Origin of the sequence: Nannocystis sp. RBIL2 (assembly GCF_026626745.1) — a bacterium.
Classification (GTDB): domain Bacteria; phylum Myxococcota_A; class Polyangia; order Nannocystales; family Nannocystaceae; genus Nannocystis.
Window position 1 is genome coordinate 5,649,151 of record NZ_JAPNJW010000002.1, and the last position, 230,686, is coordinate 5,879,836.

The following is a 230,686-nucleotide window of genomic DNA, read 5'->3' on the forward strand; positions in this document are numbered from 1 at the left end:
GCTGCGGGTACCACGCGTGCGGCTCGAACCGCTCGACGCCGAGCGCGTCGAGCATCGCCTTCTGCAGCACCGAGAACTGCTTGAGGACGTCGATGAACACGCTGGTGGTCTGCCCGTACACCGAGATGTTCGGGGCCATCGGCACGTACTGCGTCACTGCGACCTCCGAGCCGCGACGCGGCCCAGGTGGGCGAAGCAGGCCTTGAGGCCGTCCTTGAGCGTGGCGAGCGTCGGCGTGCCGCCGAGGTCGACGCCGAGCTCGGTCATCGCCGCGGCGATCCGCGGGTTCAGCCCGGTGATGACGCAGAAGGTGCCGATCAGCCGGGTGGTCGCGACCAGGCGCAGGAAGTGCCCCGCAGTCGCGGTGTCGACCAGCTCGACGCCGGTGAGGTCGATGATGACGCAGCGCGCCCGCGCCTGCGTGACCCGCTCGAGCAGGTCGGCGATCATCTCGTCGGCGCGGCGCGCGTCGACCATGCCGACGATCGGCAGCGCCAGCACGTCGTCCCACAGCTCGACCACCGGCGTCGACATCGTCCGGATCGCCGCGCGCTGCTCCTCGATGGTCGTCAGCTTGTCCTGAAGCTCGCGCCGCGACGCCTCGAGCTCGCAGATCGTGCCCCGGTGCTCGCGCACGGTGACGTCGAGCTGCAGCGCGAACAGGTTGATCGTCTCCTCGAGCGCGCCGAAGCGGTCCTGATGCGCGAGCGGCAGGAGGTCGGCCGCGGGGTCGAACTCGTCGAGGGAGATCGAGGCGAGCAGGTCGTGGATCCGCTCGATCCGCGGGATCACGACCGAGACCGCCTCGGGCTCGGAGTCATGGGAGTCGTCGCTGATACGTCCTCCTGGCATCGCTGCCGGGCGCCGGAGGATAACCGAACCGTCGTTCCCCAGGACAGGCACGCGAATGCAGCGATCCGGCGGGCGCCCCGCCGGACGCTCGCGAACGAGACCGCGCAGCGGCGCCTACTCACTCTCGCGGGGCGCCGCCGAATGGGTGAAGTTCAGCGAGCACAGCGGCCTGTTCGGCCAGCAGCCGGTCCTTGGCTTCGGACGGCATGAAGCTGTGCTCGACGCTGTTGCGCGCGAGCGCGGCGATCTGAGCCGCGTCCCAGCCGAACGCGGCGGCGCAGCGGCGGTACTCCTCGCCGAGCGAGGTCGCGAACATCGGCGGGTCGTCGCTGGCGAGCGAGACGTGCAGGCCCGCAGCCAGCAGCTGCGGAAGTGGGTGCTCGGCCAGACCTGGATAAAGGCCGATGCCCAGGTTGCTGGTCGGGCACACCTCGAGCGGCACCCGGTGCTCGCGCAGGTACTCGACCAGCGCCGGGTCGGCGAGGCACTGCACGCCGTGACCGATCCGGTCGGCGCCCAGCTCACGCAGCGCGCTCCACACGCTCGACGGCCCGTCCATCTCGCCCGCGTGGGGCAGCGAGCGCAGGCCCTCGGCGCGGGCCCTGGCGAACAGCGGGGCGTACGGCGCGGTCGGCCACTGCGGCGACTCCGGGCCGGCGAAGCCGAGGCCGATCACGCCGACCTCGCGGCCCTCGAGCGCCAGCGCCAGAGTCGGCGCGCCCTCGGCGAAGCGGTGGCGGACGATGTCGAACACCCACGCCAGCTCGACGCCGTGCTCGGCCCGGGCGCGCGCGCGGCCCTCGGCGAGGCCGGCCAGCAGCGTGTCGCCGGCGACGCCGCGGTTGACGTGGGTCATCGGCGTGAACGTGACCTCGGCGTGGCGCACGTTGTCGGCCGCGAGCTTGCGCGCGAGGTCGACGACGATCGCCGCGAAGTCCTCCTTGTCGCTGAGGCAGGCCGAGATGGCGAGGTACATGCGCACGAACTCGCCGAAGTCCTTGAACACGTAGCTGCGGCGCAGGCCCTCCACGCCGCCCTCGTCGCCGGGCAACGGCTTGCCGTGCTTGCGCGCGAGCGCGAGCGCCAGCTCCGGCTCGACCGAGCCCTCGAGGTGCAGGTGCAATTCGGCCTTCGGCAGGCGCTCGATGAGCCGGCGGCGCAGTGGGTCGAGGCCCTGGGCCGGCGAGGACGCGGCGGACATGGGCGAACGCTAGCACGCGCTCGACAGCCCCCGCGACATCGCCTATTGCTCGGAGCAGACGATGCCGCGCGCCCGCCCCTGGCTGTCCGTGTCCCTGATCGCCGCGCTGACGGCCTGCGGCGACGGCAGCGCCGCCGCGACCGACAGCGCCGCCTCGACCGGCAGCAGCGGCGGGATCGACCTCACTGCCGCGACCACCGGCGACGGCCCCGCGCCGACCACCGGCGTGCCCACCACGGGCGGCGAGACCGACACCGGCGGCCCGCCGGCGCCGACCTTCTGCGCCCAGATCGACGTCTCGCTGGTGCTGCACCCGAGCGCCAAGATCTACGGCCCGAGCCAACAGGACGCGCTCGTCGAGCACTTCGAGAATCTGGTCGAAGAGACAGGCGCCACGGTCCGGATCTTGCCGAACGTCGGCACCGAGTTCATGGCGACCACCGACTGCCTGGCGGCCGCGGGCAACGCCGCCGACGACCCGATCCTCGTGTTCGGCGCCGCCGGCGAGGTCGCGCCCGGGGCCGTGGACGCGCTGCGCTGCACGCTCGATCGCTTCGACGTCTACGTCAGCGACTTCGACGTCGGCAACTTCATGTTCTCCGGCCTGATGTTCCCGGTGCTCGAGCGCGCCGACTGGCCGGCGCCCGGGGCCACGGGCCTGGCGATGCTGGTGGCCGCCACCGACGACAAGCAGGCCAACATGTACGCCCAGCCGGGCCAGGCCTCGGAGGCCTACTTGCGGCTGGTCGGCGACGGCGACCGCCGGCGCGTGTCGGCGTTCACCTACGGCGACGGCGCGCCCGAGCTGAACATGTTCTCGCTGGCGGTCAGCGACAAGAGCCGGCACTACGAGAAGTCGGAGACCTCGTACGTGGCGGCGCTGGCCGACTTCGCCCCGCTGGCGGTCAAGACCTGCGAGGACTTCGACTACGAGGAGCCCGACCCGGAGATGCCGCCGACGGGCTGCAAGCGCATCGACCTGCTGTTCGCCATCGACGGCTCGGGCAGCATGGACGAGGAGCAGGACGCGCTGCGCGGCGCGAACGGCATGCCGCCGGTGCTGGCCGAGTTCACCGACGCGCTGCTGGAGGAGCTCACCTATGTCGAGGACTTCCACGTCGGCGTCGTCTCGAGCGAGCAGGGCTTCACGGCCATGCACACCCACCGCGACTTCCCGACCATGCCCGAGAGCCCCGAGACCGCGTGCGGCCTGCCCGAGGGGCAGCGCTGGCTGGTCGGCCCCTCGGACAGCTTCGCCGACGAGTTCGCCTGCGTCGCCGCCACCCGCAGCGGCACCGAGGAGATGACCTACTACAACCTCGCCGAGGCGCTGCACGACCCGGCCAACGCCGGCTTCTTGCGCGACGACTCGCTGCTGTTCATCGTCATCCTCACCGACGAGGACACCTACGACTTCGTGCTCGACACCTCGGTCGCCATCCGCCAGCGGATCGTCGACGCAGTGGGCGGCGACCTCGACCGCCTGGTGGTGCTCGCCATCGCCGGCGGCCAGGGCGTGTTCGAGATGCCCGAGACCGTGTGCCAGGGCGTCTACGGCGACGCCGCCCCGGGCCGCCGCATCATCACGATCACCCGCGGCTTCCGCGAGCGCGGCCTGTTCCAGAACATCTGCAAGGGCGACCTCGCGGCCACCTTCAGCGGCGTGCTCGACGACGTCGTCTCGGCCTGCGCCCAGTTCAACCCCGAGCCCTGAGCGCGCGCGCGCGCCGACCCAAACGAGAAACCGCAGGACCGCCGATTCGGCGACCCCGCGGTCGTGAATTGAGACCCGGGCGACGCGGCCGGAGCTTCACGCTCCGTCACGCCGCGCGGCGCGCTAGCCCGAGTTCGGGCAGCGGTACTGCGCGTCGAGGACGCCGCTCATCTGGAAGTCGGAGCAGGCCTTGCCGCACAGGATGATCTCGTTCTTGTCGGGCGTCGTGAACATCCAGCCGTCCTCGCTGCCGTCGCAGCTGGCGACCTTGGTGCTGCCGTAGGCCATGCCGTTGACGCTGACCTCGACGTAGTCGGGGTACTTCGGCACCGGGTCGAGGGTGATCGTGCAGCTCAGGATCTGCATCGAGATCTCCTCGAGCGCCATCTGCAGCTCGACCTGGTTCTGCGTGTCGTAGAACTTGACGTCGCCCTCGCGCGGACGGCCGCCGATGTCGGCCAGCTCGTTGAGCTTCGCGTACGCGTTGGTGGCGTCCGGGTTGCCGTCGTTGGCGGTCGGGCTCGTCTCGTCCTTGATGGCGATGCCGACGACGTAGGTCGGGATGTTGAGGTTGCCGAACGCGTCGCCGACCACCGCCGCCAGGTTCTCGTCGTACTGCTCGAACAGCTCGGAGTTGTTGGCCGCGTCCTCGCGACAGTTGGCCGCGCCGTCGGTGACGAGGATGATGAACTGCGGCTGGCCGTCCTGGATGGTGCCGAGCTCGGCGAGCGCCGCCTTGACGCCCTTGGTCGCCGGCGTGCCGCCCTTGATGGTCATGTCGGTCTCGTCGGCGCCGGGGATGGCGTTGAGGATCGCCTGGCCGTTCATCGGCGCGATCTCCACCTCGGGCGTCATGTTCACCGGGCAGGCCGTCGCGTTGTAGGCCGAGGCGGCCATCTTCGACGGGAACAGCACCGCGCCGAGGTTCATCGAGTTCTCGAACGTGCCGGTGATGAAGTCGACGACGCTGTAGAGCGACTTCCAGCGCGTGATCTTCGGGGTCGCCGCCGCCATCATCATGGGGTCGGCGTCCTGGATGCCGTCGTCGTTGGCGTCGTCGCCGTCGTGGTCCCAGTAGCCCTTGTCCGGGGTGACCATCGAGCCCGACTTGTCGAGCACGAGCATGACGTTCGGCGTCACCACCGGGACCTCGACCGACGCCTCGCCGCAGTCGTTCGGGTCGAACGTGGTGTTGCCCGTCTCCGTCTCGGTGGACATGGTGGCGGTGCCGGTCGGCACCGTCTCGGTGGTCGGGTCCGCCGCGGTGGTCGTGGTCGACGCGTCGGTCGTGTTGACCGGCAGCGTCATGATGCCCGTCATCGAATTGCTGCTGGCGGTGGTGTCCACTTGCTTGCCATCGTCACCGCAGCCGACCAGGCCGACAGCCACGAGGCTAGAAAACAACGCGCGCTTCATAAGCGGAAGGTTCCTTCGAGAGTTGGGTGAAATGAGAGTCGAGGACGGGGGCCCGTCGAGTTGGACACCGAAGCACGGGCCGTGTCCGGGCGTCCGTGACGGCCACTATACCGATCGTGCCGGTCCATCGCAGCTTTCCTGCGAAGTGCAGATCTGCGCGGCGCGGGGCGCGAACGTCGGCCCGACCCCGATAGCGGGCGCATCCGGGCCCGATGCCGCTGCAAATGCACGCCCGAGCGCGGGCACGTCACGGCGCTGCAACGCTCCGGCCGCGCAAACCGTCGCGCGCCCGCAGCGGCCTCAAAAGCGGAAGCCGAACGAAAGTCCGCGCACCTCTCGGGACATCATCGGCGCGATCGCCATGCCGTGGTCCCGCATCCAGCGATGGTGCCGAGCCCGCTGGGTCAGGCCCCACGCGAGGAAGACCGCCCCGGTGACCGCCATGAGTCCACCCATGCCCACGCCGACGAGCCCGTAGATCTGCAGGCCGCGGCACGTCTGGTCGGTCGCGTTGGAGCCGTAGATGCGGTTGCAGTACTGCGGCGAGGCCATCACGTACATCGCCACGCCCAAGCCGGTCCGCAGGAGACCCAGCGGCAGGATGACCGTGCCGGTGACGACCTTCTCGTGGCCATCGACTGGTTCTCTCTCGCGGTTCTCGCCGAAGGCGTGGTAACCGCCGAACGACTCGGGATCGCTCGGTGGCGGTGGGGGCGCCGCCAGCGCGAGCGCGGTCGCGAGCGCGACGATGCCGGTGGTCATCGCCATCATGTCCCTCCAGACAGCTCAGTGAAGCGCCGCACCTGGCGCTTGTAGAAGGCCGACTCGGGCTCGAGCCGGGCGGCCTCGCGGATGGCCGCCACGGCCTCCGCGCCGCGCCCGAGCTGGTGCTGCAGCTCGGCCCGCAAATAATACAGCTCGGCGTTGTCGGGCTGCTTCGCCACCGCCAGGTCGACGGCCTCGAGCGCCGCTGCCTGGCCGCAACGCTCGCGGAAGGCGAACCACCCGAACGAGCTCTTGAGGTCGTCGTTGTTCTGGTCGCTCGCGACCATCGCCTTGAGGCTGTCGACCGCCTCGACGTCGCGCCCGAGCTTGTGCAGCTCGCGGCCGATCGCCCGGAAGGCGCGGATGCTCTCCTTGGCCGCCGGGTACTTCTGCTGCAGCTCCTTGTAGAGCGTGATCGCCCGCTCGGAGTCGCCGTCGATCTTCGCCACGAGGAAGGCCGCGCGGTCGGACATCGCCTTGGCCGCGAGGCCCTTGGCGTTGTCGGGGTCGCCCGCGATCACGCGCTCGAACTCCGCCTCGGCCTGCGCGCGCTTGGCCGCCAGCGCGTACGCGACGCCGAGCTCGTAGCGCGCCTGCAGGTCGTCGGGCGCGGCCGCGACCTTCTGCTCGAGCTCGGCGAGCACGTCGCCGCCGGCGGCGATCTTCGCGAGCGCGGCGAGCAGCGCCGGCGGCTCCATCGCATCGACCAGGCGGCCCTTCTCGACCCCGTTCGCGTCGAGCACCAGCAGCGTCGGGTAGGCCTGCACCTTGTAGCGGGCCACCAGCTCGGGGCCCTCGCCCTTCTCGGCGTCGACGTGCAGCGCGACGTACTTGGCCAGCGCCGCGCCGACATCGTCGCGCGTGAACACCTTCTCCTCGAGCTCGCGGCAGGGCGGGCACCAGTACGCGCCGACATCGACGAACACCAGCTTGCTCTCCGCTTTCGCCGCGGCGAGCGCCGCCTCGAGATCGCCCTCGATCCACTTCACCGCCGACACGATCTCGCCGTCGCTCCGCACCCCCGGACCCGCGCTCGTCGGCGGGTTCGCCGCGACGGGCGTCGACGCAGTCGCCGGCGCGCCCGGCTTCGGCCCCGACGCGTCGGCCTTCGGCCCCGGCGCGCCGCAAGAGGCCGCGAGAACGACTCCCAGCAAGGGAGCCGACAGCGAAGCGAACAGCGGACCGACGACGGCAGGAGCGCGAGCCATGGCTCGCTTGAAGCTGCCCGGGAACCTCGCCGGCCGCAACTGCCACCGCTCGCGCAAAGCTCAAAAGCTTGAGCCCGGCCAGGGGCTCGCGCAAGTGCGGCCGGCGCGTGAGGTCTCGGGACGACGGCGCACGCGAGCCGTCGCGTTGCCATTTTGACACGCGAGCCCAGGCTACCGCAGTCCCCCAAGTCTTTTTGTCGACGCCCGCCCGAGGAACCCCATGGCCGTCTTCAACCCCGAAACTGCGACCCTCAAGACCCGTCAGGCGCTCGCGCACGCCCAGGCCATCAGCCGCGAGCTCGGTCATCCCGAGACCACCAGCCTGCACCTCCTCCTCGCCTCGCTTCAGCAAGAAGGCGGCCTCGCGCTGCCGCTGCTCGAGCGCACCGGCATCCACGGCGCCGCGGTCTTGCGCGCGATCCAGGCCGAGCTCGGCCGCCAGCCGCGCGTCCAGGGCGGCGACCAGCCGCCGCCCTCGCACGAGCTGCGCGAGCTCCTCGACCTCGCCGCGACCGAGGCCGAGCAGCTGCACGACCGCTTCGTCAGCACCGAGCACCTGATCCTCGCCTGCTTCAGCACCAAGGCGACGAAGCAGAAAATTCGCGCGGCCGAGCTGCTGGCCAAGCTCGGCGGCAGCCGCGACCTGCTGCTGTCGGCGCTGGCGGAGATCCGCGGCACCCAGACGGTCCAGGACGAGAACCCCGAGCAGAAGTACGAGGTGCTGCAGAAGTACTGCCGCGACCTCACCGCGGCCGCGCGCGCCGGCAAGCTCGACCCGGTGATCGGTCGCGACACCGAGATCCGCCGCGCCCTGCAGGTGCTGTCGCGTCGCACCAAGAACAACCCGGTGCTGATCGGCGACCCCGGCGTCGGCAAGACGGCGATCGCCGAGGGCATCGCCCAGCGCATCACCGCCGGCGACGTGCCCGAGAGCCTCAAGGACAAGAAGCTCCTCCAGCTCGACCTCGCGGCCCTGGTCGCCGGCGCCAAGTACCGCGGTGAATTCGAGGAGCGCCTCAAGGCCGTGCTGCAGGAGGTCGAGGCCGCGAACGGCGCGATCATCCTCTTCATCGACGAGCTCCACACCCTCGTCGGCGCCGGCAAGGCCGAGGGCGCTCAGGACGCCGCCAACATGCTCAAGCCGGCGCTCGCGCGCGGCGAGCTGCGCTGCATCGGCGCCACCACGCTCGACGAGTACCGCAAGCACATCGAGAAGGACAAGGCGCTCGAGCGGCGCTTCCAGCCGGTCATGATCGACGAGCCCAGCGTCGACGACACGATCGCCATCCTCCGCGGCCTGCGCGACAAGTTCGAGGCGCACCACGGCATCCGGATTCAGGACGCCGCGATCGTGGCCGCGGCCAAGCTCAGCCACCGCTACATCCAGAACCGCTTCCTCCCCGACAAGGCGATCGACCTGGTCGACGAGGCCGCCGCGCGCCTGAAGATGGAGGTCGAGAGCGTGCCGCTGCCGATCGACGAGCGGGAGCGCAAGATCACCCGCCTCGAGATCGAGCGCCAGGCGCTGCTGCGCGAGGACAAGTCGGCGCCGGTCAAAAAGCGGATCGGCGAGGTCGAGGCCGAGCTGGCCTCGCTGCGCGAGGAGGTCGCCGGGCTGCGCTCGCGCTGGCAAGGCGAGCGCGACCGCGTGCGCGAGATCAAGGAGCTCTCGGAGCAGATCGAGAACGTCAAGAACGAGGCCGCCCGGGCCCAGCGCGCCGGCGACTACAACCGCGTCGCCGAGCTGACCTACGGCACCCTGCGCGCGCTCGAGAAGCAGCGCGAGGACGCGAGGGCCAAGCTCGAGGAGGCGGCCAAGACCAAGGACTCGTTCGTCCGCGAGGTCGTCACCGACGAGGACATCGCCGGCATCGTCAGCCACTGGACCGGGATCCCCGTCAGCCGCATGCTCGCCAGCGAGGCCCAGCGCCTGGTCGAGATGGAGTCGGTGCTCGAGCGCCGCGTCGTCGGCCAGCACGAGGCGGTGCACCGCGTCGCCCAGGCCGTCCGTCAGAGCCGCGCCGGCCTGTCCGACCCGGCGCGCCCGATCGGCTCGTTCCTGTTCCTCGGCCCGACCGGCGTCGGCAAGACCGAGCTGGCCAAGGCGCTCGCCGAGTTCCTGTTCGACGACGAGCGCCACGTCGTGCGCATCGACATGAGCGAGTACATGGAGAAGTTCTCCGTCTCGCGCCTGATCGGCTCGCCGCCGGGCTACGTCGGCCACGAGGAGGGCGGCCAGCTGACCGAGGCGATCCGCCGCCGGCCCTACAGCGTGGTCCTGCTCGACGAGATCGAGAAGGCCCACCCCGAGGTGTTCAACCTCCTGCTGCAGGTCCTCGACGACGGCCGCCTGACCGACAGCCAGGGCCACGTGGTCGACTTCCGCAACACCATCATCCTCATGACCAGCAACATCGGCAGCGAGCTCGCCGCCGAGGGGCTCACCGGCAAGGCGCTCGAGCAGGCGCGCGAGCAGGTGCTGCGCCGCCACTTCCGGCCCGAGTTCCTCAACCGACTCGACGGCGTGGTCTCGTTCAAGTCGCTGCAGCGCGAGGACATGATGGGCATCCTCGACATCCAGCTGGCGCGCATCGAGAACCGCCTGGCCCAGCGCGAGATCCACCTCGACGTCTCGCCCGAGGCCAAGCGCCAGCTGGCCGACCGCGGCTACGACCCGACCTACGGCGCGCGCCCGCTCAAGCGCCTGCTGCAGAACGCCCTGCTCGACCCGCTGGCCACCCGGATCCTCAGCAACGAGATCCGCCCCGGCCAGACCGTCGTCGCCACCCCGGGCAAGGACGCCGAAGGCGAGCCGACCATCGACCTGAAGATCAAGTGACTCTCATAAAAGACATGTCCTGAGGGACATATCGATGCCCCGGCCCCCTGCGGCCGGGGCGCTCCGTCTTTGGCCTTGCGACGCGAAGATCCTCTGTCGCGACGCTCTCTTTCGCCGCCGACATGGAGATCGCCGCCTTGACTCACGGCGCTCGCGCCCCTGCCGCGTACACCGCGGACCGCGTCCGCCGTAGAGTGCCGGCGTGATCGAGCCCGCACCGCCGCGCCGTCGCGCCCTGTTGTGGGCGGCCTCGTGCGTCGGCGCCGTGGTGCTGTTGTGGCTCGCCTCGCGCAAGGTCCCGCTGTGGCCGGACGTCCTGCACCTCCCGCGGCCGGAGCTGTTCGCGCTGGCCGCCGCGCTGCACCTCCCCTACAGCCTCGCGCGCGCAGTGCGGCTGCGCTGGGCCTTGCCCCCGGGTGCACCTGTCTCTCGCGACTTGTTGGTCGGCAGCGGCCTCGTCTCCTTCCTCGTCATCTTGCTCCTGCCGCTGCGGCTGGGCGAGCTGTCGCGGCCGCTGATCCTCGCGCGCGCCGGCGTCGCCGGGCTCGGCCTGCCCGAGGCGATCGCCGCCATCGCCAGCGAGCGGCTGCTCGACGGCCTGCTCGTCGTCGGCATGTTGTTCCTCGGCCTCGGACTCTCGACCGCCTTCAGCCCCGAGTTCGCGGCGCTGGTCGGCTCGGTCGAGCGGTTCGGCCTGGCCTCCGGCGTCGTCTTCGCCGGCCTGATGCTCGCCCTGGGCATCCTCGCCTTCACCCCGCCGCGCCACCACGAGCGCCTCGGCGGCCTCGTGCGTCCCGTCATCGGCGCCCGCCTCGGCGACTTCGTGTTCCACCTCGCCGCCGCCTTGCGGCCGATCTTCACCAGCGCCCGCGGCCTCTTCCTGCTCGGCGCCTCGCTGGTCTACTGGGCGATCACCCTCCTGCAGTTGTGGCTGGTGCTGTTGGCTTGCGGCCTCGACCTCGGGGCCGGCGAGGCCGCCGTGATCGTCGCCGTGGTCGGCCTCAGCATCCAGCTGCCCGGGGGTCCGGCCCAGGTCGGCAGCTTTCAGTTCGGCGCTGCCCTGGCCCTCCAGCTCTTCATCGGCCCGGCCGATCTCCGCGGGCCCGGGGCCAGCTTCGGCGCCCTGATGTACCTGCTCGGCCTCCTCGGCGCCCTCGCCCTCGCCCTCCCTGGCCTCGCGCTCCTCGGCCGCGACCGGCGCCGGCGGGTGATCGATCCCTCGTCGGGCCCGCCTTCCGAACCCGGTCCGATCGCCTGACTGATCGGGAATTCTCCGGCGGCTGCCCGGGTCCGTGGCCCTTTGCACCGCGGCGTCGTCCCTGGCCCCCGCGCCGGGGCGTTGCTGGACGGCCGCCCCCGCGGGTATGCTCCGCCGGCGCGGCGCCGCCCTGTGCCCCGCGCTGGAGAGTTCATGTCGCGCGACCTTCGTACGCTTCGCCAGTTGTTCCGCCCCGGTCTTTTGGGCCTGTTCGCCCTGACCCTCACCACCGCGGCGTGCGGCAAGAAGGGCGATACCTCCGCCCCCGGCGAGAAGGGCATGTCCGTCGAGGAGGCCGACCGCAAGCGGGCCGAGGCGCAGAAGGCGGCCAAGGCCGACACGCTGGTCTCGCTGGCCAACAAGGACCTCGCCAGCGGCCGCTGGGCCTCCGCCCGCGAGCGGGCCAAGCGGGCGCTGGAGTCCGAGTCGAAGAACGCCGACGCCTACGCCGTGCTCGGCGCGGCCAACTGGCGCGCGGGTGACTACGTCGCCTCGACCAAGGCCTTCAAGGAGGCGCTCGAGCTCGACCGCAAGAACTTCGGCGCTGCCGTCGGCCTCGGCCGCAACTACCAGGCCGTCGGCGACCACAAGGCGGCGATCGAGCTGCAGGACACGATCCTCGCCGCCGACCAGAACCAGATCGACCCGCTGCTGATCAAGCTGTGGAGCTACTACGCCCAGCTCGACGCGGTCAACGCTGTCAAGACGCTCGACGCGGTGTTCAAGCTGATCGAGCCCGACAACCCGCTGCTGCCGCTGCTGCAGAGCCACGCCGCGTTCATGCGGCCGCTCGAGGGCAAGGGCGACCTGGCCAAGGTCGACGGGGCCAAGGGCACCTCCGACCTGCAGATCGATCCGGCCCAGGGGCTCAAGCACTCGGGCGCGACCGTCGGCGGCGAGTACACCCGCGTATTGCTGCTCGAGCTGCGCGAGGAGGCGCGGATCCACAAGGCCTTCGCCGACCAGCTCAAGCTGAAGGAGATCGCCAAGATCAAGACCTTCGGCAGCGACACCGAGACCAGCATCGTCCTCATCCCCGAGGTCAAGTTCGGCGACCTCAAGATCACCAACATCCCGGCGATCGTCGACGACCTCTCGACCTTCGGCCTCGGCGAGACGCCCGGGGTCGTGCTCGGTCGTCAGGTGCTGAGCAAGATCGGCGCGATCACCTTCGACTTCCCGAACGCCTCGCTCGAGCTGCAGAGCGCCCCGCCGACCGCCGCCCCCGCCGGCGCGACCGCGTCGCAGCTGCTCATGCTCGACCTCCACCTGTTCCTGGTGCCGACCGTCCCGGTCACCCTCGACGGCTCCGAGGCCCAGTTCTACGCCTGGCTCGGCGGCTCCTACGGCACCGCCCTCACCGTGGCGAAGAAGAACTACCTCAAGAGCGGCCACCTGCCGCGCGAGCTCGACCCGCTCGACGACCCCAACGCCGGCCTCAAGATGGTCTACATCGACCAGGCCAAGGTCGGCGACCTCGGCGTCAAGGGCGTCGGCGGCCTCGTCCTCGCCAACACCCCGCCCGACGGCGGCCTGGCCCAGGTCGTCGAGCTCGGCGGCTTCGAGCTCGGCGGCTACATCAACGTGCCGCTGCTCAAGAGCATGAGGGTCACCTACGCCTTCTCGCAGGGCCAGGTGTTCTTCGCCCCGAAGACCCCGGGCAAGTGACCCCCGCGGGCGACGACCCTCGCCCCGCTCCGACGAACGACTTCGCGGCCCGCCGCGAAGTCGTTCCTGCTTTCTCCCGCGTACACGAACACGCCTCGCTCGCATCACGCGCGCGCTCGCAACCGACGCGACACGACGAGATGCGAAGCTCGGAGGTCCTCTCCTTACTCATCGCGGCCCGACTTCATCCGCACCACGACACCCCACGCTCCCCCATCGCAACCTCGCCCGCACCCGAGTCATCGCCCCGGTGAGGCCGCTGCCACGCACCGGCGTCACACCCTCGCCCGCACCCGAGTCACCGCCGCGCCGCGACCTCTCCCCGCTGCCTTCCACCGCCGCAACCTCGCTCGCAGCGCACCCGCGTCACCGAGGCCGCGACCCTCGCGAAGTCACGACCTGCCCCCTCGCCGGCGTCGCGCGCGTGTGCAGCGAACCCCGCACCGCCACGAGGGGCCGCAGGCGGGTGCCCGTTCGCGGCTGCCGGCGGCCCCGGCGGCCACCTCGCGCGCCCCCGCCCGCGCTTTTGGTCTATCGTGGATCCGTGGCCGGATGGTTGGAGATCCGCCGGGGCCAGGCTCCCGTCACCAACGTCAACCTCGTCGGGCGTCGCGTCGTCGTCGGTCGCTCTCCTGACTGCGACGTCGTCCTCAACACCACCTCGGTCTCGCGTCAGCACGCCGAGCTGATCTGCGACGACGTCGGCTGGCGCGTGCGCGACCTCGGCAGCCGCAACGGCACCGGCGTCAACGGCACCCGCGTCGCCGGCGAGCGCGCCCTGCAGTCCGGCGACGTCCTGCGCATCGACGAGTTCGACCTCGTCTTCCACGCCGGCCCCGCGCCTCTGCGCCCCGCCGCGCGCCCGCGCACCAGCGTCACCGACGGCGCCTTCGGCCCCGCGCGCACCCTGCAGGAGCTGGGCCCGCCCAAGGTCGACGCCTCGCACCTCTCGCGCCTCCTCGGCTTCAGCGCCGCCTTGCTGGCCGAAGGGGCAGCCGACCAGCGGATGTACCAGCTGTGCGAGCTGATGACGAGCGCGCACTTCCACGGCAACGCCGCAGTGGTCCTGCGGATCCTCCGCTCCGACGCCAGCGCCCCGGAGATCCTGTCAGGCCCGACCGGCAGCGGCGGCGAGCCGCCGATCAGCCGCTCCGTCATCAAAGCCGTGCTCGCCAGCGACGCCCCCGTGCTCGCCAGCTCCGGCCCCGCCGGGCCGAAGAACAACATGGTCCAGATGTCGGTCGTCTTCGGCGGCCAGGCCACCGCCGCAGTGGCTTGCCCGATCGGCGGTGACGGCGAGCACCTCGACGTCCTCTACGTCATGCTCCCCGGCCAGTACGGCACCGCCGAGTGGCTGGCCCTCGCCTCGCTCGCCTCGGCGATGTCCCGCCAGGCCGAGGACGCCTGGACCGCCCGCGAGGCCGCCCAGCGCCAGGCCCTGCTAGAGGAGGAGCTGCGGCGCGCCGCGGCGATCCAGGCCCGACTTGTCCCTCGGGACATGTCCTCCGGGTCACTTCAAATCGGCTTCGGCTTCACCCCGTGCAAGGGCGTCGGCGGCGACTACGTCGACGCCCTGCCGACCCGCGACGGTCGCGTCCTCGTCACGGTCATGGACGTCGCCGGCAAGGGCATCGACGCCGCGCTGATCGCCTCCGGCCTGCACACCACCGTGCACCTCGCGGTGCGCCAGGGCATGTCGCTGCCCGACCTGGTCCACACCCTGAACCGCCAGCTGCTCGACACCTGGAGCGGCGAGACCTTCGTGACCCTCGCGGCCGCGCTGATCGACCCGAAGACCGGCGCGCTCGAGGCCGTCGGCTGCGGCCACCCGGCGCCGATGGTCGTCGCTCCGAACGGCACGATCCGCGAGCTCCGCCTGGCCGAGGGCATGCCGATCGGCCTCCTCGACATCGACCTCGAGCTCAGCACCGACCGCCTGCGCCCCGGCGAGCTGCTCCTCCTCTACTCCGACGGCCTCTCGGAGTGTTTTAATGAGGAGGACAAGATCCTCGGCGTCGACGGCCTCACCGAGATGGTCGCCGACATCCGCCGCGTCGCCGGCCGCAAGCCCGACCTCGAGTGGTTCGAGGCCCAGCTCAAGGACCGCCTCGCCCTCCACCGCGGCCGCGCCCCCGCCTCCGACGACATCAGCTTCGCCCTCGCCCTGTTCAGCGCCTGAGCGGCCGAGAGAGACGCCGCGCGTGCAGGCGTGCACGAGCGATGGCACCTGAACGACGCCGAGAGGTCGTCGCGATGCAGGTGTGCACAGGCGCGAGCACCTGAACGACGCGGGCCGAGATGTCGCCGCGATGCAGGTGTGCACAGGCGCGGGCACCTGAGCGACGCCGAGATGTCGCCGCGATGCAGGTGCGCAAGGGCGATGGCACCTGCGCTCTCGAGCTGCCGAGCGTTCATCGATGTCCGCGCTGCGCGCGAGCAACGGACGAAGCGGCGGTCTGCGTCGGGGTATCACGGATGAGCCCGCCGTTCGCGCGTTTCGACATGTCCTCGGGGACATCCTCGCGGACCTGCGCGTCTGCGCTCCGCGAGGTTGTGCCTGGCCGCGGAGAAGACCTACTTGTAACGTCGACGTCCCATGGCCGACACCCATGATGACGAGCTCGCGGCCCTGCGCGCCGAGAACGAGCGCCTGCGGGGCGAGCTCACCGCGCTGGCGCAGGCCGAGGAGCGCTTCCGGGTGCTGTTCGAGCACTCCTGGGACGCCCTCCTGATCTTCGACAGCGCCGGCATCATCGACTGCAACAGCGCCGCGCTGCGGATGTTGCGCTGCGACGACCGCTCGCAGCTCCGCGCCTTGCACCCCGCCCAGCTGTCGCCCGAGCGCCAGCCCGACGGTCGGCTCTCGCGCGAGAAGTCGATCGAGATGGACGCCACCGCCCGCCAGCGCGGCGCGCATCGCTTCGAGTGGCTGCACCAGCGCATGGACGGCGAGCTGTTCCCGGTCGAGGTCACGCTCACCCCCGTGAACCTGCCGAGCGGGCCGATGATGCTGGTGGTCTGGCGCGACGTCAGCGAGCTGCGGGCCCGCGAGGCCGAGCTGCGCGAGCACGCGGTCCAGCTCGCGCTGCAGCAGCAGGTGATCCGCCGCCTCTCGACGCCGGTCATCAGCGTCGCCGCCGGCGTCCTGCTGGTCCCGATCGTCGGCGAGCTCGATCGCGACGGCGCCGCGGCGATGACCAGCAGCGTGCTGCAGGCGATCGGCGAGCGCCGCGCGAGCGCAGTGATCCTCGACCTCACCGGCGCCGACGACCTCGACGTCGACACCACCGCGGCCCTCGTGCGCACCGGCACCGCCGCGTCGCTGCTCGGCGCCAGTGTGGTCCTCGCGGGCATCAAGCCGTCGCTGGCCCGCACCCTCGTCGGCCTCGACCTCGACCTGTCGCAGGTGCGCACCACCAGCACCGCCGAACAGGCCATCGCCGCCGCGCTCGCGACCGTGTGATCGCGAATCTCGCGACCGCGTCACCGCGAGCAGCGGTCGCGCCTCGATCGCCGCATCGACGACCTTGCTCGGCGGTCACACGGCGAAGACCAGGGCTGCCCCGCCACGCGCCGGTGCGCAGTTACGCGCGCATCGAGAGGGTGACGATCGCGGGCCCGCCCACTATCCTCCTCGGCAGATGCCGCAAGCGAAGCCGAAGTCGAAGCAGGCCAAGAAGTCCGCCGCCAAGGCCGACGAGAAGAAGCGGACGAAGAAGGCCAAGAAGCAGACCGACAAGAAGCCCGCCGCGGCGAAGGCCAAGAAGGCCGCCAAGAAGCCTGCCGCCAAGGCCAAGAAGGCCGCCAAGACCGCCGCCCGCAAGGCCGAGAAGAAGGCGAAGAAGGCCGACAAGAAGACCGCCGCCAAGGCCAAGAAGGCCGCAGGCAAGGTCAAGAAGGCCGACACCAAGAAGGCCGCTGCCAAGGCCAAGAAAGCTGACGCCAAGAAGTCCGCCGCCAAGGCCAAGAAGGCCGACACCAAGAAGTCCGCCGCCAAGGCCAAGAAGGCCGACACCAAGAAGTCCGCCGCCAAGGCCAAGAAGGCCGACGCCAAGAAGTCCGCTTCCAAGAAGCCGACCTCCAAAAAATCTTCGCGGGCGCCCGGCCCTGCCTCGCCCGAGGTCGAGGCTGCGCGGCGGTTCTACGCCCTCCCGATCGACGCCGACGCCTTCGCTGCCAGCGACGAGGGCCTGACCGATCGGTCAGGCGAAGATCTGGTCGCCGCCCACCTCGGGCGCAACTTCGGCTACTTCGGCGCGATCGACAAGACCCTGTCCGGCTTCTACGTCCTCGACGACGAGGGCGACAACTATTACCTCGCCGACCTGCGTGACAGCGGCCAGGTCTGGTGGCAGGACCACGAGACCCGCGAGGTCTCGCTCAGCTTCGACAGCGTCGCCGACTACGCCGCCTACCGCGACGCCAGGGCCGAGGCCGACGAAGACGAGGACGCCGACGAGGACGACGAGGACATCGCCGATCGCTTCCGGCCGCGCAAGCTCAAGTCGACCAGCGCGCGCCGGCCCACCACTGCCAAGTTGCTCGAGCGCTATCAGTGGCTCATGTGGTTCTTCGCCCGCGGCCACGAGCTGCGCGGCAAGGCCATCAACAGCGACGAGGACATGGTGCGCGACGCCTACGGCCACCTGCGCGGCGCCTTCGACGGCCGCGCCGCCGAGGCCAAGGCCTTCGCCGCCGAGCGTGGGCGCCTCGCCGACGACCCGCACCTCGGCATCTACTGGCTGCTCCACACCAGCGTCCTGGCCGACCACGCCGGCCGCGAGCAGGTCGTCGCCGCCCTCGCCGGCAGCGAGCACCCGCTCGTCAATGCCTTCGTCGCCGCCTTCGGCGCCCTCGCGGACGACGGCGACGTCCCGGCCGCGCCTGCCTTCCGCGCCCGCCGCTCGCTGCTCCTCTACTACACCGGCGGCGCAGTCGACCGCGAGGACGTCGACCTCGACCGCCTCGTCGCCGCGGTGTACGCCGACCCCGTCACTCACGGCTTCGTCAAGGCCCAGCGGCTGGTCGAGACCGCCGCCGCCGCCGGCGAGCTCGATCGGCTGCACGCCCTCGTCGCCGGCGGCCCGCCCGGGCCCGAGCTCGGCTTCCAGGCCCTCGCCGCCCTGCTCGACGTCCACGCCGGCGTGCAGGCCAGCCGAGCCGCCGATGCTGTCCTCGAGAACATGCGCGAAAGTACAGACGTCGACCTGCTGGCCGCGGCGATCGAGCCGCTGGCCCCGCTGGCGACCGACCGCCTGCGCGTGCGCGACCTGATCGACGGCGTGCTCGCGCGCGACCCGTACCACTGGGGCCTCCTGCACGCCGCTCAGCAGGCCGCCGAGCGCGACGGTGACGGCGCGCGGGCCGAGCAGTTCGCCGCGCGGATCGCCCCGCTCGCCGAGGTGCGGCCGGTGCTGACCCAGCTCTTCAGCGAAGACGACGACGAACGCGAGCCCGCGCTCGCGCAGTTCCGCGAGCTCGCCCCGCCGCAGCGGCTGCTGCTCGCGCGGCGGCTGCTCGTCATGGCCGGGCAGATCGCCGGCGACGTCCTCGGCGCCGCGGTCGAGGCCCTGCTCGCCGCCGACGACATCGCCGCCCTCGCCGACCTGCAGGCGGCCGCAGTCGGGTTGCAGGCGCCGTCCGAATTCGCCGGCCAGCTCGCCGCGCTGCGCGAGGACGGCATCGTCGACCTCGCCGACCCGCTGCTGCCGACCTTCCAGGCGCTGCTGCTGCGGCCCGAGAGCGGCGAGTTCTTCGCCGACGACTGGAAGGAAGACCTGGTCGAGAAGCTGGCGCCGATCGCCCACGAGCCGGCGATCTTCGACTGGCTGCTGGCCGCGCTGGGCGACGACAGCCGCCACGAGCTGCGCGACAAGACCCTCTCGAAGCTGTTCATCGCCTACAGCGACAACAAGGTCGTCGCTCGCCTGTCCGAGGGGCAAGCCTTCCGCCTGGTCCGCCTGGCCGCGCGCCTCGGCGTCAAGCCCGAGAGCGCGAGCGAGGACGAGGACGGCGCGTTCCCGGCGATCCACGTCTACCACGCCGCCGGCCGGGTCCTGTTCTACTTCACCAACCCTGGCGGCCTGCCGGCGATCGCCGAGGTCCTGGCCGAGACGAGCGACCAGGAGCTGCTGAGCAACCTCTACAGCGGCCTCGCGCACATCAAGACCGAGGACGCGCTGGGGCTCCTGCGCTCGCGCCTGTTCGTCGAGCAGCGGCAGGTCTGGTACCTGTGCAACGCGGTCGCCGAGACCTTCGACGAGGCCGGGCACGACGAGATCATGATCGAGCTCGAGCGCACCCGCAGCGACCACGGCGCCAACAGCTACGCGGTGGTGTTCCTCGACTTCGAGAACGACACCAAGAAGAAGCCGCACGCCTACGTCGCCGCGCTCGCGCGGGCCGTGCTCGGCTGGCCGGAGCCGAGCGATCCGCGGGCCCGCGGCCAGCGCAAGTTCGTGCTGATGCACGCGGTCCGGCTCGGGCTCGAGAGCGGCGACCACGAGCTGGTGCGGCGGGCCCACGCGGCCGCGCAGGCGATCGCCGAGCCGCCGTTCTCCAACCTCAGCGAGCTGCACTACGAGCGGGCCACCGACGACCCGTGGCAATCGTTCAAGGCCAAGGACCGCAAGCAGCTGGAGCGCGTCCTGGCCGGCGACGCCGCGGCGCCCCGCAAGCTGGCCAAGCCGCAGAAGAAGATCGGCGACGACGCGCTCGCCGAGCTGGCCGGGGTGCCCATCGACCGCCGCTTCCTCACCACGTCCGACGGCGAGGTGTGGTTCTTCGACAAGCAGGAGCGCCTGCACGTGTTCGACGGCCAGGAGGTCAAGGCGCCGGGCTTCCAGGTCGTGTCCGACCTCGACGACCTCGGCAGCTTCCTCGCCGGCGTCGAGCGCTGCGACGGCCACGTCGTCCACTGGAACGCGTCGGCCGGGGAGTTCCGCGACATCGTCCGCTACGGCGACCGCGTCCTGGTCTACGAGGGCGTCAACAACGGCCGCTTCACCGGCCACGGCTTCGTCGCCGACGGGCCCGAGAGCGCCGAGGCGCTGTACCGCAAGCTCGCCGACGACCCGGCCAAGGACTGGTTCGCCGCCCAGCCGTGGTACGTGCCGCAGCGCGGCGGCGTCCTCCGCACCTACTACGCGCCGCACGCGGGCGAGGGCCACGACAAGCAGGTGTACGTCGACGAGCTGCGCGAGGGACCCGAGGCGCTGGCCGAGGTCGAGGCGCGCGTGCTGACGCTGCTGAAGCGCCCCGGCGCGCGCGTGGCGTGCATCGAGTGGAGGGACGACCGCCGCCGGCCGGGCGACATGGGCCTGCTCGAGTATTTCGAAGATCGCGCCCGCGACGACGAGCGCGCGCCGAGCTGGCACCTCGAGGCGTTCGCCGAGTTCGAGCAGCTGCTGGCGGAGTGGGGCTGGACGGCGGAGCTGGCTGACCTTTCGGTCAGCCGCGGCGCGCCGCCCGACGAGGCTGCGATCGCCCGCTTCGCCGACGCGGCCGGGGCCGAGGTGCCGGCGAAGCTGCGCGACGCGTGGTCCCACGGGCCGCTGGCGTGGCAGATCGGCGAGCGCGGCCGGGCCTTCCTCGGGCCCGACGAGGCGCTGGCGCGCGGGCCGGCGCTGGCGACCGCGGTGGAGGCGCTCGCGGGCAAGATGCGGCCGGCGGACGCGGAGCAGCTGCGGGCGATGATGGCCGGCGCGCAGGTGGTGATCGAGGACGCGCAGCAGCGACCGGTGGTGCTGTTCGTGCCGAAGTCGCCGCAGCGCAAGGATGGCCGCGTGTTCGTCGAGTACGACCTGTCGGAGTCGCCGGACGACCTGTGGTTCGAGGGGTCGTTCGAGTGGTTCATCGCCGAGTCGCTGGGTCGGCCGTTCGTGACGGCCCTCGGCGAGGTGTGCCCCGACCTGCGCGGGCTGCCGTACGGGGCGCGCCGCCACGATGGCGTGGTGCGGCGGCGCTACACGCAGGGCGGGAAGTTTTGGGAGGTGGTGTTCGATCCGCCGGCGGCGTTCGTCCTGACGCGCTCGGGCAAGCTCGGCGCCGCCGGCAGCGAGAAGCTGCGGCGGCTGGCGGGTGAAGAGGAGGCGCGGGCGCACTTTGAAAAGCTGGTCAAGGACAAGACGTCCGAGGGCTGGAAGCTCGCCAAGTAAGCGCCCGTCGAGGGCGCCACTGGATGTCTTTGGGGGCATGCTCTTGCGGGCATGCCCCTTTTGTCATGTCCTTAAGAACATGTCTCGAGAATCGGGAGCCTCCGAAGCGCTCCCGAGTCGTCGAGCTGGCGACGGCCGCCGTCACCGAGAGTTCGCCGGAGCTCAGGCGCGGCGGCGCCGGAGCAGCCAGCCCGTGAGCACGAACAGCGAGGTCAGCGCGAAACCATCGCCCGGCTCGCCGCCTTCGCTGCGACATCCGCAGCCTGCGTCGGAGTCGCCGCTCGCGGGCTCGCCTGCGGTCGCCGGCTCGGTCGTGCCTGCCGTCGTCGCAGCGCTGGTGACTGCGCCGCCGGTCGGCCCGTCGCCGGTCACGGCCCCGCTGGAGCCGTCGCTGGTGGGGTTGCCGGTCGGGCTGGTCTCGCTCGCGTCGCTGCTCGCGCTGTCGTCACCGCCGCTGTCGTCGTCGCTGCCGGTGTCGCTGCCGGTGTCGCTGCCGGTGGTGTCCTGCGGGGCCGTACCGGCGCACGGGGCCTCGGCGCGGGTGGGCTCGAAGTCGGGGCAGGAGGCAGGGTCGGCGCCGAGCGGGAGCTGCGGGAAGCCGAGCGTGCCAGTAGTAGGGTAGAGCTGCTCGACGCCCTGGCCGTCGACGATGTGGAAGAAGTAGCGGTGGCAGCCGGGGCCGGGCGAGAGCACCGCCTCGTAGGTGCCCTGATCGGGCTGACCGTGCCGCAGCGCCAGCGGCTCGCACACGGGCGTGACGCCGTCGAGGTAGTGCACGACCTGCGCGACCTGGGGCGGGCCGCCGCCGGGCAGGGAGTAGGTGATGCCGAAGGTCGGGGTGTCCTCCGGCTGCATCTTCGGTCCGGTGCCGCCGTCGTGGACGATGTCGCGGAAGTGCACGCCGTCGCCCGCGACCGGGTAGGTCCCGCCTGACCCGAAGACCAGGTGATAAACCGGCTTCCCGAAGCCCTGCGCAAAGCCGGTACCGAGCGCGGTGGTGCCGGCGCCGTTGATCGAGCCCCAGTGGGCGTCGGAGCCGATCCACCCCACCATCACCAGCTCGGGCGAGGCGTGGCCCTCCGCACCGTTCTCGCCGTGCGCGCGGTCGGAGAAGTGGGTGAAGCGATCGTACATGCTGGTGACGCCGCAGTCGGTCACCGGCCCTTCGCAGTGGGTGTCGTCGTCCATGCCGGCGAGCACGCAGCAGGTCGAGTGGTCCACGCACAGCGGACAGTCGGTGGTGGCGATATGCGTCGCTTGAAAGTTGGCGGCGCGCGCGAGGTCGGCGACGAGCTCGAGCGGCGGCGTGGCCGGTGGGATCGGGCGTCCCGACGGGGTCATGCCGTCCTTGCTCGGCAGGGCGTCGGCGGCGGCCGGGTTGGCGCGGATCCGGTTGGTCATGAAGCCGAGGACCCGCTCGTTGTGGCTCGGCAGCGAGCCGACCGGCTCGCCGATCGGCACCGCGGCCGAGGCGAGCGTCGGGAAGAGGACCGCGGCGACGAAGGCGAAGCGATCCAGCGAGCAAGCAAAGTTGGCCATGCGCGCGACGCTACCACGAGGCGACGTCACCGCAGCGCGGCCAAGTCCGCGCCCTCGGGCGCACGCGCAGCGACTGCTCGTGGCAGAACCTGAACCAGCGATCGCGGTCTTCTCGATCGCGCGCACGCGGCCGATCGTGCGCGGGAAGCGACACGTGACAGTGACGCGGAGCCCGCACCGAGCTCTGCGTGTCGCCGCCGCTCCCACGCGACATCCACGGGCGAAGTCGACGGACGGCTATCACGCGTCGAGTGATTCCCGGCGCGAGGCCATCGCGGACGAACGCGCCCTCGCGCTACCGGCCCGCCTCCCACGCGTCGAGCTGCTTCATCCCGCGCTCGCCGGCGACCCCCGCGAGCTCGAGCGACTCGCGGGCCTGCCTGGCGGCCTCGGCGGATTCAGCGGCGGCACCGGTGGCGCGCAGGGCCTGGGCGCGGGCCAAGTGCATGAGGCCGAGGTCGCCGGGGTCGTTGGTGGCGGCGGCGACGTTCTTGAGGGCGCGGTCGACGTGCTGCAGGGCGGCCGCGGGCTTCTGTTCGAGCAGATCGACCTGTGCCTGTCCCAAGAGACAGAGCCCGAGGTCGGGGTGGTCGGGGCCGAGGGCCTTCTCCCTGATCTCGCAACCACGCACGTAGGCCTCGCGCGCGCCGGGGTAGTCGGCGAGGTCGCGCTTGGCGTCGCCGATGAACGTGAAGACGCCGGCGACTGCCGGGTGGTCGGGCGCGAGCGCCGCTTCCAGATGCGCGAGCGCGGCCGTCAGCTCGGTCAAGCCCTCGGCTGGCTTTCCGGACAGCTGCAACATCCCGCCCACGTTCTGGCGGATCACCCCGACAGTCGGGTCCTTGGGGTTGATGGCTTCGAGGATCGCCTGCGACCGCTGCAGCGCGGCGATCGCCTCGGCGTAGCGGTTCTGGCGCTCGAGGCTGAGCGCGAGGTTGTTGAGCGGCAGCGCCAGGTCGGGGTGGCCGGAGCCGTGGGCGCGCTCGTCGAGCGCGACGGCCCGCTCGAACAGCTGCTGCGCCTCGACGTACTTGCCGCCGCGCAGCTTGGACGCCCCGAGCGCGTTGAGCAGGCCGACCAGGCGCGGGTGGTCGGGGCCGAAGACCTTTTCATAGAGGCCGATCGCCTCGCTCACGAAGGCCTCGGCGCCGGCGTTGTCGCCGGCGGCGATGGCGATCATGCCGACGTGGTGCAGCCACTGCGCGCGCTCGCGGTCGGGCTGGCCGCGGCGGCGCAGCAGCGCCTCGGCGTGGTCGACCCACGGCTGGGCCTCGGCCTTGCGCCCGAGCTTGTAGCCGACCACGAACATCTGGTTCAGCAGGCCGTCCCACAGCGTCTCGTCGTCGCGGTCGGCCACTGCTTGCCAGATCGCCGCAGCCTCGGTGATCCTCGCCCCCTCGTCGTTGCCCGCCTCGCGCTGCGCCCTGGCCAGCGCGTGGCGGGCCGCCGCGGTCAGGCTCGGGTCGTCGAGCGCGATCGCCTCGGTCGCGGTCGCCTCGAGCTCGGCCAGCGCGTCCTTGCTCTTGCCGGCGCTGACCTTGGCCCGCGCCGCCCGCAGCCGCTCGCGCACCGCCTCGCTGCGGGCCGGATCCGTCACCGATCGCGAGGCCAGCGCCCCGCTGCGCAGCGCCTCCGCGTCGGCGCAGGCCTGCAGCCCCGGCAATGCCACCGCCGCCTCCGTGGCCCGCTTCACCACCTGCTTGTCGGCCTGCTCGAGCAGCGCCAGCAGGGCGTCCAGGTCCTTCAGGCGGTGCTGCAGGCAGGCCATGCGCAGGTCCATCAGCTCGGCCGACTGCTCGCCGCGCACCTGGGTTGCGGAACATGTCTCTTCGTACATGTCCTTCCAGCCCTGCGCGTATTGATCGATCTGCGGCGCCGCCCCGGCCCACGCCCCCGCCGCGTACGGCAGGCCGGTGGCGGCGAAGGCGGCCTCGATCGTCGCGCGTCGGCCCGCGTGCCAGACCTCGCCCACGCGCTCGGCCCCGCCGCCGCACACCCCCGGGCCGGTCATCGCCCACGCAGTGCCGCCGGCGACCGCCGCCGCCAGCAGCGTCCCGCCGAGCGCCAGCGCCCAGCGTTGCCGGCGGGCGCGGCCGGCCTGTAGGTCGGCGAGCAGCGCGTCCATCCGCGGGTACCTGGCCTCTCGGTCAGGTTGCAGCCCGCGCAGGCAGATCCGGTGCAGCCAGCCGGGCACCTCGCTGCCGCGCGGCGGCGCCTCGCGCTGGTTGCTGCGGGCCTTGCGGGCCAGCTCCTCGATCGTCGCGCCGGCGAACGGGCGCTTGCCGTGGAGCGCCTCGAACAGGGCGACGCAGAAGCTGAACTGATCGGTGCGCGGATCGACCGCGACGCCGGCGTGCTGCTCGGGCGACATGTACGCCGGCGTGCCGACGATCGCGCCGTAGCGGGTGATCTGCGTGTCGAGGGCGCTGCCGCTGGCGGCCTCGGCCGCGCGCACCGGCGACTCGTGCTCCTCGTCGCGGCGGGCCAGACCGAAGTCTGCCACCTGCGCTCGCAGCTTGCCGGTCGCGGCGTCGGTGCTGAGCAGGACGTTGTCGGGCTTGAAATCGCGGTGAACCAGACCCACCGCGTGCGCGGCCGCCAGCCCGGCGCCGGCCTGAGCGAACACGTCGACGACCTCGGTCCAGCGCGGGCGCGTGGCCATCCACTGCCGCAGGTCGGTGCCCTCGACCAGGTCCATGGCGATGAACACCTGGTCCTCGCGGTGCGCCCCGACGTCGAACACCGGCACCACGTTGGGGTGCGACAGCTTGGCCATCGCCTGCGCCTCGCGGATCATCCGCGCCCGCGCCTCGCCGACGGCCGCGCCGTGCAGCAGCTTGATCGCCACGGTGCGATCGAGGTCGGGGTCGTAGGCCTTGTAGACCGTGCCCATGCCGCCCGCCCCGAGCTGTTTAATGATTAAATAGCGCCCGAGGGTGCGCTCCGGCGGCTGCGCTTCGCTCCCCGCGGGCACGCTCGCGGTGGTCCTCTCGACGTCGACCCTCGTGCGCACGCGGTCGAGGCTGTCGGGCCGGACCACCGTCTCCTCGACGCTGCCGACGCTCACGCTCGCGGGCGCCGCTCCCGGCGCGGTGGTCTCCTCGAGCGGGTCCTTCGCCTGACTTTCTGGCCATGTCCTTTTGGACATCTGATTGCGCTCGTCCATCGGCCGTCTCGCCCCCATCATCGGTCATGCCGGCCGCGCGACCAACCTCCCCGCGCGGGCGCCCGCGCGCGAACGGCTCGGATCCGCGCCGGATCGGCCGACAGAGGCCGCGAAAACGGCGGTTCGCAGAGCGGAGCTGCGTCGTGGCTCGGTGGTGGCCTCACCGAGGTCAGCTGTTCGGAGCGCTCGCCTCGATCACAGTCGCGGTCGAAGTCGCGTCGGCGCGCGTGCCCTGCGGGGCTCGACGCCAGGGCTCGACGCCTCGCACGCGCCCATCGGCGAGTATCCTGAACGCGTGGCCCGCTGCGTCGCCGGCTCCCGGGTTCGGCCACCGGCCTGATTGCAGCCCGATTCGGGGCCACGGGACGAAATCTCGCGAACGCGCCGAGCTCGCGTCGCGCAGGCGTCCTCGGGCCGCGAGTTTCACTATGGTGAATCGCGGTACCTGCATTGTCGGCGCGCGCCTCGCTTGCTACCGTGGGATGCTTTGAACTGGATCTTGTCTGTCGTCGCGCTCGCGCTCGCGGGCGCTGCTCCGAAGGTGAAGGACAGCGCTCAGGCCGCGCCGGGGACGGAGGTGGTGCGGGTCAAACGCGACTTCGGCAAGCCGCACTTCGACCTGGCGATCGACGCGTGGCTCAACACCGACGCCACGCGCATCGACGAGGCCCGCCTGTGGTGGGTCAACACCGCCGAGCAGGACCGGCGCAAGCCGCTCGGGCCGATGGTCGAGCGCATGGTCAAGCTGCGTTACCACCGGAGCTCGAGCCGCTCGCTGACGATCACCGTCACCGGCGACGGCAAGGAGTTCGCATTCGTCGTCGAGCTGGCCGAGTCGGGCCAGCTGCACGCGTTCGTCGCCATCGACACCGAGGACGGCCATCACGTCCCCCGCTGCCGCCTCGACGCGGCCCGCCTGATCGCCCACCGCGTGCTCGGCATGCCCGTCGGCCTCGCCCGCGTCGCCGTCACCTGCAGCGACGCCGGCGGCAATTTTCATAAGGGGCAGGTCAGGCACCGCGAGATCACCTGAGGCCTCGGCGGTCGCTCTTGGGGCATGTCCCAAGAGACATCATCGAGGCGCGTGAAGCATGTCGTGAAAAACATTTCTACTGCGCTCCGTTTGCCGCGCCTGGACGCGCGGGGCGTGTCGTAAGGACAGTTACCGTGCTGCCAAGTCGGCGAACGCCGCGCTTGTGACATGTCCGGAAGGACATCTGATCGCTGTCGCGGCGCCGACTCCAGAGTGTGTCCTCTAGAACATGTTTTAAAAGACATCTGAACGAGTGCTCGCGCCTACCGGTCGAGCTCGCCCCTCCCACTGCCCGCGCGGCGTCGCCCTCGTGCGCGCGCGAGCTCTCGTACAAGAACCTCGCCGGGGCCGCCGCGCCCCAGCTCGCGCTCGAACGAGGTTTTCTCCGCCCTCCAGCGGTCGCGCAGCCGCGCCTCGCGATTCGACCTCCCTTCTCGCTGCGCGCCGAAGATGAAGATTCAGTCAGTTGATTGACTTAATCAGTCGTATGACTTAGACCCTCCCGCGGAGGTTCTGATGAGCACCGAAAGCAGCGAGCAGGTTTTGGACTATCCCCTTCGCGCCCACGCCCCGCTGGAGCCGCCCGAGGAGTGGGCCAAGCTGAGGCAGGGCTGCCCGGTCGCCCACGTGCGGCTGCCCAGCGGGGACCAGGCGGTCCTCTTGACCCGCTACGCCGATGTTCGCCAGGTGCTGGCCGACCCGCGGTTCACCCGGCAGCTCGGCCAGGAGGGCGCGGCCAAGCTGTCGGAGGACGGCGGCAGCGTGTTCGAGACCGAGGAGGCCGCCTCGCTGACCGAGGGCCATGAGCGGTGGCGGCGCCTGCTTCACAAGTCGTTCACCGCCAAGCGCGTCTCGGCCATGCAGCCGCGCATCGAGGCGATGGCCGATCAGCTGCTCGACGACATGGTGCGCCAGGGCGCGCCCGCCGACCTGGTGGCCGGCCTCGCCTTCCCGTTGCCGGTCTGGGTGATCTGCGAGCTGCTGGGCATCCCCGACATCGACCGCGACAAGCTCGCCTTCTGGTCGAACGCGATGCTGAACATGACCCAGTTCACCCGCGAGGAGATGCAGCAGGCGCAGGTGGAGTTCGCCGAGTACATGACGGCGCACATCGCCGCCAAGCGGGCCGCGCCGGGCGAAGACCTGCTGAGCGAGATGGTCGCCGCGGTCGACGAGGGCCACCCGCTGACCGAGCGCGAGCTGATGATGATCGGCCAGGGCATCCTGGTCGCCGGCCACGAGACCACCTCCAACACGATCGCCAAGATGATGGCGATGCTGCTCAGCGAGCGCTCGCGCTGGGAGCAGCTGGTCGCCGACCCGTCGCTGGTCCGCACCGCGGTCGAGGAGGCGCTCCGCTTCGACGCCAACGCCGGCTTCGGCCTGCCCCGCTTCATCACCGAGGAGATCGAGGTCAGCGGCCAGAAGCTGCCGGGCGGCACGACGGTGGTCTGCAACATGGCGGCCGCCAACCGCGACGAGCAGGCCTACGAGCGCGCCGATACCATGGACCTGACCCGCTCGCCGAATCCGCACTTGACCTTCGGCGTCGGGCCGCACTCGTGCGTCGGCCAGGCCCTGGCCCGCACCGAGCTGCAGACCACGCTGAACGTGCTGCTGCGCCGCCTGCCGACGCTCGCGCTCGCCGTCCCGACCGAAGAACTGGCCCGCCGCGAGGGCCTGCTCATCGGCGGACTCGAGCGGGTTCCAGTACGCTGGTGACCCATGGCCGGACCACGCACGAGGCACGCCCACGCCACCGAGACCCGCGAGCTCATCCTCACCACGGCCGAGCGCCTGTTCGCCGAGCACGGGGTGGCCGCGGTCTCGAACCGCCAGATCAGCGAGGCCGCGGGCCAGGCGAACAACTTCGCCGTGGGCTACCACTTCGGCACCAAGACCGACCTGGTGGCCGCCATCGTGCGCCGGCACGCGCCGGAGATCGAGCGCCGGCGCGTGGACCTTCTGAAGGCGATCCAGCGCTCGGAGACGCTGCGCGACTGGCTCGGCTGCCTGGTCCTGCCCTCCACCGACCACCTCGCGTCGCTCGGCAACCCGAGCTGGTACGCGCGCTTCATCGCCCAGGCGACCACCGATCCGGTGCTGCGCCAGATCGTCATCGACGAGACGAGCGCGTCGCCGTCGATGCGCGGGGTCTCCGAAGGCCTCATGCGCCTCATGCCGGTGCTGCCCGCCGACGTGATCGCCGAGCGCGCCGACATGAGCCGCCACCTCATCGTCCACGTGTGCGCCGAACGCGAGCGCGCGCTGCAGGAAGGCACGACGACCCCGCGGGCGACCTGGGAGGGCGCGGCGGTCGGACTCATCGACGCCCTGGCGGGTCTGTGGCAAGCCCCGTTCACCCCCACCCGCTGACCTCAGAAAAATATCGACGGAGAGCGACGACCATGCGCGTGATTGTGGATCTGGAAAAATGCTGCGGGGCAGGCCAGTGCGTCCTGCTCGCGCCGAAGGTGTTCGACCAGCGCGACGACGGGATCGTGATCCTGCTCGACGAGCACCCGCCCGAGGCGGTGCGCGAGGCGGCCTGCGTGTGCCCGGGCGCGGCGATCAAGCTCGAGGACCTGGCATGACGAACCCCGCGAGCGTGCTGGTCGTCGGCGCCTCGGTGGGCGGCCTCGCGGTGGCCGAGTCGCTGCGCCGCGACGGCTACGCCGGCGCGCTGACGCTGCTCGGCGCCGAGCGCCACCCGCCCTACGACCGGCCGCCGCTGTCGAAGAAGGTGCTCGCCGGCGAATGGGAGCCGGACCGCACGCGGCTGCGCGCCGACGCGGCGCTGGCCAAGCTCGAGATGACGACGATCCTCGGCGACCCGGCGGTCCACCTCGACGTGCTCGGCCGCGCGGTGACGACTGCGTCGGGCCGCCGCTTGACCGCGGAGGCGATCGTGCTCGCCACCGGCCTCGAACCGCGGCGCCTGCCCGGCCAGGCGCCGTGGCCCGGCGTGCACGTGCTGCGCACGCTCGACGACGCGGTGGCGCTGCGAGCCGAGTTGCTCGCAGCCTCGCAGGTGGTGGTCGTCGGCGACGGCGTGCTCGGCACCGAGGCCGCGGCGACTGCCCGCGCGATGGGCCTGGCAGTGACGCTGGTCGGTCCGCAAGCGACATTGCTCGCCAGCCAGCTGGGGCCGCAGATCGGCGGCCACCTGGCGGCGCTGCACACCCGCCTGGGCGTCCAGCTGCGCCTGGGCGCGGCGGTCGAGGCATTGGTCGGCGACGACGAGCGCGTCCGCGGGGTCCGCCTGGCCGGCGGCGAGGTGCTGCCCGCCGACGTGGTGGTGGTGGCGATCGGCTCGCGTCCGGCGACCGACTGGCTGTTCGACAGCGGGCTGCGCCTCGGCGACGGAGTGGTGTGTGACTCCCGCTGCCGCGCTGCGGAGGGCATCTACGCGGTCGGCGACGTCGCGCGCTGGCACCACGAGGTCCTGGGCACCGCACTGCGCCTCGAGAACCGCAGCAACGCGGTCGAGCAGGGCGCAGCCGTGGCCGCCAACATCCTCGGCAAGGACCGACCCTACACGCCGGTGCCGTTCTTCTGGACCGACCAGTACGACGTGAAGATCCAGGTCCACGGCTTCGCCGGCGCCGACGCGCAGGTGGCCGTCGTCGATGGGTCGCCCGAAGCCGGGCAGTTCGCGGCGCTGTACGGCAGCGCCGGCAAGGTCACCGGCGTGCTCGGGTGGAACATGGTGAAGCAGACCCGCGCGCTGCGACAGCACGTGGTCGAGGGCACCGACTGGTCGCTGGTGAAGTCGCTGCGAGCCTCGTGAGCGGGCGGTCGCCTGCTTCTCGGCCAGGGTCTCGCAAGCCGTCTCGTACGGCCGCTTCGACGCCAGGATGTCCTTTGGAGCAGGTCATCCGCGGCCGAGCATCCGCCGTCTCGGGGTCACGACGGTGGGGCACGGCTGTCCTTTGGGTCATGCCACCCGCAGCGCTCATCTCGCGGCTCGCATCCTCGCGCCGATGTCAATTCCTCGCGCTTTCATGCCCTGCTCGCTGACGCCGTCCACCGCTGCGGGGCTGCGTGGGGCGAGAATGCACCGGACCCGCGGGTGTAACGGCGTGGATGGAGCTCATCCGCGGTAGACTGCGGGCATGAACTTCCTTCGCCTGAACTTCCTGATCTTGAGCGTCTTCGCAGCCGCGTGCGGCGAGAAGGGTGACGACACCGAAGGCACCCCCACCGGCACGACGACGACCACCGACGGCGGCCCCACCACCGGCACCACCACGGATACTTCGACCGACGGCACCACTGCCCCGACCACCGGCGAGCCCGCCTGCGTCGATCCCTCGCTGACCGACATCGGCCCTTCGGTCGAGGTCACCCTGCGCAACGACGGGGCCACCCGGCTGTTCCTCAACCTCCAGGAGATGTGCACGTCGGTCCTGCCGATCGCGCTGCGCGACGCCAGCGACGTCGCGGTCAAGATCAACAAGGACGCCTGCGAGAACGGCTGCGACGCCGTCCTGTCCGGCGGCTGCGGCTGCCCGGCCGGCTGCCCCCCCGGCCAAGTGGTCCAGCTCGAGCCCGGCGGCACCTTCGTCACCACCTGGTCGGGCCGCGTCTGGAACGAGCTCACCCTGCCGGCCGAGTGCCCCATGGAAGGCTGCGAGCCACAGTGCTTCGCCGCGGCCCAGGCCCCCGCGGGCACCTACACCGTGAGCGCGCGGGGCCTCGACGCGCTCGTCGACTGCGAGCCCTGCAGCTGCGAGCCCGGGCCCGAGGGCAGCTGCGTGTTCAACGGCTTCGCCATGGGCGCCGAGGTCGTCGCCGAGGCCGAGCTCGTCTACCCGACGCAGACCGGGGTCGAGGTCGCGTTCGAGTGATCTGTTTTTCTGGTCATGTCCAAAAGGGCATGACCTGAACGCCATGTTGGTCCGGACCTACGTCCGCCTCGCAGTCAGGCGGGCGGGGAAGGCGTCTTCGACGCCCGGCAAGAAGAGCGGGTGGCCGGCGCGCGCGGCCTCGATGGCGCGCTCGAAGTCGAGACGGCACGACCGCGGTGCGAGCGGATCGCGGTCGCCACCGACCTCGCCGGCGACTGGCCGGCCGCGCTGCTCGCCGCCGGCTTCGATCGCTCGCAGCGCTCGCTGTGGCTGGTCGAGGGCCTGCTGCAGTACCTCGACGCGGACATCGTCGCCGCGCTGTTCGCCCGGCTCGCGCAGCTGTCGGCCCCGGGTTCGCGGCTGCTCTACGACGTGGTCGGTCGCACGTTGCTCGAGTCGCCCAGGCTCGCGCCCACCCTGGCGATGATGCGCGAGCTGGGAGCGCCGTGGCGCTTCGCCACCGACGAGCCGGCGCGGTTGATCGGCGAACACGGCTGGGACACTGTCGTCCTCAATCCGGCGGTGCTCGCGGCGGAGTGGGGCCGCTGGCCGTTCCCGGCGCTCCCGCCCGACGCTCCCGGCATGCCGCGCGGCTACATCGTCGAGGCCGGCAAGCCGTGAGGCGATGCGCGAATCCCAGGACCGTGGCACGCGAGCGGGCCGTGGTGGTACATTCGCGGCTTGTCACGCTATCCGTCGTCTCCCTGGATTTCCCTCGGCCCGATACGAATCGCAGTCTTCGGATTGCTCGCCGGCTGTGGTGACGACAGGTCCACCGGTGCCAGCGACACCGCGATGATGACCGGCGCGACGACCACCGGCGGCGCCCTGCCGCCGACCACGAGCGACGGCGCCACCGCTGCGTCCACCAGCACCTCGACCACCGCGGGCAGCGGGACCCAGACGGACAGCGGCACCACCACCGGGCCCGTGAGCCCGACGGACCCCACGACGAGCGCGACGACGACGACGTCGACGACCGGCTCGACCACGAGCGACGACACGACGACCGGTGATGTGCCGATGCCCGGGTCGCTGCGCTTCAAGGCGATCCCCGAGTACAGCCTCGGCCTGAACAAGCCCTACCGCGCCGCGTACCGCGATCTCGACGCCGATGGACGCATCGACATCGTGACAACCACCGCCCAGGACGATCGGGTCGCGGTCGCCTTCGCCCAGCCCGACGGCTCGTTCGAGATCGCGGCCGAGCATCCGACCGCCAACCCGCACGTCGCGGCGCTGGGCGACGTCGACGGCGACGACCTCGTCGACATCCTGACCACCCGGACCGACGGCGACCTGTGGCTGCTGCGCGGCAACGGCGACGGCAGCTTCCAGCCCCCCGTCGAGCGCACTGCGGTCGACCCGTGGCTCCGGCCGGTGCTCGCCGACATCGACGGCGACGGCGACCTCGACCTGCTCGGCACGGGCAACTACGACAAGATCTTCGTCCACCTCAACGACGGCCTCGGCAACTTCACGGAGCAGCCGGACGTCCCCTTGCTGGGTCGGCCGCTGCTGTCGGCGACCGATCTCGACGGCGACGCGCTCGCCGACCTGCTCATCGTCCACACCAACGGCGGCAGCAAGCACCACGTGCAGGTCGGCCTGTCCCAGGGCGACGGCACCTTCACGCTCCTCGACCCGGTCCAGGTGCCGGCGATGAACGGCGTCCCGTTCGGCAACCTCGACGACCACACGATCGGCGACGTCGACGGCGACGGCCGCGTCGACGTCGTCGTCGTCGACCATGACGGGGTGTCGATCATGCTCGGCGGGCCCGACGCGACGTTCGCCGCCGCGTCGCGCTACGACGCGGGCGAGTTCGGCTCCGGCGCCGCGCTCGGCGACTGGGACGGCGACGGCAAGATCGACCTCGCCCACGCGAGCGACGAGGACTTCCTGCTGTACGTCCGCAGCGGCCACGGCGACGGCACCTTCGCCGATCCGCCGCGCACCTATACGACCGCCCAGGCCTGCACGGACCTCACCGCCGGCCGCTTCGACGACGACGCGCGCGACGACATCGTGCTGGGTTGCACCGGCCTGGCGGTCGCGGTCAGCCTCGGCGACGGCACCTTCTTCGCCGCGCCCGCGGTGCGCGCGGGCGTCCAGCCGTACCAGAGCGCAGTCGGCGACTTTAACGAGGACGGCGACCTCGACCTCGTCGTCGGCTACGTGAGCTCCGAGGACATCGCGGTGTTCCCCGGCGACGGCGCGGGCGAATTCGGGGCGCCGCTGTCGCTGATTCAGGAGACCGGAGCGCTGAGGTACGTCCGCGTCGCCGACATGGACGCCGACGGTCACCTCGATCTCGTCACTTGCGCGGAGGAGGGCCTGAGCGTCGCGATTCGCGTGCGCCTCGGCGACGGCGCCGGCAACTTCGTCGACCCGCCGGTGGCGACTGTCCCGCACATGGTGTGGCCGGAGATCGCCGACATCGACGGCGACGGCGATCTCGACGTCGTCAGCACCGGCCTCGCAGGGCTCAACATCCTGCGCAACGACGGGACCGGCGCGCTCGCCCCCGACCCGACCCTGCCGGCCGACGGCGACGGCCCCTACACCCTCGCCCTCGCCGATCTCGACCAGGACGGCGACCTCGACGTGGTCGGGGGCCACTACGAATTGAAGCAGATCGAGCTGTTCTGGAACCACGGCGACGGCACGTTCGATCCATCGACTACCAAGCTGCCCAGCCCCGCCACCGTATGGCGCGCCATCCCGGACGACTTCGACGGCGACGGCACCCTCGACCTCCTGCGCGCGACCTTCGACAACGACCCCGCGACCGCCGACCTCGTGGTGCTCCCTGGCAACGGCGACGGCACGTTCGGCCAGGCCATCGAATCGCCGCAGATCTACTTCCCCTTCGAGAGCCAGGTGCTCGCCGCCGACTTCAACAACGACGGCCGCCTCGATCTGCTGCACACCCGCGGCAACGCGTTCGTCCTCGCCCGCCTCGGCCTCGGCGACGGTACCTTCGGCGAGGCGGTGTCCTACCCGTTCAGCTTCGCCGGCTGGTTCACGTCAGGCGACCTCGACCACGACGACCTGCTCGACGTCATCATCTCGCGGCGGATGCAGCAGAAGCGGTCCCACGTGGGCGTCTGGCTCAACGTCTCCGAGTGACCCGGCGCGCCGCGCCGGCGGCGAGCGTCCTGAACCGTGGGGATGAGGACGGCGCGGACTTTGCGCGGCGATCCACGGCAGCGGGCGTGTCAGGAGCGCGCGTCAGGGGTATAAGCGCGCCATGACCCAAGCCACCAAGCACTCCGGCGGATGCCACTGCGGCAAGGTCCGCTACGAGGTCAACGCCGACCTCGACCAGCCCGTCCTCGCCTGCAACTGCAGCATCTGCGGCAAGACCGGCGTCCTGCTGACGTTCGTGCCCAAGAGCGAGTTTCGCCTGACCGCCGGCGACGACGGCCTGACCGACTACCAGTTCGCCAGCAAGACCATCCACCACCTGTTCTGCAACACCTGCGGGATCCGCTCGTTCGCCCACGGCGTCGGCCCTGACGGCACCGAGATGGTCGCCATCAACGTCCGCTGCCTCGACGACGTCGACCTCGACAAGCTCAGCGTCAACAAGTACGACGGCAAGAGCGCCTGATGCTCCTGTCCGTCGAGACATGTCCCCGAGAGCATTCCCGAACGGGAATGTCTTGAAAGACATGCCCCAAGGGACATGCCTCAGCGCCGCCGCTCTCCCGCCTCCAGCGTCACCGTCTCGCGCCCGCCGGCGCGGGCCAGCTCGAGCGTCACGCTCTGGCCGCGGCGGACGCTCGCGGGCGCCAGCAGGCGGGCCGCGCTCTCGGAGTTGGTGGCGGACACCGCCAGCCCGTCGACGCCGACCACCTCGTCGCCGGGCTGCACGCCCGCCTTGTCGGCCGGGCCGTCGATCGTGACCGCCTCGATCCACAGCCGCTTCGGCGCCCGCGGATCCTCCTTCTCCTTCAGCGGCGCCGGCTGCTCGCCGAGCGGACGCGGCCGCCCGATCTCGGTCGCCAGGCGCGTGCGCAGGCCGAGCTCGCCGCGCTCGGCCTGGGCGACCTTGCCGGTCGACACCCCGTAGATCGTGCCGAGGTCGGCCTCGACGCCGGCGGCGACCGAGTAGTCGGCCCGGGCGATGATGCCGACGTCGGACAGGTCACCGTCGACGAAGTGCAGCTCGCCGGTGCCGGGGCTGACGCTGGCCAGCTCGAAGCGGCCGGTGGCGTCGGTGCGCGGGCCCTTGCCGAACAGGCTGCCGATGAGGTTGCCGGTGCGCTCGCCCTTGCCGAAGGTCATCACCGACATCCCCGCCAGCGGCTGGCCGCTGCGCGAGTCGAGGAGGACGCCGCGCAGGCGGGCCCACGGCTGCAGGTCGAGGGTGATCGCCGCGCGCTCGCCCGGCTTCAGCTCGAGCGAGTGTTCGACGCGGCCGGCGTCGGCCACTGCGATGAGCTCGTAGGCGCCGGGGTCGAGGTGGTCGAGGCGCTGGCTGCCGGTCGCGCTGTCGCCGACCTCGCGGTTGGTGCTGGTGCCGCCGTCCGGCTTCTTGTGCGTGACGTGCAGCTCCCACCGCGGCACCGGCTCGCCGCCGGCGCGCGCGGTGACCGTCAGCTCCGCCAGCGGGACCACCTGTAGGCGCACGTCTGTCCCCGGGGACAGGCCGGACACCTCGACGCGCGCGCCGCCGCGGAGGGCCTCGGCGCGCAGGGTGTAGCTCCGGCGGGCCAGGCCGGTGAACTCGAAGCGGCCGTCCTCGCCCGACAGCGCCGGCTCGCTGCGCCCCTGAAACCCCGGGGACGCCTTCGCCTGGGGATCCTTGGGCGGCTCGGGCACGAGCCCGACCTTCTCGCCCGAATGGGCGGCCTCGGGCCGGTGGAACAGGCTCTCGGCCGCGTCGCGCTGCTCCGGCGTCGCGGTGATCCACGCGTCGGGCGTCGGCGCCCCGTCGGGGCCGAGCACCACCCCGCGCAGCACGCCGTCGCGCAGCTCCACCACCAGGTCGACGCCCGGGGTGACGACCCCCGCCGAGATGGTCTTGCGGACAGGTTCGTAGGACCTGTCCGAAGGGACATCCCAGCGGATCACGTTGCCCGCGCGGTCGAGCACCCGCACCTCGTACTCGCCGCCGTCGAGGCCGCGCGCGGCGTAGGTGCCGTCCTCGGCGATCGGGGAGCGGTCGCGGCGGTCCATGTCGAACGACATCGCCATGCCGCTCTGCTTCGGCGCGACCGGCAGCAGCTGCACGCTGCCGCCCTTGACCGCGGCGCCACGGGCGTCGACCACCCGGCCGGTGACCGTCGCGCGCGGCTCGAGCACCACCACCGCGCCTTTCAGGCCGTCGGCGCCGACCTCGACGTCGAGCTGCCCGCGGCTGCCGTCGGGCGCCTCGGCGACCAGGCGCAGCGGACCCGGCTTGACCGGGCGCAGCGTGAACTCGCCGCTGGCGTCGGCGCGCCCGCGCACGAGCACGTTGCCGAGGTTGGCGAGGAAGGTCATGAAGCCGGGCTCGTCGTCGGCCAGGGTCAGCGACACCGCCGCCATCGCCGGCGGCTCGACCCGCCCGCGCACCTCGACCCCGCGGTCGAGCTCGACCAGCACCCCGGTGACGTCGGCGTCGGCCACGGTGACCGACGGGCCGCCGAGGATCTCCGGCAGCGCCTGCTCGGCCACCGAGCCGAGCATGTACGTGCCCGGCCGGACGCCGAGCACCTCGAAGTAACCGTCGACCGCGCTCGGGCCGGTGGCCGGGCGCAGCGCGAACGGGCTCAGCGCCAGCGCGCCGACCATGACGCCGTCGAGCGCCTTGCGCGGGTCGTCCTTGGCGGCGACAAAGCCGGAGATCTTGAACGCCCGCTCGACGCGGACCTCGACCCCCGTGAGCGACTCGCCGACCCCCAGCTCGATCTTCGTCGGCTCGCGCGAGGCGTGCCCGGCCGCCGCCGCCCACAGCTTGTGCGCGCCCGAGGCCATGCCGCCGAGGCGGAACCGGCCGCGCGCGTCGCTGATCGCCGGGGCGCCGCCGAACCCGCCGAACTCGCCGACGCTGACGATCGCACCCTCGACCGGCGCGTCGCCCGGATCGGCGCGCACCGTGCCCTCGACCGTGGCCGCGGGCACCAGCCGCAGTTCGACCGATCGCGGACCGCCGGCCACGTCGACGCTCTCGCTGTCGCCGGTGTAGTCGGCGTGCCAGGCGGTGACCTGATACAGGCCGTCGTCGACCTGCACCGCGAACCGACCCTCGCCGTCGCTGACCGCCGGGAACGAGGCGCGGCTGAACTGGATCAGGTTGCCCTCGCCCTGGCGGTCGACGCTGACGATCGCGCCCTCGACCGGCCCGCCGCCGATGTCGCTCACCGTGCCGCGCAGCACGTGGCCGCCGGCGACCAGCGCGGCGTCGAGGCCGGTGTGCGGCGTACCTGCCTGAAGCGACAGGTCCTTGCGGACATACGGCAAGTAGCCGTCGGCGGAGGCGCTGAGGATGTAGTGCCCGGGCCGCACCAGCGGCACCGACCAGTCGCCCGAGACGTCGGTGCGCACGGTGATCGGCGCGCCGATATCGCCGAACTCGACCGGGGCGCCGAGGCCCTTCGGCCGCAGCATGACCACCGCGCCCGCGAGGCCGCGCCCGCTCTTGGCGTCGTAGACCCGCCCCGCGGCCGAACACGGCGAGACGTCGACCTCGCCGCGTGCCCGCGCCGCCGCGCGCTCCTGGGTGATGGCAGCGGCCCGCGTCGCCCGGTCGACCGTCGGCTCGGCCTTCGCCTCCTCCGGCCCGGGCCGCGCGAGCAATGTCCACACTGCGACCGCCAACAACACCAGCGCGACCGCGACGCCTGCCAGGAACCTGCGCGACACGGGGCCAGTCTCGACCAGCGAAGGCCCGGGCGCAAGCCCCCATCGCATGTCTTTGAAAACATGTCCTTCGAGCCATGTCACGTCGACGGCCGGCCGCGGTCGCCCCGGCGAAACGCCAGGTCCCGGGAGTCGAGATCCGGATCGAGTTCACCGCTCCGGCGCTCACGGGCCGCGACCTTTCGCAGCGAGCTCTGACCTGCGTCGCGCTGCAAGGACGCGAGCCCGCTGCCGCTTCGCCAGCCGCACCTGCACGCCATCCCGCGCTTGGCCTGGCGCCGCTCCGCTCGCAGCGATCACGCCGACCGACGGGAGTTCGCCCGACGTCCCGCGACTCGCCGGACGCCGCTCAACTCGCGCGCCGCACGGGCGGGCGGTCGGGCGGGTGGGCCAGCAGCAGCTCGCGCAGGCGGGCGGCGGCGGGTGGCAGGCGGTCGATGCCGCGGTGGACCAGGTGCAGCGGGCGGGCGATCGGGGTCCGCGGGTCGGGCACTTCTATCAATCGGCCGTGCGACAGGTCGTGGCGGGCCGAGGCGCGGCTGATCAGCGCGACGCCGATGCCTGCGCGCACGTTGCCCTTGACCGAGGCGATGCTGCCCAGCTCCATCACGATCTCCGCTGACGGGAAGTGGCGCTCGAGCAGCTCCCGCGAGGTGGTGCCGCGGGCGAACGTCACGAACGGCGCGTGCGTCGGGTCGGGCAGCTCGGGCGCGGCGACCAGGATCAGCTCGTCGACGAACCACGGCTCGCCGCGGTCGGTGGTGATCACGCCGAGGTCGAGGTCGCCGCGGTGGAGCGCGTCGAGCACCTCGTCGGTGTTGGCCTCGCGCAGCAAGAAGCGCACGCCCGGGTGCTCGGCGCGGTACAGCGCCAGAGTCGGCGGCAGCAGGTACGTGCACGCGGTCGCCCCCGCGCCGACCCGCACCTCGCCGGCGTGCAGGCCTTCGATCTCCGCCACCGCCCGCTTCGCGTCGTCGAGCGCCGCCAGCACCGCCCGCGCTCGGGTCACCAGCGCGGTGCCGGCGGCCGTCGGCGTCGCCCCGCCGGGCCCGCGGTCGAGCAGCCGGGCCCCGAAGGCGCCCTCGAGCCGCTGAATCGACGCGGTGAGCGCCGGCTGGGACAGATGCGCCCGCCGCGCGGCCTCCGTGAAGGTGCCGAGCTCGATGATGAGCAGGAAGTGGCGGAGCTCGTCGACCATCAGCATCTTCTATAGCAGCCTTCCGAAGATTCGATTGGGCGAATGGTGGTCTGGGCACTACACCAGGCCCAGGAGGTCGCGACGTGGAGATTGGGCTGCTTCTGGTGCTGGGCTGGGTCGCGGGCTGGCTGACCACCGTCGCCGGGCTCGGCGGCGGGGTTTTTCTGATTCTCGCGCTGTCGCTGCGGATGAGCCCGGCGGAGGCGCTGGCGCTGTCGTCACCGGCGCTGCTGATCGGCAACCTGCATCGCCTGGCCGTCGGCCGCGACGAGGTGGACCGGCGGATCGCCGTGCCTTTCGCGCTCGGCGCCCTGCCGGGTAGCGCGCTCGGCGGGCTGCTGGTGGTCGCCATGCCGACGGCCGTGCTGCAGCTGCTGCTGGTGCTGACCTCCGCCCTGGCCCTGGCGCGCGCGCTCGGCTGGTGGCTGCCGCGTCCGCCCGCGGCCGCGCTGGTGCCCGCGGGCGCGGCCATCGGCGCGATGGCGGCCACCACCGGCGGCGCCGGCCTGGCCCTCGGCGCGGTCCTGCAGTCGGCCGGCCTGACCGGGGCCGCCTACGTCGCCACGGCCGCCGCCGCCGCCGTCGCCATGCACGTCGGCCGGATCGCCGCCTACGGCCTCGGCGGCCTCGTCACCGGCGAGACGATGGTGCCCTCGGCCGTGCTGGCCGTGGCGATCCTCGCCGGCAACCTCGCGGGCGGCTGCTTCCGCAAGCGCCTGTCGGCCCGCGCGGGCGCCCGCATCGAGCTCGGGGTGCTGTTCGCCTGCGTCGCGCTGGCGCTCGTCGGCCTGGCTTGAGCTCAGGGACGCGCCTGGACCGCGTCGGACCAGTCGGTCGCTCCTGGCTCGGGGAACTGCACGGCGAAGATCGATCGCTCGGCGAGTTCCAGCTCGACCGCCGCGACGTCGGCTGGCTTGCCGTCGGACATCGCGGCTCTCGCCATCCACCTCTCCGCGGGCAGGCCGTCGAAGCGCAGCGCCGACAGTCGCCACAGCTCCACCGAGAGCCGCGGCTGGCGGGTCTTCTGGAGGGTTTGGTAGGTGAAGTTCGCCAGCGACACCTGTTGTCCTGGTTCCAGGTGGAACGCCGCGTCACAGCGACCGCCACCGCAGATCAAGAGCTGCGGCGTGGAATCCCCCGTGTCGATCGTCCCCGGGCGCACCGACACGCGGCGGCGTCGGTCCACCTCTCCGGCAGTGGCCGCGGGCGAGCTCTCGAAGATCCGGAGCACCACCCACGCTGGCGCCGACGTCTCGTTCACCGCGACGATGTCCAGCACCACGCCCTTGTACTCGTACTTGGCGCGCTCGAAGCCCACGAGGCGAACCGCGGGCTTCGCCGGTCTCTCGGCAGGCACCCGGGGCGCCTCCCCGACCGGCGGCGCGGCGACCTCCGGCTGGTTCGGCGCCGGCGCGGGCTCCACCGGAGCCTGGCAAGCGAACCATGCGAGCAAGCCGACCAGGCCGGCGCGCATCGTCCTCGCGGTGCTCGATCGCCGTCGCCCTGTGCCGCGCACGTCCGTCACTCGAGATACCCGAATACACGTCCTCTGGACGAGCCGCAAGCGCTGCCGCTCGTGTGACCGCGTACGGCACGGACTGGCCGTTCGATGTCGCCACGCGACCCTCGGGCCGACATCGCCTGCATCACATATGTCTCTTGAGCCATGTATTTTACGCCATGCTCATTCAGACAGGCGATGGAGCGGCCGCGAGGTCCGGCCGGAAGCGCAGCGGTCCGTCGCCCCGCGCTCGCGCCCGCAGGAACAGGCGGGCCAGCTCGAGGTGGCGCTGGAACGCGTCGCTCGCGGTGCGGCCGCGGGTGGCTCCGTGGAAGCCGCGGGTCTGCGTCTCGACGCGGAAGGCCGGGCGGGCCGGGCGCAGCACCTGGCCGCTGTCGACGCCCAGGCTGACGATCGCCCGCGGCGGCTGCACCGCGGCGATCTCGGTCAGCGCGCGGCGGAAGTTGTCGGCGGTGGTGTCCGGGTCGAAGTAGCGGCCGGCCAGCGCGTCGGCCGAGGTGGCCGCCAGCGGCAGCACCGCGGTGGCCAGCGCCAATTCGCGGCCGTCGCCCACGTAGCGGTGCAGCGCGCCCGCGGCGAGCGGCACGCGCGAGGCCGGCACCAGGCCCGGGACGGCCAGACGCACCGCCCTGTCGAGGTTCGCCGGGTCGGCGACGAACGCGGCGGTCGGATTGTCGACCACGCCGGCGAACGGACCGAACGCGGTGAGGACGACCGTGGGACAAGATGTCCCTTCGGACAGCTCACGCGCCGCGGCGGCGACCACCCGCGCGCACTGCTGCAGGTTGTCGCTGCGCGGCAGCAGGTGCGTCGCCGCGGCCGCGAGCGCGCCGGTGCTGCGGTCGGGCGGCACGTGGATGAAGCCGGTGAGCACGCCGGCGAACGCCGGCTCGCCGGCCAGCGCGATCAGGTTGGCCAGTTGGTCGGCGCAATAAAAGGTGCCGGGGTCGACCCCGAGCTGCACGTCGGCCTCGGCGCCGGAGTCGGCGACCGCGATCGCCCGCAGCAGGTCGCGCTGACCGACGTAGCGGTCGCCGCTGCGGATCGCGTGGTCGGCGACGCTCGCGGCCGCCTGCGGGACGTAGTCGCGGCCGTAAGCGTCGAGGTCGTCCATGCCGGCGCCGAGGGTAGCACGCCGGACCGCGGCTTTTAGCGGGTCTGGAAGTAGAAGCGATAGGCGCTGTTGTCGTGCAGCATGGCGCAGCTGCCGGTGTCGCTGCCGGACGGGGTGCCGACCAGGGTCAGCTCGCGGATCGAGTCGAAGCCGAACTGGTAGGTGTTGTTGGCCCGGTTGAAGGCGCCCTGGTAGAACTGGGTGTTGCTGCCGAGCTTGAACGCGTAAAACCGGTAGTTGGCGCCGTCGTGCAGCATGGTCCAGCGCGACCAATCGGTGTCGCTCGGGAACTCGATGACGGGGATCTGCGGGAGCGAATTGTGGCCGAAGCGGTAGACGTTGGTGCCCGGCACCCAGGCGGCCTGGTACAGCGTCTGGCGGTAGCCGAGCCGACGCATGTACAGGCGATAGTCGGCGCCGTCGTGCAGCATCGCGAAGCTGCTGGGGTCGACGTCGGCGGGGAAGCCCTCGAGCCGCAGCTCGGGGATCGAGTTGTGACCGAAGGCGTAGCTCGAGCCGTTGAAGCTGAACTGGTAGATCGTGTCGCGGCTGCTGCTCTTGAAGCAGTACAGGCGGTAGGCCGCGTTGTCGTGCAGCATCGACCAGCGGGCCAGGTTGGCGTCGGCGGGCGCTCCCGCGATCGGGATGTTGGGGATCGAGTTGTTGTACCCGAACTGATAATTGGTGGACCCCGGGACGTACGCGAATTGGTTGAGTGACGGCATCGAGCGATTCCTTCCGGCCGCGCCAAACTGCGGCGGTCCGGATGCTTTCAAACGAGAGTGCCGCGATCAACGGGAGTTATCGCCCCGCGCGCCGCTGCGCGCCGATTCGGCGACTCACCGCATTCGCACCGGGACGGAGTACGAACGACGAATGCGTCGATGATGGAAAGCGTCACCTCGTTCAGCGAACGCCGTGGCGACGAATCGCGCCGGACTCAGCCGGCGTGAGCGAGCGTCGTTCACCCCGAAATTGCCTCAGCGCGGCCTTTCGGCCCCGCACCGCTCATTCGACGGCGCCGCCGAGGCACGACCGATCGAGGTATTGAGTGAAGGCGGTGGTGCAGAAATCCACCGCTTTTAAATAGCAGTCGGCCTGCATGGCGTCCCAATCGCCGGACAGGACGATCGGGTTGGCGTCGGCGACGTAGAACTCGGTGGACCCGGTGCAGCGCGCGAGGCAGTACCACGGGCCATGGTACGACGGGGATGCGCACCAGCCCTCGCGCATGCGCAGCTCCGCGTCGCCGTCGCCGGGCGCCGGCGTCGCCTCCGCCGGCGCGGCGAGCAGCATCGTCTGGGTGTAGAGCAGCGCGACGATCATCGACATGGCATCCCTCGATTCGCCGCAGAGTGTGAATCGACCGCCGCCGCTGTCGAGCAGGCTGCGCCCATCACCGGAGCGGCCTCGTCGCTGGCCGTCGCGTCCTTCCTCGCGGGCCGGCCCGCTCGCGGGGACCGCCGGCGCATGCGGCAGCGAATCCGAAGCGAGCCGGCGATGCCCACGCCGTCCTGGCGGCCGACCGAGCGACCGAGCGACTCGGCCCGCGAACGTCGTGCCGGCCGAGCGGGCGACCCGATCGCAGCGGCCCGATGCGCTCGCGTCTGCGGGCCGAGCGGCGACTCGAGCGAGCGGGCTCGAGACCCATCGACGGCGCCATCGATCGCTGCCGGCGAAACGAGCCGCCCGAGCGGCGCTCGCGTCGCTGCCGCGTCAATCGTCGTCGAGGCCGAACTTCTTGATGAGGCGGTAGAGCGTGGTGCGCTCGACCCCGAGCTCGGCGGCGGCGTCGTTGCGGCGGCCCTGCGCGCGCGCGAGGGCCAGGCGGATCCGCCGGGCCGCCGCGCGGTCGAGGTGGGCCTGCAGCGGCAGCGCGTCGTCGGGGTCGGCGCTGGCGGGCGGCGGCGCGTCGGCCTCGAGCAGCAGGTCGTCGCGGGTGATGACCTCGCCGCGCGCGAGCACGGCGGCCCGCTCGACCAGGTTCTCGAGCTCGCGCACGTTGCCGGGCCACGGATGTCCCTTGAGCCATGTCTCGACGGTCGGGTGGAAGCCGACGAACTCGCGCCCCAGCTCGGCGGCGAAGCGGACCAGGAAGTGGTTGGCCAGCGGCAGCACGTCCTCGGGGCGCTCGCGCAGCGGCGGCAGGCGGATCGGGATCACCGCCAGGCGGAAGTACAGGTCCTCGCGGAAGCGGCCGGCGGCGCACTCGGCCCGCAGGTCGCGGTTGGTGGCGGCGACGATCCGGACGTCGACCGGCCTCGCCTTGGTGCCGCCGACCGGCAGCACCTCGCGGGTCTGCAGCGCGCGCAGCAGCTTGGCCTGGAAGTCGACGTCGACCTCGCCGATCTCGTCGAGGAACAGGGTGCCGCCGCCGGCCCGCTCGAACACGCCGGCGCGCGCGCCCGCGGCCCCGGTGTAGGCGCCCTTCTCGTGGCCGAACAGCTCGCTCTCCAGCACGCCGGCGGCGAAGGCCTTGCAGTTGACCGCGACGAACGGGCCGAGGGCGCGGTCGCTGTGATCGTGGATCGTGCGCGCCACCAGCTCCTTGCCGGTGCCGCTCTCGCCGGTGACGAGCGCGGTGGCGCGGCTGCGGGCGGCCCGGGCCGCGAGGTCGAGCACCTCGCGCATGGCCGGGCTGTGGGTGATGATGTCGGGCGAGCCGGCCCGCTGCAGGGCGGCGCGCAGGCGTCGGTTCTCGCGGGTGAGCGCGCGGACCTGCAGGGCGCGGTGGACCAGCGCGCGGCAGGCGTCGTTGTCGAACGGCTTCTCGACGAAGTCGAACGCGCCGTCGCGGATCGCCGCGACCGCCGTCGGCACGCTGGCGTGCGCGGTGACGAGGACCACCGGCATGTCCGGAGAGACAGCTCGCGCGCGCCGCAGCAGCTCGCGGCCGTCGACGCCGGGCATCATCAAATCGGTGAGCAGGAGGTCGTACGACTGCTCGGCGAGCGCGCGCAGGAACGGCTCGGCGCCGGGGAACACGTCGACCTTGTGGCCGTCGCGACGCAGCAGCATGGCGAGGACCTCGGCCATGCGCGGCTCGTCGTCGACGACCGCGATCTGCGCGGCGCTCACGCGGCCTCCGGCAGGCGCACGCAGAAGCAGGCGCCGCGGCCCTCGGGCCCGAGGCCGCCGCCCGGGACCAGCTCGAGCGCGCCGCCGTGGGCCTCGGCGATCCGCGCGGCGGTGGCGAGGCCGAGGCCGGTGCCGGTCTTCTTGGTGGTGAAGAACGGCTCGAACAGCCGCGCCGCGTGCTCGGGCGCCACGCCGGGGCCGTCGTCGCGCACCAGCAGCTCGACCGTCGGCCCGCGCCGGCGCACCTGCAGCTCGATGCGCCCGCCGTCGTCGATCGCCTGCGCGGCGTTCAGCGCCAGGCCGTAGACCAGCTGCGCCAGCAGGTCCGGGTCGCCGCGCAGCGCCGGGCCGTCGCCCTCCGCGGCGTCGAGCCGCCCGCGCTTCGGTCGCAACGCGTCGCGCACCAGCGGCTCGACCGCGGTCACGAGCCCGGCCAGGTCGACCGGCTCGCGCCGCGGCGCCAGCGGCCGCGCGTAGTCCAGCAGCGCGGTGACGACCGCGTTGAGGCGGTCGACCTCCTCGACGATGAAGCGCGCGGCCTGGTGATTGTCTGTCCCTTCGGGCATGTCCTCGAGGACAAGCGACGCGGAGGAGCGGATCACGCCGAGCGGGTTGCGCACCTCGTGGGCGACGCCGGCGGCGAGGCGACCGATCGCCGCCAGCTTCTCGCTGTGGGCCTCGCGGCGGTGGCTGGCCTCGAGCGCGGCGGCGCTGGCCTTGAGCCGGTCGCGCGCGTCGAGCAGGAGGGCGATCGCGTAGCCGAAGCCGGCGAAGGTGACCGCGAAGAAGCCGACGACGACCAGGGAGACGTCGACCCCGGCGAGCCGCAAGAGGAGGAAGTCGAACAGGCCGGCGCCGAACCCGAGGACTGCCCCGAGCCAGGCGCGGCGCGAGGACGGTGGCGAGGGCGGCGCTGAAGGCACGAAGGATTCGTCTCCGGTCGGGGCGAGCGCGAGGGCGCGGAGACGACTATAGGCGAGACGCGGTCGCAGGGTCACGAGTCGGCAAGAGCACGCGGCGTGCCAGCGAGAGACAGCGCCGATACCGCGCCCTGTCGGCGTGCGCAGCCAGGCGAACTTCGGGCCGAAGCCCGAGCGATTTCTCCAGCAGTTCCGCGCCGCGGCTCCGCGATCAGGAGGGCCGTACATCTCGCCGGCGCGGTCGCTCGCGGCCCGCCATCACGAGGCGAAGCTCGGCGAAGGAATCCTTCACCCCGCCAGTGCGGCTCGGTCGAGGGCTCGCCCGCAGCTCGACCTTGACGCATCGCAGGGTCGCTCCGCAGCTCCCGCTCCCCTGCCGCCTCGACGCGGTGAGCCGACCCGAGCGCGGTCACGGCGATGCTCGGCGCTGCCGGCCGCCGAGGATGCGGGTCCGCAACGCGTGTTGCAGGCCTGCAACGTCGCCCGCGCCACGCGAGCGCCGGAGCCCCGCGGCGGCGGCGATCGGGCCTTGGCACGCCGGTTGCTCATGGTCAGGCACGAAGGGAAATCCGCGTATGAACACCCGGCAAATCGTCCTCACCATCGTCGCCCTCGACTTCCTCGCCATGACCGTCTACGTCGTCGCCAACCACGGCTACGTCGGCATGTTCGCCGACCTCCTGTCGACCTGGCCTGGCATCCTCACCGCCTTCGACCTCACCATCGCCCTCTTCATGATCATGGGCTGGATGCTGGTCGACGCCCGCAAGCACGGCCTCGGCGTCCTGCCCTACGTGATCGCCACCCTGGCGTTCGGCTCGCTCGGGCCGCTCGCCTACCTCATCCGCCGCGAGTGGGCCCTCAAGGCCGGGTGAGACATGTCCTCGGGGACATGTCGCGCGGAGCGTCGAGTCGCATGTCCCCGGGGACATGTGATTCGACGCCGGCAGCCCGCGCCGCGCGTCGCTATCGCCGGCGGCAGGCTCGCGCTGGCGAAGCAGGGCCGTCCTCGCCGCGCCGGGGCGAACGCGTGACGCCTCGCACCACCGACGATCGCGGCGATCGTCGACCGGTGACGAGGTCGTTCGGCGGCCGGCCACCGAGCGCCTGTCCGGCCGCGAGCTCGCACGCGCTCCGCGCTCGTGCAGCTTCGCGACATGCAACTTCGTGCGCCGCTGCTCGCCTGCTCGCTCGTGCTCGCCGCCTGGTCGGCGCCCTCCGCGGACCGAGACGCGCCCTGCAACCTCGCGGCCAGCATCGGCACGGAGGTCACCTGCGGCCTGTCGCAGGAGTGCCCCGGCGAACCCGTCCAGAGCATCTCCTGCGACGGCGACACCTGCACCTGCTGGACCGGCCAGGAGTTCGAGCGCGAGTGCGCGGGCGACGGCGTGTGCGGCGAGTTCGAGGCAGTGCAGCAGCTCGAGCAGCTCGCCGAGGCGTGCTGCGGGTTCGTCTTTTACGACGCGTGATTCGCTCACGGCTGCATCAGCGCGCGGTAAGCCCCGTCCTGCGCCAGCAGCTCGGCCGGCGCGCCGAGCTCGACCAGCTCCCCACGCCCCAGCACCGCCACGCGATCGCACATCGCGGCCACGCTGGGCCGGTGGGCGATGAGGATCGTCGTGCAGCCGAGATGCTTTTTTAAATTACCGAGCACCTCGGCCTCGGTCGCGGGGTCGAGCGCCGAGGTCGCCTCGTCGAGCAGCAGCAAGCTCGGTCGCCGCACCAGCGCGCGCGCCAGGGCGATCCGCTGGCGCTGGCCGCCCGAGAGGTTGGCCCCGCCGTCGACCAGCATGGTGTCGTAGCCCATCGGCATGGCCTCGATGTCGTCGTGCACCGCCGCGAGCCGGGCCGCGGCGACGATGTCGACCTCGTCGGCCCCGGGCGCGCCGACGACGATGTTGTCGCGGATCGTGCCGTCGAGCAGCGCCGCGCTCTGGGTGACGACGCCGGTGCAGCGGCGCAGGGCGTCGAGGTCGAGCCGCGCCAGCGGCACCCCGTCGACCGCGATCTCCCCGGCGGTCGGCCGCGCCAGCCCGAGCAGCAGCGCGGCCAGGCTCGACTTGCCGGCGCCGCTGCGGCCGACCAGGCACAGCCGCTCACATGGCCTCAAGGACAGGCTCACTCCGCGCACCACCGCGGGGCTGTGCTCGTCGTAGGCGAAGCTGACGTCGCGCAGCTCGATGGCCCCGGCGATCGCGGCCGGCGCGTGCGCCCCGGCCGGCGCGACCTCGGGCGCGGCGCGCAGGACGTCGTCGATGCGCTCGATGTGCCCGGCGATCTGCGGCAGGCGCCCGAGCGAGGCGACGAGGCTGCCGATCGGCGCCAAGAAGCTCATCGCCAGGTAGGTGCTGCCGAGCATCGGCCCCAGCTCGAGCGCGCCGCTGGCCACCTGCGTCGCGCCGAACCACACCAGCAGCAGCGGGGTGGCCACGCGCAGGGCGTGCAGCAGGCCGTCGACGCCGGCGCCGTGGCGATCGCGCTCGGCCTCGGCGGCGTGGGCGTCGGCGTGCAGCGCGTGCCAGCGCGCGAGCGCGACGTCCTCGCTGCCCATCGCCTTGAGCGCGGGCAGGGCCGCGAGCGCGCGCCACTGGTAGCCCTGCGCCTGCGCCTGGGTGGCGATCTGCCGCGCCGACAGCCGCTCGAGGCCGGCCCGTGCATGCATGGCCACCAGCACCTGCACGAGCGACAGGGCGATCGCCGCCAGCGCCATCGGCCATGACCAAAAGGACAGGACGACGAGGTAGAGGACCACGAGCGCGCCGTCGGTCAGGATCGCCGCGGCCACCGCCGCCAGCAGCGCGCGCACCGGCGCCAGCGCGGCGAACCGCAGGGCCAGGTCGCTGCTCGGGCGCACCGCGAAGAAGCTCCACGGCAGGCGCACGAGGTGCGCGAACAGACCCTGGGCGAGCCGGCGGTCGAGGTGCAGGCGCAGGCGCGACAGCAGGCGCTCGCGGGCGACGAAGCTGACGAGCTGGCCGGCGGCGAAGACCAGCACGACCAGGCCCCACGCGGCGAGCTCGGGATCGCCGGCGCCGGCGCGCGCGACGAGGTGGGAGATCAAGAGCGGCCCGGCGAGCGACAGCGCGACCAGCCCGCCCGAGGCCAGGGCGAGCCGGCCGAGCACGCCGCTGGCCCGCAGCGATCGCCGCAGCTCCTGCCAGGTCGGCGACGGCGGCTGCGCCGGGGCCAGGGTGAAATCTGGCCCCGGGGACAGCTCGAGCGCGAGCCCCGAGAAGCCGCGCGCGAACGCGTCGGCGTCGAGCTCGCGCCGGCCGAGCGCCGGGTCGACGAGCACCACCCGCCCCGCCTCGGCCCGCTCGAGCACGACGAAGTGCTTGCCCTCCCAGTGCAGCACGCTGGCCGGGGCCAGGCGCGAGGCCGCCGCGGCCGGCAGGCGCACCCCGCGGCCGACCAGGCCCCAGCGCTCGGCGGCCCGCAGCACCGCCAGCGCCGAGGCGCCGTCTCGACCTGTCCCTAAAGACCTATGTACATTGTCGCGACCGACGCGGCGGCCGTAAAATGCCAGCACCATCGCCAGGCAGGCGGCGCCGCAGTCGGCGGCGGTGGTCTGGGGGATGAAGGGGACCGCGACGGACATGGCGCTCACCGGACCGGGTCGGGGGCGAGGCCGACGAGGCCGCGCTTGGGGTTGCAGGCGACGACCATCGCCCGCACGCACGCGGCGATGGTGGCGGCGGGCACCGCGTGGCGGTTCCACACGAAGGCGGCGACGGCCGGCAAGATCGCCCGCCGGCCCCACAGCAGTTCGCCGCGCCGCCAGAGCTCGTCGAGCTCGGCCGCGTAGGCGCGGTTGGCCGCCTCGTGGCCGTCGAGCAGGTGCGCCTCCGCAGTGTCGGTGCGCCGCCGCAGGCCCGCCAGCGACACCGGCGCGAGCGTCAGCGCCGGGGCCTCGATGCCGGAATACAGCTTCTCGAGGTTGCACCACACGTCCCACGCCTCGCCGTGGTCGCCGGTGCAGCGCACGAACAGGTCGGCGAGGACCGCCAGGCACTGCGCGGCCGCCCCGAGGGACACCGCCCCGAGCGCGACCAGCCGCTCGCGCGCCAGGTACAGGCGGGTGTCGGCGTCGAAGTAGCGGTGCGCCGCCGCCGTCGCCCCCGGCCCGCCGAGGTCGTAGGTCTCCGGCTCGTACGCGCTGTAGAACCACTCGACCACGTCCCCCTCGTCTGAACTCTTTTTAAAGATGTCCTCGAGGACAGGGTGGAGCTCGGGGCCGAGCCGGCCGCCGCAGCGGATCCGCAGGCCCGGCGGCTTGCGCACGAACCACAGAGAGTCGGTCCCCGCGGCCCGCAGCGCCGGCTCGCTCGCGTCGAGGCGGCGCATCAGCCCCCGCTCGGCGGCCCGCCAGCTGCCGTCACGCGCAGTCAGCGAGACGTTGACCTGCAGCCACCGCGGCTCCGAGCCGCTCGAGCAGCGCGGGGCGCACCACGGACAGGGCGAGCTCGGCGACGTGGCGCTCGCCGGCGGCTGTGCAGATCCATGCGTCATCGATGAACTCCTCGACGGTGATGCAGGCGGCCGCACCTGCTCCTTCGGACATGGCCTCGACCGCCAGCGGGGCGTCGCGCGGGACCAGCAGCGGCGGCTCGGCGTCGCGGTGGACCAGCACCAGCTCGGGCCAGCCGCGCCGGGCCGCCAGCCGCTGCCACGCGGCGAACCGCGCCGACCCCGGCGCCGCGTCGATCAAACTTTTCAAATCGTCGCCGACGAGCACGCTGCGGCGCGTGCGGACGACCGCGCCGCCGGGCAGGCGCACGCGCGGGCTGTGCCGCGGCGCCTCGGCCTCGACGCGGAAGCCGAGCCGGTCGCCGCGGGGGATCTGCGGCGGCGTGCGCATCGACGACACCAGCAGCAGGTAGTGGCACGGGTCGTCCGGCGGCTGCGCTGCGGTGAAGCTGTGGATCGCCAGAGCACGCCCGCGCCCGGGCACGCGGCACACCGGCGCGCCCGTCCGCCCGTCGCGCTCGACCCGGGCGCCGCGCAGGTCGACTGCCTCGCCGTCGGCCGCCCAGAGGTCCACGACATGCGGCACGAAGCGCGGGCTCGCCTGTACGTTGGGACAGGCGTGAGCGAAGCCCAGGGCGGCCTGATCGACGCCGGTGACCTCCGCGACCCGCTCGTACTGCTCGCCCAGCCAGCGCGTGACCGGCCCGCCCTCGGGCTCGAGCAAGCCGGCGCAGCGAGCGAACGCCGGCGTCGCGTCACGCACGAGCCCGCGCAACACCAGCCGCGCGCCGTCGATGCGCGGAGCGTCGAGCGCCGCGCGCGGCGGGTCGTCCGCATCGACCGCCGCGGCGTCGAGGCCTTCGGTCCGGACCCTCGTCGCCTCGCCACCCGCATCGGCCCGGCCGATCGTGAACAGCAGGCAGCCCAGCGGCGTGTCGCCGCCGCCCGCCGGCTGGATCGGGGTCACCAGTTCCGCCGCGTCGCTCGCCGTCAGCCGCTCGGCCCACGCCGCGGCGCGGGCGGCCAGCTCCGGACCGAGCTCCTCGCCCAGGCCCTCCCAGGTGGCCAGAGTGACCTGGTCGCGCAGCAGCGGCGGCGGCTCGAAGCCGGACAGGTCGCGGCCCGCCGCGCCGAGCCAGCGGTCGACCAGGGCCGGGCCGAGCGCGCCGCCCATGCCGAGGTGAGTGGTGAAGCCGGTCAGCTCCGCCGCGGTCGCGGCGATCGTCGCCGCCAGGTCGCGTCCGAGCGCGATGTCGAGCGGCGCAGTCGTGTCGCAGCGCAGGGCCACGCGCGGCTGCTCGATCTCGCCCAGCCCGAGCGTCGACGCGAGCGCGCCGACGCGCGCCCCCGCGGCCGCCAGCGCCGCGGCCAGGGCGGCCGGCGCCATGCTCTGCGCGCTCTCGTCCAGCGCCTCGCACTGCGCCCGCAGGTCGTGCGCGGCGGCGCGCCAGGGCGCGGCGTCGGCGGGCGGCAGCGCGCCTGCGGCCTGCGCGAGCGCGTCCCACGGCGACGTGAAGCGGGTCGGGAAGCGCAGCCCGCCGACCAGCACGCCCTCCGCGATCAGCAGCTCGACCACCCCGGCGCGCGCCGGCGCCGGGAAGCCGGCCGCCGCCAGCACCCCGGCCGCCTCCTCGCGGGTGAAGCTCGGCGCCGCGGCCCTCAGGGCGGCGATCGCCCGCATCAGCGCCGGCGCCGGCGCGACCCGCCGCAGCCCCGAGTCCGCCGGCCGGCGGAAGCTCGCCCCGTCGGCGTCGACGCGGACCGTCGGGTTGAGCTTGTAGCGGGCCCGCGCCCGGTAGTCGGGGCGCGCGGCCAGGGCGGCGAACATGGCGACGAACGGCGCGAGGTCGGGGGCGAACGCGCAGCGCGGCGCCGCCGGCCGGCAGCTCACCCCCTCGCCCTCGCCGACGCGCGCCAGCGCCACCCCGGCCCACATCCCATTGGGCTCCGGCCGGGCGACCGCGCGGGCCAGGTGGCGGTACAGCGACGTCTCGCGGTGGCGGACCCGCTTGTTCCGCGGCGCCCGCACCGTCCCCGCCGCGCTCGCGGCCAGCTCCGGGTTGCCGAGCGTCAGCGCCCGCATGAACGCAGGGTCGTCGGCCGTGCTCGCCCACAGGCGCGCCCGGGTGCGCTCGATCGCCGCCGCGTAGGCCTCGCAATAACCTGTCCACTCGGACATGTCCTTCGAGTCAGCCACCCCGGCCCGCGCCGCCAGCTCGGGCTCGGCCAGCGCCTGCACGCGGCTCAGCGGGAACGCGGCCACCCGCACCACCGCCGCCGGGCACAGATCGATCTCGGGCGCGCGCATGTCAGCGCGCCTCCTGGCGCAGCAGGAAGTCGCGGATCGTCAGCAGGCGCCGGTGGTCGGGCAGGCGGGCGTCGATGGTGGCGACCAGGTGGCGCTCGATCGCGTCGAGGGCCGCCAGCTCGCGCATCTGCGCCGTGAAGCTCTCGGGCGTCAGGCCGGCGTGGGCCAAAAACGCCTCGGTGCGGGCGCGCGTGGTCAGGTCGAAGCGGGCGCGGAACCACCGCGCGACCTCCTGCACCCGCTCGCCCGGCAGCTCGAGGTTCTGGCGCGCCAGCTCGCGCTCGGCGAGCACGCCGATCAGCACCCGCTTGCGCGCGCCGGCCAGGGTCTCGCCGCCGGGCACGAAGTTGTCGTCGTCGTGGAAGTTCATGCCAGCAGCTCCATGCGCTCGCCGGGGCGCAGCGGGCGGACCGCGGGGGCGTCCGCCACGCGCGCGGCCGCCTGCGTCACGGTGACCAGCTCGGGGTCGAAGCTCGGGTCGTCGTCGCCGTGCGGGCCGAGGCCGAGGCGGGCGAACCACGGCGCCCCGCCGTTGGCGTAGGGCACCACGGTGCGCGCCCACCAGGCCCGGGCCGCGGCGATCAGGTCGTCGGCGTCGTGCATCAGCTGCTGGCGGATGCCCCACTGCGCCCGCGGCACCTGCAGCAGGTAGCGCGCCACCGAGGTGCCGAGCAGCTCGATCGGGTGCAGGCGCCACGCGCGGTAGCCCCCGAACAACACGTCGAGCGGACCGTGCCGCCGCGCCGCCGCGCGGGCCATGGCGATCGTGTCGCCGGCCGCGTCGGCGCCGGCGTCGGCGATGCAGGCGACGCGCCGGCCCGCGACCTCGATCAAGTAGGTGTTGCCGAGGTTGCGCGCCTCGGGGTGGAGGAACTCGCCCGCTGTCGGCTGCTCGCCGTAGAACGGCAGCACCACCACGCGGAACGGCCCGACCTGCACCGAGTCGTGCCAGCGCAGCGCGATCACCCGGCGGAAGCCGAGCTCGCGCAGGCGCAGGGCCATGTCGACGCTGAGCAGCGACTCGCGCGCGACCGCGGGCACGACGATCGGCGTGTCGGCGCCGAAGCGCAGCAGCGCGTGCAGGTCGAAGTGATCGGGGTGGCCGTGGGTGACGAGCACGAGGTCGGGCCGCAGCGCCCGGCACGGCAGCGGCCGCTGGGCGTCGCCGGGCAGCGGCGGGACCGCGAACGGATCGACCACGACGCGCACGCCGGCGTGCTGCACCGCCACGGTGGCGTGGCCGACCGCGGTGACGCCGTCGCCGAGGGCGCGCTCGTCGGCTGTCTCTCGGGTCAGGGCGCCGGCCTCGCGCAGCGCGTCCCACAGCCGGGCCCCGAGGCCGCCGAGCGGGCGAGCGCAGCCGCGGTCGAGCGCGGCGACGACCGCAGCCAGCTCGGCGGCCTCGCCGTGGAGCGGCACCGCCAGCGAGCCGTCGCCCGCCGGCCCGAGCCCGCGCACCACCAGCGCAGTCGGGGTCACCTGCGCCGCCGCCGGGTACAGGCAGTCCTCGCGCAGCACGTCGGGCGCGCTGTACAGCCCGCCGAGCGCCTGGGCGGCGAACATCCGCGGCATGAACTCGGCGCTGCTCTCGACCAGGCGAGCCGGGCCCTCGCGGCGGGCCAGCGCGATCAACGGGGCGCAGGTGCGGGCCACCAGCGCGTCGACGAGCCCGGTCACGCCGCTGCCGTAGCGGGTCTGGTCGGCGTAGCGGACCTGCAGGCCGACCTCGTCGCGCAGGCGCATGTGGTTCATGGTCATGAGGACATGCTCCAAAGGTCAGGCGGCGCGCGGCCGGCGGTACAGCTCGTCGGCCACCGCGTCGACGAACTCGCCGTGGAGGCCGAGCAGCGAGCCGGCGGGGAACAGCGCCGCGATCTCGGCGTGGATCGACCGCCGCGCGGCCTCCATCGCCGCCGCGCTGGCGCGCACCGCCGGGCCGGCCACCAGCAGCGCGCGGATCGCCTCGAGGCTGCCCGGCAGCTCGGCGCGCAGGCGCTGCAGCTCGGCGCGCTCGGTCGCGCTGGCGCGGGCGGCGAAGCAGGCCAGCGGGAAGCTGACCACCTCGCGCTCGAGGTCGCGGCTGTGCGGCTTGCCGAACAGGTCGTGGAGGTCGTTGGCGATCTGGCGGATCTCCGCGGTCGCCTCGCCGATCCGGCGATACGCCGCGGCGCGCTCGGGCTCGCAGCCGGCGGCGATCGCCGCCAGCTCGGCCGACAGCGCGAACACCGACGACTTGTCGGCGTTGTGGGCGCGGACGCCGGCCTCGTCGCCGGCGATCGTGCCCGAGAGGTCGCGGTGCTGGGCGGCGACCGCCCGCAGCGAGTGGCGCCGCAGCGACAGCCGCGCGGCCTCGGCCCTACCGACCGGGACCGCCGCGGCGATCGTGTCGACTGCGACCATGTGCAGCGCGAGCGCGGCGTTGTCGGCGACCGGCGCGCGCTGAGGGTCCCACGGGGCCGCGAGGTCGCGGTCGGAGACGTCGTCGAACAGCCGGAGCGCCATGTAATAGAGGGTGCATCCGGCCGCGAGATCGACGTTGCCGCGGCCGCACTCGGACATGCCGACGAGCAGCGGCAGGGCCGCGGGATCGGCCATCAGGCTGGCCTTGCGGGCTCGCGCCCGGGCGAAGAACGCCAGCAGCAGCTCGCTCTGCTTCGCGTCGAGCTGCGGGTCGCGGACGACGTCGTCGCACTTGCGGTGCGCGGCGGTGACGGCGATGGCGAGCGTCTCATGCATGGGCGAGCTCCAAATCAGCAGAGTTCACGATAGACAGGGGAATATGCAAGGAAGCCAAGAATAGACGGAGACGATATAGCGATAGCAGTCAGGCGGCAGAGCGGGCGCGAGCGGTTCGGCGAAGAGAATAGGGTCCGTCGAACGCTCGGGCCTGGGCGCGCGGAGGGCCGGTCTCGGGCGAGCCGGCCCTCCGCGCGCAGCTCCGAACTCACCAGCTCGGGCACATGACGGTCTTCGTCGGCGGCACTGCGGCCGCCTCGGGGGCGCCGGCGAGCTCGTTCTGGCCGCCGAAGGCGGCCCGCAGGTCGTCGAGGTCGACCAGCTCGAGCTCGTGCGAGGGGAGGTCCGAGGTGGGGATGAGGTCGCGCTTGTCCATGGTGTTCTTGCCTTTCGTGTCGGTGGACGCTGCGCCTCGGTTCATCCGGGCCGCTTCGTCGTCCCTCGACGCTCGGGGTAGTGTCGCGTACCGGCGCGACTGATTAAGCGAATCGTACCGACGTGACTCCGGCGCTACCGCATGTCGCGGGGGCCAATTGATCCCGCGCCCGCCGGCACTGATACGGCCCTCGCCGCGGCCCGCCGCAGATCGTGCGAAAACGCGGCCAGGACGTCGACAGCGTGCGTCCTGACCGCGTAGGGGGGTCGGCGTACGTGATCATCGTGCCGGGGCTCGCCGCGAGCCTGCGACACAATGCACATTGTGCGCCGCGCCACGCGTGTTTCAGCCGCGCGCCGACGCGCCGGCGAGAAAGCGCAAAAAGGCCAGGACGCGGGGGAGGGTGCGTCCTGGCCGGGGTTGGGGAATCTACAGTGGGCCGGCTCACCAGCTCGGGCACATGACGGTCTTCGTCGGGGGCACCGCGGCGGTCTCGGTGGCGCCCGGAGCGGCGGCCTCACCGCCGAAGGCGGCGCGCAGGTCGTCGAGATCGACCAGGGTGAGCTCGTTGTCGCGGGTGTCGGTGTCGGGGATGTTCTTCTGCATGGTGGGTCTCTCTCGCCGGTGGACGCTGCGCCTCGGTTCATTCCGGGTCGCGTCGTCGTCCCTCGGCGCTCCGGTAGTGTCGCCCGCCCGTCGATCGGGTTAACCACGCGATGCATTCGGCGAGAATGCAGGCGGTAGGACACGGGCAGATACGCGAATCGCCGGAGAACCAACGCGAAGAGGGCCGCGGACATGTGCGTCCGCGGCCCTCGAGGTGCCATCATTCGCCCTTGGGACGATCGTCACGAGTCGCCGGGCACCTTGACCCCGAGCACGGCGCCGGAGCCGGTGTAGTTGCCGGTGTCGCAGGTCGGCAGCGTCTCCCAGCCGGGCAGGCCGATCACCGGATCGCTGTAATTCCGGTGCACGCCGGTGGCCGGCGCTCCGCCGCGGCAGCGCGCGCCCGAGGCCCCGTAGCCGGCCTCTATCTCCCACGAGGGGTCGGAGGTCCAGTCGAACAGGTCGTTCAGCGGGTCCTGCATCGAGATGTGCCTGCCCGGGACGGTGCGCGGCTCGTCCTCGAACCAGGCCATCCACGCCCGCAGCATCGCGGTGCGCTGGCTGACCTGCAGGCCGCGGTGAGCGGTCGGGTCGTAGAACGCGTTGAGCTGGAACTGACCCTTCGACACGGCGCCGTTGATGCAACCGTTGATGAAGATGCCCGGGGTGTCGGTGATGTACGGCCCGAGCTTCGAGCTCGAGAACAGCGACACGTTCGGGCTCAGCACCGAGCTGAACTTGTAGTCGGCGCCGAGCGCCCCGCCCTCGTCCTCGTTCGGGCAGATGTGGTGGTAGCCCGCCACCTTCTCGCTCTCGGGGTACCTGCCCGGGTCCTTCGGCACCACGTTGGTCACCAGCTCGTAGCGGCAGATCGTCATCGTCGGGTCGTAGGCGCCCGGCGAGCACCACGCGTCGGCGATCTTCAGCTCCGCGCCGAAGGTCGGGGCGCCGTCGAGCGGGTCGATGTCGACGTAGAACGTCGCGCCCTTGACCGCCGTCCCGCCGATCCACCCGAACGTGCCGAGCTTGAGCTTCAGCTCGCCGTCGGCCTCGACGTCCAGCTCGGTGATCCCCACGAGCGACCCGAAGTGCTCGATCGTGCCGCCCTCGATCCGCACGTCCGCAGTGTCGTTGGCCGCCGGCTCGCGCCGCGTCTTCGCGAGGTTCGACAGCTTGTGGTCGCCGATCCGCGAGGTGTTGGAGAGGCCGCCCGAGCAGTCCGTCGCCGGACAGCGCTGCGCGACGTCGTCGGCCTCGCCGATGCCGACCGAGAGCTCGTCGTCGCAGCCGAGAGCGGAAGCGAGGAACAAGAGGGCGGTGGTCGAAGTGCGCATCGTAGTGCCCGGGCTACGCTCGGCAGGTGACCGGCCTCCGCCGAACAATTTCTCCGCGCCGCGAATTTCTCGGCGCGCCGCGAACCAGCCCCGCGCATGGCGCGATCTCACACATGTGACCTGTAGCGCGCGCTACGCGTCCGCAAATCGGCAAAATTGATCTCGAGTTCGGAGACACTATGTGCCGGATGGGGACCGACGAGTTCACCCCCGGCGGACCGGAGCGCAGCGTCGAGCGCACGCCCGTGTCGGTGCGCGGTGACGGCGACACCGTGCCGCGGGCGATGGAGTCGCTGAAGAAGGTCGACGACCCGATCGAGCGCAACCTGGTCAAGCGGGCCCTGTTCCCGCGCCGCGTGACGCCGGTGCAGATCGGGCGCTTCCAGATCCTCGGGCTCGTCGGCCGCGGCGGCATGGGGGTGGTCTACGCCGCATACGACGACCTCCTCGACCGCAAGGTCGCGGTCAAGGTGCTGCTCGCCGAGTCGGTGCGCGACATGACCCTGTCGCGCGGCCGACTGATGCGCGAGGCGCAGGCGATGGCCCGCTTGTCCCACCCCAACATCGTCACGGTCCACGAGGTCGGGCAAGACAACGGCCAGGTGTTCGTGGCGATGGAGTTCGTCCGCGGCGTCACCCTCGACGCGTGGGCGCACGAGCAGCAGCGGCCGTGGCGCGAGGTCGTGGACACCTTCGTCCGCGCCGGCCGCGGGCTCGAGGCCGCCCACCGCGCGGGCCTCATCCATCGCGACTTCAAGCCCGCCAACGTGATGGTCGGCGAGGACGGCGGGGTCAAGGTGCTCGACTTCGGGCTCGCGCGCGCGGCCGACGACAGCGTCCTCGGCGAGCCCGACCTGCCGCGTCACATCGCCCAGGGCAGCTCGGCCCTGGCCCCGCTCACGCGCACCGGCGTGGTCCTCGGCACGCCGGCGTACATGTCCCCCGAGGCCCACCGCGGCGAGTCGTCGACCGCGGCCAGCGATCAGTTCAGCTTCTGCGTCTCGCTGTACCAGTGCCTGTACGGCCAGTCGCCGTTCGACACCACCTCGATGGCGACGCTGCTCGCCGATCTGCGGCGCGGCCGGATCGCGCCGCCGCCCGCGGGCACGCCGGTGCCGACGCGGATCTTCCGCGCCATCCGCCGCGGCCTGGCGCCGACGCCCGAGGGGCGCTTCCCGTCGATGACCGCGCTGCTGGCGGCGCTCGAGCGCGACCCCGGCACGACCTACCGCCGCGTCGCCGCGCTGGTCGCCACCGCCGGGGTCACCGCGTTCGCCGGCTTCTACGCCGCCAGCCCCGGCGACCCCGCGACGCAGGTGTGCCCCGACGCGCAGGCCGAGCTCGCAGGCGTTTGGGACGCGGCCCGCGCGGCCACCGTCCGCGACGCGCTCACTGCCCTGCACACGCCCGCGGCCGACGAGGCGCTCGCCGCCGCGTTGCCGCGGCTCGACCGCTACGCCGCGTCGTGGGTCGAGATGCGCAACGAGGCCTGCCGCGCGCACGCCGAGGCGCGACAGTCGACGCCATTGTTCGACCTGCGCACCGCCTGCCTCGACCAGCGGCGCGCCGGCCTCGACGCCCTCGCCGCCGCGCTCACGCAGGCCGACACCGCGAGCCTGGACAGCGCGGTCAAGGCGATGGCCGAACTGCCGCCGCTGTCGCGCTGCGCCGACGCCCCGGCGCTGAACCAACAGCTCCCGCCGCCCGAGGACTCGCGGCTGCGCCTGCGCGTCCAGGCCCACCGCGAGACCCTCGCGCGCGCCAAGGTCCGCGAGGACGCGGCCCAGTACCCGCTCGGCCAGGCCCTGGTCGAAGAGGTCCTGGCGGACAGCGCCGCCCTCGCCTACGAACCACTGCGCGCCGAGGCGCTGCTGCGCGCCGGCAGCCTGGCGATGGAGTCCGGCGATCACCCGACAGCGGAGCGCCACTACACCGACGCGCTGCTGGCGGCGGTCGGCTCCGGCCACGCGGCGGTGGCGGCGATCATCAGCTCGAAGCAGCTCTTCCTGCGCGCGTCGCCGCTGAACCAGCTGCCACAGGCGAAGGCCCTGATCCCGCTGGCGACCGCGCTCAACCACCGCGTCGCGCACGACGTCGACGTGTACGCCGAGTTCCTCACCAACCTCGGGGTCGTCCACGCCAGGTCCGCCGACCTGCCGCTCGCGCGCCGTCACTGGGAGGAGGCCGTCGCCCTGCGCGAGCGCCACCATCGCGGCGAGACGCTGGCCGGCCTGAACACTTTGTCCAACCTCGGCTGGCTGGCCCGGACCGAGCGCCGCGACGAGGACATGGCCGCGATCTACGAGCGCATCGTCGCCATCTCCGAGCCGCTGCTCGGGCCGCACCACGCCGACCACCTGCGCTACGAGTGGATGCTCGCCGACAGCGAGTGGCGGCTCGGCCGGCCGCGGCAGGCGCTGGCCCGCCTCGGGCAGATCGTGCAGCGCTTCGATCGCGGTACCAGCAATGATCTGCGCGGGCCGATCCTCCACGACCTCGGCATGATCGAGATCGACGAGGGCGACCTCGCCGCCGCGCGCACGCACCTCGAGCAGGCGCTCGCGGCGGTGCCGGAATCATCGGAGGCCCACGTCGACGTGATCCTCGAGCGCATGCGCCTGTCCGCGGCCGAGGGCGACGGCGCGGCGATGGAGGCCGATCACCAGCGAGCCGTGGCCCGCTTGCCCGCCGAGCCCGATCCGCTCGATCCGCGGCTTCACCTCGTGCTGTTCGCCTACGCCCGCTCGCTCGTCGCTCTCGGGCGCACCGCCGAGGCCCTCGCGCCGCTCGAGCAGCTGCAGGCCGCGCTGGCCGGCGCCCAGCGGACCCTCGATGCCGCTGAGATCACGTCGCTGCTCGGCGAGCTGCGGCTCGAGCTCGGGCACCTCGACGAGGCCGAGAAACACCTGCAGCATGCGCGCGCCGAGCTCGAGCGCTCGGCCCCGCCGCGCAGCCTGCTGCTCGCCGGCGACCTGACCGCCTTGGCCGAGCTGGCGCTCGCGCGCGGCCGCTTCGAGGAGGCCGCCGGCTCTGCCGCGCGGGCGCTGGCGATCTACGACGACGTCTCCGAGCCCGACCACACGCCGGCCGCCCGCGCCCGCTTCGCCATGGCGCGGGCCCTCGCCGCCGACGCGCCGGTCGCCCCCGCGAACGCCCGGGAGCTCGCCGAGGAGGCGCTCGCGGCCTTCCGCGGCAAGTCGCGCGCGGCCGACGTCCGCCGCGTCACTGTCTGGCTCGCCGAACACCAGAAATCCGTGTCAGGTCAGTGACCGACGGCGCGTATCCTCCCGCCGCATGTCGATCCCGACCCTCGCGTCCTACTCCCTCCTCGGCCGCAGCGGCCTGCGCGTCAGCCCGCTGTGCCTCGGCACCATGACCTTCGGCACCGAGTGGGGCTTCGGCTCGCCGCGCGACACCGTGTTCGAGCTGCTCGCCCGCTACCTCGACGCCGGCGGCAACTTCATCGACACCGCCGACGGCTACACCGGCGGCACCAGCGAGAAGCTCATCGGCGAGTACCTCAAGGACAGCGGGCGCCGCGAGCAGGTCGTGCTCGCCACCAAGTTCTCCTTCAGCGTCCAGCCCGGCGACCCCAACGCCGGCGGCAACTCGCGCAAGCACATCCGCCGGGCCCTCGACGCCTCGCTGCGGCGGCTGCAGACCGACTACGTCGACCTCTACTGGCTGCACGCGTGGGACGGCCTCACTCCGGTCGAGGAGGTCATGTCGACCCTCGACGACCTCGTGCGCGCCGGCAAGGTCCGCTACGTCGGCCTGTCCGACGTGCCCGCGTGGTACCTCGCGCGCGCCCAGACGATCGCCGAGCTCCGCGGCAGCGAGCGGCTGGCCGGCCTGCAGCTCGAGTACTCGCTGGTCGAGCGCAACATCGAACGCGAGCACATCCCCGCCGCCCTGGCCCTCGGCCTCGGCCTGTGCCCGTGGAGCCCGCTCGGCAGCGGCATGCTGACCGGCAAGTACGGCCGCGCCGGCACGCGCGCCGAGGGCGAGGGCCGCCTGGTGATGATGCAGAGCAGCGGCAACCCGGCCTTCGAGAAGCTGGTCTCCGAGCGCAACTGGCAGATCGTCGACGTCCTGGTCGACGTCGCGCGCGAGCTCGGGCGCTCGCCGGCCCAGGTCGCGCTCAACTGGATCACCACTCGCCCGGGCGTCACCTCGACGATCATCGGCGCCACCAAGCCCGCGCAGCTCGAGGACAACCTCAATTCGCTCGAGTTCACGATCCCCGCCGAGCTCGCCGCGCGGCTCGAGGTCGCCAGCCGCCCCGAGACCGTCCACCCCTATCACTTCTTCTCGCCCGGCATGCGCGGCATGCTCACCGGCGGCACCACCGTGCAGGCCGCCCCGGCCTGGTACTGGCCGCGCTGACCCGCAGCGGGCGCGCGTCGACGCCGACGCGCGCCCCGCGATTCAGTACACGAACGGCACGATGCGGTACGGCACCTTCTCGCAGTAGCGGTCCCAGTCGGCGCCGTACTTGCGCTGGCACATCGCGTGGTCGCGGCGCTCGCGGTTGAGCAGCAGCGGCGCGAAGTAGATGAAGTAGAAGTACGGCACGAGGCTGCCGAAGCCGCACGCGAGGCACCACGCGAGCGCCATCGTGAGGTCGCCGAGGTAGTTGGCGTGGCGCGCGAGGCCCCACCAGCCGGACAGCAGCAGCTTGGTGCCGCGGGCAGTGTCCATGGCGACGGGGACCTCGCCCCAGATCGGGCGCCGGGGATCGCTGCGGAACCGCGTCTTCTGCAGGTTCGAGCTGCGGAACACGTAGTAGCCGGCGAAGTTCATGACGATGATCGCGGCCGCGGCGAGGGAGGGCAGCTCGGGCCGCACCTCGAGCACGTACTGCTGCTGCAGCGTGAAGTTGAACGGCATCCACGCCAGGAACGCGAACCACAGCATGAAGCCGAGGTTCTCCTCGATGATGTCGATCGTCGACAGCAGCGCCGACTCGAACACGAAGAACTCGAAGATGTAGAACAGCTGGCACAGGCTGACGACCAGCATCGCGGTCGACAGCTCGCCGTGCTGCTGCAGCTCGGCCGCCGGCATCAGGATGGCGAAGGCGCCCCACGTGCCCATGCCGATGCGCGACTCGAAGAAGAACTTGAGGTCGTGGCGACCGATCCGCGGGTTCTGGATCGCGCCCATGTAGAAGTCGTAGACGGGGTTGCCGGTGCTGCGCTCGAGGTGCGCGCGGCGACGGCCGGCGACGTAGGTCAGCGCCGCGGCGGCGACGGCGAACGCGACCGAGAGCGTCAGCAGCGGCCCGAGCTGCCCCAGCACTGCGACCGGCGACACGACGTCGGCGGCGATGCCCAGCCCCAGCAGCCCCACGGTCAAGCCGAACGCGACCAACCCGTTGAGCCGGTACTCGGCCCGCTCGCCGGCCTCGGTCAGCCGCCCGTGCACCACCCGCCCCGGCACTACCACGTACAGCAGCGCCTGCAGCCCGAGCCACGCGGCGAAGATCGCCGCGGCCTCCCACGTCGGCGCCGGGACCATCGCCGCCAGCTCTGCGAGCGAGCGCGGCAACCACAGCGAGCCGCCGTGCTGCGCCACCGCCGACCACAGGTAGAACGTGACGGTCGGCATGACGATCGTCAGCAGCAGCGCCCCCCAGGGGCCGCCGAATTGATCGGGTCGAGTCTTGTCGTGCGCGGGCTCCGAATGGCCGGTCGTCATCGGCAGGGACGATAATGGCCGGCGCCGCGAATCTCCAGCCGGCCGGACCCGACGCGAGGGCATGCCCGCCCAGAGCCGCGACGTCGCGCCTCACCCTTGCGACCCGCGTGACGCGTCAGGGCGCGGGTGCTCGCGCCCCATCCGACCGCCGCCGCCCATGGTGATCCCGAGCACGACGCACGCGCCGGGTAGATCTCCCGCACCGCCCCCCGGCACCCGCGGTTCGCGCGACAGCGGCTCCCGCACGAGCCGCAGCCGCGTGCGCTTCGCCTCGACAGGACCACCGCCCACCCTGGCTCGCGACCGCGGCTGTCCTTTCGACCAGGTCCATCCTCACTCCCCTCGAACCGCGCGAGGCATCCACAGCTGCCCAGTCGACCAGGTCAATCCTCACCCATCCCGACCGCGCGAGGTGCCCGCCCGCGGCTGTCCCATCGACCAGGTCACTCGTCCCGGACCGCGCTCGAGGCTGCTTTTTCTTTTTATGACCGGCGCGAGCTCGTTCACCGAAACCCGCGCCCTCGCGGCGAGCTGAGCGCATGCTCGAACTGCTCCAGCGCCGCGAGGAGCCCTGCGCGCTGCAGCTTCGCGTCGCCGCGCGGATCGGCGGCGCGCCCGGCCACGATCTCGCGGACCTCCTGCAGCGACGCCCCTGCCCGCTCGAGCTCCGCGCGGACCGCCGGCCCCGCTTGCTCGACCTCGTTGGCCAGCTCCCACGCCTGCTGCAGCGCTGCGTTGAAGCCGTTCGTGTCGAGGTGGGCCCGGATCGTCCCCGCCTCGCGGGCCAGCCGCGCGCAGCTCGGGGACAGGTGCTCGAGTCGGCGCGCGTCCTCCGGCAGCGCCTTCACCTCGGATACCGCGCCGATCATCTTCCACGCCACCGGCGCCGTGGCGATCGTCAGCAAGATCCACAGAAACACCAGGGACTCCGAATTCTGGTCGCCGCGGCCGCCGATCAGCGAGATCCCGAGCGCGAACAACACCAGCGACGGCCCCGCGCAGACCGCCTGCCACGCCGCCGCGAGGACGAACTTGCGCAACGCCCTGGCCCCCGCTCCGCCCCTCCGTCGCGCCACGCCGCCGACCGTCGGCTTCGCCAGAGCCGTCGTGCGGCTCGAATCGCCCCCGGGCGCCTCACCCCGACCTGCCCCTTCCATCATGTCCTCAAAACAATGTTCTTAAAAACATGTCCAAAAAGGCATGTTCTTGAAAACATTCTAAAAACTCACCGGGCGTCGCAGCTCGCTCAGCTCGAGCCCGGCCGTCTCGCGCAGCCAGTGCTCGATCAGTCGGAACGACACCGACAGCGGCGGCGGGAGCACCAGCGACCCGTCGGCCAGTGAGCGGACGATCTCGTCGGCGGTGAACCACCGGGCGGCCTCGAGCTCGGGGCCGACGCGCAGCTCCGGGCCTTGCGCCTCCGCGGTGAAGCCGAGCATCAGCGACGCCGGGAACGGCCATGGTTGCGACGAGTGGTAGTCGCACTCGGCCACCACCACGCCGCTCTCCTCGAACACCTCGCGGCGGACCGCGTCCTCGAGCGTCTCGCCGGGCTCGACGAAGCCGGCCAGCGTCGAATAGCGGTTCGGCGGCCAGCTCGCCTGGCGCCCGAGCAGGCACGAGTCGCGCCAGCCGACGATGACGATGATCGCCGGGTCGGTGCGCGGGAAGTGGACGATGCCGCAGGCCGGGTCGGTGCAGCGGGCCTTGTGTCCGGCCGCCACGAAGATCGTCGGCGACCCGCACGCGCCGCAGAAGCGGGCCCGGGACTGCCAGTGGAGCAGGCCGCGGGCGTACGCGAACAGCCCGGCGTCGAAGGCCGGCAGCGCCAGGCCGGCCGCGCGCAGGTCCATCCATTGCCCCGCGAGCGCGCTCGCCAGCGGCTCCTCCTCGTCGCTCGGATGGGCGACCGCGAAGTGGGCCACCTCGTCGGCCTCGCCGAGGTACCACACCGGCGCCGCGCCCAGCCACGCCGCCCGCTCCGCCTCCGCGAGCAGTCGCAGCCCGCGGCGCGCCGCGTCGACCAGCGCCTTGCCGTCGGGCCGCACCACGGTGAACCGCGTCGTCGCCGCGCTCCTGCGCGTCTCGATGAATTCCTGTTCGTCGCGGCGCTCGCTCGCGCGGTCGAGCGCCAGCCCGGCGAACACGTTGTTGCGGCTGCGGGCGCTAGTAGGCACGGTCAACCTCTCTCCTGCGAGCGCAGCCGCGAGCGCGCGCGGCCGGAGCGGTGATGGGGACGCGGTGGTTGCATCGGCGGCGGGCAGCATGCCGCGTCCGTCCTCGCCGCGCCAGCAGCCCCGTCCTCGCACCGCCGCGGCGCATGCTCCGGCCCGATCGGCCCGTCGACCGCGTCCGCGGCGACCCCGCCGGCGCGTCGGCGCCATTGTCATGACCTGTCCCATCGGCCATCCCCACATTCACCGTTCTGCCCCGCGAATTTCGCGTCGCGCACAGCCCGCAGAGGCCCCGCATCCGCGGGGGTGTCGCCGACAAACCCCTGAACAAAAGACTAGCACCGGCGCGCGATAACGCGTACAAGGGGCGCGGAGACACCCCACATGTCGATCACGTTCTACTACAACCCCATGTCCTCGGCCTCTCGCGTCCAGCTCACCCTCGCGGAGCTCGACATCCCCCACGAGAAGGTGTTCGTCGACCTGAAGGCCCAGGATCAGCGCAAGCCGGAGTTCCTCGAGCTCAACCCCAACGGCAAGATCCCGACGATCGTCATCGACGGCCAGCCGATGTTCGAGTCGATCGCCATCCAGATCTTCCTGGGCGAGCGCTTCGGCGTCGAGCGCGGCCTGTGGCCGGCCCTGGGCTCGCGCGAGCACATGCAGGCGCTCACCTGGCTGTGCTGGGCCCAGGTCTCCCTCGGCACCCCGCTGTTCACGTACATGCACAACACCAGCGAGTGGGCTCCCCCCGAGGCCCGCAACGCCAAGCAGGCCGAGACCTCTCTGGTCGAGCTTCACAAGGCCCTCGAGGTCCTCGACGCCCGCATCGGCGAGGTCGGCAACATCGTCCACGACAAGTGGACCCTCGTCGACGCCGACGTGTGGAGCGTGCTCGGCTGGGGCCTGCAAATGGCCAAGGTCGACCCCTCCAAGTACACCCACCTGAGCGCCTGGCTGGAGCGCGGCAGCAAGCGCCCCGTCGCCTGCGCCCTGATGGCCGCAGAGCAGCAGGCCCACTGAGCCGGCCGGTGCGAGTCGCATGAGCTCCGCGGGGACGACACCGCGAGCCTCGGCGATTCGCACCCGACGAGCCGCTCGGCGCGAGTCGCAAGATCTTCGCGGGGACGACACCGCGAACATCCGACGATTCGCGCCAGTGATACGATTGTAGCGAGTACACCGGAAGATCCGGCGATCACGCCAGCCGCATGATTCGCCGCGAGGGCATGCGGTCACCCGCTGCCCCGCTCCTCCTGAGCGGGGCTTCGGAAAGTTCGCGCCGCGCGGCTCAGGACCGCCGCCGCCGCCACGCCAGCAGGCCGAGGCCCAGCAGCGCCACGCTGCCCGCCGGCGAGCCGTTCGCGTCGCACTGGCAGCCGATCTCCCCCTCCGCCTGGCACGTGTTGCCCTGGCACGAGGCGCTGCCCTCCGCGTACACCTCGATTTCCAGCAACGCCTTCAGCGCGTCGACGCAGGCGTCGAGCTGATCGCCGACGTCGACGAATTGCCCGTCGCAGAACAGCGCGCCCTCCGGCCGCTGGCAGTGCAGCTTGCAGCCGCCCTCGAGGTCGGCCCGGCAATTGGCGTAGCCGCCGGCCTGGCAGTCGATCTGGCAGTCGAGGTCGGCCTGCGCGTCGCACGAGCCGGTGCAGGCCGCCTGGCACTTGGCCTCGCAGTCGACCTCGGGCGGCGTGACCTTGCACTGCCCGTCGCAATCGGCCGAGCACGTCGCCTCGCACGAGCCCTTGCACTCGGCCATGTTCTCCGAGGCCGAGCAGTGGCCGTCGCAGTTGGCGCTGCAGTCGGCCTGGCACTCGAGCTGGCAGTTGAACTCGCCCGGATCGACCTCGCAGTCGGCCTGGCAATCGGCCTCGCAGCCGCCGACGCACTCGACGCTGGCCTCCGCGTTGCACTCGCCGGCGCACTCGGCCCGCAGCTCGGCCGCGCAGGCGGCGGTCAGGCTCACCGGCTTGCACATGCCCTCGCACACGGGGCCGATGTAGATCTCGCACTCGGCCCCGCCTTGCACGAAGATCTCGCCGCACGGCGCCAGCGTCGACGCGGCCTGGACCTCGGCGGCCAGCAGCAGCGGGGTCGCAAGAGCCAGTGTGGAGAGGAGGACGGAGAATGTGCGTCGCATGATGAGACCTCGTGGGAAGCGTCGATGCAATTGCACGCGATCGCCGGCCGGGCCAGCTCCGAAGCGTGCGCTGAAGCGCCGCCGAGCGAGCCCAGCCGCGACGATGCCGTCGACGCTACGGATGAACTCGAGTCTCCCGCAGCCCTCCCGGCAGCGAGCGGGCGGCGAACGAGCAGCCGAGGCCGCCTGAAGCTCCGCCGACTCCGCCCGGCGCAATTCGCGGCCCCGCCGATCTCCCACCCGACGATTTCCGATCTCCCCCGCGCTCTTCGACGTCCTCCCGAATTCGCCGCTCAGCGTCCGCCGATCTGCCACCCGGCGATGCCCGCCTCCTCATCCTCTTCGTCGCCGTCGGGAGGTCGCCGCCCACTCTCCCGCGCACCGACGGGAGTCCTGAGCGCGAGCTCGCGGCGCAGCGAGCCGCGGCTGACGAGTCACCGCGAGCCGCCGACTCGCCGTGCAATCGCGGCGCAGCGGGCCGCGGCTGGCGAGTCACCTCGCGGCGCCACGCCAGGAAATCCGAGCGTCGCCGACTCGCCCGTGCCGCGGCTCCGTCGCGGCCTCGTTGTACAGGCACGGTGGCGCCGTCGTGCTCGACCTGATCGCCGCACCTCCACCGCTTTGTGAATCGTCGGAGTACCCGCTGCGACATCGGTGCCACACGGGCACACCGCTCAATACCCACAGACCCGGTGGTTCAATCGAATGGGTCGAGATCGCCGACGCCCGGGCGCGAGCCGCGAATGCGTCGAGCGCCCGCGCGACTGCGAGCGGCTGCGCTTGAACCTCGCGCGAGCCCCCTCTCCGCCGCCGCCGGAGCGCCGAGCGAGGGCGCGTGTCCGCGCGGCTCCGCGCGGCCTCGTTCACGCTCTGCGCAGGCAGGCCGCTCACCTCGGTGAAGACGATCGGTAACATCGGTTCAATGGCCTTTCTCCCCCTCCTGGCGCTCGCGCTCTCCAGCGCTCCCCCCGAAGCCGCGACCCCTGCCTCCCCCGACTCCGCGGTCGCGGCCTGGCAGCCGGCCGCCGAGCCGTCCACCGCCGATCCACCTGTCTCTCAGGACAGCTCTCAAACAGTCACGGCCGAGCCCGCTACGCCGACCGCAGCTCCGTCCTCACCGAGCGCACCGGCCCCCGCCCCGGTCGAAGGCAAGCCGCCCGACACTCAGCCGGTCGTGCGGGCTGCCCCGGGCAACTGGGGCATGACCTTCATCTTCGGCGGCCTCGGTCCGCTGTCGGTCGCGGGCCACGGCGATCAGCCGCTGGCCGACGGCCTGATGTTCACCGAGATCGGCGTCCGTCGCGTCTTCAAGCGCTTCGTCCTGCCGTTCTCGTTCGGCGCGGGCATCACTCACCGCACGCGCGAGGGCACCACTCGCCCCGAGATCTCCGCCGGCGTCAGCGGCTCGATCGCCGTGCTCAAGGGCTTTCGCGTGTGGCGGCGGATCGCCCCGTACACCGGCGCCTTCCTGCACGTCCACTACATCGACGCCCCCGGCCCCGACAACTGGCTCGTCAACCTCTCCGTCGGGCCGATCCTCGGCATCGAGTACTACCTCGCCGATCGCGTCAGCCTCTACGGTCAGGGCGTGTTCGCCATCGGCCCCGACATCACCCGTCAATCGGTGCAGGTGGTCGCGCGAGCGATGATGGCCGCCGGCGGTCAGCTCGGCCTCACCTTCTACTTCTAAAATTTCAAAACGAATCTACATGTCTCTTTGGACATGTCATCCGGCGCTCCGGCCGGTTTGCGAGCGCCGGTTCGGCGTGCCACGCTTACGTCCCGTGATACGCCGCCTCTGTCGCGTCGCCGCGGTGCTGCCCGTCGCTTGCGCCGGCTGCATCTTCCCGCTCTCGCCCGATCCCACCGCTACCGACGCGAGCACCGCCGCGCCCGGCACCGCCGCCACGAGCGACGGCGATCCGGCCACGAGCGCGCAGGACTCCACCACCGCTGCAGATTCCACCACCCCTGGCGCCCCGACCACCGGCGACCCCTCGAGCGGCCCTGACGATACAGGCGACGACCCGCCCGATCCGAGCGGCCCCGACCTCACCGGCGACGACGACCCCTCACTCGAACCAGTCGTCACCGAGGTGTGGGACTTCGAGGCCATGGACCTCGGCGACGTCGACGGCGACGGCCGCCTCGACCTCGTCACCTCCGGCACGGGTGCGCCGCCGCGGATCACTGTCTACCCGGGCCGCGGCGACGGCACCTTCGATCGTGACGCCGCAGTCGACACCGCGCTCTTCACCTTCTCTCAATTCGTCGTCGCCGACATCACCGGGGACGGCCGCGCGGACGTCCTGGCCCATGGGACAGGTAGCCCTCCGCGCGTCACGGTGTACGCCGGCGGCGAAGACCTCGGCCTTGCCGAGCTCGCCACCACCGAGCTGTTCGAGTTCGACCTCATGCACGCCGGCGACCTGACCGGCGACGGCCACGCCGATCTCCTCATCGGCCGGGGCGAGAGCCCCTCCCCGTGGCTGCAGGTGTGGCCCGGCACCGCTGACGGCATCGCCGACGCGCCTGTCTTCGAGGCCAGCCCGTGGGCCTACGCCCTGCTGCGCAGCGGCGACGTCACGGGCGACGGCCACCTCGACCTCGTCACCGCCGGCACCGGCTCCCCGCCGCAGCTCCGCGTCCATCCCGGCGACGGCGCAGGCGGCTTCGGCGAGCCCGAGATCACCGAAGTCTTCAACCTCGCGTGGCTCGACCTCGGCGACATCGACGGCGACGGCCGGGCCGACGCCGCCACCGACATCCCGAACAACGCCTGGCGCTTCCAGTTCTACCTCGCCACGCCCGACGGCTGGAGCCCCGCGATGGCCCGCGACGGCTTCAATTTCCTCCGCTTCGAGCTCGGCGACGTCGACGGCGACGGCCGTGCCGACCTCGTCGCCCACGCCGCCGGCTACCCGCCGCGCGTCGAGGTCTACCTCGCGTCCTCGCTGCTATGAAACGAGGCGCTCAGCCCAGCGCGGCGAGCATCGTCGGATTGTCGATATGATAATAGACGCCCGCGACCTTGCCGTCGCGGATCTGCCACACGTGGGCGATGGGCACGTCGAAGCTTCGGCCGTGCGCCTTCTCGGTCCCGCGCGAGCGGCCGAGGGCGACCACGTGATCGCCGGCGTCGATGAAGCGCTCGAGCGCCAGCGTCGAATCGACCGAGCGCAGGAGGCGGGCGAAGAACTCGCGCAGCCCCGCCTCGCCCTCGTAGTGATCGCCCCAAGGCACCTCCCGGGATTGATCGATCTGCACGTCGGGCGCGTACAGGGCCAGCGCCGCCGCCAGGTCGCGCCGGGCGTACGCCGCGTACACCTGCTTCACCACCTCGACGTTGTCGCGCCCGGGCGTCGCGCCCGGCATCCACTCGATGTGCTGCTCGCCGCGGCGGCCGTGGTACACCACCTGCCTGCCCGAGATCCACACGTCGTAGCCGACGCAGCCGGCGGCGCGGGTGCGGCGGACGAACTCGGGGTATTTCACCTCGCCTTGCTGGGCCCCGCGCACTGCGGCCTGGACCGCGGCGCCGTCGAATGCGTCGGCGATCGCCGGCTCCCGCAGCTCCAGCGCGAACGTGTGGACCTGGTCGTCGGTCGTGTAATACGTCGACCGGCCCGCGCGGTAATCGACGTGATACGACTCGACCCCGGCCACGATCAGCCGCTCGACCACTGTCCCGAAGTCGATGGTGCCCGCGTGTGACTGGCGGGCGCAGTCCTCGATCGTCTGATAGTTCGCGCTCTGATTCGTCATGTCTCGCGCTCCTGGCCCCTCAGTCGATCGGGGCGCTCGTGAGGTGATGGGTCCGCGCGAGCTGCTGCAGCACGCGCAGCAGCTCGTCGCGGACCGGGGGCGGCAAGTGGCCGAAGAACTCGTGGTCGTTGGCGTCGGCCAGGTGGGCCAGGCGCGGCACCAGGGCCTGCCCGGCCGCCGTCAGGGCCACCGCCTGGTGCCGGCGATCGACCTCGGACGGCGAGCGGATCGCCAGGCCCTTCTCCTCGAGGCGGTCGATCAGCTTCGACACCGCCCCCTTTGTCATACCCAGGGATTTTACGAGAGACCCCGGCGACCCGGTCCCGAGGCGGTACAACTCGCGCAGCACCACCCACTCGGACACGCTCACGCCTTCCGCCTCGACCTTGAGCCGAAAGGCGTGCGAGACCTGGTTGGATACCAGCCGCAGCCAATATCCGAGGTGCGCCTCGAGCCCGCTGACCTCCTCCTGCCCGCCTGTCGTCATCGCAAGATGATACTAGTTTCCTCGGAAACTAATGTCAAGGACTTCGGGTATAGTCCCCGTCGCGACGCGCGAAACCGCAGGGACTGGCGGCGGCGCGCCCGCCTCTCCGGCTGAGTTCGCCGGGCCATGGGCCCCTCACGGGGGGACGAACTCCGTCCGTATGGCTTTGCTGTTCCCGTTCGGGAATAATCGCCGTCGGGAGAAGCTCCAGGGAATGGATCAGCTGTTGGCGATCCGGGTCTTCACGCGCGTCGTCGAGGCCGGCAGTTTCACCAAGGCGGCGGCGGCGCTGCAGCTGCCGAAGGCCACGGTGACCAAGTTGGTGCAGGGGTTGGAGGCGCGGCTGCGGGTGCAGCTGCTCGAGCGGACCACGCGGCGGGTCACGGTGACGGCCGACGGGGCCGCCTATTATGAGCAGACCGGCCGCCTGCTCGGCGAGCTGGAGGACATCGAGGCGACGCTGAGCAGCGCGCACAAGCGTCCGCGCGGCAAGCTCCGGGTCGACCTCAGCGGCATCACCGCCAGCATGCTCCTCCTACCGGCGCTGTCGCGGTTCTACGCGCTCTACCCCGACATCGAGCTCGAGCTCGAGGCCAGCGACCACGTCGCTGAAACGATCTCCGACAACATCGACTGTGTCATCCGCGGCACCGCGTACGACCTGGCCCACGTGTCGCGCAAGCTCGGCGCGCTCCGCTGGGTCACCTGCGCCTCCCCCGGTTACCTCGAGCGCCACGGCGCGCCGCAGCACCCGCGCGACCTCGACGGCGACCACTTCGTCGTCGCTTACGTGCCCCCGCGGACCGGCCGACCGATGGTGCTGCATTTCGAAAATGGCGACGAGACGCTCGCCATCAAGGGCCGCTGCCGCCTCGCCCTCAACGACAGCAACCCGCACCTCGCCGCCGGCGTGGCCGGCCTCGGCGTCCTCCAGGTCCTCGAGTGCATGGCTCACCGCCACCTCGAGCGCGGCGAGCTCGTCCCCGTGCTGACCGACTGGCAGCGCCCGCCCCACCCGCTCTACCTCGCGTACCCGCAGAACCGCCACCTGAGCGCCAAGCTGCGCGTGTTCGTCGATTGGGTCGAGGCGCTGTTCGCCGACGACCTGGGGAGGTTTTCGGACACGTCCTTTGCGACATGTCCGTAAAGCCATCCACGGTAGCAGCCGACCAGCCTCGTTCACGCCTCCATCTCGACCAGCGTCGTGCGCCACCTGCGGCGCTCCGCTCCCCGCCCGCACGCGGCGCCGGCCGGCCTCGTCATTCGCGCCGGAGCCGGCCAAAGCTCCGCCCGCCCGCCCGCCAGGCTCGCTTGACGGGGGGGGCGGCGATGCTACGAACCTCCGCGGTCCACCTGCCGAAGGAGCGCACATGACGTCGAAGCGGGACAAGGAACGTGGCGAGCGGCGCGAAGCAGACTCGCGCGAGCGAGCGACCGGCGCGGGTGAAAACGAAGGAGAGGGGCTCTCGAATTCGACCCAGCGGGCGAAGTGGATCCACTCGATCGACGAGCACGAAGATCGGCCCGGCCAGACCCTGGCCACGCGCAACCACGACGTCATCTGCCGCTGGGCCGAGGAGCGGCGCGCGAACCCGGCGACGATGAGCAGCACCGAGCACGGCGGGCGCGCCGGCGTGCTCCGCTTCGACTTCCCGGGCTTCGGCGGCGAGAACCTCGAGGAGATCGAGTGGGACGAGTGGTTCAAGCCGTTCGACGAGCGGCGGCTGGTGTTTCTCTACCAGGAGCACAAGGCCAGCGGCGAGCCCAGCAACTTCTTCCGCCTCGACAACCTGAACCGCGAGGACGCCTGAGCGCGAACCGGCCCCTCGTCGCCACTCCACCGGTGTCATGGTGGTCACGGTCGCCAGCGACATCCGCGTCGTGAGCGGGCCGGCCGCGAGCGCCCTGATCCGCCGGGCCGCGTCCGTCCGCTATCTCCAGCGTCATGTCGAAGACACCTTGGCTTGTTTCCTTCCTGCTCCTGCTCGGCGCCTGCAACCACCTCGGCGAGAACACCGAGACTGGGCCCTGCTACTACAGCCCGGAAGTCGTGGTGCCGCGCGCCGATTATGACGCGGCCGAGGACGACGGCGAGCTGTCGACGGACGAGTGTGAGGCGCTGTGCAACGAGAACCTCGAGGTCGAGGAGTCCGGCGGGCCCGAGACCGTGGACGTGCCCGAGTGCATCGTCGAGATCGTCGGGCCCAAGTTCGTCACCATGGAGTGCCGGGTCGAGACCGGGTGCGCGTGAGCCCGCGATTCATCCGCTCGGTTGCACGAACATCAGGAAGATCGCAATCGCGGTCGCCACGAAGGCCGCGAGCAGGAGCAGCGGTTGACGCGCTTCGGCAGAGAAGTCCACTGTCAGGACGCTAGCAGAGTCTCGCAGGACCCGGGCGAGGCCGCGACATCGAGTCGCACCGCGGCGCTCGTGCGACGCACCACGGCGGCGCGAGCGGCGACGCGAAGATGACACACGGACATCGGGACGCCCCCGTGCTACGCGGTCGTCATGAAGGAGCAGGCCGCGATCATTGCCGGCCTCTGTTGCCATTCGCGGGGCCGGCCCGCAATTCTTTCTGCCAGCGAGACTATGCACATACCGCGCAGATCGGCGAGGGTCACTCGCCGCTCGTGACCCGCTGGATCGCGTCGAGCAGGTCCTTGGCCTGGAACGGCTTGGTCAGGAACGCCAGCGCGCCGGCGCGGAAGCACTGCTTGCGCACGTCCTCGTCGCCGTGCGCGGTGAGGACCACCACCGGCAGCCGCGACGCGCGGCGGCCGAGCTCGACCAGCAGGTCGACCCCGCTCATCCCCGGCATGCGCACGTCGAGGACCAGCGCGTCCATCGCCGCGACCTTGCCGGCGGCCAGGAACGCCTCGGCCGACGCGAACGTCTCGACGTTGAAGCCCGTCGACCCCAGCAGGTTGCCGAGCGAGCGGCGCAGCGACGCGTCGTCGTCGACGATCGCAATCAGCCGTTCGTCGGTCATTTCAATCGTCCTTCGTCGGCCGCTTCGAGGTGGCCGAGGCGCAGGGCGAAGCGCACCAGCTCGGCGACCGAGCCGACCCGCATCTTCTCCATCACCTTCGCCCGCTGCTCCTTCACCGTCGCCTCGCGCGTGCCGAACTCCGCCGCGATCTGCTTGTTCAGCTGGCCGGCCACCACCCCGCGCATCACCTCGCGCTCGCGGGCCGTGAGGGACTCGTAGCGGGCCGTCAGCGCCGCCAGGTCGTCGCGCTCGATGCGGGCCACCCGGTCGCGCTCGATCGCGTCGCGGACCGCCGCGATCAGGTCGGCCGGCTGGAACGGCTTGGTCATGAACTCGACCGCCCCCGCCTTCATCGCCCGCACCGACATCGGGATGTCGCCCTGCCCGGTGAGGAAGATGATCGGCAACCCGACCCGCGCGTCGGCCAGACGGCGCTGCAGCTCGAGGCCGTCGAGCTGCGGCAGCTTGACGTCGAGCACCGCGCAGCCGCGCGCGTCGGAGCGGTCGGCCGACAGGAAGCTCTCGGCGCACGAGAACGTCTCGACCTCGAGGTCGACCGACGCGAGCAGCCGGCTCAGGCTGAGGCGCACGGACGGGTCGTCGTCGACGACGAACACTTTCGGGGTCGCGGGAGAGGAGGTCGAGGTCGCGTTCATCAGGAGCTCCGCTGGGAGAGGCGTGAGATCGCCGTGAGCGAGAAGCCGAATGTAGCACCGATGCCGGACGGGTTGGGTCGGGCCCACAGGCGCCCGCCGTGGCGCTCGATGATCGAGCGGCTGATCGCCAGCCCCATCCCCAGGCCATGCACCTTGGTGGTGTAAAACGGCTGGAACAGGTTGGTCAGATCGACGCTGTCGATGCCGACGCCGCAGTCCTCGACCTCGACGACGACCGACGCCTCGGCGTCGCCCCACTCGACGAACGTACGAACTGTGATGCGCCGACGACCGGGTTCGACGTCGCGCGACGCGTCGTTCGCGTTGAGGACCAGGTTGAGGACGACTTGCTGCAGCTGAACCTGGTCGCCGACGACCGCCGGCAGGTTCGGCTCCAGCGCCGTCTCGAGCACCACCTCGGCCTGCAGCAGCTGGCGGCGCACGACCGGCAGCACCCCGTGGACGACTGCGGTGAGGTCGCAGGGGTTGGTCTCGATCGACGAGCGCGACAGCAGCGCCCGGATCCGCCGCAAGATCTCGCCGGCGCGGCTGCCCTCGCTGGCGATCGCCGCCAGCGACTCGCGCACGTTGTCGAGCTTCGGCTGCGGCGCCGACAGCCAGTTGGTCGACGCCGCCGCCTCGGCGATGATCGCGGTCAGCGGCTGGTTGATCTCGTGGGCGATCGACGCCGCCAGCTCGCCCAACGTGGTGATGCGAGTGACGTGGGCGAGGTCGGTCTGCGCCCGGTGCAGCGCCGACTCGGAGCGCTCGAGGTCGAGCTCGGCCCGCCGCCGCGCCAGCGAGTTGGCGAACACCTCGCTGAGGATCCGCAGGCGCTGGCGGATCTGGTCGGTCCATCGTTGATAGCGCGAGGTGCACGCCAGGTTGAGCGACGCGATCGTCACCCCGCCGACGAGCAGCGGCAGGCCGATCACCGACTTGATGCCCATCGCCGCCAGCGCCTGCTGCTCCTCGCGCTTGCGCTCCGGCATCAGCTTCACGTCGTGGACCGGCACGTCCTCGGCGCGGCGCATCTCGTCGACGCTCTCGGGGAACATCGTCACCGTGTTCGGCGGCAGCGCCACGCCGGACTTGGCCCACGTGTGGGTGGTGATCGCGTGGGCGCCCGTGTGCGAGAACCAGAAGATGAAGATGCTGTCGACCTCGAAGAAGCCGCCGACCTCGGCCAGCGCCTTGTCGATCTCCGCGTCGAGGCGGTCGGTCGGCGCGGCCGCCAGCCGGCTCGAGACCGAGGAGCGCAGCGACCAGAAGCGGACCCGCGAGTCGAGCTCCATCTCGGCCTGCTTGCGGTCCTCGATGTCGGTGCTGGTGCCGTACCACTCGACGATCCCCTGCTCGTCGTAGAGCGGCTGCACCCGCGTCAAGAACCAGCGATAGACCCCGTCGGCGCGGCGCAGGCGGGCCTCGAACGAGCCCGGCTCGCCCGAGTGCACCAGCCGCTGCCAGTGCGAGCGCGCCGCCTCCGTGTCGTCGGGGTGGGTCGCGCTCGGGTGGCGCTGCGCCTGCGCCTCGCGCAGCGACAGGCCGGTGTAGTCGAGCCACTGGCGGTTGAAGAACAGCGCCGAGCCGTCGGGCCCCGCCGACCACGCGAGCGTCGGGATCGTGTCGATGATCCGCGTCAGCCGGCCCTCGGAGCGGCCGACCTCGGCGTAGAGGCGCGCGTTCTCCAGCGAGATCGCCGCCTGTGACGCCAGCAACGTGAGCACCGCGATCCGCTCGGACGTGAAGGCGTGCGGCGTGAGCGTGTTCTCGAGCAGCAAGATCGCCACCAGCTGCGACTGCTTGGCGATCGGCAGGCACAGGAGCGACCGGCAGCGGTGCCTGGCGATGTACGGGTCGCCCGCGAACGGGTGCGCCTGCAGGGCGTCGTCGAGCAGCACGCTGTCGCGGGTGCGCACCACGTATTGAATCACCGACTCCGGCAGCTCCTCCGCCGGCGCCGCCGCGCCGCGCAGCTGCACCGCCACGCCGTCCTCGCAGGTCGTCGCCGCCGCGGCGACCTCGAGCTCGCCGCGCGCCACGGTCACCAGCACCCCGCGCGTCGCCCCGGCGCTCTCGACCGTCGTGCGCATCAACGCCTCGATCAAGCGCTCGAGCACGATCTCGCTCGACAGCGCCTGCGACGCGCGGAGCACCGCCGCGACGTCGAGCCGCTCGAGCAGCGCCTCGCCGGTCGACACCGGCGAGCGACCGGCCCGCAGCCGCCGCGCCAGCAGCTCGACCTTGCCGCGCGCGCCCCAGCGGTCGTACAGGCCCTGCGCCTCGCGGGTGTACGCCGCCGCGATCGTGGCGAACCCGCGGCGCTCCCAGAAGCGCCCCGCCAGCTCGTTGGCGACCGCCTCGAATTGCACGAAGCCGTCCTCGCGCGCGCGGAGGATCGCCTGCTCGTAGAGGCGCTCCGCCGCCAGCTCGCGGCCCTGCAGGCGGGCCAGCTCCGCCTCGACCAGCGCCGCCTGGCAGCCGAACGTCTGCGGCGACTCCTCGGCCCACCCGACCAGCTGGGCGTGGTGCGCCGCCACGCGCTCGACGTGCTCATCCTTGCCGCTCCCGTCGCTGACCGCCGCGTGGGCCAGCGCGGAGTACAGGTGGAACTCGGCCTCCTCGTAGAACCGCGCCGCCACGTCGAGGCACTCGCGCGCCCGGGCGGCCACCGCCACCGCCTCCTCGTAGCGCTCGCGGTGGAAGCAGCCCTGCAGCTCGCGGACCCACCGGAACACCGCGAGCAGCGCGCCCGAGTCGTACGGGTCGCTGAAGCGCCGCTGCTCGGGGGCCTCGTCGCCGCCGAGCGGCGCCCGCAACGTCCGGATCAGGTCGAGCTGGGCGCCGATCAGCTCCATCGCGAACGCCGAGCCGGCCTGGTGGGCCACGCCCAGCGCGCTCTCGGCCTCGCGCTGCACCTCGGCCAGCGGCGTGCCCGCGGCCATGAGGAAGGTGATCGCGAACCCGCCGCAGTACGCCGCGTAGGGGTCGCCGCACTCGACCGCCTTCTCGCGGGCCCGCTTGATGATCGGGTGGCAGGCCCGCAGGTGGCTGGTCCACGGGATCACGTTGATCGCAAACACCATCAGCACGCGCGCCGCGTAGCGGTCGAGCCCGCGCGTCTCGACCAGGTCGGCGCTCAGCCGGCCGAACCGGTAGCCGTCGCGGTACGCGGCGAAGCGTGGACCTATCACGCTGGGCAGCAGCGAGAAGGCCAGCGCCGAGCCGTCGGTGTTGCCGTACTCGAGGCTGAGCAGGACGATGTGGATGATGAGCAGCGCGTAGAGGTCCTTGTCGACGAAGTACGCCGGCGTCGCCGACAGCGACAGCACGTCGATCACTGCCCGGCGCTGTGGGTCGGTCATCGGCGGCAGGTCGAGCAACGCCTCGATCGAGCGCTCACCCATGCGCGCGCGCATGCCCTCGTAGTGCGCGCGCACCTCGTCGTCCGTCAGCGCGGCCGGCAGGACGATGTCGACCCCGCGCAGGTAATCGCGGCAGATCGGCACCACCCGGTCGAACCGATCGGTGGTCGTGTACAGGTGGATCTGCATGCACACGATCGCCGCCAGGTCGATCGGGTCGCTCACGCGCGCCGCCAGCCACGCCAGCCGCGCCTCGGCCGAATCAGTCGCGCCGCTCAGCCACTCGCACTCCGCGAGCGCCAGCTCGATCGGGAACGCCAGCGCCCGGCACCGCTCCCAGGCCTCGGCCGGCAGCAGCGCGCGGGCCTGCGTCAGGTACTTCAGCGCCTGGGCGTACGCGCTGGCGGCCTTGGCCCGCCTGCCCGCGAGCAGGTCGAGCTCGGCCAAGAGCAGCCGCTCTTCGTCGTCGACCACCAGCGACGCGCCGCCGTTGTACTGGTTGACGATGTCGAACACCGCCTCCTCGCGCCGCTCGCTCGGCGTGCTGGCCAGCAGCCGCCGCGCGATCCGCCGGTGGGCCACCGCGCGCTCCGCCTCGCCGAGCAGCGCGTAGGAGGCCTCGCGCACGCGGTCGTGGAGGAACGTGTAGGCGCCGTCGAGCTGGTACACCAGGCCCGACCGGATCGCCTCCGCCAGCGCCGCGTGGATGTGCTCGCCGTGGACTTCCTCGAGGGTCCGCGCCGAAGCCGTGCGGCCGAGGCAGGCCAGGTCCTTCAGCGCCTCGCGCGTGGCAGTGGGCAGCCCGCCGAAGCGCGTCAGCATCAGCTCGACGACGTTGTCGGTGAAGTTCTGGGCCTGGATCCGCGCGACATCCCAGGTCCAGCTGCCGCTCGCCGGGTCGACGCCGATCAGCGCGTCGTCGTAGAGCGCGGTGACGAACTGGATGGTGAAGAACGGGTTGCCGCTGGTCTTCTCGTAGACGAGCCGCGCCAGCGGGCGCGCGTGCTCGCGGCTGCAGCCCAGCGCCCCGGCGAACATCTTCTCGACGTCCTGCACCTGCAGCGGCGGCACTGCGATCTCGCACAGCGTCGCGCCGGCGGCGGTGATCCGCTCGAGCGTCCGCGCCAGCGGGTGGTCGGCGCCGAACTCCTGATCGCGATAAGCGCCGATCACCAGCAGGTGCTTCACTTCATCCTGCCGGACCACGTGCTCGAGCAGGGCCAGGGTCGCCTCGTCGGCCCACTGCAGGTCGTCGAGGAACAGCACGAGCGGGTGCTCGGCGGTGGCGAGGACCGCGAGGAAGCGGCGGAACACCGCGTAGAAGCGGTTGTTCGCCTCCTCCGGGCCCAGCTCGGCGACCGCCGCCTGCTCGCCGACGACGAGCGCCAGCTCGGGCACGAGGTCGACCATCAGCTTGCCGTGCGGCCCCAGAGCGCGCTGCAGCGACTCGCGCCAGCGCCCGACCTCGCCCTCGCTCTGGGCCAGGATCCCGCGCATCACCGTGCGGAAGCCGTGGGCGAACGGCGCGTACGGGACGGCGCGGGTCGACTCGTCGGCCTTGCCGCTGGCGAACAGCGCCCGCGCCGGCAGCAGCTCGCGCCGCAGCTCGCCGACCAGCGACGACTTGCCGGCGCCCGGATAACCGCTGACGAGCACCAGCTCCTTGGCGCCGCCGGACACGACGCGGGCGAAGCTCGCCAGCAGCGCGTCGGTCTCGCGCTCGCGGCCGTACAGCTTCTCCGGCACGCGGAGCCGCCGCGACACGTCCAGGGCGCCGAGGCGGAACGGCTCGACGCGGCCGAACGACTCCCACTCCGCGAGGCAGCGCCGCAGGTCGGTGAGCACCCCGCGCGCTGACTGGTAGCGGTCCTCCGGCGCCTTCGCCAGCAGCTTGGTGACGATCGCCGACACCGGCCGCGGGATGTCCGGCAGCAGCTCGTGCGGCGGCCTCGGCTCGCGCGCCAGGTGCCCGTGCAGCAGCTCCGCCGGGTCCGTGGCGGAAAACGGCAGCGCCCCGGTGAGCAATTGATAGAGCGTGACCCCGAACGAGTACAGGTCGCTGCGCGCGTCGATCGACCGGTTCATGCGACCGGTCTGCTCCGGGGCCACGTACGCCAGAGCGCTCGCGGGTCGCGGCCCGCCCGCGCTCTGCTGCTCGCGCAGCGACAGCGAGGCGATGCCGAAGCCGGTCAGCCACACCGCGCCGGCCCGGGCGTCGACGAGGATGTTGGCCGGCCGCAGGTCTTTGTGGGTGATGCCGCGCTCGTGCACGCGGTCGAGGGCGATGCCGAGGCCGATCGCCACCCGCAAGAAGGCAGTCATGTCCCACGCGCGGCCGACGAGGCGCTCCAGCAGCTCGCCGCCCGGGTCGCGCAGGACCAGCGCGAGCCGCCCGCCGTCGCGCGCGAGGCCCAGCGGCTGCGCGCCCCACGACGGCTCGATCGCCTGCCGCAGCGCGTGCTCGTGCTCGAGGCGAACGACCGGCCCGAGCGCGACCAGGACGGCCGCTCCGTCGCCGCGGCGGACCCCGCGCGACAGCACGACCTCGCCGTCCTCCCACAGCCGCTGCAGGCGATCCACATCGACGGGCATCGGCTCGCCGCCGGCTCCCCCAGGACTCTCGAGCGTGGTTGCTGCTGCCATGTTGGTGGCCCGCGAGAGCGCGATCTCCGGGCGACCCGGAGTCTAACCCGAGGGCGACGGACCCCGACTCCTTCATGAAACCCGACCTTGGTCGGGTAGCCGTCCGCCGATGCGTGATTCGGGCTCCGGTCGCGCAGGTGGCCCGCCCGGCGGTATCGTCGATCGGCATGGCTCGTGGCGTCGGCGAGATCACCGGAGCGGCGGCGATCGGCAGCGTCGGCGGCACCGCGCTCGCCCTGCTGATCCCCGCGCTCGTGTTCTGGGCCCTGTCGCGGCGGCTGCGGCGCCAGGCGGCGCTCGAGAAGGCATCGCTGAATCCGGCGATGGCGCCGCTGGCGAGCGGACCGGCCGCGCTCGCCGGCACTGTCGAGGTCTCCGACGGCGGCGCCGCGCCGGTCGAGGTCGTCATCGAGGAGCAGCGCGACGGCACCGACTGGCGCGAGGTCAGCCGGACGATCACCGCGCGCCCGTTCGTCCTGCGCCTCGCCAGCGGCATCGCAGTGCACGTCGAGCCCGGCGCGGCCCCGCTGCTTCTCGACGCCCTCGACCCCGTCGAGTGGTCCCGCGAGGCGCGCAGACAGCGGGTCGCGCAGCTGTCCGTGAACGAGCCCGTGTTCGTCCGCGGAGTTCTGCGCGTCAGCGGCGATCCGCGAGGCGGCGACCCGTATCGCGGCGCCGAGGCTTTCGTGCTCTCTGCGCCGCCGCACCGTCGACTCGTGCTCTCGACCGAGGCGTTGAGCGGCGCCCTCGAGCGGCGGGCCGACGAACACTTCGGCCGCTGCGCGATCCTCCTGGTCCTCCTCGCGCTCGGCCTCGTGCTCTACCTCGACGTCTGCTACGCCGCAGTGGCCTGGCTCGTGGCCGCCGCGCCGCCGCCTTCGCTGCAATTCGACGTCTACTTCTGGGTCATGCTCGTCTCGGGCTTGGCGATCGTCGGCGCGGTCGCCTCGTCGTGGAGCGAGCGGCCCTGGTACGTCCGCCGCGCGCCGCGATCATGATGTCCCTTCAAGCATGTCCACAAGGACATGTCCGTAGATTCAGACCGCGCGCGGCTCGATGCCGCGCCAGAACACTTCGACCACGCGATCGCGATAATCATCGCCGAGCTCGGGAGCGGCCGAGCCGAGGGCGTGCTTCATGAAGTGAGGCACCTGCAGGCTCGAGCTGAACGCGGTGGCGAGCGCGGCCGGCGAGGGCGCGACGATCCGGCCCTGCTCCGCCAGTCGGGCGAACCACCCGACCATCGCGCGATGGGCCGGCATCCCGGGCCAGCCTTCCTTCTCCCAGTTGAGCACCTTCGCCGGGTGGGTCTTGGCCGCCGACAGCACCGAGATGCACGGGAGTTGCTGGACCAGGAACGCGTCGATCTTGGCCGCCAGCTCGCGCATCTGCTCGAGCACCGGCCGCGCGTCGGGGCCTTGCTCGATCTCCGCGACCCATGGCGGCGTGCGGGGGATCAGCGCCCGCACCATCAGCTCTTGCTTGGTCCGGAAGCGCTTGAACAGGGCCGCCTGCGACACGCCGAGCTCCTGGGCGATCACGTCCGTCGACACGCTCGGGCCGTGCTCGAGGAAGCACCGGCGCGCGGTGTCGAGGAGCTCCTCGTCGCTGAAGGAACGCGGTCGCATTGGCCGATTGGAGGGTGCCACCTTCTGAATAACACGCCACCCTCGTCAATCATCGGTCGCTCACGCCCGCGCGCCTGCCGCCGTGCGTGTGGACGCGCTCGCCCTGCCTGGGTCGGCCCGGGCGCCGCGGAGTCTGGCGCGCTTTCGCACATGCAGCGAACGGCCTCCCAGGCCCGCCTGGGCCGCAGAATTCAAAGTAAGTGATTGCTCATTTATTTTTCTTGCACCCGCCCCGGGCCCGAGTTAGAACGTGGGCAATCACTAACTAAGTCCCTCCAAAGGCGCGGATTCGCGCCTGCCCGAAATCGCCGGACATTGTCATCACCTGTGATGATAAGGCCCTGGTCGATGCAATCGTGGGCGCGCGAATGATACGCGCGCGGACAATCGTAGCGATTCACCAATTGAGGCGGCCAGCACCATGACATCCGTGCATCTCTCGCGCCTGCTGCTCGGGGCGGCGCTGTTCCTTCCATTCGCGTGTGACAGCGGCGACCAGCCGAAGATCGGGCTGCCGCCCGCGCGGGCGGCCGACGGGGCTGACGCGCCCAAGGTCCCGGGTCCGCCGCCGCGGCCCGAGCAGGGCGTCGCCGCCGGTCCGGCCGTCGCCAGCGCCGCCGGCCGCTACGTCTCCACCGCCCTGCCGAAGCACAGCGCCGACCTCAGCCCGCGCATGAGCGGCACCCTCGTCGACGTGATGGTGGAGGAGGGCGAGCGGGTCAAGAAGGGCCAATTGCTGTTCCGCCTCGACGCCCGCGCCAGCCGCCTTGGCATCGCCCAGGCCGAGACCTCCCTGCAGGCCGCCTCGATCAGCCGCGACAACGCCGAGCGCGAGCTCGAGCGCCAGCGCAAACTGGCCCAGAGCGGCAGCATCTCGCCCGCGGTGCTCGAGCGGGCCGAGCACGCCTTCACGGCCGCCAGCAACGGCATCACCCAGGCCGAGGTCGCCCTGTCGATGGCCAAGCGCAACAGCGGCGACTCGACCGTCTCCTCGCCGATCGACGGCGTCGTCACCAAGAAGCTCAAGAACGTCGGCGAGTCGGTGACGATGATGCCGCCGACCGTCGTGATGGTCGTGCAGGACCAGTCGGTCATCGAGCTGCGCGCGCGCATCCCCGAGACCGCGCTCAAGACCATCCGCGAGGGTCAGACGATCACCGCCCACTTCAGCGCGCTCGAGCTGGCCCGCAGCGCCACCGTCGTGCGCATCCAGCCGACCGTCGACGCGCAGACGCGCACGATCGAGATCGTCGCCGACGTCGACAACGCCGACAACCTGCTGCGCCCCGGCATGTACGTCGAGGTCGAGCTGGCCGCGCCCGAGGCCGCCGCCGTCCCCGTCGCGGTCGCCCCGGCCGCGGCCGACAAGGCTCCCAAGGGTGGGCCAGTGGCCAGCGCCAAGCGCAAGCGGTCGTCCGCCGCGGGGGGCCCGCTGTGAAGCTCGCCGAAGTATCGATCAAACAGCCCGTGTTCGCGGCGATGCTGATCGCCGCGCTCATGGTGTTCGGCCTCTACGCGCTGCCGCGCATCGGGGTCGAGATGTTCCCCAGCGTCGAGTTCCCGGTCGTGACGACCACCGTCGTCTATCCCGGCGCCGACCCTGCGACCATGGAGTCCAAGGTCGCCGACCCGATCGAGGAGGCGCTGCAGTCGCTGAGCGGCGTCAAGCGCATGACCTCGCGCAACTACGAGGGCGTCACCGCCGTGATCCTCGAGTTCGAGCTCGAGGTCAACGGCGACCAGGCCGTGCAGGACGTCCGCGACAAGGTCGCCGCGATCGAGCGCGAGCTGCCGACCGGCATCGACCCGCCGACGGTGCAGAAGCTCGACGTCGGCGCCACCCCCGTGCTCTCGGTCGCCCTCGCCGGCGACCTGGCGATCGGCGAGCTGACGCGGATCGCCAAGGACGAGGTCAAGCAGCGCATCCAGCAGATCCCCGGCGTCGGCATCGTCGACGTCATCGGCGGCCGCGAGCGCGAGATCAAGGTCCTCGTCAACCCCGCGCGCATGACCGGCTTCGGCCTCACCGTCGACGACGTCATCAACGCGATCAAGGCCGGCAACCTCGAGCTGCCGGCCGGCTACATCAAGAGCGGCGGCAACGAGCTCACGATCAAGACGAAGGGCGAGATCAAGAGCGCCGCGGAGATCGGCGACATCGTCATCGTCGGGGTCGGCGGCGCCGCGATCCGCGTCAAGGACTGCGCCGAGGTCCTCGACGACGTCGAGGACGCCCGCTCCGCCTCCTACCTCGACGGCAACGCCGCCATCGGCCTGATCGTCCGCAAGCAGAGCGGCGCCAACGTCGTCGCCCTGGCCGACCGCATCCGCGAGGAGCTGGTCGAGATGGAGCCGCTGCTGACCAAGCACGGCATCACCGCGGCGATCCCGACCGACAACTCGGTGTTCACCGAGCACGCGATCCACGACGTGCAGTTCGACCTCGCTCTCGGCGCGGCGCTGACCGTCCTCCTGATCCTCATCTTCCTCCACGACTTCCGCGCGACCTTCATCGCCGCGGTGGCGATCCCCACCAGCATCGTCGCGACCTTCGCGTTCATGAGCTACCTGGGGTTCACCTTCAACAACATCTCGATGCTGGCGCTGTCGCTGTCGATCGGCATCCTGGTCGACGACGCGATCGTCGTCATCGAGAACATCTACCGCCACCTCGAGATGGGCAAGGGCCGCATGCGCGCCGCCCTCGACGCGACGTCGGAGATCGGCCTCGCGGTCATCGCCACCACCCTCTCGCTGGTCGCGGTGTTCGTGCCCGTCGCCTTCATGAAGGGCATCATCGGCCGCTTCTTCTTCCAGTTCGGCATCACCGTCTCGGTCGCCGTCCTGCTGTCGATGCTGGTCTCCTTCACCCTGACGCCGATGCTGTCGTCGGTGCTGATGCGCCACGGCCACGAGCACCAGCCCGGGTGGTTCGCCCGCGCCTTCAACGCCGCCTTCGGCGTGTTCGAGCGCTTCTACACCGCCGTGCTCGGCTGGGCCCTGCGCTGGCCGTGGACCACCGTGCTGCTGGCGATCCTCTCGCTGGTCGGCTCGGTCGCCCTCGTCACCCGCGTGCCCGGCGAGTTCATGCCGAGCCAGGACCGCTCGCAGTTCGCGGTCCAGGTCGAGCTGCCGACCGGCACCGGCCTCGAGGCGACCATCAACACCGCCGAGGCCGTCGCCGCCGACCTGCGCGAGCACCTGCCCGGCGTCAAGACCACCTTCACCACCATCGGCGGCGGCCAGCAGGCCCAGGTCAACAAGGCGGAGATCCAGGTCATCCTCATCGGCCGCCACGACCGCGGCTTCGGCCAGCGCGACGCCATGCAATGGGTCCGCGACCGCATGCTCGGCATCGAGGGCGTCCAGGTCACCGTCGCCGAGATCAGCCCGCTGGGCGGCGAGGGCGGCCGCAGCCAGCCGATCCAGTTCTCGATCCGCGGCAACGACCTCGCCGAGATCACCGCCGCCGCCACCGCCCTGCGCGACGAGCTGGCCCAGACCGGCAAGTTCGTCGACCTCGACATCACCTTCCGCGGCGGCAAGCCCGAGCTCGCCGTCCACGTCGACCGCAACAAGGCCGCCGACCTCGGCGTCCCGATCGCTTCGGTCGCTCGCACCATCCGCTCGCTGATGGCCGGCGACACCATCTCCGACCTCAAGGACGGCGCCGACATCTACGACGTGATCGTGCAGATGCCGGAGGCCCAGCGGACCCAGATCGAGGCGCTCAGCAACCTCAAGGTGCGCGCCACCACCGGGCAGATGATCGACCTCGCCAGCCTGGTCCGCATCGAGCGCGAGTCGGGCCCCAGCGAGATCGAGCGGCAGAACCGCCAGCGCCAGGTGCTGCTGCTGGCCAACCTGCGCGGCGCCACCCTCGGCGAGGCGCAGCAGCTGCTCGACGAGGCGGCCGCCCGCGTCATCCCCGGCCACCTCAACACCGGCTACATCGGCAACGCCGAGATGATGAAGGAGTCGTTCGAGGCGATGATCCTCGCGCTCGGCCTGGCGATCGTGCTCGTCTACATGATCCTCGCCGCCCAGTTCAACAGCTTCGTCCAGCCGGTCGTCATCATGATCTCGCTGCCGCTGTCGGTCATCGGCGCCTTCGGCGGGATCTACCTCGCCGGCATGACCCTCAACGTGTTCTCGTTCATCGGTCTCATCATGCTGATGGGCCTCGTCACCAAGACCGCGATCCTCCTGGTCGACTTCACCAACGACGAGCGCAAGCGCGGCCAGGAGATCGTCCCCGCCCTCGTCAGCGCCGGCCGCGTCCGCCTGCGCCCGATCGTCATGACCGCCGCCGCCACCATCTTCGGCATGGTCCCCGTCGCCCTCGCCCTCGGCGAAGGCGGTGAGGCCCGCGCGCCGATGGCAGTCATCGTCATCGGCGGCATGATCACCTCGACCGTGCTCACCCTCGTCGTCGTCCCGGTCTCGTACCTCCTGTTCGACCGCATGGTGACCGCCCGCTCGACCCGCTGGATCGCCCGCAAGCTGTTCGGCGACGCCCCCGCCGAGAAGCTCGACTAGCGCCATGACATGGCCCTCGGGACAGCTTGTCCCGAGGGCCATCCGCCGTCGCCCTCCGCGACGACCCCCTTTTAAAAACAGAAACCCTCACTGTCACTTCGGACTCCGGCGCCCGCCCCTGCGCGGCGGCGCCAGATCGAGCACTGCCGCATGATCGCCATCGCCTCTCTGTTCGTGGTCGCCCTCGCCGCCCCGCCGTCCGACGCCGTGCCCGACCCGCGCCGGGCCGCCAGCCCCGACTCGGCCGCCTCTCATACGCTCGCAGTCGACACAGACGAGCTCGAGCGGATCTTGCGCGAGAGCCCGCTCGGCAAGGGCCTCGTGCCGGTGGCCGGCGGCCTGACCGACGACGCAGTCGCCGAGCGAGCCGTGGCCGCCTCGCCGTCCCTGCAGATCAAGCAGGAGGCGATCGAGCGCGCGGCAGCCCGCGTCGACCAGGCGATCGTCAGCTTCCTGCCGACGCTCGGCGTCAAGGCCAGCTACTCGCGGCTGTCGAAGGCCGCGATCAACTTCGGCGGCGGCGCCAGCGTGGCCGCCGTCAACGGCCCCTCCGAGGGCGTCGCGCCGATCACCGTCGGCGACTGCCCCGGCGGCCAGGGCCAGTGCGCGCTCGACCCCCAGGGCGTGCCGCTCGTCATCACCCCGCCGTTCAAGATCCAGATCCCCCTCAACTCCTACTCGCTGTCGGCCAACCTCTCGGTCCCGATCTCCGACTACATCCTCTCCCTCGCGCCCGCCCGCAAGGGCACCCTCGCCGCGCGCGAGTCCGCGGTGTTCGCCCGCGACGCCGAGCGCGTCAAGGTCCAGACCGACGCCCGCCTGGCTTATTACAACTGGCTGCGCGGCGTCGCCTCTCTGGTCGTGATCGAGGACTCGCTGCAGCGGACCCAGTCGCGCCTCGTCGACGCCGAGAACCTGTTCAACGCCGGCTCCGCGACCCGCTCCGACGTGCTCCGCGTCGACGCCCTGGTGTCGTCGCAGCAGAGCGCGATCGCCGACGCCCGCGCCTTCCGCAAGGTCGCCGAGCGCAATCTCGCGGTCATGATGAACGAGCCGACCCGCGCCTACGACGTCGGCGAGGACATCCTCGCCCCGCCGCCCGACCTCGGCGAGCTGCCGACGGTCGACGACCTGATCACCGAGGCCCAGGCCCAGCGCCTCGAGGTCCGCTCGCTCGAGCGCGCCGTCGACGGCACGCACCAGAACATCCGCGCCACCCGGGCCGGCTACTACCCGCGCCTCGACGCCTTCGCCGACGCCCTGTACGCCAACCCCAACCAGCGGTTCTTCCCGCTGTCGCCGGTGTGGCGAGCGTCGTGGTCGGTCGGCGTGCAGCTCAGCTACACGATCAACCAGAGCCTGCGCACCAAGGCCCAGGTCCGCGAGCTCAAGACCAACAAGCGCGAGCTCGTGCTGCAGGCCGAGCTGATGCGGCGCGCGATCGCCATGGAGGTCGCCCAGGCCTACCACGACCGCGAGCGCGCCCTCGCGGCCATCGAGCTCAGCACCCGCGGCCTCGCCTCGTCCGTCGAGGCCTACCGCGTGGCCAGCGAGAACTACAAGCTCGGCGCGGCGACGACCAACGAGATCATCGCCGCCGAGGGCGAGCAGGTCCAGGCAGCCCTGCGCGCCGTCAACTCGCGCATCGACCTCCACGTCGCCACGACCCGCCTGCTGTACGCCACCGGCCGCCTGAACCCCAAGTGAGCCCGGGCGACAGCGCCCGCGGCGAGCCGGCCGGTCGTGCTAAGAATCAGTGCGAGCCGATGACGACCCGCACCGACGACGACCCGATCGAGACCGAGGCGACCGAGGCGACCGAAGTCGAGGACGACGAGGACGACGACGTCGAACCCGAGCCCCCGCCCGAGCCGACCTTCGGCCGCGAGGAGTTCCTCGAGTGGCGCTCGCCGCGTCCCGGCACCGCCAACCCGGAGCGAATGACCAATCCGGTGTGGGTGTGGATCGTGCGAGCCGGCGTCAACGCCTGGGCCGCCAACCAGCGCTTCGACGGCCCCTCGGCCCTCGGCGCCGGCCCCGGCTGGTGCTTCGAACGCTTCGGTTGCAGCAGCACCGAGCTGCCCGACGGTCGGCTCATCCAGATCGCCGGCGAGCACGAGGATTACTACGACCCCGACTTCTACATCTACAACGACGTGATCGTGCGCCACCCTGACGGCCGCGTCGACATCTACGGCTACCCGCGCGACGTCTTCCCACCGACCGACTCTCACTCGGCGACGCTGGTGGGCGACCGCATCATCCTCATCGGCAGCATCGGTTACACCGGCGAGCGCAAGTACGGCCACACGCCGGTGCTCGCGCTCGACCTCGAGACCTTCGCTATCTCCACGATCCCCACCAGCGGCACCCCGCCCGGGTGGATTTTCAAACACACCGCGACGCTGTCGGACGACGGCCGGGCGATCGTGGTGCAGCGCGGCGAGCTCGACCGCGGCGAACGTCAGTCGATCGTCGAGAACATCGACGACTGGCGCCTCGATCTCGACACCTGGGAGTGGCAGCGGCTCACCGACCGCCGCTGGCCGCGCCGCGAATTCCGCCGCAGCGACGGCGAGCGCAACCGCCTGTGGGAGCTCGGCCAGGCCTGCTGGTATCGCCAGGTCGGCTGGGCCAAGGAGCTGGCGGAGGAGCTCGAAAAGTTGACGAAGGCGTACGGCAGCCCGCCCGACCTCGACCTCGCCGACCGGCTGTTCCGGCCGTCGGTCGCCCACGAAGTCATGGCCGACGAGGACGACTCGTTCAACACCACCCGCATCCGCGTCGACGGCGTGGTCGTCCGCTTCGTCCGCGACGGCTTCGAGCTGCAGATGACCGTCGAGGGCGAGCTGCCCGAATCGACGGTCGACGCGATCGCCGACGAGTTGCGCGAGAAGCTGTCGACGCTCGAGCAGACGTCGTACACCCTGAACACGCTGTGAGGTCGGCGCCCGCGGGGTGTCGACAATCGTCCGACATCCCAGCCAGGACCCGCTGAAACGCGTCTCGCAGTTCGTCCGTGACGGCGTTCGCACGGCCCGAAAATTTTTGCGTCCGCATGACCGGATGCGCCGCGGGCGAGCACTACCTCTCGAGGTCGCGTTCGTCTCGCCGGCCATGCATCCGTCATGACCACGCCTCGGAGCTCCCCCACCACCAACGCCGGCGCCTGGCAGGCGCTGCGCGACTACCTGATCGACGCCTACAACAATCAGGAGATGCGCACGCTGGTCGAGCTGACCCTGCTCGCGGAGGCGGGGACGAAGCTCCCGGACGAGCGGGTGCCGGCGCAGGAGTACGCGGCGAACCTCTGCACGCTGATCCAGCGCCACTCCGGCTGTCCGGTGCCGGAGTTCTGGAAGCAGCTGACGAACGATCGGCCGTGGCGCCAGCCGGAGATCGACAAGCTCCAGTCGATCTTCGACGCGGCGATGGCCGCGTCGGGCCGGCCGCCGCCCGCTCCGCCCAGGCCGGTGCGTCGCGGGCACTTCACAGTCCCGCCGCTCCTCACCGCCGCGCTGATCACCGCCATCGGCGTCGCCGGCTCCTACTGCGCGCTGACCGGCATCAAGCCCAAGATCGAGTGCAACGACGGCACGCTCTCGCCGACCTGCACGGAGTCCGGCTCCGGCTGCTGCTCGCGCCACGGCGGGATCAAGCGCGTCGAGCCGAAGTGACCGCGCCCCGCTCGCGCCAGCCCGCCGCGACGCGTTCGCGGCCCCGTCCATCGCCTTGCCCGCCCCAGGACTCGACGTCTCCATGCACGATCACGACCACGCGACCACCCTCTCGCTCGGGGGTCCCAACGGCATCCGCGTCCACCAGGCCGCGCCGGCCCGGCGAGAGCCCGTCCAGCCGGCGCGCCTCGCCGACCCGCGCACGCGCGGCCTGGTCCAGCGCGGCCTGGCGACGCACGGCCGGCTCGTCGTGATCGCGGTGGCAGTGCTCGGCAGCGTCGTCCTGCTGTCGTGGATCGCCCTCGTCAGCAGCCTGTCGCTGCCGGGTCTGTTGTACCTGCCAGGAGTGGCGATCGCCGCCGCCCTGTGGGTCGCCGCCGGCGTGCTCCACGTGCTCTCGCGCGGCAGCCAGCGCTCGCTCGACACTGCGCGCGAGCAGCAGATCCTCGCCCTCGCCGCGCGTGTGCGCGGCCCGCTGACGGTCGCCGACGTCGCCCACGCGCTGCGCCTCTCGCTGGCCGAGGCCGAGGCCGCGCTCACCGAGATGAGCCGCAGCGGCCACGTCCACGCCGACGTCGACCTCGACACCGGCCTCCTCCAGTTCTCTCTCGCCGTCCGCCCCGCATCCCTCGCTCAGGACCACCGCCCATGAATCAACCATCGCTCCTCCCGCCCCCGCGTTCGCACGCGCCGCTCGCCACCCCGCCGATGTTCGACCCCACCACCGGGGGCGCGGTCCAGCCGGGCATCGGCCAGCAGCCGCAGTTCTATCCTCCGCCCGGTCACCCGCAGGTCGTCGCCGGCGGGCCGATGCCGATGCAAGGCGCGATGTACCCCGGCCAGGCCTATCCGCAGCCGATCAACATCGTCGTCCAGAACACCAACACGATGACCCAGCAGGGCCCGACCGCCGGCGCGCTGGTGCGGGTCGCCGATCGCAACAAGTGGGTCGCCGCGCTCCTCGCCTTCTTCCTCGGCGGCCTCGGCGTGCACAAGTTCTACCTCGGCCAGACCGGCATGGGCATCGCGTATCTGCTGTTCTGTTGGACCTTCATCCCGCTGGTCCTCAGCATGATCGAGACGCTGATGCTGGTGCTGTCCAGCGAGCGCGAGTTCGACGTGCGCTTCAACTCTCGGCTGGCGCGCTAGTCGTCGCCGTCCTGCGGGGTGTGGCGGCGACACCGTAGAACGCCCGAGCACGACAGCGGCCGAATCACTTGTTACTGTCGCATTCGTGGCCGACCCCGTCCGCGTCTCTCGAGCAGTCCTGTTCGTCGCGCTCGTCTGCGCCTGCACGCAGCCGCGAGAGCGCCCGGCCACCGCCGAGGTCGCGCCGGCCGTCGCGGCTCCGCCGGCGGAGCCATCGCCGCCGGAAGATCCCGCCGCTGCCGATCGCGTGCGCGACCTGGCGTTCGCCTTCGACCCCGAGGCGTGCGTCGCCGAGGGCGAGGCGCTGCTGCGCGGGCGCCCCGACGACGGCCGGCTGCGCGCGTGGACCCTCGCCTGCGTGGCCGACAGCGGCCGGCGACTCGAGGCCGAGGCTCTCGCCGAGCAGCTGCGGACCGAGCGGCCCGACGATCCCTGGGCGGAGTTCGCCCGCGTCGCCATCGGGCTCGTCGATCCCGAGACCCCGGACCGCGCCGCGCTGCTCGCCACCGAGGCCCTCACGCCCCGGCTGGACGATCACCCCGACATCCTCCGCCTGCGCGCGCGCGGCCTCCTCGGCTTCGAGCGCACCGACGACGCGATGGCGCTGGCGGACGCGCACCCCGAGGTGCTGCAGCCGGCGCGCGCGCGCGGGCTGCTGCAGCGCGCGCGCGACCAGCTCCCCGCGGCCCTCGCCGAGGCCGAGAAGATCCAGGGCGTCGCCGCGATCGAGGTGGCCCTCGCCACCGCGCAGGCGCTCGCGCAGGCCGAGCGCCCCGCCGACGCGCTGACGTGGATCGCCAAGGCCGTCGAGGCCTCGCCGGGCTCGGTGCGGCTGCGCCAACAGCGGTGGAAGCTGCTGCGCGCCGCGCCCGAGCGCAGCGACGACGAGCGGCGCGAGGCGATCGTGCAGGACATCGACGCCTTGCTCGCGCTGCGCGGGCAGCAGCCGTCGGCCCTGCTGGCCGCCGCCGACGCGCTCCGCGAGCACGGCCAGCTCGAGCGCGCCGACGACCTCGAGCGCCGGATCGCCGCCGAGTTCGAGGCCAGCCCCGCGCACGAGCTGCTGCTGTACCGCCGGATCGCCGCCGGGCTCGGCCCCGACGGCAAACCGAAGCCCGAGCAGCGGCCCGCGATCGACGCCTTCCTCGCGCGCCCGCGGCTGCACGATCCGTCGCTGCGCGAGGAGGTCGCCCTGCTGCGCTTCGAACTCCTGCGCGCCGACCCGGCCGCCTCGGCCGACGATCTGCTCGCGGCCGTCGAGTTCATGCGCCTCGCCGGCCGCATCGACCTCAACAGCCCGCACTCGCACGGGCCGATCGCGCTGGCCGAACGCGGCGTCCACCTTGCGCGCGCCGAGGCGCTGGTGCGCGAGGGGCCCGCCGCGTTCGACCGGCTCGTCGCCGAGCTCGCGGCCGCCGGTATGCCCGACGAGATGCGCGACATCATCCGGCGCGACATGTTCGGCGTGAACTACGACGCGCTCGGCGTGGTGCTCCTGGCCACCGGTCGATCCGCCGAGGCCGAGGCGGCGCTCCTGCAATCGCAGGAGGTGAGCCCCGGCTACCCGGAGAGCCTCGCGCGCCTGGCCGCCCTCGCGCGCGGGCGCGGCGACATGGACGCCGCCGAGGGCTACCTCGCCGCCGGCTTCGAGCTGGAGCTCTTCCAGCGCGCCAATCCGTGCAAGCTGATGCTCGCGCAGATCTACCGCGAGGAGCACGGCGACCTCCGAGGCTACGAAAAGTACCTCGACAAGATCCGCGCGCGCGCCAAAGAGCTCCGGCGCGCCAAGGTGATCGCCGCCAGGGCCGCCTCACCCGCGCCTGCGCCGGCCTTCGCGCTCGAGCGCCTCGACGGCGCCATGATCACGAACGATGCGCTGCGCGGCAAGATCGCGGTGATCAAGTTCTGGTTCACCACCTGCAAGCCGTGCATCGACGAGCTGCCCGCTTTCGAAAAGCTGATCGAGGACTACGCCCGCGACCGCGACGTCGAGATCTTGACGATCCACTACGGCGGCGAGAAGACCGAGGTCGCCCGGTGGATGCGCGAGCACAAGCACCGCTTCCCGGTGCTTCTCGACGGCGGCTTCTGCCAGAAGGCCGGGGTCGAGGTGTTCCCGACCTTCTGGGTGCTCGACCGCGAGGGCCGGCTCGCCTACACGCTGCCCGGCGCGTCCGAGAACCTGCGCGAGGAGTTCGGCTGGCGCATCGAGTCGCTGCGCGGCTGAAGGTCGCCTCAATCGTGGCACTTGCAGCGCTGCGCATTCGCGGGCCGAATGTCGACATTCTCGATTCGCAGCGCGCGTAGCTCGCGTCCCTCGCGGCCCCACGCCTCGCTCGTGACGCGCCCGTAACCTCGCGCCGCCCCCGCCGCTGCGGAGAGCGCGGTCCTCGTCATCGGGGCGGCAGGCGCCCGCGAATGTGCACTGCGACGGGTGTCCGGGCGTACACGCGCGCCGCGGCCGACGAACTGTGCGTCGCTGCGCAGCATCGCCCAGCGCGCGCGGATTCGTGCGCGGGGATCTTCTTAGTCCATAGGCGCATGCGCGCAGTCGGATGCGGCCGCGCTGGAGGCCGCGTGTTGACGGGCTCTCGTCGCTGCACCTATCGTGCGAAACAAGGGCCCGGGCCCCTACGGATGGCTGTCGACGTGTCCAATCCTTCTTCGGTGCTGCAGTCGAGCGACGCGATCTTCACCCTCGACGTCGGCGGCGCCTCGCTGCGGGTGGTTCGCTTCACCGGGCACGAGGCCATCTCGAGCCCGTTCGAGTTCTCGATCGAGGTCGCGGCCGTCGACCTCGACACCGAGGCGATGCTCGGGCAGTCGGCGCTGCTGACGATCGAGGGCGCCGAGCTCCCGCGCCACGTCCACGGCATCGTCTACGACGCCGAGTACATCGGCCACACCCGCGAGTTCGACCTCTACGCGCTGAAGCTCGGCCCCTCGGCGCACCTCCTGCTGCACCGCAGCGACTGCCGGATCTTCCAGGACAAGACCACCCAGCAGATCGTCAGCGAGGTGCTGACGAAGGCCGGCGTGGCGAAGGACCGGTTCCGCTTCGCGCTGTCGGCCAAGTACGAGCCGCGCAACTACTGCGTGCAATACCGCGAGACCGACCTCGCGTTCGTCAGCCGCCTGCTCGAAGAGGACGGCATCTGCTACTGGTTCGAGCACGACGAGAGCCGCCACGTCTGGGTGATGGCCGACAGCAGCCAGGCCCACCCGGCGATCGGCGGCACTTCGACGGTGTGGTTCAACCCGCCCGACGGCGCGATCCAGGATCGCGAGCACATCACCGAGTTCCGGTTCGGCGGGCGGATCCGGACCGGCACAGTCTCGCTGCGCGACAAGAACCTCCACAAGCCCGACCAGGCCATGGAGGTCAAGGAGACCGGCAAGGCCAAGCCCGAGCTCGAGGCCTACGACTTCCCCGGCGAGTACCAGGACCCCGGCCGCGCCGGCCCCAACGAGGGCCAGGTGCTGGCGAAGATCCGCCTCGAGGAGCTGCAGGCGACCCGCCGCAAGGGCACCGGCGACAGCGACTGCCCGCGGCTGACCCCCGGGCACACGATGACTCTCGCCAGTCACCCGCAGCAGGAGCTCAACACGCAGTACCGGATCACCGAGGTCCACCACCGCGGCGAGCAGCAGCAGGTGCTCGACCACGACGGCCAGAAGGCGAGCTCGTACGACAACAACTTCTCCGTCACCGAGCTCAAGGTCCCGTTCCGGCCGGCCCGCGTGACGCAGCGGCCGGTGATGCGCGGCCTGCAGTCGGCGGTCGTCACCGGCCCCGAGGGCGAGGAGGTCCACGTCGACAAGTACGGCCGCGTGCGGGTCCAGTTCCACTGGGACCGCGAGGGCAAGTTCGACGACACCAGCACCTGCTGGGTGCGCGTCAGCCAGCTGTGGGCCGGCAACGGCTGGGGCGCGATGTTCATCCCGCGCATCGGCCACGAGGTCCTGGTCGACTTCCTCGAGGGCGACCCGGACCGGCCGATCATCACCGGCCGCATCTACCACGGGCAGAACGAGGTGCCGTACCCGCTGCCCGAGCAGAAGACCAAGAGCACCATCAAGTCCGACAGCTCGCTCGGCGGCGGCGGGTACAACGAGTTCCGCTTCGAGGACAAGAAGAAAGAGGAGCAGATCTTCCTCCACGCCGAGCGCAACATCGACGTGCGCGTCAACAACGACGCCTTCTCCACGGTGTGGAACAACTCGCACGTGACCGTCGGCCACGAAGAGGGCGGCAAGGCCGGCGACAGCTTCGTCCAGCTGTTCCACGACCATCACCTGACGATCCACCGCCACACCAAGGCCCACCTCGGCGGCGACGTCGAGCTGCTGGTCGGCGGCATCGACGGCGTCGGCCGCGTCGACATGCACCTGCTCGGCGACAAGCTCGAGCTCATCGACGGCGACCGCAACGAGCACACCCGCAAGAACACGCTCGAGAAGGTCGACGGCCACGTCTCGCGGATCGTCGACGGCAACGAGCAGACGACCATCGGCGGTCGTCTGGCGATCGAGGCCGCCGACGAGATCCACCTGCGCTCCTCCAAGATCGTCCTCGACGCCGGCAGCGCGCTGACGATCCAGGGCCCGGGCGGGTTCATCACCATCAATTCCGGCGGCATCTACATCAAGGGCAACATGGTCTACATCAACAGCGCCGGCGCCCCGGTGCGTGGGACCGACGCCGCGCCGAACACCGCGCGCGACGCCAACGACGCCGCGCCGACCGCCGCGACGCCGTCCGAGCGCGGCTCGAAGTGATCCGGGCCCGACCGCCGCGAGGAGGACGATGCCGACCTATAACCCGGGCTCCCCGTACCGCCTGACGAGTCGGTGGAACCCGGCGCGCAAGCACCCGACGAGCGGCAAGGTCCAGCCGCACCGCGGCGACGATTGGGGCGCCCCCGAAGGTACCCCCATTCCCGCCGCGGCCGACGGCTCGGTGGTGTTCAACGGCTGGGTCGGCGGCTACGGCAACACGATCGTGCTCGAGCATACGATCCGCGGCCAGACGGTCCACACGCTCTACGGCCACATGAACGTCGCCTCACCGCTGGCCGTGGGCACCCAGGTGACGACGCGCCAGACCGTCGGCACCGTCGGCATGACCGGCGGCGTCAGCTCCGGCAACCACCTGCACTTCGAAGTCATGCCCGGCGGCACGCCCGGGCGGCCCAACCTCGCGCGCGGTCACGCGACGGTCGACCCGCACACCTTCGACTTCCCTGACGGCGGCGGCGGCCAGCCGGCCGAGACCGGCGGCGGTCCGTGGTCCTACCCGTTCGAGGGCAACGAGGATCAGAAGGCCAACGAGGGCACCTTCCTCGGCGTGCTCGGCGGCCAGGAAGGCGCGCTCGCGCGGACCGACGACGGCTTCTACCCGATCGGCGGCAACAGCCTGTGGCACGGCGGGATCCACTTCGACGAGCACAGCAAGGCGACCCTCGATCAGGAGAAGGGCGTCCGCTGCATCCGCGAGGGCGAGATCGTCGCCTATCGCGTCGACAGCGAGTACCCCCACGTCGAATTCCCGAACGGCGCGCGCGCCCTCTATTCACGCGGCTTCGTCCTCGTGCGCCATCGCCTCGAGATCCCCGACGGCGAGCCCGACAAGCGGCCCAAGCTGGTGTTCTACAGCCTGTACATGCACCAATTGGACTTCAAGGCCTACAAGGACGACTCGAAGCTGACCCGGCCCGAGCACTGGAGCTCGCCCGATCGCTTCCGCGTCGGCGACAAGGCCAAAGACCGCCAGGAGCCCGGCGCCGGGCCGCCGATCACCGGCGAGCTCGAGGGCATCTGCGGCGAGGACGGCACCTGCAGCCCGGTGCCGATCCCGCTGCCGCGGCCGCGGCCCGTGTCGTGATCGGCCGACGCCGCGCCGACTACGACGAGAACCCGGTCAGCCGCTTCTTGCCCGGCGCGGCCGGACACGGCGTGACCGGATCTTCGACGCCCGCGCGCTCGTCGAACGGGCGCGTCTCGCCGCTCGACAGCGCCGCCGCGGCCTCCGTCTGCGCCGGATCGGCCTCCTCCTCGGGGGTCTGCGTCAGCCGCTCCGAGGCCATCGCGCCGAGCTGCTCGAGCCGCGCCGAGATGTTGGCCGGCGTCGCGAGGTCGAGGACCTGGGTCATCCACCCGGGCTCGCCCTCCTTCACGTCGCGGACGAGGCACAGCAGCTCGATCAGCCGGCACACGTCCTTCTCCTTGACGATCCCGTGCAGCGCCGCGCTGGCGAGGCCCTTCTCGATCATCGCAGTCAGGCCCTGGCCTCCGAGCGCCGCGCTGAGCAGCGGGAAGCGCTCGCCGAGGTGAGCCGCCATCCGCTCCTGAAACCCGCGGACGCTGCGCTGGCGGAAGTCGTCCATCTGTTCGCGCGTGATCTTCAGCATGGCTTCACATCGAGAAGGTTTGCAGGGCCGCGGTGTCCGGCCGCTCGAACACGATGCGGTCGATGCCGGCGAGGAACTCCTTGCGCTGCTCGGGCGTGATCGTGGCCGCGAACGCGTGCATCACCCGCGGGTCGTAGTAGCGGAAGAACAGCCGGTGCGCCTCGCCCTCGGCCTCGACCATGAGGAACTGACGGAAGTGCCGGCGCACCGCGAGGAAGTCGCGGGCGCTTTCGACGTAGATGCCCCACGCGTCGCCCCAGCCCTCCTCGACCAGCCGCTGCAGCAGCCCCGAGTCGGCGCGCAGCTGGACCAGGTACGGCGCGACGTCGTCGTAGGCCCGCCCCTGCTCGCCGTCGTACAGCGACGCGTAGGCGTCGACGCTCTCCTCGAGCAATTGCAGCGCGCGGTCGGAGCGAGCGGCGTCGACGATCGCGTACAGCCGACCGGCCCGGCTGCACGGCTGCAACTCTGCGAGCGCGGCGCGAGCGGCGTCGCTCGGCTTCACCGGCCCGGGCGGCGGGCTGTAGTCCTCGACGAGGAAGCGAAAGGTGGTCGCGCCGGCGGTCATCCACCCGCGATGCGCCAGCTCGCCGTGCCAGCCCGGCTGACCGTCGATGGTGAGCCGGTGCGGATCGATCGCCTGCACCTGGGCGCACACGCCGTCCCAGAGGATCTGGAATTGCGGCGACCCTGCCCCGTCGGCGTCGACCACGAAGTCGGCCTTCGCGGTCCCGACGGTGCGCGGCACCCCGGGCTCCAGCACCAGCTTGTGCCAGGTCTCGCGGCCCGACCACACCTGCAGCACCCCGCGCCGCCGCACCGGCGGCCCCGGCGGCAACAAGGGGTAGCGCCGGTACGTGTAGTCAAGCTCCTGCAATTGGTCGGCGTAGCGGGGATCGGTCTCCTCGAATTCGCGAGCGGCGATGAGACCGATGTCGACGCGCGCGCGGTCGTCCTCGTGCGGGACGCGGCCGCGAGCGGTGGTGCGAGCCATGAGCTCGAGCTGGTCGGCGATCCGCCGCAGGGTCGCCGACTGCGACGGATCGAGCGCCTGCGTGCGCGCCCGGGCCTCGCCGAGGACCTGGGCGAAGGCGTCGCGCGAGACGATCCGCATGAGGTCGGGCATGGCGCGTCACATCCCGACGGGCGGGTGGAACTTGCGAGGGATCATCAGCTGCGTGCCGCCGCCAGGGCAGCGGACGATCTTGTCCGGCGCCGGCTGGTCCTTCTGCTTGTACGACCAATCGTCGTCGATCGCCGCGCTGGTGCTCTTGAGCGCCAGCGCCTCCTCCCCGCCGAACGGGACCGGCCGCGTCTCTCGGACCACCGGCGGCGGCCGCGGCGAGTCGCCGACCATCGGGTACACCGACGACGAGCAGCCGAGCTGCTCGGCGGTGGTCTTCTTGTCGGCGGTGAAGTACTGCCCGAGCCCGGCGCCGGGGATGCAGTGCTGAAAGAGCGTCTGCTTGGCGACCGACACCACCTCGACCCCGCGCGACAGATCGATGCCCTTGATGTGCGAGAGGATCTGGCTCGGCTTGAGGCTGCCGATGTGCGCCGCGTAGAACTGGTAGGCGACTGCGAAGCGCGCCGACATGCGCTCGTGCGGCAGGTCGTCGCCGGGCCCGGCCAGCTCGTGCTTGCTGGCGTCGACGTCGACCATCGCGTCGCGGCCCGAGCGGGCGCCCGGCGGCGGCTCCTCGTCGTCGAGCGTCGCGGTCTCGGGGTCGGGCGGGCGCGGCTGGGCCGAGTGGTCGTGGGTGTCGAGGTCGTCGCGCCGCGGCTTCTCGCACTCCTCGCAGAACGGGGTGCCGCGGCGCGCCGCGTTGCGCATGGTGAAGCACTGCGTCGAATCGCCGATGATCACCGTGGGGCAGCCGGCCGCGATCAGGTCGCCGGAGATGTGCACGCCCGGATCGGTGCGCCGCGCGGCCTGCCGCGCATTGATCAGCACGGTCGCCGAGCCCTGCTTGATCTTGTCGGCCGGGCCGAGCGGGAAGCAGACGATCGCGTCGCCCTCGCGCGCGGCCGGCAGGAAGCCGATGATCACGTTGGCGCTGCCGCTGTGGATCGGGCCGCCGACGTGCGCCGGGGCCCCGGGGTGGGGACAGACGTGAAAGTCGCTGATGCGCGCGGCGTCGGGCATGCATCCACCGATGCGGGTGACCTTCGCATCGTAACAGAACGGGCCCGCAACGAGAGCCGCGCGAGCTGCGTCGGTACGAGGTGCGACACCGCCGACACCACGCCGAAGTCAGCGAAGGCGGAGCGCGCCGCTGCGCGCAGATCGGCGCGGCGGAAGGACCCGGGCGGTGATCGCCGTGGAGGACTCCCCGGTGCGCCCGGCACGCTCGCAGTTCCGAGCGCGCCCGGCCTTCAGCTCGCCGTCACCATTCGAAGAAAGCGCCCCAGCACGCGTAGTCCAATTCGCGGCCGCGCTTCTGGCAATACTTCCAGGCCTTCCCCGCGCACCAATCGTCGGGGACGTCGCCCAACCTGACCTTGTGGCGAAACGCCGGGCGCGCCGCGTCGGGGGCGAAGCCCTCGCAGTGGGCCAGGCAATACGCGGCGTCGTCCGCCGCGAGGATGTCGACGATGCAGCCCCAGCTGCCGGCCGGCACGTCCGCCATGAATTCTTCGGAGTTCGGCGAGTCCGATTCGTCGGAGTCCGGCTCGGCCAGAGCGGGGTGCGCAGCGAGAGCGCCGAGGAGCACGCAGATTTCTTTTAAAAAGAACATGACGGTCCGTCCTGCTTCCGCGCCGCACGCGGCGACGACCGCGGAGGATGACGCGAGCGAGCACCCCGTCCAGCGGGCTCGGCGGCCTCGTGCCCGGCCGTTCGCCGCGACCCGGCTGCTTCTCGCGCCGAGATTGCCTACGATGTCGGGCATGCAGGACAAGGTCATCGTCATCACCGGCGCGTCGATGGGGATCGGCGAGGCGCTGGCGAACGTCTGTCACGCGCGCGGCGCGACGATCGTGCTGGCGGCCCGCAACGCCGAGGCGCTGGCCGCGGTCGTCGGTCGCCTCGGCGAGCGCGCGCTCGCGGTCCCCACCGACGTCTCGCGGCGCGAGGACAACGAGAAGCTGGTCGAGCGCACGCTCGCGCAGTTCGGTCGGCTCGACGTCTTCGTCGCCAACGCGGGCCGGGGGATCTCCCGCATGCCCTCGCAGCTCACCGACGACGACGTCGACGACATGATCGCCACCAACTTCAAGTCGGTGCTCTACGCAGTGCAGGCGGTGCTGCCCCACTTCAAGGAGCGGCAGCGCGGCCAGATCGTCGCGGTCTCGTCGATGCTCGGGCGCATCCCGTTCACGCCCATCCGCAGCGCCTACAGCGCGGCCAAGGCCGCAGTGAACTCGCTGATGACCAGCGTGCGCCTCGAGCTGCGGCCGCAGTTCCCCGAGATCCACGCGACCACGGTGCTGCCCGGCGTGGTCGCCACCGGCTTCGGCGACAACGCCCGCCACGGCGGCCTCGACTCGCGGCAGCTCCCCGGCGCGCAGCCGGTCGAGGAGGTCGCCGAGATCATCGCCGCCGCCATCGAGCAGCCGCGCGCCGAGGTGTTCACGCGGCCCGAGATGCACGCGTTCCAGGCCAAGTTCTACGCCGCCGAGGACGTCGCTACGATCGAGGCCGGGCTCGGCGGTCCGCCGCAGTCTCGCTGAGGCCGCGAAAAAGTCGGCGCGGTGTGGTGATTGCCGACTCCCACCAGCGGCTTCGGCGCTGGCAAGTCCCCACCCGCGCAGAGGTCACGAATCATACCTGTCTTTTTAGACATGTCATGATTCACCTCGCGCCTCGCGGACGCATCCGCTCGCGCGCATGAGGTCCACGAACCGCAAGGTTGCGGCCTCGGGCCAGGGTCTGCGCGACCTCTCGACGAAGGCTGCGTCGATCCTCTACCGTCGCGTCATGGCGATCGACGCGAGGCGAAGCAGGTGGGTGGCGCTCGGGCTCACGTGGGCGGCGGCGTGCGGGGAGGTCGGCGCTCCCAGCGAGAGTGAGACCGTCGACGCCACCACCGATCCGACCGCCGGTACCACCACGGGCGGCGCGAGCGACACAGCCGACGCGCCGACCACCGGCAGCACGAGCGTGCCCGGCACCACCGACGCCGACGAGACCACCAGCACGACCGGGCCGGTCGCCACCGACACCGGGCCGACCTCGACCGGGACCACCGACACTGGCGAGCCGCCGCTCGTGCCGGTCGGCACCATCGCCGAGCTGCTCGTGCCGTTCGACGTCAATCAGGAAGACCTGGTCGGCCCCACCAGCTGGGAGCCGCAGTACGGCAAGTCGCCCGAGATCGTCGCGGTTCCGCTGGGCGCCACGATCGACGTCCTCGTCCAGGACTACGCCCAGAGTCCCGACGGCCACGCCTACGTCCTGCGCCTCGAGCCGAGCGCCGACGACTACGTCATCACCGCCGTGCTCGAGCCGCAGATGCTCGACAAGGTCATGGGCCTCGCGCGCGACCCCGACGGCCAGCTCTACGTCGCCAGCGGCGTCGCAGAGGGCGACACCCTCACCCTCGACGACCCGCAGCCGGGCCAGCACCGCGGCGGGATCGTCCGCGTCGTCAAGCAGTCGTGGGACGGCGCCGTCCAATTCGACACCGACGTCGACCTCGGCCGCGAGGCAGTCGCGCCCGACTCCGAGCCGATCATCAACCCCATGGTCGCCGGCACCGCGCGGCTGGCCTGGGGCGCCGGCGCCCTGGCCCTCGTCCACGGCAACAACACCGACACCGACTGGAACATCATGGCGCGCCACCAGAAGGCGCTCACCACCCACCTCGACGCCGGCTCGGGCGCGGTCACCCGCACCTCGTCGATCTGGGTCAGTCACTCCTTCGACCACCGCCTGTTCCACGACGGCCTCGGCTTCCTCGAGCTCCACCTCGGCGACGCCTTCCCCCGCGACGTCACCTTCGCCCGCGTCGAGCCCGACAGCGACCCCTACTCGCTGCTGGGGATCAAGGGCAACACCGGCAACAACAACACCTTCACCCGCCTGGGCAACGCCGCGCCGATCGAGGGCGACCCGACTTACGGTTACCTGGCGCTGTTCGCCACGGAGTCGACGACCGGCACCGGCGATCTGGTGTCTGGCTCGCGCGAGCTGGCGATCGTGCGAGTGCGCCGCGACTTCGAGACTGTCCCCGCCGACAGCGGCATGCACCTCGACCCTGCCCTGCCCGACATTTTTGACGTCGAGTCGGGCGGCGAGCCGCGGCAGAACCGGCTGCGCTGGCTCACCCACTATCAGAGCGAGAACGGCGGCACCACCCACGCCGAGCGGCCCAAGCTGGTCCCCCTCGGCGACGACACCTACGCCGTGCTGTGGGAGCGCTGGGACGGCGCGCAGCCGGCCTTCGCCGGGACGTGGGGCATGGTCATCGACGCCGCCGGCGAGGCGCTGGTGCCGGCGGCGCTGATCGCCGACACGCACCTGCCCCGCGGCGACGACGCCTTCCCGCTCGCCGGCAACGCCGCGTGGATCACCGGCGACGCGGCGGCCCGCCAGCTCGACATCCACATCGTCGACGCCCAGCTCGGCTACCGCCACGTGGTCGTCGAGTGAGAGACAAATCATTATACATGTCTAAAAGGACATGTATGATGATTCGCGCACCCACGAAGGTCCAGCGCCGCGCACGAGCCCATCGCCGCGGGGAGTGACGCGAGCGAGACCGTCGCCCCGAGGACACACGCTCGAGAGGCCGTCGCCGGGGCAGTCACACTTGTACGTATTCGCCCCGAGTCATGCCGGCGAATCCGGCCGCTTGCGGCGCGGTCGTTTGCCGGCGCGGGAGCGGCGGGCGATCGCCTCGTCGTGAGCCTCGCGGAGCGCGCGGAAGGCCTCGGGATCGCCGCCGCGGTCCGGGTGGGTCACCAGCGCTCGCTGGCGAAAGGCTGTGCGGATCTCCGGGACCGTGGCGTGCGGCGTCAGGCCGAGGAGTTGCCAGATCGAAGCCTGCTCCGGCTCGCGGCTCGCTCGCGGCGCGGCGTGCGTGGCCTCGCCCGCCGCCTGCGCGAACGGCGGCTCGCCCATCAGCACGCGGCCCCACGCGCGCGCCCACAGCGGCTCGATCTGCACCAACGTGCGTCCTGCCGCCTTCTCGGCCCGGCGCAGCGCCTCGTCCCGCGTGCGCGCGCCCCCTTCCGACGCGTCCGGCCGGCGAAACGGCTCGCGGGAGGGCGGCGCGGTCCACCACGCGGCCCACAGGAAGCGGCGCCGCCGCGTCGGGGCGATCGAGACGGCTGCGGCGAACAGCTCGGACACGCCGCGGATGGTACCCGAACTCCGTCGCAGCGAACGACGGCCGCCGAGCGCATCCCTCGCCGACACGACGCCCCGCGCTGCATCCTCAGGCGCTGGTCGTGACGTGCTCCTCGACCACGTAGGCGAAGTAGTGCCGGGGATCGAGGAAGCGCGCCTCGTCGGCGCGCACCTGCGCGGCCACCTCGGGCTGTGACACGGCGGCCAGCCACGCCTCCAGCGCCTCGCGATCGGCGAACTTCTGCTCGGTGACCACATCGAAGCCGATCGCCGCGCCGGGCAGCAGCGGCTCGTCGCGCCGCAGGTAGCTGCGACGGTAGACCGGCGGCGCCCCCACCAGCCGGCAGATCAGCGGCACGTGGTGGTTTTCATAATGGTCGATGAACGCCTCGGGCGTGAGGTCGGGCCGCCTGGCCAGGAACGCCATGATCGTCAGCATGAAGTCGTCTCCTCCCGGTGCCGGGCACCGCGGCGATCTTTTTATCAAGACACACTGTCTTCTGTCAAACTCACCATGTCTCCGGTGGTGCCAGGCTGACCGCGGCTGCGTTATGCTGCGCCGGTGCCGAAGATCTGGGCCGACACCATCGAGCTGCACCGGCGTGACATGCGCGCGTCGATCCTCGACGCCACTGCCGCGCTGATCGCCGAGCAGGGCCTGGCCGCCACCACCATGCTGGCGATCGCCGAGCGCGCCGGCATGGGTCGAGCGACCCTTTATAAATATTTCCGCGAGCTCGACGCGGTGCTGCTGGCGCTCCACGAGCGCGACGTGGCCAGCCACCTGGCCGAGCTGCAGGCCGCGCGCGACCGCCAGGGCACGCCCTGGCAGCGTCTGGAGCGCGTGCTGGAGACCTACGCGCGGCTGGCCCACGCCGAGCACGGCTCGGAGCTGGTCGCCCGCATGCGGCACAGCGAGTCGGTGGCGCGCGGGTTTCAGCAGCTCGGCCAGCTCTTGCAAGCGCTGCTCGCCGACGCGATCGCCCAGCGGCTCGTACGCGAGGACATCCCGCCGTCCGAGCTGGCCGCCTTCTGCATCGGAGCGCTCAGCGACGCCCACACCCTGCCGTCGCAGGCCGCGCTGCGGCGCCGGGTGCAGCTCACGCTCGCGGCGCTGCGGGCGGCCGGCTGACTCGAATCACCGCGGCAGGCTCTGGCCTCGCGCAGCGAGACATGTCCCGAGGACATCTCACTCGCGGACTCGAGTGAGTCGATTTCCACTGCCCCGACGCCGCAGCGCTCGACCTTCCCGGATCGTCGCCGCAGGGTTCGCGCTCACAGGCCGAACGCGCGGAGCGCCGCGGTTTTGAGCGCGCGCGTGCGGTCGCTATCGTACAGACCGACTATTTCCCCGAGCTCGACCTCGTCCGCGGAGTCCGGATCGCGCTCGCGCAGCTCCGCTCGATCGATCTCGGTCGCCGGGTCCTCCACCACCTCGACGACGCACCTGTTCACCCACACGCTGAAGTCCACGAGGTCGACGTTCGGCGCCGGCGCGTGCGAGCTCGCGTTGACGACGATCGCGTTCTTCTCCTCAGCGGTGAGGAGCGAGAGCGCGGCCCACTCGAGCGCGAGATACCGGTCGAGCACCCTCGGGCTCCGGAGTCGCGCGCGCACTGCCGCCTTGTACGCTCCGAGCGAGCCGAGCGCGGCCTTCTCGGCGAGCGCGGCGAGGAACGCGTCGACGTAGGGCGCAAAGCGCACGACCTCGGCCTCGAACGCGGCGTCATGCACGGGCTGGCGCGGCGCGAGCAACTCGAGCACGGGAAAGAGGGCGGGGCACGCGAGCGCGAGGCCGTCCAATTCGCGGAGCCAGCCCGCGCGCGCCGCCTCGTCGCCGGCCCCGAGCACGCCCTCCAGCGCCGCCGCCAGCGCGCGCGGCTCGATCTGCGCGAGCACCTCGGCCGCATGGTCGATCGCCGCGTCGCCGCCGGTCACTCGGAACCAGTTCGCCAGCGCAGTCACGATCGGCCCGACGTGGGGCAAGATCTGCTCGGACGGAACCCGCGCGAGCGTGCGAGCAGCGTCCAACGCGAGCCACGAGAGCTCCGCGTCGAACGCGGGTCGGCCCAGAGCGCGCACAAACTGATCGACGATCTCCGAGGTGCTCTCCGCAGTCATGGCGCTCCTCGATCATGGTATCAGGCCGCGCGGCGGCCTGCTCGGAGGCCGGGTCTCGGGACGGTGGAAGCGCGTCGTCGCGGGCCGCTGTCCCCATCCTGCGTGCGCCGACACGACCCGCACGACCACCGGCGATATCCGCAACGATGCGGCGGCCTCCTCGGCCGATCGCATCGAGCCGCGGGAACGGGTCGTCACTCGCGCCTCGCGGCGCGAGTCAGCCGTATTTCCGCTCAGCCGGGCTCGTTCACGCGGTAGTGCGTCACCCCGACGTCCTGCCAGTTGCGCCCGTACGTACGCCCGCGGCCAGCGATCGCGAACGGCGTCGGCGCGGGCAGCTCGCGGGCCGGGGCGCGGCGCTCGTGCAGCGCCTCGTAGTCCTCGCGCGCCAGCTCGATCGCCCCGGCCAGCGCGGCCTTGACGTCGCAGCGACCGGCCGCCTCGCGCCAGCCCGGCACCACCCGCCCGGACCACACCTCTGCCGCGTCGCCGCTGCCGTAGCCGACCAGCGTGATGGCAGCCCCGTCCCACGCCAGCGCGCGCGCGTGGGCTTCCGCGAAGGCCGCGGCGATCCACGCCGGCAGCGACGCGGTGTAGAGATTGCCGAGCTGGCGCACCAGCGCCCGGCCCGGCTGCGTCGCCGCCAGAACGCGCGCGAACCCCTCGTCCTTCACCACGTGCCGCGCCACCGCCTGCGTGCGCGCCAGCGGGTCGAACTCGGGCCCCTGCGCGAGCACCCCCTCGCGGACGCGGCTGTCGCCGGCGAGCTCGGCGACCAGCGCCTCGAAGCCGACGTCCGCCGCCACACAAGCCGCGCCGAGGGCCTCGCGATCACCGGCGCGGACGCAGGCCCACACCCACGCCGCGCCGAGGGCCGCGACCGGCATGCGATCGTAGGGGCGGTGCAGCAGCAGCGCCGCCGGCTCGGCCAGCAGCGCCCGCGGATCGCCGCCGCCGCGCGCGTGCGCCGATTGCAGCGCCCGCACCACCGCCTCCACGTAGCAGACAGTCGAGTACTTTCCATTAAACACCGGGAAGTCGCGCTCGCCGCGGCAGCTCTCCGGGTACTCACTCATGAAGTGGCGCGCCACCGGCTTACGAAAATCCCAGCCGCGCTCGTCGGACGAGCTGCCCGCGGTGCGCAGGTCGAGCGCCAGCAGGCGCGCCCGCGGCTCGACCAGCATCGCCACCGCGCCCGCGCCCTGCGTCGGCTCGCCGGAGCTGCCGCGCTCGTACTGCGCGATGTCGGCGGCGACCACGATCGCCACCCGATCGGCCCCGTCGGTCTGCACGTAGCGCAGCGCCGCCTTGAGCGCATACATCCCGCCGAGGCACGCGTGCTTGACCTCCGGCACCTCGACGTCGCGCGGCAGCGGCGCGCGCCCGGCCCGGCGCAGCGCGTCGTCGACCATGCCGCGCACGATCACCGCCCCCACCGCGTTGTCGACGCTCGACTCGGTGCCGAGCGCCAGCATGCCGACGCGCGACGGATCGACGTCGTGCTCTCGCAGCAGGCGCAGCACCGCCGCGGCCGCCATCGTATAGACGTCCTCCTCGGGCTGCGGCACGCGGAACGCGTCGCCGACCACCGCCGCGAGCTTGGCCGGATCGGCGCCCGTCCACCCGGCGAACGCGCTCAGCGCGACGCGCGGTCGTGGTACGTACAACGAGAGCCCCGAGAGGCCCGGGTTCGCAAGAGCAAGCGCTTCGGACATGGCGCGGACCATACGCGAGTCCGCGGCGGCCGGACCGCCGCGCCCGTCGCCCTGTGCGCCGCGCCACTCGCCTGCTGCGATTTCGCCGCTCACGCCAATGCGCACCGGCGCGCAATCCTCCGCGCAGGGAATTGCACGAGCGCGAGCGCGATCATGACAATCCGCGGATGCAACGCGTTCCACTCGCGCAGCGATCCGGCGATCGATTCACGCGACGATCGATCCGCCGGCGCGAGCGATCGCCGCTGCGCCGATCGCCGCTGCGGGGAGTGGGCCGCGATGATTCGCCGCTTTGCTTTCACGGATCCATGTGGTCTGCTCCGCTATGCACATTCGCAGCGCGCTCCCGACTTCCTTGGCCTTGCTGGTCGCCTGCGGCGACTCGGCCGTGACGACCACCGACACCGACACCTCGACCGGCACCGACACCTCGACCGGCACCGACGCGACGACGACCACGTCGACCACCGAGACCACCGTCGAGCCGCCCACCACCGGCGAGCCGCCGACCACCGGCGAGATCACGACCACCACCGGCGAGACGACGACCACCACCACCGGTGAGACGACGTCCACCACCGACCCGGTCGACACCACCAGCGACACGACCTCGACCTCGACCTCGACGGGTCCCGACACCACCACCGGCGACACCGACACCACCACGAGCACCACCGGCGACCTGCCGCCGGACCTCGACGCTCTGGTGGTCGGCCTCGACGGCGGCGTGCGGGTCGACTGGCTCGGCGGCGGCGACGGCGGCATCGAGCACAGCACCTACTGGGGCCTCGTGAAGGGCAGCGCCGAGTACGACGCGCTGCCGGCGGGCGAGCAGAAGAAGGTCGACGCCATGAAGGCGAGCATCCTGCACAGCGCCCAGCGCGTGCCGACCAGCGAGACCCCGGGCGTCGAGGTCACCGGCGCCTTGACGATCGAGGAGCGCACCCAGGAGCTCGTGTTCGCGGTGCCGACCGACTACAACGGCCGGCTCGTGGTGCTCGGCACCCCGGGCACGCGCAACGAGTGGTCGAGCCACGGCGTGCTCCTGGCGTGGCTGGTGTCGCAGGGCTACGCGGTCGTGGTCGGCAACAAGGGCATGACCAACGGCGGCGTCGACGGCAACGCGACCATGCTCAACAAGCAGCACCCGTCGCAGCACTGGGGCACCATGCTGCTCGACCTCGGCCAGTGGGCCGGCGAGCGGCTGACCGCCGCCTACGGCGAGGCGCCCACCGCGGTGTACGCCGCGGGCCTTTCGAACGGCGGCTACCAGGTCCGCCGCGCGCTCGAGCTCGACCGCCTGCGCGTGCTGCAGGGCGAGCCCGCGGTGTTCGCCGGCGGCGTCGACTGGGCCGGCGTTTATTATCCCGACGCGCGCGTGCTCGACACTGACGCCGACGACGTCGTGACCCCGGCCGAGCTGGCCGCGAGCGACCACCTGGTGCGCACCAACGAGGCGGCGGCGCTGACGATGCGCTACGCCTACGACCCGCTGACCGAGACGACGCCGGCCAACTACGCCCAGATCCCTCCGTACCCCAACGCCCAGGCCGCGATGCAGGCCGCCGGCTTCGACCCGGCCTCGGCGACGATCTGGGGCGCCTACAACACCGCGTTCGACTACCTCAAGGGCTTCGGCCTGCCGCAGTTCAAGGGCGTCGGCTACTACAACTTCACCGGCTACGTGTTCCGCGCCGAGCTCATGGGCCACGACGCCACCGAGGCCGCCGCCTACTCGTGCTACACCGGCCCGAACGACGAGCCGCCCGCGATGTACGAGTGGCTGGCGCAGGCCCAGGACGCCGGCTTCACCGAGGAGCACGTCGAGTGGGCCCTGGCCAACGCGACCACCGGCGAGTTCTCGGCCCCGCTGATCAGCGTCCACGGCGACGGCGACGGCCTCAACGGCCTCGGCGCCCACGGCCTGAGCTACCGCGCCGCGGTGTCCGCGTTCGGCACGCCGTCGCAGCACCGCCTCTACGTCGTGTCGCACGGCGGCCACGTCGACGCCCACAGCGACGGACTCGGCCTCGACTACGACTTCGACGGCACCATCGGCGAGGAGAACGCGGCCGACCGCTTCGTCCTGATGCAGCCCTACGCCGAGCGGGCCTTCCTCTACCTGGTCGACTGGGTCGAGAACCAGGTCCCCGCCCCGGCCGGCAAGACGCTCGCCACTGATCCCAAGAACGACGTCCTCGACGCCGAGTCGCTGTCGTTCTGACGCGGACGCACCCGCCGTCCTCGCGCCGTGCGAGGACGAACGGAGCGCCGCGATCGGCGTTAATGACATAACCCAAAGGACATGCCTACAAGGGCATGTCCTTTCAGACATCCAGTCTGTCACCGCGCCCTCGGCCCGACCTTCGCGCAGCAATGCTGCGCTCGCCGGGCCGACTGCCTTCAGGGGCACTTCACCGCCCCCGGTACCTTGGCGGGGTCGGCGTACCACTTGCCGTCGCTCCCCTGGTACAGCGGGAACGCGGTCGACATGCCGTACTTGGAGAACAGCGAGGTGTAGGTCGCGTCCGCGGTGCCGTAGCCGTGCGGATAGCTGGCGAAGCGCGAGAAGTGCCCGGAGATCGTCGCAGTCACCGCCTGCACGTACGGGGTCGACGGCGTGCAGGGCTCGACCCCGGTGTCGCCGCTGCCGGTGTCGGCGCCGCCGGAATCGTCACTCCCGGTCTCGCCGCTGCCGGTGTCGTCGCTCCCGGTCTCGCCACTCCCAGTCTCGCCGGACCCGGTCTCGCCGTTCCCGCTGTCGTCATTGCCGCCCCCGCAGTCGGGGCACAGCCGGCGATTGTTGGTGGAGAAGAAATCCGCCAGGTACCAGGCGTAGTTGACGTGCTTCGGCGACACGTACGACTTGTCCGCCCCGCTGCCGCTGCCGGCCGGCCACGCGTGGGCCAGGGAGGTCGCGCGGATCTGCGACACCCGCGGCCCGTCGGCGTCGGCCCACAAGAGGCCCGTGCCGCTCGGCTGATAGCCCTCGAGGTCGGCCACGCTGAAGCCGCCCGCCGACGTCGCCCCGTACAGCTGGGCCATCACTGCCGCGTTGAGGTCGGCGTAGCCCTGGGCGACCACGTAGTCGTTGGTGCCCGCGAGCACCGACGTCAGCTGGGTCGCGAACGCGCCGCTGTGCGCCCCCGCCAGGCTCTTACACAGCGAGCTGGCCGCCTGCTGCGACGTCGAGACCTTGCCGATCTGCGACGAGCTGGTGCCGACGGTCGGGCCGGCGTCGATGCCGACCCCGGCGAACACGTCGGGCGCCACGCAGCCCATCACCATCGCCATGCCGCCGCCCGACGACAGCCCGGCCACGTAGACCTGGGCCGGGTCGACGTCGAGCGCCGCGTCGGCCGTCAGGTTCGCGGCCAGCTGCAGCAGCGCGCCGGCGTGGCCCTGAGTGCGCGAGTGATTGCCGCCGAAGTAGTCCCAGCAGCCGAGCAGCACCCCGCCGTTCGGCGCCGCGGGGACCGCCACCACCATGCCGTAGGCCTCGGCCGCGCTGGCCCAGTTGCCGAGGTCGCGGAACACCGTCGCCTGCTGCGAGCAGCCGTGCAATGCGACGAGCAGCCCGCGGCCCTCGCCGACCACCCCCGCGGTCGCCGGGGTATAGACATACGTCGTCATCCCGGCGACCGTGCGCGACGACCACACGCCGTCGGCGGCTGCGGGCGCGGGGCTGGAGAGCATGCCGACCACTGCGGCGGCGGTGACGAGAAGCGGGGCGAATCGATGCATGGCCGTATCCTCCACGTGGGTTTTCTGTCGCTATTGCGCGGTCCAGGCCCCGTCCATCGTCCAGGCCACGCCGCGGACCTGCGCGGCCGCGTCGCTGCTGAGGAAACAGACCAGCTCGGCGAGCTGCTCGGGGGTCACGAATTGGCCTGACGGCTGCTTCTCGGCCAGCAGCTCGTCGCGGGCGGCGTCGAGGTCGAGGCCGCCGGAGATCGCCCGCGCCTCGACCTGCGCCTGCACCAGCGGCGTCAGCACCCAGCCCGGGCACACCGCGTTGCAGGTGATGTTGGTGCGGGCCGTCTCGAGCGCCACAACTTTGGTCAGGCCGACCAGGCCGTGCTTGGCCGCCACGTAGGCCGCCTTGTGGGCCGACGCGACCAGCCCGTGGACCGAGGCGACGTTGACGATCCGGCCCCAGCCCTTGCGGCGCATCCGCGGCAGCGCCAGCCGCGTGGTGTGGAACGCCGAGCTGAGGTTGATCGCCAGCACCGCGTCCCAGCGCTCCGGCGCGAACTCCTCGACCGGCGCGACGTGCTGGATGCCCGCGTTGTTGACGAGGATGTCGACCCCGCCGAACACGTCGTCGGCGTGGCGCATCATCGCCTCGACCTCCGCCGGCTTCGACACGTCGGCGGCGTGATGGGCCACGCGCGCGCCCGACTTCGCCGCCGCATCGCCGACGCTCGCCAGCGCCGCGTCGACGTCGCCGAAGCCGTTGAGCAGCACGTGGGCGCCGCGCGCCGCCAGGGCGCCGGCGATCCCGAGGCCGATCCCGCTCGTCGAGCCAGTGACGAGCGCCGACTTGCCCGCGAACTGCGTCATGTCAATTGTCCTCTCGTGGTGATGCGGTCGTGGGCACGCACGAACTCGCGGACCGCCGGGTAGATCGATCCGCGCCAGCGCGCGCCGGAGAAGATCCCGTAGTGACCGGCGCCCTCGACCGTCAGCCGCTGCTTGTCGGCCTCGCGCACGCCCGAGCACAGGCCGAGCGCCGCGTGGGTCTGGCCGGCGCCGGTGATGTCGTCCTCGGCGCCTTCCACCGTCAGCACCGCGGTGTCGCGGATGTCGCCCGGGTGCACCGGCTCGCCGGCGACCCACCAGGTGCCGCGGGCCAGCGCGTGCTCCTGAAACACCAGGCGCACCGTCTCGAGGTAGTAGAGCGCGTCCATGTCGAGGACCGCGTTGTATTCGTCGTAGAAGCGCTCGTGCGCGGCCGCCTGCTCGTCGCGCCCGCGCACGCGGTCGAGCCAGTAATTGCGGTAGGCCGCGAAGTGGCGGCCCGGGTTCATCGACACGAACGCCGCCAGCTGCAAAAACCCCGGGTACACCCGCCGGCCCTCGCCGGGGAAGCCGGCCGGCACGCGGTGGATCAGGTTCTGCTCGAACCACACCAGCGGCCGCTCGCTCGCCAGGCGATTGACCTGAGTCGGGTTGATGCGGCCGTCGATCGGCCCGCCCATCAACACCAGCGTCGCCGGCGTCTCCTGCCCCGCCGAGGCCATGCGGGCCACCGCGGCCAGGGCCGGGACCGCCGGCTGGCACACCGCGATCATGTGCGTGCGCGCCGGCCCGAGCGCGCGCAAGAATCGCTCGAGGTGCAGCACGTAATCGTCGAGCCCGAAGAAGCCGTCGGCCAGCGGGACCTCGCGGGCGTCGGACCAGTCGGTGACGTAGACGTCGTGGTCGGCCGCCAGCGAGCGCACCGTGTCGCGCAGCAGCGTGGCGAAGTGGCCCGACAGCGGGGCACACAGCAGCACCCGCGGGTCACGGGCCAGCCGCGCGCCGACCTGCAGGTCGTCGCTGTGCCGCGCGAACCGGACCAGCCGGCACCACGGCGTGCGCACCACCACCTCTTCACGGACCGCGACCGTCTGCCCGTGGGCCTCCACCGACTCGATGCCGAAGGCCGGCCGCGGGTGGTCCTTCGTGATGCGGCGCAGCAACTCCCAGCCGGCCGCGGCGGGCCGCCCGAGGCCCGCCGGCGCCCTCCGCAGCAGGTCCGCCTGGACCCGGGCCAACCCGGCGAAAGGTCGCAACCAGCGGCGTTGCAGGTCGTGGAGCTCGTAGAGCATGAAGGCCCGCAGCATGCCGCGACCTTTGCTGCACTGCAACATGGATCGCCAGGAATGGGCGGATTCCTGACCCGGAGCCCAGCAGGCCATGCTGCGCCGCACAAACCGCGGGCCTTCTGCGGGTGCAGGCGCCGGCGCGACGTCGCGCGCGACGACGTCCGCGAGAGGTCAGGCGAACAGAGCCAGGAACTCCTCCCACAGCGAGGCGAAGAAGCCCTCCTCGGCGCGCTGCTCGGTCGGCCGACCGCAGGCGCTGCCGAGGCACTCGGGGTTGTCGACGGCCGCAGCCTCGCCGGCGACGGAGAAGAGCAGAGCGGTGAGCACGAGCCGGCTGGCGAATCGCATCACCGCAGTCTAGCGGCTCCAGCCGCGCGCCGATGCGATCCATATGAGGATTGCCGGGGCGGCCTCGCGCCCGCTCCGTCGCGGCAGCTCAGGCGACGGCGGAGCGCGCGACCTTGAGGGCGTTCGTCCACCACAGCAGATCGTCGAGCAGCCGGTCCGCGTCGGCGTCGCTCTTGGCCAGCGCGCTCGGGATGTCGCCGCCGGTGAAGTGCGCCATCAGGGTCTCGCGCGGCAGGTGCACCGCGCTGCGGATCGGCGCCATCTGCAGCTCGACCGCGAGCTCGCGCAGCTGCTGGACGCTGCGCGTGCCGCCGGCGCTGCCGTAGCTGACGAACCCGACCGGCTTGCGGTTCCACTCCGGGTAGACCCAGTCGATCGCGTTCTTGAGCACCGCCGGAGGCCCGAAGTTGTACTCGGCGGCGACGACGATGAAAGCGTCCGAGGCGCCGATCGCCGCGGTCCACCGCTGCACCACCTCGTTGGCGTAGGGCGGGCGACCGGGCATCGCCGGCGGCACCGCCTGATCGAAGAACGGCAGCGGGTAGTCGCGCAGATCGAGGAGCTTCGCGGTCACGCCGGCGCGCCGCGCCAGATGGTCGAAGATCCACCGCCCCGGCTTGTCGCCGAACCGACCCTCGCGGGTGCTGCCGATGATGATCGAAACCGTGGTCATGCCTGCTGCTCCTTCGCCAAGAATGCGGAGTGTGATGATCGCGAGGACGATCGATCGGCGCACCGACGATTGGGGCCGCGCTCGCCATGCAGGTATAGGGCGCCGCGGAAGCCACCCGCAAGGAGGCACATCCATGTTACCTGCGCACACGCCGGTGACCACGGCGTCGCTCTCGCGCGGTCCCGAGCTGCGTCGACGACGGACACCCCGAGGGTCGGCGCGCCCGAGCCGCAGGTCCTCGCACCGAGACATCAATCAGTGATGCACGACCACATGTCCTTTCGGACATATTTTTTAGAAAAATGTCATCACTCCTGGCTCTCCGGCTCCTCCTGCCCCTCCTGGCCCTCCTCGATCACCCCGAGCGGCAGGCGGCGGTCGGCGACCGCCTCGGCGCCCCGGCGGACGCGTACCAGAGTGCCCGGGTCGCCGGTGTGCTCGCGCAGCGAATTCCAGCCTGCCGGCACCTCGGGGGCGGTGAGCGTGTAGACGCGGGCGGCGTCCTTCGGCGACAGGTTGATGCAGCCGTGGCTGCGGCGCTTGCCGAAGTCGTCGTGCCAGTACGAGGCGTGCAGCGCGTAGCGCCGGTGGAAGTACTGCACCCACGGGACGCCGTCGACATAGTACGGATCTTCGGCGTTGGGCCCGCTGCGCATCGGCGAGATGGCGAGTTTCTCGTAGATGCGAAACAGCCCCAGCGGGGTGCCCGTGCCGCCGGCGCCGCTCGAGATAAGCGTGATGAACTCCGGCGATGGTCCGCGCATCACCGCCAGCGTCTGCTGCCCGAGCTCGACGTCGATCCACACTTCATCGGCTCTGGCCTCGGCCAGCGCGGGGCCGGGGATCCAATAATTCATGTCGGCGGCGACCACGTAGGCCTGCGCGCCCGGGCCACCGCCGTCGGGCACCGCGTACCACGAATCTTCCCCGACCCCGATCGGCGACGGATCGATCTCCAGAGTCGCGTGATACTCGACGACGCCGACCTGGCGCGCCCCGGGGTCCGGTCGCTCGCGCAGCACCGCAGGCCGGCCCACCGCCCACGCCGGGCGGAGGTCGTCGGCGACCGGCTCGCTGGCCAGCTCGCGCCCGGCGAACACGCTCGGCGCGGCGATCTTCATGTCGCGGGCCGGCGTGGCCCGCTCCTCGGCGTCGATCAGCATCAGCCCGGCGCGACGGGTCTTGGTGCGGACGAAGGTGTACTGCCGATCGGCCTCGAGGAAGTCGAGCGGCGGGTCGCCGCGGACCAGCGCGTAGCGGTCCTGGTAGCGCGGCACCTTGGCGATCGCCCCGGTCTTGCGGTCGAGGATCTTCGGCCTCGCGTAGATGAACGGCAGCATCTGCCCGTCCGCGAGCTCGGGCTGGATCTGCGCCGGCCCCTTGCTGACTGCCCCGTACTCGAGGCAGACAAACCCGCCCTTCTCGACGCGCGCCCAGTCCCCCTCGCAGCCGTCCCCTGGCTCGACGGAATAGATGGCGAACGGCCGCCGCGCCTCGGTCCGCCCGCGCCGCTCGGCCCGACGATGCGGCGCGGCGTAGACGATCGCGCCCGACTTGACCGAGCGATGCCCGATCGGGGTCGCGCTCGCGTCCTTGTCCGTGGCCGTCGGCCTGGCCTCCTTCGTGGCCGCCGGCTCCGCGGTGGGCTCGCCGGGGAGGCCCTCGTCGCTGGTCGCCGGCACGCTCTCCGGGGCCTCCAGCAGCTCGCCGGGCGGCGCCGAACAGCCGGCCAGCGCGGCCGCGACGACCAGCGGACAAAAACCACAGACTCGGGACGCCGGAGCACCTCGCGGCGAGCGCAGCATGGGAACGATTGTCCGCTCTTCGGCGCGCTTCCGGCAAAAAACCGGCGCGGCGCGGCTGTCCCGCCTCTCCGGCCGCGCGGAGGCCGTGCCGACGTCCGCGACCTCGCCTCGGCGCCACGCGCGCCCGGCGCGCGCGTGCGCTCGGCGGCAGCTCTTCAGAACATGTCCCTCGGACCATGTTCGCGCGGCGAGCGGCCGCAGACCGCGACGGCCGTCGGCGACTTCTCAAGACCTGTCGTTCCGGCGCAGGTGGTCCGCGAACTCTCCTTCTGATCATGTCCACAAGGACATGTCACAGAGGCAATGTGCACATCCCGACGTGCTCGTACCCCGCCGGGGCTGCCCCCACCTCGAACCACGGCTGGCACGTTTGCATCGCACCCGGGCAGGCGACGGGTTGTTCGGTGTCGCAGAACGGCAGGCAACAACCGTTGGCAATCGGGTCGCACTCGACGGCCGCTTCCGGGCTCGCGCACAGGAGGCCCGGGTCACAGTCGTTGGCGTAGTCGCATGAATCGAACACCTGCCCCTCGTCGCCGGAGTATTCGGCGATACACGCGAAAGGCTCGGAGTCCCCGCCCGACGAAAGGCACGCCTCGCCGTCCGGGCAATCCTGCGCGAGCGGGTGACACGTCGGCAGACAGAGGATGAGGGCGTCGTGGTTGCTGAGCACGCACGTCGTGCCGTCCGGACAGACTGGGTCGCTCGGGCCGCCGGTGCAGCGGAGGAAGCACTCTCCCACGTGGGTCTGCGGGTCGACGTCCCAGCACATCGAGGCGAGATCGCAGGAGTCCCCGCCGTTGCCGGGAGCGTCCTCGACGGTGCACGGCTGGCCCGGGGCACCCGGCTCGGGGTCGAGCGGGACACACTCGTTCCAGCTCCAGCCCTGGGAAGGGGTGCACTTCTGGCCCGAAGGACAGTTCTGCTCCCACAGCGAGCAACTGGCAGGCGAACAGCGGACCATCGACCCGTCCGGCGCCGGCCCGGCGCACGAACCGGTGCTCTCCTCGATGAAGGAGCTGGAGTCACCCGACGAATCCGTGGTCGCTCCGGTGGTCGGCGAGGTCGACGAGGTCGACGACGAACCGCTGCTCGTCGTCGTGCCCGTGCCGCTCGTCCCCTCGCTCTCCGTGGTGCCCGGGCCCTGCCCCTCGCTGGTCGCGTCCGTCCCGCCTGTCGGCTGACACGCCCACGAAAGCGCGAGCAGGACGCCACCCAGCGGGCCTCGGACCCTCCAAGAGGCGCGAAATAGCTCCTGATTCGAGGTAAACACGACCATTTCTCAACTAACAAAACATGTTTAAGAGGCAAAAACAAGCCGGATAGGACCCCCGCGGATGCGGCTTCTGAGCGCGACACGCGCGGGATATGCCCGCGCGACGCTCGTCGACCCGTCCACGATTCACGTGAAGAAGAATCGCGGGAGCCACCGCGATGCGCGTGTCGAAATAGCAACACCATCCGGATCCGGCTACACGCACGATGGCATTCATGCCTCGCGGTTGCCCGGCGCCGGCTGCGGCGGAGCTCGCTCGCTCGCCTCTGCCGTGACGTCAGGGGCCCATGTGACCTCCGCGCCGTCGCACGATCTGCGGCTCTGCGCAAACGAATCGCCGCTCTGCGCCGTCGAGGCCGCCGCAGAGCCGCTTCTACGCCACGTGCGAATGGTACGAGCCTTGCTACTCGATCGGCGAGGAGCATCGAATGACAACCAGCATCGCCTTCATCGCCACGTTCCCCGGGTTTGCCGCCAACATGCTCGGTTGGTTGTGCGGCGCGCTCATGATCCTCGGTGTGTTCTTGTTCAACCGCTACCGCCTGCGCCAGCAGTCGCCCGAATGAGCGGCACGAGGCCGTGACCATGGTTCGGGCGCCGAACGCAACAACTGCGCCACGATGCGCAGGGCGTTCGTCTCGGCCCGCGGGGCCGGCAAGAATCGCTGGCAGATCGGCTGGCACGTGGCTTGCTGACCATGCGGCACATGCACGCCGCCCACCGCGCTCTGTTTTCGACCCTCCTCCTCGTCGCTGGTTGTGACGCGCCGCCGCCCGCGCCGCGCGTCGAGGTCCACGACGCCAACCCCAGCGGCGACCGCAAGGGCCTGTCGGGGTGCCTCGACGAGTGCAGCGCGCAGAAGCTCAGCGCCACCGACGCGGCGACCTGTCGCAACAATTGCGAGGTGACGTTCAGGGTGGCCCCCACCGCCGCCGGCGAGCCGGCGCTCGACGCTGCCACCAAGTGCCTCGATCGCTGCCACAAGCAATCGCCGGGCCAGGGCGCCTGCATCGACGATTGCAAGCAGCTGACCCGGACGGTCGAGGCGGAGGCCCCCGGCACCACCGACCGCCTCGGCGCCTGCGTCGAAGCCTGCCACGCCGACCGCACCCTGGCCGACACCGATCGCTTTACCTGCCTCAACAATTGCTCGCAGACGGCGAAGATCGCCGACAAGCCGGCCGCGGCCCAGTGACCGACGGGCCCGGAGGTGCCAAGGGTGCCTGCGAGTACTCGCGGAGTCCGCGCCGCGAGGCGTGGTTCTCCGCCAGGAAGCGCTACTCCATCGTCAGGGATCGCCCTTGACGGCCGCCGGAGCGCCCGACTTCCAGTGAGGGTAGACATTGAGACTCGCGACTTTGGAAGGGTCGCACATCGCGTGTACGATCGCGGACAGTGTCTTTCTGTACGCGGAAGGGATACGACCCTTGGCGGCCTCAAGCATCTTGTGGAGATCTAGACCCCGGGAATAATCCTCCGAGTGCGCGTATGTAAACTGCCTGCGCAACCGCTCGAAGTATGCGGCGCCATCTCTGCCTGCGACCACGTCATTGACGAGCTGCAAGAAGATGTATTTCGCCTCATCCTTCCAGTCGTTCATCGGCCGGATGGCGAGCGCATCGAACACACGATTGACACGCTCCTGGTCCCCTTGGGCCATCCAAAACGCCGCGGCTTTCAACAGATCGTCGCTGTCCGCAGACTCGCTCTCACACATCTTGTCGTACAGCGCGCCTACCCGTCCGACATCCTCTCGTCCGAGCCACAAGAATCTCGCCAATTCGCTGATAAATGCCGGATTGACCGTATCCGACGCACACGCCTTCTCCGTCGCGGCGATGCCGTCCTCTATGCGAGCCCTCCTCAGATAGAACCAGGCCAGATCGACCCAGAAAGATTCTCCAGAGCTAAATCGCTCTTCAGCGGCTTTGAAGTTTCCTTGGCGCTCGAGAATTCGTCCTGCGACAACAGAATAAAAACCTTCACGGTCCTTGCAACGAGCGAGCGCGTCCTGAGCCGCCCTGAGATCTCCAGCCAGAAGCTCGAGGTCGGCCACAGCTTCGTAATGCCCGGTCGAGGTCAGCAGAGCCCGAGCTCGCGAGAGATCCCTCCCGTGATCGTAAAGGAAGATACCGAACTCGTCCTTCAGCTCATCGCTGTCTGGGTACTGCTCCAGGGCTTGCCGAAAAATGCTCTCCCGGAGGTCGGTGGACGGCTCGGTGCTGGCCTTCTCCATCCACGCTAGCGGACCGCCGGCGCGTTCGAAGGCACCTCGAAGGACGCGACGGACTTCAGGGTGAGCCGTCGTGTCGAGCTTGATCAATTGTTTGCGGTAGTTCTTCGCGCGGTCGGCAGCCCGCTTTTCGATCGCGTCGTCGATCGGTTCGATATCGAGGCCCGCTCCGAGCAGCACCATGAGAAGATCGAAGTCGGGAACCGGCACCAACGCCCCACGGTGCTGAGCGACTAGCTCCTGGATCCGGCTCGACGGCTCCGAGCGCTCGTAGTAGCACCAGATCATTTGACCTTTGATCTCGCCTGGGTCGAGGGACTCCAGCAGATCCATCAGGCTGTCGTCGTTGCCACCGTAGCCCACAAACAGGGGCGTGTATTGCGAGAACAGGGCCCGCAGGGCAGCGGCCCACGACTCGTGCAGGCGCCGCAGGCTGCGCGGGTCGCTCTTGGGGCCCAACAGGAGGTCGCGGTGGATCTTGCAGATCACCGGGCGGCGGCTCACGACCTTGACGAAGTTGGCGAGCGACTCGTGGCCGATCACGAGGGGAAAGGTCGATGTGTAGATCGAGAGTGCGTCCGCGACGAGATTGTCGAAATTGGTCGATATGACCACCTTGTGCGCGGTCTTCTCGAGGATCTGCGCGAGGATCGAGTATCCCGGGCTCGGCTCACGCTGCCCCATCAAGCCCTCGAGGTACGCGAAGCCTTCTTCCGGATTGTCACCGAAGCGCCGCTCGTAGACTCGGGAGTACGATGCGGCAGCATCAGCATAATTGAACGCATCTATGCCGAGGTTCTTGGCGGTAGCCCACTCCGGCAGCGGTTGATTCACATTCGACAACCGGCGCTGAAGTTCTCCGAGCCAACGGTGCACGAGATCCCCGGCGAGCGGGATGCCGGAGGCCTTGGAGGCCCCGGCGCCGAGGACCCACGCATAAGGGTGATCGGGCATGTTCCGGTGGACAAACCGGAAATGCTCGAGGAATCCCTGGAGCTTCCAACGAGTGGCCTGAGCTGCGAGCCGTGACATCAGGAAAAGGATCGCAGAGGCCGCCTCCGGGCGCAACAGGCCCATCCATGATGGAGGTCCGCGCGGCATGGATCGCAACGGCACGACGAGACGGCGCCGCTCATCTCGTGCTTTCTTGGCGAACCCAGCCGCCGTAGGAACAGAGCGTCGCCGCGTCGTCTCAGCGCCGCCCGTAGGTGTGCAGGCGGTACTGGATCGTGCGCACGCTGATATCGAGGATCTCCGCGGCGCGGGCGGTCGAGCCGCCGACTGCGTCGAGCGTCGAGAGGATCGCGTGGCGCTCGATCTCCGCCAGCGTCGCGCCGGGGATCCGCACACCCCCCTGGACATCGGGAGCCTGCTCGAACGGCAGGTGATCGGCGTCGATCACGTCCGCGTCGCACAGCACCACCGCGCGCTCGATCGCGTTCTCGAGCTCGCGGACGTTGCCGGGCCACGTGTGGCGGGTGATCTTCGCCTGCGCCCGCTCGCTGAAGCCGCGGATCGACGCGTGGTTCTCGGCCACGAAGCGCTGCAGGAAATGCTCGGCCAGCAGCAGCGAATCGCGGCCGCGCAGGCGCAGCGGCGGCAGCTCGATGTGGACCACGTTGAGGCGATAAAACAGATCCTCGCGGAAGCGGCCCTCGCGGACCTCCTTCGCCAGGTCGCGGTTGGTCGCGGCGACGACCCGGACGTCCACCTTGATCGACTCCCCGCCGCCGACGCGTTCGAACGTCCGCTCCTGCAGCACGCGGAGCAGCTTGACCTGCAGGGTCGGCGAGATCTCGCCGATCTCGTCGAGGAACAGCGTGCCCTTGTCGGCCTGTTCGAAGCGCCCGATCCGCTGGCGATCGGCGCCGGTGAACGAGCCCTTCTCGTGGCCGAACAGCTCGCTCTCGAGCAGTGATTCGGCCAGCGCAACGCAGTGCAGGGTGATGAACGGCTGCTTGGCGCGCGGGCCGAGGGCATGGATCGCGCGCGCCAGCTCGCCCTTGCCGGTCCCGCTCTCGCCGGTGAGCAGCACCGTCGCGCGCGCCCCGGCCACCTGCTTGGCAGTGCGATAGACCTGCTGCATCGCCGGGCTCGTGCCGAGGAGCCCCTGCAGCCCGCTGCCGTCGCGCTCGCGCAGCTGCCGGCGCAGGTTCTCGGCCTCGTTGCGCAGCGCTCGCCGCTCCATGGCTCGGCGGATCGCCAGCACCAGCGCGTCGATCTCGACCGGCTTGGTCTGGTAGTCGTCGGCGCCGGCCTGCATCGCCGCGACCGCCGACGCGACCTCGCCGAACGCGGTGACGACGATCACCGGGATGTCGCGGTCCTGCTCGCGTAGGCGCTTCAGCAGCTCCATGCCGTCCATCTTCGGCATGCGCAGGTCGGTCACGACCACGTCGGGGGCGAACTCGGCGGCGGTGCGCAGCGCGGCGGCGCCGTCGGCGTCGATGCGCACGTCGAAGCCCTCGTGGCGCAGCAGCTTCTCCAGGCCCTGGCGCGCGCTCGGCTCGTCGTCGACGACGATGATTCGCGGCTTGTTCGGTTCCTGCGCCATTACGAGGCCTCCACGCGCGAGCGGAGCGCGCTGTCGGGCGGGCCGTCGAGCGGCAGCACGATGCGGAAGACCGTGCGTCCGCGCTTGCTGTCGACGTCGAGGGTGCCGCCGTGGTCGGTGATGATGCGGTACGAGATCGACAGGCCGAGGCCGGTGCCCTGCGGCTTGGTCGAGAAGAAGGCGTCGAAGATCGGCGCGTCTTCGGGGATCCCGGGGCCGTCGTCTTCGATCTCGAACGAGACCGTCTGCGGCTGCCGCCGCGCCCGCAGCACCACGTGGCCGGCCCCGGCCTCGCCGGCCACCGCCTCGATCGCGTTCTGCGTCAGGTTGAGCAGCACCTGCTCGAGCTTGGCCCCGTCGGCCTCGAGCTCGATCGCCTGCGGCGGCACGTCGAGCACCACCTCGACCCCGTGCTGGTGCGCCTGCGCGGCCACGAGCTGGGCCGCCCGCTCGAGCAGCGTCTGCACCGACACGCGCTTGACCAGCAGCGGCTTCGGCCGCGCGAACGCCAAAAACTCGGTGACGAGGCTGCCGAGGCGGCGGATCTCGTCGGCCACCACCCCGACCGTCTCGATCAGCTCGGGGTGCGCGCCGGACTTCTTGAGCGAGCGGTCGAGGTACGTGACGTGCAGCTGCGCGCCGTTGAGCGGGTTGCGGATCTCGTGCGCCAGGCCGGCCGCGAGCGTGCCGATCGCCGCGAGCTTCTCTTGCTGCTTGGTGCGGGCGAGCAGCGCCTTCTCGTCGGTGGTGTCGCGGCCAATGGCGAACACGCACACGTCGTCGCCGCTCGAGGGCGCGTGCGTGAGCTGCCACAGCACGCTGCGGCGCTGGCCGCTGCGCGTGCTGACCGCGGTCTCGATCGCCCGGCTCACCACCTCGCGCTCGCTCGCTGCCCCTTGCGCGGCCGCGACGCCGCGCAAGATCTCCCGCAGCTCGGCACCCTCGCCGGTCTCCTCGATCGCCAGGCAATCGAGCAACGAGCGGCCGATCACCTCGTCGCGCGCGAACCCGGTGATCCGCTCGGCCTCTTGATTGAACAGCAGGATCGATCCCTGCGCGTCGAGGCCGACGATGATCACGTGGGCGAGCTCGACCGCGTTGACGTAGCGGTGCTCGGTGCGCGCCAGCGAGGCGCCGAGCGCCTGGCGCTCGAGGCGTTCGACCTGCTGGATGCGGGCGACGAAGTTGTCGCGATAACTCTCGAGCATGATCGCCAACTCGAGGTCCAACAGGCGCGAGATGGCGTCCATGACCGCGAGGCCCGAGGGGCCGGCGGCCTCGGCGAGCTTCAGCAGCGACGAGCGGATCAGCGCCATCGCCGTGAACATGTAGCGCTGCGGCAGGCCGACCTTGACGTGGACCCGGCCGATCTGCGCCGTGTCCTCGAAATAAGCCTCGTCGTAGCGGCCGCCGAACAGCCGCTCCATCCACAGCACCAGCGACCGCTGCAGCCGCGCGATCTGGGCCTCCCCGGTGAACACCGCGTGCGCCTCGTCGTGCAGGCGGATCCGGTCGTAAAACTCCTGGGCGATGCGCGCGAAGTGAGGCGCCGCGACGTCGCGGAACGAGCGCAGCAGCGCCGCGTCCTCGGCCGCGAACGCGACGTAGCGCTTCAGCTCCTCGAATCGGGTCTCTGCGGCGGGAGGAAGACCGGGGTTCGGCAGGGAAGACCGTCGCTCTCGCTGGGTTCGCGTGAAAATTACCATCTCGACCTGCGCGGCAACAAGCGCCCCTGTCCCCGGCAATTCGGCCTCACGCAGCGACCTCCAGCAGACGCAAGAGCCCGGTGTAATCGATCGGCTTGGTGACGATCCGACAGCCCGGTGCGGCGCCGAGCGCGAGGCGCTCCGCGACCTGCGGGTGAGCCGTGACGAGCACGAGGCGCAGGGTCGGGTGGTGCGCATGGATCCGCCGCAGCGTCTCGACCTCGCCGACGCGGGCCGGCGAGACGTCCATCACCAGCACGTCGGGCCGCGGGCCGCGCTCGACCCGGGCTTCGGCGGCCGCCGCGTCGGCGGCGACCTCGACGAGGAAACCGTCGACCCGCAGCAGCTTGACCAGCACGGTCGCCGTCTTCGGCTCGCCGTCGACGACGAGGACCGAGACCGGTCGCTCGCTGACGACGCCGGCCTGCGCGGGCTGTTGGATGGCACATCGAATCATGGTCGTGAGGGGAATGGCGTCGCGGTCCAGGAGCATCGAGCAAGCGTCATGCCATCGTCCGTCGGGCGTCTTTGCGGCCCCGCGCCGGCCCCTCTCCGCCGCCTCGCGCGAGTGCCTTGCGCGCCCGTGCAAGACCTGCACGTGCCCCGCCGCCCCTTTTAAAAAAATGAGAGCCGGCGAAGAGCTCTCGTAAGGTCACCTCTCGCGCCCCTCGAGCTCGCCGAGGATATCCACCCGGCGCCGTCGTCGTACGCGCAGATCCTGCACAGGAATGCACGGAGTGCATGCTCGCCGGGATCGCTAGCTCGCGGCCTCATGCCGCGCGCCGCGGCACGCGGCTTGCTCGCGCGAACCAGCGTCGCTCTCGTCATTCGCGTCACCTCTCTCCTCGCTCCCGCGAGGACTGGCGCGAGCGTCGATGCGATCCCGCGGGCAACACGTAGGTTTTCGGGCCCGGCGCAAACCGTGCACCTCGACGCAGCCGCTGCACCTCGGACTCCGCGAACCTTGCGTGCTCACCGGCCTCCGATCTGGCACGGCGGTTGCTGAACCTCCTGCGCCGACTGCCCCGCCGTCACCGGCCGCGCCCTGCTGCCGGACCGCCAGGCACCTGGCCCTGAGGACATATCATGCCGAACCCGAGCCCCGCCGCCCCACGGATCCTCATCGTCGACGACGAGCCCAGCGCCCGCTCGGCCCTGTCGCTGCTGTTGCGAGAGGAGGGGTACGAGGTCCAGTGCGCCGCCGACGGCTACAAGGCGCTCGGGCGGACCGACGAGTGGCGGCCCGACATCGTCCTCACCGACGTCAAGATGCCCGCGCTCGGCGGCATCGAGCTGCTGACGCGCCTGCGCGAGCGGCTGCCCGAGGTCGCGGTCGTCGTCATGTCCGGCTTCGGCTCGGTCGAGGGCGCGGTCGAGGCGATGCAGCTCGGCGCCGACGACTACCTCGCCAAGCCGCTCGACTTCGACCAGGTGCTGCTCACCCTCCAGCGCATCGTCGCCGGCCGCGCCGTCGCCAGCGGGTTTCAGGAGGCGCGCGCCACCCCCGGGTCCGCCGGCGCCGAGGCCACCGCCGACCTCGTCGGCCAGAGCCGGGCCCACCGCGATCTCGTGGCGCTCGCCGGCCAGGTCGCCGAGGCCCCGGTCTCGCTGCTCATCGCCGGCGAGCGCGGCGCGGGCAAGCAGCACATCGCCCGCCTGATCCACCAGCTCAGCGGACGCTCCGGCCGGCTCGTGCGCGTGGGCTGCAGCACCGCCGACGAGGCGACCCTGACCGACGAGCTGTTCGGCGCCGAGGGTCGCGTCCTGGCGGCTCACCGCGGCACCCTCCTGCTCGCCGACGTCGACGCCCTGCCGGCCGCCCTGCAGGCCCGCGTGCTCGGCCTGTTGCAAGATCGCTGCGTCACCCGGCTGGGCGGCGCGCGCCTCGAGATCGACGTCCGCGTCATCGCCACGACCAGCAGCGACCTCGCCGAGGCCGTCGCGCGCGGCCGCTTCCGCGCCGATCTGGCCGACCGCCTGCAGGTCGTGAGCCTGCGCGTCCCGAGCCTGCGCGAGCGCCGGGACGACATCGCGCTGCTGGCCAACCACTTCGTGCAATGCCACGCGCGCAAGCTCGGCAAGTCGGTCGCCGGCTGCGCCGAGCGGGTGCTGCAGATCCTGTTCGGCCTCGACTGGCCCGGCAACGTCCGCCAGCTCGACCAGTGCATCGAGCGAGCGGTCATCCTGGCGCGCGGCCGGGAGATCGAGCCGCGCGACCTGCCGCGCGAGTACACCGCCGCGGTGCTCGACCAGCGCAACGCGCCGGTGATCCCGGGCGCCAGCCTGTGGGACATCGAGCGCTACGCGATCTTGCAGACCCTCGAGCACACCGGCGGCAGCACCAGCAAGGCCGCGCGAATCCTCGGCATCTCTGCCCGCAAGATCCAGTATCGGCTCAACGAGTACGGCCGCGCCAAGCCGAGCTGCGCCCCCGCCCGCCCGACAGCATCGCCCGCGGCCGACGACAGCCGGCGCAGGCGCGTCGACGCGTGATTCGCCGCGAGGCTTGCGTCGGCGGTGCACGGTTTGCACGCGGCGATTCGCCGGACCACCGAATCACCAATGATTCTCTCGCCGCCATCGAGGTGCGCCGATTGCAAAACCGTGGACGACGACAGGAGCAATGATTCGTATGTCGACAGCACGGCAATGGGTCCTCGGCCTCGATCTCGGCGCGCGCTCTCGCGGGGCGCTGGTGTTCGCCCGCTGGCTGCGCGAGGCGGGTGAACCGGTGACGAGCGTCCACGTGCTCGAGACGTGGATCCGCGGCTACCTCCGCAGCGACAACTACGAGCGCCTCCAGACGGTGCTGGCGCGAGCGACCGCGGAGATCGGCCTCGGCTCGCCGGGCGACATTCAGCTGGTGGAGGCCGACCGCGCCGAGGTCGGCCTCGCGCGCGCGGCCGAGGGCGCGGCCGCGCTCATCATCGGCCGCGCCGCCCCGAGCGAGGGCAACGCCCTGCTGCGCCTCGGCCCGACCGCGCGGCGGGTCCTGCGAGGGCTGCCGGCGCCGGTGATCGTGGTGCCGCCCGACCTGACCGCAGTCGCCCCGGGTCCCGTGCTGATCGCCACCGACCTCGAGGAGACCAGCGCGGGCGCCGTCGAGTTCGCGCAGCAATTCGCCGCGAGACACCGCCGCCCGCTCGAGCTCGTCCACGTCGGCGCGGCGCTCTACAATGACTTCATCGACACGCTCGAGCCGCGCTGGCTGGCGGCCCGGGAGATCTTCCGCGCCGACACCCTCGACTCGGTGCGCGAGTGGGCGGTCGAGCGCGGGCTGACCGGGACGCCTCACGTCGTCTACGGCGAGCCGGCGCAGCAGATCGCCGACCTCGCCCGGGCCCGCGAGGCTGCCCTCGTCGTCGTCGGTTCGCGCCGCCTGGGGACGGTGGCCCGCGCGTTCCTCAGCAGCACTGCCTCGGCGCTGGCGAGCTGCGCCGCGTGCCCGGTCGCGGTGGTGCCGTCGCGCTGAGCGTGGTGATCGCGCGGCACGCATTCAACGCCGATCATGGATGTCTCTGAGGACATGTCCAAAAGAACACCCATGACAAGAAACATTCAGCGCGGCTGCTCCGCCCACGCCTTCACCGCCTCCACGAACCGCCGCAGCCGCGCCGGGTAGAACTGCGCGTACGGGTACACCAGCCACACCGGCAGCGGCGCCGCGCGCCACGACGGCACCAGATGGACCAGTCGACCCGCGGCGAGGTCGTCCTCGACCAGCCAGGTCGACACGATCGCCGCGCCGGTGCCGGCCAGCGCCGCCTGGCGCAGCGGGAACAGGCTGTCGGTGGCCATTCGCGGGCGGATCGGCAGGCGGGACGTCGCCCCGGTGGTGCGGTGCGTCAGCACCACCTCGCGGCGGTAGAACGTGCTGAACGCCAGCCACGGCAGCTCGGCCAGCGCCGCGGGGTCGTCGCCCGGCGGGTTCGCGCCGACCAGCCCCGGCGCGGCCACCACGATGCGGGGGATCTCCATCAGGCGCAGCGCCACCAGCGACGGGTCGCGCACCTCGCCGGCCTGGATCGCGCAGTCGATCCCGCCGCCGATCAGGTCGCGGAGGTCGTCGCGCAGCAGCCACTCGACGTCCACCTTCGGGTGCTGCTGCAGGAACCGGAGCAGCGGCTCGACCAGCTGCAGCTGACCGAACGCGTGCGGCACCACCACGCGCAGCAGGCCCTCGGCCTCGTCCTTCGCGCCGCGCAGGTGCGACTCGAACGCGGCCCAGCTCGTCAGCAGCGCCTTGGCCTGCTCGTAGCAGCGCTCGCCGTCCTCGGTGAGCTTCATCGTATGCGTCGAGCGCTGCAGCAGGCGCACCCCGAAGAAGCGCTCCAGCGCCTGCAGGCGGCGGCTGATCGTCGGCTGCGTCGTCTGCAGCTGGGCCGCGGCGGCCGACAGCGTGCCGGCCTCGACGATGCGGACGAACGTCTGCATCAGCGCGATCCGGTCGGTCGAGGTCGACTCCGGGCTCATGCGGCGGACGTATAGCAGTTGTGCCGCGCGCGCGCCTACACGGCGCCGGGCCCGTCCTGCACAGTGTCGTCCATCGCTCTCCCCGCAGGACCGCGCATGCAAGACCTCTCGCCCAGCTCCACCGCGACCCGCCCCGCCGACCTGCCCGGCCCGCTGCTCGGCTTGCTCGCGACGAGCACCGGCCTGGCCGCGGCCTCGATCTACTACGCGCAGCCGCTGCTGGCGCTGCTGGCCGAGTCCTTGCGGGTCACGCCGTCCTCGGTCGGCCTGGTGCCGACGCTGACGCAGCTCGGCTACGCGCTCGGCATCTTGCTGCTGACGCCGCTCGGCGATCGCTACGATCGCCGGCGGGTCATCGTCGTCAAGGTGCTGCTGCTCGCCGCGGCGCTCGTGGCCAGCAGCCTCGCGCCCAGCCTGCCGCTGCTGCTGCTCGCCAGCCTCGCCGTCGGCGTGGTCGCCACCGCCGCGCAGGACATCGTGCCCGCCGTCGCGACCCTCGCCCCGGACGCGCGTCGCGGTCGCGCCGTCGGCTCGGTGATGACCGGGCTGCTGCTCGGCATCCTGCTGTCGCGGGTGGTCAGCGGCGCGGTGGCCGAGCAGCTCGGCTGGCGGATGATGTTCGCGCTGGCCGCGGGCGCGGTCTCGCTGATCGCCGTGGCGCTGCGCTGGCGCTTGCCTCGCTTCGCCCCGACCACGGACCTGCCCTACTTCGCCCTGCTGCGGTCGCTGCGGACGCTGTGGCGGCGGCACCCTGCGCTGCGCCGTGCCGCTCTGGCCCAGGGTCTGCTGTCGGTGGCCTTCAGCGCGTTCTGGTCGACTCTGGCGGTGTGGCTGCACGCGGCGCCGTTCCACCTCGGCAGCACCGCGGCCGGCGCGTTCGGCCTCGCCGGTGCCGCCGGGGCCCTGGCCGCGCCCCTGGCCGGGCGCCTGTCGGACCGCCGCGGTCCGCACGGCGTGACGCGGCTCGGCGCCGCGCTCGTGCTGGCTTCGTTCCTCGCCCTGCTGGCCTTGCCGCTGCTCGATCGCACCGCCGGATTGTGGCTGGTCGCCCTGGCGGCCGTCGGCTTCGACCTCGGCGTGCAAGCCTCCCTCATCGCCCACCAGACCATCGTCTACGGCCTCGACCCCGCCGCCCGCAGCCGCCTCAACGCCAGCTTCTTCACCGTCGTGTTCATCGGCATGGCCACCGGCTCCGCGCTCGGCGGCCTGCTGCTCGAACACCACGGCGTCACCGGCGTGTTCGGCCTCGCCGCCCTGGCCGCGGCCTCGGCCCTGGCGCTGCGGCTGGTGCTCTAGGCCTCCGAATGCACCCACATCCCACCTCCGCGAATCGTAGACCCGACGCCAGCGCCGACCGCCCTCGTCCCTGCGCGTCGTGGTACGAAGGAGCATGTCCGACTCCGCGGAGCGTTCTGCCACTGACTTCGCGGCGATGCAGAGGAGCAGCCGCGGCAAGTACGTCGCGCTCGCGCTGCTCCTCTGCGGGGCAGTCGCGGCGATCGCCCTGTACCTGCGCCCGGGCCCGTTCGGCAAGCCGGAGGCCGCCGAGCGGGTGTTCGTCGTCCCGGCTCGCAACCTGAGCTACCTCGTCATCCTCGGCCAGTGGGGCTTCGAACCGGTCGAGGGCGGCCTCGAGCGCATGACCTCCGAGCTGCGCGACAAGGTGCCCGGCGCGAGCGAGGCCGGGGTCGCCGCCGCGCTGCGCCTGGCCGATTGGTCAGGTCACGCCTTCGTCGCCTTCGAGGACCCGGCGCAGCACGATTGGAGCGGCCTCGACATCGCCGGCGGGCTCCCGACCTTCGAGCCGCACCACCGCTTCGCGGTCGTCAGCGCCGGCGACCTCGCGTTCCCCCACGTCATGACCCTCAACCCGAAGCCGTCCGACGTGATGGCGGGCCCCTCCGTCGATTTGCTGGCGGCCCTGTTCGCCCAGGAGCCGCTGGCCAGCGCCCTGCGCGACGATCCCGGCTCGCCCGAGGTCATGCTGCTGCGCGGCAAGCTGGAGGCCGGCATCCGCACCGTGCGCTCGGTCCGCGAGGCCGAGGCGCGGGTCGCCAAGGTGCTCGAGACCAGCCAGGCCCGGCTGACCACCACCGAGACCGCCACCCCGGCGCCCGTCCTGCTCGGCGGCGTGCGCGAGGCCATGCAGACGATCGCCCTGGCCGACGGCGGCCTCCTGCTCGTCACCAACGCCATGCGCCTCGTCACCACCAACGGCGACGACACCCAGGCCTCCTTCACCACCCGCCACGACCTGTCCTATGTGCCAGCCGGCGCCGACCCGATCGCCGGCCGCACGCCCTGCACCAGCCTGCTCGGCGGGTCGATCGAGCAGACCGGCGCGCGCCCGCTGCTGGTCCCCTCGACCCGCGGCGACGCGCTCGTCATCCATCACGAGGGCGTCTCGCGCGTCTACACGCTCGGCGAGGGCGGCTGCAACTTCGTCCACCGCGGCGACATCCGCGTGCCGCTCGAGCGCAAGCAAGACCCCGGCGTCCCCTCGAGCGCCGGCACCGTCGCGCGCCTGCGCCTCGGCGACGACGACTCCGCGATCGCCCTGATCAAACCAGGCGACGAGGTCGCGCTCGACCTCGTGCGCTCGACGTCCCTCGGCCTCCACTACCCCGCGTGGCTCGACGACACCACGCTCATCGCAGTCAGCGATCCACCCGACCCCGACGATCCGGACGCGCCGGAGCGCCACGACGGCCTGCTGTTCTTCAGCACCGAGCACCCCGACCGCGCCCTGCGCATCGACGCCGCCAACTTCGCCGGCAATCCGACGATCCACACTGCAGTGCCTGCGCCGCCCGGCCCGAAAGGCCCGCGCCTGATCGTGCAGAGCCGCTCGCAGCTGTACCGCGTCGACCTGCCACGCAGCGTCCCCGAGCTGTTCGCAAGCCTGGGCAAGAAGCGCCCGCCCGCCGACGGCGAACCACTCGTCGTCGACGTCGACACGCGCGAGTGGACGTTCACGCCGCTGGTCCAGGACAACGACCGCCTCGACATGGGCAGCCCCGCGGTCGCGCCGCGCGGCGACCTGGTGGCGTTCCGGATCCGCCTCGAAGACAAGATCCCGCCGGAGATCGCGGTCGTGCCGCTCACCGGCGGACCGATGCGCGTGCTCACCCGCAACAGCCTCGACGACCGCGATCCGACGTTCACCGCCGACGGCAAGTCGATCGTGTTCTCGACCTTCTACCAGGTCGACACGACCGACTGGAGCGTGGCGATCGGCCGCATGGTGCCGACGGGGAGCTAGCAGTTCGCCCCGCGTGGCGCGGCCGACCGCCGAGGCTCAGCCCCCGAGGTAGACCGTCCCCTTGACGACGGCATCGACCACGCCGTCGCCGTCGACGTCGCCCAGCGCGAGGCCCTCGCCGCCGCCGCCGAACGAGGGCCCGGCGGTGAACGAGCCGTCGCCCGCGTTGAGCCACACGAGGTTGGTCTTGACGAAGAAGTCGTCGTTGGCCGAGACCACGTCGAGGTCGCCGTCGCCGTCGACGTCGCGCATCAGGACGTCCTCGACGTCCGAGGTGCCGAGGTCCTGGCCCTCGCTGAACATCGGCCCGCCGGCGTTCCGCCAGACCCGCGCCGCCCCGTCGAAGTACGGCATGACAAGCAGGTCGGTCGCGCCGTCGCCGTCGACGTCGCCGGCGTCGACGCCGTTGCTCCCGTGCGGGCCGTTGCCGAGCCCCACGCCGGTGGCCGCGAATTGGCCGGTGCCGTCATTGAGCGAGACCGAGGCGGCCTCGTCGAATTGCCCGTTGCCGTACGCGACGTCGAGATCGCCGTCGCCGTCGACGTCGGTCAGCACCACGCCGGCGGTCGAGTTCGAACCGACCCCCGTCGCGCCCGCCGCGAACGTCCCGCTGCCGTCGTTCAGCAAGATCTCGTCGGCCACGTCGGTCCCCCCGGTCACCGCGTAGATGTCGAGGTCGCCGTCGCCGTCGACGTCGCCGACCAGGTACTTCTTCTTGCCGTTCAGCACGTCCTGCCCGGGCCCCTGGGCGAAGGCCCCGGCCCCGTCGTTGAGCCAGATCGAGCCGACGCCCGAGTTCCCGAAGCACAGGATGTCGAGGTCGCGGTCGGCGTCGACGTCGGCCAGCGTGAGGTGCCCGGTGAGGGAATAGCAGGAGTACTCGTATTCGACCGTGGTGAAGGTGCCGTCGCCCTCGTTGAGGAACACGTCGCCGTTCGAACGCGCGACGTCGAGGTCGCCGTCGCCGTCGACGTCGCCGAGCGCCGGGAATCGGTCGCCCACCCACGCGTTGGTGCCCGTGAACACCCCCGTCCCGGCCGCGCCGGACACCGTGAATTGAAACACGTGCGGCACCAGCGGCTCGCCCTGCGCGTCGCGGATGCCCGAGGTCAGCGTCACGTCGACGCGCTCGGCCGGGTGCAGCGGCGCGGCGAACACGAGCTCGGCCTTGCCGTCGTCGGTCCACTCGACGACAAAGCCGCGCCGTCCGCTCTGGCTGCCGTGGACGGCGATCGTGGTGTCGTCGACCGTCTCGCGGTCGACCGAGCAGCCGAGGTCGAGCACCACGGGCTCGCCCTGCGCGAGCGTGCCGTCCTGCCCGGCGGGCACGCGCGACAGCAGGGCGAACGGTGCCACGCCCCCGGGGCTGCACCCCGCCTGCTTGCAATCGCTCGTGCAAGCCGCGCCGTCGCCGTTGGCCTCGCCGTCGTCGCACTCCTCGCCCGGATCGAGCTGACCATCGCCACACGTCGGCGAGGCCGAGGACGTCGCGGGCGACGAGGACGAGGTCGTCGGGACCTCGGAAGTCCCGCTCGGCTCGCCCCCGATCGTCGGCTCGCCGGTGTCGCCGTCGCTCGTGCTCGCCGGCGGCATCTGGCCGGTGTCGCCGTCCGTCGTGCCCGTGCCCGCGCCCCCGCTGTCGCCGCAAGCCACCAGCAGAAACAGGCACAGCGAGGGCGAACCGAGGCGCCTGACCGAGGAGAGGGAAGAACGAGATCCTTGCTGCATTCGCCCAAACCGACGCCCGGCCATCGCCCACCATTCACGACAGCGCGAGTCCGGGCCGAGGCGCCGCATGTGTGATTCCCACGCGAGTTCCCGCTCGTGCGCGGCTTCACCGGCCCTGGACCGACGAATCGAACTCGCCACATTCGCCGCGCTCGGTCGCCTCGGGCGCGCGCCCGGAGCCGCCTCGACGCAGGCCTGACGGCGAGCTCGGGAGGTCGCCCAGGCGAACGGGGCGCGCGATCGCCGAACGCGCGAATCTCGGCGTTGATGCCACCGAGCATGGCGCGATCGCGCCATCGACCGATGACCGCGACGAGGCCCTCGCCGCACATGCGAGCGCGGAGCGAATGGGGCGCCCGGATTCACCTCCGGGCACCCGACGCTGGCCTGCGGCGCGTCACAGGCGAGCGACGCGCTTGAGCCGGAACGGCGAGGGGCTCTCGCTCATCGTGAAGTAGCCGGCGCCGTCGGCCTGGTACTCGATCGCCTCGCCCTGGCCCTCGACGGTGTCGGTCAGCGCCACCGGCGTCGCCGCGAACGCGGTCTCGAAGGCGGCGTTCGGCGCGGCGCGGAACTCGTAGACCGTCCGGTAGGTGCGGAGCAGGAAACGATTCGCGCACGGGTGAATCGCCGCCGCGGTCGCGTAGGAGAAGTTGGGGTCGCCGTTGGTCGGCAGCTGCAGGTTGGCGACGAAGATCAGCGTCGACATCGTGTTCGGCGCCGGCAGCGGATTGGGCATCTTGTAGGCCTTGCTCAGCCCGGTGCTCGACTTGGTGATCACATAGATGTCACCGGTCGTCGGATGCACCATGATCGATTCGGCGTCCTTGGGCGAATCGGGGTACTGGAACGGGAACTTCTCCGCGGTGAGGTTGCCGCTGGTCTGACCGCCGGCGACGTCGGGTTCGGGGATCCTGTAGACCGCGAAGGTCGACGGCGGGGTCGGGAAGTTCGCGCTGGAGCGGCCGATGTCGCCCATGAAGATGCACTTGCCGGTCGGGCACGGGCCGGTCGCGACGTCCTCCCAGTCGGCAGGGGTCACGCCCGCGACGGCGAAGGTGCCGAGCGTCGACGCGTTGCTGGCGCTGATCGCCACCACCGCGGTGGTGTCCTCGTTATGCACATAGATCACCCCCGGCGAGACCCGGCTCGCCGCCAGCCCCGACGGCTCGACGATCGCCGGCGACGCGACCGTCCCGACGGTCGTATAGCTACCCGCGAAGCTGTCACCGACGGTGCAGGTGGGCGCGCCCGCCGGCCGCAGCGCGACGACCTGGGCGATGTTGGTGTTCGCGTACGGCGAGCTGCCGTTGAACGCGGGCTGGGGCCCGGCGGCGCCGAGCACCTTGTAGGCCGCGTCGTAGAGGAGCGCAGTGCCGGCCGAGGGCAGGCAGGTGTCGAGCACCTCGGTGAAGCCGCTCGGCGGCACAATCGGACTCGTCGGGCAGGTCGTGCCGGCCCACACCTGCGAGCCGAACCACACCGCGACGCCGCCGGCCGCGGTGGTCGTGATCGGCGGGGTGTCGAAGGTCGCGACCAGGCCGTTCTTCTGTCCGCTGTGCGCGTCGATCGGGTTCGCGGTGTCGACATTCGCGAACGCGACGACGCTGCCGGCGATGTTGCTGGCGAGATCGATCGAGAACGCATAGTTCGCCGGCTCCGCCGCCCCGGCGACCTTGTAAAACACCCACGCCTTGATCTGCGAGGCGCTCTGATCGGAGCGCAGCAGGGTCCAGCCGGCCGGCGGGGTGACGACCGCGGTGGCGTTGTTGCGGTTGGTGACGCGCGCCAGCAGCACGTCGCCCTGGACGACGCCCGCCGGCTTGCCGATCGTCAGCGCGGTGAGGCCGGCGCCGCTGGCGACCGCGCTGCTGCGGTAGCTCGGCGTCGCCGGCAGCACCTCGTCCTCTCCGGGCTCCACGATCGGGAGCTCCTCGATGTCTTCCACGAGACCCGCCTCCACCCCGGTCTCGCTGTCGCTGGGGCCCTCGGACCCCGCCAGCGTCTCCGCGGTCGATTCGCCGCTCTCCTCGCCGTCCAGCGGCTCGCACCCCGCCCACGCGAAAATGGCAGCGGAGCACAGGATCTTCGTGGTGTTCTGCACAATGACGTTCGTGGTCGTTCGCATCTCGGTCGCCGAGATGCTCGCACGCCTTCGCGGATTTATGCATGGGTCGCGTCGGCGACAGGTCCCGCGCCGGGGTCGCCGCGAAGACCCCCAAGCGCGGGCGAGGAATGTAAGGATGCGATGCCAAATACGCGGCTTCGCCCGCGGTAGCTCACGCTCGGGGAGCGCGGACCATTCGCGGACACTCCGCTATGCACGACGGCAAGCTCGCCGAACGAGCAGTCCCGGCTCACTGTCAGAAGCGGCCGGCGACGTACGCCGTATCGTCACCGATCGCCGTGATCGCCATCCGGAACTGCCGAGCGACCGAATCGTGGTACCCGAACGTCCAGCCCCAACTCCCGTCCGCGATCCCGGGATCGAAGACGCTGGACCAACTACCGCCCGAGTACTGGTCGAAGCGCAGATTCATCTGCGAATCGCCGTCCGGGCCCTGGCTCTTGCGGCAGCCGCCGAGCCAGCCGGACGTGGACGACCCCAACTGCACGTAGACGGTGGAGGTCACGGAGGCATAAAATTCCTCGTCCTGCGGGCCCACCTCGAAGCCGTACTCGCCGTCCCAGATATCCTTCAGGGCCGAGAAGTACGTGGCCGGCGTGGGGAAGACGCAGGGCGCCATCGTCCAGTCCGTCGTGAGGACCTTTGTCCCCTCGGTCGGCACCTTCAGGTCGTCCACCGGGAGGCTGCGAGCCGTCGGCTCCGCGCTGCCCTGCGAGGCGAGGCGCGCGTGATGCTGGAACAGGACCTCCGGCGGAGCCTCCTCCGGGGACGCCAGCGCGAGGAACAGCTCGAGAGGCGTGGCCTCGAAGTCACGCATCAACGAACCGACGGCGTCGGAGTGGCTGGTGTAGAGCGTCGCAATGCCGGGCTCTTCGGGCGGGCCCAGGTCGAGGAAATGGACCTCGCCGCCGTCGGGCAGCGCCAGGGACGCGATGACATTCGAGCGTGACGTCGCCGCCATCTCCGCTCCTTCCTCGATCGGCGCGACCACGAATCCCTCCTGAGGAAGAATCTCGTGAGTCTGCCCGTCGCGCAGCTCCTCGAGCGGCGCGACGCCTTCGCTCGGCTGGTCGAACGTGGACGCCCCGCAGGCCGCGACGCACGCGACGAGCACTGCCATGGCGATCGGACTATAGATAGTGTGTGTTTTCATGGTTCGAACTCCTCATTTCAGAGATACCATGGGCCATTGTCAAGGGCAGCAGAAAGAAAATGGAAAGAAACGAATGCCGGCCGCTTCCGAAGCGATCGCGGCGTATTCGCGGTACGGCCGTGCCGCCGGCTCCGCCAGTCGGCTGAATCTCGATTCTCTGGCAGCCGCACGCGCAGCCTGCCGATCAGGCGCTGTTGACGGTTCGCAGGACGACATCCGCGAGTGGGGCGTCGAGTGCAATGGCGATGGCCTGAGCACTTTGTCGGGATATCGGGCGCCCCGATTCCGCCTTGGTGATCGTCCTCGGGGTGACGCCCGAGCGAGAGGCTAGCTCGCTCTGCGTCAGGCCCAGCGTGTCTCGCCGCCCACGAACGTATCCCACGTCGACGCGAACGCCCGGTGGCCGCCCCTTTTCACGCCTCTCGTTCGCCACAGCTCGACCACCTTCCTCGGGAGGATCACGGGAATGACCGACGAACTCCGCGCAGTCGGCGCTCGGGGCCCGGCTCCCCGGCGGTCCGTGCCCTCCATATCGGAGGCCGGCCGCTTTCAATTGGACGGTCGAGACGAATTTTCGAATTCTCGGCCCGGGAAGCGCCTCAGGGCCGCTGCGCCGGTCTGGAAGCTCGGCGCGTCGGTGCTCACGAATTCGCTCTTCCCTCGAGATCCCGCAATTCCCCAGGGCTCGCGACCTCGCCGGCCGGGTTAGGATGCGTGCCGGCCGGAACCGGCAGCCCATGGACGACACGCGCACATCGGCTCGAGGCAGGCTTTCGCAGGCAGCTCGGCGGACGCATGCGAAAATACGAGCGGCGGTGCTGTTCGCCTGTGTCGGCGCAGCGGGCTGCGGCGAGCGACAGGCGGACGCCGCGAAGGCGGAGGCGACGGAGGGCGAAACGGCCGCGCTCGCGGCGGCGCTCGACGAGGCCGTCGCCCAGGCGATGGCAACGGGCAGCCCCGGGATGGTGGTGGCGGTCGGACGCGGCGACCAGGTCGTGTTCGCCAGGGGCTACGGTCTTGCGAACCTCGAGGACGAGGTCGCGGTCGCGGTCGACACCGTGTTCCCGATCGCGTCGATCACCAAGCAATTCACGGCGGCGGCGATCCTGCTGCTCGCCGAGGAGGGCAAGGTCGGGCTCGACGACCCGCTGTCGCGCTTCGTGCCGGAGGTGCCGCAGGCGCACCGCGTCACGGTCGCGCAAGCGCTCGTGCAAACCACGGGGATCGCCGATTACGCTGAAGATCCCGCAGGCGAGCACCTCAAGTCGGTACGCCGGACGCCCGCGGAGATGGCGAGCTGGATCGCCGGATTGCAGCCGCCGTTCGTGTTCGAGCCGGGCTCGTCGTGGGGATACAGCAATTCCAACTACGCGCTGCTCGGACTCGTCGTCGCGCGCGCGAGCGGTGAGTCCTATCCGTCGTTCCTGGCGCGGCGTCTGTTCGCACCCGCGGGTCTGGAGCACACGGCGTTCGACGATCCGGCCGACGTCGTCCCGCGACGAGCGCGAGGCTACCGCGCCAGCAAGACCGAGCCCGGGCGCTACCACAACGCCGACTGGATCAGCCCGACGGTGCCCGGACCGGCGGGAGGGCTGCGCTCGACCGCAGGCGATCTGCTGCGCTGGCACGCGGCGCTGTTCGGCGGGCGGATCCTGTCGCCCGCCAGCCTCGCGCGGATGACCGCTCCCGGGCGGCTGGCCGACGGGCGCACCACGAGAGCGGCGATGCCGGCGCCGATGCAGGCGGCGTGGGGCTCCGACTACGCGATGGGCGTGCTGGTCGGCTCGCCGGACGGACAGGACCGGGTCTGGCACTCCGGTGATATCGACGGGTTCTCGTCGTGGACCGCATATTACCCGGACCAGCGGATCGGCGTCGTCATCCTGCAGAACAGCCAGTCGGCGGAGCGCAACGAGGCGGCGATCGAGCGCATCGTGCTCGACGCACTGAGAACAGAGCCCCGCGCGGGCGAATGACGGCACCCGCGCCCGCGGCGAATGGTCACCTCGGCGCAATGTTCTGCGGCCGATGTGCCGCAACGATGACCGTCGTTGCGGCACATCCGGCGCGACCCACGCGCTGGAGACGTCGAGGAGACGCGCATCCGAGCACTCGTGAGCGCTCGGATGCTCGAATTTGCCTTTATCTCACTGCTCGAAGCAGTAACTACGCGGATTTCTCAACCCATTGATCGCGCTCGCAAGTTCGCCGAAATCCGCGTAGACACTTACGAATTCGCTCCCTCTTTGAACGCCCGCGAGTCCCCAAGGATCGCGGGCGTCGACCTGTGTCGTGGAGAGATAATGGAGACGCTCCAGGTACAAGGCGGACGGAAGGGCCACACCGCCGGAAGCACTCGAGCTTGTCCGACGCGAACAGCCGGGCGCCGAGTTTGGCCGACTTCGAGATCACGTCGGGCTCGCCGTGAGTGTAGCCGTCATAGCGCGAGATGCCGGACAGCAGGCGGCGCTCGAAGCAGGCGATCGCCCGGGCCACGTTGGTCAAGGTGAGCGGGTCGGCGTCCTCGGGGAAGGCGTCGGCGAACAGCGCCTGGTAGCGCGCCTCGGCGCGCAGCCGCTCGATTAAGGCATCTTCCAGACCATGCAGGCCGAGTTCGACGGTCGTCGCCGAACATCGGGGTGAGCACTACCGAGACCTGCTCGGTCCCTCGCCGATGTAACGCGGTCCGGCTGACCGATCGCTATGGACCGTTTTCCGTAACTGCTCAACCGTCGACCGGTGTGTTGGGGAGATGCTCCTCCCACGCCGCGCCGGCGTCTGTGAGCCGGAGTGAGCCGCGCTCGTCATGCTCAAGGAGCCCCAGGGCCCTCGTCCAAAAGATGAGCCTTCGAGGCGCTGTGTCGGTCCTCCAACGCGGATCTAGAGACCGCAACCTCCGGATCGCCTCTGTCAGGCTGAGCGACTCGGCGTCTCTCAATAGAATCAACAACGGAGCGACGCCGATATTGTTCGCCAGAAGGACAGGGGCCAAGACATCGGAGGGGGGCGCGCCATCGAGGAGGTCGTCGCCGAGCCTCGTGGGACAGAGGGCAGCCTCACGATATTCGAGCAAGTTCAGGCTCTTCACGGCCGCGATACGCGAACGGACCGTGTCTACCGTCCACCCTCGGCTCTCCCTTTGTACCGCGCTAATCAACTCCGGGAGGGTAGGCCTTGACGCGGCGTGGCGAACGATGCTGACCAGCATGTCGACCGTCCCGGTGATACCCGTGATCCCTCTATTCTGCGCGGCGGCGGGCTTCAACCGCAGTGCGTCCTCAGCCGCGCTAGTGTCGTCGGCAGTGGCGAGACCTTGTCTGCAGGTGAGCCAGCGGGCGAAGAGGTTGCGCCACAAGATCTCGTCCAAATCTGTTGTCGTCCCGAGTTCGCGCCGCAACGTCTCCTGAATCAGGACGTTTTGCCCGATCACGCCCCTTCCATGAATGCGCAGCCCGAACCGTCTACGGAGTTCATAGACCCGGTGATCCCAAACTAGCCCGACGACCTCGGTCGGGAGCAGCAGCGCGAAGATTCGGATGAGTCGGGCCTGTGGCCGTCGCGAGGCGTGTCGCGGGTAGATGCGCTCCATGGTCGCGCTGAAAACCTCATCGAGGCGGCGCGCCCGCTCCATGAGGTCGGCAGGTTGGGTTGTCTTCCGGAGGGTCCAAAGCGTCCCGATTATCTCTGGGTCTCTGAGAACTCCGGGCACCGTGACCTTCCGGCCGACCCCGAGCCCTACGCCCGCCTCGTCGTCCCACAGGAATCGCTGGAACTCAGCAGAGTTCCACGTGTCCCACGCGGCGTTCTGGGCCCTCGTGACTGCGGCGTGGTACCCGTGGAACTCGGTCGAGTGCCGCTCCTTCTCCGCTGCGAAGCGAGCATGGGCAGCCTTCAGGTCGTCACCGTCCATGGTCCACCTCGGCGAGGTCACGGTTTTGCGCAACAGCCCAGCGGGACGCCATGGCAAAAAGTGTCTTTGATCTCGCCCCTACTTTCAACTACCTGCGCTGTCCCGGCGGCGGCAGCGTGTGGATGTGTGCCTGGTCACACATGAAGAAGTTGCCTTGCTCCTGCTGCCTCTTGAGGCGAGGCAGGAGTCGCCGGCGGTCTCGACGATCTCGGCGTGGTGCTAGCGCCGGTCGACAAGGGCGCAATTTTCCTTCATCCACAAGTACACCCCCCTTCGGTACGTCACCGTCGGTTCAGTGGGCATGCACGCGAGATTTGCTTCGGGCAGCGTCCACAGGCGCCGGCCTCCTTCGAACAATCCCGGTCGGTACTGCGGCGATTCGCAGCGCTCATGAATAAAAAGCCGGCCTGCTGGACGATTCGAGGGTTGAATGCCTGCAAACCAGCCTTCATGGATTTGAGGTCGATTTGCCTTGCTATCGCATGAATAAACTCTCTTCTCGCAGCATACGTGCCGAGGCCGTCATAGCCAAGCCAACCGAGGAAGAGATCAACGTTGCTGTCGATCACGACCCACCTCGTCCAATCCAGGCCATCGGTCCAAGGGGCCCGGCCAGGCCACAGGTCCGGGTTCGAGAGCATCGACAGGTACATGGCCGAGATCTTGTCGCTTACGCGCCAGGACTTACAGAGCGCATCCTCGAGGCATTCAGCCGCCGCCTCAGGCGACCCCGTGGCCTCGATGCAGCCGCGACGCAAGCTCGCCAGGTCTGAGGCGTTGTGAGCCTTCAGGTTGAGCGCCAGCGCGGTTGGGACCTTCCCGAAGTGGCCGTACCTCTTGAGCAGCACCGCGTGGCGCTTGGGCAGGCAAGCGATGGATGGCGCAAAGTCGCACGTCCCCCGGCGGAGGTCGTCCTTGCGCAAATCGCATTGAGCGAGGAGACCCTCGAGGGACAGCGCCGCCGGGCAACCGCAATTCTTCGCCGAGGCAAGGAGGGTAGCGGCGCTCGTGAGTTGCTCAACGTCGCGCGGGGCGATTCCTCGAAGGACACGCATGATCTGCACGTCTTGCCTCCGCTGAAACATCGTCGTAGCGACGAGCACGCGGAACAGAGCGTCGGGATCCTCGGCTTCGAGCGAAGCACGGGGCACGGCGAAGTGGCCCACGCGGGCCTGGTCCGTGAACATGCCGACGACCCCGACGTCGTCGTCGGACCCGTGGTAGCGCTCAAGGTACCACGCGGTCACCGCCTTGGCTTTGTTTTGGCTCAGCTGGAATGGGACACGCCCCGGCCTGGTAGAAGGAGCCGGGGCAAGGATTGCCCATGAGCAAGAAGACACGTCGTCACCACACCCCTGACCAGAAAATCAACCTGCTGCGTCGACACCACCTCGAGAAGGTGCCGGTGTCGGAGGTCTGCGAGGGCGCCGAGCTGCAGCCGAGCGTCTTCTACGGCTGGCAGCGCCACCTGTTCGAGCACGGCGCGGCGGCCTTCGGGGAATCTCGCAAGCGCGTCGAGACCAGCCGGGAGCAGGAGCTGCTCGCGGAGAACGAGCGGCTAAGGGCCCGTCTGGCCCGCAAGGACGAGGTGATCGCCGAGGTGACCGAGGAGCTCGTCCGCACAAAAAAATCTGTTGGGGAGCCCTGACGGACCGCTGGGTTCCCCACGACGAGCGCGACCAGGTCGTCGACTTCGTGCATCGGCTGTCCGAAAAGACAGAGGTGCCGCTCGTGAAGTTTGTGGGGTGGCTGGGCATCGCCCGCGCCAAGTTCTACGAGTGGCGCCGGCGATACGGCAAGCTCAACGAGCACAACGGCAAGACCCCGCGCGACCACTGGATCGAGCCGTGGGAGCGCCAGGCGATTGTCGACTACTTCGATGCGCACCCGCTCGAGGGCTACCGCCGGCTGACCTTCATGATGCTCGACGACGACGTCGTCGCCGTCAGCCCTGCGACCGCCTACCGCGTCCTGCGGGCGGCCGGTCGCCTCGATCGTCATCGACCGAAGCCGAGCAAGAAGGGCACCGGCTTCGTCCAGCCCCTCGGCCCGCACGTGCACTGGCACATCGACATCGCCGTCATCACCATCGCCCGCGTCTACTACTACCTGTGCTCCGTCCTCGACGGCTACAGCCGATACGTCGTGCACTGGGAGTTCCTCGATCGCATGACCGAGGCCGACGTCGAGCTCATCCTCCAGCGTGCCCTCGAGGCCCACCCTGGCGCTCACCCGCGGGTCATCTCCGATAACGGCTCGCAGTTCATCGCCGGCGACTTCCGCCGCTTCATCGACCTCGCCGGCCTGACCCACGTCCGGACCTCGGTGAACTACCCGCAGGCCAACGGCAAGATCGAGCGGTATCACCGGACCCTCGACAAGAACACCATCCACGCCGTCACGCCCGACGGCGCCCACGCCACCATCGCCACCCGCATCGACCACTACAACAACCACCGCCTTCACAGCGCGATCGGCTACGTCAGCCCGCGCGACAAACTCCTCGGACGCGAGACCGAGATCTGGGCCGGCCGCGATCGCAAGCTAGAGGCAGCCCGAGAGCTCCGACGCAAGCGCCGAGAATTGGACCACCTCGGCACCGCCGCGTAACTTCTCTCGACCCTCCACTTCACCCTCAGCGTCTCCGTTCGTCAACCCACCCTCTGTCCCGTTCACGCTGAGCCAATACAGTGCAGGTGCCGGGGCGCCTTCGCAGATCGCTCCGTCGGAGACAGCGACTCAAGCGCGAGCGCGAACTGGATGGTGTCTACGAGAGAGATGCGGAGGGCACGCCCTCGCTCGAGCGCGTCCCAGAGCGTGCGCAGCCATGTCACCTCTGCGCCGTCGCGCTGCTCGGCGCACAACCGGCGGGCGAGATCCCTCTCGTTGACGCGTCGAAACTCTGCGAACGTACGAGCCTTCTCGAGCGCCCGGTTTGTGATCAAGGCGATCGTTCGCAGCTTCTTGTTTCGCCACTGGACGGCTTCCTCTTCGTTCGAGGTTAGCATGCCGGCCAGCGACGAGAAGCGGCCGGTCGCGCTCTTTACGACGACGTCCTGGTCAACGAGCGCGACGCGGAGTTGCCGCTTAGACTTAGCGAGCTTCGACTGTGCCAAGCCCTGGACCACCGTCGGTAGATCCATGGGCATGACGTCCTCCATCACGAGGCCAAACTCGTCGCGCGTGGCTGCCTCTTCTGTTTTGGCTCAGCTGGAATGGGACACGCCCCGGCCTGGTAGAAGGAGCCGGGGCAAGGACCGCCCATGAGCAAGAAGACACGTCGTCACCACACCCCTGACCAGAAAATCAACCTGCTGCGTCGACACCACCTCGAGAAGGTGCCGGTGTCGGAGGTCTGCGAGGGCGCCGAGCTGCAGCCGAGCGTCTTCTACGGCTGGCAGCGCCACCTGTTCGAGCACGGCGCCGCGGCGTTCGGGGAATCTCGCAAGCGCGTCGAGACTAGCCGGGAGCAGGAGCTGCTCGCGGAGAACGAGCGGCTCAGGGCTCGTCTGGCCCGCAAGGACGAGGTGATCGCCGAGGTGACCGAGGAGCTGGTCCGCACAAAAAATCTGTTGGGGAGCCCTGACGGACCGCTGGGTTCCCCACGACGAGCGCGACCAGGTCGTCGACTTTGTGCACAGGCTGTCCGAAAAGACAGAGGTGCCGCTCGTGAAGTTCGTGGAGTGGCTGGGCATCGCTCGCGCCAAGTTCTACGAGTGGCGCCGGCGATACGGCAAGCTCAACGAGCACAATGGCAAGACCCCGCGCGACCACTGGATCGAGCCCTGGGAGCGTCAGGCGATCGTCGACTATTTCGACACGCACCCGCTCGAGGGCTATCGGCGGCTGACCTTCATGATGCTCGACGACGACGTCGTTGCCGTCAGCCCCGCGACCGCCTACCGCGTCCTGCGGGCGGCCGGCCGGCTCGATCGTCATCGACCGAAGCCGAGCAAGAAGGGCACCGGCTTCGTCCAGCCCCTCGGCCCGCACGTGCACTGGCACATCGACATCGCCGTCATCAGCATCGCCCGCGTCTACATACTACCTGTGCTCTGTCCTCGACGGCTACAGTCGATACGTCGTGCACTGGGAGTTCCTCGATCGCATGACCGAGGCCGACGTCGAGCTCATCCTCCAGCGCGCCCTCGAGGTCCACCCGGGCGCTCACCCGCGGGTCATCTCCGACAACGGCTCGCAGTTCATCGCCGGCGACTTCCGCCGCTTCATCGACCTCGCCGGCCTGACCCACGTCCGGACCTCGGTGAACTACCCCCAGGCCAACGGCAAGATCGAGCGGTATCACCGGACCCTCGACAAGAACACCATCCACGCCGTCACGCCCGACGGCGCCCACGCCACCATCGCCACCCGCATCGACCACTACAACAACCACCGCCTTCACAGCGCGATCGGCTACGTCAGCCCGCGCGACAAACTCCTCGGACGCGAGACCGAGATCTGGGCCGGCCGCGATCGCAAGCTCGAGGCAGCCCGAGAGCTCCGACGCAAGCGCCGAGAATTGGACCACCTCGGCACCGCCGCGTAACTTCTCTCGACCCTCCACTTCACCCTCAGCGTCTCCGTTCGTCAACCCACCCTCTGTCCCGTTCACGCTGAGCCAATACACTTCGAGTTCCGCCAGTGCGAGCTTAGCTATGCGAACCGACGCAGGATTCGGCGCCGTCTCTTTACGTGCCATCGGTGTTCTCCATCAGCCCAACTACCGCTACGCTGTCCGCCATCTTGCGGGCGAGGCCGAGGCTCTCCAAGCGAGTGAGGAACCGCTCGGCGTTCTCGGTGAGTTCGGCGCTAGGGACGGGGGTACCGGCTGCGGTGAGCAGGCGAGCGTCTTCAAGGCGCCCGCCGACCACGATACCCCAGCGGCGATAGAACTCCTCGAGGAAGTCTCGAAACTCGAGGGGCGGACCAGAAAGGTCGAAGGTTGACGCGACCAGCACCTCAAGGGTCCGGTCCATGGGGACGAGGCGCTTATGTGGGTTCTTCTGCTGCGGGTAAAGCAGGCCACAGCGAACCCCGAGCAGCCGGATGAAGCCCTCAAGGCTCCGCCCGCCGCTGCTGTCCAAGATACCGACGAGACGAACCGGAAGTTCCTCCTCAACATCCGCGCCGCCAGCCTCAATTTCTTCAAGCGCGTCTACGACCTCCTTGAGGTGCGGCGGGGTCTTGCTGCGGAGATGGCTCTTGAACATCTCGCTGACTGCGCGCTCTGGATCATCCATCCACCGCTTCTTGCCGCGGCGAGATCCTTCGGTTGCAGCGAGCAGTTCACGAAGCGTGCGTGCCATGTAGGCTCGAGCGTCGGCGGACAGGGCGGTCACAGTGGCCTCGCTGGCCTCGGCGATAATCGAACTCCTCTTCGCGTTCGACGCGTCCAGCAGGAGGACGCGTCGTGGTAGTTGAACGGCCTCGCGCGCCCGCGTCGCGGCGTGATAGAAGACCGAGATCGACGCGAGCAGGACAATCCTTTGGAGGGTCGCCATCGGGTTTGGGAGGACGTTTTCCTCATACGCGGCGAGATCACGGGCGGCGTCTCGCAGGCACGTCTCCACGCTCGTAAGAGTCGACTGTGCAGGCTCCAGCCCCTCGCTATCTCGACGCAACGGTGTCGTCCCTTCGGTGAGGGGGATCAATACCGCGGAAAGGTCGTCGACGTCAGAGAGCGGCTTATCAGCGCTCGTCAGAGTTCGGAGGATGTCGAGCACCCTGAGCCTGGGGGACCGAGACCAAAGCCGGTGTACGAACGACCCCGCCTGCTCGTCGGACGGGTCCCGAGTGATCGTGAGCGCAGTCGGCGACGAGAAAGAGGCAAACTCGGCTGATTTCCCGAAGACACCTCCGTCTATCGAAAGGATTTTGCGGAGCAGCGGGAGCACCTTCGTCACCAAGGCCGACCGCCGCAAGTCAGCGTCCTCCCCCAGGCGACCCCCCCGCTCCCTGTTGCGCTCCAGCATGCTCTTGTATTGGCTCAGCGTGAACGGGACAGAGGGTGGGTTGACGAACGGAGACGCTGAGGGTGAAGTGGAGGGTCGAGAGAAGTTACGCGGCGGTGCCGAGGTGGTCCAATTCTCGGCGCTTGCGTCGGAGCTCTCGGGCTGCCTCTAGCTTGCGATCGCGGCCGGCCCAGATCTCGGTCTCGCGTCCGAGGAGTTTGTCGCGCGGGCTGACGTAGCCGATCGCGCTGTGAAGGCGGTGGTTGTTGTAGTGGTCGATGCGGGTGGCGATGGTGGCGTGGGCGCCGTCGGGCGTGACGGCGTGGATGGTGTTCTTGTCGAGGGTCCGGTGATACCGCTCGATCTTGCCGTTGGCCTGCGGGTAGTTCACCGAGGTCCGGACGTGGGTCAGGCCGGCGAGGTCGATGAAGCGGCGGAAGTCGCCGGCGATGAACTGCGAGCCGTTATCGGAGATGACCCGCGGGTGAGCGCCAGGGTGGGCCTCGAGGGCACGCTGGAGGATGAGCTCGACGTCGGCCTCGGTCATGCGATCGAGGAACTCCCAGTGCACGACGTATCGGCTGTAGCCGTCGAGGACGGAGCACAGGTAGTAGTAGACGCGGGCGATGGTGATGACGGCGATGTCGATGTGCCAGTGCACGTGCGGGCCGAGGGGCTGGACGAAGCCGGTGCCCTTCTTGCTCGGCTTCGGTCGATGACGATCGAGGCGACCGGCCGCCCGCAGGACGCGGTAGGCGGTCGCAGGGCTGACGGCGACGACGTCGTCGTCGAGCATCATGAAGGTCAGCCGGCGGTAGCCCTCGAGCGGGTGCGCATCGAAGTAGTCGACAATCGCCTGGCGCTCCCACGGCTCGATCCAGTGGTCGCGCGGGGTCTTGCCGTTGTGCTCGTTGAGCTTGCCGTATCGCCGGCGCCACTCGTAGAACTTGGCGCGGGCGATGCCCAGCCACCCCACAAACTTCACGAGCGGCACCTCTGTCTTTTCGGACAGCCGATGCACGAAGTCGACGACCTGGTCGCGCTCGTCGTGGGGAACCCAGCGGTCCGTCAGGGCTCCCCAACAGATTTTTTTGTGCGGACGAGCTCCTCGGTCACCTCGGCGATCACCTCGTCCTTGCGGGCCAGACGGGCCCTTAGCCGCTCGTTCTCCGCGAGCAGCTCCTGCTCCCGGCTGGTCTCGACGCGCTTGCGAGATTCCCCGAAGGCCGCCGCGCCGTGCTCGAACAGGTGGCGCTGCTAGCCGTAGAAGACGCTCGGCTGCAGCTCGGCGCCCTCGCAGACCTCCGACACCGGCACCTTCTCGAGGTGGTGTCGACGCAGCAGGTTGATTTTCTGGTCAGGGGTGTGGTGACGACGTGTCTTCTTGCTCATGGGCGGTCCTTGCCCCGGCTCCTTCTACCAGGCCGGGGCGTGTCCCATTCCAGCTGAGCCAAAACACTCTCGACGACCGCGAGGCGCTGGTCCGCCGTGTCCTTCATAGCCGTTGCGGCCATGAAGTGCTTGAGGTCGGACATCTTTCCAACGATCTGGTGCTCCTCCCGTAGGAGGGCGTTGGCGATGTGAACAGGCTTGATCTTGCCTTCCATTACGCCATAGCCATGACGACGCTGAAGTTCATGGCCGAGCACCTCGCGTAGCTGTGCTTCCATATGATCGCCTCTACTGAGCGCTGTCGTAGCGCTTCTGGCTGAGGTCCACGCGGACCTTGACGTTCAAGTCCGTCTGTGGATCGAGCATTTCAATGGTGCGAACGTGCGAGTTCACCTCCGCGTGCCTAGCGAGCGCGTCGTTGAAGGCGACAAGCCGCCGCTCGATCTCCTCTGCTTGCTCGGTCACGCCCGATGAGATCAACGAGGCGAGGAGCCGACGGTCAACCAGAAGGCTGGCGAACCGGACGTTGCCGGGAGGCGCCAGGAGGAGGTGATCGGCGGGCTGGCGCCCGAACGCCGCGTAGAGCGCGGGCGCCAACTTCGGTCGGAACAGGCTGAGGCGGAGGCTAGAGACATCTCGACCAGAGACCATCGCCTTCCCCTGCGCTCGAGGTGAGTAGGACAGACGTGTCCACAACCTGAGCCGGTCGGGCTGAGCGCGGTCGGGTTCGTTCCACCACGCGTTGATGAGTGAGATCAGCCGGCCGATCCTGGCCTGGGTGGCCGACTTGGGGTCCTGAAGCTCATGGAACAGACGGTCGGCCTGTGTCGCGTGACCGAGCCGACCGCCCGGGTGCTCGAAATACCACCGCCGCTTCAGCGCCGCGAAGGCGTCAGACGCTCGCTGACCTTCGACTTCTTGGACCTCGTCGAGGTTCCTAATGGTCGGGGGCAGCAACGCGCTCCCGGCGAACTCTTCGGCCGCTACTTGCCCTCGCCACAGGCGCTCGTCGGTGCGGGCGTCCGTCTGTCGAACAGGGTCGAGGCCCAACTCGAGTTGGTCAAAGATGGTGCCCTGACCCTCGAAGGCGTTCCAGTAGTAGCGCGCCTGCTCAGAGCCACCGTCCCGGGCGAGTTCTGCGCATGTTCGCCCCCCGAAGATAAGGAAGGAGCCGAACGACAGCACCTCGCGGAATGTCGCCCGGACCCCTCGCTCAGCGATACGGTCCAACAACCGGGCCAACCGCTCGCGCACGTGGTCGGTGCGAAGCATCGTCCGGTTGTACTTGACGGGGCACGTCCCTGCAGCAGGGCAGTTCGCGCACCCGCCGTACCAGGCATCGTCCGTCAACTTCAGGATGATGCCGTGGACCAACTCTGGCGTGAGCGTCCGTCGTAGGCTGAGGTCGATGACCACGGTCGCCCCTTCTTCAGGCTTGTACCGCCCCTCCTCCTCATCTTCTTCGTCGACGGGCACGTAGCGATACAATGAGAGAAGTTGCTCGCGGACCGCGTTCAACCAAGGGTGCTGCGCTCGGTACTCGCGGATCAAGGTGACTAATGGGCCCTCATTGATGGCGATACAGAAGGGCTGCTTGTTTTCGCGCGCCTCCGCCCACTCATTCATTACATGCTCGTGCGAATGCTCGCTGGCGTCAGCGATGACCCTCGCGCCGGCCTTCTCGAGGTCTCCCCCGAGCAGGCGGATCGTATGGGTCTTGCCGTCGCCAGCGTTGCCGGTGATGACGACGGATGCGCCGCTCTGCACGATGCGGCGCACCACGCTGTCCAGGCTCGTCTTGACGTTAAGTTCGCGGAGGCGCGAGATCTTCACGTGGTCGGAGTAGGCGCTCTCGTCGCGGTAGAGTTGACGGATGAACGTGATCTTTTCGTCCTCGACGATGGTCGGCATTCGACGCTCCTCCGGTTCCGGTCGCCATGCGAACAGCGGCATTCCAACTTCAGGTGGATCCTCGGGGATGAGGCGGGATACGCGCTCGGTCAGGGGCATCGAGGCGCCGACGGCTGCGAGCGCGGGCTGATGGTCGAGGCGGCTCGCTAGCCACCGACTACGCCAGAAAGCCGCGACCTCGTCGGTCGCGGTCGGCGTCTCGGGCACAGAGAAATGGGCTTCGCGGTCAATCCCGAGCAGGCAGCGGATAGTGTTTTGGGCCAGGGCGACGCCGTAGACGAGCCGCTGCGAGCCATGGTTGATGACGTCCGTTTGTTCCAGCCCGAGCGCGGAGAAGCCCTCTCTCAGTTGTCGCAGTTTGGGGCTCTGGCCCTCACCGTAGAGGAAGTTGACGTTGCGGTAGTTGGTGAGCGCGTGCCGGAGTTGTTCGAGCGCGTCTTCCGTCTCTTGGCTTAGATTCGGCGAGCCGTAGCCCATCGATTTGCCGAGGTACTGGTAATGCACGTCATTCATCTGGCCCGACACGGCGCCGGAGGGCAGTTGGACCCGATTATACTGTGAGGAGCGATCGGTGTACAAACTCGTCGTCCCCAGGAACACAAGGCACGGCTCCTTTACGATGAGCCGCCCAGCCATTTGGCTAGCGATGATGCTGTACCCTTCGTCATAGCGAGCGGCGTAGTCGCGGCGCACCTGAGGGCTCATCATCATCAGGCAGGCGAGCTTGCCCCCGAGGAGATGGTTGTACGGAGCGACCGCGCCGCATACGGTGATCTCCATCATCGCCGTCGCGGAGAAGCGCTTTTTGAGCTGTTTGATCGCCGCTCCAAGCGCCCAACAACCTTCGTCGCTCGTGGTGAGGGCGGCGAGGGACGGCGCTGCCTTGAGCGTGCGTAGCGCCCTGAGGCTCTCGCGCACCGCGCGGGCTCGCTTCGCCCGGAACAGGTCGGTTTGGGCCAAAGCGACCAGATCGGCGGTCGTGATGTTCGACACGCGCTTGGCGGCGTCATCATCATCGTCCGCGTCTTTCAGACGGTGCACTCGGGCGCCTGAGGCTTGCTTCTCGATATGCTGGAGGCGATCGAGAAGTTCATCGGAGATCCCGTCCCCGAGCGGGCGCGGGACGGGGAGACCCTCAATGTAGATATCACCGAGATCCTCCAGCAGCCGAACTCGCAGCGCCTCTAGTACTTCGCGGTCGGTCGCTTCTCCTCGCCGGACCAACGCCTCCAGACCGCTGCGCGTCCATCCCAGCGCCTCGTCGCGGCAGGCGAGTTGCATTACTGCGTTGCCGAGCGCAGTAATCGCCATGACGGGGTGGTTGGGCTGGGCAGCGTCTCGGATAAGGTAGTGTTTTGGCTCAGCTGGAATGGGACACACCCCGGCCTGGTAAAGGGATCCGGGGCAAGGACCGCCCATGAGCAAGAAGACACGCCGTCACCACACCCCTGACCAGAAAATTAACCTGCTACGCCGACACCACCTCGAGAAGGTTCCCGTGTCGGAGGTCTGCGAAGGCGCCGAGCTGCAGCCGAGCGTCTTTTACGGCTGGCAGCGCCACCTGTTCGAGCACGGCGCGGCGGCCTTCGGGGAATCTCGCAAGCGCGTCGAGACCAGCCGGGAGCAGGAGCTGCTCGCGGAGAACGAGCGGCTGAGGGCTCGTCTGGCCCGCAAGGACGAGGTGATCGCCGAGGTGACCGAGGAGCTCGTCCGGACAAAAAAATCGGTTGGGGAGCCCTGACGGACCGCTGGGTTCCCCACGACGAGCGCGACCAGGTCGTCGACTTCGTGCATCGGCTGTCCGAAAAGACAGAGGTGCCACTCGTGAAGTTCGTGGAGTGGCTGGGCATCGCCCGTGCCAAGTTCTACGAGTGGCGCCGCCGATACGGCAAGCTCAACGAGCACAACGGCAAGACCCCGCGCGACCACTGGATCGAGCCCTGGGAGCGGCAGGCGATCGTCGACTACTTCGACGCGCACCCACTCGAGGGCTACCGCCGGCTGACCTTCATGATGCTCGACGACGACGTCGTCGCCGTCAGCCCTGCGACCGCCTACCGCGTCCTGCGGGCCGCAGGGCGCCTCGATCGTCACCGGCCGAAGCCGAGCAAGAAGGGCACCGGCTTCGTCCAGCCCATAGGCCCGCACGTGCACTGGCACATCGACATTGCCGTCATCACCATCGCCCGCGTCTACTACTACCTGTGCTCCGTCCTCGACGGCTACAGTCGATACGTCGTGCACTGGGAGTTCCTCGATCGCATGACCGAGGCCGACGTCGAGCTCATCCTCCAGCGCGCCCTCGAGGCCCACCCGGGCGCTCACCCGCGGGTCATCTCCGACAACGGCTCGCAGTTCATCGCCGGCGACTTCCGCCGCTTCATCGACCTCGCCGGCCTGACCCATGTCCGGACCTCGGTGAACTATCCCCAGGCCAACGGCAAGATCGAGCGCTACCACCGGACCCTCGACAAGGGCACCATCCAAGCCATCACGCCCGACGGCGCCCACGCCACTATCGCCGCCCGCATCGACCACTACAACCGCCACCGCCTCCACAGCGCGATCGGCTACGTCAGCCCGCGCGACAAACTCCTCGGCCGCGAGACCGAGATCTGGCAAGCCCGCGATCGCAAGCTCGAGGCAGCCCGCGAGCTCCGTCGCAAGCGCCGAGAACTGGACCACCTCGGCACCGCCGCGTAACTTCTTTTGACCCCCACTTCACCCTCAGCTTCTCCGTTCGTCAACCCACCTTCTGTCCCGTTCACGCTGAGCCAATACAGTAGAAGAGGTTGCGACCCGGCGAGGAGCGATAGCGGGTTGCCCAGGTGTGCCGAAAATACCGCCAGACATCCATCAAGCGGATGCCTGAGTGCTCATCTCGCGTCTCGGCGTCTACGAGTTGGAGGTAGGGGCGGCAGACGCTAGCGAGGTGCGCGGCGCGCTCGGCTCTCGGCAGCGCAGCAAAAGGCTCGAGCTGCCGTGCCAAGCGTCTGCCGTCCGCGATGAGGTCGGTGATGGGCCGTGAACTGGAGAATCGCGTAGGGCGCTCTAGCGTGACGATGAGGCGCCTGGTCGCAGACTCGCGAAGTTGGTCGTCCCGCCCGAACTCCAGTTGCTTTCGGATAGCCTCTTTGGAGTGCGCCTGGTCCGCCATCCCCGGGCGTACGTACAGCCACGTGGTGTCCGCTCGCAGTTGCCAGCCCATCGCAGCAAGATCACGCAGGACTAAGGCAGCGACCTTGGTTCGCTGGGCCAGGAGGCCCTCGCCCGGCATTGTCCGAGCGAGGTGGCTCAGTGTGCGCGCGGCATCCTCGCTCCCCTTGGCGACGGCGGCCCGGAGGCGTGCGTACATGGTGCCGCCAGCGTCCAGTTCCGGCGCGAAGACTCGCCAGTCAGACGGGTCCGGGGCTTGCTTGCCGCGAGGGGTCTTCCTGTTGCTCGCCGTGGGCGTTTCGTCCCGGCGAGTGACCCGGCTTGTTGATGCGCGTCCCATCCTCTCGCTCAGAACTTTCGCGCGCCCCCGCACATGCGCCGAAGCGCGACTCGGTGGGTCCGTGCGGAGGTCGTGGATGACGGCGTAGGGGCTGAGGCGGGAAACCGATGCACGGGCGCGGCCACCATACCCCGATCCGCGACGGTTGGGTGCCCCACTTCATACTGAACAAATATCCAGTCACGATGGACGCTGCCCGGACTCTGCCCGAGCAGCGGTGGCGTACATGCTAACCTCCGGCCCGGCTGCGATGTGGTGCCTGACGAATCAAACCCCGTTTGCGGCCGTGCGCAATTGGATTCGCGACCGGGACGGGGTCCACTGGTGGCTCGTCGCCATTCGCGCCACCTACGACGTCGACCATCGCGGCCGGCTCACGCTGCTCGACGAGCAGCTCCCTCCGGTCCTTGCGCCCGAGCACTTCGGCGAGGCGGGGCGTTCGAGCCTGCGCTACGACTCCGACTTGCTCGAGGTGAAGCCCAGCACCGATGTCCTCGTGCATGGCTCTGTCGTTGCGCCTGGAGAGCGACCGGCCGCGAGCGTCCCCGTGACGCTCCGGCTGGGGTCCGTCGAGAAGCGCCTCGTGGTCCACGGTGAGCGGGTCTACCGTGACGGCGTCCTGGGGCTGACGACCACCTCGCCACGTCCCTTTGTCCAACAGCCGCTGCGGTACGAGTCGGCGTTCGGCGGCGGCGACTTCCGCGACCCCGACCCCGCGCGGTGGCGATTCGACGAACGAAACCCGGCGGGCCGTGGCTTCGCGGTCGACGCCGCCGACGGCGAGACTCCGGCACACACCATCGAGTACGCCTCGGGGCGCCCCGAGACGACCGGACCCGCGGGGTTCGGTCCCATCGACCGCGGTTGGCTCCCTCGACGCGAGTTCGCCGGGACCTACGACGAAGCGTGGGTCCGTGAGCGCAAGCCGCTCCTCCCCCGCGACTACGACCCCGCCTTCGCGCTCGCGGCGCCACACGACCAGCGCCCTTCGGTGCCGCTCGTCGGCGGAGAGCGGATGGCTGTGTCGAACATGACCCCCGAGGGCATGTTGATGGTCGAACTGCCCCGTAAGCGCTTCACGCTGAGCTCCCGTTTCGGAGCGACCGAGCGTGAGCACGGCACACGGCTAACCACGGTGCTGCTGGAGACCGACGAGCGCCGCCTCTCGCTCATCTGGCAGAGCGCGCTGCAGGTGCGTGCCAGCGACGTGGACTACCTCGACGAGACCTTCATCGAGGAGGCATCGGCATGATCGACTTGCTGGGCATCGGCGCCCGAACCCCGGTCGGTCTCACGGCGCCGGCCAGCGCAGCGGCGATCCGGGCCGGCATCAGTCGCCTCCGAGAATTCGCCTTCGTCACGATGCGAGGCGAGCCGCTCATCATCGGCGCCGACGCCCGGCTGAAGGACGCGCTTCAGGGGCCCGCGCGCATGGTCGAGCTCGCCAAGTCCGCCGTGACCGAGGCCCTCGCCGACTTCGCTCCGGGCGCGGTCCCCGAGTGTGAGCTCTGGCTGGCCCTCCCGGAGCAGCGTCCTGGTTTTGACGACCACGCTGCGGCCGCCGTGGCGCGTGCGAGCGCCGACGCGGCGCGCCAGCGAGGATTTCGCACGCGAGCGACGATCGGCGGCCGGGGCCACGCCGGCGTCATGCAGTGCGTGCGACGGGTCCTCGCCGCCGCGGACGCCGAGCGCCTCCATGTCGTCGTCGGCGTCGACAGCTACTGCGACGACGAGTGCCTCGTCTGGCTCGAGCAAGCGCGGAGGCTCGCGCAAGACGGCGTGCGTGGTGGGTTCACGCCCGGTGAAGCTGCGGGCTGCCTCGTGCTCGGGCGGCGGCGACTCGGCGCGCTGCTCAAGCGTCGGCCCCTTGCGACGATCTCCGGCGCAGGCGTGCACCAGGAGACGCAGCTGCGCGACAGCGAGGCCGGGTCCTTCGGGCTGGCGATGAGCGAGGCCGTGCTGGACGCGGCGGCGGACCTGGACCTGCCCGCGCAGGCTGCGGACGCCGTGTACTGCGACATCAACGGCGAGCGCTATCGCAGCGAGGAGTGGGGCTTGTTCGCCACGCGGGCTCACGCGGCGCTGCGGTTCCTGCAATATCAGACCTTCTGCGGCAGCATCGGCGACGTCGGCGCCGCATTCGGCGCGATCGCCAGCATCGCCGCCGCACAGTCGTTCGCCCGCGGCTATGCCCCAGGACCCCGCGCCCTCGTGATGGCCGGCTCGGACTCCGGCACGCGCGGGGCGATGTTCCTGCACGACCCTCGCCTCGAAGGACGCCCATGAAGACGCTCGTCAACGCGCCCAAGACCCCGGTCACGAAGGGCAGCCAGGGCGTGGCCGCGGCCACGATCCCCAACGTCTGCAAGATGCCGGGGCCGCCTGCGCCCTTCGTCCCGACACCGCTGCCCAACATCGGCAAGAGCGGCAGCTCGCCCAAGGGTTATTCGAAGAACGTCACGATCGAGGGCAAGCAGGTCGCCGTCAAGGGCGCGACCTTCGGATCGACGGGCGACATGGCCAGCAAGGGGACCGGTGGTGGTCTGTTCTCCGCCAATACGCACGGCCCCACGAGCTTCGTCGGCCCGGGCTCGCTCGACGTCACGATCGAGGGCAAGAACGTGCAGCTCCTCGGCGACCCGATGCTCAACAACTGCGGGCCCAGCGGAAAGCCCCCCAACGCCGCCACGCTCGTCGGCGTGCTGCAGAAGGCGGGCCTGACCGCGGTGGTCGGTGACGAGCCCTGCCCGCTGTGCCGCAAGCAACACGGCTTCAACGGCAAGCTCGAGGAGGACGAGGACACCAAGGGGGCCACGGGGCAGCTTCAGGCCGCCATCGACCGGGCCATCGACAAGGCGCGTGCGGCCAACGCCCCGCGGCTCGCCGCGGTGCAGGCCGAGATCGCCGCACTGAAGACGGCGATGGCCGAGCTGCCGAAGAAACAGCGTGCTCCCTACAGGCAGCAGATCGACGCGCTCGAGAAGGAAGAACGCGGGCTCGCGGTCAACTTCACGGGCATGATGGGCGTCGTCAAGTGCAAGGACGACGGCCTCATCTTCGCCGGGACGAGCCTGTTCCAGTACTCCGACATCCAGGCCGAGATGCCGGGCGCATGGCACTCCCCCAAACCCTCGGGCACGCTCTCCAACAAGCCGGACCGCAACGACTTCAAGCCCGACGTCCTCGATTTTGCCAGGTACGGCAAGGGCTCGCTGAGCTCGTGGCCTGTGGAATGGGAAAAGCTCAAGCAGCTCTCGGAAAAGTCCTTTGTAGGAGAAACCGACGAGATGTTCTACCCGCCAGGCAGCTGCGCGGCGCAGCAGATGGCGCTGCTGGCCATGAACCACGGCGACCGACCCATGGGCCTCACCGAGCGCTACTACACCACGAACCCTGCGGCGAAGCTGTCCAAGCTGTGGATCCGCAAGCACGGCAAGGGCGGCCCCAAGCGAGCCCGCTTGGCCACGGCTGAAGAGCTCGGACCGGGCAAGCCGATCCCTCCGTGCGGCACGTGCCAGGTCATCCTCACCATGCTGATGTGCGCCGAGAGTGAGATGCATTGTGAGCACAAGACCGCGCACCCCGGAGTGTGTCACAAATGCTAGAACCAGAGCTCGAAGCGCTGCTGCTTCGCATCGTTCCCAACCTCGCGCGCGACTGGTCGGGAGCCTCCCCCGAGGATCTGGAGGAGCTCGAGGAGCGCGTCGAACTCACCGGCCACGACTTCCCTCCGTTCTATCGGTGGTTCCTCTCGCGCCTGGCCGGCAGCGTGGGCGCGCTCCACCCCATCCTGCGAGGTTTCACCGCCGCGAGCGTCCTCGAGGCGTACCGAACCGGTAGCGTCGACATCGGTCCCACGCAGTTCCTCATCGGGCGCATGCCTGACGCCCTGATGCCGCTCGACGTCTACTACGATCTGGCGCACCCGCTGCGCGACGACGCTATCGTCCTGAGCGCCATCCTCGACGCAGGCCCCGAGTCCCAGATCAGCGAGACCTTCCGCGAATGGATCGCGGCGCGTGCCATGATCAAGTTCGGCGTGATGACCGCGCCCCACCAATGCTTCGGCGCCTTCGTCGACCCCGGGAGAACCGCCGCCGCTCAGCTCGAGACCGTGATGACCGCGCTCGGCTTCACCAGCCCGATCACGACCGGGCCCTTCTGTCGACTCTACGAACGAGGCGACATGACAATGGTCGCCAAGTCGACCGTCAAGCCCGAGAACCTAGGCATCCTCATCTACGAGATCGGCGGCCCCAGCGTCGCCGCCATACGCCGGCTCTTGGGGGAGATCGGGCGCGGCACCACGCTCCAGGTCGACGCCGATCGCTGGTCGACGCGCTCCCGATGAGCGCCGCGCCATTCGAGCAGATCTTCATACCTACTGAGAAGATCGTGACCGGGCCAGCCGCGTAGCCGTCCCAGCGATTGCCTCACAGCGGGTTTTATACGCCTTGAGGAGCCCCCAGGCCACGGAGGGCGGTCTTGATTTTCGACCAGGCGAGCTCGATGGGGTTGAGGTCGGGCGAGTACGGCGGCTGGTAGACGACCCTCGCGCCGCATGCCTCAATACGCTGCAGGGATGCCGGAGCCGAAAGACCCAGATCCGAGCGAAGATTCGCACGAGCCCGAGCCCACGAAACCCAGGCTCATCGGGACCTTCGCGGCCGCTCGCTCGGACCTCGCGCGTGACACTTTCAACACGCTCGAGGCCGGACCGCGCTGGTCGTTCTCTTCCTGAACTCGCCTCAGCACCCGTGAGCCTCCTGCAGGGCGGCGATCGTCGGCTCGTCCAGCGCGCCCGTCACCTCGAGGCGGCGCAACGCCTGAAAGCGGCGCAGGGCCCGCTGGAAGCCCTCGTCCGGCGCCGAGGGCTCGGCGCCGTACAGGCCGAGGCTTCGCAGGCGCTGGGCGGCGCCTCGCCAGTGGTCCGCGGGTTCGAGGTGCCCCAGCGTGAACTCGTACTTCTCGCCGCGCTCCGGAAGCACCAACGTCGCCCTCGTCACATCAGCCGGGATCGCGGCCTCGAGGCGTCCCTCGTCGTCCGCCGTGCCCTCGACATGGCGGCCTGGCCCTTGCGCCTTTCGCGCCCGGAGCGTTCCAAGGATCGTTCGCGGAAGTGAGAGTCGGTCCGCCACGGGCCCGAGGGCCGTCTCCCGGGCTCCTTTACGGGGCGTGGCCTCACGGTTAGCCTCCCCTGGTGAAGTTCACCGAGGAGCAGCTCGACGGGGTCGAGCAGACGGAGGCGCACGAGACCTCGACCGTGCACCAACCGTCGCGGGCGGATACGCGGGCCGGGCTCCTGATCGCCGAGCGCTACCGAATCATGGAGCGGCTGGGCAAGGGTGGAATGGCGGCTGTGTATCGTGCTGTCGATCGCGAGTCGGGCGTGGAGTACGCGGTAAAATTCCTCGACCGTCGATTCACGGCCGACCCCGGCATGGGGCGACGCTGTCAGCGCGAAGCGCGGACCATGGCTGAGATCGAGAGTTGCCACGTGCCGCGTGCCTTCGTAGTCGGGACTACGCCGGAGAACGAAATCTACTTCGTGATGGAGTTCCTGCGTGGGAGCGATCTCGAGCAAGTGCTCCTGCGCCAGGGCCCACTTCCGTGGCGCCGGGCCGCGGCGATCGGACTCCAGCTGTGCGAGGCGCTGGCGGCGGCTCATGCCCGCAACATCATCCACCGCGACGTCAAGCCGTCGAACTGCTTCCTCGTCGAAGGCGGCGACGCAGGCGACGATCTCGTGAAGTTGATCGACTTCGGGATCGCCAAGGACCTCGACGCGAGCGGCGAGCAGACCGGCCTCGGGCTGGTGCTCGGGACGCCGGGGTACGTGGCCCCGGAGCTGCTCGCAGGCGAGGCGCGCCCGTCGCCGGGGACCGACGTTTATGGCCTCGGCGTGACGATCTACAAGTTGATGACCGGACGGCTGCCCTGGCAGCCGGGTAGCGCGGGCGATGTGACGTTCGCGCAGATGCACGAGTCACCGCGGCCGCTCCACGAGCACGTGCGCGGGACGCTACCGCCGACGGTCGAGGCGGCGGTGATGCAGGCGTTTGAGCGCGATCCGTCGCGACGCTTCCGCTCGGTCGACGAGGTGATGGCTGCCCTGCGGCTGGCGCTGGATGAGCCGCGCGCGGTGCCGCCGAGCGGCTCGGTCCTGCGGGGGGCGCCGGCGCCGGTCTCTGCGCCAGCGCCTGGGTGGCGCCGTGAGGCGGCGATCGTGATGGCGTCGGCTGCGGCGCTGTTCGGGGGAGCGTGGTCCCTGGCGCCGACGGAGAAGCCGGGACATGGTGGATCTGGACGGGTGCTGCTGTCCGCGGTACGGCCGACGCCGACGCACCAGTTGCTCGTGCGCGAGGCGACAATCGCCGGGGACAGAATGCGCAAGGCCGTCGTGAACGCCGCGGATGAGGCGGCGCGTGGTGAGGTGGAGCGCGTCGAGGTCCCGAGCGAAAATCTGGCGCTTAATGCTCCGCCAGCGCCCGTGACGGAGGTCGCGGCTCCGGCCGCATCGCCGCCCCGAGAGCCGGCGCCGGTGCCGGCGAGGCCGTTCTCGGCCAGCAAGGTGCGGGCGCAGCTCGATCGGCGCCTCGCCGATCTGCGGGTGTGCGCAATGCCGGGCACGGACCGATTGCGCTTCACGTTGAAGGTGAGCCCAGAAGGGTCAGTGCATGAGTTGCAGGCGTCGCCGGTGTCGTTTCGTCAGTGCGTGCTCGATCAGCTCGACGGTGCCGAGCTCCCGGAGAGTGATGACGGCGGAGAGCTGACGTACACGTTCACGGCCAAGGACGCGCCGAAGCCGGCGACGAAGAGCAAGAAGCCTTCGAAAAGCGATCCGACGGACGACCTCCTGCCGGTGGGGCAAAAGTGACGGCGCCGACGATGGTCGCTCCTCCCGCGAGCCCTCGACGGGTCCGCGTCGGGGCGGGGTTGACGCTGTTGTCCGGGGTCGTCGGGCTCGGCGTCAGCGCGTGGCTCGTGCGGCTTAAGTTCGGCGCCGATTACCTGTGCGACGCTAGCGGATGCACCGGCGGCGACGACGGGCCGTCGTGTGCCGAGGCGCTGAGTAGCGCGTGGTCAGAGCTGCTCGGACTGCCGCTCGGCGTGTGGTCGATCGGACATGTTCTCACGACCATGGTGCTCGCGGCGGCCCTGCTGCGTGGGCGCGGTCCGCTGGCCGAGGTCGCACCGCGCGCACTGCTGGGGCTCGGCGCGTTCGGGATCACGGTGTCGGCGCTGCTGGGGACCTACGCGTTCACCCAGTTCACGCACATGTGCCCGTTCTGCATGGCGCTGTACGCGACGCTGACGCTGGCGTTCGTCGGCGCGTGGCTGATCCATGGGCCCTCGGACCAGCGCGCCGGCGGGCAGCGGATCCGCGGGATGTTCTGGGCGGCGATGATCTGGGTGCTGACGACCGGTGGGCTCGCGGTCGGCTACCAGCTCGCGGCGCGCAGGGCGAGCTGCCCGCCCCCGCCGCCCAATCCGCCACCGGTCACGCTCGCAGCAACGGTCGAGACGCCGCGCACCGCGGTGATGCTTTTTGTCGATCCGACCTGCCCCCTGTGTCGGCGAGAGCTGCACTACTTGCAACAATCGCTGCCGCGGTTGCGCGCACACGGGGCCGAGCTATGGGTGTACATGTTCCCGCGCGCGAGCTGTGACGAGCGGTTCCTGCCGTCGCACGAGTTCGTCGACGTCGAGGGAAGGCCGCAGACGCACGGTGATGCGCGTGGCAACAACGCGTGCCTCGGGGCGCTGGCGGCGTTGTGCGCGGAGCAGCTAGCTCCCGGGCGTGGGCTCGAGGCTCTCGCGGCGCTGTTCGACCTGCAGGACACGGAGGCGCCGCGGTTCACGATCGAGAAGGTGGAGCGAGCGCTCGGCGAGGTCGCAGAGACGCTGGGCCCGGGCGGAAAGCTGCGCACGTGCGTCGACGGTGAGGCTGCGGCGGCGACGCTGGCGGCCCAGCAGCGCTACTTGCTATCGTGGGTGAAGGCGCGAGGCGGACGGGTGAGCGTTCCCCAGGCGTTCGTGGTTCCCATCGTCGATGAGGCGCTGCACCTCGACGACGCGATGCCGGCGACGAGCGCGGGGAAGCTCCTCAAGCTCGTCGAAGCGCCTGGGTCGAAGTGAGGATGACGATGTCGATCGATCTGACGACCAGGGCCTTGATCGCGCTGACGACCGCGATCTGGGTGATGGTGTTGCTCGTGGCCTATCCGGTGTTTTTCTTGCCTGGGATGGTCGTCGACGAGGGCGAAGAAGCACGGGTCTGCGATCCGCGCCGGCCGGACGAGGAGCAATGTCCCGAGGATCAGTGGTGTGTTCATGGACAATGCACGCCTCACGAAGAGCCGCAGGTGGCGCAGCGAGGCGAGCAGTGCCGTGATTGTCCGTGCGACGTCGGTTTGCAGTGCGGCGCGGATCTGCGCTGCCGGCCGCGTAACGAGCCGGAGGCGCCCGCGCCGACATGCGGCGACCCGGCCGTCGAGGCGGCGGTCTCGCGGTTGACGCAGACGTGCCTGCAGCGCCGGCACAGTGTGCAGGACCAGGTCGAGAGCGGACAAGGATGCAGCGCCGACGAATGGCGGGCGCTGCTCGCCGACGACGAGCAGATGAACACGCTGCTGGCTGCGTTCCCGAACCGGCTGGCGGTGTTCTTCCCGTCGGGCGAACCGCGCGCCCGACAGGCGTGGCCGGACCCCCAGACGCGGGCGCACATGGCCAGCGAGCTGGCGCGCCACGCCGAGGCGCTGCGCGAGGCGAAGATGTTGTTCGTGCTCGGCCGCGCGAGCCCCGACGGCAACCCGGCCGACGACTACGCGCTCGCTCTGCGGCGGATCAACGCGGTCGAGCGGCTGATCGACGTCGCGCTCGGTCGCGAGAAGCCGAGCGAGCGCGGTGCCGGCCCGATGCTCATCGGCTCGGGCGCGCCGAGCGATCGCCCGGTCGCGCTCGAGGCGTTCGTCCGCAACTATGCGGGGACGCAGGCGCCGATCGCTACTTCCCGCGCGGAGAGCGAGCGCCTCGCCGCCGCGTTCGCGGCGATCCGCGCCGGCGAGTCGGTGCCGGCCCGGCGCTCGCTCGAGCGCGATGTCAACCGCGTGGTCCTGGTGATCCCGGTGCCGTGCGACGGCACGAAGGAGGTCCGATGATGACGGCGAGAGCGGCACGACGTGTGCTGTTGGCGGCAGCGCTCGCGGCGACGGTGGCCGTGTTCGCCGCAGCCGTGGGCATCTGGCATCTCAGGCAGCTCGAGGACAGGTTCGCGGGGACACACCGCGAGTGTGAGTGCTGCGAGGAGTCGAAGCAGTGAAGACGATACCGCTGCCGTCCGAGGCCGAGGCGCCGCGCGCGTGGGTTTGGGGAGCGTTCGTGCTCTTGATCTCGGTCGGCGTGCTCTCCGCCCTGACGCTCGTGCTGACCTGGCGGATCACCGAGCAGACCGAGGCGCTCGAGAAGTTGCGGGCGCGTGCAGCCTCGTGCCCCGCCCCCGCGCGCTCGCCGTCGGGACGTCACGTCGAAGTCGAGGAAGCGCCTCCCCCGCCTCCCAGCGCGCCGCTCGGGTCCGGCTCTTACGTCGCGGCTGGCGTCGACCTCGGGCCGCTGATGCGCCTGCGACTCGAACGCGTGCGCCAGGGAGCGCCCGCGGGGACGGTGCGCTTCGGCTCGTCGGAGGTGCTGTCGCCGCGGGCGGTGCATGTGATTAGCCTGTGGGCACCGTGGTGCGTCGCCTGCAAGGAGGTCCTGCCGGACCTGCGCGAGCTGTTCGAACGACGCGGCGCGAGCTGGGGCGACTCGGTGCGGTTCCTGCCGGTGCAGGTGCTCGACCCGACCGCGCCCGAGGACGCGATCCGGACGTGGGGGCCGCTCATGCCCGCGAGTCATGTGCAAGTCGCCGACCGCTCGCTCGCGGACAGCTTCGTCGCCGCGCTGCGTGACGACTCGCGCCGTCTCTACCAGGGAACGTTGCCCGTGACGCTCGCGCTCGACTGCAACCGACGTGTCCGATGGGCCAGGATCGGTGTGCCCGGCGAGGCGGAGATGAAGGAGCTCGAGGACTGGCTCGACACCTTCCGCGCCGAGATGACCGATGGCGATCCGCGCTGCCGCCAGGTCTGGTGCGGGAACGGCCGCTGCGAGGCCGGGGAGGCCGGGCGCTGCGAGGAAGACTGCGGCACCCCCGCCGAAACGGCGCCGAGCGAGCGCGTGGTGTCGGGGCCCACTGAGGTCGCGGTCGTCGGGCCGAACGAGATGGCCCCGGACGATCCCGCCAAGCGTCCCTCCAAGCGGAAGCCGTGCCCACAAGAGTGCCCGCGCTGCGACGAGAAGGGCCGGTGCTTGACGCTATGGGGCGGATCGGAGCCGTCGGCGACCACAGCTCCCGTATTCACCTGCGGCGATGGTCACTGCGATCCTGGCGAGGACCAGAAGACGTGTTGCCGTGACTGCGGCTGCAAGGGCTCACTGCAGTGCCGGCGCGCCGAAGGCGGGCGCGACGTCTGCCTGCCCGCGAACGAACTGTGGTCGGACTAAAACCGGCCCTCGATGACAAGGGCGCCACCGCCGACGCGGACTTGTGGTCCCGCCGACACGAGGAAGCGGCCGCTCCGATCGAGCAACAGGCCCGTGATCGCGCTGGCCAGAGCGCCGGCGCCGAGGCCCAGGAACGTGGCGCCGGTCGTGTGCGCCGCGCCGGCTCCGTTGATCGCGCGGCGATCGTCGTCTGTCCAGGGGGACGGGTCGTTGTGCCGGCCGGATGCCTGGGCGCCGAGGCCGAGGGCGACCGCGCCACCGATCGTCGACAGGCCGCCGACCGAGGCGGCGATGATCCAGCCGACCCGGCGCTTGCGAGGCTCCTTGACCCGGGCGACAAGACCTCCGAGCAGCGCGCCGGCACCGACGCCGAGTACGGCGGCGCCCGACGCTCGCAACGTGCCGGCCGCATCGAGCTCGCGACGGCACGCCTCGACGGGAAAAAGCGAACCGTCGGACTGGCACGCCTCCACGGGGCCGTTGAGCCGCGACGACCATCGGCCCTGTCCGACGCCGAGCAGGGTCCCGCCGACGACCATCCCGGCGACGCCGGCGCCGCTCCAGCCAAGCGCGAAGCGTCGGAGCGCGCGAGCGTCCTGGCGCAGCCGGAGATCCAGGACCGCCTGGGTCGTCGTGGATGCCTCGACCCGAATTTCGTGCGAGATGGGCTCGAAGCGCGGATCGTCGACGCGGATCTTCCACCCGCCCGGGTCGAGCGAGAGGACGGTGTGCTCGCCCGGGCGGACCGTGATGGTGAGATCCGGTCGAACGTCGGACGCGAAGGCGGAGACGAATGTGAGGGTAACGGAGAGCGGAGCGTCGAGCGGGCGCTGCGTTCGCAGCTCGAGCGGCACCGGCCTGGTCTCCGCCCGGGCGGTCCGCAGAAGGGCCGTCGCCTCCTCGCGCTGGGCGGCGGTCAGACCAGGTAGCGCGAGCAGGGCCTCGAGATGCACGACGACGTGGGCGTGGTGGCTGAGGGCGACACGCGAGACTGCGGCATTGAACAGGTCGGCTGCCCCATGTCCTTCGCGCCACAAAGCCTCGAACTCCAGCGCGGCCTCGCCGAAATGACCGTGCTCGAACGCCGTGCGGGCGCGACCGCGGCGTTCGCTCCCGGGGTCGCTCGCGCCTGCGGCCGGCGAGGCCGAGCCGGCGGGGACGGATGGCGTCAGGAGCAGGAGAGCGGCCAGGAGGACGCAGACCATGGGCCCGGGAGTGTACGGAAAACGAGCGACGGACGCGAGGCCCAACCGGAGTTGGGCCCCCCAACCACGGTTGGGGGCGCAGGCGCACGTGTGAGGCGTTGATCGCCCGAGATCCATGTTTTAGAGTCTGCTGATGATGCGCGTCGACGTGCGACTCGGCCTCCTGCTCGCCCTCGGCGGTCTGAACTGCCTCAAGATCGACTTTCCGCCCGCGGACGATCCGTACTGGCAGTGCAACGAGGACCACGTGTGCGATGCGGACGAGAATCAGGTCGCTTGCCCGTCGGACTGCGTGTGGAGGGACGAGACGGGCGAGGGCCCCGCGGCGGCGGTGTGCGACGCGCAGGAGAACTGGACCTTCGTGCAGGCGTGCCTCGGGACGTGCGGGAACGGGCAAGAGGACGAGGACGAGACGGCGGAGACGTGCCCGCGCGACTTCCCCGGGCCGGGCTGCGGCGACGGCGTGTGCGCGCCACTCGAGGACCCCGCGCGCTGCCCGACCGAGTGCCACCCCGGGAGCTGCGGCGACGGGACGTGCGAGCTGCACGAGAACGCCGCCATCTGCGCCGAGGACTGCACGCCCGGGTGCGGTGACGGGGTGTGTCAGGCGGACGAAGAGGCGGCGTGCGCGAGGGATTGTTTGCCCTGCTCCAGCGACTCGTGTGTCTGCGGGGATATGGTCTGCGGGACAGGCGAGTCGATGATGAGCTGCCCGCAGGACTGCACCGAGCCCTTCTGCGGCAACGGGGTCGTGGAAGAGGGCGAGCCGTGCGACGACGGGAACGACGTCGACACCGACGCCTGCACCAATAACTGCGCCATGGCGACCTGCGGCGACGGCATCGTGTGGACTGGCGAAGAGCAGTGCGACAACGGCCCCGACAACGGCCTCGGCAAGGCGTGCAACGCGATGTGCGAGGCCAGCACTTGCGGCGACAGTGACGTCGGTCCCGGTGAGACGTGCGATGACGGGAACGCGGACGACACCGATGATTGCGTGGCCTGCCAGGATGCGTCGTGCGGCGACGGAGCGGTCCAGGCAGGCGTGGAGCAGTGCGACGACGGTAACGACATCGACACCGACACCTGCACCAACGCCTGTGAGATGGCGGAGTGCGGCGACGGAATCGTCCAGGAAGGCGTGGAAGAGTGCGATGACGGAAATCAGGTCGACGGCGACGGCTGCTTCGAATGCCTGAAGCCGCGGCGGGTGATCTTCGTGACGAGCGCGGTGTTCCCAGGCAACCTTGGCACCATCAACAGCATCGACCTCAAGTGCCAAATGGCCGCCATGGACGTCAAACCCGAGAATGCCGCGAGTTTCAAAGCGTGGATCTCTAGTCCAGACGTCTGGCCGGCGATGCGCATGGACACCACTTATCTCGGGATGTACGTCCTCGTCGACGGGACTCCCGTCGCCGAGAACGGCTGGGCAGATTTGACCGACGGGACACTCGCGCACGCGGTCGACCTGACGGAGAAGGGCGGGAACGTGGATGTTGCGCCCTGGACGAACACGAAGGCCGACGGCACGGCTGCAGGTTCCAACCATTGTAACTTCTGGACCAGCGACAAGGGGGGGAACCACGGCCATTACGGCTCAACAACTGCGACCGACCCCACCTGGACCGACGCGATGGGCATGGCGCCGTGCTCCGCCCCCTTCCCTATCTACTGCATCGAGGACCCGTGACGCACCGCCCCGCACGCTGGCGAGCGCCACTTCCCGACCTCACGGCTGTCAAGGCGGGTCTTTTGGCGCTGACTCTCGTTGCCTGCGCCCGCGAGCCCGAGGACCCGCCTTGGCAGTGCAACGACAACTTCGTCTGCGACGCGGACGAGAATCAGGTCGTCTGCCCGTCGGACTGCGTGTCGAGGGACGAGACGGGCGAGGGCCCCGCGGTGGCGGTGTGCGACGCGCAGGAGAACTGGACCTTCGTCCAGGCGTGCCTCGGCACGTGCGGGAACGGGCAGGAGGACGAGGACGAGACGGCGGAGACGTGCCCGCGCGACTTCCCGGGGCCGGGCTGCGGCGACGGCGTGTGCGCGCCCGACGAGGCCCCCGCGCACTGCCCGATCGAGTGCCACCCCGGGAGCTGCGGCGACGGGACGTGCGAGCTGCACGAGAACGCCGCCATCTGCGCCGAGGACTGCACACCTGAGTGCGGCGACGGGGTGTGTCAGGCGGACGAGGAGGCGACGTGCGGGCGAGACTGCGTCCCCTGCTCCGGCGACTCGTGTGTCTGCGGGGACATGGTCTGCGGGACAGGCGAGTCGATGATGAGCTGCCCTGAGGACTGCACCGAGCCCACCTGCGGCAACGGGGCCGTGGAAGAGGGCGAGCCGTGCGACGACGGGAACGACGTCGACACCGACGCCTGCACCAACGCTTGCGCCATGGCGAGCTGCGGCGACGGCATCGTGTGGACCGGCGAAGAGCAGTGCGACAACGGCCCCGACAACGGCCCCAGCAAGGCGTGCAGCGCGATGTGCGAGGCGAGTGCTTGCGGCGACGGCGACGTCGGTCCCGGTGAGACGTGCGACGATGGGAACGCGGACGACACCGATGATTGCGTGGCCTGCCAGCAGGCGTTTTGCGGCGACGAAGCGGTCCAGGCAGGCGTGGAGCTGTGCGACGACGGTAACGACATCGACACCGACACTTGCACAAACGCCTGTGAGCCGGCGGAGTGCGGCGACGGCATCGTCCAGGAAGGCGTGGAAGAGTGCGATGACGGGAATCAGGTCGACGGCGACGGCTGCTTCGAATGCCTGAAGCCGCGGCGGGTGATCTTCGTGACGAGCAAGAAGTTCGAGGGCAACCTCGGGGGCCTGAGCGGCGCGGACGAGGAGTGCGTGATGGCGGCGACCGCCGCCGGGCTCACGAATGAGGGGAGCTTCAAGGCGTGGCTGTCGAGCCAGCTGAACGGGCCCGCGAGCCGGCTCGACACCCAGTACCTGGGGATGTACGTGCTGACCGACGGGACCCCGGTGGCCGAGAACGGCTGGGCCGACCTGACCGATGGCGAGCTCGCGCATGCCGTCAACCTGACCGAGGCGAAGGTGAAGGTGAACTCGGCCCCGTGGACGAACACGAGGACCGACGGAACCCCCGGCGAGAACCACTGCGACGGCTGGAACGACTCGACGCCCCAGGTCTCCGGCGGTTTCGGTTTTACGAACGTGACCGATCCGACCTGGACCGACGCGATGAGCACGGCCCCGTGCTCCGGCTCTGCCCCCATCTACTGCATCGAGGACCCGTGAAGCGGCGCGACCTTCCTGCCTCGACGCATGCGCGACCATGGTTCCTGTCCGCGGGGACATGTCTCTTCGTGTTGGTCCTCACGCAATGCGCCCGGGAGCCCGAGCACCCGCCGTGGCAGTGCAACGATAACTTTGTCTGCGACGCGGACGAGAACCAGGAGGTCTGCCCGTCGGACTGCGTGTGGAGGGACGAGACGGGCGAGGGGCCCGCGGCGGCGGTGTGCGACGCGCAGGAGAACTGGACCTTCGTGCAGGCGTGTCTCGGGACGTGCGGGAACGGGCAAGAGGACGAGGACGAGACGGCGGAGACGTGCCCGCGCGACTTCCCGGGGCCGGGCTGCGGCGACGGTGTGTGCGCCCCCGGCGAGGACCCCGCGCACTGCCCGCTCGAGTGCCACCCCGGGAGCTGCGGCGACGGGACGTGCGAGCTGCACGAGAACGCCGCCATCTGCGCCGAGGACTGCACGCCCGGGTGCGGCGACGGGGTGTGTCAGGCGGGCGAAGAGGCGGCGTGCGGGCGAGACTGCGTCCCTTGCACCGGCGATTCATGTGTCTGCGGGGACATGGTCTGCGGGACAGGCGAATCGATGATGAGCTGCCCGCAGGACTGCACCGAGCCCTCCTGCGGCAACGGGGCCGTGGAAGAGGGCGAGCCGTGCGACGACGGGAACGACGTCGACACCGACGCCTGCACCAACGCCTGCGCCATGGCGAGCTGCGGCGACGGCATCGTGTGGACCGGCGAAGAGCAGTGCGACAACGGCCCCGACAACGGCCCCGGCAAGGCGTGCAGCGCGATGTGCGAGGCCAGTGCTTGCGGCGACGGCGACATCGGCCCCGGCGAGACGTGCGACGACGGGAACAGCGATGACACCGACGAGTGCGTGGCCTGCCAGCAGGCGAGCTGCGGCGATGGCTTCGTGTGGTCCGGAGAAGAAGATTGCGACGACGGAAACGACATTGACACCGACGACTGCACGAACGCCTGCGAGCCGGCGGATTGCGGGGACGGCATCGTCTGGGAGGGCGAGGAGGAGTGCGACGATGGCAATCAGGTCGACACGGACGGATGCTCGAACGCGTGCCTGAAGCCGCGGCGGGTGATCTTCGTGACCAGCACCGAGTACAAGGGCGATCTCGGCGGTATGTCCGGCGCAGACGACGAGTGCGAGAAGGCGGCGATGACCGCCGGCTTCACGAAGCCAGCAAGCTTCAGAGCATGGCTGTCGAACGAAGCGACGTGGCCGGCGAAGCGGCTCGACACCCAGTACCAGGGCATGTACGTGCTGATCGACGGCACCCCGGTGGCCGAGAACGGCTGGGCTGACTTGACCGACGGCGAGCTGCTGCACGCCGTGGACCTGACCGATACGAAGATGAATGTGAACTCGGCTCCGTGGACGAACACCAAGGCCGACGGGACCGCCGGCGAGAATGATTGCAACGAGTGGACAAACTCGACCGGCGACTACTCCGGGGGCTTCGGCAAGACGAATGCGACCGACGCGACCTGGACCGAGGCGGTGGGCGTGAACTCGTGCGACGGCGCTCGTCGCCTCTACTGCATCGAGGATGTGTAATGCACCGCCTCGCACGCTGGATGTCTCTCCGGACATGTTTGCTTGCGCTGGTTTTCACCGCCTGCGCGCGCGAGCCCGAGCACCCGCCGTGGCAGTGCAACGACAACTTCGTCTGCGACCCTGACGAGAACCAGGAGGTCTGCCCGTCGGACTGCGTGTGGAGGGACGAGACGGGCGAGGGCCCCGGGGCGGCGGTGTGCGACGCGCAGGAGAACTGGACCTTCGTGCAGGCGTGCCTCGGTACGTGCGGGAACGGACAGGAGGACGAGGACGAGACGGCGGAGACGTGCCCGCGCGACTTCCCCGGGCCGGGCTGCGGCGACGGCGTGTGCGCGCCACTCGAGGACCCCGCGCGCTGCCCGACCGAGTGCCACCCCGGGAGCTGCGGCGACGGGACGTGCGAGCTGCACGAGAACGCCGCCATCTGCGCCGAGGACTGCACGCCCGGGTGCGGTGACGGGGTGTGTCAGGCGGACGAAGAGGCGGCGTGCGCGAGGGATTGTTTGCCCTGCTCCAGCGACTCGTGTGTCTGCGGGGATATGGTCTGCGGGACAGGCGAGTCGATGATGAGCTGCCCGCAGGACTGCACCGAGCCCTTCTGCGGCAACGGGGTCGTGGAAGAGGGCGAGCCGTGCGACGACGGGAACGACGTCGACACCGACGCCTGCACCAATAACTGCGCCATGGCGACCTGCGGCGACGGCATCGTGTGGACTGGCGAAGAGCAGTGCGACAACGGCCCCGACAACGGCCTCGGCAAGGCGTGCAACGCGATGTGCGAGGCCAGCACTTGCGGCGACAGTGACGTCGGTCCCGGTGAGACGTGCGATGACGGGAACGCGGACGACACCGATGATTGCGTGGCCTGCCAGCAGGCGAGCTGCGGCGACGCCTTCGTGTGGTCCGGAGAAGAAGATTGCGATGACGGAAACGAAATCGACACCGACGACTGCACGAACGCCTGCGAGCCGGCGGACTGCGGCGACGGCATCGTCTGGGAGGGCGAGGAGGAGTGCGACGACGGCAATCAGGTCGACACAGACGGATGCTCGAACGCGTGCCTGAAGCCGCGGCGGGTCATTTTCGTGACGAGCGCGGAGTTCAAGGGCAATTTCAACAGCATCGCTCTTGCCGATATCCAGTGCCGGACTGCGGCGATGGAGGAGGGTCTCGCTAATCACGCGACGTTCAAGGCGTGGCTCTCGAGCCCAGATGACTGGCCAGCCGCGCGCATGGACACGAGCTATCTCGGCATGTATGTCCTCGTCGACGGGACTCCCGTCGCCGAGAACGGCTGGGCAGATTTGATTGACGGGACACTCGCGCATGCGGTCGACCTGACGGAGCTGGGCGAAAATGTGGATGTTGCGCCATGGACAAACACGAAGGCCGACGGCACGGCTGCAGGTCCCAACCATTGTAGTTTCTGGACCAGCGACAAGGCGGGGAACCAGGGCCATTACGGCTACACAACTGCGACCAACGCGACCTGGACCGACGCGATGGGCATGGCGCCTTGCGACGGCGCCCGTTCTCTCTACTGCATCGAAGACCCGTGACGCGCCGCGGCTTTCTTCGCGCTGATCCTCACAGGATGCGCCCGCGAGCCCGCGTACCCTCCGTGGCAGTGCAACAATAACGAGGGGATGCGCTGCAGGTCCGGCTCCTGGGACTGGCAGGCGAGCCACGTTGCCGCGTCGTGCCCGAGACGTAACGTAGGCAATCGGCGCTCTGCCAACAAAATAGGGGCCCATCCCGACTCCCTGAGCAGCGTAGGCGCATGTAAGCAAGTCGGACATGTGATTGGGACGGCGTTCGGCGAGAGACCGTAAATTTGCCCTTGCCTTTTTGAGATACGCCCTCCTTATACGGCAAGACGCATGACACGCTCACCCACCAGCCCGACACCTGTGCCGGCCACAACCCCTCCCGAGGCGTTAAGGCACGCGAAGGGCTGGACGCTCCACGCCGAGGCGGGCCGCGAGATGGTCGGCGTGCTGTTCGGCGAGCGCTTCGAGGTCCGGGAGCCGATCGGGGCCGGAGGGATGGCCTCGGTCTACGTCTGCAAGGATCGGGCGCTGCACGGCCTGGCGGCGGTGAAGGTGCTGCGCGACGACGACGCCGACGCGCGCCGGCGGTTCGCCGACGAGGCGCGCCTGCTCGCCAACCTGCGGCACCCGCACATGGTTCAGGTGCTCGCGGTCGGGGAGACCGCGGATGGGGCGCCCTACATGGCGCTCGAGTACCTGCCCGGGCAGAGCCTCGACGAGCGGTTGATCCGGCGCGGGCCGCTGCCGTGGCGCGAAGTCGTCGAACTGGCGGCGCAGGTGGCCGGCGCGCTCGAGGCGCTGCACCGCGTCGGGGTGATCCACCGCGACGTGAAGCCCAGCAACATCGTGCAGATCGACAGCGCGGCAGGGGGGCCGGTCGTGAAGCTCATCGACCTGGGGATCGCCAAGATCCACGACTGGGCGCGCGTGCAGGCCGGCGGGTTCACGCCTGTGCCGCGGCACAAGACCGAGGTCGGGAAGGTGGTCGGGACGCCTGGCTTCTACCCGCCCGAGGTGGCGCTGGTCGAGGCGGACCCACGCTTCGACACCTATGCGCTCGGGGTGACGATCTATCAGCTCTGCACCGGTGTCTTCCCGACGCCTGGGGAGTACCGGCCGATGGTCGAGGTGCGACCGGCGTGCAAGGTGCCGCCGGAGCTCGAGGCGCTGGTGGCCGCGGCGGTAGCGGTCCTGCCCGAGGAGCGGGTGGCGACCGCCGAGGAGTTCCAGCGGCGGCTCGAGGCGATTCGCATCGCCCACGCCAACGACACCGAACCGTTCCTGTTCGACGGATGTTACGAGCTGATCGAGGTGCTCGGAGTCGGCGCCAAGGCCGAGGTCTACCGCGCGTATCACCGCGACGCGGCCCGTTACGTGGCGCTCAAGCTGCTCAGCGCGAGGTCGAAGGCCAGCTTCGAGGAGCGCGTGCGGTTCGCTCGCGAGGCACGGGTGCTCAGCGCGGTCAGTCATCCGGCCTTGCCCAAGTTGATCGACTGCCGAACGGCGACGAACCGGAAGCAACCGTTCATCGCCATGGCGCTGGCGAAGGGCAAGCGGGCGGGCGAGTTCTGCATCGCCGGTCAGACGCTCGGGCCGGCCGACCTGATCGCGGTCGGGAGACAGCTCGCGGGGGCGCTGGCCGCGCTGCACGACCGCGGGATCTTGCACCGCGACCTCAACACGTCGAACATCCTGATCGACCTCGGGCGCGAGACGACGGCGACGCTGATCGACGTCGGGATGGCTGACCTTACGGACAGGTTCTATGCGGTGGTCGAGCAGCGCTACCCGACGCCGCCCGAGTCGCGGCTCAAGCTCGGTACCGGCGGGCTCGAGATGCTCGAGTGGACAGCGCCCGAAGCCCGCGAGGGCAAGGGCTGGACGGCGAAGAGCGACGTCTACTCGCTTGGTCTGCTGCTTTACAAGATGCTGACAGGCAAGAGGCCGTTCGCGGGGGACTCGAAGGAGATGGTCTCGCCACGGACGTACGTGCCGGGGTGCCCCAGGGCGCTCGAGGCGGCGCTCCGCTGGGCGCTCCATCAAGACCCGGATGAGCGCGTCGACGCGAGTGAGTTGCTCGCGCAGCTCGACGAGGCACTCGAGGAGATGAACGAGGACGCGGCCGATGCAGGCGCACCCGAGGCACACCTCGGCGGGGCAACTCCAACGGGGGCAACGACGACGGTTCGGGAGCGTCCACGGCGGACTCGGTGGTTCATTGGCGGTGTGCTCTTCGCGGCGGCCGTCGTGCTCGCGTGGTGGGGTGGCCGCATGACGGCGCCGACGCTGCCTCCGGTCGCCACGCCCGCGACTCAGGTCATCGTGCCGCCCGCGGCGCCGGAACAGGCTCCGGTGGCCGTTCCTGAAGCATCGGGTCCTGCGACCCCGGCGTCCTTGCCGGAGATGCGTGAGGCGTTGAAGTCGGCCGCCGAGGAGTTGCGGCGCTGTGCGTCGCTTTCCGGCGGCTCGCTCCTCGTCGAGTTCGAGACTGCGGCTGGGAACGAGATTTTCGTCGAAGCGAAGGTGATCGGCCCGCACGAGGATCGCGTCGGTCGTTGCGTCCGCGAAGCGGCCGACTCGATCCGCTTCGAGCCCACCGCCGCGCAGACCTTTGCGGAGGTGTATAATCCATGATCATGATCGCCTGCTTCCTCGCCGCCCTGCTCGCCGTGGAGGGGCCCGCGCCTTCAACGACCTCGGACGAGTCGAGCTGCGACGTCGCCGACAACCGCTGTAAGGCCAAGGGCTTCGAGCGACAGGCCGCACAGGCGTCGTCGGCGTCGCAGCGCGCGCTGTACCTGCAGGCGGCCTATCGCTCTTACATGGGGCTGTACAAAGAGACAGGTGAAGCGCGCGATCTCTGCGAGGCGCGGCGGGCCTTCGAGAAGAGCCTCGCGGTCAAGGGCCTCCCCGCGAGCCAGCGCACCAGCTTCGAGGCGGGACGCGTGGAGTTGGAGTCGCGCGAGCGACAGGTCAACGCGCGGTGCAGCAGTTGGGCGAAGCGCCCGCGGGCATCGATGCCGCAACGCGCAGAGGACCCGGCGCCCCTCATGGCGGTCTCCGATGCCAAGCACGAGACGCCCGGACGTGCATCCGATGGGCCGCTCGACCTGCTTCCCGTGAGCTCCGGGAACAGGCGCTCGCCGCGGCCGAAAGCTGCGGTTGTCGTGCGACCTGAAGAACTATCGCGGCCGTCGCTAGCGCCGGTCGCTGCGCCTCCGCGACACGGTCGTCCTCTCGTGATCGCAGGGAGCGTGACGCTGGGTCTCGGCCTCTCGCTCGCCGGTGTCGCGGGTTACGCGGGTGGTCGCGCGCTCGAGGCACACCGCGAAGGCGTCGAACTGCACAACCAGGTGCAGGGACCTCCCGACGACGCGGACCGTGCCGCGGATACTGCGCTGGAGCGGGAGTACCGAAGAATGGGGTCTCTGGCCCTCGGGACAGCCGTCGTGGGTGGTGCGGCGGTTATTGTCGGCACCGCGCTGGTTGCGGTGGGTGGCCGACGACTCGCCCGAACGGCGTCGAGCACGGCGCTGGTGCCCTTTCCGGGGGGCCTTGCTTTTCGTGCGCGTTTTTGAGCGAATACAGAAGGTGCTCATGCCCGTGGCGATCCGCGTCTTACCCGCCCTCGCGTTGCTGGCCGCCTGCGCGCCATGGCCGCAGTGGGAAAATTGCCCGGACACCGACTGCGCGACGACCTCCACCGGAGACAGCACCGGAGACATCACGACGTTGATGTCGGGCGGCGGAATCCAGACCGTCACCGGCGCCGACGAGAGCTCGACCGACGTCGAGCTGGACACCAGCAGCACGACATTGACCGAGCCGGCCGGGCCGCCGGCGGTTGTGGAGCTCAAGCTGACGCCGGACCCGATCGGATTCAACGGGGCGATCACGGTGGCGGTGTCGGCCGAGCACGCGGACGGGGTACGCATGGAGCTCGACTCCGGCGAGGTGATCGAGCTGGCGATGATCGAGCCTGGGCTCTTCGACGGCGAGATCGCCGTGCTGACGGGCCTCGTCAACGGGGCGCACGTCGCCCTGCTGACGCCCTGGCGCGACGTCGTCGACGGCGAGACGGTGCAGGCGCCCTACGAGGTCGCCCTCCCCACGCCCGGAAGTCAGGGCTTCTGGGAGACCGGCGACCTGATCGGCGGTGGCCAGGTCGCGGCCATGGGCGTGCTGCCGACCGGCGACGTGGTCGAGCTCGGGACGTTCCTCCCGAACGGCGAGTCGCGCTGCTACCTCCGCCGCCGCAACAAGGGCGGCGCGTGGGGGCCCGACGACTTGGTGACGATCTTGCCCGACAACAACTGCGCGCCGATCGACCTCGTGATCGGCGACGACGGCGCGATGTTCGTCGCCGTCAACCGCGAGGGGGTCGACGGGGTGCGCTGGTGGTTGGCGAAGATCCCAGCGTGGGGCCAGGCGCCGATGAACCTCGGGCTCGGGGCGGAGGACGAGACGGCCGTGGCGCTCTCGCGTCACTCGTCGGGCGACGTGGCGGTCTGCGGCTACGCGCCGTCACCTTGGATGGACGACGACACGATGGTGCGGATCTTCCGGCCGAACCTGCCGGGCGAGACGCTGAACTTCGACTTCCCTCTCAAGCAAGCGCACTGGTTCGCCGAGCGGCCGCGCGACTGCGTCTACGTAGACGACACGCTCGCGCTCGTCGGCGAGATGTACGGCCCGCACGGCGACGACAACAAGCTTCGGGATCGCCTCTTCATCCTCAACCTCGACGCCGAGGGCCAGGCAGCCTGGACCGTGGCCCCGTCGGGCGACAAGACCCAGAGCGGCGCGCAGGCGGTCGACACTGACAACGAAGGTCGGCTCGTCATCGCCGGCTACACCTGTGACGACGCCTGTCAGCCGGAGGGCGACCTGCGCATCTACGACACGCGCGGCGAGCTCGCCTGGCAGACCTCGCTCGGCACCTTTCCGACCAAGCAGTTCGGCACCCGGCACCTCCTGTGGAGCCCAGCCGGCTACGCCCTCGTGGCAACCGGCGGGATGAAGGGGAACGAGACCGCCTTCACCGTCCGGGCCTTCGCGCCCTCCAAGATCGAACCGGTGTGGACCTTCGCGCGCAAGGACGGCCAGGTGCTCCACCTGGCGCTGGCGCTGGCGATCGGCCACTACGGCGAGGTCTACGCCGGGGGCCTGGGCGCGAACGGCTACCCGGCCGTCGCGTACATCGGCGGGTAGCGCAGGCTACCCCGGCGGGACGAAGTCCGCACAGGCGACCTCGACGAGGTCGGTCGCCTGCTCGAAGAACGGCCCGTAGTCGGGTTCCTCGCGGTCCACGAGCAGGTGGTGGGGGAACATCTTGACCATCTGGCAGGTGCGGTCGTCGGGATCGCACTCGGGTTCGCCCGCGTGGAGGATGCTGAACATGACCACCGACTCCGGGTCGTCGTGCTTCGCCTGGAGCACCGCCGCCGCCCAGTCTCCCGGCGAGCCCTTGGAGCTGAAGGGCTTGGGGCCGTAGTCGAAGGTGTTGGAGATGAGCGTCACCATCAGCAACGCGTCGTCGCGGAGGAAGCCCTCATTGCAACTGCCGGGTTTGTTGAGACCCGGGAGAACCGCCGCCGTGAGCGCCTCGCCGATCCAGGCCCTGCCGTTGCTGCCCACCTGCGCGACGCAGGCGAAGACGTCGTCGAGGTACGTCTGGCCCTTGATCATGTAGCGGCGGTCGCCGTCGATCGGGCATGGCTTGTTGGGCGCGTCGTCACCCGCGGGGAACACGGTGCCGGCGCCGATGGTGGTGTCGCAGGTCGTCGGGGTGTAGCTGCAGGGATAGCCGGGAACCGGGCATGGCATCGGGCACTGCGCGTCGCACGAACTGGAGCCCCAGTCCGGATCGCCGTCGACCACCATGATGTGGTAATCGAAGTCCGCGAACTTCGCCTGGATGGTGTCGATGAATTGTGGGAACGCGGCGAGGAGCTGTGTCTGGAAGTAGCTCATGCCGCCGTAGCGCGAGATCACGAACAGAAAATCGATCTTCCCCTTGCAGCCGGGCGGCTTCGGGTCGCCGAGGTCCTGGTCGGTGCCCACGTCCCAGATCATAGTGGTCCCGCCGCTGCTCGCGTCGCCGCTTCCCGAGCCGGTGGACAGCTCCGTCGTGGAGCTCGAGCCGGTGCCGCTCGAGCTGCTACCGGGCGAGCCGCCGATGCTCGAGTCGGCGAGGCCGGTCGAGGTCGTCGACGAGGTCATCGGCGGCATGGTTGTGAACGGCGACGTGTCCGCCTGCGATGGTTGGCAAGCGGACGCGAGACCGAGGGCGAGGACGATGGGCCGGGACCGTGGCCGCATTCCCGAAGTGTAGCGCGAATCCGGCCCCGCCGACACTTCGCCTCAAGGGGCGCCGCCGAACACCGTCCGGCGTCGGCTGTGCGCGCCGCGAGCACGAGCATTCCGACCGTCGGTTTCCACGCAGGCGGGACTCGATGCGACCGACGACGAGCGAGGCGAAACGACCCTCGCCGCGCGCGCGACCGTAGCCCTCAGCGGGCACGTGCGAGCTTATCGCACGGAATACTGTCGCTCACGAGTGTCGGCTGTAGACCTCCCGACGCCCCCATACCTCGGCGAGGCGACCGCCCGTCACCCTGAAAATCTGCACGTGGCTGTCGGTCGTCCCGCTGGGACTTGAATCCGGCCGATTCCCGACGTGGTGAAGGAGGACAGCCACGAAGTCCTCCTCGGCGACGAGAAAGTCGACGTGCTCCTGGGCGGCGGGGTTCTGTTCCGCGTCGAACCGCAGGCGGCTCATGAAGCCGGCGCGAGTGACGGCCGCCCGGTTGTCCGTGGGATCGTGCTGGACGAAGCTCGGAGCGAGCAGCGTCTCGACGGCCGGAAAGTCCCGCCGGTTGATGGCCTCCTGCAGCGCCCGCACCACCGCCTTGTTGCGCTCGGAGCCTGTCAATGATTTTGAGACAAGGCGCGGGTCTGGTTTAGTGAATGTGAGGATTCGCCGCCCTGGCCGCCCGGCGATGGATGTCCGCGCTCTCGCGGCGCGCGAGGGTCCAGCCGACGACGCAGCGGCTGTAGATGTCGAGCAGGACGTACAGGTAATAGTATTGGCCCTTCGTCGGCCCTCGCAGCCAGGTCACGTCCCATGACCACACCTGATTCGGCGCGGTCGCCAGCAGTTCGGGGCGCTTGTACTCGGGGTGCCGCCGCTGCCGCCGGCGCTCGCGGAGCTCGCCCTCGGCGGCGAGCAGGCGATACATCGTCCGCGCGCTACACAGCCAGCGCTGCTCGTCGAGCAGCGTCGGCACGATCACCTCGGGCGCCTTGTCGACGAAGCGCTCGCTGTGCAGCAGCTCCAGCACCTCCTGGCGCTCCGCCGCGCTCAGCGCCCGTGGCGACTGCCGCGGCTTTGACGACCGGGACGGCGCGGGACGACGTCGGCGATAGAGGGTCGCCCGCGAGACGCCCAGCGCCTCGCACGCGCGTGGTAGACCTGTCCTCTCGGACAGCTCGCCCGCCTGTGCGATCAGGGCCTCTCGGACGGATCGATCGTCGCGAGCGGGATCCCGAGCAATTGCGAGACTTTTTTTGGACGTCGATGATGAGCTCCGCCGTCTCGAGCTTGTGCTCGAGCTGCGCTACCCGGCGACGCAGGCGCTCCAACTCCTTCTGCTCGGGGTCCTTCTTCGGCTTCGGTCCGCGCTTCTTCGGCTTCAACCCCCCCGGCGTACCCTCGTCCCGCTGCCGCCTCCAGGTCGACAACAGCGACCTGTACAGGCCCTCCTCGCGCAGGATGGCGCCAATCTGTCCCTCGCTCGCGTGGTCGGTCCGCGCGAGGATCTTCAACTTGTACGCGGGCGTGAAGCGGCGTCGCGTCGCCTTCTCCGCGGTCTCAGGGTCGGGCTCTCGTGCTTGAGTCGCCATCAGGTCCATGCCTCCGTGGACTCGCCCGATTCCAGGCCGAACACCACCCTCCAGTGCTCTTCGCCGCGCGTCGGCCCTGGTGAAGCAAGAATTTCGACGGGGTTACACCGTCGCCGACTCCTCGCGTCCTTGCTCGACGACCTCGACACGCGCTCGTCCCGCCTACCCGATTGCTCCTCGTTGCCGCTCGTTTGGAAGGCGCTCCGGGTGTTCCTCGTCGCCGCAGGAACAGCAAAACTTTCGACCGGACTACAATGTTGCAAACTCATCACATCGACGGCCGGCGACCTCGCCTTGCTCACGCCCTGCCTACTCGATTGCTCCTCGTTGCCGCTCCTTCGGAAGGCCATCCTGGTGCTTGTTGTCGCAGCAGGCACAGCGAAACTTTCGACCGGACTACGCCGTTGCTGACTCGTCACATCGACGGCCGACGACCTCGACCCGCTCACGCTCCGCCTATCCGATTGCTCCTCGTCGCCGCTTCTCTTGATGGTTGGGTTGCTCATGCTCTGGATTCACGGACTCGCCCTGCTCTCTAAATTTCGCGGGGGCCGTGTCTCACATGACATTGTCAGGTAGGGACGTTCGGCGGCATTTCTCAGGATCTCGGAAGGCCCGTGTCGGTGCCCACGCGGGGATCGAGGCGGCTGGGCGTTAGTCGGGGACGCCCGCAGTGAGCTGCAACCACCGAGCGTGGCTTCCGCATCGCTGCGAACTTCCTCGCGATTCGCTATGCCGTCGGCGAGGTCGACGGGGCGACGGCGTGCGGCCCGCTCGGCCGCGCCCAATCGATGCGGAGCTTGACGATCCGGCGCTTCATCGAGTGGCGTGTGATACCGAGGAGCTGGGCGGCGCCGACGATGTTGCCGGCGATCTCGAGCGCGTCGACGCAGAGGCGCCGCTCGGCGGCTTCAAGGTTGTAGTTTTCAAGGATGATCTGCGGCATGACGCCCTTGTACTGCAGGCGCTTGTTCTCGCGCAGACCAATCGCGCTCGGGGGCCAGCGGCCCAACCGCACGACGAGACCCGCCGCGCCGCTTTCGGCCCGGCGACGTGACGAGCCCGACGTCGTCGCACGGCTGGGGACACAGCGCCACGGTCCAGGAGGACCTCGCGCGCCCAGCGAACCAAGCGCCAAGGGGCCGATTGGCGTCGCCGACGCCGTGCAGAGAGTAAGGTCCCCGGCGGACCAGTCGTGCCGACCGCGGCCGTCGTGGTCACGCTCCGCGTCCATCGCGATCGGAAGCCCGCCAAGGCTCGGGCGAGTCAGGGGGAACCACCGCGGCCATGCGAGGAAGCCGACGACCTCAAAAGGGGCGCGCAGGACCGGCGGCGACTCCGGGTGCAGTTCCTCGATGGTGAGCCACCTGGCCTGCGCCTCGTCGAGGGGGGTCCACGCGCGCAACTCGACCGGAGGCATCAACCTCTCCATCACGCGCAGAGGCAGCCTCCTCCGGCGAGCTGGGCTCGGTCGCGGTACTTGCATCGTCGGCTGCGGGACCGCACTCGCGGGATTCGGATTGGGCGGCGGTGTCTCCGCCCGCGGGATCTCGACAGCGAGCCGAGCTCGCTGAGCCTCGGCGACGGCAAGCTGTGCCCGCAGTTCCTCGCGCTCGACCAGCAAGATCGCCCGGGCCATTGCTGCGGCCCTGAGCTTCTCCTTCATCCCGAGGAACATCGCTACGACCGCGGCAGCCGGCGCCGACATCTCCGGCAAGTCGAACTCCGCCGGCACCGCCTGCGCGTGGCAGGCGACCTGCGCCGGAGCAGGCAGTGGCAACTCGGCCGCCGGTCCTGCGTTGACCTCGAGGTCGGCTCTCGGCTGCTGCACCGGCTCGGCTGCCGGCGACAGGTCAGCCTGCAGCGCCTCATGCACTGGCCCGACCCCGAGCTCGGGCCGGACGTCAGCCGTTGGCGCCGGGTCGGCCGCCCGCGTCGGGTCGGCCTTCTGCGCCGGTTCGTCTGTCGGCTCCATGCCGGCCACTCGTGGTCTGGCCGCCCGCTGTGCGTCGCCCTCGTGGATCGGCGGCTGAGGCGATCGCGCCGACAGGGCCAGCGATCCTTTCGGCGCGCGTGCGGGGGCCGCCTCATCCAGGCGGCAAAGTCCCACCGTCTCCTCGCAGAAGCGCCGATGCAGAGACGAGCGCGGGTCCGTCAGCCCGACCAGGCGGAGCCGCCAGGTTCGGGAGCTCGGCTGCTCTAGAAGGCAGGTGCCGGTGGCGTGGAGCAGCCTCAAGACGTCACCGAACACCTCGACGCTGATCTCCAAGTCAGGGCAGAGCGCCTTGAGCTGCTCGAGGAGCTCGCTGGCTACGCCTTGGAAGTTGCCGCAACCCACGCTTACTGCGCCATGGATGGCCCGGACGACCGAGCTCACCATCGTCTTGCCCTTGCGCTTTCTCTTCGCACCCAGCGTCACCGACATGGCGCGGCGTGCAAGATCCTCGAAGCCGAACCACAGCACCTCGTCCATCGTCGGTCCCTCGCCGACGTCGACGCGCAGCTTGCCGACGATGCGGGCGTGATGGGCTCGGACCGAAGACGGCGGGCGGATCGCTGAAGCTTCCTGCTTCGGCTCCGCTGCGCCGGTGCGGACATCGCGGCGCGTCTGCAGGAGAGCGTCGACGTCGAGCTCGCGGAAGCTGAACGGGCCCCCACGGAACAGGACCGTCCTCCTCTTCCCAGCGACGTGGACGACCGCCAGCGCCTCGCCGACCGTCGCCAGGAGCACTGCTCGACGCCTCGTCTCCACGACGCCGAGCAGGTGCCGGCCATGCGCGGGCCGGAAGTGGCGGCGGGCGCCGTCGAGGACGACGACGGGCGGCGGCATGAGGCGCGGATCCCAGATCGGCGTGTCCATCCGGTCGATGCGCGTGACCTGCTCGATCACTCGTGCGAAGGAGCCGACCGCGAGGGGGAGCAGCGCCTCGTCCTCGGCGCGGACGTACGCGGCGGTCCAATTCGCCTGGTCGCTCTCCGTGCCGCAGTACTCGATCGCGCCGCCCGGGGCCTCGGTAGAACCGATGAACAGGTCGAGCTCGCCAGCGCTACGAGCCTGGTACTCCCGCATCGCCTGGTCGATGTGCCAGCTGTCCGATTCCGTCCCCACCACCGCCGCACGACGACGCTAACACGGGTCTACGCGCGGCGGTGGCACACTCCCGATGCTGCTGGCTGATAGAGACGGCACGTCGGCGATATCCTCATCTACCCCGCCGGCCCTCGGGACGGCTGGCGTTCAGGACCCGTCGCAGCCTGCACTCAACGCTATATTGGGGTTACCGCGCCCGTACCTTCGCGGTGCTCTTCGGCCACCGATAGGGTACCAAGTCGCGCGCGGAGTGGCGCGGCGCAGTGGCGAGCTGTCACAATCCGCCCCGCATCGGCGCGGAAAAAGAGCGTTGAACCGTCTTGCACATCGGTCCTCGCTGGGCTTGGCTGGTGCCATCGGAGGCGTGGAGCCGATGCGGTGGATGGTTGTCAGGACCGCGCCGGACGTAGTCGCCGAGGAAGCAAACGACTTGTGGAGCACTGCACAGGAATTCGGCCGCCTGCGCACGAGGTCACCCAAACAGAACGGGGAGGAGGACAGCCATGAAGATCTTCGACGGCGTCGAACTGCAGCAGACGCCAAGTTCCAACGCGCCGAGCTGGATTTCGGTGGCGATGCTGATCGCCAACGGCTTCGTCGAGGCGGAGAAGCACCGTCAGGAGCGCGTCGCCAGGGAGGCTGGGAGCCCCGGCACCCTCGACGAGGTGATGGCGCAGGCGGGCTTGAAGATCCCCGGCATCGAGCAGGCCCTCGCGCAGCTCATGGGCGGCAGTGACGAGGCCAAGCAGGTCGCCTCGATGATCGTCGGCTCGCCCGAGCCGGAGAAGTTGCTTCAGCAGTGGGCCAAGCAGTTCGGATTCCCGGGAAGCGCTCAATCGACGCCGACCGGGCCGCTGGTCACGCCGCCGCCCGCTCAGCCCGCACCGTCGCCCGAGTTTCGTCCCGAGTTCACCCGCGAGGCGCGGCAAGCGGCGAGAGCCGCGGCGGCTGGTGTCGGGGAGGCGGAGCAGCCGAGCTTCCGTCCCGAGTTCACCCGCGAGGCCGGGCAGCCGAGCTTCCGTCCCGAGTTCACCCGCGAGGCGCGGCAGGCGGCGAGAGCCGCGGCGGCTGGTGTCGGGGAGGCGGAGCAGCCGAGCTTCCGTCCCGAGTTCACTCGCGAGGCACGTCAGGCCGCGGGGGCAGCGAACTCCGGCGGCTCAGCGACCAGACATTCGTCGGCCGATGTACCCGCGTCGCCGAACGTTGCAGCTCCACCCCTCGTCAGCCTCGTCGAGCGCCAGCTCGCGGCGCTGCGCCAGCGCATGAGGGCGTACGAGGAGGTGCTCGACGTTCGTCTCGCGCGAGCCGAGGCAGAGCTGGCCGCCCTGCGCCAGGAACTCGAGCAACGCGCGAAGCCGGCGCTCGTCGTCGTTGCTGCGGAGGTGGAGACGACGGCGCTCGAGGCCGACACCTCCGTGGTGGATCGACCGAGCGCGGAGAAGACCGAGGTCGCGGCAGGAACCCCGCACGTGCATGACGCGCCCGAGGGGTCGAGCGAGCCCGCGGAGCCGCTGCCGGCGGTGACGGAGGACGAGGTCGTTCAGGCGCTCGGGCTCATCAGCGCGTTCACCGAAGAGTACGAGGAGCACCACCAGAAGGGGCTCGCGCGGGTGAGCACGATCGAGAGTGAGTTGCTCATCATGCGGTCGATGGTCCAAGCCGGAGCGGCCGCGACCCATGGCTGACCACGGCGGCATCAGGCTCTGAAGGCTCGTGCGGGCCGAGGCGCGAGCCGTGCTGCCTCGCGTCATAAACCAGAGCCGACTCTGGCCCGCGCCGCCGTGAGCGGCACGTTCGGGAAGTCGGGTCGAGCATTGGAGAAGTGGGTGGTTTGAATTTCGGGAGGTGGTTCGTGGAGAGCACGCATCCTTACAATATAGCGGGTCGCCGGAGACGGCATGTCTCTTCGGACAGCAGCGGGTCGATCGCCCATCCGCAGGCGCCGGACGCCGTGAGTTCGCGCGAGGACGTACCGTTGCCGCCGCCGCTCATGACGGTCGAGGAACTCGCCGTACTGCTCCGCACGAGCAAAGGAGCAGTGTATGCCCGGCACGCGCGGGGCGGGATCCCGGGAGGTCTCCGGCTCGGTCGAACCCTTCGCTTCGACCCCCGGATCATCGCACAATGGCTCTCGGCGAAAAGTGCGAGCGCGGGAGGTCAACCATGATCACGCTGCGCCCGTGGAAGGGATCGAAGAATGAATTTGAAGTTGACGTTCGCGTCGAGAACGCGGTGGGGCGCAAGCTCCGCCAACGAGTCAAGGCGCCGGTCACCGGCAGGTCCGCCGCCGAGCGATGGGCCAAGGCGCTCGAGCAGGAACTCCTCGCTCAGCTCCTCGCGCCCGAGCCCGAGCCCGAGAAGCCGCCGCCCCCGATGTTCGAGGAGTTCGCCAAGACCTTCCTCGACCTGTGCCAGGCCGACCGGCTCGGGACCAACACGCTGATGAACTACGACGGGTATCTGCGCCTGTACTTGCTCCCAGTGCTGGCTCGCCGGCGGCTCGACGAGGTGACGCCCAAGGACATCACCGCGATCAAGAAGTCGCTGGTCAGCAAGTCGCATAACACGATGTGCGAGGTGCTCAAGACCCTCCGCCGGGTGTTCAATCGGGCCATCGCCGAGAACGAGATCAAGAGCGCGCCGGTGGACTTCGAGATTCCCCGCAGGAAGCGCAAGCCCGCGGTCGCCTACGACGACCAGGAGCAGGTAGCGCTGCTCGCCGCGGCTCAAGCGATGGGGCCGATGTTCGTCGTCGCTGTCCTACTCGGTCTCGACGGCGGCCCGTTCGTGCTCGACAACCAGGGAAGTCACTTCCAGGAGCACCACATCAAGTCCTGGATGAAGGCGCTCGTGAAGCGCGCGGGCTTGCCCTGGCACGGCACCCACGTCCTCCGCAAGTCGTGCGGCACGCGGATCGCCGAGGGTGGTGGCGGAGTGGCCGCGGTCGCCAGCCACCTCCGCCACAAGGATCTTCAGACCGCGAGCGACTACGTCGACCGTCGCCGCGGCAGCTCCAGCGCGATCCACGCCTTGGAGACGTCGGGGAGACGCACTTCCGAGCACTCGTAAGTGCTCGGAATCTTAGATTGAATTCGCCTTCAGCTCACTGCTCGAAGCAATAGAGCCGCTGCAGCGTCGAGCAGTTCGACGCATTGAGCAACGACCGGGCGGTCCAGTTGAAGTCGACGGCGTTGTTGCGGCCTTCGATGCCCACCACGGAGAAGCCGCCGGAGGCGGTCCAGCCGGTGCAGTGCTCGGCGAGCGAGGTGCCGTCGCTGTCGTCGCATTGCTCGCCGGCCTGCACGAAGCCGTCGCCGCACTCCGCGAGCTCGCAGAGGTTGGTGCACGCGTCGGTGTTGCTGCCGTTGCCGTCGTCGCACGCCTCGCCGGCATCGACCGATCCGTCGCCGCAGGTGTCCGCCGGGAGCAGGCAGGCCAGGGTGCACGCGCCGTCGTCGGCGTTGAGGTCGCCGAGGTCGCACTGCTCGCCGGGCTGGACGAAGCCGTCGCCGCAGCTCGCCGGCTCGCACGCGTTGGTGCACGCGTCCTCGTTGACGAGGTTGCCGTCGTCGCACGCCTCGCCCGCGCCGACGAAGCCGTCGCCGCAGTCTGCCAGCTTGCACACGTTGGTGCACGCGTCCTCGTTGACGAAGTTGCCGTCGTCGCACGCCTCGCCCGGGCCCACGTCCCCGTCCCCGCACACGTTGACGTTGCAGTCCGCCTTGCAGGCCTGGCCGGGGCCGTTGGCCGCGCCCGCGTCGCACTGCTCCTCGTCCGCCCACACCAGGCCGTCGCCGCACACCGCCAGCGCGCATTCCAGGGTGCATTCGGCCTGGTCGCTGTTGCCCGCCCCGTGATCGCACGACTCGCCGAGGCTCGGCTGCACGAACGCGTCGCCGCACAGCGGCAGCCGGCACAGGTCGGTGCAGCCGTCGTCCTGCTCGCCGTTCTGGCCGTCGTCGCAGTCCTCGCCCGGATCGACGATCGCGTTGCCGCACTCCTCCAGGACGCACGCGGCCGTGCAGCCGTCGCCGGGGTCGGTGTTGCCGTCGTCGCAGCCCTCGCCGGGGCCCATGTCCCCATCGCCGCACACGTTGAGCGTGCAATCGGCCAGGCACGCCTGCCCCGGTCCGTTGGCGGCTCCCTGGTCGCAGGCCTCTGCGCCGTTGCCCTGGTCGTGCAGCAGGCCGTCGCCGCACGCCGCGATCGCGCACGCGAGCGTGCAATCACCGCCGTCGTTGTTCAGCGCCCCGTCGTCGCACGCCTCGCCGGCCACCGCCTGCAGGAACCCGTCGCCGCAGGTCGCCGCGGTGCAGGCCGAGGTGCACAGATCGGTGTCGTCGAGGTTGCCGTCGTCGCACTCCTCGGTCGCCTGGGCCGCACCGTCGCCGCAGGTCGCGGCCACGCACGCGTTGCTGCACGCGTCGGCGTCGACGTCGTTGCCGTCGTCGCAGCCCTCGCCCGGCCCGACGTGGCCGTCTCCGCAGACCTGCAGCGTGCAGTCGAGCTTGCACGCCGCGGCGTCGGCGTTGTTCGGCCCGTTGTCGCACTCCTCGGCCGGGCCGACATCGGCGTCGCCACACTCGTTGAGCTGACAATTCTGGCGACACGCCGCGCCGGGACCGTTGCCGACCCCGTCGTCGCACTCTTCGCCGATGCCGAGCACGCCGTCTCCGCACACCCCCGCCGAGGTGTGGATGTTCACCGTGATCTCGACGCTCGAGTCACAGGCGGACGCCGCCAGGGCGGCCGCGAAGACGCAATGCGAGACGCGAAAGGATGGATGGATTTTGCTGGGGTACATGTGCCGATCTCTCGTCGCTACGGACGTGAACCAATGTCGGCCGCGGACACCCGGCGCAGCGCGACAGTCGAATCAGGACAAGAAGGTGTCGGCGACGAGGATGCCGCTTTGCGCCGGTCGTCGCAGTCACGACGGATCGGGCATGACCGCGCCGCGCAGCGCTCACGATGAGACCGCGGCATACATTGCAGGCGCGCGGCCGCTCTTCAGGGCGGCCCCTGGCGACCGGAGCAGCAGCGGCGAATTCGACAGCAGAGCGCCCCGCGGCGAACCATCGCGCCGAGCTCGCGGGCCCACCGCCCGCGATGCGGCCTCTGGCTCGAATCACCCGAGGGCGATCCTGTAGTCGTCCTGTGAACAGCCGCAATGACAGATCTCGCCGAAGAGTCGAGGAGCGCCGGCGCGCTCGAGACGTCGGACGTCCAACGAAGCTCGCGAACGCGAGCGGTAGCGACAGAGCCGAGGAGCGGCGATCGAGAGGCGTGATGGCCCATGGGGCATGTCCCGGAGGACAGAAGATGCGCGGCGCGTCCGCGGAGCCGGATCGACCGGCGAACGCCGCCCGCCTGGTCGACGAGCGTCGCCGCGCGGTGTATGCTCGCGGCCGCCGACATGCCGACTCACAACTACGCCCAGCCGCGCGGCACCACCGTCACCATCGAGATCGATTCGCCCGCGCTGGCGGCCAACGTGATCGGCGACCCGTCGTCGCGGGCGGTCGCGGTGTACTTGCCGGAGGGGTACGACCGCGGCAACGAGCGCTATCCGATCTTCGTCGACCTCGCGGGGTACAGCAGCTCGGGGCTCAAGCGGCTCGGGTGGACCGGGTTCGGCGAGTCGATGCCGCAGCGGCTCGATCGGCTGATCGCCAGCGGGGCGATGGGGCCGGTGATCGGCGTGTTTCCCGACTGCTTCACCGCGCTGGGCGGCAATCAGTACATCAACTCGAGCGCGCTCGGGCAATGGGAGGACTTCCTCGCCGAGGACCTGCCGACGCGGCTGGAGCGCGAGTTCCGCGTCAAGCCCGGGCGCGCGGGGCGGGCGCTGTTCGGCCACTCGAGCGGCGGCTACGGGGCGCTGGTCCACGGGATGCGCCGCGCCGACGTGTGGGGCGCGGTCGGCTGCCACGCCGGCGACTGCAACTTCGACCTGGTCTATCGGCCAGATTTCCCCAAGCTGCTGACTGCGCTGGCGCGCCACGGGGGCATCGAGGGCTACTTGAAGGCGTTCGCGGCCTCGCCGAAGTGGGGCGGCGGCGATCACCTGCCGCTGATGCTGCTGGCGATGGCGGCCTCCTACGACCCCGACCCGTCGGCGTTCATGGGCGTGCGCCTGCCGGTCGACCCGCACACGTGCGAGCTCGACGCGGAGGCGTGGGCCCGGTGGTTGCGCTGGGACCCGCTGCGCATGGTCGAGGCGCCGGAGGTGCAGGCCAACCTGCGCCGGTTGCACGGGCTGTTCATCGACGCCGGCTCGCGCGATCAATTCCTCGCGCACTTCGGCGCGCGCGCGCTGGTGCGGCGGCTGTCCGCGCACGGCATCCCGCACGTGTACGAGGAGTTCCCCGACGACCACTCGAACACCAGCTACCGCCTCGACGTGTCGCTGCCCTACCTGTGGCGCGCGCTCGACGGGGCGGGCCCCGGGTAGTATCCTGCGGGCCCATGCCGCCTGTCCGCTCGACCATCTTCGTGGCGCTCGCGCTCGTCGCGTGCCAGAACCCCGACGTGAGCAAGGGGGACAAGCCGGGGGCGAAGGTGCCGGCGAAGGCCGCGGACGAGGCCGCCGAGCCGGCGGAGGCGGCGCCGAAGAAGCCGGAGGTCAAGCCGCCGACCCAGGCCGAGCTGCTGCGCACGAAGATCGATCAGTTCGTGCGGTCGCCGCTGACGACCGACGTGACGGCGCTGCCGCCGGCGGAGAAGGCGGCGCTCGACAAGCTGATCGAGGCGGCGCGGCTGATGGACCCGATCTTCGACCGCCAATCGTGGGCCGGCAACGCGTCGTTGCGGGCGGAGCTCGAGAAGGACACCAGCGAGCTCGGCGTCGTCAAGCTCGACTACTTCACGGTGATGCGCGGGCCGTGGGACCGGCAGGAGCACTACGCCCCGTTCGCTACCACTCTGGCCCACCCGCCGGGCGCCGGCTTCTACCCCGAGGACCTCGGCGCCGACGCCTTCAAAAAATGGGTCGCCGATCATCCGGAGGACAAGGCGGCGTTCGAGAGCCTGACCACGGTGATCGCCCGCGTCGGCGACAAGCTCGAGGCGCGGCCCTACAGCGCCGAGTACGGCGAGTGGCTCGGCCCGGCCGCCAAGGCGCTCGAGGACGCGGCCAAGCTGACGAAGAACAAGTCGCTGACGAAGTTCCTGCGCTCGCGCGCGCAGGCGTTCCGCAGCGACGATTATTATCAGTCCGACAAGGACTGGATGGACCTCGACAGCCTGGTCGAGATCACCATCGGGCCCTACGAGACCTACGAGGACGAGCTGCTCGGCCTCAAGGCCGCGTTCGAGGCGTTCGTCACGGTCAGCGACCCCAAGGCCTCGGCCGAGCTGGCGAAGTACAAGAAGTACCTGCCGGAGATGGAGCAGCACCTGCCGATCCCCGACGACGTCAAGACGAAGCGCGGCAGCGAGAGCCCGATCCGCGTGGTCGACCTGGTGTTCTCGGCCGGCGACGCGCGCAAGTCGGTGCAGACGATCGCGTTCAACCTGCCCAACGACGAGCGCGTCCGCGCCGAGAAGGGCGCCAAGAAGGTGCTGCTGCGCAACCTCATCCAGACCAAATTCGAGGCGATCATGCGCCCGATCGGGAACGAGGTGCTGCACGCCGATCACGTCGCGTCGCTGTCGGGCGAGGCGTTCTTCCTGCAGGTGCTGTTCCACGAGCTGTCGCACAGCCTCGGGCCGGCGTTCGTCGGCGGCGACGCGAAGGGCAAGGACAAGGTCGACGTCCGGGTCGCGCTCGAGGCCAGCTACTCACCGCTCGAGGAGGCCAAGGCCGACGTGATGGGCGCGTACAACGTGCTCTACATGATCGAGAAGGGCGAGCTGCCGGCCGAGCTGAAGGACAAGGTGCTGCTGTCGTACTTCGCCGGGCTGTTCCGCAGCGCCCGCTTCGGCGTCGCGGAGGCGCACGGGCGCGGGGCGGCGCTGCAGCTGAACCGCTTCCTCGCGGCCGGGGCGGTCACGCCCGACAGCGCGAGCGGCAAGTTCAAGGTCGACCTCGCCAAGCTCGAGACGGCGATCAGCGACCTGGTGCGCGACATCTGCCTGATCCAGCACAGCGGCGACAAGGTCGCGGCCGACAAGCTGCTCGACGAGCACGGCAAGATCACGCCGCTGCTGCAGGCCGCGCTCGACAAGCTGGGCAACATCCCGGTCGACATCCGCCCCTCTTACCCGCTCGCCGGCGAGATTCTGCCGCAGTGAGCGCGATCGACAACATCGTCGCCGGCCCGCGCACCCTGCGGGAGTTCGCGGCCAAGCTGATCGAGCAGCCCGACAAGAGCACCTCGTCGGACGCGATCCTCGAGTGTTTTTTAGATTGGGTCACCGAGACGGGGCTCGAGCTGTACCCGGCGCAGGAGGAGGCGATCCTCGAGCTCCTGGCCGGCAAGCACGTGGTGCTCAACACGCCGACCGGCTCGGGCAAGTCGCTGGTGGCGACCGCGATGCACCTGGCCGCGGTGGCCCGCAAGCGCCGCAGCGTGTACACGAGCCCGATCAAGGCGCTGGTCAGCGAGAAGTTCTTCGCCCTGTGCCGCGAGTTCGGGCCCGACCGCGTCGGCATGATGACGGGCGACGCGAGCGTCAACCGCGACGCGCCGATCCTCTGCTGCACCGCGGAGATCCTCGCCAACATGGCGCTGCGCGACGGGCGGATGGCGCCGGTCGACGACGCGGTGCTCGACGAGTTCCACTATTACGGCGACCGCGACCGCGGGATGGCGTGGCAGATCCCGCTGCTGTCGCTGCCGTACACGACCTTCCTGCTGATGTCGGCGACGCTCGGCGACACGACCAAGGTCGAGGACGGGCTCAAGCGGCTGACGAAGCAGGAGGTCGCGGTGGTGCGCTCGGCGGTCCGGCCGGTGCCGCTCGACTTCGAGTACCGCGAGACGCCGCTGCACGAGACGATCGGCTACCTGCTCGACCGCGGGCGCGCGCCGATCTACATCGTCAGCTTCACCCAGCGCGAGGCCGCCGAGGAGGCGCAGAACCTGATGAGCACGAACCTGTGCTCGCGCGAGGAGAAGGCGGCGATCGCCGAGGCGATGGCGGGGTTCCGCTTCGACACGCCGTACGGCAAGGAGATCCAGGGCTACCTCAAGCACGGCGTGGGGGTGCACCACGCGGGCCTGCTGCCGAAGTACCGCCTGCTGGTCGAGAAGCTGGCGCAGCAGGGCAAGCTGCGGGTGATCTGCGGCACCGACACGCTCGGGGTCGGGGTCAACATCCCGATCCGCACGGTCCTGTTCACCAAGCTGTGCAAGTACGACGGCGAGCAGACGCGGATCCTCGGGGCCCGCGACTTCAAGCAGATCGCCGGGCGAGCCGGCCGCAAGGGTTTCGACGATCACGGCTACGTGGTGTGCCAGGCGCCCGAGCACGTGATCGAGAACAAGAAGCTCGAGGCCAAGGCGGCGGCCGACCCGAAGAAGAAGAAGTTCGTGCGCCGGCAGCCGCCCGAGAAGGGGTATGTCCCCTGGGACAAGTCGACGTTCGAGAAGCTGATCGATCGCGAGCCGGAGCCGCTGCAGTCGCGCTTCGTCGTGTCGTTCGGGATGATCTTGAGCCTCATCCAGTCGCCGGCCAACACCAACGCGTGGGGCGGCGGCTACCGCCGGCTGGTCGAGCTGATCGCGGCGGCGCACGACGAGGCGCGGGCCAAGACCCGCCACCGGCGCGAGGCGGCGACGCTGTTCCGCGCGCTGCACAAGGCGGGCATCGTCAAGCTGGTGCCGCTCGACGCGCGCAAGGACGGCGGGGGCGGGCGCGCGGTCCGGCTCGACGAGCACCTGCAGAAGGACTTCTCGCTCCACCACACGCTGTCGCTCTACCTGCTCGACACGCTCGGCCGCGTGCCGCAGGACTCGCCGACCTACGCGCTCGACGTGGTGTCGCTGGTCGAGTCGCTGCTCGAGAACCCGCAGGTGGTGCTGCAGGCGCAGGAGCACCGCGCCCGCTCGGAGAAGATCGGCGAGCTCAAGGCGGCAGGCGTCGAGTACGAGGAGCGGATGGCGGAGCTCGAGAAGGTCTCGTACCCCAAGCCGCTGGCCGACTTCATCTACGACACCTTCAACGAGTTCTCGGCGCTGCACCCGTGGGTCGGGCAGGAGAACATCCGCCCGAAGTCGGTGGTGCGCGACATGGTCGAGCGCTACGTCGCGTTCAACGACTACGTCAAGGAGTACGGGCTGCAGCGCAGCGAGGGCGTGCTGCTGCGCTACTTGATGCAGGCCTACAAGCTCCTCGTGCAGACGGTGCCCGACGCGGCCAAGACCGACGAGGTGCACGACGTGATCGGCTTCCTGCGGGCGATGTTCGAGCACGTCGACACCAGCCTTCTGCAAGAGTGGGAGCGCATGCTGCACCCGCCGGTGGTCGAGGGCGAAGCCGCGCCCGCCGGGCCGCGCGATCTGTCGGCCGATCCCAAGGCGTTCGCGGCGCGCGTGCGCGCGGAGATGCACGCGCTGGTTCGCGCGCTCGCCGAGCGCGACTATGAGGACGCGGCGGTCGGCACGCGCGCAGACCCCGAGGACCCCTGGACCCCCGAGCGCTTCGCCCAGGCGATGGCCGAGTACTACGCCGAGTACCCGACGCTGCGCTTCGACCACGGGGCCCGGTTCCCCAAGTACACCCGCATCGAGGCGGTCGCCGACCAGCGCTGGCGGGTCACGCAGGTGCTCGTCGACCCCGAAGAGGACAACCTGTGGCACGTCGAGGGCGAGGTCGACCTGCGCGGCGACGGCTTCCCCGAGGGTCCGCTGGTGACGATCCGGGCGATCGGGGTGTGAGACTCGGCGCGACATTCGCTCCGTGTCACCCCGCCCGTCCCCGCGTTGCCCCGGGGCCCGTGTTTGGCCGACACTCGAGCTGGGCGCCGGTGCGTCCGCGGAGGCGACAGGATGTACGGTCTCGTCAACAAGGCGGTCGAAGATCTGGTGTGCTCGCACTACGGCGAGGGCACGTGGGCGCAGATCCAGGCGCGCGCCGGGGTGCAGACGCCGGGCTTCGTGTCGATGGAGTCCTACCCCGACGAGATCACGTACAAGCTGGTCGACGCCGCCAGCGAGGTGCTCGGCGCGCCGGCGGCTGAGGTGCTCGAGGCGGTCGGCGAGCACTGGATCCTGTTCACCGCGCGCCACGGCTACGGCGAGCTGCTGCCGATGTTCGGCGCGACGCTGCGCGAGTTCGTGGCCAACCTCGACAACATGCACGCGCGCGTCGGCCTGACGTTCGCCAAGATGCGGCCGCCCAGCTTCGTGGTCCGCGACGCCGGGCCGCAGGCGCTCGAGCTCGAGTATCACTCGAGCCGCGAGGGGCTGGCGCCGATGGTGGTCGGCCTGCTCAAGGGCCTGGCCCGCACGTTCGCCGAGGACATCGCCGTCGAGCACGTCCACGGCCGCGAGCGCGGCGGCTTCGACCTGTTCCGTCTCGAACTCCAACCGGCGGCCGCCTGACCATGCTGTTGCTTCTGCGCGAGCAATGTGAGCGGCTGTTCCCGTTCTCGATCTCCCTCGACGAGGAGATGCGGATCCTCGACCTCGGGCGGTCGCTGCGGCGGCTGATGGCGGCCGACGTGTCGGGCCGGCCGTTCGACGAGTGGTTCGTGATCGACCGGCCGGTGCTGGAAGAGATGTCGCTCAAGGCGCTGCTGGCCCGCAAGGACTCGGTGGTGCTGCTGCAGGTCCGCGACCTCGACCTGCGCCTGCGCGGGGAGATCGTCGAGGTCGACGGCGGGGCGCTGTTCGTCGGCACGCCGTGGCTGACCGAGCTCGGACAGGTCGCGGCGGCCGGGCTGGTGCTGCGGGACTTCGCGCTGCACGACCCGACCACCGAGATGCTGGTGGTGATGAAGACGATGCAGACGGCGATCGCGGACGCCAACGCCCTGGCCGACAAGCTGCGGCGCCAGGCGCAGCAGCTGCAGGCGGCCGAGCAGCTGGCGGAGCACCTGACCGCGGCCAAGAGCTCGTTCATCGCCAACATGAGCCTCGAGCTGCGCACGCCGCTCAACGCGATCTTCGGCTACAGCGAGCTGATGCTCGACGAGCTCGGCGAGGCGACGCCGGAGGAGATGCGCGACGACTTGCAGCGGATCCAGCTGGCCGGGCAGCAGCTGCTGCGGCTGGTCGCCGACGTGCTCGACCTGTCGCGCATCGAGGCCCAGCGGGTCGAGCTGCGCGAGGACGTGTTCTCGCTGGCGACCCTGCTGCGCACGGTGAAGGGGACGGTGCTGCCGCAGCTGCGCCGCGGCGTGGCGCTGGTGTGGCCCGAAGACCAGGACGCGGCGCTGTTCGGCGACTCGGAGCGGGTCCGCCAGGTGCTGCTCAACCTGCTCGCCAACGCCTGCAAGTTCACCGAGCTCGGCGAGGTCGGGCTGGCGGTGCAGCTCAAGGACGACGGGGTGGTCGAGTTCGTGATCCACGACACCGGCATCGGCATCAAGACCGAGCAGCAGCGGCGCGTGTTCGAGGCGTTCTACCAGGCCGACAGCTCGCTGCGGAAGCGCTTCGGCGGCTCGGGCCTGGGCCTCGCGCTGGCCCGCGGCTTCGTCGAGGCGATGGGCGGGACGATCAGCGTCGAGAGCGAGTACGAGATGGGCTCGCGCTTCACGGTGCGGGTGCCGCTCGGGCGCGCTCAGGGCCCGAGGCCGAGAGCCGGCAGCAAGAGCGCCCCGCACGCGATGAGCACGAAGTAGCCGAGCACGTCGAGCACCACGCCGAAGCGGATCATCGACTGGATCCGGATGAGACCGGTGCCGTAGGCGATCGCGTTCGGCGGGGTCGAGACCGGCAGGGTGAAGGCGAAGCTGGCGGCCATGGTGACGCACAGGGTGGTCGGCAGCGGGTCGATGCCGGCCGCCTGGGCGATGGCGATCAGCACCGGGACCATCATGCTGGTGGTCGCGACGTTGCTGGTGACCTCGGTCAGCCACAGCACGAGGAAGGTGGCGGTGGCGAGCAGGCCGAACGGCGAGCTGGCGAGCGGCCCGGCGCCGGCGAGGAAGCCGCGGGCGAGCGCCTCGGCGAGGCCGGTGTCGAACATCATCGCGCCGAGCGAGAAGCCGCCGCCGAGCAGGTAGAGCGTCGACCAGTCGAGCTGCATCGCCTTGTCCCACGGCAACACCGAGACGCCAGGCCGCCGTCCGCCGGGGACGACGCACAGCAACACGCCGGCGAGGATGGCGACGACGCCCTCCTGCAGGCCGCGGTCGGCCCACTGCGCGGCCGGGTGGGCGGCGCCGAGGGTGACCTTGAGGATCGACGGCAGCAGCCAGCCGGCCACTGCGAGGAAGAACACGCCGGCGGCCCGCCGCTCGCCCGCCGACATCGGCCCGAGCTTGTGAAGTTGGTCGCGGACCTCGGCGGTGAGGCGGTCGAGCCGCGCGACCGGGGCGGGGAAGCGGCGGTGGGCGTAGACGAGGGCGATCGCCAGGGTGGCGAGGCCGGTCGGCAGGCCGAAGCTGATCCACTGGAAGAAGTCGAGCTGGACGCCGGCCTGCCGCTCGAGGAAGTCGAGGGCGATGACGTTGGGGGCGGTGCCGATCGGGGTGACGATGCCGCCGATCGAGCAGGCGTAGGTGAGGGTCAGCAGCATGCCCTCGGCGAAGCGGTCGAACTTAGGCTGGTCTTCGGGACTGGCGGCGCCGCGGATCGCCGAGCACAGGCCGAGCGCGACGGGGATCAACATCGCGGTGGTGGCGGTGTTGGAGATCCACATCGAGCAGGCGAACGCGCCGAGGCCGACTGCCGTGCGCGCGCGGGCCGGCGAGCCGCGGACCCAGTCGCGCGCGAGCAGCCACAGCGCGGCCCGCCGGTCGAGCCCCTGCTCGCTGAGGCCGAGCGCGAGCATGAAGCCGCCGAGGAACAGGAAGATCAGCGGGCTGGCGAACGGGGCGAACGCCTTGGCCGCGGGGGTGACGTCCATCGCCACCGCCAGCGCCGGGGCGACCAGCGCCGCGGCCCCGAGAGGCACCGCCTCACTGACCCACAGGACCACCGTGGCGGCGAAGATCGCCGCCAGGCGGTGGGCCGGCGCGGGCAGGCCGGTCGGGGCGACGAGCAGGGCGAAGAAGACCAGCGGCGCGAGCACGCGGCCGACCCGCTGACGGGCGACGTCGAAGGCGCTGCGAGCGACGCGGTCCATGCGGCTTCAACTATTTTGGCGGAGGAACGGGATCAGCACCAGACAGGGGATGCACGCGACGGCGGCGATCGAGAAGTACACCAGCGGTCCGTGGGCCTCGTACAAAAAGCCGCTGTAGGTGCCCGAGATGGTCTGCGCGAGCGAATAGATGGCGGTCGCGAACGCGAAGTGGGCCGCCTTGTGGTCGGGGTGGCAGCGGCTCATGATGAAGATCGTCTGGGCCGCGGTGGCGAGGCCGCCGCACAGCTGCTCGATGACGAGGATGGTGCCGACGTGCCACAGCGGCGGCGACAGCGTGTGCGCGAGGCTCAGCGGGGCGCCGAGGCCGAGCATGACGTCGGCGGGCAGGCGAGGGGCGGCGAGCCAGAGGTAGAGCGGCAGGGTGCCCGCCATGATGAGGGCGATCGGCAGCAGCGCGCGCCGCAGACCGACGCGCGCGACCCACAGGCCGCCGAGCATGGCGCCGGCGATGCTGGCGGCGGTGCCGAAGCCGTTGAGCACGCCGCGGTCGGGGGTGCTGATGCCGAGCTCGCGGAACAGCACCTTCGACATGCCGAACATCAGCGCGTCGCCGAGCTTGAAGCTGAGCAAGAACAGCAGGACGACGAGGGCCCGCGGCTGCAGCAGGAAGCTGAAGTAGGCGCCGCGGACGTGGGCGACGCGGGCCCGCCAGTCGGCCGCCGCGTCGCCGGTGGACTGGGCGACCGGGCGGACGGCGTGGATCCGCGGCAGCCACACGCGGTGGGCCACGGCGAGCCCGACCATGAGCAGGGCGCCGAGGCCGAAGCCGGCCAGCCAGTGGACGCGGCCGCCGAGGAACACCAGGCCTGACGAGCCGACCAGCATCGCCACGCGGAAGGCGGCCACGCGGATGCCGGTGTAGCGGGCCTGGTCGGCGCGGCCGAGCGCGGTCATGTAGTAGCCGTCGCAGGCGATGTCGTGGGTGGCGCTGAACAGGCCGATGGCGATCAGCACCAGCCAGATGGCGGCGGTGCCGGAACCTGCCCCCTGGGCCATGTTGTGGGCGAGCACCGCGAGCACTGCCATCAACACGCCGAGGCCGAACTGGGTGGCGACGATCCACTGGCGCAGGGTCCCGACCAGGTCGACGATCGGGCTCCACACGAACTTGAGGCTCGAGGTGAAGTGCAGCGCCGAGGTGAAGCCGACCTCGCGCGCGGGCAGGCCGGCGGCGGTGAAGAACTCGGCGGCGACCTGGTGGAGGATCGACCACGGCAGGCCCTCGCCGAAGTAGGTCGATGCGGTCCAGGCGACCGTGTCGGCGCGACGCGTCGAGGGCTGCTCCGGCCCGGAGGGCCCCGAGGACGGGTCGGGCGGTGCAGCGGCGGTGCTCAAGCGGCTCGCCCGGTCATACCGGCAGGCGCGCCCGCGGCCAAGTTTTCCGGGCAGCGCGCAGGCCGGCGCCGCGAGCGTCGGGGCCGGGCTGCGAGCAGTCGAGACGGCCAAGGCGGCGGCATTGCCGAGCTCGGCAACACTGCTGCGGGACCTGCCTCTACGTCAGCCTTGGCGCGTACTGCCGAGCTCGGCCGACGTCCATCGCCGTGATCGGCCGATCGCGGCAGGGCTACGGCCAGTTGACGCCCCAGACCTGGCGCAGCTCGGTCGGGATGTGGAACGGCAGGCGCTGACCGCCGCGGTTGGCCAGCAGCAGGCCCTGGACGAAGGCGCGGCTGAGCAGGGTCGCCGCGTGCTGCATGGTCTCGGAGCGGTCGCCGAGGCGGTCGCCGACGCGGCCGAACAGCCGCCAGAGATCGATGAGGGGCGAGCGCTGCGGGATAGCAGGCACGCCGAGGATGTCGGCGACGCGGTCGCCGGTGAACCAGCGCACGAACTCGGCCGGCACCCCGTCGAAGGCGGTGCCCGGGGCCAGGTACTCCATCATCTCGAGCAGGGCGCGAGTGAGCGCCTGTCCTTCGGGACAGGCCGCGAAGTGGCGCTCGCCGATGCGGTCGGCGAGCGCGCGGCCCTCGGCGTAGTCGCGCGGCAGCAGCTCCTGCCGCAGCCCCATGACCGCGCCGATCACGTTCCACGTGTGCATGTACGCGTCGACCTCGTCGGCGGCGAGCGCGACGCCGAGGCGCTCCAGCCCCTCGAGGGTGGCGACCGAGAAGCTCATCAGCGTGCCGAGCATGTCCTCTTGATTGATCGGCAGGCCGAACGCCGGGTCCCAGCTCGGGTCGCGGCGCAGCAGGTGGCGGATCGTCGCGTGCATCAGCCGCACCTTCTGGACCGAGCGCAGGCCGGCGCCGCGGTCGCTGGTCGGGTCGAGGCCGCCGGGCGCCATGACGTCGACCACCAGCTGGGCGGTCTCGACGATCCGCCGCTGCGGGTTCGACTGCAGCCGGCCGGTGCGGACCAGCACCTGCGCGCCCTTGGCGGCGGCGTAGCAGATCGGCAGCGAGTAGGTGTTGAGCAGGAGGATCACCAGCGGGCCGTAGCGATGGAACACACGCTGGCCGAGCTCGATGCGCGCGGGGTCGGCCCAGCTCGGCAGGCCGGTGGCGAGGAAGTACGCGCGCGCGCCGGGCGGCAGCGAGGTCGCCGGCACGTCGTTGTTCTCGACGAGGTCGCGCATCAGCATGTTGATCGCGCGCACGACGTCGTCGCCGCGCGCGAACAAGTCGAGGATCACGTCGTCGGCCTCGGCGTCACCGCACGTGCGCAGGTGATCGAGCTGCTCGTCGGACCAGCGGAGGTCGCTCATGCAGCGACGGTAAGAGCTGCCGCCGCTGCCTGTCCACGGGCGAAGGCGCGGGCCCGCGCCCTTGATCTGACTCAAAAGACATGTGGCGATGTCGCGCCTCGGCTCGCGAACGACCGTCCGCGCTCGACATGGGCCGGTTGACCCGCGATTCCTCTCCTATACAATGTCGCGGCGATGGGTGGCCGGCGGGCGACGAAGCAGGTGAGTGATATTGCGGCGCGCATCATGGATGAGTGCACGGCGTACCGCTTGCGCATCATCAACCGCGCGATCAGCAAGCTCTACGACGACGCGCTGCGCCCCTTCGAGCTGCGGATCGCTCAGCTCAACACGCTGGTCGTGGTGATGCAGACGCAGGGGCTGACGCCGAACGAGCTGTCGCAGCGGATGCACATGGACGCGTCGACGGTCAGCCGCAACGTCGAGCGCATGTGCAAGAGCGGCTGGCTCAAGCTGGCCGACATCGACGACGCGCGCTCGCACGAGATCCAGATCACCGAGAAGGGCATGAAGCTCATCGCCGACGTCGCGCCGGCGTGGGAGGAGGCCCAGCGCGAGGCCGAAGAGATGCTGGGCGTCTCGATCGGCAAGGCGATCGCTCGCGGGGCCAACCGCCTCGCCAACGAGTGACGGGCGCCCGGCCGCTGTTCCGCCGCGTCACGGCCCTCTGCCGGGCTCGCGCGACATGCGCGAATTGGTGGTGTGGTGTCCCAGACCCGCCCCGGCCGTTCCCTGCAGGTCCGATCGCGGGTGGGTTGTAAGTCCCGCGCGAGTTCTGCATCCTGAGGTCCCTTCGGTGACTACGGCCGTCCTCCTGCTCGCCCTGGTTCAGGCGCCCGCTCCCGCGCCTTCGGGTCCGACCCCCGAGCACGGGCCGTTTTTTGCGCCCGAAGCGGCGACCGAGTCGCACTTCTCGAGCGGACCTCCGCCGGCCGCGCCGCCGCGCTTCTCCGTCGGCAAGGGCGCGTTCTGCTTCGTCGAGGACGCCAAGTGCAGCTCGGCCCTGATCGCCAGCGTCGACGTCGGCATCGGCATCAACGGCATCGCCGGCGACCGCGGTGTCGACCTGCCCTACGCGCACTACAACTTCCGCGGCGGCTTCACGGTCCGTCCGTTGCAACTGGCCCGCAAGCGCTGGAACCCGTGGTCGGTCGGCGTGGTGGCGAGCTGGTCCCGCGGCACCGGCGTGGCCGCCAACACCGGCTCCGTCGTCGACGCGCCCGACGAGGTGGTGCAGACGACCCCGCACACCTCGGCGTATCGCTTCGGCCTCGTCAATCAGTTGTGGCTGAGCCAGAAGCGCAACGCGTTCCACGTCGACCTGACCGTCGGCGTGGTCCGCTCGTCGGTGCTCACCTACACCGGCTGGTACAACGGCACGCACCTCGAGGTCGCGGCCGGCTGGGGCGGCTGGGGTGGGTTCTTCGTCAGCGGTGACTTCCTCGACGGCGACTCGCGGGTGATCACCGGCTTCCGCGCCCACGCCATCCCCGCGCTGCCGGCGATCGGCCTCGTCTTGCTCGGCCTGCTGGCCGGAGGAGCGATGCAATGAGCGCGCTCCTGTCTCTCTCTGTCTCTTGGGCCATGTCGCTGGCGCTCGCGCAGCCGCCGGTGCAGACGCCGACCAGCGCGCCGCCGCCGGTGCAGACGCCGTCGTCGACGACGACCACCACGACGACGACTTCGACCGCGACGGCGACCTCGCCGGCCGGGACGACGACCGCGCCGTCGGTGCAGTCGCCGAAGTCGCCCGAGCTGCCGGTGTGGGATCCGAGCGCCACCGGGGCGGTCCCCGCGGCTCCGCCCGAACCGCCGGTGCCGGTGCCCGTGGCCGAGACCCCGGCACCGCCGGCGGCTGACGCCGCCGGGCCGCAAGAGAAGCCCGGGCCGCCGTTCTACACCGACGCCGAGATGCAGCAGCTGCGGCTGCGCCACGGGCTCGAGGCGAGCCCGCCGCCCAGCGAACGCAAGTCGCGCTGGCGCTGCCTGATCGCCGACCCGACCTGCGGTGTCGTGGTCGAGGTGCAGGCGACGTCGGGCTACGCGTATCGCGTGCGCCAGGGCGACGTCGCCTCGCCCGGCGACCTGAACAAGTGGAGCTCGGCCCGCGTGCAATACGACGTGTGGGTCAGCATCCCGACGCTCGTCGAGCAGCGCGGGTCGTTCAAGTACACGCGGGTGTCGCTCGGACCCAAGGGCGGCATCATCGCCAGCGACAGCAAGGACGTCTGGGGCAACGTCGGCTTCGCCGGCCGCTACTGGTTCAAGCGCGGCCGCTGGTCGCCGACGATCGAGTTCTCGAGCGGCCTGGCGTTCAAGGTCGCCGGCATCCAGAAGCCCGACGGACGGTTCGACAACGTGCGCAGCCCGATCGGCTTCGTCGCCGACATCGGCATCGGCCTCGGCGGGTTCGGGGCGATCGTGCTCGGCGGTCAGTTCGACAGCCCGCTCGCGCGCGAGGACGTGCCGGAGAAGGTGCGCACGCAGGCCGGGGGCATGTTCTACATCGGCTTCCGCGGCAACATCCTGTGGGGCGCGCCGGCGGTGTTCGGCGTGGCCACCCACGCGGCGGCGCTGCGCGGCGTCAACGCGCCCTGAGGGCCGCGCGCGGGTGAGCGGGCCGCGGAGGTCCGCATCGGCGTCGTGCGATCGGCTGTAATCTCGAGGCCGTTCGCGCGGCTCACCGGTCCGAGCGCATGACCCCCGGCAGTCACCTCCGGCCGGTGCCCTCCATCCCGGGCCCGACCTCCCCCGCGGCGCCGCCCCAGCGGGCGAGCACCGAACAGCTGGTCCAGCGGGCCAAGGCCGGTGAGATGAGCGCGTGGTCGCGGCTCTACCAGGACCACTACGAGCGGGTCTATCGCCACGTCCGCGCGCTCACCGGCGATGCCGGCCTGAGCGAGGAGCTGGTGCAGGAGACCTTCGTGCAGGCGCTGCTGAAGATCGCCGGCTTCGACGGCCGCTCGCAGCTGTCGACCTGGCTGCACGGGGTGGCGATCAACGTGGTGCGCAATCACTGGCGATCGCAGCGCAGCACCGCCAAGGCGCACGCGCGGCTCGAGGTGATGCGGTCGCTCGACGCCGGCGCCCCGCCGCCCGACGGGGCGCTGCATCAGCGCCAGCGCGTGCGAGCGCTGTACGCCGCGCTCGAGACCCTGCCCGATCACCTGCGCGTGGCCTTCGTGCTGCGCGACCTCGAGGGCCTGAGCCCCGAGGAGGCGGCCGAGCAGCTCGGGATCTCGAGCGGCAACCTGGCAGTGCGCGCCAGCCGGGCGCGGCAGCGGATCCGCAAACAATTGGTGGAGTGGGGCGTGCTGCCGCCGCAAGAGGAGGAGCCGGCGTGAAGGACCTCGACGACATCGTCGACGCCGCCGCGACCGACCTCGCCGAGGCGATGCGGCGCGACCTGCTCGCGCCCGACTTCGCCGCAGTGGTCGCCGAGGCGCACGCGCGCGACCCGAAGCGCGTGCCTGCAGCGGCGCTGGTCGAGGTGCGCGAGCTGGCCCCGGTGGCGCAGTTGCGCCGCGACGCGAGCGGCAAGGTGCCGGCGCGCGAGCAGGCCGAGTTCGCGGCGCTGCTGGCCGCGGCGCGCGCGGAGATCGATCACGACTGCGCGGCAGTGCGAGCGGCCGGACCTCCGCCAGTACCTGTCCCCGGGGACAGGCAGGCGGGGTCGCGGACGTGGATGTGGCTGGCCGCCGCGGCAGCGGTCGCGGCGCTGGCGTTCGGTGTCCGCCCGCTGCTGACCCGCGGGCAAGGCGGCCCCGATACGGCCATCCAGGCGCCGTTTCAGGACGATGCGTCGCCGTCGCGTCACGAGGTGGCGCCCGCCCCGGCGCCGACGCGGGTCGAGCGGGCGCGGCCAGGCGCGGGCCCGACGGCGCCCGCGAGCGAGGTCGAGGTGCCCGCCGAAGTGGCGCCGCCCGTCGAAGTCGCGCCGCCCGTCGAGGATGTCTTTGATAAAAATAAAGACATGCCCGAAAGGTCAGGTGTGAAAGAGCCGCCGGAGAAGGGGCCGGCGCGGCCGCGTGGCGAGACGCCGGCGGAGCGGCTGCGGCGGCTCGACGGCGAGGCCGAGGCGAAGTGGGAGGCGGGCGACCTCGCCGGGGCCGAGGCGCTGTACCGGCAGATCGTCGCGCTGGCCCCGGGCTCGCGCGCGGCCGACCTGGCCTACGGCGACCTGTTCTCCCTGGCTCGCCAGCGTCACGGCGGCGACGAGGAGGTCGCGCTGTGGCGGACGTATTTGCAGGCGTTCCCGCGCGGGCGCTACGCCGACGACGCGCGCGCCGGCCTGTGCCGGCGGGCCGACGAGGGCCAGCGCGCGAGCTGCTGGCGTAACTACGTGACCGACTTCCCGAACGGCGTGCATCGCCACCAGGCGACGCGCGTGCTCGAGGGCGAGCCGTGAGGCGCATGGTGATGCGTGCAGTCGGAATGACTGCGGGACAAAGGACGACCCGCGGCGACGAGCGGATCGAGAAGGTCGCGGCCGGTGGGGTGAGGATCGCTCGTGGGGCCGTCGCGGCGAAGCCAGGCGAGGCAGACGCCGCGAGGGGCGCCCGCGGGCTCGCGGCGGCGGTCGCGACGGTTCGCCGAGGGGCGGCAGTGCTGGCGTTCCTGCCGCTCGCGGCCTGTCCGCCGGTGGTCTATCAATTCCACGACAGCTCCGACCCGCCCGCCCCGGCCACCGAATCTGGTTCGGAGACTATGTCCCCGGGGACAGATTCGACATTGACGGGCCCGCAGCCGCCGACGCCGACCGAGGGCCCGGAGGAGCCGTGCTTCGACGGCGTCGTCTCCGGGGCCGAGACCGACGTCGACTGCGGCGGGCCGACCTGTCCGCCGTGCGGGCCCGGGCAGAAGTGCGCGGGGCCGTGGGACTGCCAGGGCGACCTGTGCGTCGACAACCTGTGCGGCCTGCCGCCGCAGTGCCGGGTCGCCGCGGACTGCCCGGCGGAGTTCTGCCGCCAGCCGCTCTGCGACGAAGGCCAGTGCATGTACCTCGAACTCGACGGCGACAAGTGCGACGACGGCGACCTGTGCACCGACGGCGACCTGTGCGTGGCCGGCAAGTGCACGGGCGTGCTGCGCGACTGCGGCGGGTTCGACGGCCCGTGCCAGCACGGCTTTTGTAATCCGACCTCGGGCAACTGCGCGGTCGAGTTCGCGAACGAGGGCGAGCCGTGCGAGGACGGGCTCGGGTGTACCGTCGATGACTTCTGCGCGCAGGGCCAGTGCGTGGGCAAGCCGGGGCCGGTGTCGCTGTTCGACTTCAACGACCCCGGGGCGTGGATGACCGATCCGCCGTGGATGATCGGGCCCGCGCTCCCCTCGCAGTGCGCCGCCAACGGGTTCGAAGATCCGGCCGAAGATCACTCTCCCGGCGGCGAGAACATGCTCGCCGGCGCGGCGATCGGCGGGTGCTTGCCGGACGAGCCGCTGCCCGCGGACGCGTGCTTGACCAGCCCGTCGATCGACGCGCTGCAGCTGGCGCAGCCGGTGGTGCTGCAGTATTGGAGTCAGCTGTCGGCGGTGCCGCTGCCGCCGCAAAACCCGTCGAGCGCGCGCGTCGAGGTGTGGAGCGGCAAGGCCTGGAACTCGGTGTTCGAGAGCAAGAACGAGCCGCTCGACGAGCCCGAGTGGATGCCGCACGTCCTCGACCTCACGCCTTTCCTCAATGCGGCGCTGAGGGTCCGCTTCTGTCATCACCACCCCGAGCCAGGCCTGCCGCCGGTGGCGGGCTGGAGCGTGGACGACGTGTACGTCGGGCCGCCGGAGTGTCAGCCGCCCTGATCGCAATTCGCATGGCCGGGCTGTAATCGCGGCAGGGTCCGCGTCACTCACCGACGAAACGCATCGCGAGAAGGACGTTGCCATGAAGACACTTTCCCTGTTGCGCCGACTCGGCTTTCTGTTCTCCTGCACGGCCTGCGCCGTGCTGGCACCCACCGGCTGCGACGTGAAGGTCGACGTCGAGGAGGGCGACGGCAAGGACGAGGAGCCGGCGCCTGATGATTGCAAGCAGCAGTACGTGTTCTGCCTCGACCAGGGCCACACTGCGGACGAGTGCGCGCCGCTGCTCGAGGGCTGCTCGCCGGCGCCGGTGCCGGCGCCGGACGATTGCGAGCAGCAGTTCCAGCTGTGCCTCGAGGCGGGGATCGATCCGCCGACCTGCAAGCTCGAGCTCGAGCAGTGCGTGCCGACGCAGCCGCCGCCGCCGGTCGATTGCCAGTTCGAGGTGGCGAAGTGCCTCGGGCAGGGCCAGCCGATCGAGGTGTGCGAGCAGCTGTGCCCGCCCCACCCCTGCCCGCCGTCGCCGGTCGACGACTGCGGGCTGCAGTTCCAGCTGTGCCTCGAGGCGGGGATCGATCCCGCCAAGTGCGAGGACGAGCTGCAGCTGTGCCTGGGCCAGCCGCCGCCGGCGGAGACCTGCTGGCTGCAGTGCGAGCAGCAGGGCCTGCCGCCCGAGGAGTGCAAGGCGCTGTGCGAGCCGCAGCCGCCGGTCGACTGCGAGTGGCAATTTCACGAGTGCCTCGAGCAGGGGATCGATCCGTCGGAGTGCGAGGCGCAATTGCAGCAGTGCTGGGAGCCGCCGCCGCCGGTCGACGACTGCAAGTGGCAGTTCGAGGCGTGCCTGCAGCAGGGCGGAGATCCTGCCGAGTGCGAGGGGCAATTGCAGGAGTGCCTCGGCGAGCCGGCGCCCTACGATTGCTGGCAGAAGTGCGCGGAGCAGGGCCAGCCGCCGGAGGTGTGCGAGCAGCTGTGCGCGCCGAAGCCGCCCGACTGCGAGTGGCAATTCCAGCAGTGCCTCGAGCAGGGGATCGATCCCGACGAGTGCGAGGCGCAATTGCAGCAGTGCTGGAACCCGCAGCCGCCGCCCGACGATTGCAAGTGGCAGTTCGAGGCGTGCCTGCAGCAGGGCGGCGACCCGGCGGAGTGCGAGGGGCAATTGCAGGAGTGCCTGAACCTGCAACCGCCGCCGCCGGTCGACGTGTGCGAGCAGGACTTCCAGGTGTGCCTCGAGAAGGGCCTCGACCCCGCGGAGTGCGAGGCGCAATTTCTCGAGTGCCTGAACCAGCCGCCGCCGCCGCCGAGCGACTGCGACCTCGAGCTCGAGGTCTGCGTGCAGCAGGGCGGCGCGCCCGAGGAGTGCAAGGCGCAGTGGCAGCTGTGCGTGGGGCCGCCGAATCCGCCCGCGCCCGACGAGTGCTTCGACCTCCACAAGGCGTGCCTCGAGGAAGGCCTCGAGCCCGCGCTGTGCGACCAGAAGCTGGCCGACTGCCTCGGCCAGCCGTGAGCCCTCGCCCGTTGGGCTCCGGCGGGCTATATAGCGGCTCGCCGTGCTGTCCGCCCCCCTGCTCGCGCTCGCGCTGACGAGCTCGACCGCCGCGCCCCCGGGCACGCGGGAGACGGCGGGCGCGAGCGAGAGTTCGGCGTCGGGTGCGAAGGTTGCCTCGCTTCTCGAAGCAACGGAGGCGAGCAAGCCTGTCGACGCGATGGAGGCGAGCAAGCACTCGCCGACGACGGCGTCTCCGCCGAGCGAAGGCGCGACGGTTGCCTCGCCTGTCGAAGCGACGGGGGCGAGCAAGCACTCGCCGGCCGCGGCGATCCCGGAGGCGAGCAAGAGCGCTTCGCCTGTGTCGGTGCCCGCGGCGAGTCCGGCCGCGGCGAAGGGCATGAGCGGTGGCCCCGTGGTCCCCGCGCCGACGATCGCCGGCGCGCTCGTGCGGGTCGAGGGCGTCGAGTTCACCGACCTCGAGCGGGCGCTGCGGGTGCGCTTGCCGTCGCTGGCGCTGGCGCAGCAGGGCGACGAGCTGCGGGTGCGCGACGGATTGCGGGCGTTCGTCGACCTGCGGCGGACGTCGCCGACGCAGGTCCAGGTCGCGCTGATCCTCGCTGACGGGCGGGCTTACTTTCGCGTCGTCGACACCGCCGACGAGCCGCCGGCGCGACCGGTGGCGGCTGCGCTGGCGCTGCTGATCGCGGCCATCGAGGACGACTCGGTCGCCCCCGATCAGCGCGACGTGCCGGTGCCGCCGGCGATCGCCGAGCCACCGCCCTTGCCGGTCCAAACAAATGTCCCAAAGGACACTTTTTTAAAAAAATGTCCGGAGGTGCAGGCGTGTCCGCGGCCGCCTTCGCCCCCGGTGCCGCCGCCGCTCGAGCTCGGCCTGGTGCGCTACGACGGCGCGTCGTTCGGGCTCGACCGGCCGCTGGCCGGCGTGCGCGGGGCGATGTTCGGGCTCGGGCTCGACCTGCGCTGGCGGCGAGGGGCGATCGCCGCGGTCGAGGTGCGCGCGACGGTGGCTCCGGTCGACCGTCACACTCTGGTGCGCGTGCGCGTGGCCGCGGGGGCGGGCTTCGGCGTGCGCGTGCGGGCGTTCGAGCTGCCGATCGTCGGGCTCGTCGGGGTCGAGTGGTGGGGGCTGCCCGGCGACGAGGTCACTGTCACTCGCGCGAGCTCGCGGCCCCTGGTCGGCGGCGGCCTGCGGCTGTCGCCCGGCTTCTGGCTGCGCCTGCCGGCCGTGGCGGTGCGTGCCGGGGCGCGGGCGGAGCTGTGGGCCTCGGGCGAACCCGGCCCGGACGGCCCGCGCAAGCCGCTCCTGGCGCGCCCCGGCGAGGCGGCGCTGGCGGCCGTGGGCGGGGTCGAGTTGAACCTCGGGATCGAGGTGGGGGTGTGGTTCGATCCGCGGCGGCGCAAGAGGACAGGTCCGAAAGGACAGGTCCGATAGGACAGGCGGAGAGACTGCCTGGCGCTCTTTGCGACTCGAAAGGACAGGTCTTAAGAGACAGGTCCGATGGGGCAGGCGGTCACGCGAGGAGCCGGCGCGTCAGGCCACGCGGTTGCCGGGCTCGGCTTGCCAGCGGTAGCCGATGCCGCGGACGGTCTCGATCATGGACGCGTGTTCGCCGAGCTTGGTCCGCAGGTTCTTGACGTGGACATCGATCATGTTGGTGCCCGGGTCGTAGGCGGTCTCCCACACGTTTTGAAGCAGCTCGACGCGGGACACCACGCGGCCGGCCTCGCGCGCGAGGTAGCCGAGCAGCATGAACTCGCGGTGGGTGAGGTCGAGGTCCGCGCCGGCGAAGGTGACGGTGCGGTCCTGGCGATCGATGCGGAGCTGGCCGACCTCGAGGTAGCGGTCGCGCTGGCCGCGGCGGCCGAGCGCGCGCACGCGGGCCAGCAGCTCGCTGAGGTCGAACGGCTTGGGCAGGAAGTCGTCGGCGCCGGCGTCGAGGCCGGAGACCCGATCGCAAAACTCGGAGCGGGCGGTGAGCATGAGGATCGGCACCGACTTGCCGGCGGTCCGCAGGGCGCGGCACACGTGCAGGCCGTCGAGCGAGGGCAGCATCCAGTCGAGGATCACGAGGTGGTACTCGATGCTGCGCGCCTGCGAGACCGCGACCGCGCCGTCGTCGACGAGGTCGACCACGTAGCCCTCCTCGGTGAGCGCGCGCGAGAGGAAGCTGGCGAGCTTGCGGTTGTCCTCGACGACCAGGATCTTGGCCGAGGATGGTGTCGTGTGTGCCGGCATGTGCGAGGCCCGTGGTGAGGAGTGGTGCATGGGAAAGGCGCGTTCAGGCGATGCCGAGCAGGTCGAGCACGCCGTGGATGAAGGCCAGCGGGTGCAGCGGACACCCGGGGAGGAACAGGTCGGGCGCGTGCTGGCGGAAGAAGCCGCGCGCGTCGGCGCTGTCGTGGTGCGGACCGCCGCCGATGGCACAGGCACCGACCGCGATCAGCATCTTGGGCCCGACGATCGCGTCCCAGGTGCGCCGCAGCAGCGCGTCGTCGGCCGCGGCGGCGATCGGGCCCGAGATGACGAGGCCGTCGGCGTCGCGCGCCGCGTCGACCCAGTCGATGCCCCAGCGGCCCATGTCGAAGTGACCGTCGGCGCAGGCTCGCAGCTCGCAGTCGCAGCCGTCGCAGCCGCCGAGGACGAGGCGATGCAGCTTGAGCGAGCGCCCGTAGAGCCGGCGAAACGCGGCGGAGGCGGCCGCAGGGGCCGGAGCGCGGCGCTCGGGGCCGATCACGAGGCCGCCGCGGGTGCCGCTGGCGAGCCGGTGCTCGGAGCTGAATCGAACCTTGCCTTCGGGACAGGCAGTGACGCACTCGCGGCAGAACACGCAGCGCCCGAGGTCGAGCGCGAGGGCGCCGCCGGTCCGCGCCAGGGCGCCGCCGGGACACACCGGGAGACAGGCAGCGCAGCCGCTCGGGCACTCTCTGTCCTGAAGGACAGGTAGCCCGCAGAAGCCCGCCGCCTCGGCGGCGCGCAGGTCGGGGAGGGCGCGCCGCGGCGGCGGCCGGAGGTTGCGGAGCATGGTCAGCACGCGAGGTCCCCGGGCTTGAGCGCCGAGCGAATGCTCGTGTTGGCGAGCTGCGGAGCGGACAACGGCTCGCGAGCATTCGCGGTCGTGCGCGGACGGAGGTTCGACCTGCGAGGCGAGCGAGCAAGGTCCGGACGTACGCGGACGAACCTTCGCGCTGCGCTCGAGCAGCGAGCACTCGCGGCTGGGCGGAGACGAGGGTTCAGCACGCGAGGCCTCCGAGCGCGAGGGCCGAGCGAATGCGGGTGTTCGCGAGCTGCGGAATGGCCACCTGCTCGCGAGCGGTCGTGCGCGGACGGAGGTTCGACCTGCGAGGCGAGCGAGCGAGGTCCGGACGTACGCGGACGAACCTTCGCGCTGCGCTCGAGCAGGGAGCACTCACGGCTGCGAGCCCGGTCGTGCGCGGAAGGAGGTTCGACCTGCGAGGCGCGCGAGCGAAGTCCGGTGGCATGAAGAGTGTCGGCGCAGTGCTCGAGCGAGTGAGACTCGAAGTTCCACGCAGCCGTGGCTTCAGCACGCGAGGCCTCCGAGGGCGAGGTCGAGGCTTTGCGCGCACAGGTGCACGTCGGCGAGCGAGCCGCCACGGACGGCGGTGGCCAGGGCGGGCCAGGCGAACATCGCCGGGTCCTGGGCGCGGTAGTCGAGCAGCCGACCGGCGGCGTCGGTCTCGAGCAGGTGGACGATCGATCCGCGCGCGCCCTCGACCGCGGCGATCGCCAGGTGACGCGGGGCGAGCGAAGGGAGCACCGCGGCCGGGCGCGCGCCGGCGGCCCCGGCGATGCTGTTCAGGATCCAGGCGACGGCGGCGTCGACCTCGCGCGCTCGCAGCGAGGCGCGGGCCAGGCAATCGCCGTCGTACTCGACGAACACGTCGACCGCGTGGCGGCGGTAGAGGCGGCCGGGGAGGTCGCGCCGGAGGTCGTGCGGCAGGCCGCTGGCGCGCGCGGCCGGGCCGACGAGGCCGAGCTGGGTCGCGTCGGCGCCGGTGAGGCCGCCGACGCCGTCGAGTCGGGCCTGGACCGAGCGAGCGCCCAGCAGCGTCGCGCTGCAGCGGGCGAAGGCGCCGCGGAGGCCGGCGAGGGTGGCCCGGACGTCGGCGATCCGGGCGGCGCCGATCGCCTCGCGCACGCCGCCGGGGCGGACGTGGCCGTGGCCGTGGCGGCTGCCGCACAGGCGCATGAGGAGGTCGCGGACGAGCGCGTGCAGGCGGTCGAGGTCGGACGCGCCGGCGCCGAAGCCGATCGCGCGGGCGGTGGCGGCGAGGCCGACGAGGTGACCGGCGATCCGCTCGAGCTCGAGGCCGACGCCGCGGTGGACGTCGCCGGCGAGGTCGAGGTCGACGCTGGCGAGGCCCTCGATCGCCATCGCGTGAGCCCAGGCCCGGGCGACGCTGCCCTCGCCGCGCAGGGTCTCGACCAGCGCCGGGAGCTGGGCGACGGGTCGGGTGCAGAGCATTGTCTCGACGTCGTGCTCCGCTCCGGCCCGCAGCTCGACGACGCGGATGTGGTCGCCACGGCAGTGCAGGCGCAGCGGGCCATGATCGACGAGGCCGCCGAAGCCGGGGTCGCGCTCCTCCGCGCCGTGGCCGGCGGGCCAGAACCACATGTCGCGCGGGTCGAGCGGTGCGTCGGCGGCTCGTGGCGGCGGCGCGGCGAGCTGCAGCCCGTATGTCCTTTCGAGCAGGCGCTCGTGAGCGCCGAGCGGGCCGCGCAGGGCGGGCAACGGGCGATCATGGACGGCTCGTCCGCGCATCACCGCGAGGCCGCGCGGGCGCACCAGCGCCGCGGTCAGGACGACGCCGCGGTCGTCGTCGCGGCGGCCGTGGTAGGCCAGCACGCGCGCGCCCGCGGCGGTCTCGCGCGCGAGCGCGGCGACGAAGGCGTCACCCGGGAGCTCCGGCAGATCGTCGATGGCGGCGACGAGCAAGGGGCGCGCCCCGCCGTCGCCGTCGCCGGGCGCCGCGGGGACCGGGCGCGACGACACCAGCCGCAGGAACGAGCGCGCTCCGGGCGCGCCCGGCGGCTGCGATTGGACCGATCGCGGGACGGTCATTCGCCACCCCGCAGGTGCAGGACGACGCCGAGGCCCTCGCACAGCGCAGCGCCGCCGAAGTACAGCGACTGCGCGGCGGGGCGCGGCCGGGCGACGCGAGCCGCGAAGGCCCCCGCCACTGCCGCGAGCGCGAGCGAGACGATCAGGTGCACGGACACGCCCGGCCAGCCGCGCGCGGGCGGGAGGAGGAGGGCGGCGAACAGACCGGAGAGGGCGACCGCGACGACGCCGTCGAGGTAGCGCGCGAGGCCGTGGCCTACGACGTCGCTCGGGCGATCGACGGCGACGACCCGCAGCGCGAGCGACGTGGCGGCGGCGCAGACGGTGGCGACAATCCAGCGCGGACTGGCGACCAGCGCGTCGAGGCCGACCTGGGTGCCGGCGAGCACTGCGGCGACGAGCGCGAGGAGCTGCAGCGCGTTGCAAGGCGGGGCCTCGGCGCCGCGCCGCGAATGGTGATAGAGGGCCAGCAGGCCGACGAGCACGGCGAGGTCGCCGTGGAACGCGAGCGGCGAGGTCGGGCCGACGATCGGCGCGAGCGCTGCGAGGGCGAGCGCGGCGACGACCGCGAGCAGGCCGCGGGGCCGCATCATTGCGCTCTTGCGCAGCGCTCGCAGCAGGTCGCGCGCGGGCTGCAGCAGCCGCACGCCCCGACGCCCGCTCAGCCCGGCCTCGACCTGCGCCGCGACGCCGAGCCAGACGAGCGGCAACAGCAGGACGCCGGCGAGCTGCGACAGCGCGAGGCCCCACGGCGCACCCGCCACCGGAGCGGCGGTGATGGAGGACAATAGTGGCGACAACGGAGCTCTCCCCGGCGCCGCGAACCGGCGCCCCGACTGGTGAGACTCGACGCAATCAAGGTAGGAGCGGGCCCGCCGACGGTCGAGTTAAGTGCGGTTCACCGGCCCACGGCCGAGTCAGCGCGGCGTCAGATGAACTCGCGCTCATCGATGCGATCGACTGAAATATGTCCGAAGAGACATGTCGATCGCGCGCATGCGTCAATGTGACAGCACGGCGCCGCTCGAGGTCGGTAGCCACCGCGCACGGCGTGGATGGCGGCAGGTTCACCTCGCGCACGGTCGGGCCGGGCGAGAAGCCGCGAGAGAGGGCCCTGGCGGGGCTGGCACGCATGAATTTTACGGGAAATTCTTGTCTGGAAATTGCAATCTTGAATGATGCTGGCTTAACCAAAGCCGGGCTACGAGGCGGCCAGGACGCTGTTCATACTTGGTGCGTGCTTGACGCGAAGGCAGAGGTCGGTGGGCGAAATTGCGCGCGGTAGATCTCCGTGACGCATGGGCAGGTCTGCCGGCCGGCGGGACGGTTCTCCGGGGAGGTCGCGCCGCGGCGACGGGCGTCGCAGCGGCGGGCGCGTAGCGAGAGTTCGTCGCGAATGACGGAGGCTCCGGTGTGCCGGCGAATGAGCGGACTTGCGAGGCAGAGCATTCCGCCCATGACCCGAATGACGGGGCTCAAGAGGAGGGGCATCGAGCGAATAGACTGACTTGCAAAGGTGCGTCCCGGTAATGGCCCGACGTGAATGGCGGAAGTCACGAGGGTGGGGCGTTCGGGGATGGGTCCGAGCGAATGCCCGTACTAGCGAGGGCGGCTCATGAAGGGGGCGGCGCGCTCATCCGCGAAACGCCTCGGCAGCGGCGCAGCGCGAGCAGCAGCGCGAGGCCGGTCCAGGCCGAGCGACTGGCGCGGGCTCGAAGGCCAAGCGCGAGCAGCAGTGCGAAGCCGGCTCGGCGAGCGCGTCAGCGACGGGCTCGCCGGCGGCGGCCGAGCGCCAGCAGCAGCAGCGCGAAGCCGCCGGTCGGGCCGGTCTGCCGGCAACCGCAGCCGTCGTCGCCGCCCTGCTGGCCGCCGGTGGTCGCGCTGTCGGTCACATCGGCGGTGGTGCCGGTGGGGGCAGGGCCCGTGCTCGCGGCGCTCGTGCTGCTGGTCGTCGCGCCGGTGGTCGGTGCGTCGCCGGTGCTGTCGCTGGTGGCGGTGCCGTCGCTGGTGCCGTCGCTCGACTCGCCCTCCTCGACCAGGCCGCGGAGCGGGACCGAGGCTGTCCATTCGGCCAGGACCAATGGGTCAGGGTCGGCCGGGAACAGCGCCTGCGCGTCGGCGCCGGCGCTGTTGGTGTGATTCTCGCTGGCGAGGAACTCGAGGTAGGCGGGGGTGTTGATGACGTAGAGGAGGCGGACGCGGAGGTCGAGGAGGTCGTCCTGGCCGGGCGTGAGGTCGACGAGGCGCGCCGGGGCGAACGCGTAGGTGACCTCGTCCCAGTGCGGCCAGGTCTCGTCGGGGAGCTGGGCGTAGCGGTCGCCGACAGGGTCGGTCTCGATGCCGGCCTGGAGGCCTTTCGGGGGGATCCGGCTGTCCACCTGCCAGTAGTCGTTGAGGAGCAGATGATTGGTGGCGCCGGTCTGCTGATGCACCGCGATCGCCTCGTAGGTGCGCTGCTGCGGGTCGCCCTCGAGGCCCTGGCCGGCGATCCACCGCCCCGAGCCGTAGACGGGCTCGCCCATGTAGCTGGCGGTGACTTCGAGCCACATGACGCGGCCCTCGGAGTAGCCGCTCGGCAGCTTGTGGCCGGTGTTGTTGGTGACCTTGACGCCCCAACCGTCGATGCCCGCCTGCAGGTCGACCGAGGCCGGCGCGGTGACCTCGAGCGTGGCCGCGCCCCCGAGCGAGAGGTCGATGCCCGCGAGCGCGACGTCGAAGTAGGCGTCGTCGATGTCGCCGCTGCCGGCGCTGCCGTACAGCGACTTCAAAATTTCGACCATCCGCCGGTTCGCCCCGGCGAGGTCGTGGCGGCGACCGCCGGTGGCGTGCACGATGCCCTGGCTGTTGAACTCGGCGCAGCCGGCGACGTTGTCGACCGCCGGCATGTGGCAGTCCTGGCATGACTTGAAGTCGGGGCCCTCGGCCGCGTAGGCGCTGGCGAGCCACTCGCTGTAGGTGCGCTGCTCGTTGAACTTGGCGCCGATCGGCTGGCCGTCGTCGTCGAGGCGGTCGCGCCCGGTGGTGACGTCGTGGCAGGTGCCGCAGTGCTCGGAGCGGCCCAGCAGGTCGCCGACCACCCAGCTGTGCATCGGCTTGTCGCCGCCGTCGTACGACCACGGGCCCTGCTTCGGCACGTCGCCGGCCTCGCCGAGGACGTCGTCGATGGTGTAGTGGGCGTCGCCGAGCGGCGTGACGCCGTCGTCGATCATGCGGTGGCACAGGTCGCAGTCGACGCCCGCGAGGTCGTCGGGGTCGAGATCGTCGATCGCGGTGGCGTCGTCGCGGCCGGCCACGAAGGCCCGCGGCGAGTGACAGCGGACGCAGCTCGCGGTTTCGCCGGGCATGTCCTGGGCGGCGATCGCCACCCCGGCCCAGAACACCGGATCGCGGGCGGCGTTGGCCATCATGCCGCCGGCCCAGGCGATCGGCGAGACGTTGGGCACGTCGGCGTGCTCCGGCGGGTTGGCGAAGGCGTGGCACTTGCGACAGTCGGCCGACTTCTCGAGCGGGTTCTGCAAGCTGCCCGGCTCGGTCGCGGCGCTCGCGGGCGCGGACAGGAGCGCGGCGAGGGCGAGAGAGACCGTGGGCCAGGCGCGGCGGGAGAACACCGTCATGGCGGGCATCTTATCGCGGCGTGCCGGCGCCGGCGCATGCGCACGGGCGTGCGGTTGGGCGCGCCGAAAGGACCGCACCAGGGGCTCGCGGGCGCGGCGACGGGGCCTCGGGCGACGATCGGCGGACCGCGAGCTCGGAGCGGCGGGCGATAAGGAGACGTCCGGGGCAGGGGCGGCTATGCTCCGGCCGCATGCCTCGCGCGCGCGACGCTCTCCTCGCGGCGGTGCTGATCGCCGCCTGTACGCCGGCCCCCGACGGGCGCTCGGCCTCGCCGACGGCGTCGGAGGCCGCGCCGACGCCGGCGAGCCCGGCGAGCCCGCCCGCGGGTCGCACGGCCAACAACGACGCGCGCGGGTTCGCCAACCAGCCCGACTACGACGGCGAGGCGGCGGCCCTCAAGACCGCGGTCGCGTCGCGCCTGCCCGACCCGCTGCCCGCGGACCGCAAGCAGGCCTGTGCCGGCATGTTCGCGGCCGCCGACGCGCTCTACCGCGACATCGACCCCGCGGGCACGGCCCTGAAGCTGCTGCAGGCCAGCCGCGCGGCCGACCAGAGCGCCTGCGAGCGCGAGACCAGCCCGCGCGTGGCCGCCTGCGTCACGGTGCTGCTCGGCGACCGCAACGCCGAGCTGCCATGGCTGCTCGACCAGTGCTCGCGCGCGTTCCCGGACTGACCTGTCCCTTCGGACAATTTTCTGAAAGAGCCTGTCTGGACGGACATGTCGTTTCGGGCATGTCTATGAGGACATACTACGCGCAGGACAGGGCGGGTTCGCCCGAACTCGAGCGAGGCGCCGCTCGGAGCTGCGATCGACCGCGGGTCTCCCGGAGCGCGGAGGCCGGGGCGACCGCGAGGATGCGTGCGCCCGGGCGTTCGTGTCGCGGGCTCCCTCACGCGCTGGCGTAGGGCGGCGAATTTCGCCTCGTAGCGCTTGGCACGTCCCGTGCTCAGGGCCGGCCGACATGCTGCCCCGCACCCTGCTTCCTGTCCACGCGCTCGTCCTCGTCTCCGCGATCCTCGCGCCCGCTTGCAAGCCCGAGGAGGGGGCCGCGACCGACACCGATCCGACCGACTCGGCTGCGACCGACACCGACCCGACCGACACTGCCGCGACGCAGCCGACCACGAGCGACACCGACACCGCCGCGACGGACACGGACACGACCGCGAGCGACACCGCGGACACGGACACGGACACGGACACCGGCGGTGAGGTTTGCGTCCCGCGCGATCCGGTCGTCACCGCCGAGGTCGGCATCGACTTCGGCACCTGGCCGGTCATGGATGGCGAGCCGGAGACGATCTCGGTCGCGGCGGCCTGCACCGTCCAGACTGCGACCCAAGTGGAGGGGAAGGTCGAGGTCGCCCTCCTCTGCAGCCAGGGCGATCTGCTCGACGTCGCAGTCACCCTCTTCGTCACCGCGCCGGCCGACTTCGCCATCGACATCCAGGACGGCCAGACGGTCGCGCTCGACGCGTACTGGCAGGGCGAGGGCCACCACATCGGCTCGGGCGAGTGGTTCGTGCTCAAGGCCGCCGACACCGGGGCGGTCCTGCTCGCCGGCGTCGCCCACGACAGCAACTTCGGCGTCAACGAGGTGTTCGGCGCGCTCACGGTCGACACGGTCGAGGGCATGTGCCCGCTGCCCTGCGGCAGCGAGTGCTTCGACACCTCCGATCCCGAGCGGATCGCCTTCCAGTTCGTGCACGACGAGGGCCCCTCGCTCGAGGTCGTCGACGGCACGCGCGGCGAGTTCCTCGCCCAGGGCCGCAAGTTCGACGCGGTGGTAGCGAAGGCCGAGAAGTACTACTGCCTGAACTGCTGGAGCTGGTACGTGTGGGTCATCGGCTCCGTCCCGGCCTGAGGCGCGCAGGCCCGGAGGAGATGTCCCGAGGGACATCCGCGGTCCCGCCCAGCGCGGGACCGCGACGCCGCGGATCAGCCCGGCGGCTCGAACTGGTCGCAGGCGGTGTCGATGACGCCGACCGCCTCGGCGAAGAACGGGGTGTAGTCGGCCGCGCAGACGCTGCCGATCACCCCGTTCGAAAACATGTCGACGAAGCTCTGCAGGCGCGGGGACGCGTCGGCGCCCATGCCGTCGCCGCCGTTCGGGTCGCCGCCGGGCGGGCACAGGCCCATCGGCAGGTTGCTGTCGCCGACCAGGCCGAGCACCACGGCCGACTTCTCCTCGCCGCCCTTGGCGGCGACGACGGCCTGGAACCACTCGGCCGGCTCGCCGGGCGAGCCCTTGCCGTCGTCGGCGGCGTCGTCCTCCTCGTCGGTGATGAACACGAGCACGAGGAGCGCGTCGTCGCGGAGGAAGCCCTCGTCGCAGCCGCCGGCGCCGTTCTGCGGGTCGCCGAGCGCCGAGGTGGCGGACAGCATGACCTTCTCGTCGCCGCTGCCGTAGGTGCCGACGTTGGCGATGCACTCGAACGTCTGGGCCAGCTCGGGCTGGCTCTCCGTCATGTAGCGCTTCATGTCGGCGAGCATGCAGTGCTTGCCGGTGGCGTCGAACTCCTTGCCGGTGCCGTACTCGTAGTTGCACTGCGACAGCGGCAGGTCGTTGCAGTCGAAGCCGTTGCAGGTCACGCCCGAGCCGCCGCAGGCGTTCTCGCAGCAGACGGGCGCGGGGGTGCAGTTGCACGTGCCGTTGGTGCACGTGCTGCTGAGGCCCGTGTTCATGCCGTTGTCGGTCGAGACCGCCATGATATGGTAGTCCTTGGCCGCCAGCGTATTGGTGATCGTGTCGATGAAGCCGGGGAACGAGGCGATCAGGTTGGCCTGCTCGTCGGCCATCGAGCCCGAGTTGTCGACCACGAACAGGAAGTCGATCTTCTTACAGCCGGCCGCCAGCGGGTCGTTCTCGCCGGTGGTGCCCTCCGGCTGCTCGCCGAGGTCGAGCTTCGGCAGGCCGTCGGGCGGCGTATTGTCGGTGGTGGTGCCGGCGCTCGGATCGCCGGTGGTGGTGGTCGGGACGGCCGTCGAATCGCCGCCCGGGGCGTCCGGTCCGGTCGTCGTCCCGGGCGCCTGACCGGTGAGGCTGGTGGCACCGGTGATCCCGGTGGCGGTGGCGGGGCTAGGTCCGCTGCTGTCGCCGCAGCCGGCGACGACGGCGAGCCCGAGGAATGATTCGACGGCGAATCGTACTGAGCGACGCATCATCGCCGCCAGCATCGCTCACTCCATGACCGCGGCGAAAGGCGTCATGGCTATTACGATTCGTGTGCGCCGTCACGGGTGATTGTCCAGAGATTGCGCGGTGCGGCGGGCGCATCGCCGGATGTCTCTTCGGACATCTGCTGCGATCTCCGAGCGAGCCGCCCGAAGCACGGCGTTTCACGGATACGCGCGCCGGCGGCCCGGACGCCGCGCGGAGCGGCCGCCGCGGTGAATGCGGGCGCTTCGAGGTTTCGCCGGGAATGGCAGCACCGCGCGTCAGCCGACCGGTTCGAACACGTCGCAGGCGAAGTCGATCACCCCGACCGCCTCGGTGAAGAACGGCGTGTAGTCGGTGGCGCAGACGCTGCCGATCACCCCGTTCTCGAAGCGGTCGACGAAGTCCTGCAGCCGCGGCGACGACTCGGCGCCGGTGCCGTCCATGTTCGGGCCGCCGCCGGGCGGGCACACGCCGCCGTCGAGGTTGCCGTCGCCGACCAGGCCGAGCACCACCACCGCGTCGGTGTCGCCGTGCTTGGCGGCGACGAGCCGGTCGTACCACTCCTTGGGCAGGCCGGGCGTACCCTCGCCCTCGATCGCGTTGTCGTCCTCCTCGTCGGTGATGATGATGACGACGAGGATCGCGTCGTCGCGCAGGAAGCCCTCGTCGCACCCGCCGGGCCCGTTGAGCGGGTCGCTGACGGCCTCGAGGGTCGCCAGCACCGGCTTCTCGGCGCCGCTGCCGTGGGTGCCGATGTTGGCCACGCACTCGAAGGTGCCGGCGAGGTCGGGCTGGTCGGCCTTCATGTAGCGGCGCCCGTCGGCGAGGCTGCAGCGCTGACCGACGGCGTTGTAGACGTTGCCGCGCCCGTAGACCTGGTCGCAGTCGGAGATCGGCAGGGCGTCGCAGGCGTAGCCGTTGCAATCCTTGCCGAACAGCTCGCAGGTCTTCTGGCAGCAGATCGGCGCCGGCATGCAGGCGCACGAGTCGGCGTTGCACTTGGTGCTGAGGCCGGCGGCCTGACCGTCGTCGGTCGGGACCGCCATGATGTGATAGTCCTGGGCCGCGATCGTCTGGGTGATGGTGGCGATGAAGCCGGGGAACGAGGCGATCAGGTTGGCCTGCTCGTCGGCCATCGAGCCCGAGTTGTCGATGACGAACAAAAAATCGGCCTTGGCGCAGCCGGCCGCCGCCGGGTCGTCCGGCCTGCCGCCGTCGGACGGGGGCAGGTCGAGCTTGCCGATGACGCCAGGGTCCGGCACGTCGATGGCGCCCGTGGTGTCGTCGCCGGTCAGCACGACGCCGCCGGAGGTCCCGTCGCTGCCGCCGTGAGAGCTCTGGTTTTCGCACGCCGTCCCGGCGGTCCACAGCGCGACCGTCGTCGCGAACACGAAGCGATGCATGCAGTTCTATATGCGCCCGATCGCCTGGACCATCGTCCGGGCGGTGGGGCCCGTCACATCCGAGGCGCGCGGCGATTCATCGCTACGATGATATGAGCCGAGTCCGCTCGACCGACAGCGCAGCCTTCACTCTGGCGAATTCGCGGGCCACGGCCGCGAGTTCGTCGCTCGCGGGCTGCTCCGCGCGGGCGGCGGCATAGAGCGACTGACAGCGTTCGGCGAGCAGTCGCGCGCCGAACCCGGCCGAGCTGCCCTTGAGCCGGTGCGCCAATTGAGCGACTCGCGCGATCTCCCGGCGTCCGGCGGCCTCTTGCAGGGCCTCGAGGTCGCCCTCGGCCTCGCGCAGGTACACGTCGATGAGGCCGGGGACGAAGGCAGGGTCGTCGGCGGTGACGTAGCCGCGGATCACCGCCAGCTCGACGGGCTGCATGCGCTCGGCGGCGACGCGGGCGATCGTGGCGCGCAGGGTCTCGAGCTTGACCGGCTTGATCAGGATCGCGTCGATGCCGGCGTCCTTGCAGCGGCCGAGCACGTCGATCTCGGTGTGGCCGGTGAGGGCGATCAGGGCGACGTCGCCGCGGACGTCGCGGATCTGCCGCGCCGCCCCGGGGCCGTCGAGCTCGGGCAGCTGGACGTCGAGGATGACCGCCACGTACGGCCGCGCGAGCGCGCTGGCGACCGCGGCCGCGCCGTCGGCCACGCCGTCGACCGCGTAACCGCAGCGCCGCAGCGCGGTGACCAACAGCTCGCGACCGGCGCCGTCGTCGTCTGCGACCAGGATGCGCGGGCGGTTGTCGGCCTGGGCGGTCGGCTGGGCCGCGGGCGCGACGAGGAGCGGCATCGCCACCTCGAAGCGGAAGGTCGTGCCGACGCCGGGGTCGCTGTCGACGTCGAGGCGGCCGCCGAGCGCGTCGACCAGCTGTTTGCTGATCGACAGGCCGAGGCCGCTGCCCTCGACGCTGAGGTCGCCGACGCGGGAGAAGTCGCGGAACAGCCTGCTCATGGCCTCGGGGCCGATGCCGACGCCGGTGTCGCTGACCTCGACCTGCAGGCGCGCGACGTCGCCTTCGACCCGCGCCGAGGCGCGCAGCTCGACGTGACCCTGGCGCGTGAACTTGATCGAGTTGCCGATCAGGTTGATGACGACCTGGCGCAGCCGCAGGCGATCGCCGCGCAGCCGCGCCGGCAGGTCCGACGCCAGCGCGGACCGCAGCTCGAGGCCGCGCTTGTGCGCGCTCGGGCCGAGCAGGTCGACGAGCTGCTCGAGAGTGGCCCGCGGCGAGAAGTCGTCGGTCCGCAGCGACGGCTGCTTGCCCTCGATCTGCGAGGTGTCGACCAGGCCGTCGATCAGCAGCAGCAGGTCCTCGCTCGAGCCGCGCAGCGTGCTGAGGTGCTGCCGGCGCTGCTCGAGCGGCAGGCCGTGGTCGTCGAGCAGCGCCAGCAGGCTCATGATCGCCTGCATCGGCGTGCGCAGCTCGTGGCTGACGTGCGCGACCATGCGCGAGCGCAGCTCGGCGGTCGCGTGGGCAGCCTCGCTGCGCTCGCGCAGGGCCCGGTTGTCCTCTGCGAGGCGAGCGAGCTCGGCGCGGTCGGTCGCGACGCGGCGCCGATTGGCCACGATCGTGGCGATCAGGGCGACCGAGAGCGCGAGGACGACGACGATCAGGACGACCGTCGCGCCCGTCAATTCGGGCCCCCGACGACGACGAAGAGCTCGGTCTCGCCCTTGCCCTTGATCTCGCTGACGCCGATGCTCTCGGTCTTGTAGTCGGGCTCGATCTGCAGCCGCGCCGCCGCGCTGACGCACACCTGGCCGACGCGGGCGTTTTGTTCGATGCGCTGGGCGGTGTTCACGGTGTCGCCCCAGATGTCGAAGATGTACTGCCGCGTGCCGACCACGCCGCCGACGACCGGGCCGACGTGGACGCCGATCCGCAGGTTCCAGTGGGTCGGCAGCTCGGCGCTGGCCGCCAGGATCGCGCGGCCGAACTGCACGCAGCGCAGGGCGGGGCGCTCGTCGTCGGCGTCGGCGTCGAACAGGCCGGCGGCGCCCATGAAGGAGTCGCCGATCGTCTTGATCTTCTGCACCCCGAGCTCGAGCGCGAGCTGTTCGAACCGGGTGAACAGGTCCTGCAGGCTGATCAGCACCTCTTCGGGGCTGTGGCGGTCGCAATAGGCGGTAAAGCCGACGATGTCGGCGAACACCACCGCGACGTTGTCGAGCCGGCGCGGGGCGATCGTGCCGGACGACTGCAGCTCGTCGGCGATCGGGTCGGGCAGGAGCACGCGCAGCAGGTCGTTGGCGCGGCGGCCCTCGGCGGCCAGCTGGACCAGGTGGTGGCGGGCCTTGTCGCGCAGGAACTTCTTCTCGAGGCAGGCGCCGAGGCGGGCCCGCAGCAGCGCCGGGCTGACCGGCTTGGGCAGGAAGTCCTCGGCGCCGCGCTCGATGCAGGCGGCCACGCTCGAGGTCTCCTCGACCGCGGAGATCATCAGGACGCTGAGCCGCTCGAGCGCGCCCTTCTCGCGCAGCTCCTCGAGCACGGCGATGCCGTCGCTGTCGGGCAGGAGGACGTCGAGCAGGATGACGTCGAACTCCTGCTGCCACACCAGGTCGAGCGCCTCGCTGGCGGTGCCCGCGACCTCGACCGTGTTGCCGGCCTGCCGCAACTGGTGGGCCAGTAATTCGCGGCTGGTCGGGCTGTCGTCGACCACCAGGACCGAGCCGGTGCGGCGCTCGGGCTCGGTCGTCGCGTCGGCGTCGGGGATGGCGAGCCGGGCCAGCCGCGACGAGGCCTCGAACGAGTTCTTCCACCCGCCGCCGCTCATCGAGGCGATGGCCTGGGTCTCGCCGAGCTGATTGGTGATCGTCGTCTGCTGCGAGCCGGGCGCGACGCCGCCGACCACCGTGAAGAACACCGTCGCGGTGTTGCCGGTGGTGTTGCCGGCAGACATGCGCCCGCCGAGCGACAGCACCAGGAGGCGGCAGATCGCCAGGTCGAGCCGGCCGCCCTGGCTGCGCGCGCCGCTGGTCAGCGGGTCGAAGTCGATGGAGGCGGTGGTGTCGGTCAGCGGATAGCCGGTGTCGCGGACCGAGAACAGCAGCTGGTGTGATGATTTGTCCCCGGGGACAGGTTCGACCGCGATCCGGATCTCCCCGCCGGGGGCGCGTGCGATCGCGTTCTGCCCGAGCAGCCCGAGGATCTGCCGGATCTGCGCCTCGCGCCCGTAGAAGGTCGTCGGTACGCCCTGCTCGACGTAGTGGCGCACCACCACCCCGGCGCGCGCGGCCTGGGACGACAGCGCCTCGGCGGCCTCGCGCAGCAGCGCGGCCGGGTAGAACACGCGGGCTCCCTCGGCGCTGCCGCCGATCCGACCGATGTCGAGGAGGCTCTGGACGACGCGCTCCATCTGTTCGCCGGCGACGCCGATCTTACGGGCCATGGCGGCGACGTCGGCCTCGGGCGGGGCGTCGGCGAGGGCGCGCGAGGCTCGCGACAGCTGGCCCAGCGGGTCGCGCAATTCGGTGGCGACGAGCGCCATGAATTCGTTGCGCGCGCGCAGGATCTCCTCGGCGATCCGGACCGCGTCGTCGAGCTGGCGCCGGCGCATGCGGTCCTCGCGGATGTCGGTCAGGACGCAGACGAAGCCGCGGTGGGCCGGCACGATCGCCACCGCCACCGGCACGACCGCGCCGTCGCGGCGGCGCAGCTCGTGCTCGTGGGTGTGCGGCATGTCGATGCTGCTCTTGACCGCCGAGGTCGCGAACGGGTTCTCGAGCCCGACCGCCTGCATGATCGACTTGCCGACCAGGGCGCTGGCCGGCTGGCCGGTGAGCTCGCACAGCTTGCGGTTGACGGTGCGGACCAGGCCGCGGTCGTCGACGAGCAGCACCGCGTGGCTCAGGGCCTCGAGCATGTCGCCGACCTGGCGCTGCGTCATGCTCGACTTCACCAGCGCCTGCATCGTGCGCAGGCTGGCGCGCGCGGCCAGGTAGACGAAGATCGCACCGCCGAGGAAGATGACGCCGGACAGCGCCACCACCGCTTCCTGCCAGCCGAGCAGCACCACCACCGAGGTGGCGACGTAGGTGGCGATGAAGACGAGGATCAGGGAGAGCAGGACCCGCCACGGGCCCGAGTGAGGTGTGACCTGACGCAGTCGCAGCAGCGCCAGGGTTTGCCTCGCCCCCATCGCCAGGACCCCAGCGCCGAGCGCGATCAAGGCTGCGGTCGCTGCGAGGAACGGCGTCATTATCCTACTGCGAGCTTGCGCGAAGCGGCTCCGGCGCTCAAGAGCCCAGGCGCGAATGGACAGGCGTCCGCGGCGCCTGGCGAGAGGAGAGCTGCTTCGTCGATCACGCTGCCCGTGAAGCGTCGCGGCGTGCGGGCCGACCGTCGTTCATGGCGGGCTTCTGTTGCCATTCACGGCGCGCTTTGGCCCGTGAACGTCGGACTGCGCACGTCGTGTGTCGGTGCGCGTTGCCGCGCCGCGAAGGCCGCCCCATAGACCGGGGCATGGCCAGGTTTCCGCAGCGCGTCCCGCGAGGGCGACCGCGTCCCGTGCGAGCGGTGGAGCGCAGCCGGATCCGGGCCCATGCACGCGCTGCGGTCGCGGTCGAGACGGCGCTCATGCGGCGGTGGTTCGGCGCCTCGAGCTTCGACGAGCGCGAGCGCAGCATCGCCAGCGTCGCCGCGGAGCAGGAGATCCCCGCCTACGCGGCGCAGCTCGAGGAGGAGTACCGCTACGACGGCGTGTGGGAGCTGCGTTGCCCCGGCTTCTTGCGCATCGGCGAGGTCGCCGCGCTGCCCGACCGCGCGCTGCTCGGCTGGCTCGATCGCCTGAGCGGGCTGCGCTTGCCCAGGACCCTGGCGATCCTCGACGAGGCGCCCGAGTTCGCGTCGGCGTGGCAGCTCGCGCTGCGCGTGTACATGACGCAGACCCTCGCCGAGGCCGACCAGGACTTGCTCGGCCTGCTCGCGGTCGAGGTGTGGAAGCGCCGCCGGCCCGACCGACCCTGCCTCGAGGTCCTGCTCGACGAGGAGTTCGCCGCCCACGTCGCCTGCTTGACCGACGCCGGGCGCAACCTCGGCCGCTACCTCGCCTTCGTGCGCCGGGTGTTCCCGCTGCTGCAGGGCGACAACTTCGACGACGCGACTCTCGGAGGCGAGAGCGCCAGTCACCTCGTGCTGTGCGTGGCGCGCCTGGCCAAGCTGTCGCTGCGCGCGGCCTTCGCCTCGCCCGCGCAGGCGAGCGACGGCATGGCCGAGGCGCTGCGCTGGTACGACCGCCTGCCCGTCCGCCGCGGCGACCTCCGCGGCCCGTTCGCGCGGATCCTCGCAGAGGGGCTCGAGGCGCTCGGCCGCGCCGACGAGGCCGAGCGGCTGCGCCGCCGCGCCGAGGCGAGGTGAACCGCGGGACATGTCCGCATTGACATGTCCTTCAGTTCATTGCCGCTCGGACATGTCCGAACAGGCATGTCCGACCGCCGGCTCACGGGCCGTAGGCGTAGAGCGCGGCGGACACCGTCCAGGTGCCGCCCTCGACCACGTCGTCGATGGCGAACTGGAACTCGTGGTCGGCGCCGGGCTGCAGCGCCGAGGTGACGGGCCCGCGCAGGGGGGCGACGAGGTCGCCCGGGCACCAGTTGGCGCGGGCGGCCTGGACCGAGGCGATCGCGCCGCAGGGGTTCTCGGCGCAGAACTTGGCGGGGCCGACCGGGAGCGGGTTGTCGGTGATCGTGCACAGCTGGCCGCAGTCGGTGCGCCAGGCGTCGAACGAGGTGACGACCGCGCCGTCGAAGCTGATGTGGTGCCGGCGCTTGCAGAACTCCTCGGCCGGGCCGATGCAGTCGCCGATGTTGTCGGCCGCGCCGCCGTGGCCGCTGACCGTGTAGACCAGCTCCGCCTTCTTCACGCCCTCGGGCAGGCTGAACGGCACCGTGGTGGTCGCGCCGTCGACCCCGACGTCGCCGCTGAACAGGGAGATCGCCGCGAGCACGTCGCGCGGGGCCGGGCCCGGCTCGCCGTCGATGCGCACGCTGAGGTGCCAGCCGCCGGCCGAGCCGCTGACCTGGCCGGCGCCGTCGGCCCACGAGTTGATGTACGAGCGCAGCACGTGCTCGCCGGGGTGGGCGTTGGCGAAGTCGGTGATGTCGGCCTCGAGGTGGGCCGGGCCGCCGAACGGGGTGATCGAGCGCAGCAGCTCGAAGCCCGGCGGGTCGCCCGGGTCGCCGCCGGGATCGCTGATGAAGCCCATGGTCCGGTCGAACGCGTCGCACGAGGCGGGCCAGTTCTGCCCCGGCGGCGGCGGGCTCTTCTGCCACTTGTCCCAGGGGTAACAGTCGGTGTCGAGGTCGACGATCAGGGTGACCTTCGAGAAGGGGGCCGCGCCGAGGTCGAAGGCGACGTCCTTGTGCTGGGTGTTCCAGCCGTCCATGCCGCTGATCCACTCGGCGTCGAGCACCTGAATGCTGAACGGCTCGCGCTGGACCGGCTCGCCGGTGGTGGTGCCAGTCGGCGCTCCGGTGGTCGGCGCGGTGGCCCCGGTCTCGTCGGTGTTCGCAGTGGTGCCGCCGGTGGTGGTCGTGGCGCCGCCGGTGGTGGTGGTCGCGGCTGTCGTCTCGCCGCCGCTCGCGGGACAGGCAGCCAGCAGCAAGAGACAGCCATACGCGGACAGGTGCTTGGGGGCGGCAGCGAACATGCCTCGGGAGTAGACCGATGCCGCCGCGCCCGCGCAAGCGGCAGGGGGACACCGGCCCCGCAGAGCGGCGTCACGCGCGAGTGAGCGAAGCCCCGGAAGCCGCGTGCGCGGTGCATCGCCCCTGGCAGATCGATCGCATCACCTCGCGCGACGTAGGAGTCGGTCGCGCCGGGGCGCGGGGTCGCTCGCGCGCATGTCCGAAGGGACAGGTCTTGCGACTCGATGGGACTTCGTTGATTTGAGAAGATGTCCGCGAGGACAGGTGGCGAGAGTCTGTGACGTGACCCGAGAGACAGGTCGCATATCCTGTCCGAAAGGTCAGCCGAGGAGGGTGCGGCGGAGCAGGCGGACGACCGTGGGGGTGGTGAGGGCGAGGGCGACGACCGACAGGACGGCCGCGGGCAGGATGTAGAGGTCGGCGTTGGCGAGCTCCGCGGGCAGCGGCGGGGTGCCGGCCGGGGCGAAGCTGGCGAGGCCCAGCAGCGCGAGGGTGGCTTCGGCGGGCAGCACCAGCGGCACGACGTGGGCGGCGACGACCAGGCTGGTGGCCCACAGCAGCAGCAGGGCGACGGCCCGGCCGGCGCACAGGAGCAGCAGGCTGAGGGCCAGGGCGATCATCGAACCGCGGGCCCAGCCGGCGGCGTGGACGGAGTGCTCGCTGATGTGGTCGAGGAGGCCGGCGAGGGCGCCGGCGGCGTAGGCGGACCCGCGGAGGGTGCGGGTCTGGGCCGCGGTGAAGCCGGCCCACAGGTTCGGCAACCAGCGGAGCTGCGAGGGCGCCCGCTCGAACCGCTCGACCAGGTCGGACGAGGCCAGCAGCACGAGGGCGAGCAGCGGGAGCAGGCCGAGCGTCTCCCAGTCGACCTCGCCGAAGCGCAGGTGCGGCCACTGCTGGACCAGCGCGCCGATGCACGTGGCGACCGCTGCAGCTCGCGCGGCGTAGAAGCGGACGGCGAACGCCAGAGTGGCGAGCACGTAGACCGCCATGTTGGGCCAGTCGACCGGCGACGGCCGCACCAGCTCGAAGGTGATGATCCCGAGCCCGCCGAGGATGCAGACGAGCTCGCGCGGGGTGCGACGGAAGATCCACTCACGGTCGAAGAAGGTCATGCGGGCGCCTCGGGGGAAACGGCAAGATCGACTAGACACCGAAGCGCCGCCGCTGACAAGCGGCCGGATGTCGAGACGAGGCGCAGCCGCTGGCAACAGGCGGCAGGTTGCCCCAGCGAGGCGCGAAAAACGCCTGTCCCGAGGGACAGGCGTCGTCTTGGACCGAGGTAAGATGAGCCTGTCCCGAGGGACAGGCTCCGGATCGAGCAGGTCAGGCGGAGGCGGCGACCTCGACGTTGGCGCGGATCCGGCTCATCGCCCGCTCGGCGAGGGCGGTGATGGTGAGCGAGGGGTTGACGCCGGGGTTGGCCGAAATGGCCGAGCCGTCGATGACGTAGAGGCCGTCGTAGCCGAAGACGCGGTGCTGGTGGTCGATGACGCCGGTCTCGGCGGAGTCGCCCATGGTGCAGCCGCCGAGGATGTGCGCCGTGGTCGGGATGTTGAACAGGGTCTCGGTGAGGAGCGACATCGAGTAGCCCTGGATCTTCTCGGCCACGCGGCGAGCGATGTCGGTGGCCTCGGGGATCGATGCGGTCGGGGCCTTGCCCGAGGAGAGGTCGGTGGCGAGGCCGGCGGCGCCGAGGCGCAGGCGCAGGGTGCCCTCGGCGGTCTTCATGTAGAGGAGGATGATCGAGTACTTGGCGAGGTCGGGCACCATCAGGGCGCGGGCGAACTTGATCGGGTGGCGCAGGAAGGCGCCGGCGAACCGCGACAGGCGGACCAGGGCTTTTTCGCCGGCGACGTGCGGGGCGAGCAGGAGGCGCCAGAAGCCGGAGCCGGCGGAGTAGCGGACCGGCTCGACGTGCGAGTGCTCGTCGAGCTGGATGAT

At 70.8% G+C, this 230,686-nt stretch carries 178 protein-coding genes and 1 pseudogene (2 of these 179 running past the window's edge); 89 read left to right on the forward strand and 90 right to left on the reverse strand.

What is annotated here, in order from left to right:
* The 3 genes from OV090_RS47230 to add all read right to left on the reverse strand — a co-directional run.
* A protein-coding gene (locus tag OV090_RS47230) for a hypothetical protein (protein WP_267711656.1) crosses the window boundary here: on the reverse strand, positions 1–157 show its start. 413 nt of this gene lie to the left of the window's left edge; only the first 157 of its 570 coding nucleotides appear in the window; its start codon is at positions 155–157; the stop codon falls past the left edge of the window.
* Positions 154–852 (reverse strand): STAS domain-containing protein, encoded by a 699-nt coding sequence (locus tag OV090_RS47235; protein WP_267711657.1) that lies wholly within the window; start codon positions 850–852, stop codon positions 154–156. The genes OV090_RS47230 and OV090_RS47235 overlap by 4 nt, the downstream gene beginning before the upstream one ends.
* A gap of 118 nt (positions 853–970) precedes the next feature.
* Positions 971–2,053: an adenosine deaminase gene (gene add / locus OV090_RS47240; protein ID WP_267711659.1), complete on the reverse strand. Its 1,083-nt coding sequence runs from the start codon at positions 2,051–2,053 to the stop codon at positions 971–973.
* A gap of 61 nt (positions 2,054–2,114) precedes the next feature.
* Here add and OV090_RS47245 point away from each other — a divergent pair, with 61 nt between their 5' ends.
* On the forward strand, positions 2,115–3,767 hold the full coding sequence (locus OV090_RS47245) for a hypothetical protein (protein ID WP_267711661.1): 1,653 nt from the start codon (positions 2,115–2,117) through the stop codon (positions 3,765–3,767).
* 123 nt (positions 3,768–3,890) lie between these two features.
* On the opposite strand, the gene OV090_RS47250 is transcribed toward OV090_RS47245, so the two are convergent.
* The 3 genes from OV090_RS47250 to OV090_RS47260 form a co-directional block, all read right to left on the reverse strand.
* Positions 3,891–5,171 carry a hypothetical protein gene (locus OV090_RS47250; RefSeq protein WP_267711662.1) on the reverse strand — a complete coding sequence of 427 codons (1,281 nt, stop codon included), beginning with the start codon at positions 5,169–5,171 and terminating at the stop codon, positions 3,891–3,893.
* Positions 5,172–5,483: 312 nt separating this feature from the next.
* Complete coding sequence (locus tag OV090_RS47255) at positions 5,484–5,954, reverse strand: hypothetical protein (RefSeq protein WP_267711664.1); 471 nt, start codon at positions 5,952–5,954, stop codon at positions 5,484–5,486.
* Positions 5,951–7,156 carry a tetratricopeptide repeat protein gene (locus OV090_RS47260; RefSeq protein ID WP_267711665.1) on the reverse strand — a complete coding sequence of 402 codons (1,206 nt, stop codon included), beginning with the start codon at positions 7,154–7,156 and terminating at the stop codon, positions 5,951–5,953. Before OV090_RS47260 ends, OV090_RS47255 begins: the two co-directional genes overlap by 4 nt.
* 220 nt (positions 7,157–7,376) lie before the next feature.
* On the opposite strand from OV090_RS47260, the gene clpB reads away from it, so the two are divergent.
* The 6 genes from clpB (at position 7,377) to OV090_RS47290 (ending at position 21,077) form a co-directional block, all read left to right on the forward strand.
* Entirely contained in the window at positions 7,377–9,995 is a 2,619-nt protein-coding gene (gene clpB / locus OV090_RS47265; RefSeq protein ID WP_267711667.1) for an ATP-dependent chaperone ClpB, read from the forward strand.
* A gap of 202 nt (positions 9,996–10,197) precedes the next feature.
* Complete coding sequence (locus OV090_RS47270; protein ID WP_267711669.1) at positions 10,198–11,253, forward strand: lysylphosphatidylglycerol synthase domain-containing protein; 1,056 nt, start codon at positions 10,198–10,200, stop codon at positions 11,251–11,253.
* A gap of 183 nt (positions 11,254–11,436) precedes the next feature.
* Positions 11,437–12,921, forward strand: a complete 1,485-nt coding sequence (locus OV090_RS47275; protein ID WP_267711671.1) for a tetratricopeptide repeat protein — start codon at positions 11,437–11,439, stop codon at positions 12,919–12,921.
* 544 nt (positions 12,922–13,465) lie between these two features.
* Positions 13,466–15,100 (forward strand): SpoIIE family protein phosphatase, encoded by a 1,635-nt coding sequence (locus OV090_RS47280; protein WP_267711673.1) that lies wholly within the window; start codon positions 13,466–13,468, stop codon positions 15,098–15,100.
* Positions 15,101–15,517: 417 nt separating this feature from the next.
* Positions 15,518–16,384, forward strand: a complete 867-nt coding sequence (locus OV090_RS47285) for an STAS domain-containing protein (RefSeq protein WP_267711674.1) — start codon at positions 15,518–15,520, stop codon at positions 16,382–16,384.
* A gap of 178 nt (positions 16,385–16,562) precedes the next feature.
* Positions 16,563–21,077, forward strand: a complete 4,515-nt coding sequence (locus OV090_RS47290) for a WGR domain-containing protein (protein ID WP_267711675.1) — start codon at positions 16,563–16,565, stop codon at positions 21,075–21,077.
* Between the two features lie 162 nt (positions 21,078–21,239).
* Here the strand turns inward: OV090_RS47290 and OV090_RS47295 are convergent, their stop codons facing one another.
* A complete protein-coding gene (locus OV090_RS47295) occupies positions 21,240–22,616 on the reverse strand; it encodes a hypothetical protein (RefSeq protein WP_267711676.1) in 1,377 nt (458 codons plus the stop codon).
* Positions 22,617–22,911: 295 nt separating this feature from the next.
* Positions 22,912–25,782: a serine/threonine-protein kinase gene (locus OV090_RS47300; protein WP_267711677.1), complete on the reverse strand. Its 2,871-nt coding sequence runs from the start codon at positions 25,780–25,782 to the stop codon at positions 22,912–22,914.
* Between the two features lie 499 nt (positions 25,783–26,281).
* Here OV090_RS47300 and OV090_RS47305 point away from each other — a divergent pair, with 499 nt between their 5' ends.
* The 7 genes from OV090_RS47305 to OV090_RS47335 all read left to right on the forward strand — a co-directional run bounded on the left by OV090_RS47305 (position 26,282) and on the right by OV090_RS47335 (position 32,286).
* Positions 26,282–26,815 (forward strand): hypothetical protein, encoded by a 534-nt coding sequence (locus OV090_RS47305; protein ID WP_267711678.1) that lies wholly within the window; start codon positions 26,282–26,284, stop codon positions 26,813–26,815.
* Between the two features lie 516 nt (positions 26,816–27,331).
* Positions 27,332–28,537 carry a cytochrome P450 gene (locus OV090_RS47310; protein ID WP_267711679.1) on the forward strand — a complete coding sequence of 402 codons (1,206 nt, stop codon included), beginning with the start codon at positions 27,332–27,334 and terminating at the stop codon, positions 28,535–28,537.
* A 3-nt stretch (positions 28,538–28,540) separates the two neighbouring features.
* Positions 28,541–29,191, forward strand: coding sequence for a TetR family transcriptional regulator (locus OV090_RS47315; protein WP_267711680.1), 651 nt, complete (start codon positions 28,541–28,543; stop codon positions 29,189–29,191).
* 32 nt (positions 29,192–29,223) lie between these two features.
* Positions 29,224–29,409, forward strand: a complete 186-nt coding sequence (locus OV090_RS47320; protein WP_267711681.1) for a ferredoxin — start codon at positions 29,224–29,226, stop codon at positions 29,407–29,409.
* Positions 29,406–30,605: an FAD-dependent oxidoreductase gene (locus tag OV090_RS47325; RefSeq protein WP_267711682.1), complete on the forward strand. Its 1,200-nt coding sequence runs from the start codon at positions 29,406–29,408 to the stop codon at positions 30,603–30,605. The genes OV090_RS47320 and OV090_RS47325 overlap by 4 nt, the downstream gene beginning before the upstream one ends.
* Positions 30,606–30,930: 325 nt before the next feature.
* A complete protein-coding gene (locus OV090_RS47330; RefSeq protein ID WP_267711683.1) occupies positions 30,931–31,665 on the forward strand; it encodes a hypothetical protein in 735 nt (244 codons plus the stop codon).
* Between the two features lie 120 nt (positions 31,666–31,785).
* Positions 31,786–32,286 (forward strand): SAM-dependent methyltransferase, encoded by a 501-nt coding sequence (locus OV090_RS47335; protein ID WP_267711684.1) that lies wholly within the window; start codon positions 31,786–31,788, stop codon positions 32,284–32,286.
* A gap of 68 nt (positions 32,287–32,354) precedes the next feature.
* Here OV090_RS47335 and OV090_RS47340 read toward each other — a convergent pair whose 3' ends face one another.
* Positions 32,355–32,711 (reverse strand): hypothetical protein, encoded by a 357-nt coding sequence (locus tag OV090_RS47340; protein WP_267711685.1) that lies wholly within the window; start codon positions 32,709–32,711, stop codon positions 32,355–32,357.
* Here OV090_RS47340 and OV090_RS47345 point away from each other — a divergent pair.
* The gene (locus OV090_RS47345; RefSeq protein WP_267711686.1) at positions 32,689–34,797 is read left to right on the forward strand and encodes a VCBS repeat-containing protein; all 2,109 of its coding nucleotides are present in this window, start codon (positions 32,689–32,691) and stop codon (positions 34,795–34,797) included. The genes OV090_RS47340 and OV090_RS47345 overlap by 23 nt on opposite strands.
* Before the next feature lie 121 nt (positions 34,798–34,918).
* A complete protein-coding gene (locus OV090_RS47350) occupies positions 34,919–35,281 on the forward strand; it encodes a GFA family protein (RefSeq protein ID WP_267711687.1) in 363 nt (120 codons plus the stop codon).
* An 80-nt stretch (positions 35,282–35,361) separates the two neighbouring features.
* On the opposite strand, the gene OV090_RS47355 is transcribed toward OV090_RS47350, so the two are convergent.
* Both OV090_RS47355 and OV090_RS47360 read right to left on the reverse strand, forming a co-directional pair.
* Positions 35,362–38,520, reverse strand: a complete 3,159-nt coding sequence (locus OV090_RS47355) for a carboxypeptidase regulatory-like domain-containing protein (RefSeq protein WP_267711688.1) — start codon at positions 38,518–38,520, stop codon at positions 35,362–35,364.
* Between the two features lie 346 nt (positions 38,521–38,866).
* Positions 38,867–39,715, reverse strand: a complete 849-nt coding sequence (locus OV090_RS47360; RefSeq protein ID WP_267711689.1) for a LysR substrate-binding domain-containing protein — start codon at positions 39,713–39,715, stop codon at positions 38,867–38,869.
* 83 nt (positions 39,716–39,798) lie between these two features.
* On the opposite strand from OV090_RS47360, the gene OV090_RS47365 reads away from it, so the two are divergent.
* A complete protein-coding gene (locus OV090_RS47365; RefSeq protein ID WP_267711690.1) occupies positions 39,799–40,512 on the forward strand; it encodes a sulfite exporter TauE/SafE family protein in 714 nt (237 codons plus the stop codon).
* A 2-nt stretch (positions 40,513–40,514) separates the two neighbouring features.
* Here the strand turns inward: OV090_RS47365 and OV090_RS47370 are convergent, their stop codons facing one another.
* The 6 genes from OV090_RS47370 to OV090_RS47395 all read right to left on the reverse strand — a co-directional run bounded on the left by OV090_RS47370 (position 40,515) and on the right by OV090_RS47395 (position 46,352).
* Positions 40,515–41,189: a hypothetical protein gene (locus tag OV090_RS47370; protein WP_267711691.1), complete on the reverse strand. Its 675-nt coding sequence runs from the start codon at positions 41,187–41,189 to the stop codon at positions 40,515–40,517.
* Positions 41,190–41,403: 214 nt separating this feature from the next.
* On the reverse strand, positions 41,404–42,351 hold the full coding sequence (locus OV090_RS47375) for a hypothetical protein (protein ID WP_267711692.1): 948 nt from the start codon (positions 42,349–42,351) through the stop codon (positions 41,404–41,406).
* A gap of 35 nt (positions 42,352–42,386) precedes the next feature.
* Positions 42,387–43,076, reverse strand: a complete 690-nt coding sequence (locus OV090_RS47380; protein WP_267711693.1) for a hypothetical protein — start codon at positions 43,074–43,076, stop codon at positions 42,387–42,389.
* 283 nt (positions 43,077–43,359) lie between these two features.
* Complete coding sequence (locus OV090_RS47385) at positions 43,360–43,683, reverse strand: hypothetical protein (protein WP_267711694.1); 324 nt, start codon at positions 43,681–43,683, stop codon at positions 43,360–43,362.
* 384 nt (positions 43,684–44,067) lie between these two features.
* Complete coding sequence (locus OV090_RS47390; protein WP_267711695.1) at positions 44,068–45,429, reverse strand: sigma-54 dependent transcriptional regulator; 1,362 nt, start codon at positions 45,427–45,429, stop codon at positions 44,068–44,070.
* Positions 45,426–46,352 carry an ATP-binding protein gene (locus OV090_RS47395; protein WP_267711696.1) on the reverse strand — a complete coding sequence of 309 codons (927 nt, stop codon included), beginning with the start codon at positions 46,350–46,352 and terminating at the stop codon, positions 45,426–45,428. Before OV090_RS47395 ends, OV090_RS47390 begins: the two co-directional genes overlap by 4 nt.
* 572 nt (positions 46,353–46,924) lie before the next feature.
* Between OV090_RS47395 and OV090_RS47400 the strand changes: the two genes are divergently transcribed.
* Positions 46,925–47,224 (forward strand): hypothetical protein, encoded by a 300-nt coding sequence (locus OV090_RS47400; RefSeq protein ID WP_267711697.1) that lies wholly within the window; start codon positions 46,925–46,927, stop codon positions 47,222–47,224.
* Between the two features lie 282 nt (positions 47,225–47,506).
* Positions 47,507–47,818 carry a hypothetical protein gene (locus tag OV090_RS47405; RefSeq protein ID WP_267711698.1) on the forward strand — a complete coding sequence of 104 codons (312 nt, stop codon included), beginning with the start codon at positions 47,507–47,509 and terminating at the stop codon, positions 47,816–47,818.
* A gap of 5 nt (positions 47,819–47,823) precedes the next feature.
* On the opposite strand, the gene OV090_RS47410 is transcribed toward OV090_RS47405, so the two are convergent.
* The 9 genes from OV090_RS47410 to OV090_RS47450 all read right to left on the reverse strand — a co-directional run bounded on the left by OV090_RS47410 (position 47,824) and on the right by OV090_RS47450 (position 58,176).
* On the reverse strand, positions 47,824–49,947 hold the full coding sequence (locus OV090_RS47410) for a peptidase domain-containing ABC transporter (RefSeq protein ID WP_267711699.1): 2,124 nt from the start codon (positions 49,945–49,947) through the stop codon (positions 47,824–47,826).
* 5 nt (positions 49,948–49,952) lie between these two features.
* Complete coding sequence (locus OV090_RS47415) at positions 49,953–50,756, reverse strand: thiopeptide-type bacteriocin biosynthesis protein (RefSeq protein WP_267712135.1); 804 nt, start codon at positions 50,754–50,756, stop codon at positions 49,953–49,955.
* The gene (locus OV090_RS47420; RefSeq protein WP_267711700.1) at positions 50,725–53,124 is read right to left on the reverse strand and encodes a lantibiotic dehydratase; all 2,400 of its coding nucleotides are present in this window, start codon (positions 53,122–53,124) and stop codon (positions 50,725–50,727) included. The genes OV090_RS47415 and OV090_RS47420 overlap by 32 nt, the downstream gene beginning before the upstream one ends.
* A gap of 1 nt (position 53,125) precedes the next feature.
* Positions 53,126–53,494, reverse strand: coding sequence for a hypothetical protein (locus tag OV090_RS47425; protein ID WP_267711701.1), 369 nt, complete (start codon positions 53,492–53,494; stop codon positions 53,126–53,128).
* Positions 53,491–54,882 (reverse strand): MBL fold metallo-hydrolase, encoded by a 1,392-nt coding sequence (locus OV090_RS47430; protein ID WP_267711702.1) that lies wholly within the window; start codon positions 54,880–54,882, stop codon positions 53,491–53,493. The genes OV090_RS47425 and OV090_RS47430 overlap by 4 nt, the downstream gene beginning before the upstream one ends.
* Positions 54,883–54,900: 18 nt before the next feature.
* On the reverse strand, positions 54,901–55,860 hold the full coding sequence (locus tag OV090_RS47435) for a polyprenyl synthetase family protein (protein WP_267711703.1): 960 nt from the start codon (positions 55,858–55,860) through the stop codon (positions 54,901–54,903).
* Positions 55,861–56,068: 208 nt separating this feature from the next.
* Positions 56,069–56,236 (reverse strand): hypothetical protein, encoded by a 168-nt coding sequence (locus tag OV090_RS47440; protein WP_267711704.1) that lies wholly within the window; start codon positions 56,234–56,236, stop codon positions 56,069–56,071.
* A gap of 444 nt (positions 56,237–56,680) precedes the next feature.
* Positions 56,681–56,842, reverse strand: coding sequence for a hypothetical protein (locus OV090_RS47445; protein WP_267711705.1), 162 nt, complete (start codon positions 56,840–56,842; stop codon positions 56,681–56,683).
* Between the two features lie 242 nt (positions 56,843–57,084).
* Positions 57,085–58,176, reverse strand: a complete 1,092-nt coding sequence (locus tag OV090_RS47450; RefSeq protein WP_267711706.1) for an ADYC domain-containing protein — start codon at positions 58,174–58,176, stop codon at positions 57,085–57,087.
* 188 nt (positions 58,177–58,364) lie between these two features.
* On the opposite strand from OV090_RS47450, the gene OV090_RS47455 reads away from it, so the two are divergent.
* Both OV090_RS47455 and OV090_RS47460 read left to right on the forward strand, forming a co-directional pair.
* Positions 58,365–61,445 (forward strand): serine/threonine-protein kinase, encoded by a 3,081-nt coding sequence (locus OV090_RS47455; protein ID WP_267711708.1) that lies wholly within the window; start codon positions 58,365–58,367, stop codon positions 61,443–61,445.
* Between the two features lie 25 nt (positions 61,446–61,470).
* Entirely contained in the window at positions 61,471–62,562 is a 1,092-nt protein-coding gene (locus tag OV090_RS47460) for an aldo/keto reductase (RefSeq protein WP_267711710.1), read from the forward strand.
* A gap of 42 nt (positions 62,563–62,604) precedes the next feature.
* Here the strand turns inward: OV090_RS47460 and OV090_RS47465 are convergent, their stop codons facing one another.
* The 3 genes from OV090_RS47465 to nudC all read right to left on the reverse strand — a co-directional run bounded on the left by OV090_RS47465 (position 62,605) and on the right by nudC (position 66,053).
* Positions 62,605–63,876, reverse strand: a complete 1,272-nt coding sequence (locus OV090_RS47465; protein ID WP_267711711.1) for a hypothetical protein — start codon at positions 63,874–63,876, stop codon at positions 62,605–62,607.
* A gap of 503 nt (positions 63,877–64,379) precedes the next feature.
* Positions 64,380–64,952 carry a hypothetical protein gene (locus OV090_RS47470; RefSeq protein WP_267711712.1) on the reverse strand — a complete coding sequence of 191 codons (573 nt, stop codon included), beginning with the start codon at positions 64,950–64,952 and terminating at the stop codon, positions 64,380–64,382.
* A 141-nt stretch (positions 64,953–65,093) separates the two neighbouring features.
* A complete protein-coding gene (gene nudC, locus OV090_RS47475; RefSeq protein ID WP_267711713.1) occupies positions 65,094–66,053 on the reverse strand; it encodes an NAD(+) diphosphatase in 960 nt (319 codons plus the stop codon).
* A 381-nt stretch (positions 66,054–66,434) separates the two neighbouring features.
* On the opposite strand from nudC, the gene OV090_RS47480 reads away from it, so the two are divergent.
* Positions 66,435–67,073 (forward strand): glutathione S-transferase family protein, encoded by a 639-nt coding sequence (locus tag OV090_RS47480; RefSeq protein ID WP_267711715.1) that lies wholly within the window; start codon positions 66,435–66,437, stop codon positions 67,071–67,073.
* 268 nt (positions 67,074–67,341) lie between these two features.
* Here the strand turns inward: OV090_RS47480 and OV090_RS47485 are convergent, their stop codons facing one another.
* Positions 67,342–68,193, reverse strand: coding sequence for an MYXO-CTERM sorting domain-containing protein (locus OV090_RS47485; protein WP_267711716.1), 852 nt, complete (start codon positions 68,191–68,193; stop codon positions 67,342–67,344).
* A gap of 922 nt (positions 68,194–69,115) precedes the next feature.
* On the opposite strand from OV090_RS47485, the gene OV090_RS47490 reads away from it, so the two are divergent.
* Together OV090_RS47490 and OV090_RS47495 are read left to right on the forward strand one after the other, a co-directional pair.
* A complete protein-coding gene (locus OV090_RS47490) occupies positions 69,116–69,883 on the forward strand; it encodes a hypothetical protein (protein ID WP_267711718.1) in 768 nt (255 codons plus the stop codon).
* 94 nt (positions 69,884–69,977) lie between these two features.
* On the forward strand, positions 69,978–71,156 hold the full coding sequence (locus OV090_RS47495) for a VCBS repeat-containing protein (protein ID WP_267711719.1): 1,179 nt from the start codon (positions 69,978–69,980) through the stop codon (positions 71,154–71,156).
* Positions 71,157–71,166: 10 nt separating this feature from the next.
* Here the strand turns inward: OV090_RS47495 and OV090_RS47500 are convergent, their stop codons facing one another.
* Both OV090_RS47500 and OV090_RS47505 read right to left on the reverse strand, forming a co-directional pair.
* Positions 71,167–71,958 carry a nuclear transport factor 2 family protein gene (locus OV090_RS47500; RefSeq protein WP_267711720.1) on the reverse strand — a complete coding sequence of 264 codons (792 nt, stop codon included), beginning with the start codon at positions 71,956–71,958 and terminating at the stop codon, positions 71,167–71,169.
* A 19-nt stretch (positions 71,959–71,977) separates the two neighbouring features.
* Complete coding sequence (locus OV090_RS47505; protein WP_267711721.1) at positions 71,978–72,445, reverse strand: MarR family winged helix-turn-helix transcriptional regulator; 468 nt, start codon at positions 72,443–72,445, stop codon at positions 71,978–71,980.
* A 214-nt stretch (positions 72,446–72,659) separates the two neighbouring features.
* Between OV090_RS47505 and OV090_RS47510 the strand changes: the two genes are divergently transcribed.
* From OV090_RS47510 to OV090_RS47520, 3 genes are all read left to right on the forward strand, one after another.
* Entirely contained in the window at positions 72,660–73,592 is a 933-nt protein-coding gene (locus tag OV090_RS47510; RefSeq protein WP_267711722.1) for a LysR family transcriptional regulator, read from the forward strand.
* A 223-nt stretch (positions 73,593–73,815) separates the two neighbouring features.
* Entirely contained in the window at positions 73,816–74,256 is a 441-nt protein-coding gene (locus OV090_RS47515) for a hypothetical protein (protein WP_267711724.1), read from the forward strand.
* Between the two features lie 134 nt (positions 74,257–74,390).
* On the forward strand, positions 74,391–74,696 hold the full coding sequence (locus tag OV090_RS47520) for a hypothetical protein (RefSeq protein ID WP_267711725.1): 306 nt from the start codon (positions 74,391–74,393) through the stop codon (positions 74,694–74,696).
* 370 nt (positions 74,697–75,066) lie between these two features.
* Here the strand turns inward: OV090_RS47520 and OV090_RS47525 are convergent, their stop codons facing one another.
* The 3 genes from OV090_RS47525 to OV090_RS47535 are packed head-to-tail and all read right to left on the reverse strand — an operon-like array spanning position 75,067 to position 82,051.
* Positions 75,067–75,438, reverse strand: coding sequence for a response regulator (locus tag OV090_RS47525; RefSeq protein ID WP_267711726.1), 372 nt, complete (start codon positions 75,436–75,438; stop codon positions 75,067–75,069).
* Positions 75,435–76,094: a response regulator gene (locus OV090_RS47530; protein WP_267711727.1), complete on the reverse strand. Its 660-nt coding sequence runs from the start codon at positions 76,092–76,094 to the stop codon at positions 75,435–75,437. The genes OV090_RS47525 and OV090_RS47530 overlap by 4 nt, the downstream gene beginning before the upstream one ends.
* On the reverse strand, positions 76,094–82,051 hold the full coding sequence (locus OV090_RS47535) for an AAA family ATPase (RefSeq protein WP_267711728.1): 5,958 nt from the start codon (positions 82,049–82,051) through the stop codon (positions 76,094–76,096). Before OV090_RS47535 ends, OV090_RS47530 begins: the two co-directional genes overlap by 1 nt.
* Positions 82,052–82,269: 218 nt before the next feature.
* Between OV090_RS47535 and OV090_RS47540 the strand changes: the two genes are divergently transcribed.
* Positions 82,270–83,100, forward strand: a complete 831-nt coding sequence (locus OV090_RS47540; RefSeq protein ID WP_267711729.1) for a hypothetical protein — start codon at positions 82,270–82,272, stop codon at positions 83,098–83,100.
* Between the two features lie 39 nt (positions 83,101–83,139).
* On the opposite strand, the gene OV090_RS47545 is transcribed toward OV090_RS47540, so the two are convergent.
* Positions 83,140–83,730, reverse strand: coding sequence for a helix-turn-helix domain-containing protein (locus OV090_RS47545; protein WP_267711730.1), 591 nt, complete (start codon positions 83,728–83,730; stop codon positions 83,140–83,142).
* A 430-nt stretch (positions 83,731–84,160) separates the two neighbouring features.
* On the opposite strand from OV090_RS47545, the gene OV090_RS47550 reads away from it, so the two are divergent.
* The 10 genes from OV090_RS47550 to OV090_RS47595 all read left to right on the forward strand — a co-directional run bounded on the left by OV090_RS47550 (position 84,161) and on the right by OV090_RS47595 (position 98,979).
* A complete protein-coding gene (locus OV090_RS47550) occupies positions 84,161–85,168 on the forward strand; it encodes an efflux RND transporter periplasmic adaptor subunit (protein WP_267711731.1) in 1,008 nt (335 codons plus the stop codon).
* Positions 85,165–88,269, forward strand: coding sequence for an efflux RND transporter permease subunit (locus OV090_RS47555; protein WP_267711732.1), 3,105 nt, complete (start codon positions 85,165–85,167; stop codon positions 88,267–88,269). Before OV090_RS47550 ends, OV090_RS47555 begins: the two co-directional genes overlap by 4 nt.
* Positions 88,270–88,419: 150 nt before the next feature.
* Positions 88,420–89,976 (forward strand): TolC family protein, encoded by a 1,557-nt coding sequence (locus OV090_RS47560; RefSeq protein ID WP_267711733.1) that lies wholly within the window; start codon positions 88,420–88,422, stop codon positions 89,974–89,976.
* A gap of 59 nt (positions 89,977–90,035) precedes the next feature.
* The gene (locus OV090_RS47565; RefSeq protein WP_267711734.1) at positions 90,036–91,211 is read left to right on the forward strand and encodes a hypothetical protein; all 1,176 of its coding nucleotides are present in this window, start codon (positions 90,036–90,038) and stop codon (positions 91,209–91,211) included.
* A 186-nt stretch (positions 91,212–91,397) separates the two neighbouring features.
* Positions 91,398–91,946: a hypothetical protein gene (locus OV090_RS47570; RefSeq protein ID WP_267711735.1), complete on the forward strand. Its 549-nt coding sequence runs from the start codon at positions 91,398–91,400 to the stop codon at positions 91,944–91,946.
* Positions 91,947–92,028: 82 nt separating this feature from the next.
* Positions 92,029–92,598: a hypothetical protein gene (locus OV090_RS47575; RefSeq protein WP_267711736.1), complete on the forward strand. Its 570-nt coding sequence runs from the start codon at positions 92,029–92,031 to the stop codon at positions 92,596–92,598.
* Positions 92,595–93,095: a TM2 domain-containing protein gene (locus OV090_RS47580; RefSeq protein WP_267711737.1), complete on the forward strand. Its 501-nt coding sequence runs from the start codon at positions 92,595–92,597 to the stop codon at positions 93,093–93,095. The genes OV090_RS47575 and OV090_RS47580 overlap by 4 nt, the downstream gene beginning before the upstream one ends.
* Before the next feature lie 85 nt (positions 93,096–93,180).
* A complete protein-coding gene (locus tag OV090_RS51390) occupies positions 93,181–95,322 on the forward strand; it encodes a TlpA disulfide reductase family protein (protein WP_267711738.1) in 2,142 nt (713 codons plus the stop codon).
* A 422-nt stretch (positions 95,323–95,744) separates the two neighbouring features.
* Entirely contained in the window at positions 95,745–97,874 is a 2,130-nt protein-coding gene (gene tssI, locus OV090_RS47590; protein WP_267711739.1) for a type VI secretion system tip protein TssI/VgrG, read from the forward strand.
* 28 nt (positions 97,875–97,902) lie between these two features.
* Positions 97,903–98,979, forward strand: coding sequence for a M23 family metallopeptidase (locus OV090_RS47595; protein WP_267711740.1), 1,077 nt, complete (start codon positions 97,903–97,905; stop codon positions 98,977–98,979).
* Positions 98,980–98,998: 19 nt separating this feature from the next.
* Here OV090_RS47595 and OV090_RS47600 read toward each other — a convergent pair whose 3' ends face one another.
* The 4 genes from OV090_RS47600 to OV090_RS47615 form a co-directional block, all read right to left on the reverse strand.
* Positions 98,999–99,505: a hypothetical protein gene (locus tag OV090_RS47600; protein WP_267711741.1), complete on the reverse strand. Its 507-nt coding sequence runs from the start codon at positions 99,503–99,505 to the stop codon at positions 98,999–99,001.
* Between the two features lie 4 nt (positions 99,506–99,509).
* Positions 99,510–100,631 carry an immunity protein Tsi6 family protein gene (locus OV090_RS47605; RefSeq protein WP_267711742.1) on the reverse strand — a complete coding sequence of 374 codons (1,122 nt, stop codon included), beginning with the start codon at positions 100,629–100,631 and terminating at the stop codon, positions 99,510–99,512.
* Positions 100,632–100,637: 6 nt separating this feature from the next.
* A complete protein-coding gene (locus tag OV090_RS47610; RefSeq protein WP_267711743.1) occupies positions 100,638–101,651 on the reverse strand; it encodes a PAAR domain-containing protein in 1,014 nt (337 codons plus the stop codon).
* Positions 101,652–101,892: 241 nt separating this feature from the next.
* Entirely contained in the window at positions 101,893–102,219 is a 327-nt protein-coding gene (locus OV090_RS47615) for a hypothetical protein (RefSeq protein ID WP_267711744.1), read from the reverse strand.
* A 175-nt stretch (positions 102,220–102,394) separates the two neighbouring features.
* On the opposite strand from OV090_RS47615, the gene OV090_RS47620 reads away from it, so the two are divergent.
* Together OV090_RS47620 and OV090_RS47625 are read left to right on the forward strand one after the other, a co-directional pair.
* The gene (locus OV090_RS47620) at positions 102,395–103,177 is read left to right on the forward strand and encodes an SDR family NAD(P)-dependent oxidoreductase (protein WP_267711745.1); all 783 of its coding nucleotides are present in this window, start codon (positions 102,395–102,397) and stop codon (positions 103,175–103,177) included.
* 157 nt (positions 103,178–103,334) lie between these two features.
* Entirely contained in the window at positions 103,335–105,098 is a 1,764-nt protein-coding gene (locus OV090_RS47625; RefSeq protein ID WP_267711747.1) for a hypothetical protein, read from the forward strand.
* A gap of 180 nt (positions 105,099–105,278) precedes the next feature.
* On the opposite strand, the gene OV090_RS47630 is transcribed toward OV090_RS47625, so the two are convergent.
* Together OV090_RS47630 and OV090_RS47635 are read right to left on the reverse strand one after the other, a co-directional pair.
* Entirely contained in the window at positions 105,279–105,800 is a 522-nt protein-coding gene (locus OV090_RS47630; protein WP_267711748.1) for a DnaJ domain-containing protein, read from the reverse strand.
* 85 nt (positions 105,801–105,885) lie between these two features.
* Positions 105,886–106,236, reverse strand: coding sequence for an EthD domain-containing protein (locus tag OV090_RS47635; protein ID WP_267711749.1), 351 nt, complete (start codon positions 106,234–106,236; stop codon positions 105,886–105,888).
* 123 nt (positions 106,237–106,359) lie between these two features.
* Here OV090_RS47635 and OV090_RS47640 point away from each other — a divergent pair, with 123 nt between their 5' ends.
* Positions 106,360–106,929: a TetR/AcrR family transcriptional regulator gene (locus tag OV090_RS47640; RefSeq protein WP_267711750.1), complete on the forward strand. Its 570-nt coding sequence runs from the start codon at positions 106,360–106,362 to the stop codon at positions 106,927–106,929.
* 143 nt (positions 106,930–107,072) lie between these two features.
* Here OV090_RS47640 and OV090_RS47645 read toward each other — a convergent pair whose 3' ends face one another.
* Both OV090_RS47645 and OV090_RS47650 read right to left on the reverse strand, forming a co-directional pair.
* Complete coding sequence (locus OV090_RS47645; protein WP_267711751.1) at positions 107,073–107,918, reverse strand: hypothetical protein; 846 nt, start codon at positions 107,916–107,918, stop codon at positions 107,073–107,075.
* 233 nt (positions 107,919–108,151) lie between these two features.
* Positions 108,152–109,633, reverse strand: coding sequence for a hydroxymethylglutaryl-CoA synthase (locus tag OV090_RS47650; RefSeq protein WP_267711752.1), 1,482 nt, complete (start codon positions 109,631–109,633; stop codon positions 108,152–108,154).
* A 355-nt stretch (positions 109,634–109,988) separates the two neighbouring features.
* On the opposite strand from OV090_RS47650, the gene OV090_RS47655 reads away from it, so the two are divergent.
* Complete coding sequence (locus tag OV090_RS47655) at positions 109,989–111,857, forward strand: hypothetical protein (protein WP_267711753.1); 1,869 nt, start codon at positions 109,989–109,991, stop codon at positions 111,855–111,857.
* A 179-nt stretch (positions 111,858–112,036) separates the two neighbouring features.
* On the opposite strand, the gene OV090_RS47660 is transcribed toward OV090_RS47655, so the two are convergent.
* The 7 genes from OV090_RS47660 to OV090_RS47690 form a co-directional block, all read right to left on the reverse strand.
* Positions 112,037–113,377: a PHB depolymerase family esterase gene (locus OV090_RS47660; protein ID WP_267711754.1), complete on the reverse strand. Its 1,341-nt coding sequence runs from the start codon at positions 113,375–113,377 to the stop codon at positions 112,037–112,039.
* 30 nt (positions 113,378–113,407) lie between these two features.
* Positions 113,408–114,196 carry a 3-hydroxybutyrate dehydrogenase gene (locus OV090_RS47665; RefSeq protein ID WP_267711755.1) on the reverse strand — a complete coding sequence of 263 codons (789 nt, stop codon included), beginning with the start codon at positions 114,194–114,196 and terminating at the stop codon, positions 113,408–113,410.
* Positions 114,193–115,461: a polyhydroxyalkanoate depolymerase gene (phaZ, locus tag OV090_RS47670; protein WP_267711756.1), complete on the reverse strand. Its 1,269-nt coding sequence runs from the start codon at positions 115,459–115,461 to the stop codon at positions 114,193–114,195. The genes OV090_RS47665 and phaZ overlap by 4 nt, the downstream gene beginning before the upstream one ends.
* 153 nt (positions 115,462–115,614) lie before the next feature.
* A complete protein-coding gene (locus OV090_RS47675; RefSeq protein WP_267711757.1) occupies positions 115,615–115,791 on the reverse strand; it encodes a hypothetical protein in 177 nt (58 codons plus the stop codon).
* Between the two features lie 88 nt (positions 115,792–115,879).
* Positions 115,880–116,464, reverse strand: a complete 585-nt coding sequence (locus OV090_RS47680; protein WP_267711759.1) for an NAD(P)H-dependent oxidoreductase — start codon at positions 116,462–116,464, stop codon at positions 115,880–115,882.
* A gap of 308 nt (positions 116,465–116,772) precedes the next feature.
* Positions 116,773–118,269: a L,D-transpeptidase gene (locus OV090_RS47685; protein ID WP_267711760.1), complete on the reverse strand. Its 1,497-nt coding sequence runs from the start codon at positions 118,267–118,269 to the stop codon at positions 116,773–116,775.
* Positions 118,270–118,561: 292 nt separating this feature from the next.
* The gene (locus OV090_RS47690) at positions 118,562–119,233 is read right to left on the reverse strand and encodes a ribulose phosphate epimerase (RefSeq protein ID WP_267711761.1); all 672 of its coding nucleotides are present in this window, start codon (positions 119,231–119,233) and stop codon (positions 118,562–118,564) included.
* 46 nt (positions 119,234–119,279) lie between these two features.
* Between OV090_RS47690 and OV090_RS47695 the strand changes: the two genes are divergently transcribed.
* From OV090_RS47695 to OV090_RS47705, 3 genes are all read left to right on the forward strand, one after another.
* Positions 119,280–119,453, forward strand: a complete 174-nt coding sequence (locus OV090_RS47695) for a hypothetical protein (protein ID WP_267711762.1) — start codon at positions 119,280–119,282, stop codon at positions 119,451–119,453.
* Positions 119,454–119,973: 520 nt separating this feature from the next.
* Positions 119,974–120,111, forward strand: a complete 138-nt coding sequence (locus OV090_RS47700; protein ID WP_267711763.1) for a hypothetical protein — start codon at positions 119,974–119,976, stop codon at positions 120,109–120,111.
* Between the two features lie 140 nt (positions 120,112–120,251).
* Complete coding sequence (locus OV090_RS47705; protein ID WP_267711765.1) at positions 120,252–120,740, forward strand: hypothetical protein; 489 nt, start codon at positions 120,252–120,254, stop codon at positions 120,738–120,740.
* Positions 120,741–120,833: 93 nt separating this feature from the next.
* On the opposite strand, the gene OV090_RS47710 is transcribed toward OV090_RS47705, so the two are convergent.
* From OV090_RS47710 to OV090_RS47725, 4 genes are all read right to left on the reverse strand, one after another.
* Positions 120,834–122,855, reverse strand: coding sequence for an SIR2 family protein (locus OV090_RS47710; RefSeq protein ID WP_267711766.1), 2,022 nt, complete (start codon positions 122,853–122,855; stop codon positions 120,834–120,836).
* Between the two features lie 115 nt (positions 122,856–122,970).
* Positions 122,971–124,332: a sigma-54 dependent transcriptional regulator gene (locus OV090_RS47715; RefSeq protein ID WP_267711767.1), complete on the reverse strand. Its 1,362-nt coding sequence runs from the start codon at positions 124,330–124,332 to the stop codon at positions 122,971–122,973.
* Positions 124,332–126,038: a protoglobin domain-containing protein gene (locus OV090_RS47720; RefSeq protein ID WP_267711769.1), complete on the reverse strand. Its 1,707-nt coding sequence runs from the start codon at positions 126,036–126,038 to the stop codon at positions 124,332–124,334. Before OV090_RS47720 ends, OV090_RS47715 begins: the two co-directional genes overlap by 1 nt.
* Positions 126,039–126,084: 46 nt before the next feature.
* Positions 126,085–126,495, reverse strand: a complete 411-nt coding sequence (locus OV090_RS47725) for a response regulator (RefSeq protein ID WP_267711770.1) — start codon at positions 126,493–126,495, stop codon at positions 126,085–126,087.
* A gap of 629 nt (positions 126,496–127,124) precedes the next feature.
* Here OV090_RS47725 and OV090_RS47730 point away from each other — a divergent pair.
* Together OV090_RS47730 and OV090_RS47735 are read left to right on the forward strand one after the other, a co-directional pair.
* Positions 127,125–128,531 carry a sigma-54 dependent transcriptional regulator gene (locus OV090_RS47730; RefSeq protein WP_267711771.1) on the forward strand — a complete coding sequence of 469 codons (1,407 nt, stop codon included), beginning with the start codon at positions 127,125–127,127 and terminating at the stop codon, positions 128,529–128,531.
* A 139-nt stretch (positions 128,532–128,670) separates the two neighbouring features.
* Positions 128,671–129,510 carry a universal stress protein gene (locus tag OV090_RS47735; RefSeq protein WP_267711773.1) on the forward strand — a complete coding sequence of 280 codons (840 nt, stop codon included), beginning with the start codon at positions 128,671–128,673 and terminating at the stop codon, positions 129,508–129,510.
* Between the two features lie 86 nt (positions 129,511–129,596).
* Here the strand turns inward: OV090_RS47735 and OV090_RS47740 are convergent, their stop codons facing one another.
* Positions 129,597–130,511 (reverse strand): LysR family transcriptional regulator, encoded by a 915-nt coding sequence (locus OV090_RS47740; protein ID WP_267711775.1) that lies wholly within the window; start codon positions 130,509–130,511, stop codon positions 129,597–129,599.
* A gap of 96 nt (positions 130,512–130,607) precedes the next feature.
* On the opposite strand from OV090_RS47740, the gene OV090_RS47745 reads away from it, so the two are divergent.
* Positions 130,608–131,807, forward strand: a complete 1,200-nt coding sequence (locus tag OV090_RS47745; RefSeq protein ID WP_267711776.1) for an MFS transporter — start codon at positions 130,608–130,610, stop codon at positions 131,805–131,807.
* Between the two features lie 136 nt (positions 131,808–131,943).
* On the forward strand, positions 131,944–133,773 hold the full coding sequence (locus OV090_RS47750; protein ID WP_267711777.1) for a hypothetical protein: 1,830 nt from the start codon (positions 131,944–131,946) through the stop codon (positions 133,771–133,773).
* A 36-nt stretch (positions 133,774–133,809) separates the two neighbouring features.
* On the opposite strand, the gene OV090_RS47755 is transcribed toward OV090_RS47750, so the two are convergent.
* From OV090_RS47755 to OV090_RS47765, 3 genes are all read right to left on the reverse strand, one after another.
* Positions 133,810–135,426 carry an FG-GAP-like repeat-containing protein gene (locus OV090_RS47755; RefSeq protein ID WP_267711779.1) on the reverse strand — a complete coding sequence of 539 codons (1,617 nt, stop codon included), beginning with the start codon at positions 135,424–135,426 and terminating at the stop codon, positions 133,810–133,812.
* A 472-nt stretch (positions 135,427–135,898) separates the two neighbouring features.
* Positions 135,899–137,629, reverse strand: a complete 1,731-nt coding sequence (locus OV090_RS47760) for a cell wall anchor protein (protein WP_267711786.1) — start codon at positions 137,627–137,629, stop codon at positions 135,899–135,901.
* Positions 137,630–137,864: 235 nt separating this feature from the next.
* Positions 137,865–138,749, reverse strand: a complete 885-nt coding sequence (locus tag OV090_RS47765; RefSeq protein ID WP_267711788.1) for a hypothetical protein — start codon at positions 138,747–138,749, stop codon at positions 137,865–137,867.
* 770 nt (positions 138,750–139,519) lie between these two features.
* Between OV090_RS47765 and OV090_RS47770 the strand changes: the two genes are divergently transcribed.
* On the forward strand, positions 139,520–140,758 hold the full coding sequence (locus tag OV090_RS47770; protein WP_267711789.1) for a serine hydrolase domain-containing protein: 1,239 nt from the start codon (positions 139,520–139,522) through the stop codon (positions 140,756–140,758).
* 749 nt (positions 140,759–141,507) lie between these two features.
* On the opposite strand, the gene OV090_RS47775 is transcribed toward OV090_RS47770, so the two are convergent.
* Both OV090_RS47775 and OV090_RS47780 read right to left on the reverse strand, forming a co-directional pair.
* Positions 141,508–142,692, reverse strand: a complete 1,185-nt coding sequence (locus tag OV090_RS47775) for a hypothetical protein (RefSeq protein ID WP_267711790.1) — start codon at positions 142,690–142,692, stop codon at positions 141,508–141,510.
* A gap of 281 nt (positions 142,693–142,973) precedes the next feature.
* Positions 142,974–143,939 (reverse strand): hypothetical protein, encoded by a 966-nt coding sequence (locus OV090_RS47780; protein WP_267711791.1) that lies wholly within the window; start codon positions 143,937–143,939, stop codon positions 142,974–142,976.
* Between the two features lie 77 nt (positions 143,940–144,016).
* On the opposite strand from OV090_RS47780, the gene OV090_RS47785 reads away from it, so the two are divergent.
* Positions 144,017–144,340, forward strand: coding sequence for a transposase (locus OV090_RS47785; RefSeq protein WP_267701425.1), 324 nt, complete (start codon positions 144,017–144,019; stop codon positions 144,338–144,340).
* An 83-nt stretch (positions 144,341–144,423) separates the two neighbouring features.
* Positions 144,424–145,302 carry a DDE-type integrase/transposase/recombinase gene (locus tag OV090_RS47790; protein WP_267701424.1) on the forward strand — a complete coding sequence of 293 codons (879 nt, stop codon included), beginning with the start codon at positions 144,424–144,426 and terminating at the stop codon, positions 145,300–145,302.
* Between the two features lie 62 nt (positions 145,303–145,364).
* Here OV090_RS47790 and OV090_RS47795 read toward each other — a convergent pair whose 3' ends face one another.
* Positions 145,365–145,856 (reverse strand): hypothetical protein, encoded by a 492-nt coding sequence (locus OV090_RS47795; protein ID WP_267711792.1) that lies wholly within the window; start codon positions 145,854–145,856, stop codon positions 145,365–145,367.
* A gap of 920 nt (positions 145,857–146,776) precedes the next feature.
* On the opposite strand from OV090_RS47795, the gene OV090_RS47800 reads away from it, so the two are divergent.
* Positions 146,777–147,241, forward strand: a complete 465-nt coding sequence (locus tag OV090_RS47800; protein WP_346660423.1) for an integrase core domain-containing protein — start codon at positions 146,777–146,779, stop codon at positions 147,239–147,241.
* A 142-nt stretch (positions 147,242–147,383) separates the two neighbouring features.
* On the opposite strand, the gene OV090_RS47805 is transcribed toward OV090_RS47800, so the two are convergent.
* The 5 genes from OV090_RS47805 to OV090_RS47825 all read right to left on the reverse strand — a co-directional run bounded on the left by OV090_RS47805 (position 147,384) and on the right by OV090_RS47825 (position 153,260).
* Entirely contained in the window at positions 147,384–148,667 is a 1,284-nt protein-coding gene (locus OV090_RS47805) for a hypothetical protein (protein WP_267711794.1), read from the reverse strand.
* Positions 148,668–148,752: 85 nt separating this feature from the next.
* Positions 148,753–149,631, reverse strand: a complete 879-nt coding sequence (locus OV090_RS47810; protein ID WP_267701424.1) for a DDE-type integrase/transposase/recombinase — start codon at positions 149,629–149,631, stop codon at positions 148,753–148,755.
* A gap of 272 nt (positions 149,632–149,903) precedes the next feature.
* Positions 149,904–150,038 carry a hypothetical protein gene (locus tag OV090_RS47815; protein ID WP_267711795.1) on the reverse strand — a complete coding sequence of 45 codons (135 nt, stop codon included), beginning with the start codon at positions 150,036–150,038 and terminating at the stop codon, positions 149,904–149,906.
* Positions 150,035–150,316: a hypothetical protein gene (locus OV090_RS47820; RefSeq protein WP_267711796.1), complete on the reverse strand. Its 282-nt coding sequence runs from the start codon at positions 150,314–150,316 to the stop codon at positions 150,035–150,037. Before OV090_RS47820 ends, OV090_RS47815 begins: the two co-directional genes overlap by 4 nt.
* A 10-nt stretch (positions 150,317–150,326) precedes the next feature.
* On the reverse strand, positions 150,327–153,260 hold the full coding sequence (locus tag OV090_RS47825) for a Druantia anti-phage system protein DruA (RefSeq protein ID WP_267711798.1): 2,934 nt from the start codon (positions 153,258–153,260) through the stop codon (positions 150,327–150,329).
* 106 nt (positions 153,261–153,366) lie between these two features.
* On the opposite strand from OV090_RS47825, the gene OV090_RS47830 reads away from it, so the two are divergent.
* From OV090_RS47830 to OV090_RS47855, 6 genes are all read left to right on the forward strand, one after another.
* On the forward strand, positions 153,367–153,690 hold the full coding sequence (locus OV090_RS47830) for a transposase (RefSeq protein ID WP_267701425.1): 324 nt from the start codon (positions 153,367–153,369) through the stop codon (positions 153,688–153,690).
* A gap of 83 nt (positions 153,691–153,773) precedes the next feature.
* Entirely contained in the window at positions 153,774–154,652 is an 879-nt protein-coding gene (locus tag OV090_RS47835; protein ID WP_267711799.1) for a DDE-type integrase/transposase/recombinase, read from the forward strand.
* Between the two features lie 1,043 nt (positions 154,653–155,695).
* Positions 155,696–156,697: a DUF2169 domain-containing protein gene (locus tag OV090_RS47840; protein WP_267711800.1), complete on the forward strand. Its 1,002-nt coding sequence runs from the start codon at positions 155,696–155,698 to the stop codon at positions 156,695–156,697.
* Entirely contained in the window at positions 156,694–157,731 is a 1,038-nt protein-coding gene (locus OV090_RS47845; RefSeq protein ID WP_267711801.1) for a hypothetical protein, read from the forward strand. The genes OV090_RS47840 and OV090_RS47845 overlap by 4 nt, the downstream gene beginning before the upstream one ends.
* Positions 157,728–159,050, forward strand: coding sequence for a PAAR-like domain-containing protein (locus tag OV090_RS47850; protein ID WP_267711802.1), 1,323 nt, complete (start codon positions 157,728–157,730; stop codon positions 159,048–159,050). The genes OV090_RS47845 and OV090_RS47850 overlap by 4 nt, the downstream gene beginning before the upstream one ends.
* On the forward strand, positions 159,044–159,796 hold the full coding sequence (locus OV090_RS47855) for an SMI1/KNR4 family protein (protein WP_267711803.1): 753 nt from the start codon (positions 159,044–159,046) through the stop codon (positions 159,794–159,796). The genes OV090_RS47850 and OV090_RS47855 overlap by 7 nt, the downstream gene beginning before the upstream one ends.
* A gap of 121 nt (positions 159,797–159,917) precedes the next feature.
* On the opposite strand, the pseudogene OV090_RS47860 reads toward OV090_RS47855, so the two are convergent.
* Both OV090_RS47860 and OV090_RS47865 read right to left on the reverse strand, forming a co-directional pair.
* Positions 159,918–160,016, reverse strand: a pseudogene (locus tag OV090_RS47860) (transposase); the annotation flags it as partial.
* 177 nt (positions 160,017–160,193) lie between these two features.
* A complete protein-coding gene (locus OV090_RS47865; RefSeq protein WP_267711804.1) occupies positions 160,194–160,451 on the reverse strand; it encodes a peptidoglycan-binding domain-containing protein in 258 nt (85 codons plus the stop codon).
* A 194-nt stretch (positions 160,452–160,645) separates the two neighbouring features.
* Between OV090_RS47865 and OV090_RS47870 the strand changes: the two genes are divergently transcribed.
* The 4 genes from OV090_RS47870 (at position 160,646) to OV090_RS47885 (ending at position 165,987) form a co-directional block, all read left to right on the forward strand.
* A complete protein-coding gene (locus OV090_RS47870; RefSeq protein WP_267711806.1) occupies positions 160,646–162,322 on the forward strand; it encodes a serine/threonine-protein kinase in 1,677 nt (558 codons plus the stop codon).
* A gap of 59 nt (positions 162,323–162,381) precedes the next feature.
* On the forward strand, positions 162,382–163,584 hold the full coding sequence (locus tag OV090_RS47875; RefSeq protein WP_267711807.1) for a vitamin K epoxide reductase family protein: 1,203 nt from the start codon (positions 162,382–162,384) through the stop codon (positions 163,582–163,584).
* A gap of 8 nt (positions 163,585–163,592) precedes the next feature.
* Positions 163,593–164,606 (forward strand): hypothetical protein, encoded by a 1,014-nt coding sequence (locus OV090_RS47880; RefSeq protein WP_267711808.1) that lies wholly within the window; start codon positions 163,593–163,595, stop codon positions 164,604–164,606.
* Positions 164,607–164,763: 157 nt separating this feature from the next.
* On the forward strand, positions 164,764–165,987 hold the full coding sequence (locus tag OV090_RS47885) for a hypothetical protein (protein WP_267711809.1): 1,224 nt from the start codon (positions 164,764–164,766) through the stop codon (positions 165,985–165,987).
* Here OV090_RS47885 and OV090_RS47890 read toward each other — a convergent pair.
* Positions 165,984–167,309: a hypothetical protein gene (locus OV090_RS47890; protein WP_267711811.1), complete on the reverse strand. Its 1,326-nt coding sequence runs from the start codon at positions 167,307–167,309 to the stop codon at positions 165,984–165,986. The genes OV090_RS47885 and OV090_RS47890 overlap by 4 nt on opposite strands.
* A gap of 16 nt (positions 167,310–167,325) precedes the next feature.
* Between OV090_RS47890 and OV090_RS47895 the strand changes: the two genes are divergently transcribed.
* From OV090_RS47895 to OV090_RS47925, 7 genes are all read left to right on the forward strand, one after another.
* On the forward strand, positions 167,326–168,885 hold the full coding sequence (locus OV090_RS47895; protein WP_267711813.1) for a DUF4215 domain-containing protein: 1,560 nt from the start codon (positions 167,326–167,328) through the stop codon (positions 168,883–168,885).
* 62 nt (positions 168,886–168,947) lie between these two features.
* On the forward strand, positions 168,948–170,459 hold the full coding sequence (locus OV090_RS47900) for a DUF4215 domain-containing protein (RefSeq protein ID WP_267711814.1): 1,512 nt from the start codon (positions 168,948–168,950) through the stop codon (positions 170,457–170,459).
* Complete coding sequence (locus OV090_RS47905) at positions 170,456–172,039, forward strand: DUF4215 domain-containing protein (protein ID WP_267711815.1); 1,584 nt, start codon at positions 170,456–170,458, stop codon at positions 172,037–172,039. Before OV090_RS47900 ends, OV090_RS47905 begins: the two co-directional genes overlap by 4 nt.
* Entirely contained in the window at positions 172,039–173,598 is a 1,560-nt protein-coding gene (locus tag OV090_RS47910) for a DUF4215 domain-containing protein (RefSeq protein WP_267711816.1), read from the forward strand. Before OV090_RS47905 ends, OV090_RS47910 begins: the two co-directional genes overlap by 1 nt.
* A gap of 321 nt (positions 173,599–173,919) precedes the next feature.
* Positions 173,920–176,223 (forward strand): serine/threonine-protein kinase, encoded by a 2,304-nt coding sequence (locus tag OV090_RS47915; protein ID WP_267711818.1) that lies wholly within the window; start codon positions 173,920–173,922, stop codon positions 176,221–176,223.
* A 2-nt stretch (positions 176,224–176,225) separates the two neighbouring features.
* Positions 176,226–177,167, forward strand: a complete 942-nt coding sequence (locus OV090_RS47920; protein ID WP_267711819.1) for a hypothetical protein — start codon at positions 176,226–176,228, stop codon at positions 177,165–177,167.
* A 25-nt stretch (positions 177,168–177,192) separates the two neighbouring features.
* Positions 177,193–178,800 (forward strand): hypothetical protein, encoded by a 1,608-nt coding sequence (locus tag OV090_RS47925; RefSeq protein WP_267711821.1) that lies wholly within the window; start codon positions 177,193–177,195, stop codon positions 178,798–178,800.
* A 6-nt stretch (positions 178,801–178,806) separates the two neighbouring features.
* Here OV090_RS47925 and OV090_RS47930 read toward each other — a convergent pair whose 3' ends face one another.
* The 4 genes from OV090_RS47930 to OV090_RS47945 all read right to left on the reverse strand — a co-directional run bounded on the left by OV090_RS47930 (position 178,807) and on the right by OV090_RS47945 (position 184,606).
* Positions 178,807–179,811, reverse strand: a complete 1,005-nt coding sequence (locus tag OV090_RS47930; protein ID WP_267711822.1) for a hypothetical protein — start codon at positions 179,809–179,811, stop codon at positions 178,807–178,809.
* Positions 179,812–180,142: 331 nt separating this feature from the next.
* Positions 180,143–180,523, reverse strand: coding sequence for an ester cyclase (locus OV090_RS47935; protein WP_267711823.1), 381 nt, complete (start codon positions 180,521–180,523; stop codon positions 180,143–180,145).
* A gap of 28 nt (positions 180,524–180,551) precedes the next feature.
* Positions 180,552–180,932: a DDE-type integrase/transposase/recombinase gene (locus tag OV090_RS47940; protein ID WP_267711824.1), complete on the reverse strand. Its 381-nt coding sequence runs from the start codon at positions 180,930–180,932 to the stop codon at positions 180,552–180,554.
* Positions 180,933–182,224: 1,292 nt separating this feature from the next.
* Positions 182,225–184,606 carry a hypothetical protein gene (locus OV090_RS47945; RefSeq protein ID WP_267711825.1) on the reverse strand — a complete coding sequence of 794 codons (2,382 nt, stop codon included), beginning with the start codon at positions 184,604–184,606 and terminating at the stop codon, positions 182,225–182,227.
* A gap of 482 nt (positions 184,607–185,088) precedes the next feature.
* Here OV090_RS47945 and OV090_RS47950 point away from each other — a divergent pair, with 482 nt between their 5' ends.
* From OV090_RS47950 to OV090_RS47960, 3 genes are all read left to right on the forward strand, one after another.
* Positions 185,089–186,270 (forward strand): hypothetical protein, encoded by a 1,182-nt coding sequence (locus OV090_RS47950; RefSeq protein WP_267711826.1) that lies wholly within the window; start codon positions 185,089–185,091, stop codon positions 186,268–186,270.
* 305 nt (positions 186,271–186,575) lie between these two features.
* Entirely contained in the window at positions 186,576–186,752 is a 177-nt protein-coding gene (locus OV090_RS47955) for a helix-turn-helix domain-containing protein (protein ID WP_267712136.1), read from the forward strand.
* Complete coding sequence (locus tag OV090_RS47960; RefSeq protein ID WP_267711827.1) at positions 186,749–187,654, forward strand: tyrosine-type recombinase/integrase; 906 nt, start codon at positions 186,749–186,751, stop codon at positions 187,652–187,654. The genes OV090_RS47955 and OV090_RS47960 overlap by 4 nt, the downstream gene beginning before the upstream one ends.
* 34 nt (positions 187,655–187,688) lie before the next feature.
* Here OV090_RS47960 and OV090_RS47965 read toward each other — a convergent pair whose 3' ends face one another.
* Complete coding sequence (locus tag OV090_RS47965; protein WP_267711828.1) at positions 187,689–189,389, reverse strand: hypothetical protein; 1,701 nt, start codon at positions 189,387–189,389, stop codon at positions 187,689–187,691.
* A 612-nt stretch (positions 189,390–190,001) separates the two neighbouring features.
* Between OV090_RS47965 and OV090_RS47970 the strand changes: the two genes are divergently transcribed.
* From OV090_RS47970 to OV090_RS47990, 5 genes are all read left to right on the forward strand, one after another.
* Positions 190,002–191,039, forward strand: coding sequence for an alpha/beta hydrolase-fold protein (locus OV090_RS47970; RefSeq protein ID WP_267707036.1), 1,038 nt, complete (start codon positions 190,002–190,004; stop codon positions 191,037–191,039).
* Between the two features lie 14 nt (positions 191,040–191,053).
* The gene (locus OV090_RS47975) at positions 191,054–192,820 is read left to right on the forward strand and encodes a hypothetical protein (RefSeq protein WP_267707038.1); all 1,767 of its coding nucleotides are present in this window, start codon (positions 191,054–191,056) and stop codon (positions 192,818–192,820) included.
* Positions 192,817–195,408 carry a DUF3516 domain-containing protein gene (locus OV090_RS47980; RefSeq protein ID WP_346660377.1) on the forward strand — a complete coding sequence of 864 codons (2,592 nt, stop codon included), beginning with the start codon at positions 192,817–192,819 and terminating at the stop codon, positions 195,406–195,408. The genes OV090_RS47975 and OV090_RS47980 overlap by 4 nt, the downstream gene beginning before the upstream one ends.
* Before the next feature lie 111 nt (positions 195,409–195,519).
* Positions 195,520–196,074: a heme NO-binding domain-containing protein gene (locus OV090_RS47985; RefSeq protein ID WP_267707039.1), complete on the forward strand. Its 555-nt coding sequence runs from the start codon at positions 195,520–195,522 to the stop codon at positions 196,072–196,074.
* A 2-nt stretch (positions 196,075–196,076) separates the two neighbouring features.
* Positions 196,077–197,315 (forward strand): HAMP domain-containing sensor histidine kinase, encoded by a 1,239-nt coding sequence (locus OV090_RS47990; RefSeq protein WP_267707041.1) that lies wholly within the window; start codon positions 196,077–196,079, stop codon positions 197,313–197,315.
* On the opposite strand, the gene OV090_RS47995 is transcribed toward OV090_RS47990, so the two are convergent.
* The 3 genes from OV090_RS47995 to OV090_RS48005 form a co-directional block, all read right to left on the reverse strand.
* Positions 197,255–198,763: a DASS family sodium-coupled anion symporter gene (locus OV090_RS47995; protein ID WP_267707043.1), complete on the reverse strand. Its 1,509-nt coding sequence runs from the start codon at positions 198,761–198,763 to the stop codon at positions 197,255–197,257. The genes OV090_RS47990 and OV090_RS47995 overlap by 61 nt on opposite strands.
* Positions 198,764–198,769: 6 nt before the next feature.
* Positions 198,770–200,119 carry an MFS transporter gene (locus tag OV090_RS48000; RefSeq protein ID WP_267711829.1) on the reverse strand — a complete coding sequence of 450 codons (1,350 nt, stop codon included), beginning with the start codon at positions 200,117–200,119 and terminating at the stop codon, positions 198,770–198,772.
* A gap of 229 nt (positions 200,120–200,348) precedes the next feature.
* Positions 200,349–201,488 carry an oxygenase MpaB family protein gene (locus OV090_RS48005; protein ID WP_267711830.1) on the reverse strand — a complete coding sequence of 380 codons (1,140 nt, stop codon included), beginning with the start codon at positions 201,486–201,488 and terminating at the stop codon, positions 200,349–200,351.
* A gap of 225 nt (positions 201,489–201,713) precedes the next feature.
* Here OV090_RS48005 and OV090_RS48010 point away from each other — a divergent pair, with 225 nt between their 5' ends.
* The 8 genes from OV090_RS48010 (at position 201,714) to OV090_RS48045 (ending at position 210,220) form a co-directional block, all read left to right on the forward strand.
* The gene (locus OV090_RS48010) at positions 201,714–202,118 is read left to right on the forward strand and encodes a MarR family winged helix-turn-helix transcriptional regulator (protein ID WP_267711831.1); all 405 of its coding nucleotides are present in this window, start codon (positions 201,714–201,716) and stop codon (positions 202,116–202,118) included.
* Between the two features lie 166 nt (positions 202,119–202,284).
* Complete coding sequence (locus OV090_RS48015; protein WP_267711832.1) at positions 202,285–203,040, forward strand: hypothetical protein; 756 nt, start codon at positions 202,285–202,287, stop codon at positions 203,038–203,040.
* 32 nt (positions 203,041–203,072) lie between these two features.
* The gene (locus OV090_RS48020) at positions 203,073–204,086 is read left to right on the forward strand and encodes a hypothetical protein (protein WP_267711833.1); all 1,014 of its coding nucleotides are present in this window, start codon (positions 203,073–203,075) and stop codon (positions 204,084–204,086) included.
* 125 nt (positions 204,087–204,211) lie between these two features.
* The gene (locus tag OV090_RS48025; RefSeq protein WP_267711834.1) at positions 204,212–204,832 is read left to right on the forward strand and encodes an RNA polymerase sigma factor; all 621 of its coding nucleotides are present in this window, start codon (positions 204,212–204,214) and stop codon (positions 204,830–204,832) included.
* Entirely contained in the window at positions 204,829–205,896 is a 1,068-nt protein-coding gene (locus OV090_RS48030; protein ID WP_267711835.1) for a hypothetical protein, read from the forward strand. The genes OV090_RS48025 and OV090_RS48030 overlap by 4 nt, the downstream gene beginning before the upstream one ends.
* 197 nt (positions 205,897–206,093) lie before the next feature.
* Entirely contained in the window at positions 206,094–207,281 is a 1,188-nt protein-coding gene (locus OV090_RS48035) for a hypothetical protein (RefSeq protein ID WP_267711836.1), read from the forward strand.
* An 82-nt stretch (positions 207,282–207,363) separates the two neighbouring features.
* The gene (locus OV090_RS48040) at positions 207,364–208,785 is read left to right on the forward strand and encodes a hypothetical protein (protein WP_267711837.1); all 1,422 of its coding nucleotides are present in this window, start codon (positions 207,364–207,366) and stop codon (positions 208,783–208,785) included.
* A gap of 379 nt (positions 208,786–209,164) precedes the next feature.
* Complete coding sequence (locus OV090_RS48045) at positions 209,165–210,220, forward strand: hypothetical protein (protein ID WP_267711838.1); 1,056 nt, start codon at positions 209,165–209,167, stop codon at positions 210,218–210,220.
* A 99-nt stretch (positions 210,221–210,319) separates the two neighbouring features.
* Here OV090_RS48045 and OV090_RS48050 read toward each other — a convergent pair whose 3' ends face one another.
* The 5 genes from OV090_RS48050 to OV090_RS48070 form a co-directional block, all read right to left on the reverse strand.
* A complete protein-coding gene (locus OV090_RS48050) occupies positions 210,320–211,024 on the reverse strand; it encodes a response regulator transcription factor (protein WP_267711839.1) in 705 nt (234 codons plus the stop codon).
* A gap of 43 nt (positions 211,025–211,067) precedes the next feature.
* On the reverse strand, positions 211,068–211,811 hold the full coding sequence (locus OV090_RS48055) for a 4Fe-4S binding protein (protein WP_267711840.1): 744 nt from the start codon (positions 211,809–211,811) through the stop codon (positions 211,068–211,070).
* A 516-nt stretch (positions 211,812–212,327) separates the two neighbouring features.
* Entirely contained in the window at positions 212,328–213,869 is a 1,542-nt protein-coding gene (locus tag OV090_RS48060) for a hypothetical protein (protein WP_267711841.1), read from the reverse strand.
* Complete coding sequence (locus tag OV090_RS48065) at positions 213,866–214,657, reverse strand: hypothetical protein (RefSeq protein ID WP_267711842.1); 792 nt, start codon at positions 214,655–214,657, stop codon at positions 213,866–213,868. The genes OV090_RS48060 and OV090_RS48065 overlap by 4 nt, the downstream gene beginning before the upstream one ends.
* Positions 214,658–215,629: 972 nt before the next feature.
* A complete protein-coding gene (locus tag OV090_RS48070) occupies positions 215,630–217,483 on the reverse strand; it encodes a multiheme c-type cytochrome (protein ID WP_267711843.1) in 1,854 nt (617 codons plus the stop codon).
* Positions 217,484–217,674: 191 nt separating this feature from the next.
* Between OV090_RS48070 and OV090_RS48075 the strand changes: the two genes are divergently transcribed.
* The gene (locus tag OV090_RS48075) at positions 217,675–218,157 is read left to right on the forward strand and encodes a hypothetical protein (RefSeq protein ID WP_267711845.1); all 483 of its coding nucleotides are present in this window, start codon (positions 217,675–217,677) and stop codon (positions 218,155–218,157) included.
* A 289-nt stretch (positions 218,158–218,446) separates the two neighbouring features.
* Complete coding sequence (locus tag OV090_RS48080; protein ID WP_267711847.1) at positions 218,447–219,349, forward strand: hypothetical protein; 903 nt, start codon at positions 218,447–218,449, stop codon at positions 219,347–219,349.
* 74 nt (positions 219,350–219,423) lie between these two features.
* Here OV090_RS48080 and OV090_RS48085 read toward each other — a convergent pair whose 3' ends face one another.
* The 4 genes from OV090_RS48085 to OV090_RS48100 all read right to left on the reverse strand — a co-directional run bounded on the left by OV090_RS48085 (position 219,424) and on the right by OV090_RS48100 (position 226,299).
* The gene (locus OV090_RS48085; protein WP_267711848.1) at positions 219,424–220,650 is read right to left on the reverse strand and encodes a hypothetical protein; all 1,227 of its coding nucleotides are present in this window, start codon (positions 220,648–220,650) and stop codon (positions 219,424–219,426) included.
* 273 nt (positions 220,651–220,923) lie between these two features.
* On the reverse strand, positions 220,924–222,048 hold the full coding sequence (locus OV090_RS48090) for a hypothetical protein (protein ID WP_267711849.1): 1,125 nt from the start codon (positions 222,046–222,048) through the stop codon (positions 220,924–220,926).
* An 82-nt stretch (positions 222,049–222,130) separates the two neighbouring features.
* Entirely contained in the window at positions 222,131–223,735 is a 1,605-nt protein-coding gene (locus tag OV090_RS48095) for an ATP-binding protein (protein ID WP_267711850.1), read from the reverse strand.
* Positions 223,732–226,299, reverse strand: coding sequence for an adenylate/guanylate cyclase domain-containing protein (locus OV090_RS48100; RefSeq protein ID WP_267711851.1), 2,568 nt, complete (start codon positions 226,297–226,299; stop codon positions 223,732–223,734). The genes OV090_RS48095 and OV090_RS48100 overlap by 4 nt, the downstream gene beginning before the upstream one ends.
* A 377-nt stretch (positions 226,300–226,676) precedes the next feature.
* On the opposite strand from OV090_RS48100, the gene OV090_RS48105 reads away from it, so the two are divergent.
* Positions 226,677–227,456, forward strand: a complete 780-nt coding sequence (locus OV090_RS48105; RefSeq protein WP_267711852.1) for a hypothetical protein — start codon at positions 226,677–226,679, stop codon at positions 227,454–227,456.
* An 82-nt stretch (positions 227,457–227,538) separates the two neighbouring features.
* On the opposite strand, the gene OV090_RS48110 is transcribed toward OV090_RS48105, so the two are convergent.
* The 3 genes from OV090_RS48110 to OV090_RS51395 all read right to left on the reverse strand — a co-directional run.
* Entirely contained in the window at positions 227,539–228,747 is a 1,209-nt protein-coding gene (locus OV090_RS48110; RefSeq protein WP_267711853.1) for a peptide-N-glycosidase F-related protein, read from the reverse strand.
* Positions 228,748–229,065: 318 nt separating this feature from the next.
* On the reverse strand, positions 229,066–229,857 hold the full coding sequence (locus OV090_RS48115; protein WP_267711855.1) for a hypothetical protein: 792 nt from the start codon (positions 229,855–229,857) through the stop codon (positions 229,066–229,068).
* Between the two features lie 211 nt (positions 229,858–230,068).
* On the reverse strand, positions 230,069–230,686 hold the final stretch of the coding sequence (locus OV090_RS51395) for a GMC family oxidoreductase (protein WP_267711856.1). It continues 960 nt past the right edge of the window; 618 of the gene's 1,578 nt are visible here — the last part of the coding sequence; its start codon lies off the right edge, out of view; the stop codon is at positions 230,069–230,071.

Excerpts from the sequence above, each read along its gene's own strand:
- OV090_RS47310 (WP_267711679.1), top strand. The coding sequence starts at position 27,332 with ATGAGCACCGAAAGCAGCGAGCAGGTTTTGGACTATCCCCTTCGCGCC.
- OV090_RS47410 (WP_267711699.1), bottom strand. The coding sequence starts at position 49,947 with ATGTCCGTCGCGGTCCCCTTCATCCCCCAGACCACCGCCGCCGACTGC.
- OV090_RS48105 (WP_267711852.1), top strand. The coding sequence starts at position 226,677 with ATGCGGCGGTGGTTCGGCGCCTCGAGCTTCGACGAGCGCGAGCGCAGC.
- OV090_RS47465 (WP_267711711.1), bottom strand. The coding sequence starts at position 63,876 with ATGACGACCGGCCATTCGGAGCCCGCGCACGACAAGACTCGACCCGAT.
- OV090_RS47995 (WP_267707043.1), bottom strand. The coding sequence starts at position 198,763 with ATGGACCGCGTCGCTCGCAGCGCCTTCGACGTCGCCCGTCAGCGGGTC.
- OV090_RS47575 (WP_267711736.1), top strand. The coding sequence starts at position 92,029 with ATGCACGATCACGACCACGCGACCACCCTCTCGCTCGGGGGTCCCAAC.
- OV090_RS47420 (WP_267711700.1), bottom strand. The coding sequence starts at position 53,124 with ATGCGCGCGCCCGAGATCGATCTGTGCCCGGCGGCGGTGGTGCGGGTG.
- OV090_RS47290 (WP_267711675.1), top strand. The coding sequence starts at position 16,563 with ATGCCGCAAGCGAAGCCGAAGTCGAAGCAGGCCAAGAAGTCCGCCGCC.
- OV090_RS47660 (WP_267711754.1), bottom strand. The coding sequence starts at position 113,377 with ATGCATCGATTCGCCCCGCTTCTCGTCACCGCCGCCGCAGTGGTCGGC.
- OV090_RS47460 (WP_267711710.1), top strand. The coding sequence starts at position 61,471 with ATGTCGATCCCGACCCTCGCGTCCTACTCCCTCCTCGGCCGCAGCGGC.
- OV090_RS47380 (WP_267711693.1), bottom strand. The coding sequence starts at position 43,076 with ATGCCGTCACTCAACCAATTCGCGTACGTCCCGGGGTCCACCAATTAT.
- OV090_RS47665 (WP_267711755.1), bottom strand. The coding sequence starts at position 114,196 with ATGACGCAGTTCGCGGGCAAGTCGGCGCTCGTCACTGGCTCGACGAGC.
- OV090_RS47635 (WP_267711749.1), bottom strand. The coding sequence starts at position 106,236 with ATGCTGACGATCATGGCGTTCCTGGCCAGGCGGCCCGACCTCACGCCC.
- OV090_RS47560 (WP_267711733.1), top strand. The coding sequence starts at position 88,420 with ATGATCGCCATCGCCTCTCTGTTCGTGGTCGCCCTCGCCGCCCCGCCG.
- OV090_RS47235 (WP_267711657.1), bottom strand. The coding sequence starts at position 852 with ATGCCAGGAGGACGTATCAGCGACGACTCCCATGACTCCGAGCCCGAG.
- OV090_RS47285 (WP_267711674.1), top strand. The coding sequence starts at position 15,518 with ATGGCCGACACCCATGATGACGAGCTCGCGGCCCTGCGCGCCGAGAAC.
- OV090_RS47255 (WP_267711664.1), bottom strand. The coding sequence starts at position 5,954 with ATGATGGCGATGACCACCGGCATCGTCGCGCTCGCGACCGCGCTCGCG.
- OV090_RS48075 (WP_267711845.1), top strand. The coding sequence starts at position 217,675 with ATGCCTCGCGCGCGCGACGCTCTCCTCGCGGCGGTGCTGATCGCCGCC.
- OV090_RS47525 (WP_267711726.1), bottom strand. The coding sequence starts at position 75,438 with ATGACCGACGAACGGCTGATTGCGATCGTCGACGACGACGCGTCGCTG.
- add (WP_267711659.1), bottom strand. The coding sequence starts at position 2,053 with ATGTCCGCCGCGTCCTCGCCGGCCCAGGGCCTCGACCCACTGCGCCGC.
- OV090_RS47645 (WP_267711751.1), bottom strand. The coding sequence starts at position 107,918 with ATGACTGCGGAGAGCACCTCGGAGATCGTCGATCAGTTTGTGCGCGCT.
- OV090_RS47705 (WP_267711765.1), top strand. The coding sequence starts at position 120,252 with ATGCACGCCGCCCACCGCGCTCTGTTTTCGACCCTCCTCCTCGTCGCT.
- OV090_RS47260 (WP_267711665.1), bottom strand. The coding sequence starts at position 7,156 with ATGGCTCGCGCTCCTGCCGTCGTCGGTCCGCTGTTCGCTTCGCTGTCG.
- OV090_RS47680 (WP_267711759.1), bottom strand. The coding sequence starts at position 116,464 with ATGACCACGGTTTCGATCATCATCGGCAGCACCCGCGAGGGTCGGTTC.
- OV090_RS47840 (WP_267711800.1), top strand. The coding sequence starts at position 155,696 with ATGTGGTGCCTGACGAATCAAACCCCGTTTGCGGCCGTGCGCAATTGG.
- OV090_RS47715 (WP_267711767.1), bottom strand. The coding sequence starts at position 124,332 with ATGGCGCAGGAACCGAACAAGCCGCGAATCATCGTCGTCGACGACGAG.
- OV090_RS47625 (WP_267711747.1), top strand. The coding sequence starts at position 103,335 with ATGAGGTCCACGAACCGCAAGGTTGCGGCCTCGGGCCAGGGTCTGCGC.
- OV090_RS47710 (WP_267711766.1), bottom strand. The coding sequence starts at position 122,855 with ATGGGCCTGTTGCGCCCGGAGGCGGCCTCTGCGATCCTTTTCCTGATG.
- OV090_RS47970 (WP_267707036.1), top strand. The coding sequence starts at position 190,002 with ATGCCGACTCACAACTACGCCCAGCCGCGCGGCACCACCGTCACCATC.
- OV090_RS47405 (WP_267711698.1), top strand. The coding sequence starts at position 47,507 with ATGCAACTTCGTGCGCCGCTGCTCGCCTGCTCGCTCGTGCTCGCCGCC.
- OV090_RS47350 (WP_267711687.1), top strand. The coding sequence starts at position 34,919 with ATGACCCAAGCCACCAAGCACTCCGGCGGATGCCACTGCGGCAAGGTC.
- OV090_RS48070 (WP_267711843.1), bottom strand. The coding sequence starts at position 217,483 with ATGACGGTGTTCTCCCGCCGCGCCTGGCCCACGGTCTCTCTCGCCCTC.
- OV090_RS47990 (WP_267707041.1), top strand. The coding sequence starts at position 196,077 with ATGCTGTTGCTTCTGCGCGAGCAATGTGAGCGGCTGTTCCCGTTCTCG.
- OV090_RS47675 (WP_267711757.1), bottom strand. The coding sequence starts at position 115,791 with ATGCGATTCGCCAGCCGGCTCGTGCTCACCGCTCTGCTCTTCTCCGTC.
- OV090_RS47540 (WP_267711729.1), top strand. The coding sequence starts at position 82,270 with ATGGCTCGTGGCGTCGGCGAGATCACCGGAGCGGCGGCGATCGGCAGC.
- OV090_RS47750 (WP_267711777.1), top strand. The coding sequence starts at position 131,944 with ATGCAGAGGAGCAGCCGCGGCAAGTACGTCGCGCTCGCGCTGCTCCTC.
- OV090_RS47375 (WP_267711692.1), bottom strand. The coding sequence starts at position 42,351 with ATGGACGACCTCGACGCTTACGGCCGCGACTACGTCCCGCAGGCGGCC.
- OV090_RS47685 (WP_267711760.1), bottom strand. The coding sequence starts at position 118,269 with ATGCTGCGCTCGCCGCGAGGTGCTCCGGCGTCCCGAGTCTGTGGTTTT.
- OV090_RS48055 (WP_267711840.1), bottom strand. The coding sequence starts at position 211,811 with ATGCTCCGCAACCTCCGGCCGCCGCCGCGGCGCGCCCTCCCCGACCTG.
- OV090_RS47510 (WP_267711722.1), top strand. The coding sequence starts at position 72,660 with ATGGATCAGCTGTTGGCGATCCGGGTCTTCACGCGCGTCGTCGAGGCC.
- OV090_RS47505 (WP_267711721.1), bottom strand. The coding sequence starts at position 72,445 with ATGACGACAGGCGGGCAGGAGGAGGTCAGCGGGCTCGAGGCGCACCTC.
- OV090_RS47700 (WP_267711763.1), top strand. The coding sequence starts at position 119,974 with ATGACAACCAGCATCGCCTTCATCGCCACGTTCCCCGGGTTTGCCGCC.
- OV090_RS48050 (WP_267711839.1), bottom strand. The coding sequence starts at position 211,024 with ATGCCGGCACACACGACACCATCCTCGGCCAAGATCCTGGTCGTCGAG.
- OV090_RS47735 (WP_267711773.1), top strand. The coding sequence starts at position 128,671 with ATGTCGACAGCACGGCAATGGGTCCTCGGCCTCGATCTCGGCGCGCGC.
- OV090_RS47300 (WP_267711677.1), bottom strand. The coding sequence starts at position 25,782 with ATGGACGAGCGCAATCAGATGTCCAAAAGGACATGGCCAGAAAGTCAG.
- OV090_RS47535 (WP_267711728.1), bottom strand. The coding sequence starts at position 82,051 with ATGCCCGTCGATGTGGATCGCCTGCAGCGGCTGTGGGAGGACGGCGAG.
- OV090_RS47435 (WP_267711703.1), bottom strand. The coding sequence starts at position 55,860 with ATGCATGAGACGCTCGCCATCGCCGTCACCGCCGCGCACCGCAAGTGC.
- OV090_RS47530 (WP_267711727.1), bottom strand. The coding sequence starts at position 76,094 with ATGAACGCGACCTCGACCTCCTCTCCCGCGACCCCGAAAGTGTTCGTC.
- OV090_RS47520 (WP_267711725.1), top strand. The coding sequence starts at position 74,391 with ATGTCGAAGACACCTTGGCTTGTTTCCTTCCTGCTCCTGCTCGGCGCC.
- OV090_RS47890 (WP_267711811.1), bottom strand. The coding sequence starts at position 167,309 with ATGGATCTCGGGCGATCAACGCCTCACACGTGCGCCTGCGCCCCCAAC.
- OV090_RS47480 (WP_267711715.1), top strand. The coding sequence starts at position 66,435 with ATGTCGATCACGTTCTACTACAACCCCATGTCCTCGGCCTCTCGCGTC.
- OV090_RS47915 (WP_267711818.1), top strand. The coding sequence starts at position 173,920 with ATGACACGCTCACCCACCAGCCCGACACCTGTGCCGGCCACAACCCCT.
- OV090_RS48085 (WP_267711848.1), bottom strand. The coding sequence starts at position 220,650 with ATGATGCGTCGCTCAGTACGATTCGCCGTCGAATCATTCCTCGGGCTC.
- OV090_RS47430 (WP_267711702.1), bottom strand. The coding sequence starts at position 54,882 with ATGACCATGAACCACATGCGCCTGCGCGACGAGGTCGGCCTGCAGGTC.
- OV090_RS47895 (WP_267711813.1), top strand. The coding sequence starts at position 167,326 with ATGATGCGCGTCGACGTGCGACTCGGCCTCCTGCTCGCCCTCGGCGGT.
- OV090_RS47455 (WP_267711708.1), top strand. The coding sequence starts at position 58,365 with ATGGGGACCGACGAGTTCACCCCCGGCGGACCGGAGCGCAGCGTCGAG.
- OV090_RS47650 (WP_267711752.1), bottom strand. The coding sequence starts at position 109,633 with ATGTCCGAAGCGCTTGCTCTTGCGAACCCGGGCCTCTCGGGGCTCTCG.
- OV090_RS47385 (WP_267711694.1), bottom strand. The coding sequence starts at position 43,683 with ATGTCGATGATCGTCGCGCTGCTCTACACCCAGACGATGCTGCTCGCC.
- OV090_RS47370 (WP_267711691.1), bottom strand. The coding sequence starts at position 41,189 with ATGCGCGCCGGCCTGGTCGGCTTGCTCGCATGGTTCGCTTGCCAGGCT.
- OV090_RS48020 (WP_267711833.1), top strand. The coding sequence starts at position 203,073 with ATGTCGCTGGCGCTCGCGCAGCCGCCGGTGCAGACGCCGACCAGCGCG.
- OV090_RS48045 (WP_267711838.1), top strand. The coding sequence starts at position 209,165 with ATGAGCGGTGGCCCCGTGGTCCCCGCGCCGACGATCGCCGGCGCGCTC.
- OV090_RS47960 (WP_267711827.1), top strand. The coding sequence starts at position 186,749 with ATGATCACGCTGCGCCCGTGGAAGGGATCGAAGAATGAATTTGAAGTT.
- OV090_RS47545 (WP_267711730.1), bottom strand. The coding sequence starts at position 83,730 with ATGCGACCGCGTTCCTTCAGCGACGAGGAGCTCCTCGACACCGCGCGC.
- OV090_RS47805 (WP_267711794.1), bottom strand. The coding sequence starts at position 148,667 with ATGCTGGAGCGCAACAGGGAGCGGGGGGGTCGCCTGGGGGAGGACGCT.
- OV090_RS47730 (WP_267711771.1), top strand. The coding sequence starts at position 127,125 with ATGCCGAACCCGAGCCCCGCCGCCCCACGGATCCTCATCGTCGACGAC.
- OV090_RS48080 (WP_267711847.1), top strand. The coding sequence starts at position 218,447 with ATGCTGCCCCGCACCCTGCTTCCTGTCCACGCGCTCGTCCTCGTCTCC.
- OV090_RS47825 (WP_267711798.1), bottom strand. The coding sequence starts at position 153,260 with ATGGCGATTACTGCGCTCGGCAACGCAGTAATGCAACTCGCCTGCCGC.
- OV090_RS47605 (WP_267711742.1), bottom strand. The coding sequence starts at position 100,631 with ATGCCCGACCTCATGCGGATCGTCTCGCGCGACGCCTTCGCCCAGGTC.
- OV090_RS47400 (WP_267711697.1), top strand. The coding sequence starts at position 46,925 with ATGAACACCCGGCAAATCGTCCTCACCATCGTCGCCCTCGACTTCCTC.
- OV090_RS48100 (WP_267711851.1), bottom strand. The coding sequence starts at position 226,299 with ATGACGCCGTTCCTCGCAGCGACCGCAGCCTTGATCGCGCTCGGCGCT.
- OV090_RS47620 (WP_267711745.1), top strand. The coding sequence starts at position 102,395 with ATGCAGGACAAGGTCATCGTCATCACCGGCGCGTCGATGGGGATCGGC.
- clpB (WP_267711667.1), top strand. The coding sequence starts at position 7,377 with ATGGCCGTCTTCAACCCCGAAACTGCGACCCTCAAGACCCGTCAGGCG.
- OV090_RS47315 (WP_267711680.1), top strand. The coding sequence starts at position 28,541 with ATGGCCGGACCACGCACGAGGCACGCCCACGCCACCGAGACCCGCGAG.
- OV090_RS47830 (WP_267701425.1), top strand. The coding sequence starts at position 153,367 with ATGAGCAAGAAGACACGCCGTCACCACACCCCTGACCAGAAAATTAAC.
- OV090_RS47490 (WP_267711718.1), top strand. The coding sequence starts at position 69,116 with ATGGCCTTTCTCCCCCTCCTGGCGCTCGCGCTCTCCAGCGCTCCCCCC.
- OV090_RS47775 (WP_267711790.1), bottom strand. The coding sequence starts at position 142,692 with ATGGACGGTGACGACCTGAAGGCTGCCCATGCTCGCTTCGCAGCGGAG.
- OV090_RS47345 (WP_267711686.1), top strand. The coding sequence starts at position 32,689 with ATGCCCGGGTCGCTGCGCTTCAAGGCGATCCCCGAGTACAGCCTCGGC.
- OV090_RS48090 (WP_267711849.1), bottom strand. The coding sequence starts at position 222,048 with ATGCATCGCTTCGTGTTCGCGACGACGGTCGCGCTGTGGACCGCCGGG.
- OV090_RS47690 (WP_267711761.1), bottom strand. The coding sequence starts at position 119,233 with ATGGTCCGCTGTTCGCCTGCCAGTTGCTCGCTGTGGGAGCAGAACTGT.
- OV090_RS48115 (WP_267711855.1), bottom strand. The coding sequence starts at position 229,857 with ATGACCTTCTTCGACCGTGAGTGGATCTTCCGTCGCACCCCGCGCGAG.
- OV090_RS48060 (WP_267711841.1), bottom strand. The coding sequence starts at position 213,869 with ATGACCGTCCCGCGATCGGTCCAATCGCAGCCGCCGGGCGCGCCCGGA.
- OV090_RS47815 (WP_267711795.1), bottom strand. The coding sequence starts at position 150,038 with ATGAGCAAGAAGACACGTCGTCACCACACCCCTGACCAGAAAATCAAC.
- OV090_RS47325 (WP_267711682.1), top strand. The coding sequence starts at position 29,406 with ATGACGAACCCCGCGAGCGTGCTGGTCGTCGGCGCCTCGGTGGGCGGC.
- OV090_RS48040 (WP_267711837.1), top strand. The coding sequence starts at position 207,364 with ATGAAGACACTTTCCCTGTTGCGCCGACTCGGCTTTCTGTTCTCCTGC.
- OV090_RS48010 (WP_267711831.1), top strand. The coding sequence starts at position 201,714 with ATGGATGAGTGCACGGCGTACCGCTTGCGCATCATCAACCGCGCGATC.
- OV090_RS47425 (WP_267711701.1), bottom strand. The coding sequence starts at position 53,494 with ATGAACTTCCACGACGACGACAACTTCGTGCCCGGCGGCGAGACCCTG.
- OV090_RS47745 (WP_267711776.1), top strand. The coding sequence starts at position 130,608 with ATGCAAGACCTCTCGCCCAGCTCCACCGCGACCCGCCCCGCCGACCTG.
- OV090_RS47975 (WP_267707038.1), top strand. The coding sequence starts at position 191,054 with ATGCCGCCTGTCCGCTCGACCATCTTCGTGGCGCTCGCGCTCGTCGCG.
- OV090_RS47245 (WP_267711661.1), top strand. The coding sequence starts at position 2,115 with ATGCCGCGCGCCCGCCCCTGGCTGTCCGTGTCCCTGATCGCCGCGCTG.
- OV090_RS47610 (WP_267711743.1), bottom strand. The coding sequence starts at position 101,651 with ATGCCCGACGCCGCGCGCATCAGCGACTTTCACGTCTGTCCCCACCCC.
- OV090_RS47450 (WP_267711706.1), bottom strand. The coding sequence starts at position 58,176 with ATGCGCACTTCGACCACCGCCCTCTTGTTCCTCGCTTCCGCTCTCGGC.
- OV090_RS47720 (WP_267711769.1), bottom strand. The coding sequence starts at position 126,038 with ATGGTAATTTTCACGCGAACCCAGCGAGAGCGACGGTCTTCCCTGCCG.
- OV090_RS47445 (WP_267711705.1), bottom strand. The coding sequence starts at position 56,842 with ATGCAGAAGAACATCCCCGACACCGACACCCGCGACAACGAGCTCACC.
- OV090_RS47695 (WP_267711762.1), top strand. The coding sequence starts at position 119,280 with ATGAAGGAGCTGGAGTCACCCGACGAATCCGTGGTCGCTCCGGTGGTC.
- OV090_RS47850 (WP_267711802.1), top strand. The coding sequence starts at position 157,728 with ATGAAGACGCTCGTCAACGCGCCCAAGACCCCGGTCACGAAGGGCAGC.
- OV090_RS48110 (WP_267711853.1), bottom strand. The coding sequence starts at position 228,747 with ATGTTCGCTGCCGCCCCCAAGCACCTGTCCGCGTATGGCTGTCTCTTG.
- OV090_RS47580 (WP_267711737.1), top strand. The coding sequence starts at position 92,595 with ATGAATCAACCATCGCTCCTCCCGCCCCCGCGTTCGCACGCGCCGCTC.
- OV090_RS47570 (WP_267711735.1), top strand. The coding sequence starts at position 91,398 with ATGACCACGCCTCGGAGCTCCCCCACCACCAACGCCGGCGCCTGGCAG.
- OV090_RS47595 (WP_267711740.1), top strand. The coding sequence starts at position 97,903 with ATGCCGACCTATAACCCGGGCTCCCCGTACCGCCTGACGAGTCGGTGG.
- OV090_RS47320 (WP_267711681.1), top strand. The coding sequence starts at position 29,224 with ATGCGCGTGATTGTGGATCTGGAAAAATGCTGCGGGGCAGGCCAGTGC.
- OV090_RS47770 (WP_267711789.1), top strand. The coding sequence starts at position 139,520 with ATGGACGACACGCGCACATCGGCTCGAGGCAGGCTTTCGCAGGCAGCT.
- OV090_RS47855 (WP_267711803.1), top strand. The coding sequence starts at position 159,044 with ATGCTAGAACCAGAGCTCGAAGCGCTGCTGCTTCGCATCGTTCCCAAC.
- OV090_RS47930 (WP_267711822.1), bottom strand. The coding sequence starts at position 179,811 with ATGACCTCGTCGACGACCTCGACCGGCCTCGCCGACTCGAGCATCGGC.
- OV090_RS47500 (WP_267711720.1), bottom strand. The coding sequence starts at position 71,958 with ATGACGAATCAGAGCGCGAACTATCAGACGATCGAGGACTGCGCCCGC.
- OV090_RS47910 (WP_267711816.1), top strand. The coding sequence starts at position 172,039 with ATGCACCGCCTCGCACGCTGGATGTCTCTCCGGACATGTTTGCTTGCG.
- OV090_RS47965 (WP_267711828.1), bottom strand. The coding sequence starts at position 189,389 with ATGTACCCCAGCAAAATCCATCCATCCTTTCGCGTCTCGCATTGCGTC.
- OV090_RS47565 (WP_267711734.1), top strand. The coding sequence starts at position 90,036 with ATGACGACCCGCACCGACGACGACCCGATCGAGACCGAGGCGACCGAG.
- OV090_RS47485 (WP_267711716.1), bottom strand. The coding sequence starts at position 68,193 with ATGCGACGCACATTCTCCGTCCTCCTCTCCACACTGGCTCTTGCGACC.
- OV090_RS47955 (WP_267712136.1), top strand. The coding sequence starts at position 186,576 with ATGACGGTCGAGGAACTCGCCGTACTGCTCCGCACGAGCAAAGGAGCA.
- OV090_RS47330 (WP_267711683.1), top strand. The coding sequence starts at position 30,931 with ATGAACTTCCTTCGCCTGAACTTCCTGATCTTGAGCGTCTTCGCAGCC.
- OV090_RS47360 (WP_267711689.1), bottom strand. The coding sequence starts at position 39,715 with ATGGTCGACGAGCTCCGCCACTTCCTGCTCATCATCGAGCTCGGCACC.
- OV090_RS48005 (WP_267711830.1), bottom strand. The coding sequence starts at position 201,488 with ATGAGCGACCTCCGCTGGTCCGACGAGCAGCTCGATCACCTGCGCACG.
- OV090_RS47600 (WP_267711741.1), bottom strand. The coding sequence starts at position 99,505 with ATGCTGAAGATCACGCGCGAACAGATGGACGACTTCCGCCAGCGCAGC.
- OV090_RS47845 (WP_267711801.1), top strand. The coding sequence starts at position 156,694 with ATGATCGACTTGCTGGGCATCGGCGCCCGAACCCCGGTCGGTCTCACG.
- OV090_RS47950 (WP_267711826.1), top strand. The coding sequence starts at position 185,089 with ATGAAGATCTTCGACGGCGTCGAACTGCAGCAGACGCCAAGTTCCAAC.
- OV090_RS47785 (WP_267701425.1), top strand. The coding sequence starts at position 144,017 with ATGAGCAAGAAGACACGTCGTCACCACACCCCTGACCAGAAAATCAAC.
- OV090_RS47740 (WP_267711775.1), bottom strand. The coding sequence starts at position 130,511 with ATGAGCCCGGAGTCGACCTCGACCGACCGGATCGCGCTGATGCAGACG.
- OV090_RS47725 (WP_267711770.1), bottom strand. The coding sequence starts at position 126,495 with ATGATTCGATGTGCCATCCAACAGCCCGCGCAGGCCGGCGTCGTCAGC.
- OV090_RS47515 (WP_267711724.1), top strand. The coding sequence starts at position 73,816 with ATGACGTCGAAGCGGGACAAGGAACGTGGCGAGCGGCGCGAAGCAGAC.
- OV090_RS47985 (WP_267707039.1), top strand. The coding sequence starts at position 195,520 with ATGTACGGTCTCGTCAACAAGGCGGTCGAAGATCTGGTGTGCTCGCAC.
- OV090_RS47440 (WP_267711704.1), bottom strand. The coding sequence starts at position 56,236 with ATGGACAAGCGCGACCTCATCCCCACCTCGGACCTCCCCTCGCACGAG.
- OV090_RS47820 (WP_267711796.1), bottom strand. The coding sequence starts at position 150,316 with ATGGAAGCACAGCTACGCGAGGTGCTCGGCCATGAACTTCAGCGTCGT.
- OV090_RS47880 (WP_267711808.1), top strand. The coding sequence starts at position 163,593 with ATGTCGATCGATCTGACGACCAGGGCCTTGATCGCGCTGACGACCGCG.
- OV090_RS47760 (WP_267711786.1), bottom strand. The coding sequence starts at position 137,629 with ATGCGAACGACCACGAACGTCATTGTGCAGAACACCACGAAGATCCTG.
- OV090_RS47920 (WP_267711819.1), top strand. The coding sequence starts at position 176,226 with ATGATCGCCTGCTTCCTCGCCGCCCTGCTCGCCGTGGAGGGGCCCGCG.
- phaZ (WP_267711756.1), bottom strand. The coding sequence starts at position 115,461 with ATGCTGCGGGCCTTCATGCTCTACGAGCTCCACGACCTGCAACGCCGC.
- OV090_RS47765 (WP_267711788.1), bottom strand. The coding sequence starts at position 138,749 with ATGGCAGTGCTCGTCGCGTGCGTCGCGGCCTGCGGGGCGTCCACGTTC.
- OV090_RS47295 (WP_267711676.1), bottom strand. The coding sequence starts at position 22,616 with ATGGCCAACTTTGCTTGCTCGCTGGATCGCTTCGCCTTCGTCGCCGCG.